The 230,686-nt window shown below is 49.5% G+C and carries 215 protein-coding genes, 7 tRNA genes, 3 riboswitches and 1 other annotated feature (2 of these 226 only partly in view); of the genes, 55 read left to right on the plus strand and 167 right to left on the minus strand.

The annotated features are described in order from the left end of the window. The 3 genes from AC0YNS_RS16190 to trmL form a co-directional block, all read right to left on the minus strand. Positions 1-142, minus strand: partial view of an aminotransferase-like domain-containing protein gene (locus tag AC0YNS_RS16190; protein ID WP_475782027.1) — the 5' end (the start) only. It extends 1,055 nt beyond the left edge of the window; only the first 142 of its 1,197 coding nucleotides appear in the window; the start codon lies at positions 140-142; its stop codon lies beyond the left edge, outside the window. Positions 143-602: 460 nt separating this feature from the next. Continuing rightward, positions 603-854, minus strand: a complete 252-nt coding sequence (locus AC0YNS_RS16195; RefSeq protein ID WP_475782028.1) for an AbrB/MazE/SpoVT family DNA-binding domain-containing protein — start codon at positions 852-854, stop codon at positions 603-605. A 148-nt stretch (positions 855-1,002) separates the two neighbouring features. Then, the gene (gene trmL, locus AC0YNS_RS16200; RefSeq protein WP_475782029.1) at positions 1,003-1,467 is read right to left on the minus strand and encodes a tRNA (uridine(34)/cytosine(34)/5-carboxymethylaminomethyluridine(34)-2'-O)-methyltransferase TrmL; all 465 of its coding nucleotides are present in this window, start codon (positions 1,465-1,467) and stop codon (positions 1,003-1,005) included. Positions 1,468-1,581: 114 nt separating this feature from the next. Here trmL and AC0YNS_RS16205 point away from each other — a divergent pair, with 114 nt between their 5' ends. Then, complete coding sequence (locus AC0YNS_RS16205; RefSeq protein WP_090981930.1) at positions 1,582-2,310, plus strand: response regulator transcription factor; 729 nt, start codon at positions 1,582-1,584, stop codon at positions 2,308-2,310. A gap of 99 nt (positions 2,311-2,409) precedes the next feature. Here AC0YNS_RS16205 and serC read toward each other — a convergent pair whose 3' ends face one another. From serC to liaF, 12 genes are all read right to left on the minus strand, one after another. After that, positions 2,410-3,498: a 3-phosphoserine/phosphohydroxythreonine transaminase gene (gene serC, locus AC0YNS_RS16210; RefSeq protein WP_475782030.1), complete on the minus strand. Its 1,089-nt coding sequence runs from the start codon at positions 3,496-3,498 to the stop codon at positions 2,410-2,412. Positions 3,499-3,690: 192 nt separating this feature from the next. Continuing rightward, positions 3,691-5,115 carry a type I glutamate--ammonia ligase gene (gene glnA / locus AC0YNS_RS16215; RefSeq protein WP_475782031.1) on the minus strand — a complete coding sequence of 475 codons (1,425 nt, stop codon included), beginning with the start codon at positions 5,113-5,115 and terminating at the stop codon, positions 3,691-3,693. 272 nt (positions 5,116-5,387) lie between these two features. Next, a complete protein-coding gene (gene aroF / locus AC0YNS_RS16220; protein WP_091220966.1) occupies positions 5,388-6,449 on the minus strand; it encodes a 3-deoxy-7-phosphoheptulonate synthase in 1,062 nt (353 codons plus the stop codon). A 143-nt stretch (positions 6,450-6,592) separates the two neighbouring features. Then, positions 6,593-7,102, minus strand: coding sequence for a DUF2062 domain-containing protein (locus AC0YNS_RS16225; RefSeq protein ID WP_475782032.1), 510 nt, complete (start codon positions 7,100-7,102; stop codon positions 6,593-6,595). Positions 7,103-7,122: 20 nt separating this feature from the next. Next, complete coding sequence (locus tag AC0YNS_RS16230; protein ID WP_475782033.1) at positions 7,123-8,073, minus strand: 4-hydroxy-3-methylbut-2-enyl diphosphate reductase; 951 nt, start codon at positions 8,071-8,073, stop codon at positions 7,123-7,125. A gap of 70 nt (positions 8,074-8,143) precedes the next feature. Next, positions 8,144-9,628 (minus strand): sensor histidine kinase, encoded by a 1,485-nt coding sequence (locus tag AC0YNS_RS16235; protein WP_475782034.1) that lies wholly within the window; start codon positions 9,626-9,628, stop codon positions 8,144-8,146. 4 nt (positions 9,629-9,632) lie between these two features. Continuing rightward, positions 9,633-10,325, minus strand: a complete 693-nt coding sequence (locus AC0YNS_RS16240) for a response regulator transcription factor (RefSeq protein WP_475782035.1) — start codon at positions 10,323-10,325, stop codon at positions 9,633-9,635. A 180-nt stretch (positions 10,326-10,505) separates the two neighbouring features. Beyond that, the gene (locus AC0YNS_RS16245; protein WP_475782036.1) at positions 10,506-12,146 is read right to left on the minus strand and encodes a S1C family serine protease; all 1,641 of its coding nucleotides are present in this window, start codon (positions 12,144-12,146) and stop codon (positions 10,506-10,508) included. A gap of 219 nt (positions 12,147-12,365) precedes the next feature. Continuing rightward, complete coding sequence (locus AC0YNS_RS16250; RefSeq protein ID WP_090981947.1) at positions 12,366-12,779, minus strand: YugN family protein; 414 nt, start codon at positions 12,777-12,779, stop codon at positions 12,366-12,368. Between the two features lie 60 nt (positions 12,780-12,839). Continuing rightward, the gene (locus AC0YNS_RS16255) at positions 12,840-13,505 is read right to left on the minus strand and encodes a response regulator (RefSeq protein WP_475782037.1); all 666 of its coding nucleotides are present in this window, start codon (positions 13,503-13,505) and stop codon (positions 12,840-12,842) included. Continuing rightward, positions 13,492-14,532: a sensor histidine kinase gene (locus tag AC0YNS_RS16260; RefSeq protein WP_475782038.1), complete on the minus strand. Its 1,041-nt coding sequence runs from the start codon at positions 14,530-14,532 to the stop codon at positions 13,492-13,494. The genes AC0YNS_RS16255 and AC0YNS_RS16260 overlap by 14 nt, the downstream gene beginning before the upstream one ends. A 7-nt stretch (positions 14,533-14,539) precedes the next feature. Continuing rightward, positions 14,540-15,640: a cell wall-active antibiotics response protein LiaF gene (gene liaF / locus AC0YNS_RS16265; RefSeq protein WP_475782039.1), complete on the minus strand. Its 1,101-nt coding sequence runs from the start codon at positions 15,638-15,640 to the stop codon at positions 14,540-14,542. A gap of 262 nt (positions 15,641-15,902) precedes the next feature. On the opposite strand from liaF, the gene AC0YNS_RS16270 reads away from it, so the two are divergent. Beyond that, positions 15,903-17,198, plus strand: coding sequence for an ammonium transporter (locus AC0YNS_RS16270; RefSeq protein WP_475782040.1), 1,296 nt, complete (start codon positions 15,903-15,905; stop codon positions 17,196-17,198). A 106-nt stretch (positions 17,199-17,304) separates the two neighbouring features. On the opposite strand, the gene AC0YNS_RS16275 is transcribed toward AC0YNS_RS16270, so the two are convergent. The 11 genes from AC0YNS_RS16275 to metA all read right to left on the minus strand — a co-directional run bounded on the left by AC0YNS_RS16275 (position 17,305) and on the right by metA (position 29,126). Further along, positions 17,305-17,685: a hypothetical protein gene (locus AC0YNS_RS16275; protein ID WP_475782041.1), complete on the minus strand. Its 381-nt coding sequence runs from the start codon at positions 17,683-17,685 to the stop codon at positions 17,305-17,307. 100 nt (positions 17,686-17,785) lie between these two features. Beyond that, a complete protein-coding gene (locus AC0YNS_RS16280) occupies positions 17,786-19,174 on the minus strand; it encodes a methyl-accepting chemotaxis protein (RefSeq protein WP_475782042.1) in 1,389 nt (462 codons plus the stop codon). 128 nt (positions 19,175-19,302) lie between these two features. Then, entirely contained in the window at positions 19,303-19,431 is a 129-nt protein-coding gene (locus tag AC0YNS_RS16285) for a hypothetical protein (protein WP_256208700.1), read from the minus strand. A 76-nt stretch (positions 19,432-19,507) separates the two neighbouring features. Further along, positions 19,508-20,026 carry an RNA polymerase sigma factor gene (locus AC0YNS_RS16290; protein ID WP_475782043.1) on the minus strand — a complete coding sequence of 173 codons (519 nt, stop codon included), beginning with the start codon at positions 20,024-20,026 and terminating at the stop codon, positions 19,508-19,510. Between the two features lie 113 nt (positions 20,027-20,139). Next, positions 20,140-20,718, minus strand: coding sequence for a 3D domain-containing protein (locus tag AC0YNS_RS16295; protein ID WP_475782044.1), 579 nt, complete (start codon positions 20,716-20,718; stop codon positions 20,140-20,142). An 89-nt stretch (positions 20,719-20,807) separates the two neighbouring features. Then, positions 20,808-22,745: a threonine--tRNA ligase gene (thrS, locus tag AC0YNS_RS16300; protein ID WP_475782045.1), complete on the minus strand. Its 1,938-nt coding sequence runs from the start codon at positions 22,743-22,745 to the stop codon at positions 20,808-20,810. A 440-nt stretch (positions 22,746-23,185) separates the two neighbouring features. Continuing rightward, a complete protein-coding gene (locus AC0YNS_RS16305; RefSeq protein WP_475782046.1) occupies positions 23,186-24,184 on the minus strand; it encodes a putative sporulation protein YtxC in 999 nt (332 codons plus the stop codon). A gap of 340 nt (positions 24,185-24,524) precedes the next feature. Continuing rightward, on the minus strand, positions 24,525-25,661 hold the full coding sequence (gene mqnC / locus AC0YNS_RS16310) for a cyclic dehypoxanthinyl futalosine synthase (RefSeq protein ID WP_475782047.1): 1,137 nt from the start codon (positions 25,659-25,661) through the stop codon (positions 24,525-24,527). A 162-nt stretch (positions 25,662-25,823) separates the two neighbouring features. Then, positions 25,824-27,002: an aminotransferase class I/II-fold pyridoxal phosphate-dependent enzyme gene (locus AC0YNS_RS16315; protein ID WP_475782048.1), complete on the minus strand. Its 1,179-nt coding sequence runs from the start codon at positions 27,000-27,002 to the stop codon at positions 25,824-25,826. 6 nt (positions 27,003-27,008) lie between these two features. Then, positions 27,009-28,169: a PLP-dependent transferase gene (locus tag AC0YNS_RS16320; RefSeq protein WP_475782049.1), complete on the minus strand. Its 1,161-nt coding sequence runs from the start codon at positions 28,167-28,169 to the stop codon at positions 27,009-27,011. Between the two features lie 39 nt (positions 28,170-28,208). Further along, a complete protein-coding gene (gene metA, locus AC0YNS_RS16325; RefSeq protein ID WP_475782050.1) occupies positions 28,209-29,126 on the minus strand; it encodes a homoserine O-acetyltransferase MetA in 918 nt (305 codons plus the stop codon). A 95-nt stretch (positions 29,127-29,221) separates the two neighbouring features. Then, positions 29,222-29,328: riboswitch (SAM riboswitch) on the minus strand. A 480-nt stretch (positions 29,329-29,808) separates the two neighbouring features. On the opposite strand from metA, the gene corA reads away from it, so the two are divergent. Continuing rightward, positions 29,809-30,744, plus strand: coding sequence for a magnesium/cobalt transporter CorA (corA, locus tag AC0YNS_RS16330; RefSeq protein WP_475782051.1), 936 nt, complete (start codon positions 29,809-29,811; stop codon positions 30,742-30,744). A gap of 60 nt (positions 30,745-30,804) precedes the next feature. Here corA and AC0YNS_RS16335 read toward each other — a convergent pair whose 3' ends face one another. Both AC0YNS_RS16335 and AC0YNS_RS16340 read right to left on the minus strand, forming a co-directional pair. Continuing rightward, positions 30,805-31,452 carry a metal-dependent hydrolase gene (locus tag AC0YNS_RS16335; RefSeq protein ID WP_475782052.1) on the minus strand — a complete coding sequence of 216 codons (648 nt, stop codon included), beginning with the start codon at positions 31,450-31,452 and terminating at the stop codon, positions 30,805-30,807. Between the two features lie 191 nt (positions 31,453-31,643). Next, the gene (locus AC0YNS_RS16340) at positions 31,644-32,918 is read right to left on the minus strand and encodes an MFS transporter (protein ID WP_475782053.1); all 1,275 of its coding nucleotides are present in this window, start codon (positions 32,916-32,918) and stop codon (positions 31,644-31,646) included. Positions 32,919-33,104: 186 nt separating this feature from the next. Between AC0YNS_RS16340 and AC0YNS_RS16345 the strand changes: the two genes are divergently transcribed. The 3 genes from AC0YNS_RS16345 (at position 33,105) to AC0YNS_RS16355 (ending at position 35,897) form a co-directional block, all read left to right on the plus strand. Beyond that, entirely contained in the window at positions 33,105-34,007 is a 903-nt protein-coding gene (locus AC0YNS_RS16345; protein ID WP_090981979.1) for a LysR family transcriptional regulator, read from the plus strand. A 13-nt stretch (positions 34,008-34,020) separates the two neighbouring features. Next, on the plus strand, positions 34,021-34,830 hold the full coding sequence (locus AC0YNS_RS16350; protein WP_475782054.1) for a histidinol-phosphatase: 810 nt from the start codon (positions 34,021-34,023) through the stop codon (positions 34,828-34,830). Between the two features lie 152 nt (positions 34,831-34,982). Then, the gene (locus AC0YNS_RS16355) at positions 34,983-35,897 is read left to right on the plus strand and encodes an EamA family transporter (RefSeq protein WP_475782055.1); all 915 of its coding nucleotides are present in this window, start codon (positions 34,983-34,985) and stop codon (positions 35,895-35,897) included. A 10-nt stretch (positions 35,898-35,907) separates the two neighbouring features. On the opposite strand, the gene AC0YNS_RS16360 is transcribed toward AC0YNS_RS16355, so the two are convergent. Then, a complete protein-coding gene (locus AC0YNS_RS16360; protein ID WP_475782056.1) occupies positions 35,908-36,747 on the minus strand; it encodes a DUF695 domain-containing protein in 840 nt (279 codons plus the stop codon). Between the two features lie 227 nt (positions 36,748-36,974). On the opposite strand from AC0YNS_RS16360, the gene AC0YNS_RS16365 reads away from it, so the two are divergent. Then, the gene (locus AC0YNS_RS16365) at positions 36,975-37,283 is read left to right on the plus strand and encodes a winged helix-turn-helix transcriptional regulator (protein ID WP_090981986.1); all 309 of its coding nucleotides are present in this window, start codon (positions 36,975-36,977) and stop codon (positions 37,281-37,283) included. An 843-nt stretch (positions 37,284-38,126) separates the two neighbouring features. Here AC0YNS_RS16365 and sdhB read toward each other — a convergent pair. Genes sdhB through AC0YNS_RS16380 form a run of 3 tightly spaced genes read right to left on the minus strand, consistent with a single transcriptional unit; the run spans position 38,127 to position 41,348 of the window. Then, entirely contained in the window at positions 38,127-38,891 is a 765-nt protein-coding gene (sdhB, locus tag AC0YNS_RS16370; RefSeq protein WP_090981989.1) for a succinate dehydrogenase iron-sulfur subunit, read from the minus strand. Positions 38,892-38,905: 14 nt separating this feature from the next. Then, complete coding sequence (sdhA, locus tag AC0YNS_RS16375) at positions 38,906-40,651, minus strand: succinate dehydrogenase flavoprotein subunit (RefSeq protein WP_475782057.1); 1,746 nt, start codon at positions 40,649-40,651, stop codon at positions 38,906-38,908. A 25-nt stretch (positions 40,652-40,676) separates the two neighbouring features. After that, on the minus strand, positions 40,677-41,348 hold the full coding sequence (locus AC0YNS_RS16380) for a succinate dehydrogenase cytochrome b558 subunit (RefSeq protein WP_475782058.1): 672 nt from the start codon (positions 41,346-41,348) through the stop codon (positions 40,677-40,679). Between the two features lie 229 nt (positions 41,349-41,577). Here AC0YNS_RS16380 and AC0YNS_RS16385 point away from each other — a divergent pair, with 229 nt between their 5' ends. Beyond that, complete coding sequence (locus tag AC0YNS_RS16385) at positions 41,578-42,471, plus strand: LysR family transcriptional regulator (protein WP_475782059.1); 894 nt, start codon at positions 41,578-41,580, stop codon at positions 42,469-42,471. Positions 42,472-43,197: 726 nt separating this feature from the next. On the opposite strand, the gene AC0YNS_RS16390 is transcribed toward AC0YNS_RS16385, so the two are convergent. Then, positions 43,198-43,860 carry a potassium channel family protein gene (locus AC0YNS_RS16390; protein WP_090981997.1) on the minus strand — a complete coding sequence of 221 codons (663 nt, stop codon included), beginning with the start codon at positions 43,858-43,860 and terminating at the stop codon, positions 43,198-43,200. A gap of 270 nt (positions 43,861-44,130) precedes the next feature. On the opposite strand from AC0YNS_RS16390, the gene AC0YNS_RS16395 reads away from it, so the two are divergent. Further along, positions 44,131-45,744, plus strand: coding sequence for a CPBP family intramembrane glutamic endopeptidase (locus AC0YNS_RS16395; RefSeq protein ID WP_475782060.1), 1,614 nt, complete (start codon positions 44,131-44,133; stop codon positions 45,742-45,744). Positions 45,745-45,798: 54 nt separating this feature from the next. Here AC0YNS_RS16395 and AC0YNS_RS16400 read toward each other — a convergent pair whose 3' ends face one another. The 4 genes from AC0YNS_RS16400 to uvrC all read right to left on the minus strand — a co-directional run bounded on the left by AC0YNS_RS16400 (position 45,799) and on the right by uvrC (position 50,567). Continuing rightward, positions 45,799-46,776, minus strand: coding sequence for an ABC transporter permease (locus tag AC0YNS_RS16400; RefSeq protein ID WP_475782061.1), 978 nt, complete (start codon positions 46,774-46,776; stop codon positions 45,799-45,801). Further along, positions 46,769-47,719 carry an ABC transporter ATP-binding protein gene (locus tag AC0YNS_RS16405; RefSeq protein WP_475782062.1) on the minus strand — a complete coding sequence of 317 codons (951 nt, stop codon included), beginning with the start codon at positions 47,717-47,719 and terminating at the stop codon, positions 46,769-46,771. The genes AC0YNS_RS16400 and AC0YNS_RS16405 overlap by 8 nt, the downstream gene beginning before the upstream one ends. Beyond that, positions 47,716-48,522: a GDSL-type esterase/lipase family protein gene (locus AC0YNS_RS16410; RefSeq protein WP_475782063.1), complete on the minus strand. Its 807-nt coding sequence runs from the start codon at positions 48,520-48,522 to the stop codon at positions 47,716-47,718. The genes AC0YNS_RS16405 and AC0YNS_RS16410 overlap by 4 nt, the downstream gene beginning before the upstream one ends. 83 nt (positions 48,523-48,605) lie before the next feature. Further along, a complete protein-coding gene (uvrC, locus tag AC0YNS_RS16415; RefSeq protein ID WP_475782064.1) occupies positions 48,606-50,567 on the minus strand; it encodes an excinuclease ABC subunit UvrC in 1,962 nt (653 codons plus the stop codon). Positions 50,568-50,767: 200 nt separating this feature from the next. Here uvrC and AC0YNS_RS16420 point away from each other — a divergent pair, with 200 nt between their 5' ends. The 4 genes from AC0YNS_RS16420 (at position 50,768) to AC0YNS_RS16435 (ending at position 55,538) form a co-directional block, all read left to right on the plus strand. After that, complete coding sequence (locus AC0YNS_RS16420) at positions 50,768-50,914, plus strand: YqzM family protein (protein WP_475782065.1); 147 nt, start codon at positions 50,768-50,770, stop codon at positions 50,912-50,914. 397 nt (positions 50,915-51,311) lie between these two features. After that, complete coding sequence (gene rsgA / locus AC0YNS_RS16425) at positions 51,312-52,448, plus strand: ribosome small subunit-dependent GTPase A (RefSeq protein ID WP_475782458.1); 1,137 nt, start codon at positions 51,312-51,314, stop codon at positions 52,446-52,448. Positions 52,449-52,537: 89 nt separating this feature from the next. Then, on the plus strand, positions 52,538-53,179 hold the full coding sequence (locus AC0YNS_RS16430) for a TetR/AcrR family transcriptional regulator (RefSeq protein WP_475782066.1): 642 nt from the start codon (positions 52,538-52,540) through the stop codon (positions 53,177-53,179). Positions 53,180-53,258: 79 nt separating this feature from the next. Beyond that, entirely contained in the window at positions 53,259-55,538 is a 2,280-nt protein-coding gene (locus AC0YNS_RS16435) for an MMPL family transporter (RefSeq protein ID WP_475782067.1), read from the plus strand. Between the two features lie 74 nt (positions 55,539-55,612). Here AC0YNS_RS16435 and AC0YNS_RS16440 read toward each other — a convergent pair whose 3' ends face one another. From AC0YNS_RS16440 to AC0YNS_RS16460, 5 genes are read right to left on the minus strand one after another with little or no spacing between them, the layout of a single operon-like run. Continuing rightward, positions 55,613-55,843 (minus strand): YezD family protein, encoded by a 231-nt coding sequence (locus AC0YNS_RS16440; RefSeq protein WP_090982013.1) that lies wholly within the window; start codon positions 55,841-55,843, stop codon positions 55,613-55,615. Positions 55,844-55,864: 21 nt separating this feature from the next. Next, positions 55,865-56,929 carry an ABC transporter ATP-binding protein gene (locus tag AC0YNS_RS16445; RefSeq protein ID WP_475782068.1) on the minus strand — a complete coding sequence of 355 codons (1,065 nt, stop codon included), beginning with the start codon at positions 56,927-56,929 and terminating at the stop codon, positions 55,865-55,867. Between the two features lie 3 nt (positions 56,930-56,932). Beyond that, positions 56,933-57,814, minus strand: coding sequence for a sulfate ABC transporter permease subunit CysW (cysW, locus tag AC0YNS_RS16450; RefSeq protein WP_475782069.1), 882 nt, complete (start codon positions 57,812-57,814; stop codon positions 56,933-56,935). A 13-nt stretch (positions 57,815-57,827) separates the two neighbouring features. Next, entirely contained in the window at positions 57,828-58,676 is an 849-nt protein-coding gene (gene cysT, locus AC0YNS_RS16455) for a sulfate ABC transporter permease subunit CysT (RefSeq protein WP_475782070.1), read from the minus strand. A gap of 27 nt (positions 58,677-58,703) precedes the next feature. Continuing rightward, on the minus strand, positions 58,704-59,843 hold the full coding sequence (locus AC0YNS_RS16460; protein WP_475782459.1) for a sulfate ABC transporter substrate-binding protein: 1,140 nt from the start codon (positions 59,841-59,843) through the stop codon (positions 58,704-58,706). A 395-nt stretch (positions 59,844-60,238) separates the two neighbouring features. On the opposite strand from AC0YNS_RS16460, the gene AC0YNS_RS16465 reads away from it, so the two are divergent. The 3 genes from AC0YNS_RS16465 to AC0YNS_RS16475 all read left to right on the plus strand — a co-directional run bounded on the left by AC0YNS_RS16465 (position 60,239) and on the right by AC0YNS_RS16475 (position 66,898). Beyond that, positions 60,239-61,258 (plus strand): sulfate ABC transporter substrate-binding protein, encoded by a 1,020-nt coding sequence (locus AC0YNS_RS16465; protein ID WP_475782071.1) that lies wholly within the window; start codon positions 60,239-60,241, stop codon positions 61,256-61,258. Between the two features lie 155 nt (positions 61,259-61,413). Beyond that, positions 61,414-65,274: a bifunctional 2',3'-cyclic-nucleotide 2'-phosphodiesterase/3'-nucleotidase gene (locus AC0YNS_RS16470; RefSeq protein ID WP_475782072.1), complete on the plus strand. Its 3,861-nt coding sequence runs from the start codon at positions 61,414-61,416 to the stop codon at positions 65,272-65,274. A gap of 85 nt (positions 65,275-65,359) precedes the next feature. After that, positions 65,360-66,898: an S-layer homology domain-containing protein gene (locus tag AC0YNS_RS16475; RefSeq protein WP_475782073.1), complete on the plus strand. Its 1,539-nt coding sequence runs from the start codon at positions 65,360-65,362 to the stop codon at positions 66,896-66,898. Between the two features lie 56 nt (positions 66,899-66,954). Here the strand turns inward: AC0YNS_RS16475 and dnaI are convergent, their stop codons facing one another. The 4 genes from dnaI to AC0YNS_RS16495 form a co-directional block, all read right to left on the minus strand. After that, the gene (dnaI, locus tag AC0YNS_RS16480) at positions 66,955-67,911 is read right to left on the minus strand and encodes a primosomal protein DnaI (RefSeq protein ID WP_475782460.1); all 957 of its coding nucleotides are present in this window, start codon (positions 67,909-67,911) and stop codon (positions 66,955-66,957) included. Positions 67,912-67,932: 21 nt separating this feature from the next. Continuing rightward, entirely contained in the window at positions 67,933-69,453 is a 1,521-nt protein-coding gene (locus AC0YNS_RS16485) for a replication initiation and membrane attachment family protein (RefSeq protein ID WP_475782461.1), read from the minus strand. 112 nt (positions 69,454-69,565) lie between these two features. Continuing rightward, positions 69,566-70,441 (minus strand): alpha/beta fold hydrolase, encoded by an 876-nt coding sequence (locus AC0YNS_RS16490; RefSeq protein WP_475782074.1) that lies wholly within the window; start codon positions 70,439-70,441, stop codon positions 69,566-69,568. A gap of 88 nt (positions 70,442-70,529) precedes the next feature. Next, positions 70,530-70,835, minus strand: a complete 306-nt coding sequence (locus AC0YNS_RS16495) for a YuiB family protein (protein WP_475782075.1) — start codon at positions 70,833-70,835, stop codon at positions 70,530-70,532. 156 nt (positions 70,836-70,991) lie between these two features. Between AC0YNS_RS16495 and hemQ the strand changes: the two genes are divergently transcribed. After that, positions 70,992-71,738, plus strand: a complete 747-nt coding sequence (gene hemQ / locus AC0YNS_RS16500; protein ID WP_475782076.1) for a hydrogen peroxide-dependent heme synthase — start codon at positions 70,992-70,994, stop codon at positions 71,736-71,738. 52 nt (positions 71,739-71,790) lie between these two features. Here hemQ and AC0YNS_RS16505 read toward each other — a convergent pair whose 3' ends face one another. Further along, positions 71,791-72,045 carry a hypothetical protein gene (locus AC0YNS_RS16505; RefSeq protein WP_090982037.1) on the minus strand — a complete coding sequence of 85 codons (255 nt, stop codon included), beginning with the start codon at positions 72,043-72,045 and terminating at the stop codon, positions 71,791-71,793. Then, positions 72,045-73,238, minus strand: a complete 1,194-nt coding sequence (locus AC0YNS_RS16510; RefSeq protein ID WP_090982039.1) for an NAD(P)/FAD-dependent oxidoreductase — start codon at positions 73,236-73,238, stop codon at positions 72,045-72,047. Before AC0YNS_RS16510 ends, AC0YNS_RS16505 begins: the two co-directional genes overlap by 1 nt. Positions 73,239-73,638: 400 nt before the next feature. Here AC0YNS_RS16510 and AC0YNS_RS16515 point away from each other — a divergent pair, with 400 nt between their 5' ends. Then, complete coding sequence (locus AC0YNS_RS16515) at positions 73,639-74,577, plus strand: NAD(P)/FAD-dependent oxidoreductase (RefSeq protein WP_475782462.1); 939 nt, start codon at positions 73,639-73,641, stop codon at positions 74,575-74,577. Between the two features lie 362 nt (positions 74,578-74,939). On the opposite strand, the gene sda is transcribed toward AC0YNS_RS16515, so the two are convergent. Further along, positions 74,940-75,083 carry a sporulation histidine kinase inhibitor Sda gene (sda, locus tag AC0YNS_RS16520; protein ID WP_090982044.1) on the minus strand — a complete coding sequence of 48 codons (144 nt, stop codon included), beginning with the start codon at positions 75,081-75,083 and terminating at the stop codon, positions 74,940-74,942. Positions 75,084-75,338: 255 nt separating this feature from the next. Then, positions 75,339-76,013: a YheC/YheD family protein gene (locus AC0YNS_RS16525; RefSeq protein WP_475782463.1), complete on the minus strand. Its 675-nt coding sequence runs from the start codon at positions 76,011-76,013 to the stop codon at positions 75,339-75,341. A gap of 510 nt (positions 76,014-76,523) precedes the next feature. Here AC0YNS_RS16525 and AC0YNS_RS16530 point away from each other — a divergent pair. Next, positions 76,524-77,468 (plus strand): aldo/keto reductase, encoded by a 945-nt coding sequence (locus tag AC0YNS_RS16530; protein WP_475782077.1) that lies wholly within the window; start codon positions 76,524-76,526, stop codon positions 77,466-77,468. Between the two features lie 73 nt (positions 77,469-77,541). Here AC0YNS_RS16530 and erpA read toward each other — a convergent pair whose 3' ends face one another. Next, complete coding sequence (gene erpA / locus AC0YNS_RS16535) at positions 77,542-77,904, minus strand: iron-sulfur cluster insertion protein ErpA (RefSeq protein ID WP_475782078.1); 363 nt, start codon at positions 77,902-77,904, stop codon at positions 77,542-77,544. 99 nt (positions 77,905-78,003) lie between these two features. Next, positions 78,004-78,648, minus strand: coding sequence for a PAQR family membrane homeostasis protein TrhA (trhA, locus tag AC0YNS_RS16540; RefSeq protein WP_475782079.1), 645 nt, complete (start codon positions 78,646-78,648; stop codon positions 78,004-78,006). A gap of 284 nt (positions 78,649-78,932) precedes the next feature. Here trhA and mqnE point away from each other — a divergent pair, with 284 nt between their 5' ends. Both mqnE and AC0YNS_RS16550 read left to right on the plus strand, forming a co-directional pair. Then, positions 78,933-80,036: an aminofutalosine synthase MqnE gene (gene mqnE / locus AC0YNS_RS16545; RefSeq protein WP_475782080.1), complete on the plus strand. Its 1,104-nt coding sequence runs from the start codon at positions 78,933-78,935 to the stop codon at positions 80,034-80,036. Positions 80,037-80,196: 160 nt separating this feature from the next. Next, positions 80,197-81,264, plus strand: coding sequence for an NAD(P)/FAD-dependent oxidoreductase (locus AC0YNS_RS16550; protein WP_475782081.1), 1,068 nt, complete (start codon positions 80,197-80,199; stop codon positions 81,262-81,264). Positions 81,265-81,299: 35 nt separating this feature from the next. On the opposite strand, the gene AC0YNS_RS16555 is transcribed toward AC0YNS_RS16550, so the two are convergent. Beyond that, positions 81,300-81,572, minus strand: coding sequence for a YuzB family protein (locus AC0YNS_RS16555; protein WP_090984765.1), 273 nt, complete (start codon positions 81,570-81,572; stop codon positions 81,300-81,302). A gap of 90 nt (positions 81,573-81,662) precedes the next feature. On the opposite strand from AC0YNS_RS16555, the gene AC0YNS_RS16560 reads away from it, so the two are divergent. Further along, on the plus strand, positions 81,663-81,908 hold the full coding sequence (locus tag AC0YNS_RS16560) for a NifU family protein (RefSeq protein ID WP_090578360.1): 246 nt from the start codon (positions 81,663-81,665) through the stop codon (positions 81,906-81,908). An 85-nt stretch (positions 81,909-81,993) separates the two neighbouring features. Here the strand turns inward: AC0YNS_RS16560 and AC0YNS_RS16565 are convergent, their stop codons facing one another. The 12 genes from AC0YNS_RS16565 to AC0YNS_RS16620 all read right to left on the minus strand — a co-directional run bounded on the left by AC0YNS_RS16565 (position 81,994) and on the right by AC0YNS_RS16620 (position 94,657). Next, positions 81,994-82,782, minus strand: coding sequence for an SDR family oxidoreductase (locus AC0YNS_RS16565; RefSeq protein WP_475782464.1), 789 nt, complete (start codon positions 82,780-82,782; stop codon positions 81,994-81,996). A 27-nt stretch (positions 82,783-82,809) separates the two neighbouring features. Beyond that, complete coding sequence (locus tag AC0YNS_RS16570; RefSeq protein WP_475782465.1) at positions 82,810-83,505, minus strand: Cthe_2314 family HEPN domain-containing protein; 696 nt, start codon at positions 83,503-83,505, stop codon at positions 82,810-82,812. Positions 83,506-83,558: 53 nt separating this feature from the next. Further along, positions 83,559-84,485, minus strand: coding sequence for a COX15/CtaA family protein (locus tag AC0YNS_RS16575; protein WP_475782082.1), 927 nt, complete (start codon positions 84,483-84,485; stop codon positions 83,559-83,561). 159 nt (positions 84,486-84,644) lie between these two features. Beyond that, the gene (locus AC0YNS_RS16580) at positions 84,645-84,995 is read right to left on the minus strand and encodes a thioredoxin family protein (RefSeq protein ID WP_475782083.1); all 351 of its coding nucleotides are present in this window, start codon (positions 84,993-84,995) and stop codon (positions 84,645-84,647) included. A gap of 35 nt (positions 84,996-85,030) precedes the next feature. After that, positions 85,031-86,692: a copper amine oxidase N-terminal domain-containing protein gene (locus AC0YNS_RS16585; RefSeq protein WP_475782084.1), complete on the minus strand. Its 1,662-nt coding sequence runs from the start codon at positions 86,690-86,692 to the stop codon at positions 85,031-85,033. Between the two features lie 82 nt (positions 86,693-86,774). Continuing rightward, a complete protein-coding gene (locus tag AC0YNS_RS16590) occupies positions 86,775-88,418 on the minus strand; it encodes a putative polysaccharide biosynthesis protein (protein ID WP_475782085.1) in 1,644 nt (547 codons plus the stop codon). A gap of 21 nt (positions 88,419-88,439) precedes the next feature. Continuing rightward, the gene (locus tag AC0YNS_RS16595) at positions 88,440-89,162 is read right to left on the minus strand and encodes a ThuA domain-containing protein (protein ID WP_475782086.1); all 723 of its coding nucleotides are present in this window, start codon (positions 89,160-89,162) and stop codon (positions 88,440-88,442) included. Positions 89,163-89,181: 19 nt separating this feature from the next. Continuing rightward, positions 89,182-89,658: a DUF456 domain-containing protein gene (locus AC0YNS_RS16600; RefSeq protein WP_475782087.1), complete on the minus strand. Its 477-nt coding sequence runs from the start codon at positions 89,656-89,658 to the stop codon at positions 89,182-89,184. A gap of 7 nt (positions 89,659-89,665) precedes the next feature. Further along, the gene (locus AC0YNS_RS16605; RefSeq protein WP_475782088.1) at positions 89,666-90,418 is read right to left on the minus strand and encodes a Cof-type HAD-IIB family hydrolase; all 753 of its coding nucleotides are present in this window, start codon (positions 90,416-90,418) and stop codon (positions 89,666-89,668) included. 431 nt (positions 90,419-90,849) lie between these two features. Further along, a complete protein-coding gene (locus AC0YNS_RS16610) occupies positions 90,850-92,937 on the minus strand; it encodes a peptidoglycan D,D-transpeptidase FtsI family protein (RefSeq protein WP_475782089.1) in 2,088 nt (695 codons plus the stop codon). Positions 92,938-92,959: 22 nt separating this feature from the next. Then, on the minus strand, positions 92,960-94,141 hold the full coding sequence (locus tag AC0YNS_RS16615; RefSeq protein ID WP_475782090.1) for a transglutaminase domain-containing protein: 1,182 nt from the start codon (positions 94,139-94,141) through the stop codon (positions 92,960-92,962). A gap of 60 nt (positions 94,142-94,201) precedes the next feature. Continuing rightward, entirely contained in the window at positions 94,202-94,657 is a 456-nt protein-coding gene (locus AC0YNS_RS16620) for a hypothetical protein (RefSeq protein WP_475782091.1), read from the minus strand. 185 nt (positions 94,658-94,842) lie between these two features. Here AC0YNS_RS16620 and AC0YNS_RS16625 point away from each other — a divergent pair, with 185 nt between their 5' ends. The 3 genes from AC0YNS_RS16625 to AC0YNS_RS16635 all read left to right on the plus strand — a co-directional run bounded on the left by AC0YNS_RS16625 (position 94,843) and on the right by AC0YNS_RS16635 (position 96,788). Next, complete coding sequence (locus tag AC0YNS_RS16625) at positions 94,843-96,048, plus strand: MFS transporter (protein WP_475782092.1); 1,206 nt, start codon at positions 94,843-94,845, stop codon at positions 96,046-96,048. 127 nt (positions 96,049-96,175) lie between these two features. Next, positions 96,176-96,304, plus strand: coding sequence for a hypothetical protein (locus AC0YNS_RS16630; RefSeq protein WP_475782093.1), 129 nt, complete (start codon positions 96,176-96,178; stop codon positions 96,302-96,304). A gap of 109 nt (positions 96,305-96,413) precedes the next feature. Further along, entirely contained in the window at positions 96,414-96,788 is a 375-nt protein-coding gene (locus tag AC0YNS_RS16635; RefSeq protein WP_475782466.1) for a toprim domain-containing protein, read from the plus strand. Between the two features lie 26 nt (positions 96,789-96,814). Here the strand turns inward: AC0YNS_RS16635 and AC0YNS_RS16640 are convergent, their stop codons facing one another. Genes AC0YNS_RS16640 through cyoE form a run of 3 tightly spaced genes read right to left on the minus strand, consistent with a single transcriptional unit; the run spans position 96,815 to position 99,235 of the window. After that, complete coding sequence (locus AC0YNS_RS16640) at positions 96,815-97,741, minus strand: AEC family transporter (RefSeq protein ID WP_475782094.1); 927 nt, start codon at positions 97,739-97,741, stop codon at positions 96,815-96,817. Between the two features lies 1 nt (position 97,742). After that, on the minus strand, positions 97,743-98,363 hold the full coding sequence (locus AC0YNS_RS16645) for an SCO family protein (protein WP_475782095.1): 621 nt from the start codon (positions 98,361-98,363) through the stop codon (positions 97,743-97,745). 11 nt (positions 98,364-98,374) lie between these two features. After that, positions 98,375-99,235: a heme o synthase gene (cyoE, locus tag AC0YNS_RS16650; protein WP_475782096.1), complete on the minus strand. Its 861-nt coding sequence runs from the start codon at positions 99,233-99,235 to the stop codon at positions 98,375-98,377. Between the two features lie 218 nt (positions 99,236-99,453). On the opposite strand from cyoE, the gene AC0YNS_RS16655 reads away from it, so the two are divergent. Together AC0YNS_RS16655 and gerQ are read left to right on the plus strand one after the other, a co-directional pair. After that, the gene (locus AC0YNS_RS16655) at positions 99,454-99,876 is read left to right on the plus strand and encodes a cell wall hydrolase (protein WP_475782097.1); all 423 of its coding nucleotides are present in this window, start codon (positions 99,454-99,456) and stop codon (positions 99,874-99,876) included. Between the two features lie 45 nt (positions 99,877-99,921). Further along, positions 99,922-100,446, plus strand: coding sequence for a spore coat protein GerQ (gene gerQ / locus AC0YNS_RS16660; RefSeq protein WP_475782098.1), 525 nt, complete (start codon positions 99,922-99,924; stop codon positions 100,444-100,446). On the opposite strand, the gene AC0YNS_RS16665 is transcribed toward gerQ, so the two are convergent. Next, on the minus strand, positions 100,421-100,720 hold the full coding sequence (locus AC0YNS_RS16665) for a hypothetical protein (RefSeq protein ID WP_475782099.1): 300 nt from the start codon (positions 100,718-100,720) through the stop codon (positions 100,421-100,423). The two genes, gerQ and AC0YNS_RS16665, sit on opposite strands and share 26 nt — an antisense overlap. 193 nt (positions 100,721-100,913) lie before the next feature. Between AC0YNS_RS16665 and AC0YNS_RS16670 the strand changes: the two genes are divergently transcribed. Beyond that, positions 100,914-101,900 carry a metal-dependent hydrolase gene (locus AC0YNS_RS16670; protein WP_475782100.1) on the plus strand — a complete coding sequence of 329 codons (987 nt, stop codon included), beginning with the start codon at positions 100,914-100,916 and terminating at the stop codon, positions 101,898-101,900. Positions 101,901-102,079: 179 nt separating this feature from the next. Here the strand turns inward: AC0YNS_RS16670 and AC0YNS_RS16675 are convergent, their stop codons facing one another. Further along, entirely contained in the window at positions 102,080-102,310 is a 231-nt protein-coding gene (locus tag AC0YNS_RS16675) for a small, acid-soluble spore protein, alpha/beta type (RefSeq protein WP_475782101.1), read from the minus strand. 117 nt (positions 102,311-102,427) lie between these two features. Between AC0YNS_RS16675 and AC0YNS_RS16680 the strand changes: the two genes are divergently transcribed. Next, positions 102,428-102,604: a DUF5325 family protein gene (locus AC0YNS_RS16680; RefSeq protein ID WP_475782102.1), complete on the plus strand. Its 177-nt coding sequence runs from the start codon at positions 102,428-102,430 to the stop codon at positions 102,602-102,604. Between the two features lie 46 nt (positions 102,605-102,650). Here the strand turns inward: AC0YNS_RS16680 and trpS are convergent, their stop codons facing one another. Further along, positions 102,651-103,640 (minus strand): tryptophan--tRNA ligase, encoded by a 990-nt coding sequence (gene trpS, locus AC0YNS_RS16685; RefSeq protein WP_475782103.1) that lies wholly within the window; start codon positions 103,638-103,640, stop codon positions 102,651-102,653. An 81-nt stretch (positions 103,641-103,721) separates the two neighbouring features. After that, positions 103,722-103,974 (minus strand) — a binding site (T-box leader). 173 nt (positions 103,975-104,147) lie between these two features. Between trpS and AC0YNS_RS16690 the strand changes: the two genes are divergently transcribed. The 3 genes from AC0YNS_RS16690 (at position 104,148) to AC0YNS_RS16700 (ending at position 105,721) form a co-directional block, all read left to right on the plus strand. Continuing rightward, positions 104,148-105,071, plus strand: coding sequence for a permease (locus tag AC0YNS_RS16690; protein ID WP_475782104.1), 924 nt, complete (start codon positions 104,148-104,150; stop codon positions 105,069-105,071). A 12-nt stretch (positions 105,072-105,083) separates the two neighbouring features. Continuing rightward, positions 105,084-105,410, plus strand: coding sequence for a DUF1980 domain-containing protein (locus tag AC0YNS_RS16695; RefSeq protein WP_475782105.1), 327 nt, complete (start codon positions 105,084-105,086; stop codon positions 105,408-105,410). A gap of 104 nt (positions 105,411-105,514) precedes the next feature. Then, positions 105,515-105,721 (plus strand): alpha/beta-type small acid-soluble spore protein, encoded by a 207-nt coding sequence (locus tag AC0YNS_RS16700; protein ID WP_090984719.1) that lies wholly within the window; start codon positions 105,515-105,517, stop codon positions 105,719-105,721. A 65-nt stretch (positions 105,722-105,786) separates the two neighbouring features. On the opposite strand, the gene AC0YNS_RS16705 is transcribed toward AC0YNS_RS16700, so the two are convergent. After that, a complete protein-coding gene (locus AC0YNS_RS16705; protein ID WP_475782106.1) occupies positions 105,787-106,197 on the minus strand; it encodes an O-methyltransferase in 411 nt (136 codons plus the stop codon). A 248-nt stretch (positions 106,198-106,445) separates the two neighbouring features. Here AC0YNS_RS16705 and AC0YNS_RS16710 point away from each other — a divergent pair, with 248 nt between their 5' ends. Next, a complete protein-coding gene (locus AC0YNS_RS16710; RefSeq protein WP_475782107.1) occupies positions 106,446-107,705 on the plus strand; it encodes a methyl-accepting chemotaxis protein in 1,260 nt (419 codons plus the stop codon). Between the two features lie 87 nt (positions 107,706-107,792). On the opposite strand, the gene AC0YNS_RS16715 is transcribed toward AC0YNS_RS16710, so the two are convergent. Next, complete coding sequence (locus AC0YNS_RS16715) at positions 107,793-108,452, minus strand: SGNH/GDSL hydrolase family protein (RefSeq protein WP_475782108.1); 660 nt, start codon at positions 108,450-108,452, stop codon at positions 107,793-107,795. Positions 108,453-108,465: 13 nt separating this feature from the next. Beyond that, positions 108,466-109,425 (minus strand): alpha/beta fold hydrolase, encoded by a 960-nt coding sequence (locus tag AC0YNS_RS16720; protein ID WP_475782109.1) that lies wholly within the window; start codon positions 109,423-109,425, stop codon positions 108,466-108,468. 74 nt (positions 109,426-109,499) lie between these two features. Between AC0YNS_RS16720 and AC0YNS_RS16725 the strand changes: the two genes are divergently transcribed. Continuing rightward, on the plus strand, positions 109,500-110,495 hold the full coding sequence (locus AC0YNS_RS16725; protein ID WP_475782110.1) for a polysaccharide deacetylase family protein: 996 nt from the start codon (positions 109,500-109,502) through the stop codon (positions 110,493-110,495). A 57-nt stretch (positions 110,496-110,552) separates the two neighbouring features. On the opposite strand, the gene AC0YNS_RS16730 is transcribed toward AC0YNS_RS16725, so the two are convergent. The 6 genes from AC0YNS_RS16730 to AC0YNS_RS16755 form a co-directional block, all read right to left on the minus strand. Continuing rightward, positions 110,553-111,344 carry a 3D domain-containing protein gene (locus tag AC0YNS_RS16730; RefSeq protein WP_475782111.1) on the minus strand — a complete coding sequence of 264 codons (792 nt, stop codon included), beginning with the start codon at positions 111,342-111,344 and terminating at the stop codon, positions 110,553-110,555. 107 nt (positions 111,345-111,451) lie between these two features. Next, positions 111,452-111,654: riboswitch (cyclic di-AMP (ydaO/yuaA leader) on the minus strand. Positions 111,655-111,719: 65 nt separating this feature from the next. Further along, positions 111,720-112,859, minus strand: a complete 1,140-nt coding sequence (locus tag AC0YNS_RS16735) for an ATP-binding protein (protein WP_475782112.1) — start codon at positions 112,857-112,859, stop codon at positions 111,720-111,722. A 79-nt stretch (positions 112,860-112,938) separates the two neighbouring features. Beyond that, positions 112,939-113,565 carry a TetR/AcrR family transcriptional regulator gene (locus tag AC0YNS_RS16740; RefSeq protein WP_475782113.1) on the minus strand — a complete coding sequence of 209 codons (627 nt, stop codon included), beginning with the start codon at positions 113,563-113,565 and terminating at the stop codon, positions 112,939-112,941. 140 nt (positions 113,566-113,705) lie between these two features. Next, positions 113,706-114,407, minus strand: coding sequence for a CAP domain-containing protein (locus AC0YNS_RS16745; RefSeq protein ID WP_475782114.1), 702 nt, complete (start codon positions 114,405-114,407; stop codon positions 113,706-113,708). Between the two features lie 116 nt (positions 114,408-114,523). Then, entirely contained in the window at positions 114,524-115,489 is a 966-nt protein-coding gene (locus AC0YNS_RS16750) for an HNH endonuclease (RefSeq protein WP_475782115.1), read from the minus strand. Positions 115,490-115,516: 27 nt separating this feature from the next. Beyond that, entirely contained in the window at positions 115,517-116,398 is an 882-nt protein-coding gene (locus AC0YNS_RS16755; RefSeq protein ID WP_475782116.1) for an AraC family transcriptional regulator, read from the minus strand. Between the two features lie 99 nt (positions 116,399-116,497). Between AC0YNS_RS16755 and AC0YNS_RS16760 the strand changes: the two genes are divergently transcribed. Beyond that, positions 116,498-118,528, plus strand: coding sequence for a beta-galactosidase (locus AC0YNS_RS16760; RefSeq protein WP_475782117.1), 2,031 nt, complete (start codon positions 116,498-116,500; stop codon positions 118,526-118,528). Between the two features lie 78 nt (positions 118,529-118,606). Next, positions 118,607-119,479: a CAP domain-containing protein gene (locus AC0YNS_RS16765; protein ID WP_475782118.1), complete on the plus strand. Its 873-nt coding sequence runs from the start codon at positions 118,607-118,609 to the stop codon at positions 119,477-119,479. Positions 119,480-119,679: 200 nt separating this feature from the next. Here AC0YNS_RS16765 and AC0YNS_RS16770 read toward each other — a convergent pair whose 3' ends face one another. Continuing rightward, entirely contained in the window at positions 119,680-120,558 is an 879-nt protein-coding gene (locus tag AC0YNS_RS16770; RefSeq protein WP_475782119.1) for a helix-turn-helix domain-containing protein, read from the minus strand. 161 nt (positions 120,559-120,719) lie between these two features. On the opposite strand from AC0YNS_RS16770, the gene AC0YNS_RS16775 reads away from it, so the two are divergent. Next, positions 120,720-121,562, plus strand: coding sequence for a phytanoyl-CoA dioxygenase family protein (locus AC0YNS_RS16775; protein WP_475782120.1), 843 nt, complete (start codon positions 120,720-120,722; stop codon positions 121,560-121,562). Positions 121,563-121,936: 374 nt separating this feature from the next. Here AC0YNS_RS16775 and AC0YNS_RS16780 read toward each other — a convergent pair whose 3' ends face one another. The 3 genes from AC0YNS_RS16780 to AC0YNS_RS16790 all read right to left on the minus strand — a co-directional run bounded on the left by AC0YNS_RS16780 (position 121,937) and on the right by AC0YNS_RS16790 (position 126,820). Then, on the minus strand, positions 121,937-124,774 hold the full coding sequence (locus AC0YNS_RS16780) for an alpha-mannosidase (RefSeq protein ID WP_475782121.1): 2,838 nt from the start codon (positions 124,772-124,774) through the stop codon (positions 121,937-121,939). 212 nt (positions 124,775-124,986) lie between these two features. Continuing rightward, positions 124,987-126,006, minus strand: a complete 1,020-nt coding sequence (locus AC0YNS_RS16785) for a Gfo/Idh/MocA family protein (RefSeq protein ID WP_475782122.1) — start codon at positions 126,004-126,006, stop codon at positions 124,987-124,989. Positions 126,007-126,034: 28 nt separating this feature from the next. After that, positions 126,035-126,820 carry a sugar phosphate isomerase/epimerase family protein gene (locus tag AC0YNS_RS16790; RefSeq protein ID WP_475782123.1) on the minus strand — a complete coding sequence of 262 codons (786 nt, stop codon included), beginning with the start codon at positions 126,818-126,820 and terminating at the stop codon, positions 126,035-126,037. Between the two features lie 140 nt (positions 126,821-126,960). Here AC0YNS_RS16790 and AC0YNS_RS16795 point away from each other — a divergent pair, with 140 nt between their 5' ends. The 3 genes from AC0YNS_RS16795 to sdaAA all read left to right on the plus strand — a co-directional run bounded on the left by AC0YNS_RS16795 (position 126,961) and on the right by sdaAA (position 129,460). Next, complete coding sequence (locus tag AC0YNS_RS16795; RefSeq protein ID WP_475782124.1) at positions 126,961-127,761, plus strand: AraC family transcriptional regulator; 801 nt, start codon at positions 126,961-126,963, stop codon at positions 127,759-127,761. A gap of 107 nt (positions 127,762-127,868) precedes the next feature. Further along, a complete protein-coding gene (sdaAB, locus tag AC0YNS_RS16800) occupies positions 127,869-128,564 on the plus strand; it encodes an L-serine ammonia-lyase, iron-sulfur-dependent subunit beta (RefSeq protein ID WP_475782125.1) in 696 nt (231 codons plus the stop codon). Continuing rightward, on the plus strand, positions 128,564-129,460 hold the full coding sequence (sdaAA, locus tag AC0YNS_RS16805) for an L-serine ammonia-lyase, iron-sulfur-dependent, subunit alpha (RefSeq protein WP_475782126.1): 897 nt from the start codon (positions 128,564-128,566) through the stop codon (positions 129,458-129,460). Before sdaAB ends, sdaAA begins: the two co-directional genes overlap by 1 nt. Positions 129,461-129,765: 305 nt before the next feature. On the opposite strand, the gene AC0YNS_RS16810 is transcribed toward sdaAA, so the two are convergent. The 6 genes from AC0YNS_RS16810 to AC0YNS_RS16835 form a co-directional block, all read right to left on the minus strand. Further along, entirely contained in the window at positions 129,766-130,473 is a 708-nt protein-coding gene (locus tag AC0YNS_RS16810) for a DUF554 domain-containing protein (protein WP_475782127.1), read from the minus strand. A gap of 313 nt (positions 130,474-130,786) precedes the next feature. Then, entirely contained in the window at positions 130,787-132,883 is a 2,097-nt protein-coding gene (locus AC0YNS_RS16815) for a right-handed parallel beta-helix repeat-containing protein (RefSeq protein WP_475782128.1), read from the minus strand. A gap of 98 nt (positions 132,884-132,981) precedes the next feature. Next, positions 132,982-134,556, minus strand: a complete 1,575-nt coding sequence (locus AC0YNS_RS16820) for an ABC transporter substrate-binding protein (RefSeq protein WP_475782467.1) — start codon at positions 134,554-134,556, stop codon at positions 132,982-132,984. A 105-nt stretch (positions 134,557-134,661) separates the two neighbouring features. Beyond that, positions 134,662-135,558 carry a carbohydrate ABC transporter permease gene (locus tag AC0YNS_RS16825; RefSeq protein ID WP_475782129.1) on the minus strand — a complete coding sequence of 299 codons (897 nt, stop codon included), beginning with the start codon at positions 135,556-135,558 and terminating at the stop codon, positions 134,662-134,664. Between the two features lie 14 nt (positions 135,559-135,572). Beyond that, entirely contained in the window at positions 135,573-136,520 is a 948-nt protein-coding gene (locus AC0YNS_RS16830; protein ID WP_475782130.1) for an ABC transporter permease subunit, read from the minus strand. Positions 136,521-136,718: 198 nt separating this feature from the next. Then, the gene (locus AC0YNS_RS16835; RefSeq protein ID WP_475782131.1) at positions 136,719-139,100 is read right to left on the minus strand and encodes a helix-turn-helix domain-containing protein; all 2,382 of its coding nucleotides are present in this window, start codon (positions 139,098-139,100) and stop codon (positions 136,719-136,721) included. Between the two features lie 153 nt (positions 139,101-139,253). Here AC0YNS_RS16835 and map point away from each other — a divergent pair, with 153 nt between their 5' ends. Next, positions 139,254-140,000 carry a type I methionyl aminopeptidase gene (map, locus tag AC0YNS_RS16840; protein WP_475782132.1) on the plus strand — a complete coding sequence of 249 codons (747 nt, stop codon included), beginning with the start codon at positions 139,254-139,256 and terminating at the stop codon, positions 139,998-140,000. Between the two features lie 70 nt (positions 140,001-140,070). On the opposite strand, the gene pyrB is transcribed toward map, so the two are convergent. From pyrB to AC0YNS_RS16885, 9 genes are all read right to left on the minus strand, one after another. After that, complete coding sequence (pyrB, locus tag AC0YNS_RS16845) at positions 140,071-140,991, minus strand: aspartate carbamoyltransferase (protein WP_475782133.1); 921 nt, start codon at positions 140,989-140,991, stop codon at positions 140,071-140,073. Between the two features lie 82 nt (positions 140,992-141,073). Further along, positions 141,074-142,426 carry a TrkH family potassium uptake protein gene (locus tag AC0YNS_RS16850; protein WP_475782134.1) on the minus strand — a complete coding sequence of 451 codons (1,353 nt, stop codon included), beginning with the start codon at positions 142,424-142,426 and terminating at the stop codon, positions 141,074-141,076. 159 nt (positions 142,427-142,585) lie between these two features. Continuing rightward, positions 142,586-144,556 carry a glycoside hydrolase family 127 protein gene (locus AC0YNS_RS16855; protein ID WP_475782135.1) on the minus strand — a complete coding sequence of 657 codons (1,971 nt, stop codon included), beginning with the start codon at positions 144,554-144,556 and terminating at the stop codon, positions 142,586-142,588. A 152-nt stretch (positions 144,557-144,708) separates the two neighbouring features. Then, complete coding sequence (locus AC0YNS_RS16860; protein WP_475782136.1) at positions 144,709-145,074, minus strand: hypothetical protein; 366 nt, start codon at positions 145,072-145,074, stop codon at positions 144,709-144,711. A 173-nt stretch (positions 145,075-145,247) separates the two neighbouring features. Continuing rightward, the gene (locus AC0YNS_RS16865) at positions 145,248-148,619 is read right to left on the minus strand and encodes a GH36-type glycosyl hydrolase domain-containing protein (protein WP_475782137.1); all 3,372 of its coding nucleotides are present in this window, start codon (positions 148,617-148,619) and stop codon (positions 145,248-145,250) included. Between the two features lie 160 nt (positions 148,620-148,779). Further along, on the minus strand, positions 148,780-149,433 hold the full coding sequence (locus tag AC0YNS_RS16870; protein WP_475782138.1) for an HAD family hydrolase: 654 nt from the start codon (positions 149,431-149,433) through the stop codon (positions 148,780-148,782). A gap of 124 nt (positions 149,434-149,557) precedes the next feature. Continuing rightward, positions 149,558-149,639, minus strand: a tRNA-Leu gene (locus AC0YNS_RS16875). A 39-nt stretch (positions 149,640-149,678) separates the two neighbouring features. Further along, positions 149,679-149,751, minus strand: a tRNA-Lys gene (locus AC0YNS_RS16880). A 5-nt stretch (positions 149,752-149,756) separates the two neighbouring features. Next, positions 149,757-149,831 (minus strand) — tRNA-Glu (locus tag AC0YNS_RS16885). A gap of 268 nt (positions 149,832-150,099) precedes the next feature. Between AC0YNS_RS16885 and AC0YNS_RS16890 the strand changes: the two genes are divergently transcribed. Continuing rightward, the gene (locus AC0YNS_RS16890; protein WP_475782468.1) at positions 150,100-151,146 is read left to right on the plus strand and encodes an LLM class flavin-dependent oxidoreductase; all 1,047 of its coding nucleotides are present in this window, start codon (positions 150,100-150,102) and stop codon (positions 151,144-151,146) included. Positions 151,147-151,199: 53 nt separating this feature from the next. On the opposite strand, the gene AC0YNS_RS16895 is transcribed toward AC0YNS_RS16890, so the two are convergent. From AC0YNS_RS16895 to AC0YNS_RS16920, 6 genes are all read right to left on the minus strand, one after another. Next, a complete protein-coding gene (locus tag AC0YNS_RS16895; RefSeq protein WP_475782139.1) occupies positions 151,200-151,547 on the minus strand; it encodes a DUF952 domain-containing protein in 348 nt (115 codons plus the stop codon). Between the two features lie 72 nt (positions 151,548-151,619). Continuing rightward, positions 151,620-151,701: transfer RNA gene (locus tag AC0YNS_RS16900), tRNA-Leu, on the minus strand. Between the two features lie 36 nt (positions 151,702-151,737). Beyond that, positions 151,738-151,812, minus strand: a tRNA-Glu gene (locus AC0YNS_RS16905). Positions 151,813-151,893: 81 nt separating this feature from the next. Continuing rightward, positions 151,894-151,984: transfer RNA gene (locus AC0YNS_RS16910), tRNA-Ser, on the minus strand. A gap of 8 nt (positions 151,985-151,992) precedes the next feature. Continuing rightward, positions 151,993-152,068 (minus strand) — tRNA-Asn (locus AC0YNS_RS16915). A gap of 28 nt (positions 152,069-152,096) precedes the next feature. Further along, positions 152,097-152,576 (minus strand): SprT family protein, encoded by a 480-nt coding sequence (locus tag AC0YNS_RS16920; RefSeq protein WP_475782140.1) that lies wholly within the window; start codon positions 152,574-152,576, stop codon positions 152,097-152,099. A gap of 126 nt (positions 152,577-152,702) precedes the next feature. On the opposite strand from AC0YNS_RS16920, the gene AC0YNS_RS16925 reads away from it, so the two are divergent. Continuing rightward, entirely contained in the window at positions 152,703-153,056 is a 354-nt protein-coding gene (locus AC0YNS_RS16925) for a hydrolase/acyltransferase (protein WP_090984641.1), read from the plus strand. A 123-nt stretch (positions 153,057-153,179) separates the two neighbouring features. After that, complete coding sequence (gene cmpA / locus AC0YNS_RS16930) at positions 153,180-153,314, plus strand: cortex morphogenetic protein CmpA (RefSeq protein ID WP_090984639.1); 135 nt, start codon at positions 153,180-153,182, stop codon at positions 153,312-153,314. A 101-nt stretch (positions 153,315-153,415) separates the two neighbouring features. Here cmpA and AC0YNS_RS16935 read toward each other — a convergent pair whose 3' ends face one another. From AC0YNS_RS16935 to uptA, 4 genes are all read right to left on the minus strand, one after another. Next, positions 153,416-155,659 carry a Tex family protein gene (locus tag AC0YNS_RS16935; RefSeq protein ID WP_475782469.1) on the minus strand — a complete coding sequence of 748 codons (2,244 nt, stop codon included), beginning with the start codon at positions 155,657-155,659 and terminating at the stop codon, positions 153,416-153,418. A 70-nt stretch (positions 155,660-155,729) separates the two neighbouring features. Then, complete coding sequence (locus AC0YNS_RS16940) at positions 155,730-156,365, minus strand: MBL fold metallo-hydrolase (RefSeq protein ID WP_475782141.1); 636 nt, start codon at positions 156,363-156,365, stop codon at positions 155,730-155,732. A 1-nt stretch (position 156,366) separates the two neighbouring features. After that, positions 156,367-156,933, minus strand: coding sequence for a thioredoxin family protein (locus AC0YNS_RS16945; protein ID WP_475782142.1), 567 nt, complete (start codon positions 156,931-156,933; stop codon positions 156,367-156,369). An 87-nt stretch (positions 156,934-157,020) separates the two neighbouring features. Then, the gene (gene uptA / locus AC0YNS_RS16950) at positions 157,021-157,629 is read right to left on the minus strand and encodes an undecaprenyl phosphate transporter UptA (protein WP_475782143.1); all 609 of its coding nucleotides are present in this window, start codon (positions 157,627-157,629) and stop codon (positions 157,021-157,023) included. Between the two features lie 173 nt (positions 157,630-157,802). On the opposite strand from uptA, the gene AC0YNS_RS16955 reads away from it, so the two are divergent. Then, entirely contained in the window at positions 157,803-158,249 is a 447-nt protein-coding gene (locus tag AC0YNS_RS16955) for a cupredoxin domain-containing protein (protein ID WP_475782144.1), read from the plus strand. A gap of 103 nt (positions 158,250-158,352) precedes the next feature. Continuing rightward, positions 158,353-158,664, plus strand: coding sequence for a dehydrogenase (locus AC0YNS_RS16960; protein WP_090984627.1), 312 nt, complete (start codon positions 158,353-158,355; stop codon positions 158,662-158,664). A gap of 109 nt (positions 158,665-158,773) precedes the next feature. Here AC0YNS_RS16960 and AC0YNS_RS16965 read toward each other — a convergent pair whose 3' ends face one another. The 15 genes from AC0YNS_RS16965 to AC0YNS_RS17035 form a co-directional block, all read right to left on the minus strand. After that, positions 158,774-159,136, minus strand: a complete 363-nt coding sequence (locus AC0YNS_RS16965) for a hypothetical protein (protein ID WP_475782145.1) — start codon at positions 159,134-159,136, stop codon at positions 158,774-158,776. A gap of 94 nt (positions 159,137-159,230) precedes the next feature. Beyond that, positions 159,231-159,521: a MazG nucleotide pyrophosphohydrolase domain-containing protein gene (locus AC0YNS_RS16970; protein ID WP_475782146.1), complete on the minus strand. Its 291-nt coding sequence runs from the start codon at positions 159,519-159,521 to the stop codon at positions 159,231-159,233. A gap of 116 nt (positions 159,522-159,637) precedes the next feature. Continuing rightward, complete coding sequence (locus tag AC0YNS_RS16975) at positions 159,638-161,734, minus strand: O-antigen ligase family protein (RefSeq protein WP_475782147.1); 2,097 nt, start codon at positions 161,732-161,734, stop codon at positions 159,638-159,640. Between the two features lie 151 nt (positions 161,735-161,885). Beyond that, positions 161,886-162,599, minus strand: a complete 714-nt coding sequence (locus AC0YNS_RS16980) for a PilZ domain-containing protein (RefSeq protein ID WP_475782148.1) — start codon at positions 162,597-162,599, stop codon at positions 161,886-161,888. A gap of 129 nt (positions 162,600-162,728) precedes the next feature. Next, positions 162,729-162,832: riboswitch (cyclic di-GMP riboswitch) on the minus strand. 31 nt (positions 162,833-162,863) lie between these two features. After that, a complete protein-coding gene (locus AC0YNS_RS16985) occupies positions 162,864-163,946 on the minus strand; it encodes an HD-GYP domain-containing protein (RefSeq protein WP_475782149.1) in 1,083 nt (360 codons plus the stop codon). 36 nt (positions 163,947-163,982) lie between these two features. Further along, positions 163,983-164,669, minus strand: coding sequence for a GGDEF domain-containing protein (locus AC0YNS_RS16990; protein WP_475782150.1), 687 nt, complete (start codon positions 164,667-164,669; stop codon positions 163,983-163,985). 12 nt (positions 164,670-164,681) lie between these two features. Further along, positions 164,682-166,352 carry a histidine kinase N-terminal 7TM domain-containing diguanylate cyclase gene (locus tag AC0YNS_RS16995; protein ID WP_475782151.1) on the minus strand — a complete coding sequence of 557 codons (1,671 nt, stop codon included), beginning with the start codon at positions 166,350-166,352 and terminating at the stop codon, positions 164,682-164,684. 139 nt (positions 166,353-166,491) lie between these two features. Next, on the minus strand, positions 166,492-167,685 hold the full coding sequence (locus AC0YNS_RS17000) for a class I SAM-dependent methyltransferase (RefSeq protein ID WP_475782152.1): 1,194 nt from the start codon (positions 167,683-167,685) through the stop codon (positions 166,492-166,494). Positions 167,686-167,702: 17 nt separating this feature from the next. Continuing rightward, a complete protein-coding gene (locus AC0YNS_RS17005) occupies positions 167,703-168,359 on the minus strand; it encodes a DUF6483 family protein (RefSeq protein ID WP_475782153.1) in 657 nt (218 codons plus the stop codon). 34 nt (positions 168,360-168,393) lie between these two features. Next, a complete protein-coding gene (locus AC0YNS_RS17010; protein ID WP_475782154.1) occupies positions 168,394-169,233 on the minus strand; it encodes an alpha/beta fold hydrolase in 840 nt (279 codons plus the stop codon). 27 nt (positions 169,234-169,260) lie between these two features. Continuing rightward, positions 169,261-169,806, minus strand: coding sequence for a spore protease YyaC (gene yyaC / locus AC0YNS_RS17015; protein WP_475782155.1), 546 nt, complete (start codon positions 169,804-169,806; stop codon positions 169,261-169,263). A gap of 97 nt (positions 169,807-169,903) precedes the next feature. After that, positions 169,904-170,488, minus strand: a complete 585-nt coding sequence (locus AC0YNS_RS17020) for a GNAT family N-acetyltransferase (RefSeq protein ID WP_475782156.1) — start codon at positions 170,486-170,488, stop codon at positions 169,904-169,906. Positions 170,489-170,506: 18 nt separating this feature from the next. Beyond that, positions 170,507-171,655 (minus strand): Gfo/Idh/MocA family protein, encoded by a 1,149-nt coding sequence (locus AC0YNS_RS17025; protein WP_475782157.1) that lies wholly within the window; start codon positions 171,653-171,655, stop codon positions 170,507-170,509. 81 nt (positions 171,656-171,736) lie between these two features. Beyond that, the gene (locus AC0YNS_RS17030; protein ID WP_475782158.1) at positions 171,737-172,495 is read right to left on the minus strand and encodes a sugar phosphate isomerase/epimerase family protein; all 759 of its coding nucleotides are present in this window, start codon (positions 172,493-172,495) and stop codon (positions 171,737-171,739) included. Positions 172,496-172,586: 91 nt separating this feature from the next. Next, a complete protein-coding gene (locus AC0YNS_RS17035) occupies positions 172,587-173,216 on the minus strand; it encodes a hypothetical protein (protein ID WP_475782159.1) in 630 nt (209 codons plus the stop codon). A gap of 104 nt (positions 173,217-173,320) precedes the next feature. Here AC0YNS_RS17035 and AC0YNS_RS17040 point away from each other — a divergent pair, with 104 nt between their 5' ends. Then, positions 173,321-173,548, plus strand: coding sequence for a DUF1128 domain-containing protein (locus AC0YNS_RS17040; RefSeq protein WP_475782160.1), 228 nt, complete (start codon positions 173,321-173,323; stop codon positions 173,546-173,548). A 65-nt stretch (positions 173,549-173,613) separates the two neighbouring features. On the opposite strand, the gene AC0YNS_RS17045 is transcribed toward AC0YNS_RS17040, so the two are convergent. The 4 genes from AC0YNS_RS17045 to AC0YNS_RS17060 all read right to left on the minus strand — a co-directional run bounded on the left by AC0YNS_RS17045 (position 173,614) and on the right by AC0YNS_RS17060 (position 178,101). Further along, a complete protein-coding gene (locus AC0YNS_RS17045) occupies positions 173,614-174,072 on the minus strand; it encodes a hypothetical protein (RefSeq protein WP_475782161.1) in 459 nt (152 codons plus the stop codon). 183 nt (positions 174,073-174,255) lie between these two features. Further along, positions 174,256-175,854 carry a UDP-glucose--hexose-1-phosphate uridylyltransferase gene (locus AC0YNS_RS17050; protein ID WP_475782162.1) on the minus strand — a complete coding sequence of 533 codons (1,599 nt, stop codon included), beginning with the start codon at positions 175,852-175,854 and terminating at the stop codon, positions 174,256-174,258. Positions 175,855-175,892: 38 nt separating this feature from the next. Further along, positions 175,893-176,882: a UDP-glucose 4-epimerase GalE gene (galE, locus tag AC0YNS_RS17055; protein WP_475782163.1), complete on the minus strand. Its 990-nt coding sequence runs from the start codon at positions 176,880-176,882 to the stop codon at positions 175,893-175,895. A gap of 43 nt (positions 176,883-176,925) precedes the next feature. After that, on the minus strand, positions 176,926-178,101 hold the full coding sequence (locus AC0YNS_RS17060; RefSeq protein ID WP_475782164.1) for a galactokinase: 1,176 nt from the start codon (positions 178,099-178,101) through the stop codon (positions 176,926-176,928). 202 nt (positions 178,102-178,303) lie between these two features. On the opposite strand from AC0YNS_RS17060, the gene AC0YNS_RS17065 reads away from it, so the two are divergent. Continuing rightward, positions 178,304-179,161: an AraC family transcriptional regulator gene (locus tag AC0YNS_RS17065; protein WP_475782165.1), complete on the plus strand. Its 858-nt coding sequence runs from the start codon at positions 178,304-178,306 to the stop codon at positions 179,159-179,161. A gap of 113 nt (positions 179,162-179,274) precedes the next feature. Here AC0YNS_RS17065 and AC0YNS_RS17070 read toward each other — a convergent pair whose 3' ends face one another. Both AC0YNS_RS17070 and AC0YNS_RS17075 read right to left on the minus strand, forming a co-directional pair. Beyond that, positions 179,275-179,439 carry a DUF1328 domain-containing protein gene (locus AC0YNS_RS17070; protein ID WP_475782166.1) on the minus strand — a complete coding sequence of 55 codons (165 nt, stop codon included), beginning with the start codon at positions 179,437-179,439 and terminating at the stop codon, positions 179,275-179,277. A 465-nt stretch (positions 179,440-179,904) separates the two neighbouring features. Further along, complete coding sequence (locus AC0YNS_RS17075; protein ID WP_475782167.1) at positions 179,905-181,116, minus strand: asparaginase; 1,212 nt, start codon at positions 181,114-181,116, stop codon at positions 179,905-179,907. Between the two features lie 282 nt (positions 181,117-181,398). On the opposite strand from AC0YNS_RS17075, the gene AC0YNS_RS17080 reads away from it, so the two are divergent. Next, positions 181,399-181,578 (plus strand): hypothetical protein, encoded by a 180-nt coding sequence (locus tag AC0YNS_RS17080; protein WP_475782168.1) that lies wholly within the window; start codon positions 181,399-181,401, stop codon positions 181,576-181,578. Between the two features lie 96 nt (positions 181,579-181,674). Further along, positions 181,675-182,907: an NAD(P)/FAD-dependent oxidoreductase gene (locus AC0YNS_RS17085; protein WP_475782169.1), complete on the plus strand. Its 1,233-nt coding sequence runs from the start codon at positions 181,675-181,677 to the stop codon at positions 182,905-182,907. Between the two features lie 5 nt (positions 182,908-182,912). Here AC0YNS_RS17085 and cls read toward each other — a convergent pair whose 3' ends face one another. Next, entirely contained in the window at positions 182,913-184,340 is a 1,428-nt protein-coding gene (cls, locus tag AC0YNS_RS17090) for a cardiolipin synthase (RefSeq protein ID WP_475782170.1), read from the minus strand. 156 nt (positions 184,341-184,496) lie between these two features. On the opposite strand from cls, the gene AC0YNS_RS17095 reads away from it, so the two are divergent. Further along, on the plus strand, positions 184,497-184,958 hold the full coding sequence (locus AC0YNS_RS17095) for a bactofilin family protein (protein WP_475782171.1): 462 nt from the start codon (positions 184,497-184,499) through the stop codon (positions 184,956-184,958). Positions 184,959-185,164: 206 nt separating this feature from the next. On the opposite strand, the gene AC0YNS_RS17100 is transcribed toward AC0YNS_RS17095, so the two are convergent. From AC0YNS_RS17100 to AC0YNS_RS17230, 27 genes are all read right to left on the minus strand, one after another. Then, positions 185,165-185,965, minus strand: coding sequence for an ABC transporter permease (locus tag AC0YNS_RS17100; RefSeq protein ID WP_475782172.1), 801 nt, complete (start codon positions 185,963-185,965; stop codon positions 185,165-185,167). Continuing rightward, the gene (locus AC0YNS_RS17105) at positions 185,958-186,896 is read right to left on the minus strand and encodes an ABC transporter ATP-binding protein (protein WP_475782173.1); all 939 of its coding nucleotides are present in this window, start codon (positions 186,894-186,896) and stop codon (positions 185,958-185,960) included. Before AC0YNS_RS17105 ends, AC0YNS_RS17100 begins: the two co-directional genes overlap by 8 nt. Positions 186,897-187,007: 111 nt before the next feature. Further along, on the minus strand, positions 187,008-187,232 hold the full coding sequence (locus AC0YNS_RS17110) for a hypothetical protein (protein WP_475782174.1): 225 nt from the start codon (positions 187,230-187,232) through the stop codon (positions 187,008-187,010). A gap of 234 nt (positions 187,233-187,466) precedes the next feature. Further along, positions 187,467-187,919, minus strand: a complete 453-nt coding sequence (locus tag AC0YNS_RS17115; RefSeq protein ID WP_475782175.1) for a hypothetical protein — start codon at positions 187,917-187,919, stop codon at positions 187,467-187,469. Between the two features lie 48 nt (positions 187,920-187,967). Then, on the minus strand, positions 187,968-188,480 hold the full coding sequence (locus AC0YNS_RS17120) for a DUF1854 domain-containing protein (protein WP_475782176.1): 513 nt from the start codon (positions 188,478-188,480) through the stop codon (positions 187,968-187,970). Between the two features lie 146 nt (positions 188,481-188,626). After that, a complete protein-coding gene (locus tag AC0YNS_RS17125; protein ID WP_475782177.1) occupies positions 188,627-190,492 on the minus strand; it encodes a stalk domain-containing protein in 1,866 nt (621 codons plus the stop codon). 34 nt (positions 190,493-190,526) lie between these two features. Then, positions 190,527-190,787, minus strand: a complete 261-nt coding sequence (locus AC0YNS_RS17130) for a hypothetical protein (protein WP_475782178.1) — start codon at positions 190,785-190,787, stop codon at positions 190,527-190,529. Then, complete coding sequence (locus AC0YNS_RS17135) at positions 190,788-191,297, minus strand: VanZ family protein (RefSeq protein WP_475782179.1); 510 nt, start codon at positions 191,295-191,297, stop codon at positions 190,788-190,790. Continuing rightward, positions 191,287-192,243, minus strand: coding sequence for an LCP family glycopolymer transferase (locus AC0YNS_RS17140; RefSeq protein WP_475782180.1), 957 nt, complete (start codon positions 192,241-192,243; stop codon positions 191,287-191,289). Before AC0YNS_RS17140 ends, AC0YNS_RS17135 begins: the two co-directional genes overlap by 11 nt. Before the next feature lie 121 nt (positions 192,244-192,364). Further along, complete coding sequence (locus AC0YNS_RS17145) at positions 192,365-193,738, minus strand: sugar phosphate nucleotidyltransferase (protein WP_475782470.1); 1,374 nt, start codon at positions 193,736-193,738, stop codon at positions 192,365-192,367. 87 nt (positions 193,739-193,825) lie between these two features. Next, complete coding sequence (locus AC0YNS_RS17150) at positions 193,826-194,857, minus strand: GDP-mannose 4,6-dehydratase (protein ID WP_475782181.1); 1,032 nt, start codon at positions 194,855-194,857, stop codon at positions 193,826-193,828. Next, positions 194,838-196,208: a UDP-glucose dehydrogenase family protein gene (locus AC0YNS_RS17155; protein WP_475782182.1), complete on the minus strand. Its 1,371-nt coding sequence runs from the start codon at positions 196,206-196,208 to the stop codon at positions 194,838-194,840. The genes AC0YNS_RS17150 and AC0YNS_RS17155 overlap by 20 nt, the downstream gene beginning before the upstream one ends. Positions 196,209-196,238: 30 nt before the next feature. Next, a complete protein-coding gene (locus AC0YNS_RS17160; protein ID WP_475782183.1) occupies positions 196,239-197,357 on the minus strand; it encodes a CapA family protein in 1,119 nt (372 codons plus the stop codon). Between the two features lie 41 nt (positions 197,358-197,398). After that, positions 197,399-198,892 (minus strand): lipopolysaccharide biosynthesis protein, encoded by a 1,494-nt coding sequence (locus tag AC0YNS_RS17165; RefSeq protein ID WP_475782184.1) that lies wholly within the window; start codon positions 198,890-198,892, stop codon positions 197,399-197,401. Between the two features lie 69 nt (positions 198,893-198,961). Beyond that, positions 198,962-199,915: an ATP-grasp fold amidoligase family protein gene (locus AC0YNS_RS17170; RefSeq protein ID WP_475782185.1), complete on the minus strand. Its 954-nt coding sequence runs from the start codon at positions 199,913-199,915 to the stop codon at positions 198,962-198,964. 82 nt (positions 199,916-199,997) lie between these two features. Beyond that, entirely contained in the window at positions 199,998-201,161 is a 1,164-nt protein-coding gene (locus AC0YNS_RS17175; RefSeq protein ID WP_475782186.1) for a glycosyltransferase, read from the minus strand. A 50-nt stretch (positions 201,162-201,211) separates the two neighbouring features. Further along, positions 201,212-202,516: a hypothetical protein gene (locus AC0YNS_RS17180; RefSeq protein WP_475782187.1), complete on the minus strand. Its 1,305-nt coding sequence runs from the start codon at positions 202,514-202,516 to the stop codon at positions 201,212-201,214. A 2-nt stretch (positions 202,517-202,518) separates the two neighbouring features. Next, positions 202,519-203,613 carry a glycosyltransferase gene (locus tag AC0YNS_RS17185; RefSeq protein ID WP_475782188.1) on the minus strand — a complete coding sequence of 365 codons (1,095 nt, stop codon included), beginning with the start codon at positions 203,611-203,613 and terminating at the stop codon, positions 202,519-202,521. Positions 203,614-203,654: 41 nt separating this feature from the next. Continuing rightward, on the minus strand, positions 203,655-204,860 hold the full coding sequence (locus AC0YNS_RS17190) for a glycosyltransferase (protein WP_475782189.1): 1,206 nt from the start codon (positions 204,858-204,860) through the stop codon (positions 203,655-203,657). Continuing rightward, entirely contained in the window at positions 204,857-205,966 is a 1,110-nt protein-coding gene (locus tag AC0YNS_RS17195; RefSeq protein ID WP_475782190.1) for a glycosyltransferase family 4 protein, read from the minus strand. The genes AC0YNS_RS17190 and AC0YNS_RS17195 overlap by 4 nt, the downstream gene beginning before the upstream one ends. Before the next feature lie 4 nt (positions 205,967-205,970). Beyond that, positions 205,971-206,729, minus strand: coding sequence for a WecB/TagA/CpsF family glycosyltransferase (locus AC0YNS_RS17200; RefSeq protein WP_475782191.1), 759 nt, complete (start codon positions 206,727-206,729; stop codon positions 205,971-205,973). Between the two features lie 83 nt (positions 206,730-206,812). Further along, on the minus strand, positions 206,813-207,808 hold the full coding sequence (gene gmd / locus AC0YNS_RS17205; RefSeq protein ID WP_475782192.1) for a GDP-mannose 4,6-dehydratase: 996 nt from the start codon (positions 207,806-207,808) through the stop codon (positions 206,813-206,815). A 24-nt stretch (positions 207,809-207,832) separates the two neighbouring features. Then, positions 207,833-208,771: a GDP-L-fucose synthase family protein gene (locus AC0YNS_RS17210; protein ID WP_475782193.1), complete on the minus strand. Its 939-nt coding sequence runs from the start codon at positions 208,769-208,771 to the stop codon at positions 207,833-207,835. Between the two features lie 19 nt (positions 208,772-208,790). After that, positions 208,791-209,489, minus strand: coding sequence for a sugar transferase (locus tag AC0YNS_RS17215; protein WP_475782194.1), 699 nt, complete (start codon positions 209,487-209,489; stop codon positions 208,791-208,793). 14 nt (positions 209,490-209,503) lie between these two features. Next, positions 209,504-210,394: a UTP--glucose-1-phosphate uridylyltransferase GalU gene (gene galU, locus AC0YNS_RS17220; RefSeq protein ID WP_475782195.1), complete on the minus strand. Its 891-nt coding sequence runs from the start codon at positions 210,392-210,394 to the stop codon at positions 209,504-209,506. Between the two features lie 265 nt (positions 210,395-210,659). Continuing rightward, positions 210,660-211,349, minus strand: coding sequence for a CpsD/CapB family tyrosine-protein kinase (locus tag AC0YNS_RS17225; protein ID WP_475782196.1), 690 nt, complete (start codon positions 211,347-211,349; stop codon positions 210,660-210,662). Beyond that, complete coding sequence (locus tag AC0YNS_RS17230; RefSeq protein ID WP_475782197.1) at positions 211,330-212,079, minus strand: YveK family protein; 750 nt, start codon at positions 212,077-212,079, stop codon at positions 211,330-211,332. The genes AC0YNS_RS17225 and AC0YNS_RS17230 overlap by 20 nt, the downstream gene beginning before the upstream one ends. 283 nt (positions 212,080-212,362) lie before the next feature. On the opposite strand from AC0YNS_RS17230, the gene AC0YNS_RS17235 reads away from it, so the two are divergent. Continuing rightward, complete coding sequence (locus tag AC0YNS_RS17235; RefSeq protein ID WP_475782198.1) at positions 212,363-212,731, plus strand: helix-turn-helix domain-containing protein; 369 nt, start codon at positions 212,363-212,365, stop codon at positions 212,729-212,731. Between the two features lie 541 nt (positions 212,732-213,272). Here the strand turns inward: AC0YNS_RS17235 and AC0YNS_RS17240 are convergent. Together AC0YNS_RS17240 and gltB are read right to left on the minus strand one after the other, a co-directional pair. Then, positions 213,273-216,104, minus strand: a complete 2,832-nt coding sequence (locus tag AC0YNS_RS17240; protein WP_475782199.1) for a right-handed parallel beta-helix repeat-containing protein — start codon at positions 216,102-216,104, stop codon at positions 213,273-213,275. A gap of 198 nt (positions 216,105-216,302) precedes the next feature. Further along, positions 216,303-220,907 (minus strand): glutamate synthase large subunit, encoded by a 4,605-nt coding sequence (gltB, locus tag AC0YNS_RS17245; protein ID WP_475782200.1) that lies wholly within the window; start codon positions 220,905-220,907, stop codon positions 216,303-216,305. Positions 220,908-221,228: 321 nt separating this feature from the next. Between gltB and AC0YNS_RS17250 the strand changes: the two genes are divergently transcribed. Together AC0YNS_RS17250 and AC0YNS_RS17255 are read left to right on the plus strand one after the other, a co-directional pair. Beyond that, a complete protein-coding gene (locus AC0YNS_RS17250; RefSeq protein ID WP_475782201.1) occupies positions 221,229-222,569 on the plus strand; it encodes an SGNH/GDSL hydrolase family protein in 1,341 nt (446 codons plus the stop codon). A 243-nt stretch (positions 222,570-222,812) separates the two neighbouring features. Next, a complete protein-coding gene (locus tag AC0YNS_RS17255; RefSeq protein ID WP_475782202.1) occupies positions 222,813-223,016 on the plus strand; it encodes a hypothetical protein in 204 nt (67 codons plus the stop codon). Between the two features lie 551 nt (positions 223,017-223,567). On the opposite strand, the gene AC0YNS_RS17260 is transcribed toward AC0YNS_RS17255, so the two are convergent. The 4 genes from AC0YNS_RS17260 to kapB all read right to left on the minus strand — a co-directional run bounded on the left by AC0YNS_RS17260 (position 223,568) and on the right by kapB (position 227,538). Continuing rightward, positions 223,568-225,589 (minus strand): YhgE/Pip family protein, encoded by a 2,022-nt coding sequence (locus AC0YNS_RS17260; RefSeq protein WP_475782203.1) that lies wholly within the window; start codon positions 225,587-225,589, stop codon positions 223,568-223,570. A gap of 257 nt (positions 225,590-225,846) precedes the next feature. After that, positions 225,847-226,431, minus strand: coding sequence for a TetR/AcrR family transcriptional regulator (locus tag AC0YNS_RS17265; RefSeq protein ID WP_475782204.1), 585 nt, complete (start codon positions 226,429-226,431; stop codon positions 225,847-225,849). A 104-nt stretch (positions 226,432-226,535) separates the two neighbouring features. Further along, positions 226,536-227,102 (minus strand): orotate phosphoribosyltransferase, encoded by a 567-nt coding sequence (gene pyrE / locus AC0YNS_RS17270; protein WP_475782205.1) that lies wholly within the window; start codon positions 227,100-227,102, stop codon positions 226,536-226,538. Between the two features lie 43 nt (positions 227,103-227,145). Further along, positions 227,146-227,538: a sporulation phosphorelay system protein KapB gene (gene kapB, locus AC0YNS_RS17275; protein ID WP_475782206.1), complete on the minus strand. Its 393-nt coding sequence runs from the start codon at positions 227,536-227,538 to the stop codon at positions 227,146-227,148. A 185-nt stretch (positions 227,539-227,723) separates the two neighbouring features. On the opposite strand from kapB, the gene AC0YNS_RS17280 reads away from it, so the two are divergent. Next, positions 227,724-228,839 (plus strand): MGDG synthase family glycosyltransferase, encoded by a 1,116-nt coding sequence (locus AC0YNS_RS17280; RefSeq protein WP_475782207.1) that lies wholly within the window; start codon positions 227,724-227,726, stop codon positions 228,837-228,839. A gap of 75 nt (positions 228,840-228,914) precedes the next feature. Here AC0YNS_RS17280 and AC0YNS_RS17285 read toward each other — a convergent pair whose 3' ends face one another. From AC0YNS_RS17285 to AC0YNS_RS17295, 3 genes are all read right to left on the minus strand, one after another. Continuing rightward, entirely contained in the window at positions 228,915-229,904 is a 990-nt protein-coding gene (locus AC0YNS_RS17285) for a C40 family peptidase (RefSeq protein WP_475782208.1), read from the minus strand. Between the two features lie 314 nt (positions 229,905-230,218). Continuing rightward, the gene (locus AC0YNS_RS17290; protein ID WP_475782209.1) at positions 230,219-230,455 is read right to left on the minus strand and encodes a KTSC domain-containing protein; all 237 of its coding nucleotides are present in this window, start codon (positions 230,453-230,455) and stop codon (positions 230,219-230,221) included. A gap of 105 nt (positions 230,456-230,560) precedes the next feature. Continuing rightward, positions 230,561-230,686: the end of a class I SAM-dependent methyltransferase gene (locus tag AC0YNS_RS17295; RefSeq protein WP_475782210.1), read on the minus strand. The gene runs 453 nt beyond the window's last position; only the last 126 of its 579 coding nucleotides appear in the window; its start codon lies off the right edge, out of view; it ends in the stop codon at positions 230,561-230,563.

The raw sequence follows: 230,686 nt of genomic DNA on the forward strand, positions 1-230,686 counted from the left end.
TTACCGCGTCAATCGGAAACAATTCTTCGGCAGGCAAACCGCCTGCGAACGAAATAATCTCTTTGCCTTGCGTTAGCTTCAATATGTCGCGAACAGCAGATGATTGCAGCCGTTCGACATGATTCGAAAACCGGTATTCCACGTTCATTCCCTCCCCATTTCCTTTATCACACATTTTACGCGCAATTGGTGATGGGAGCAACTAGAAGAACGCTTTACAACATACGGATTTATTCGGTTTTCTTCAATTTGTTACAGCGTTCACCAATGTGTTGTATTTTATGTCTGAGGCAGAATTACTGCAACATCTTGTTCACAACTTTGTTCGTTTTCTTTTTGCATGTCGTTGGGTATAATAAAGTGGAGTATGTATGATATGTACTGGCAGCTTAGGAGGGAATACGAATGACCATTAATTTTCTTATCGTCCTCACTGTCTCGGCCTTGTTTCTGATCGCCATGTGTACGGCGTCTTACAATGACGACAAGACTAAAGGTTTGTAATGCAATAGGACCAAGAGGTTCAACAAAAAGAAGCTTTCAACGATTGTTGACAATCGTCGGAAGCTTCTTTTTTGATGCAAATGGAGTTCCACACTGAGTTAACCCCGGCGCAGTCCTGCCATCTCTGTCATACATCCTCCGCACAGGTAACGCTCTTTAAACTCGCGTACACCCTCAAGTGTGCCACAGAACACACAACGGGGACGATAACGTTCCAAAATGATATGATCACCCTGAACAAGAATCTCAACGGGGTCCCCTTCATTCATTTGGTATCTTTTACGTAGCGATTTTGGCAATACGATACGCCCTAATTGATCCACTTTACGCACAACACCAGCCGGTTTCACAAATTCACATCTCCTGTAGTCGCATTTTGCAAGTAAACGTCATATGACAGTTGCTCCCTACTAGGTTCGATAATGACCGGTGATTTCCTGCAATTATTTCGATTTTCTTAGTATTCTGCAATAATAAACGCCTAAATATAAATTAATCTTAACTTAACCCCACAAAACCGTTTTGTCGAAATGCCTCGAACACCACAATTGCCGCAGAATTCGATAAATTTAGCGATCTTACTTTGTCGGTCATCGGCACTCGAATACAGGTATCAGGATGCGCATCAAGCACATCTTGCGGAAGCCCCTTGGTCTCTTTCCCAAACACGAAGAAATCTCCGTCTTTATATTGATGCTCCGAATACACCTTCGAACTTCTCGTGCTTGCGCAGAAGAAGCGCCCCTCCGGATACAATTCCTTTAGCTCCTGGAACGAATCATGATAGTGAACCTCTACTGCATGCCAATAATCCAACCCCGCCCGTTTCAATGTCTTATCGTCTGTGTTAAAACCCAGAGGCCGAACCAGATGAAGAATTGTACCTGTTGCAGCACAAGTACGTGCAATATTGCCGGTATTTGCCGGTATTTCCGGTTCAACGAGAACGATATGAAATGCCATTTGTTATCAAATCTCCTTCACATTTTACACAGCTTTTACGCTTGCTTAATCTATTGAGAAAACTTGTATGTCATAATACCACTATAATGTTGCACGAAAGGGGAACATAAGCGCTTGAAAAAGAAAATATTAATCGTCGATGACGAGCCATCAATCTCCACATTGCTTGAGTTTAACTTAAAACTTGCCGGATATGAAGTGCGTTGCGCTTCAGACGGAGAAGCTGTGTTCGACTTCCTTAAACCGTTTCGTCCTGATCTCATCGTGTTGGATCTTATGCTCCCCAAGATGGACGGACTGCAAGTATGCCGCGAGCTTCGCAAACAAAATAACGTCGTTCCCATTATCATGTTAACTGCGCTCCACGATGTAAGCGACAAGATTGCAGGACTTGATCATGGCGCTGACGACTATATGACCAAACCATTCTCGCCGCAAGAGCTGCTCTCCCGCATTCAAGCCATATTGCGCAGAACACAGGCGCTGCCGGGATCAGGCGAATCAACAACGCATACGATTGGTCCACTAACCGTTCTGTCCGAGCAACGTGAAGTTCAGCTCGAAGGCAAGTCTGTGGAATTGACCCCTAAAGAATTTGAACTTTTACTTTACTTATGCCGTCACCGCGGGAAAGTACTTAGCCGTCAGCAGCTGTTGCACGGTGTGTGGGACTATCATTTTCTCGGCGACACACGCATCGTTGATGTGCATATCAGCCATCTACGTGATAAAATCGAAAAAAATGCGCGAACGCCTGAATATATCATGACGGTCCGAAACGTTGGCTATAAACTCTCCGGACCGGGAAGCAGCACATCTACTGCTGATTCGTCATTAGCGTAACGCATGCACACCTATATGCACTCAACAAGACCGCCGACCTTCCACGAATGGAAGAATCGGCGGTCTTGTTGCTTTGCCTATTTATCATGATTTCGACTACTAGCCATTGCGCTTCTGGAAATCGCCCATGAAATCTGCAAGTGCCTTGCAGCTCTCAAGCGGTACAGCATTGTATGTCGATGCCCGCAAACCGCCAACACTGCGATGACCTTTCAAGCCAACAAAACCTTGCTGTTCGGATTCCTTCACGAACTGCTTCTCCAGCTCTTCCGAACCGAGACGGAACGTGAGGTTCATGAGCGAACGGCTATTCACGTCTGCAAAGCCGCGGTAGAAGCCGCCGCTGTTATCGATGGTATCGTAGATCAGCTTTGTTTTGTCGCGATTGAATTGCTCCATCGCCGCAACGCCGCCTCTCTCCTTCACCCATTTCAACATGAGGCCAACCAGATATACCGAGAAAGACGGCGGTGTATTGTAGAGGGAATTGTTCTTCACATGTGTATCGTAGCGAAGCATCGTCGGGATCGTTTTCGGGCTCTCCGAAACCAAATCCTCGCGTACGATAACAATCGTTACCCCGGATGGTCCCAGGTTCTTCTGTGCACCGGCATAAATCATACCGAATTTGCTGACATCGACCGGACGGCTGAGAATATCACTCGACATATCGCCGATCAGCGTCACATTGCCGGTTTCCGGATAAGCCGCAAATTGCGTGCCTTCAATCGTTTCATTCGACGTAATATGCAGATATGCGGAATTTGTCGGGAGTTGCAGGCTGCTTAGGTCTGGAATGCGATTGAACTTATCCGATTCCGATGAAGCTACGATCGCGGTTTCGCCAAACAGCTTCGCTTCCTTGATCGCTTTGTCTGCCCAGCTGCCTGTGTTAACGAATGCCGCAGTTTGGCCTGCATGCAACAAATTCATCGGGATCATAGCAAATTGCGTACTTGCTCCACCTTGCAGGAATAGTACCTTATAATTGCTTGGAATTCCGAACAATTCGCGAAGGAGCGACTGCGCGCCGTCATTAACCTCTTCAAAAATGCTGCTGCGATGGGACATTTCCATAATGGACATGCCTGCACCTGCATAATCAATAAATTCCTGTTGTGCCTGCTGCAATACTTCCAGCGGCAATGCCGCTGGTCCGGCATTAAAATTATACGCACGATTCGTCACTGTAGCTCACTCCACTCTTCAATTTGCTTATCCGTATGATAGCAAGTTTCACGCTTCGCATCAAGTGTAAAAAGTCGAACAAAAACCAACAGTTTTATTACGAATATTCGGATTTAGCGTTTTTTATGAATAATGAAAAGCGAGCTCTCCGTGAGAGAGCTCGCTGAAAGTAATTTGTAGAATAAGTTCGGATTAGCAGTCGAAGTATAGGCTGTACTCGTGCGGGTGAACACGGATTGCAACAGCTTTCGCTTCAGCACGCTTCAGTTGTACGAAGTTGTCGATGAAGTCTTTGGAGAATACGCCGCCTTCAGTCAAGAACTCGCTGTCAGCTTCCAAAGCGTCAAGCGCTTCATCAAGCGTTCCTGGAACCGAGCGAATTTCTTTCTTCTCTTCTTCAGGAAGATCATAAATGTTTTTATCGAATGGACCATAACCAAGAGCAACTGGGTCCAGCTTGCGCTTGATACCGTCAAGACCTGCAAGCAGCATCGCTGCGAATGCGAGGTATGGGTTAGCTGTGGAGTCCGGTGTACGGAACTCGATACGGCAGCCTTTCGGCGTAACTGCAGCAACCGGGATACGGATTGCAGCGGAACGGTTACCCTTCGAGAATACAAGGTTTACTGGCGCTTCGTAGCCTGGAACAAGACGCTTGAAGGAGTTCGTCGACGGGTTTGTAATTGCGATCAACGCCGGAGCGTGGTGCAAAATACCGCCGATGTAGTGCATAGCCAGTGGGCTCAGGTTTGCATAAGCACCTTTGTCATAGAACAGTGGGGAATCACCGTCAAAGATGGAGGAGTGAACATGCATTCCGCTGCCGTTGTCGCCGAAAAGCGGCTTAGGCATAAATGTTGCAACTTTGCCCCATTGGCGAGCAACGTTGTTGATGATGTATTTGTATTTCATAAGGTTGTCAGCTGTTTTAGTCAGCGTATCGAAACGGAAGTTGATTTCAGCTTGACCAGCTGTTGCAACTTCGTGGTGATGACGCTCAACGCGAAGGCCGGATTCTTGCATGATGCGAACCATTTCGCTGCGGATATCTTGTTGGGAGTCAACAGGAGCAACCGGAACGTAGCCGCCTTTTACAGGAATTTTGTAACCAAGGTTACCGCCTTCTTCTTTACGAGCCGTATTCCAGCCAGCTTCAGCGGAATCCACTTCGTAGTAGGAAGTGTTCATTTTGCTTTCGTAACGAACTTCGTCGAAAATGAAGAACTCGGACTCAGGTGCGAAGTATGCTGCTGTTCCCACGCCGGACTTCTGTAGGAATTCTTCTGCTTTCTGAGCGATGCCGCGCGGATCGCGCTCATAGCGCTCGCCATCTGGCGTATGAATGTTACACATAATATTCAATGTTGGGTGATCTGTGAACGGATCGATGAAGCTGGACTCTGTGTCCGGAATCATAACCATATCAGACTCTTCAATACCGCGGAAACCCGGGATCGAGGAACCGTCAAAAGCTACGCCGTTAACAAAAGTGTCGGCATCTACTTCCGTGGAAGGAAGTGTGATGTGGTGCGCGTGGCCGGAAAGATCCACGAAACGGAAATCTACAAACATGATGCTGTTCTCTTTAATAGTGCTCAATACGTTTTGAACTGACATTAGGTATTTCCTCCATTTCCGAACATTTGCGATGTGTAGGACATTAATTGTTCAACTTCTGATCTGAAACTATGATTGTTATTATAGGGTTTCAAGTTTAATACCGTCAATAGTCATGTAAGGTATTTTTTAAAGCACTTGTTAGATAACTTCACATAATTGTCAGATTGTTGAAATCCCCTGTATTGACGCCAAAAACAAGAAGCTGCAGCCCCCATAAATGAAAGGTCGCAGCTTCTTATATTCCGATAATTATACAATGGCATGAATTATTATTTGATCCAAGTATTGAAATATTCAGCTGGCTCTTTAGGTGTGTCGAAGCGTCTGCCTACTAATTTTCCCAGCTGTTCCAATTCTTTTAGAAGGTTCGCGAATTGGTCAGGGAACAACGATTGAACGCCATCGCCCGTCATGGAATTATCAGGATCTGTATGCATTTCAATGATAAGACCGTTTGCACCCGCAGCAACAGAAGCTTTCGACATCGGCTCAACCAGCTCGCGACGACCTGTTCCATGGCTCGGATCCGAAATAACCGGCAGATGGCTGAGTGATTGCAGCACCGGAATCGCGGCCAAGTCGAGCGTATTTCTAGTATAGGTCTCGAAAGTACGAATACCGCGCTCACAAAGCATAACGTTCGGATTTCCGCCGGCAAGAATATATTCGGCAGCGTTCAAGAATTCATCATAGGTTGCACTGAAGCCCCGTTTAAGCAGAACCGGCGTCTTCACCGTACCCAGCTTCCTCAGCAAATCAAAGTTCTGCATGTTACGTGTGCCAACTTGCAGAATATCAGCATACTCACAGCAGATATCTACGTATTCCGGCGTCATTACTTCCGTAATCGTGAGCAGCCCATGCTTGCGGCCTGCTTCCGCCATCATTGCGAGCCCTTCAACTCCAATACCTTGGAAGCTGTAAGGTCCTGTGCGCGGTTTAAACGCACCACCGCGGAGTATTTGGCCGCCGGCAGCTTTCACCAGTCTGGCAATCTCATCGATCTGCTCCGGTGTCTCTACTGCGCAAGGGCCGCCCATAATGGCTAGATGCTCCCCGCCGATCTTCACGCCTTTAATTTCAATGACCGTATCGTCCGGATGGAAGTCGCGGCTGGCGAGCTTATAGGACTTCGAGATCTTGATGACGTTCTCGACGCCTTTCATTTGACGAAGATGCTCAGCCAAGGTTGGCTCTGCTTTCCCGATAATACCGATAACCGTCCGGTCTGTCCCGCGGGAAACATGCGCCTGCACCCCCGCTCTCTCGATATGCTGCACGATCTCACCAATTCGCTCTTCCGTTACATTATTTTGCGTAATTACGATCATAAGTTCGACTCCCTCTCTATCACGCTTAGACGCGTGTTCGCTTCGACGCTTTTATGCTGTTAGGCTTTTATGCTTTTAATCGCTAAAGCAAATATACATGAAAAAACCGGCCTCGTCAAGAGACCGGCTTGCTGTCCTATGTTTTATTCCGTGACTGGCTTCACTTCGACAGATACCCGGCGAAGCTTTCTTTTCTCCTTGCGTTTATTGGCCACGTACTGCAGCGTCATCTTCACAGGGAAATAGAATAGCGCGCCAAGCACCATACCATCAATAATTCCGCCCACTATCAGCTTTAAATTAACAAGCAGCATGTGGTCGAGCCATTCCGGCGCTAAAGGCACCGAAATTTTGATATGGTTCGGAAGAACCCAGCCGCCAACCATACTATTGATAAATGCGACTGGAATAAAGATAATTTTGCCAAAAACAAAACCGATCAATGCGCCCGCCAAACTGGCATTCATCATATAGATCAGTGGGAAAATCAGGAAAAAGGCTAGCCCGTAAGTTGGTAAAGTAAACATTTCGACAAAAATACCGATAGCGAAACCGAGTGCTACAAACGATGGGCCGCCTGGTGCCCGCATAAGCTGCGTATATTTCAATTTGAGCCAACGTTTCATCGAGCGCGGTTTGCTTGAAGTCGTCATTTGAGTAGCGCCCCTTTCACTCACAGCGACGATTTCACTCGCACAGTAGGCAACAATTTGTTCATGTTGACTGTACGCCGTGCTTCCCAGGTAGAGGAATCCTCGTCGTTAAACTGCTCCAGGTAAGCGATGACTTCCTTTGTTAACGGTGTCGGTGTCGATGCCCCTGAAGTTACAGCTACCCGCTTCTTGCCTTTCAACCACTCCACATCAATCTCCGATACATCCGAAACGCGGTAAGCCGGCACGCCGGCAATCTCTTCCGATACCTGCGCAAGCCGGTTGGAATTGTTGCTTCTGGGATCGCCTACCACGATACATAGCTCGGCTTCCTTGGCTTGTTCCGCAACCGCTTCTTGCCGAACCTGCGTCGCCAAGCAAATTTCATTATGGATTTCTGCTGTAGGGAATGTCTTCAGCAGCTTGCTGATCAAATGCCTGATGTCCCATTGCGACATCGTCGTCTGATTCGTAATAATGATTCGATCGCTGCTTAACGCAAGCGCATCAATTTCATTCTCACGCTCTATGAGATGAACATGATCAGGTGCAATACCGATGGCGCCTTCCGGCTCCGGATGCCCCTTCTTGCCGATGTAGATGACCTCGTAGCCCTCAGAAACCTTCTCCCGGATCAGATCATGGGTTTTGGTTACATCCGGGCAAGTGGCATCCACGACCGTCAAGCCTCTGTCCCTCGCGCGTCTGCGTACTTCCGGAGAAACACCATGCGCTGTGAAAATAACGGTACCGCTCGAGATTTGTTCTAATATTTCCAAACGGTTCTCGCCGTCAAGCGTAATGATGCCTTCTTGTTTAAACGCTTCTGTCACATGACTATTATGAACGATCATGCCCAAAATATAGATCGGCCGCGGCAAGTCTAAATTTTTGGCGGTTTGCAACGCCAGAACCATGGCATCAACGACGCCGTAGCAATAACCACGCGGTGAAATTTTCACAATTTCCATACTGCTTGCACCTGCTTTCCTGCTAAACCAGTGTTCACGGACAGGCCTCTTTAAGACCCAGTTCTATTTATTATACTTCATTCGACTTCTCGTGGAAAGCAATCGGAAGCCATACGACAAATGTCGTTCCCGCACCTTCTCGCGTCGAAACCTCGACCGAACCGCCATGCTCATCAATAATCCACTTGGCAATCGACAATCCCAGGCCGGTTCCGCTCGTTTCACCGCGCGATTCATCTGCACGATAGAATCGTTCGAAGATGTAAGGAACCTGCTCGTGGTCCATGCCAATTCCGGTATCTTTGATGACAATGCCGGCTTGATCGCCGGATACAATGGCACGCAGCTCTACATATCCGCTAGGTGTGTACTTGAACGCATTCTCGACGAAGATAAAAAAGAGCTGACGAAGAAAATCGGCATGCGCATTTACTTCTACGTTTGAAATGGCATCAAGGTTCCCGATTTTCCATTCTGCTTTTCTTGGAAGCAGCTGTGCCTTACGTGCCACGTCCTCCACCAGCGGCAGGAGCGGCTGCACGGACTTCTCCATTTGGTAGCCGGCATCTGCGCGCGCAAGGGACAATAGATCATTCACAAGGCTGGACATTCGTTTCGCTTCGCCTGCGATATCCAGCATGGATTCGCGCGTCAGCATCATCCTACTGCGTTCTTGTTCACTTAATTGCGGCATGCCTTCACCGTCTGCATCGGTTCCCTGAGTTAACGTCGGCAGCCACATCCGCTCCAGCAGCTCGATATTTCCGCGAATCGTCGTAAGCGGTGTGCGAAGCTCATGCGATGCATCGGAGACAAATCGCCTTTGCGCTTTGTAGGCTTCGTTCAACCCATTGTAGGTCGTTTCGATACGGCCTAACATGCCGTTTAACGTATCGACCAAGCGTCCAAGCTCATCGTTAGGTGGTCCTTCTCTCGGAATACGCACGCTGAGATCAGAACCATTCTGGATTCGGTCACTCGCACGAATGACATTCTCAATCGGCCGCAGCGCCTGACGCGCAAGAAATAACCCAATCGTAAAGGCGATGAGTACGACGATAATCAGGGAAGAAATCAAGGTCGTCCGCAGCTCGGTCAGAAACTTATCTTCCCTGCCTGAATAAGCCGCAACCTGCAGCAATCCGAATATTTCATTATTTTGCTTCAAAATATGCCGATATACGAGAAACGGATAAGGTCCTGCCTTTACATGCTCAAACCCTTCGTAGCTATCGTTGATTTCCTTTACGTCCGGCTTAGGGAGAAGCTGGTCGATCCTGCGCAGGTTCGACGTCGTCTTGACGACACCATTCTTATAATTATCAACTTGAATAAACATCTCGTCATCGCCGATAACGAAATTCGGCGTTTGATAATTACCGAACATATCCAGCGTGGACGTAATATTGATCGCATTGACTTGCTGCTCGATCTTGGCTCTCATTTCCTTGTACGTGTTGTAGTTGACGAAGAAATAGATGGCGACCCCAAACGCAATAAGCGTGACTGCCAATATCACCGAGTACCATATTGTGAGCCTTAAGCGAATCGACATGGAATCAGCCTCCTTCGCCTCTAAGCACGTACCCGGTGCCCCGAACCGTCTGAATCAAGCGCGGGCTCTTGCCGTCTTCCGTCTTCTGGCGCAGCATGGCAATATAAACCTCCAGCACATTGGATTCGCCGCTGTAATCAAAGCCCCATATTTTGTCCATAATCGCATCGCGGGTCAGCACTCGCCGCGGATTCTGCATCAGCAGCTGAAGCAGGTCGAACTCCTTCGCAGTGAGATCAATTCGGCGTCCGGAACGAATCGCTTCGCGCGAATCCAAATCCAGCGTCAAGTCTTCAAACTGCAAGCTGCTCGAGTTCTCTTCCAGCTTGTCGGTTTTGCGTCGAAGCAGCGCACGCACACGAGCCAGAAGTTCCTCCAGCGCAAACGGCTTTACCAAATAATCATCTGCGCCCAGATCCAGTCCGCGCACACGGTCAGTGATATCGTCCTTTGCCGTCAGCATCAGAATCGGCACGGTACTTCCGCCTTCACGAACCCGGCGGCAAACTTCCCAGCCATCCAGCTGCGGCATCATGACGTCCAGAATGAGCAAATCCGGATCGCTTACGAGCATTTGCTTCAAGCCCTCATGCCCATTGTTCGCCGTCGCGACCTCATAACCCTCAAATGCCAGGCTTCGTCGAAGCAGAGAAGTTATTTTATCATCGTCATCCACTACTAATATATGCGCTCTCATCCTAATCCCCCATCGTCAAACAACTAGTTTTTCCTTCCAAAACCTGCCTACATATTATAGCGCAACACCGGTTTCCCACGAAACAGCTTGTCCGTATTCTTCCATAAAAGAAGCGCAGACAGTCTATGCGACTGTTTGCGCCCGGGTAACACTGTTCGATTGCTAATGCTGCTGATATTGTTATTGCTGGCTTGCAAACTCATTCTTATTGCCTACGGTTACTTTCAGATCCATCTTCTCACCGTTACGAATAATGTTGAGCGTTGCGGTGTCTCCTACCGCTTTCTTCTGGATTTGAGCAATCAAATCTTCACGGTTGCTGTATTTAGTGCCGTCCAGACCGGTGATAACGTCATATTGTCTCAGATCTGCCATATAAGCAGGCGATTTGTACAGTACGCTCGATACGATCGAGCCTTCTTTGCTGGATAAACCAAGCTCTTTGGCGATTTCATCTGTAATCTCAGCCAAGTTCGCCCCGATGAATGGAACCGGCTTCTTCGGAATTTCTTTATTCGCTTTCAGGTTCTCCAGCACTTCTTGAATCGTGCTTGTTGGGATTGCGAATCCAATGCCTTGTGCCTGCGAGCTTACGGCCGTATTAATACCGATTACTTCACCTTGCAGGTTGAGCAGCGGTCCGCCCGAGTTACCCGGGTTAATGGAAGCGTCCGTTTGCAGCAAATGCTCGTATTGACGCGTGCCTTGGGAATCCGGAATGCTGATCGGGCGTTCCTTGGAGCTCAATACGCCGACTGTTACCGTATGGTCAAAGCCATATGGATTACCGATCGCGACAACCCAATCTCCAATATTGATCTTGTCGGAGCTGCCGATTGGGAGTGTCGGGAAGCCTGTTCCTTCTACTTTCAATACCGCTAGATCCAAGTTGTAATCAGAGCCAAGCTTCTTGGCAACAAGCGGTTTATTGTGACCTTGCACGGTTACTTGAATTTCATCGGCATCGCCGATAACGTGCTGGTTCGTTAAGATGTAGCCAGTGGAATCGAAGAAGAACCCTGTGCCGATTCCTTCCGGCGTTAATTCGCCGTTGCCTTGATCGGCGCCGCCTTGTCCGGAACCATCGCCCTGCCCTTGGTCGCCTTGACCGCCTTGGTCTCCGAAGAATTGGCTGAAGAAATCATCCATCGAATTGCCTTGCGTGCCTCCGCCGCTGCGTTGCTTCGTGAAGGTCTCGATCTTAACAACAGCCGGACTTGCTTTCTCAAACAGCTGTGCAATATTGTTTGGTCTAACCACATCGGCCGCTGCCGATACTTTGCCGTCATCGCCTGCTTTACCCACCGCGGAGCTTGCTTGCTCCGAGGATTGCGAGAGCGCTTGATCAGCAGTGAACCAATTCTGCTTATCCGATACGAACATAAGTGAACCAACAACGATTACGCCGGCGAGGAAGGATGCAAACATCGCCTTGAATGGACTGCGTTTGGTTTCTTTCATTTGCCAGCCGCCGCGCGCTGCGGATTGTGATGGTGCGAATGCACGAAGCTGTGCAGGCGGCGTAACTTCAACCGAGTTATGCAACCCATCCGGGCTGCCGCCAAATCCGCCTTGGGCAGCAGCGTTAGCAGTTGAGTCGCCGCTGACCGGTCGTTGCGGCGGTTCAGAATCGGCAGCTCCGGATTTGAATGGTCCGTATGAATAGTAGTAAGAGCTCTTATCGGTTTCCTCATGCGGCTTACCTTCGTTTGCGTTGTACGGCTGGTGATCTTTATCGCGATTATCTTCGTTATGGTTACTGTTATTTTCATTGTTGAAGAAATCCTCGTAACCATTATTTTTTTTGTTTTGATCGTCCATTGTTTATTCCTCCTCAAATGTTTTCCCATGTTTGTTAAGTTTGTAATAAGTGCTTTATGTTCTTGCTTGTGATTGGCTTAGCGAATCATTCAGCTTTCATAGTTCTATCATGCACAATCTACCTTAAATCAAACTTAAAATTGTTATAATGTAACATAAAAAAACCGGGCTTGGCTGAATAATCAGCCTTACCCGGTTATCGCTCAATCTGCGACTCTCTCATTGCAGCAATCGTTGCTCTACTTCGCCCAGCACTTCCTTCGCTTTCGTCACCCATTTGGACTCGACTTCGGCATCCGGATCGATCGGCTCCTGAAACTGATCGATTAAACTGCCGAGCGCCCTCGGTTGAGCGTGCTTATCCAAACCTTCATTGTATAGATGCTTCAGTACGAATGGCTGCCCCATTCTGATTTTGGCGTCAAGGTCCTGTGTATCACTGTCGATATTGCCGTTTATCACATCGAAAGGCATTCGCAGCCACACTTTATGCGCTTCATCCAGGTAGCGGTCAAAGTAGCCATGCTCATAATCCCAATTCCCGCCAAGCGAGAACTCGTGCTCCTCCAGCATGCTTCGGACTTCCGTAAATTCCTTCTCACTCGATTCCAGCTTGAATTCAAGGGGGATCATCGCTCTATATTCTCCTCCTGGCCTAATGTTTACCGTTAGCTTGCCCGGAGTGAATGCCTGCTATCCCGTCTTTACCCAACCTTTACGATGCGCGTATACGGCAAGCTGCGTTCTGTCTTCCAGCTCGCATTTCATCAGAAGGTTGCTGACATGCGTTTTGACCGTCTTAATGCTAATATGAAGCTCTTCCGCAATTTCCTTGTTAGCCATCCCTTCGGCAATAAGAAGAAGCACTTCTTTCTCCCGGTCCGTCAGCCCTTCATCTGCCCCTTGCGTACTCCGCTGACGCAGCCCTCTCGTAAGTGCCTGCGAGACATCATGCGTCATGACCGGCATTCCTTTGGCCGCTCCATTGAGCGCGTAGATAAGCTCCTCTGCCGAAACGGTCTTCAATACATAACTAACCGCACCCGCTTCAACTGCCGCTACAACCTTCTCATCTTCAAGGAAGCTTGTGAGCATGACGATCTTGAGCTCAGGAAATTCCTTCATTATATGGCGAGTTGCTTCAACGCCGTCCATCACCGGCATCATTAGATCCATAAGGACCAGCTGCGGCGGCCCGTCTTGTATGCCGGCCTTCAGCATATCCAGCGCTTCTTTACCGTTAGCCGCTTCGGCGATGACTTCGAATTTCGGATCCAACATCAAGTACGTGCGCAATCCCGCTCGAACCATATCATGATCGTCGACAATCATTATTTTCCAACTGTTATTTGAACTCATCGCTAAGGTTCTCTCCCTTATTCAAATAATTAGGTAATGTCACTCTGACTCTCGTTCCGCTTCCCGGCTTACTAATGATGGAGGCATCACCGCCGAGCTTGTTAGCCCGCTCCCGCATCGTCGATAACCCATATGAGCCTCGCTTCACTTGATCCGCCCGGAAACCGGCACCGTCATCCTGCAAAGTCATCACGATTTGCCGTTCCGTCTCCGCTACCGTCAACAGTGCTGTTTGCGCGCCTGCATGCTTCACGATATTTGCCATCGCCTCCTGCACAATCAGGAACAACTGGTGCTCTTTCGCTTCAGACAGCTTCTCCCGCACACGCCATTCGAGTACACCTTGCAGCCCGTTCTGACGGCAGTAGTCCGGGAACCATTTGTCTAGCGCTTCTTGAAGCGACCTGCCCTCAAGCTCCATCGGTCTAAGCTGAGCAATAAACCCGCGCATCTGCTTCTGCGCCATCGACGACATGGAGATCAACTGCTCCATCACGTCACTTGCCCGGCTCGGGTTGAGCTCCAGCAGCTTCGGAAGAGAAGATGCCGACATATGTATAGCGAACAGCTGCTGCGAAACCGTATCGTGGAGATCGCGCGCAAGCCTTCTGCGCTCTTCCAGCACCGCCGCTTCATTCGAAGCGGTTTCCCTCATAACCTGTTCTTCACCGGAGCGCTGAATCCAGTGCATCCGCTCATCGAGCGACTCCATCATATCGTTGAATTCGCGGAACGCCGGCGTAAACGAACCTTCTTCCGGCAATCGTGAGCTGTAGTTTCCGTGTGCTGCCTGCTTCAAGCCAAGCACGAGCAAATCCATTTGACGCTGAATCCGCTGTGCTGCCCAATACCCGAATACGGCGCTGATCAATAAGAAAAGCACAGCAACGCCGATCCACAGCGACCTGCTGTACCCTTTTGCCGTCAATTCGGTCCCAAACTGCCAGAGAAATACCGAAATCGTCGATGAAGCCAGAAATAGCAAAATCATATCCCACTTGTTATTGCGAAACAATCGAACCATCATGTGCGCATCACCCTACCTTCGTAACGCGCACATCACCGATAAACGTACTGACGTGGAGCCTGATTTTCTTGTCATTCTCTTGAAAATAAGGCGTTTCGATATCCATATTCTTAAAAATTCCGCCTTCTTTATGTTCAAGCACCGCTACATCGCCGATAAAGGCGCTGGAAACGACGTGCACGCCGATTTCATAATCGTCAGGCAAATACACTTTAACGTCGCCTATAAAGGAAGAGATATTAATTGTGGTCTCGCCCGGCAGTATTTGCGCCTTCGTCAGATCAAGCACAGTGTCACCGATAAAATGGGAGATATTCATCGGCTTGAGTTCCCAATAATCTTGGCCCAAATAAATGTCGCCGATAAAACCCGATCGCGTCTGCACGTTTGGATCATGATTCCACCACTCTACGCGACCATTCCGGTGATGGTGCCTGGCATTTCGCAAATGCCTTTCTTGGCGCTCCTTGACATTATTCGCGTGCCTCTCGAAGTGCTCCCTGGTTCTGGCAGCTTGTTCTTCCCACTTCTGCCTCTTATGCTGCAGCTTCGTATACGCTTCGTTAGGACGAACAGGCGGTATGACTGCTTCGCCCTCTGCCTTCATCTCCGAATGTGCCTCACTCACGTCGTTAGGTGCGGGAACCTCAGAAGACGGCTTCGTCGGATCCGGATGAAGCGGCGGTGCCGGAGGAATGTCTACATGAACTTGACCGTAATTGTAGGCTTTCCAATCCTCGCCCGGATTCTGCTCTTTCTTCTTCGGCTTCGGTTTAAGAATCATCCGTAAACCGAATATTATAAGCACCAACGGCCCTACGAATTGCATCACATCGCCGACCGACCAGGCAAACCATTCTAAGTTACGCCCCAGAAATACGAAGCCGACGATGAGCATGATCGCTGAACCGAAGAACGATCCACTTCCGTGAACAGCTCGCTGCAGCATCCCTTGGATGCCAAGGAACAACAGCAGCAACGGCCAATAGGTGGAAACCACCATTGCGATATCGAAATCGACTACGCCGCTTTGTCTTAACATTAAGCCTACGCCCATTACTATAATGAAGAGGCCCCACATAAACCGACTTATAAAATTCCCGTTCATTGCCGCCACCAGCTCCCAATCGCATCTGCAAAGGTTTGTACTCCAAGTATAACAGGTGCCGCAAGCGACATAAAAGGGTCTCACGGTTGACCCCTTCCTACGTCTGGAGACGGAGCGGATACGTGTTCTTTTTCAATTGGACGAGTTGATGTTAGGTCTTATCACTTCACTCGTTGACATCATTAACACGGCACTTATATAATGGGTTTCGGATTGGAATGAGAGATAAAACCTAACATGACATACTAGAGGAGATGAGAGCATGGATTTAGCCACTCTGTCCGCCGGGCTGGATACAATTTGGGTCGTGCTGACAGCGGCAATGATTCTACTCATGGAAGGCGGCTTCGCGCTTCTGGAAGCAGGCTTCGTGAGGCAGAAAAATGCAGTCAGCATCATTATGAAGGTATTCGTGGACATCGCCTTCGGCGCACTAATCTTTTACTTCATCGGATTCGGCCTGATGTACGGGAAAGATGCAGGCGGTTTAATTGGAACAACCGGCTTCTTGCTAGATGGAGATATGTCTCATATTTCGCTCAACATCTCCCACGAGACTTATTGGCTGTTTCAATGCGCTTTTGTAATCGCCGTTATTTCCATTGTGTCCGGGGCGGTTGCGGAACGCATTCACTTTAGAGCTTATATCTTGTACGCGATCGCGATGACCGGTTTAATCTATCCGGTTGCCGGACACTGGGTTTGGGCGGTTGGCGGCTGGCTTGGCAAACTTGGCATGATCGACTTCGCCGGATCCGCAGTTATCCATGCGTTAGGCGGTTTCGCAGCACTCGCTGCAGCGATCTTCATCGGACCGCGTATCGGTAAATTTACACCTGAAGGCAAAAGCAATATCGTTCCTCCTTCCAATCTGCCACTCGCATCAGTTGGTGCATTCATCCTTTGGTTTGGCTGGTTCGGCTTCAACTCCGGCAGTACACTCAGCGCCACGAACGGCTCCATCGGCCATATCGCAGTTACAACTATGCTGTCTGCCGCAGCAGGCGGAGCAATATGCATCCTCTTCACTATGATGCGTTATAAGAAAGCCGATCCGCCGATGGTTATCAACGGATCGCTTGCAGGTCTGGTCGGGATTACAGCTGGCTGTGCTTTCGTTTCCGATGGCGTGGCCATCTTGATCGGCTCGGTATGCGGCATTGCAATGGTCCTCGCAACCGAGTTTCTCGAGAGCAGAGGCGTCGACGATCCCGTTGGCGCGTTCGCCGTACACGGCGTCAGCGGCAGCCTTGGCACACTGGCAGTTGGACTCTTCGCCCTGCCCGAGATGACCAAAGGAATCGGACAAGAGTACTATGGCTTGTTCTACGGCGGCGGTTGGAATTTACTGGGTGTACAGGCACTCGGCCTGGTCATCGTCAGCTTCTGGGGCTTTGCACTAACATGGGGCGTACTTCTGCTTATCAGAAAATTCATGCCTGTTCGCGTCTCCAGGGACGAAGAGCTTATCGGACTTGATGTCGGCATCCATGGAGTACCGGCCTATAATCAAGACCATGATTTCCTCGATCTGGATCAGCTGAAGTCACGCAAGTAACAGAAACTACAAAGACGCCGCCTTCTCTCCGGAGTTCAATCTTGGGAGAAGGCGGCGTCTTCCTTTATAGAAACAAAAAAACCGTCCACACGCGGACGGTTACATGTTAATTCATCTCATCATCCATCTCACTCGAGACTTCGATGGTATCAGCAGCATTATTGTTATTATGTAGAATCGTACGAGCTTGCTCCACTTCAAGGCGGAGTTTACGTACTTTCTCCATAGGGCGTTTCACGTAGTGAATGTATTCCACGGCAAGATGATGATCCGGCTTCTTGCCCGTAAGCATCCGGCGAAGTGTCGACATCGATTGATAGGAGCGCTCTTCATGTAGACGACGCTTCTCGTAACGTTCGACCATCTGCACAATTTCCGCAATCTCTTGCTCTCTCTTAGCAATATATGTGTTGAGGAAAGGAATGACTTCAGCTGCTTTACGGTGTCTCAAACGAGAAGGTGGTGTGTAAGTAATTGGTTCTGTCATGACAACTCCCCTGCCTTCGCATGTTATCATTTATCACACTACTTATCTTACACGATCATTTCCCGTTTGGAAACACCTTTTTCATCAAAATACTTGGCAATTATTTGACGCGGATGTCAGCTCCTACGACACCGATCAATCGACCTTCCTCCGAACGAATCGGTACCGAGAGGGTCAAGCAAGGTTTCTTCGTAATCGCCGAGATGTACACCGGTGATGTGAAGGATTTCCCTTCCATCGCCCGCTTCCACCACTCACGACCTTTGGCATTCAACAAACCAGCCTCAGGCTGGGAGAAAATAAACGACCCGTCATCGCGGTTCGACCAAATGGCCTCAATTTCCGGCAATTGCCCAAGCAATCGAGAGAGCTGCTCTTGATGCGCGGATTCGTCAAGCGAGAATAGTCTCGAATCTGCTGCCAGCTTGCTTAGCTTCTCGAGCGTCCCGCTTACGTTTATTTCGCTTTCTTTCACTTCGTGCTTAATGCCGACCTGCCCGATTGCTTTTGTCAGCTCTGAGGATGACTTATGTAAATTAGTGCTGATTCGGTCCAGCTTCTTAATTTGTCTGCGCTGTTTATGTGTAAGCTCAAGTGTCTCGTCTACGCTTCCAAGTGTCTGGTTCACCGCATCGACAACATCCTTTAGCATGCCTGTCGTAGCGTTCATGCTTAGCGTCTGCTGCTTGCTTGCCGTACTGCTCTTGCTGACCAAGCGGTCTACTTCATGAATACGCGAGAAAATCAAATCCATGCGGTTCTTTGTTTGCGCCATCTCTTGTATACCTTGCTCTACTGCGGATCTCTCCAAATCAACGGAGTTAACCACTTGCTTGACCCCGTTCTCAATCTCTTCAACCAAACCGCTGGAGCGTCTTACTGCCTCATGACTTTGCTCCGCAAGCTTCTTGATTTGCTGGGCTACAATTGAGAAGCCTCGGCCAAATTCACCTGCATGCGCAGCCTCAATCGAAGCATTCAGCGCAAGCAGCGATGTTTGGGACACAATCTCTTGGATAAAGCTGTTGATCTCGTTGATCCTCGAAGTTTGTTCAATCAGCTCGCGGATATGACGGTCCATCGTTCCGTTATGCTGCTGCAAATCATTCATCACTTTATCTGTGTTCGTAAGCGAACGACAAACCTCAAGCACAACTTCCTTCGTTTCTTTACTTTCCGTATCGAGCAGCTGCGCCGTGTCGCTGATTTGTTCAGCAGATGCGGCCACCTCCTGCAGCGTCGAGAACGTCTCGCCTATGCGGTCCATGGCACGCTCACTGCATAACCGAAGCTCTCCCTCGGTAACAGCAGATTGATCGGCAATGTCCGTCAGTTGGCCTATGGACTGATTGACTTCCTCTACCGCAGCGGTCAATTGATCCGAAATAACTAATGACTCATTGATTAATTGCGTGAGCACAACATTCTGTTCTGCTTCTTCTTGCTTACTTGGCGTGCCTGGAGTTCGGAAACGCTGCAATAGCGGCATGATATTATCCCCCTTTTTTCGACAATTGGTCAGAATTAACTAATAGTATAGTTCACAGTTTCACAAATGAAAAGAGGGACCCCGCCGGGTCCCTCTCACTTACTGCTTCATTAATGCGGAAGTTATGTTTATTTATCGGCTTTCTGTGAAGCGGCTTTCGTTGTTGCATTTGCTGAGTTTGCTGCGTTTTCTGACGCAAATTCTGCGTTGTATTTACTTTGGGCTGCATTAAATTTATTGTTTTTATTTTTCGCCATTCCTGCTCACCTCCCCGTACAACCAATAGTATGGCAAGGCCGGGAACAGTTTATGTAAGTCGAAAATGAATTATTGTTAAATCATTTTATCGCGCAAAAACTGCTTCGTTCGATGGATTCGAGCTTTAATTGTTCCGACCGGAACCTGCATCACCGCTGCGATTTCAGCATCCTTGAAGCCGTAATAAAATTTGTAAAGCAGCATTACCCGAGACGCCGGATCCAGCAAGTCGAGAAGCTCATTGATCTCGAGCATGACCGCCGCTTCATCTCGATAACCGGCTTCTTGCGACCGATACAGGTGCTCCATTTCACTTGAGGGACGCATCCGGGCTGCTTTCTTATTCAAGTTCAGTGCGATATTGCTTGTGATCACTTTCGCCCAAGAGAAGAGCTTGCTGCGCTCCCTCAGTGTGCCTTGCTTCGTGAGCATACGCACCCATGCTTCCTGAACGGCATCCTGGGCATCCGACTTGTTATGCACCTTCGCATAGGCTACATGAATCATCTCTTTATAGAGCTCAAGCAGCTTGTCCTCATAAGCCTCTAATTGCACTAATACATTTGGCTCTGTGTGAGATGATTCAATGTTCATGGATATCCGCCCTCGACTATAGATGGTAGCGCTTTCAACGTGTATTTTAACATACCTTTTCCGCAAAAAAAAGAGAATATTCAACAAATCGTCGAACATTCTCTCTATGTCGATTAGGACTCAAGCAGCTCTCTTGGGATCGTCTTCTCTGCCGTGACTGCTTCATTCAGCTCATTCAGCCAAGCTTCCGTCAGCTTGCCGTTGCCGCGCCTCAGCACCTTAACGGTCACCTTGCGTTTCCCCCACTGCTTGAATACCTGCTTCCTTGTTTCAAAATACAAATCGATCTTCTTTCCTTTGATCGCAGAGCCGGTATCGGCTACGATACCATATCCATATCCGGGTACGTACAGAAGGGTTCCAATCGGAAACACTTTGGGATCTGCAGCGATTGTCGAAACAAAAGCTCTTCGCACGCGAACGCCCGAATACGTTATCCCGTATTGCGGATGCCCCGGCCGTTTACCTGTCGATTCCACACCTGCCGTGTAGCCTGTTGCTATAACTTGAATGGGCTTGAATGCCTTGGCTTTCGGCTGCTTGCTAATAGGGTGCTGCGTAATTTGCCGCTCAAGCTCCGCCCCCACACTACTCGCTGCGGTACAGTCGGCAAATAACAAGCCGATTATCATCATCATTCCTGCTGTACTGATGGTTAGAACACGTTGAAACGACAAAAAGCTTGTCATCATCTGGGTTGTTATCCTCCTTAGTTCGAAGGATACCCAAGTGCGACAAGCTTTATGCGGCAGCCGGCATCATGTACCAGCGCGGGAAATGATTAGATTTGTTTCTCGGCAATTTGCGTTTTCAGCAATGCAATCAGCTCTGATACCGGCATGGAGCCGAGGTCACCTTCACCGCGTTTACGAACGGAGACGGATTCGGAGCTCGCTTCATTCTCCCCGATAACGAGCATGTATGGTGCTTTCTCCAGCTGTGCTTCACGGATCTTGTACCCGAGTTTCTCATTGCGAAGATCGGATTCAACCCGGATGCCTGCAAGCTGCAGCTTCGCTTCAAGCTCACGTGCATAGGCTTCGTATGCAACCGAAACCGGGATGATTTTGGCTTGAACCGGGGACAGCCACAGTGGCAGTGCACCAGCGAAGTTCTCCAGCAAGAATGCTGTCATACGCTCCATTGTGCTGATGATACCGCGGTGGATAACGACCGGACGATGTTTCTTGCCGTCGTCACCAACGTATTCCAATTCGAAACGCTCAGGCAGCAGGAAGTCCAGCTGTGCAGTCGAGAGTGTCTCTTCTTTGCCAAGCGCTGTCTTGATTTGAACGTCGAGCTTCGGACCGTAGAAAGCCGCTTCACCTTCCGCTTCGAAGAATGGCAGGCCAAGCTCTTCAACAACCTCACGAAGCATCTTCTGCGACATTTCCCACATTTCGTCGTTCTGGAAGTACTTCTCAGTATCCTGCGGATCACGGTAGGATAGACGGAAACGGTAGTCCTTGATGCCGAAATCCTCATAAACTTGACGAATCAGCGTGACAACGCGCGCGAATTCTTCTTTGATTTGATCAGGACGACAGAAGATGTGAGCATCATTAAGCGTCATCGCGCGCACGCGGTGCAAACCTGTCAGCGCACCGGACATTTCGTAGCGGTGCATAGTGCCAAGCTCCGCGATTCGAACCGGAAGGTCGCGATACGAGCGCATATCGCTCTTGAACACCATCATATGATGCGGGCAGTTCATCGGACGAAGAACGAGCTCCTCGTTGTCCATGATCATTTTCGGGAACATATCCTCGCTGTAGTGCTCCCAGTGTCCGCTTGTTTTGTATAATTCAACGTTAGCCAGCACAGGTGTGTAGACATGCTGATAGCCCAAGCTTTCTTCCAAATCTACGATATAACGCTCCATTGTTCTGCGCAGACGTGCACCGTTTGGCAGCCACAGCGGAAGCCCTTGACCCACTTCACGGGAGAACGTAAACATCTTCAATTCACGGCCCAGTTTACGGTGATCGCGTTTCTTCGCTTCCTCTAGAAAATGAAGATGCTCATCGAGCTGCGCTTTCTTAGGGAACGCTGTGCCGTAGATACGCTGCAGCATTTTGTTCTTGGAATCGCCGCGCCAGTATGCTCCGGCAACGCTAAGCAGCTTGAATGCTTTAATCTTGCCAGTGGAAGGCAAGTGCGGCCCGCGGCATAGATCGAAGAATTCGCCTTGATCATACATCGTAATTTGCGAATCTGCAGGAAGGTCGCGAATAAGCTCTAATTTGAGCGGATCGGCGATTTCCGTAAAGATAGCAATCGCTTCCTCGCGGCTTACTACGCGGCGACGGATTGCCAGATCCTCCTGCACGATACGTTCCATTTCTTTCTCGATTCTGACCAAATCCTCAGGTGTAAGGGACTGCTCCATATCGATGTCGTAGTAGAAGCCGTCTTCGATGACAGGACCGATACCAAGCTTCACATCGTTATTGCCGAACAGACGTTTAATCGCTTGTGCCATAAGATGCGCAGTACTGTGACGATAGACTTCAAGACCGTCAGCGGATTCAACCGTAACGATTTCCAGAGCAACATCGCCTTCAAGCGGTGTATACACATCTACCACTTTACCGTTTACTTTACCGGCAATCGCGTTCTTGCGCAGACCATTGCTGATGGAACCTGCAACCTCTTCAATTGTAGTGCCCTGCTCGTATTCCCGGACAGCGCCGTCCGGCAGCTTTACTTGAATCGCCATACCCTTCGTTCCTCCTGGATGTGGTTCTTGCGGCCGCATCATGATGCCATCGCAAGACCGAAATTTAACAATCTATGCGGCATGCAGCCAACAAAAAAAGCACGCATCCCGCAAAGGGACGAGTGCTCTAACAGACCCGTGGTTCCACCCTAGTTCAATCAGCGCCTACCAACCTTGCCGGCCACTGATCCTTGTAGACGTCCTATAACGGGAACGGCCCGGTACAGCTTACTTCCAAACTTCACAATGAAGTGAGGGCTCAACTGGACAGCTACAAAGGGGTATATCGCCACTGCATCGCGAGGAAATTTCAGCCTAGGTTCCTCTCTCTGAATCGAGCATCGCTGGGGATACATGTCTTTGTCATTGCTTTTACATGTCAATTATTATAATCTGACACCTGCTGACAGGTCAAGCCTATATTGCGGTACAAATTCTTCTCAAGGAATGACATTGCGCACACGTTTCTCCGAAACGACGTCCGTCGCCTGCACAATAGGCAGTCCTTGCTCATCGAAGAAGTAGCTGCAATGCCCGCACGTGCAGCAGAGCCGCACGCGATGCTCGAATATCGTTTCTAACGTGCGCATCACGGGCAGCTCCGGCTGCCTCGTGTGTATGACAATTTGCTGCGGCGATACCGTGATCAGCGTACTGACGATCATGTCCTCCATGTTCATTTCAGACTCCAGCATTTCCGCTACGATGCGGTCAGCCTGCACGGTTTCCAGCATTTGAAACTCTTGATCGTAAAGCACGAAATCGCTGCCTCCCTTGTGCAATACATGCACGATCGGGAGCTTCACTTCCTGCATCCGGACAAAATATTTGAGCAGCGATATAAATTCCTGGTATTGCTTATCCATCACATATTCGTCTACCGCATAGGCGACGACTTCCTTCAGTTCTTGCCAGTAAGCGGCAAGTCTAAACGTAACGAACCCATCGAGATGCAATCGGGTGTTGCTGCTCAGAAACTGCTCGATCTCATCCGCCACTTTACCCATCCGGCGTTCTCTGTCCGATCGCAGCATAGCCGTATCGGTAGCGTCTTCCTGCACAGCCGGAACAGCGGCGCCGTAAAGAATATTTTGGCAATAGCGCTCGAGCACTTCGATCTCTTTGACCACTTCATAATGAAACTGTTTGCGTATGATCGCCTTTAGCAGCATAGGCTCCAGTTCAGACATAATGTACCGTGCAAAAGCGGTTGCAGATCTTCGGTACATCTGCGGGCCATCCGCAGCGAGCTTGAAGTCTGCAAGGTCAACGAGGCATGATATTTCCATTGTTTCATACTCTGGCCTTGTGAAGCTTACGAACGGAACAGCGGTATCCTTATCGCTATGTAAATCGACAAATTCCTCGCTCAAACAATGGTGCAGTCGATCAATCGCTTCATGGGAAGCCGAAAGCAAAGAAACAGTGAACAGTTCCATAGGCTCACTCCTAAAAGTTTTTGCGAATAGCAGCCAGCTGGTAAGCGGGCTGGATATGGTGGCCGGAAATTCGGCAAATTGGGCGTTAAACGAACGGACGAGGGTGGACTCATTAGGGTCAATTGCACATGAAATCCAGAGGTCGAATCGGGCTTCCTTAACAGTATATGGTTCTGCAAAAGCATATATACGATGTAGGCATTGGCACAGCTAGTGAGGGATTGGAATGGAAGGGCAATCGTGGTATATTAGGCGGATTTTCATGCTCCCCTAAACGAACAAAAGCTTCCCGTCAGGAAATGCATTTCCTGACGGGAAGCTTTATAGGTGCGAAGATCGATTAGTTTTGCATGATAAAGTCGTTCTGCGCCATTTCGGATTCGTTATACATCTTCAGAATCTCGTAGCGTGTATTACGCTGTGCCGGGATCTTGCCTGTCTCACGAATTAAGCGAAGAATGGAATCAATGTTGACCTTATGCGTCGTACCGGCAGCGGAAACCACGTTCTCTTCGATCATCGTGCTGCCGAAGTCATTACAGCCGTAGGAAAGGGAAAGCTTGCCCACTTCCGGCCCCATCGTCACCCACGAAGATTGGAAGTTATCGATATTGTCGAGCGTAATCCGGCTGATCGCTAATGTTTTCAAATACTCTTCAGGCGTCGCTTTCTCCCGCTTCATATTCGTGTTCTCCGGTTGGAATGTCCACGGAATAAACGCCAGGAAACCTTTGGAATCATAGCCGTTCGCCAAACACTCATCCTGTGCATCACGGACACGAAGTAAATGAAGCGCACGCTCTTCCATCTCTTCGCCGAACCCGATAACCATCGTAGCTGTCGTGTTCATGCCGATGCGATGAGCGGTCTTCATAACGTCCATCCAGTCCGTCCAGGAGCCCTTCAACCGGCTGATCTTACGTCTTGTCCGGTCATCGAGAATCTCTCCGCCGCCGCCCGGAAGGGAGTCCAGTCCTGCACGATTCAGCTCGCGCAGCACCTCTTCAAGCGATTGTCCGCCTGAGAGCAATACCATCTTATGAATCTCCGCCGGGGAGAAGGAATGCATCGTAATGCCTGGGTAATGCTGTTTAATCTTACGCAATAAGTCCAAGTAATACGAGAACGGAAGCTCTGGATTCACGCCGCCTTGCATCAGAATCTCGGTTCCACCGACATCCATCGTTTCTTTGATCTTCTGCAGGATGACTTCATCCGAAAGCACGTAACCTTCCTTCGAGCCGGGTGCCCGATAAAACGCGCAGAATCGGCAGTACACATCGCATACATTCGTATAGTTAATATTCCGTCCGACAACAAAGGTCGTTACCGGATCAGGGTGGTGCCGCAGCATAATCTGATTGGCCACATGGCCCATTTTCTCAATTTCATCGGATTCAAAAAGTGTCACGCACTCCTCAAGTCCAATCCGTTCTCCTTGCAGTGCTTTATCTAAAATGCGATCTACCTGTTGCACGTCGGAGACCTCCTTCTCTATCAACATATCCGTCACTTGCTACGTTTCAACTAATACTACCACAAACGCCAACCAGCGTCATGCACCGACATCGGCCGAAAAAGCCAGCCAAAACGGCGAAAAACGCGGCTAGTCCGCCGGGACTGCCGCGTATCGCATTATTTAGCCTTTAAGCGCTTGATCCAGATCCGCAATCAGGTCATCAATATCCTCTAGACCGACCGAATAACGAAGCAAACCATCCGTAATTCCGCGTTCATGACGTACCTCGCGCGGCATCGCCGCATGCGACATCATAGCCGGATAAGACAAAATACTTTCAACAGCGCCAAGACTTACCGCTACGAGCGGAAGCTTCACGCGGCTAAGAACGGCTTTCGCGCGCTCGCCGTCACCTACGTCGAAGGATACGACTGCGCCGTAACCCTTCGATTGTTTCTCATGAACTTCGCGGCGCGGATGGTTCGCAAGACCCGGATAGTACACGCGTGTAACTTCCGGATTGCCCTCGAGCCATTCTGCCAGCTTGCGAGCACCGCGTTCGCTATGCTCCATACGCGCTTGCAGCGTCTTCATGCCGCGGATCAGCAGCCATGATTCTTGTGCCCCCAGAACGGTGCCAAGACCGTTCTGCAGCTGCTTCAGCCTGCGGCCGAGGCTCTCGGTTGCCACAACGGCAAGACCTGCAAGCACGTCACTGTGGCCGCCCAGAAACTTCGTAGCGCTGTGCAGCACGATATCAACCCCAAGCTCGATCGGGCGCTGATGGTACGGTGTCATAAATGTATTGTCCAGCAGCGTAATCAGCTCATGCTCCTTCGCCCATGTCGCGATCTCACCGATATCGGTAATTTTCAGCGTTGGGTTAGAAGGCGTCTCCATGAAGACCGCCTTCGTATTCGGCTGAAGCGCTGCTTTCACAGCCTCGAAGTCAGTCATGTCCACGAAGGTGGACTCAATGCCAAGACGGTTCAGCACCGTTGTCAACAGGCGGTAGGTACCGCCATAAACGTCCTCGGTTACGATGATGTGATCACCCGTCGAGAACAGCAGGAACGCGGTCGAGATCGCTGCCATGCCGGATGCAAAAGCAAACCCGCGAACGCCGCCTTCAAGCAGCGTAATGTAATCCTCCAAAGCCTGACGTGTCGGATTGCCGGAACGGCTGTAATCGTACGTCGGCGGATTGAAGATATCGTGATGATGGAAGGTAGATGCTTGATAGATCGGTACGCTTGAAGCGCCGGTATGTTCGTCGATCTCAGCCCCGAAATGAATCAATTTCGTTGCAAATTGCTTCTCGTTGTTGTTCTTGCCCTTGTCCGGATTCTGCTCTGCCATGATGGTTTATGCCTCCCCAAGCTCGCGTTTTGCTGCTTCAAAGGCTTGCGCCAAATCCGCGATCAAATCATTCACATGCTCAATGCCGACTGAGAAACGAAGCAGACGGTCATCGACACCGATCCGCTGACGAATTTCCAGCGGAATATCCGCGTGCGTTTGAACGGCCGGATACGTCATCAGCGATTCCACGCCGCCGAGGCTCTCTGCGAAAGCAATCAGCTTAATATGACGAAGGATCGGCTCTATATAAGCGGCTTTCTTCAAGCGGAACGAGAAAATACCTGTGTTGCCGGAGGACTGACGGTTCTGCACCTCATGTCCCGGATGATGAGGAAGTGCCGGATAGTATACATCCTCAATCACTTCATGCGTCAGCAGCCAGTTTGCGATCGCCGTCGCATTTGCTTGATGGCGTTCCATCCGCAGCGCCAGCGTCTTCATGCCGCGCATCAGCAGCCACGAATCCTGTGGTCCAAGAACAGCGCCGAGTGAGTTGTGCAGGAAGCCTATTTCAGCGGACAATTCCTTGCCCTTCGTGACGATAAGACCTGCCAGCACGTCATTGTGGCCGCCAAGGTACTTCGTTGCACTGTGCACGATAATGTCAGCACCAAGCTCGATCGGGCGTTGGAAGAACGGAGTGAGCAGCGTATTATCGACAATGGACAACAGTCCTTTGGACTTTGCCCATGAACAAACCCGTTCCACATCCGTAATCATCATCAGCGGATTCGTCGGTGTCTCGATCAAGATCGCCTTCGTAGCTGGTGTAATCAGCTGGTTCATCGCATCAATGTCATTCGTGTCCACGTAAGAAGCCGATACGCCGAAGCGAGTCATAATCCGCTCCAGCAAGCGGTATGTACCGCCGTATAGATCCAAGGAAACGAGCAAATGATCGCCTTGGCCAAACAGCGAGAAGACAGTGGTCAGCGCAGCCATGCCGCTGCTGCAAGCAAATCCGGCATCACCGGACTCCAGCTCAGCAGCCGCTTCTTCCAGCACGCTGCGAGTCGGACTCTTCGTGCGGGCATAGTCAAAGCCGGTGCTTTCGCCAAGCTTCGGGTGGCGGAAAGCTGTTGCCTGGTAGACCGGGAAGCTGACAGCTCCGGTAACAGGCTCTTTAATGGATCCAATTTGCGCTAAGCGGCTTTCTATTTTCATCTGAAGTGACTCCCTCTCGTCGAATAATGAACTTCATATCTAAATGCCTGCACCTAAGTCATAAGGGGTTTGCTGATAAACGTAGTAATTCAACCAGTTCGAGAACAGCAGATTGGCATGCGCTCTCCAGCTCGACAACGGAAGCTTCGACGGATCATTGTTTGGATAGTAATTCTTCGGCAAAGCAATATCCATTCCTTTGGCCACATCACGATCGTATTCCGCTTTGAGTGACAACGGATCATACTCCGAATGGCCGGTTACGAATACTTGTCTGCCATCTTTGGAAGCGACCAGATATACGCCGGCATCCGGCGATTCAGACAGGATATCCAGATCCGGAACATTGTCGATATCATCGCGGCGTACTTCCGTATGACGCGATTGCGGAACCAGGAACAGTTCGTCAAAGCCGCGTACAAGAGGAACATTGCGCTTCTCCACCGTATGCGGGAAAACGCCGAACACTTTGTCCGTCAACTCGTATTTGGGAATCCCGTAGTGGTGATACAATCCCGCCTGTGCGCCCCAACAAATATGGAAGGTTGACGTTACTCGTCGAGCCGACCAATCCATAATATCCTTCAGCTCTTCCCAATAGTTGACCTCTTCGAATGGAAGCGTCTCTACAGGTGCGCCGGTAATAACCAAGCCATCATAGTATTCATGCTTGATATCTTCGAACGTTTTATAAAACGACTCCAAATGCTCGGACGACGTATTCTTCGACGTGTGGGTCCTCGGATGAAGCAGCACGACTTCCACCTGCAGCGGCGTGTTCCCAATTAAGCGAAGCAGCTGTGTTTCGGTCGTTTCTTTAGTTGGCATTAGGTTGAGAATCGCGATCCGCAGCGGACGGATATCTTGATGATAGGCTACGCTCTCATCCATTAGAAAGATATTCTCATCAGTCAGAACATCTTTCGCAGGCAATTGGTCTGGTACTTTAATCGGCATGATAATCTCTCCTTGTCTGCTTGGATTGTGACTGAGGAGCGCAATGAAAATAGCCCCTCTCATTAGAGAGGGGCACAAATGTATCGTTCATGCGCCTCTCATCTCTCAGAAACATACGTTTCCGCAAGAATTAGCACCGTACGTTTACACGCCGGTTGCCGGGCTTCATCGGGCTAGTCCCTCCGCCTGCTCTTGATAAGAAAGCTTGCTTATTTAATTAACGGAAATACCTTAGCTCCTACTTTAAATCATTCCTTTATTCCCGTCAAGGAGCCCACCTCTACCATCGTCAAAAAACGCGTAACCATGGGCTTTTCCCTGCATATGCTGTTACAGAACCATAGACGCTACTTTCTTCTTGAATGGAAAGACATTGTCGGAGTATACTAGACAAGAATTACGCTTTAACTAGTGAATAATTGACCACAAAAGGGGTGTTTACGACTATGGAAGGCGACCCGAGGCCTGCGGGCAACCGCACTGATAACCGGTTTATACGGAAGATAGCAGGAAGGCTCGCGTCATCGAGCCGTATTCGCAAACGCGCCGCTTCTAGATAGATGGACTAGAGCAAGCAGGGCGGCACCGCGCGCAATATGGCTTGCTTGATGTTGCGCGATTCTGTTCTCCTCCTCTTAGCCGGCATCCGGGAATTACTGCAACAACGAGAGGAGGAACGCGGATGAAAATCCGTCACGTGAATCAAGGTGTTTTCACACCGGTTGATGACATTCAAGCAGCCGTCGTGCCGCCTGCCGAAGGCTTCTACTGGATTGATGCCGACGTAGATGACCTCGCCGTGCTCCAGCCGATATTCGCGCTGCATGAGCTGGCAGTGGAAGACTGTCTGAGCGAAGAAGAGCAAAGGCCTAAGATTGAAATTCATGAAGGCCATTATTTTATTGTAATTAACAGCATCCGATTTGATGATGAAGAAATTTTCCTACGTGCCTTGAACATTTTTCTGGGCCGCCATTATATTATTACCGTTACGAAACAGAAAATTAACGAGCTTCGCGCGTTGAAACCGATCCTGCTCGAAGAGCAAGTCAGCAGACCCGACCGTTTCCTCTATCATTTGGTCGATATCGTCGTTGATAATTACTTCCTCGTCGGCGATCGGATTGAAGCGCGGATCGAGAGCTTGGAAGAAGATATTCTGGTCCACACCAAGAAATCGCATCTGAATGAAATCATCGGACTTCGAAGCGAGATTCTCTGGCTCAAGAAAGTACTTGGACCGCAGAAGGAGCTTATCGCAACGCTTAATAAGAAAGACCTGAAGCTGATCGACGATCAATTGCAGAAGTACTTCAGCGATATCTATGAGAATGCCGTTAAGATCGCCGAGACCTTCGAGACCTACCGCGATCTGATGGGCAACTTACGAGAGGCTTACCAGTCTTCGCTTGCGAACCGCGCGAATGAAATCATGCGTGTCTTTACCGCACTGACCACGATCTTCATGCCACTCACCTTCATCACCGGAATTTACGGAATGAATTTCGACTTTATACCCGGGCTTCATCTGCACGGCGGCTCCTACTTGCTGCTCACTTTCATGCTCATGCTCGGTTTCGGAATGTTCTTCATTTTCCGCAAGAAAGAATGGCTATGATCGGCGAATTAATAAAGCTCTCCCGGGACGTTCGCGGCCTCAGGAGAGCTTTTGTTATGTTTAACCGAATGGCAGCTTAAAGGTCTTCTTAGTCAGCGGGTACAACCATTTGACGCCGCTTGGCGTCAGTGTATCCGCAATAAGATGGGATAGATAACCGCTTATTGCAGTGTAGGCAATCCCTTCGATCTCCAGCTGTTGCTCAAGCCCCCATCCGATTGCTCCCCATGCAGCAACTGCCCAAACGGTATGCGTTAACCCTCGGTGATTCAACCAAGGTACCCATGCAACATACAGGCCAAGCCCCATCAGCCAATGATGACCGATCGCATAACCAGCATACAGAAGCCCTAAGCCGATTATACTCACAAGCGCATCCCGAATCATACCGTTGCGAGAGATGAGACCCAGAAGAAACACGGCTGCTGCGGCAATCGTGAGATACGGATACAATAAATCTTCAAACCAATATAAATACCCCGCTGCTGCTCCTGCTGCGACTCCGCCCCACAGCATGAGTGCGCGGATTATCCTTGCCGGCTTGCTAAGCTTGCTGCTCAGCATGTTCGTACCGTCCAGATCCGCGCTCAAGGCGGAAAATGCCGCAACGATGATAAATGCCGCTGCATTGGTTAGCGTAATGGGATGCGTGGCAGCAGCAACCACCCCGATCGCGACGCCAATCGCCAAGTGTGTCGTCCCTTTCATACCTGCCTCCTCCTTCTGACTGACCATGTAGAAGCGCTGATCGAACGTCAGTTCGCTTTTCGAATGATTATACCTTCTTTTCCATTCTCGTTCAATAGGAATTCCGACATATAAAAAGGCATCGCTTGAAGTGCATTCAAGTGATGCCCCGTATGATAGCTGTGATGAATTGGCAACCAGGCAGCTACGAGTTACACAAGCCCCTCTCCTGCCAACGCTTCTTTGCGGCCTTTGGCAAAATCCACAAAATACAGCAGGATGATACCAATGATGAAGAACGCCAGGAGCGCAAGTATGCCCAGCCGGCTGGACCCTGTTATCGTGCCGACAACGGAGAATACAGCTGGTCCGGCTACAGCGGCGAATTTGCTCGATAAGCTTAAGAAGCCGAAGAATTCGGCCGTTCGCGTTGGCGGCACCAAAGTGGCGTACAGCGACCTTGCCGTAGCTTGGCTCCCTCCTTGCACGAAACCGACCATAACAGCCAGCGCATAGAAATGAAGCGCGCTCGTCATGAAGTATCCAAGCATAACAATCAGCACATATACAAGCAGCGAGCAATAAAGCGAGTACTTCATCCCGATACGCGAGGCGAATCGGATGAAGAGCAGCGTACACGGATAGCCGACAAACTGCGTAATCAGAAGTGCAGCTATCAAATCCGATGTTTCAATTCCGATGCCGCTGCCATAAATCGTCGCCATGACGATCACCGTACTAATCCCATCATTGAAGAACCAGAAGGATGCCATATACTTAAGCAGCTCCGGGTAATGCTTCAGCGTCTTCATCGTATTGGTGATCCGTTTCATCCCGCGCTGAATCCGATCACCGAAACCTGCAGAGGTCCCTCTGGCGGTCTCCTTCACATTGCGCATAATCGGAAGCGAGAACAAGATCCACCAGATCCCGACCGTAACAAAGACGGTTTGCGTTGCCACTGTTTTATTAGGAAAGCCCACTAACGACCATTTCTCAATCATGATTAAATTGACTAGCAGCAGCAAGCCGCCGCCTAAGTAGCCCATCGCATACCCTTTATTACTCACGGCATTGAGTGTCTCCGGTGTCGAAACCTCCGTAATTAATCCATCATAGAACGTATTGGATGCGGCAAAGCCGATCGTACCGATGACAACCAATATAGATGCAAGCAGCCAATCATTGGTCCCAACAAACGCCATGCAGATGGTCGCGATTGATCCGATGAACATGAACACCGATAAGAAACGTACCTTCGAACCTGAATAGTCAGCAATCGCTCCCAAAATCGGACATAGAATGGCTACGAAAATCATTGCAATGGTTTGCGTATACCCCCAGTAATTCTCAGCTGTATTGCCGCTCAAATCTGCGCCAGCCACCGTTTTGTAGTAAATCGGCATGACCGCGGCCATAATGGTTGTGGCAAAAGCAGAATTGGCCCAATCGTACATCATCCAGCTGCGTACTGCCTTCGGATTCATCCTTTTCGCTCCTTTATGGCGCATGAATTGTCACCTTAAACCAACATTCGACAGCATCCTAATTGAATCCTGCTCCAACTCCGGGCGGCCCACAGGCTGTTTCGTACCTTTTGCCGTCGAGCTGATTTTACATTATAATGATATATAGCTGTGATAAAAATCTTTAATCGCTAAAGGAGGGATTCCGTGAATATTAACCAACTCGAAACGTTGCTAACCATCTCACGCACCATGAGCTTTCGTAAAGCAGGAGAGCTGCTTAATCTAACGCAGCCGGCCGTTTCTGCCCAAGTCAAGAGCTTAGAGGATGAGTTTAAAACGGTTCTAATTGATCGGAATCAACCCGTCACATTAACGGACCGCGGACAAGTGTTTCTTGATCACGCCGAGCGTATATTAGCCATCGTAGAAGAATTGAAGCAGAAGCTCTCTGACCTAAGCCAAACGCCGCAGGGTCATATCGTGCTGGGAACGACCTCTTCGATCGCGATTCAAATTTTGCCTCGGGTGCTGTCTTATTTTCAAAACCAATTTCCGCTTATCAAAACAACGATTCACTCCATGCCTTCTTCCGGCGTTATGGCCAGCGTAGAGAATGGTACCGTAGATATCGGCATCACCTATTTGTCGGAACGCAATCCAAATGTGGAAACATCCATCCTGTATTACGACACCTACGAACTCGTCGTTGCTCCCGAGCATCCCATGAGCCATTTGAAGCATACTACCGTAGAATCACTCAAGGACATTCCCATGATTATGCTGTCACCGGACACATTAGGACGACGTTTTCTGGATCAAATCTTCCGCAAATATAACTTGCACCCGAACATCGTCATGGAGCTTTCGAGCAGCGAGGAAGTGAAGCGAATGGTCGAAATCAATTTAGGCGCCGCAGTGGTCTCTAAGCTCTCCATTGCCAAAGAGGTTCAACTCGGTACGCTCAAGCGGATTAAAGTCAATGAGCTCGATATGAGCCATCCTGTCGGGTTGGTTTATAAGTCAGGACGGTACATCAACTCAGCGATGCAGCAGTTTTTGAGCGATTTGAAGGGTATGCCCGAAGATCATTTCATTAGCAGCGAGTAGGAGGAGATTCAGCTTGAAATTTGATTTACATACGCACCACTTCCGGTGCGGGCATGCAGACGCTAATATCGAGGATTATATTAAAGCCGGAATCAAGGCGGGACTGTCCGTCATCGGAATTTCAGATCATTCCCCTTATTTTGCAAGCGAACAGGATCAACCGAATCCCGGCATTGCAATGGGAAAAAGCGAATTTGTTCATTATGTAGAGGAAGTGCTGCGGCTTAAAGCCAAGTACGAAGGCACTATCGACGTCCTGCTCGGTGTGGAGTCCGATTTCTTCCCTCAGCACGCTCAGGTTTATCGCGATGTCTATGCCGGTTATCCTTTTGATTATATTATCGGTTCCGTCCATCAGTCGCGCGGCGTCAGCATCTTCAATCGAAACCGCTGGAAGAACCTCTCCGAAGCACAGCACATCGATGAGAAACGCCATTATTACGAGCTTATCGGCCAATCCGCCCGCAGTGGCATGTTCCAAATTCTCGGTCATATCGATGCGATGAAAGGGTATTACCCTGCTTTCTCCGCCATTGCCGCCGATGCAGCGATTGATGATTGCCTCAAAGTCATTGGGGAGAGCAGCGTCTCCATCGAAATCAACACCTCCGGCAGTACCAAAGATGCCGGCGGCTGGTATCCGTCTGATGCGATATTGGAGCGTGCATTGCACTTTGGTGTGACGGTATCTTTCGGGTCTGATGCTCATAAACCGAGCCGAGTCGGCGAAGATTGGGAGCTTGTTGCGAAGCGTCTGAAGGAAATCGGGTTTACGGAATGGTTCTATTACAAGAATAAGAAGCCCGTAAGTGTAGCCCTGTAGATAAAAAAGTGGACCTGCACGCGGCAGGTCCTAAGTCATATATAATCAAAAGGGGGTCTTGGTTATTATAATACCCCTCCAATATGAAGGAACGATAACAGAACCATTTCATTTGTGTAACATTTAAAAATACGAGATTGGTGGAAAGTTACATGTGGTTTGCAGCAGCCGTAGGCAGTGCGGTACTGTTCGGGTTGGCTGGCTGGTGGATGAAGGTGTCCCAGATGCAGAGCGGTTCCTCCGCTTACCTGCTTCTGGGTCTTTATATTTCCGGGACCTGCGGATTTGGCATTCACGCCGTTTTGGAGCATACGTTGCTGCCATCGCTCGCTGATCCACGCGTTTGGCTCGCCGGCTTGCTTATCGGTGCAGGCTCCGCCCTCGGGAATGCGCTCTTCATGAAAGCATTGGAGTGGGGACCTGCCAGCCTGACATCACCGCTAACGAATATGAATATCATTCTGGTCATTGCGCTTGGCACCTTCGGCTATAACGAACAACTTTCGAAGACTGAGCTTGGCGGCGTTCTGCTGCTCCTGCTCGCCGTCGTGCTTGTCTCCATGCAAGGCAAAGAAAAAGCCTTCCGCATAGCACCGCGATGGTACTTCTACGTAGGCATCAGCATTCTGCTCTTCGCGATTCGTAATGGCGGGCTTAAGGTCACAGGAGACCTTGGGCTAAGCAGCGCTCCGATCTTATTCGTCGCTTACAGTTTATCGATTGTTTGGTTCGCCTTTGTTGCGCGCCAAGAGCGATCCCGCAGGAGCTCGCTCGGCAGCTTTCGTGCAGGTGCGCAAGAAGGTTCAAGACTCATGCAGAAGTCGCTTCGCTCAGCATCGATTGGAATGAAGTGGGGGCTAGTCGCCGGGCTGTTCTCCTACGGCGGACTGCAGCTCTATGCAATCGCACTCGAAACGGGGCGAGCCAACATAGCCGGCCCCGTATTTGCCGCCAACAGCTTGGTAGTGGCCGCAGGCTCGATCATCCTATATCGCGAGCGATTGAATACTTATCAATGGACAGCTTTCATACTGACCATTGCCGGGATTGTCCTCATACGACTATAAACGAATAACTTCATTCGGAGTTTCGTCTCAAGAATACTTTGCGCAGCGTTGTTTCGACGTTACTCAGGTTCCGGCGGATGTATCGGCGGAACCGCCCCGCTGCGGAAAGTTTCATCACCGAGCCCCATCCATCGTAACGCCCTCCACTGCCTGCCAGCAGTGAATGAAGCTCGCGTACGCGCTCATTTACCGTATCAAGCCGAACGTCCTCGAAACGGCTAATCACCAGCGGATACGGATAGCCCTGCTCGGGGTTCCCCTCCTTCTCCTTCTCGATGACATATCCTAATCCCTTGAGCATCGACTCAATTTCGCGTCTGTCGTCGTCCTCCCGAAACAGCAGCCAGTGATAGACATTCCTGGGCTCGCCGATATTATCCCCTTTGTGAATCAGCGCATAGATCATCTGTGCATTATGCACAAACAGCTCCTCAAGTGCATCCGGCAGCATAAACCTATAAAATTCCCACTGTGGATCTGGTTTGCGATAGACCTGTGCTCGGAAAGTCCAATTCTGATCCAGCCAAGCATGAATTTCGGGAAGATCAGGGCTCTGCCCTTTCGTATAATAATAAAACTCAAGCCGAGTTGCTGCGTTGATGCGCCCAATATAGATGGCACCTACAGTACTTTTCAGCCAATGTTCAAGCTTGGATTCCAACTGCTCCAATTGTTTGACAAAATCCCGATTCGAACGATTATGCGCACGAACCGGATATAAGTTAATCGTAATCGAGAGCAAATCCGTATACGGTGTCAGCGGAGCGGAGGTACGATATCCGACATTAATCAACACTCGCAGCTGCTCCGATTCCGTCCGGCGTTCATAAAATCCCCAGTTGTCCGACATCCGGCACCTCAATATCGTGGTATGATAACAATTCTATAGCGTCTTAGAATTATTTCGGTTATGCTTGCAAAGTTAATAAGGATTTTGGGAAAATTACCCATGTGTATCCAACTAACTTAAATATAGTATATAATGAATGAAAAGCATTTGTCTTCTCTTGGCGAATAGCCCTCCCTTTTGAAAACGTCATGTGCTACAATAGAATCATTGAAAAGTGGGGTGATAACGTGGATTATTCCAAAATGTGCCCAAAGTATGAGTGCGCAACAGAGCTACTCGGCAAAAAATGGACTGGCATGATCGTTCGCGTTCTGCTCGGCGGGCCGAAGCGGTTTAAAGAAATGAAAGAGCAAATCCCGGAGATGAGCGATAAGATGCTGACCGACCGGATGAAGGAGCTCGAACAATTCGAAATCATTAAACGTAACGTCTATCCGGAAATGCCGGTTCGAATTGAATATGAATTAACTGCTAAAGGACGGGGATTAGAACCCGTTATCCAATCGATTCAAGATTGGGGCGAGAATTGGTGTTAGAAGCTGCCGTGAATGACGGCAGCTTTTTTACTTACGGGAAAACGTGCTATAATGTTGCACCTTCCACCAAAATCTTGTCGTAAATTGCTACAAACAGGTGAATTCAATAGGTAATTCGGTCCAAAGGGGCTGCTTGCTGCTTGCTGCTGACCAGAGCATCACAACGTCCAGCCCGCTTTTGTTTCGAGGAGTGTGGATGGTTCTAACGAACCGTGGAGGTCCTATTTGGCGGTTCGCATCTGGTTTGGAGCCAATTTCTCCATAATAAGACCTTTACGGTTCGTTAGCTTTTCATAAGACCCAAATCCAGTCAAATAACGCCTCTACGGTTCGTTAGATTTTCGAGGTGAAGTGGATTAACCTGGAATGGAGAGCATAAACGGAGAATTCTTCGCCAATCTGTATTTGTAGGTTTTACAAACAAAGGATAAACCAACGTTTTGAAAAAAACGTTAGGCTTCTCAACATACTAAAGGCGTATCCAATAGGTAATTGGATACGCCTTTTCCGTGCGACTCTGGAGCGGCAGTCTTCGGTTTCACGCGACTCTGGAGCGGCGGCGGGAACGAGCGCCGCAGGCGGTACGATTTGGAGCTCCCGTGGTGCGAAGCACCACGGGGGCGCTAAAGCGTACTGCCTGCATGCAGTGTCCCTCGCTAAGCAGAGGAGCAATCACGTCTAGCTTCTTCCCCCTGCTACCAGCAGGGTTAAACGGAGCGACTTTGGTGCGGAAACGCAGCAACAGCTATTCCGAATTTGAGCGACTTTGGTACGGAGTACCACGGGAGCGCAAATCGGAATAGCTGTGCGAAGTGGCCCCACCACGGGAGCCCTATCTTTACCCTACATCCCCAACCACTTTTTAAACAAATGCTTGGTCGTATCCTTGTTAATCGCCGCAATCGAAGTCGTCAGCGGAATGCCTTTCGGACACGAGCGTACGCAGTTCTGCGAGTTACCGCAGCCTTCGATACCGCCGTCTTCCATCAGCGTTTCCAGACGCTCTTCTTGGTTCATCTCGCCCGTAGGGTGAGCGTTGAACAAACGAACTTGCGAGATTGCCGCAGGTCCGATGAAGCTGTTGCGGTCGTTGACGTTCGGACAGGATTCCAAGCAGACCCCACAGGTCATGCATTTGGACAATTCATAAGCCCATTGACGTTTCGTTTCCGCCATACGCGGTCCTGGACCAAGATCGTACGTTCCGTCGATCGGAATCCATGCTTTTACCCGTTTGAGCGCATTGAACATCCGCTCACGGTTGATAACCAAGTCACGCACAACAGGGAACGTGCTCATCGGCTGCAGTCGAATCGGCTGTTCCAGTTTATCGATCAGCGCGCTGCAAGCTTGACGAGGCTTGCCGTTGATGACCATGGAGCATGCGCCGCATACTTCCTCCAGGCAGTTGGATTCCCAACATACCGGAGCCGTTCCTTGACCGTCTTGTTTCTTAGGATTACGCTGGATTTCCATCAAGGCACCGATTACGTTCATATTCGGGCGATATGGAATTTCAAACTCTTCCGTATACGAGCCAGAGTTCGGAGCGTCTTGACGCGTAATGACCAGCTTTACTGTTTTTGTTTTCACTGCCGTTTCCGCCATCGTTATTCTCCTTTCTATTTTTCCTTGGAGTAGTCGCGTTTACGCGGTTTAATGAGAGAGACATCGACTTCATCGTACGAAATTTGCGGGCCTTCCGGCGTCCACGTCGCTTTCGTCGTTTTCAAGAAATCTTCATCGTTACGATCCGGGAATTCCGGTTTGTAATGCGCGCCGCGGCTTTCGTTACGCATAAGTGCGCCAAGCGTCATCGCTTCGGAAAGCTCCATCATGTTCCACAGCTGACGAGTGAACGCTACGCTTGCGTTATTCCACCGTGCAGAATCGTTGATATTGATATTCTGATAACGCTGCTTCAGCTCTTTAATCTTCGCGATTGTCTCTTCGAGCTTCTTGTTGAAACGTACAACGGTCATGTTGTTTGTCATCCACTCGCCGAGTTCTTTGTGCAGGACATACGCGTTCTCTGTGCCGTTCATGTTCAAGATGCTTTCATACTTGTCGGTTTGCTCTTTCTTCGCACGATCATAAACGGAGGAGGAGATATCCTCTGCCGATTTCTTAAGGCCCTTGATGTACTCGACTGCTTTAGGTCCGGTAATCATGCCGCCATAGATTGCGGAGAGCAGCGAGTTCGCACCGAGACGGTTCGCACCATGATATTGATATTCACATTCGCCGCAAGCGAACAAGCCGGGAATGTTCGTCATTTGATTGTAGTCAACCCACATGCCGCCCATGGAATAATGAACTGCAGGGAAGATTTTCATCGGTATTTTACGAGGGTCATCCCCCATGAACTTCTCATAAATCTCAATGATACCGCCGAGCTTCACATCAAGCACCTTCGGATCTTTATGGGACAGGTCAAGGTAAACCATGTTCTCGCCGTTAATGCCGAGCTTCTGCTCAACGCATACGTCGAAGATTTCGCGAGTCGCGATATCACGCGGAACCAGGTTTCCGTAAGCCGGGTATTTCTCCTCTAGGAAGTACCAAGGCTTGCCGTCTTTGTACGTCCAGATCCGTCCTCCTTCACCGCGCGCCGATTCCGACATCAGACGAAGCTTGTCGTCGCCCGGAATGGCCGTCGGGTGAATTTGAATGAATTCGCCGTTCGCATAATGAACGCCTTGTTGGTATACCGCACTTGCGGCAGTACCTGTGTTGATAACGGAGTTCGTTGTTTTCCCGAAAATAATACCAGGGCCGCCTGTCGCCAAAATAACGGCATCCGCAGCGAAGGTATGTACTTCCATCGAACGAAGATCCTGAGCGGATACACCACGGCAAGCACCTTCGTCGTCCAGAATGGAACCGAGGAACTCCCAGTGCTCGTACTTCGTTACAAGGCCGGCTGTTTCCCAGCGGCGAACCTGCTCATCCAATGCATACAGCAATTGTTGGCCTGTAGTAGCGCCTGCAAAAGCAGTACGGTGATATTGCGTACCGCCGAAACGACGGAAATCAAGCAAACCTTCCGGAGTACGGTTGAACATAACGCCCATCCGGTCCATCAAGTGAATGATGCCTGGTGCTGCATCGCACATTGCTTTTACAGGTGGTTGGTTCGCTAGGAAGTCCCCGCCATAAACGGTGTCATCAAAATGCTCCCAGGTGGAGTCGCCTTCACCCTTCGTGTTAACCGCGCCGTTAATTCCGCCTTGCGCACATACGGAGTGCGAACGTTTAACGGGCACAACGGAGAACAGATCGACATGAACGCCTGCTTCTGCAGCTTTTATAGTAGCCATTAGGCCGGCCAGACCGCCGCCAACGACAATAATTTTGTTTTTAGCCATTACATTATCGCTCCTTGTCTCAAACTTAAACGAGATTCGTCAATTGCAGAGCAGCAGAGGCCGCCTCTTTAAATTCATCGCCGCGGAATGCGCCAAGCGACAATAGGAACATCACCGCTACAATGACGAATACACCCATCCAAAGGAACGAGGAGATGCGTTGTGCACGCGGTCCGACTGTAATTCCCCAGCTAACGAGAAATGCCCACATGCCGTTGCTGAAGTGGAACGTTGCAGCAAGAACACCGATCACATAGAGCACGAAATAGAAACCATTGCTTGTGATGTCATGCATCAGTCCGCCGAGTTCCTCATGCTTCACTTCACCGAGCATAACTTGCAAACGGGTTTGGTAAAGATGCCAGAAGATAAAAATAAACGTGATTACACCGGTTATACGCTGAACAGCAAAAGCCCAGTTACGGCCATACTTGAACTGACCGGTATTCAGGTTCGACTGATAAGCAACATATAATCCATACACGCCGTGGAACAAAAGCGGCAGCCAAATGCCGAACAATTCCAGGAAGAAAACGAGCGGAAGATCATTCAAGAACTTGATGCTATCCGAAAACCCCTGTGCTCCACCCTCATAGGCCGAATAGTTTGTAATCATGTGCTCGATGATGAACAAACCGAGTGGAATTACTCCGAGTAAGGAGTGGATCTTACGCGATAAATACGAATTTCCTTTCATAACTTGTACGTTCTCCTTTCCAAACTGTGGGGTAGCATTCGCCATAATTCGCCAAAACCATTCTCCATTGTAACGCTAGCCCCAGAGGGCGTCAATAAATAATAGATTTATACATTATGGTGGCACAGTACACATGATACTCCTTTTATGCTTATAATGGAATTGCTTATTATTCATTAATTGTTATACCTTTTTTGCATATAGACTTTGAGCTGCGAGGTGATTGCTTGTGTTAGACGAATTACATGTTTTTGCCGTTGTCGTGGAGCAATCCAGCATGAATAAGGCATCTGCCGCATTGAATCTATCCCAGCCCGCGCTCTCTCGCAAAATTGCCAAGCTGGAGCAGGATCTTGGCGCATTGCTCTTCCACCGAGTCGGCAAGCGGCTTGAGCTGACTCGAATCGGACAGCTTACGTACGAGTATGCCATCGAGGCCAGGCAGCAGCACTTACGCTATCTCAGCCTTGTCGCCGATTATAAGAGCGCAGGCCGTTCTACTCTAACCATTGGCGCGAGTCTTACGACACTGCAAACGACATTGCCTGATCTTATTCAAGCACTGACCCTCCGCAGTCCCGAGCTCGATATCAAGGCCATCACCGGCAAAACACATGAGATCGTCACACTCGTCCGCGAGCGCAAAGCCGACCTAGGCATTGTCGCTTCGCGCATCGATGATCCTCAGCTCAAATGCGTGCCACTCTTCGACGATCACCTAGTGCTCGTGCTGCCGCGCAATCATTTCGTCATGGATAAAGGCTTGCCTGTTATTAACGATTTAAACGCGCTGCCGATGATATTGTTCTCCAAAGGCACATGGTACCGAATTATGACCGATGAACTGTTCGAAAAATACCGCCTGCTCCCCGATGTACGTATGGAAATCGACTCCTTCGAAGCAATTCTCCGGCTGTTGCATACGTGCCGCGCCGCCACGCTGCTGCCCAAATCATATTTGCGGCCGGAGATGCTTCGCGATAACGATCTCCTGGTTATCCCGATCCGCGAATTAGTCGAGTCCAAGCGGACGACTTCGCTCATTCATGCGCAATCAGAGAGCTTAAGCCCGGTGGTACGGCTCTGGATCGACGAGATCGCTACGCATTATAAGCGGGGGTAGCGAGTTGGGAGTGCTGCATGCGGGAGAAAGGGATGAAGAAGTGGCGGGGCTTAGGTCCAAGGGAACTGCTTCCGTCGCTGTTGAACCCGGGAATATTGAACTTGCACCTCGCGGTGTATTCCCGTTTTCAAAGGCGATCGCTAACGCTCTACAGCCAGTTCCCTTTCCCCACGCCCCTCCATCTTCATCCCCCCTTCCCGCTGCACTTCCAAGAGCGACCAGCTCCGCAAATTCTGCTCCGCTGGTGGCCGGATAGAGCCGCAATCGCTGCCCCCGCAGCTCTGCGGCTCATTCATCTTAGGTGCATGATCACGCCGCACATGAGATTGCGGCTAACAGCATTGAACCGCGCAGAGCCAGCGGTTCAATCCACCTCATCCGAACCACGCCGGGTATGCGGCGTGGTGGGAGTCGCTCCCTCCCGCAACAATAAAGGACGGGAGCACCGATTCGGGTGCCGTCCTTTATTGTTGCTTCTGGGAAGAGGCGACCGGAGGGGAGCGTGACAGCCTGGAGAGTTTACGTCCTGCCTTTAAATCCGTGATCAAACCTCAGCATAATAAGTTCAATAATGATCACGGGTTTAACAGCAGGCGGAAGGCTGTCACAGCTCAACGCAGGAAGCTCTCCTCTTCCCGAAAAACAACAAAGGACAGAAGCCGAATCCGGCCCTGTCCTTTATTGTTTGCCATTTTTCGTATCCAATACCATACCGCTTGCATTCTCCTAATGAATAACGGTATCTTCAAATTCCTCGATCTGCTGATTTGTGCCGATGATCACCATAACATCCTTCTCCGTGAGCACATCGTTTCCGGTCGGCGCGATGATGATGCCCTTCGGCTTATTGATCGCAACGATGCTGCAGCCAAACCGCGCACGCGCATTCAAATCCTGCAGCGAGACGCCGCTCAAGCATTTCGGCACTGCCAGCTCGGCAATCGTGTAATCCTTCGACAGCTCGATATAGTCGAGTAAATTCGGCGAAACCAGCTGATGCGCAACACGAATGCCCATATCCCGCTCCGGATAAACGACGCGGTCCACGCCGATTTTCTCAAGCACACGCCCATGAAGCTCGGTCATCGCTTTGGCAACGACTTTCTTCACGCCCAGATCCTTCAGCAGAATAGCAGTCAGAATGCTCGCTTGAATGTCATCTCCGATAGCCACGACTCCGCAGTCAAAGTTACGTACGCCTAATGAACGAAGTACTTCCTCATCAGTCGATTCCGCCGTTACCGTATGCGTGAGAACCTGGCTCAGATCCTGTACAACTTCCGGATCTTTATCGATTCCAAGAACGTCGTAGCCAAGTTCAATCAGCTCGCGAGCCAAGCTCGAGCCAAACCGGCCAAGTCCTATAATGACAAATTGATTGATTTTCATAATGGTATTAATCCCCTATCCAAAACATGATTTCTTCTGCTTCGACTCGACTATATACAAAATGAAACTCATATAATTGATGAACGTAACCGTTAGGACAAAGACATCCATGTTTCTGATGCCATTGCCAGCCAATGTTTCACATTATAAACCGTTCCTGCCTTCATTTCCAAGTAGGACGGTCCCGGTTCCATGGATAATATTGTTTCATTTATGTTAAGGTAATGAATATCACGCAATCGTTCTACTATTCGAGACAGAGGTGTTCAAATGAATACGACGCAGCTCCAGCCCCATTGGAAATTATTTTCCTGGCTTGCCGGCATAGGTATCATCATTTATTTACTCATCCAAATCGTTCCTTCCACAGCTGAGACTTTCTTCGATTCGGGCAGCGAGTCGGTCATTTCCAAGAGCAAAGCAGAAGCGGCTGCCTCTTCCTTCATACAGAAGCAGTTCCACGCTCCCCCGGCACATGTGCATGCCGTTCATCAATCCGACAGCCTCCTCTACGGTTACCTGGAGAAGAATAAGCTGACGAAAACCTACAATAAGAACTATGATACGGATTACCCTACGGACACGTTTCAAGTAACGGCGGAAATGCCGGATAAGAGTGAGATTTTCGTCTATGTGCATATGCAAAAAGGGACGGTAGTCGCGTGGAATCGGTTGAATGAATCGGATACCGTACCTGCGCAAGGCAAAGAGCTCACAGATGCCGCGTTAGCTTTTGCAGCCTCCAAGGGCTTTGCTAAATCAGCGCTGTCCCTGCATAAGACGGATGATGCCAAAGGCCAAATTTGGTACAAAGCAGCAGATTCCTCTATTGGAGAAGCACCGCTCCTGCTAAGCATTCGTGGTGAGAAGCTTGCGAATGGCAGCTTCCTTATTGCCTCCTATAAGCCGAAATTCCAAGTCCCTTCCGATTACGTCAGCTATGTGAACAATCAGAAACAGATCGCGAATTATTTGTCGACGATCGGCAGCTTGTTCCTGTCCTTCGTGTTGTTTATTCTCGCCATCATTTATGCGTCACTTTATCGGAAACACACGTCGTTCTTGCGTGGAATCGTATTAACCGTGATTTTCTTGGCTATGTATTTGGCTAATGATTTCAACATGACAGACGGAATTGTGGCAGGCTACGGCGAAATCTTGCATGCGGACACCGTCGCGTATGTTGCGGTGATCGTCACTTGTTTGATCACCGTTATTATGGCGCTCGCCGTCTACTTCTCCCTCGTTGGCGGAGATGGTTTATGGAAGGGAATGGGCCGAAATTTATGGCCTCGATTCGGGCAAGCGGGCTATGGAGAGCATGTATGGCGGAGTATGTGGCTTGGCTATCTATGCGCGTTTATGCTGCTTGGCTTACAAACCGTTATCTTTATCGTCCTGATGCAAGTAAACGGCTCGTGGTCCACGACCGATGTCACCCAATCACCTTATAACCTGGCAGCACCATTAATCTTCCCGGTACTCGCTTGGTGTGCCGCGATCTCGGAAGAAGCGGTGTTCCGATTGTTCGGTATCGGTCTGATGAAGCGTTGGTTCAAGAACTCGTTCGTCGCTTCCCTCATTCCAACTGTCATCTGGGCGCTGGGTCATGTTACCTATCCGATATTCCCCTCTACAACGCGGCTGCTGGAGCTAACGATTATCGGACTGATCTTCAGCTTCTTGTTCCTGCGATACGGGTTTATTACAGTGTTGTTCGCACATGCGATCTTCGATAGTGTTATGATGGCGATCTCCTTGATGTTTATGGGCTCGGCCAGCAATATCCTGGTCGGTATCGTCTACATCGTGCTTCCGATTCCAATTGCATGGCTCATGCGATTCGCGGACAACAGAAAACGTCCGAAACCTCATACAATATAATCACTATAAAAGGCTCTCCCGGCACATGATCCGGGAGAGCCTTTACTGTGACTGCTAATAAACGTCTCGCCGCGTGAAGGAAACGAACGATACGATCAAAGCACCGACTCCCCAGAGAAGCAGCACCAGGAGCGAGAAACCAAGCGACATCCCCGCAATCGGCGGTTCGGCATCCTGTAAGTAGTCGATCAACTCCAAGTTGACCATGAACAAGTACTTCGCCGTTTCCCAAGAACCGACCATCGACCGCAAGATGGTGCCCGCAATAAGACAAGCCAGCATGATCCCCATGACCGCAGCGGTTGTGCGAACCAGAACGGATAACATGAAGGTGATGGTCGCCACCACAACAGACACAAACCAGGCGAGTCCCATCTCCATGAGAATGAACTGCCATTGGGGTATGATTCGCACAGCGGAAGTATCAAGCTCACCGCCTGTCACCGAGAAGCCGGTCAGAACCGGCGCAGCCCCGCCTTGAAAGCCAAACACGATACCCGAAATAATCGCCGACAACAATCCGAACAACGTAATGATAATAGAGACCGATAACAGGAGAGCTAAATATTTGCTAAGCAGTATTCGCCAACGCTTTACAGAGCGGGTCAGTAACACTTTAATCGTGCCTGAGCTGTGTTCGGAGGAAACTAAGTCAGCGGCGACAATCATCATCATGAGCGGCAGCAGAAGCGAAATGCCATTCTCGACGAAGCCGCGAACAAAGGTTGGCGCGCCCGGCTCTGACGGGTTGACATTCTGATCCAGGTAGTACTGCTGCTGGGCGATGCGCAGCTCCAGCTCACCTTCGTCGCCGCGTCCTCCGCCATTAGCAAGCCGGGCTTCCCAACCGGAGATTCGCTGTTCAAGTGCGGTGCGCCAATCGACGTCGCCGAAGCGCTTCTGGTTCTCCGCCGCCTGCTGATACTGGGCATAAGTGAACAATGAGATCAGAATCGCGATGATTAGCGCGACAACGAACAACCTGCGTTTGCCTGTGATCTTGATCATTTCGTTATAAACGAGGTTAACCAATGCTTTCCCCTCCCGTCAGCTCAAGGAACAGGTCCTCAAGCGAAGGCAGTTTGCGGCTCATCTCGGTTACGGTCACACCGGACTCGACTAGCGCCATGTTCCACCGTCCGATCTCGTCCTCGTTATATGGCGTCAGCACCATCTCTCCCTGTACCTCGGCTGAGCCAGCCAACTCCCGGAGCAATGCCTCTCCCTTACTCATCGGCTTAAGCCGCCAGCTGACTCTCTCTTGCTGAGCTAATAGGTTGTCTACCGTATCGACACGGATGACGCGGCCCTTCGATAGGATGGCAACACGATCGCACATCAGTTGGATTTCGCTCAGCAGATGGCTCGATACCAGCACGGAGAGTCCTTCACGTTCAGCCAAATAGCGGATAAACTCTCTCATTTCCCGAATCCCCGATGGATCCAGCCCGTTCGTCGGCTCATCGAGAATGAGCAGCTTCGGCTTCCCGAGCAGCGCTTGAGCAATCCCCAGTCGCTGCCTCATGCCCAGCGAATATGTTTTCACTTTATCGTGTATCCGTGCTGTCAGCCCGACAAGCTCTACAACCTCGTTGATCCGCGCCTCATCGATGCCAGGCATCATTCGGGCGAAGTATTGTAAATTTCCCCAGCCGCTCAAGAAACTGTACAACTCAGGATTCTCCACGATGCAGCCCATGTTCCTCGTCGCCTCCGGGAACTGGCAGTGCAGATCATAACCGCAAATCCTTATCGTTCCGGCTGTCGGCTTGATTAAACCGACGAGCATGCGGATGGTCGTCGTCTTGCCCGCTCCGTTGGGCCCAAGAAATCCGAACACCTCGCCTCGTTTCAGCTCGAAGTCGAGCCCTTGGATAATTTCCCGCTTACCGATTACTTTCCGGAGTCCCTGTACAGCTAAAGTAATCTCTTCGCTTTCGCTTGCAGCAGTCATCCCCATTGCCTTGCTGATCATTTGCGCTCCCCCTCCCAAGTGATGAGCGACGCGACCCGTTCACCGATGAGCTTGTAGCCCTCCGCATTCGGATGAAACTGATCTCTGGCCAGATAATCCTGAACCTTCAACTGAAAGAGATCCAACGTCGGCACGAGCACGGTGTCCGTATATTTGGCCGCGGTTTCTGCGGTTTGGTAATTCCAATCCCGTACGATCTTGGTCGTAGTCTGCGTTTCCTTCAAGGCGATAAACGGATTGTATAACCCGATCAGGAACAGTTTCGCGGCAGGATTAACGGATCGTATATCCTTCAGTACGTTATTCAATTGCTCCGCATAGGCTTCTTGAATCGCAGCGATGTTGGACGGATCCAAGTTAACAAGCGTCTCGCCGCCCAGGAACAGATCGTTGCCGCCGGTACTGATTACGATGACATCCGCTGCCTTAAGTTCTCCTCGAACGTCAGGCTTGTCGAGCGATGCTGTCAATTCAGGGGTATGCATCCCATTAACACCGTAGTTCTTCACGAGAATTTCTTGGCCAACCGCCTTCGCCTTCAGCTCGTCCACCATGTACCCGACGTACCCTTTGCCTTCCGGGTCGCCGGCTCCGCGAGTAAGGGAGTCGCCCAGTGCCACGACGCGGAACTTCCCGTCATTGAAATTCGGCAGTGGCTTCACTTCAAGAGACGTTACCGGGGCAGCCCCCTTGCCGGACCCCCCGGTATAATAATCCTGCATCGTCCATGCCAGCCCGCCCAGCCAGATCATTCCGGATACAGCGGAAACGACCATGAGACCTTGAATCCATTTCCCTTTCATCCTGTATTCCCTCCGCCCATAAAGGTAACTGTTTCACAAAAACGCCAGCTCATCTTAGAGCTGGCGTTCTCTTCCGAAAGGTCTTATTCCTGCTGTTCTTCCTTCAGCGCTTCAATAATTTGAGTGGCAAGCTTCTCGCCAATCGACAGCGGCCGGAAATCTTCAATGGCTGCTTCTCTTATTTTCTTAATGGAGCCAAAATGCTTCAGCAGCGCCTTACGCCGTTTCTCTCCGATGCCCGGAATCGAGTCCAGCTTGGAAGCCACCATCGATTTGCCCCGCTGTTCGCGGTGGAACGTAATCGCAAAACGGTGAACCTCGTCTTGAATCCGCTGCAGCAAGTAGAATTCCTGGCTGTCGCGCGGCAGCGGCACCACTTCAGGCGGATCCCCCGTCATGAGCTGCGCTGTTTTATGTTTGGTGTCCTTCACAAGTCCGCACACCGGTACCATCAAGCCAAGCTCATTCTCCAGAATATCGAGTGCTGCGGAGATTTGACCGCGACCGCCGTCGACAATGATCAGATCCGGCAGCGGAAGCTCTTCCTTCAGCACACGCTCATAGCGGCGGCGAATGACTTCACGCATCGTCCCATAATCATCAGGTCCGACGACCGTCTTGACCTTGTATTTGCGGTATTCCTTCTTATCCGGCTTGCCATCCATAAAGACCACCATCGCCGAGACGGGATCCGTCCCTTGAATGTTTGAATTATCGAATGCCTCTATACGCCGAACCTGCGACAGGCCTAATGCCTCCGCCAGCCCTTCCGATGCTTTGAAGGTGCGCTCCTCATCCCGCTCGATCAGCTTAAATTTCTCATCCAGCGTCACCTTTGCATTATTCACTGCCATCGTAACAACATCGCGTTTGCGTCCGCGCAGCGGCATGAACACCTTCACCTTCAGCCATTTCTGCAAGGAATTTCGCAGTTCGGCCTCCATTGAACCTGCTTCCGGCTCACCTTGCTCATCGCCTTCGGCATGATGCTCGGCAGGAACGGCCTCTACCATGTATTCTACGCCTGACTCCTGCACGCTCGCAGCCGTTTCCAGCTCTGCTTCCTGCGGCGGGGAAGGCAAGAAAATTTCCTTAGGCAGCGCCGGATTTTCCGAATAATACTGAGTCACGAACGTCATGAAATCATCGTATGCCGCGCCGTAATACGGGAACGTCGTCGCTCTTCGCTCGATCAGCTTCCCTTGCCGCATGTACATAATTTGTACGCACATCCAGCCTTTCTCAATCGCATAACCGAAGACATCGCGATCCATCGCATCGTTGAGCGTAATTTTCTGCTTCTCCATGACAGCATCAATGGCAATGAGCTGGTCCCGATATTCCTTCGCACGCTCGAATTCCATCAGTTCTGCAGCCGATTCCATCTTAGCCTGAAGCGTCTTCTTCACTTCATCATGACCGCCATTTAAGAATCGAGTGATCTCCTGCACCATGTTCTCGTACGTACCCGGCGCAATATCGAACTCGCAAGGCGCTACACATTGCCCGATATGGTAGTACAAACATACCTTGTCCGGCAGCGTGCCGCATTTGCGCAGCGGATATAACCGGTCCAGCAGCTTCTTCGTTTGAGTAGCCGCGAATGCATTCGGATACGGTCCGAAATATTTGCCTTTATCTTTGACGATCCGGCGCGTTACCTCAAGCTTCGGATGCGTTTCATTCGTTATTTTGATATACGGGAACGTCTTGTCATCTTTGAGCAGGACGTTATAACGGGGATGATATTGTTTAATCAGGTTGCATTCCAGTATCAACGCTTCCATATTGCTCGAAGTTACAATGTATTCGAAATCGCGGATCAAGGAAACGAGCCGCAATGTCTTTCCGTTATGACTGCCGTTAAAATACGAACGTACCCGGTTCTTCAGTACCTTAGCTTTGCCGACATAAATAATGGTGCCCTCGGCATCTTTCATCAAATAACAGCCCGACTGATCCGGCAGCAAAGCCAGCTTACTGCGGATTCGTTCCTCGGCAAGGCGCTTGTCTGCGGCCGATTCCGTTCTCGGTTGATCCTCCATTGTCGTCCTCCTCCCGGCACATGGCTATCCTTTATTGTACCACAATGAGCCTTATTTTGCGGTAGAACTCGGCTCGCTTGGAAGTGGCTTTCGGCACAAATTTGCCTCACAATTGTCACGACCTCCGACTTTACAATTATTCTGGAAGTTGGGTATACTAGGGGGAGCAATCGTTGTTGTCTAAGGAGGAAGTTAAAACGATGGAAAATGTAAGAGACCCACGTGAGCATTTGAACGAGGAACCACGCGACGATCTATTCGACGTTGCACTTGGCTTTGGCGGATTCTTTGGACTGATGTTCGTTATTTTCGCCGCTGCGGTGATTATCAAATTCATCATTTCGTAATAATGTGGCCTTGCCTCGGAATCCGGGAGCAAGGCCATTTTAATGGAATGAGTTGACAAGGCGCTTCGAAGCGCATAGAATGACAACTAACGATAACTAAGGAGGCTGATGTCAAATGGTAGCTAATGTCATGAACGTACAAGAAGTAGTTGCAGTTGCATCGGTCTCAGACGGATCAAGTTCGGGAATGAATAAGTAAGCTAAGGATACAGCCCTAGCTTATTTATGATCGCCCAAGCCGCCGCAAGAGACCGTAATCCGGTTTCTTGCGGTTTTTTTGTGTCCGTTTCGGTACGTAGAACGTATCAGAGCGAAGACCGCAGGAGTTTATTTCCTGCGGTCTTTTTTGTTATCCATCCACCAATCCAACTAATAAAGGGGTACACCAACTTTGAACATGAACCATCCCATGCAAGAGAGCTCGAACAATTACGGGCTGAAAGACTACGGCTGGAATGAATACTGGGAGAACGCTTTTACCCATGTTTCCGGCAACAGTAACGGCGGCAAAAGCAGCAGCGGCGTAAGCCTTGAGCCTGCACGAGTCGTTGCTCAATTTACGAATCGATATCGCATTATGACCGACGCCGGTGAATACGCCGCTGAAGTCAGCGGCAAATTTCAATTCCAAGCTGCATCACGCAGCGAATTCCCTGCCGTCGGCGACTGGGTCGCCGTACAATTATTGCCCGGTGAGCAGCGTGCCATTATTCACAGTATCCTGCCAAGGCGCTCGGCGATGATCCGCCGTGCAGCAGGCAGCGTGCCGGAAGAACAGGTCATTGGCACCAACATCGACACGCTCTTCATCGTCAATGCGCTCAACGGGGATTACAACGTTCGCAAGATCGAACGTTACCTCATCGCAGCCTGGGAAAGCGGCGCAACACCTGTCGTTCTGCTGACGAAAGCCGATCTCTGCACCGATACGGAGAGCAGAGTCGCCGAAGTTGAGGCCGCGGCACCGGGGGTTCCTGTCCATGCGGTCAGCGCTCTGGAGAACGAAGGCCGCGAATCGCTCTCGCCTTATATGCTCCAAGGCCGCACCATTGCCGTAACCGGCTCATCCGGCGTCGGCAAATCAACGCTGCTGAACTGGTTGGCGGGCGGCGACCTGCAGCGCGTGCAAGGCATCCGCGAGGATGATGCGCGCGGCCGCCATACCACTACGCATCGCGAGCTCTTCCCGCTTCCGGGCGGCGTCATCATGATGGATACGCCGGGGATGCGCGAGCTGCAGCTGTGGGAAGCCGATGACGGCTGGCAGGAAGCGTTCTCCGATATCGAAGCGATTGCAGAGACCTGCCGGTTCCGCGATTGCCGCCATCAAGCGGAGCAAGGCTGCGCCGTGAAGGAAGCGCTGCGCAGCGGGGCGCTCGATGAGCGCCGCTATGAGAGCTACAAGAAAACCGGGCGAGAGCTGGCGCATCAAGCGCGCAAAGAGCAATCCGTCAGCAAGCGGCAGAAGAAAAGCGCTGATAAACGGATCGAAGCACGCACAAGCTTCGTCAAGCACAAGCTGGACATCGATTAATTGACTGGCGATTCGCGGAGTAGTATGATCTTAGCAAGCGGCTTATCAAGCGATAAGCAGATTTAGCGGGAAAGGAACTTTCCTCTTCAATGGCAGCCACCAAATCGAATCAATCGCAAGAGACACGCGCCATGATTATTAGAACGGCGAAGGAACTGTTTATGGAGCTCGGCTACCGCGCCGTATCCACGCGACAAATCGCCGATGCCTGCGGCTTAACTCAGCCTGCGTTATATCATCACTTCAAGGATAAGCAAGCGCTGTACGTAGATGTCATGCGATCGGTGTGCGAAGGTACGCGAAGTGCGCTGGGCGGCATCATTCGAAGAGAAACAGATGTAAGGCATCGCCTCTACCATGTCACTGCCTATATGCTTGCTAATCACCCCGAGGATCTCAGCCGGATGTTTCACGACATTCGGCATGAGCTTGCTCCGGAGTCTCAGCGAATTATCTATGAGCTATGGCGCAGCGCCTATCTTTCGCCGCTGCTTACCATATTCGAAGCAGGTCAGCAGAATGGACAGCTGCGCGACTCGGCACAGTTCGGAATGGATGCCGAGAAATCAGCGCGGCTATTGATGGGGCTCATCAACCAGACATTGGCCGCAGCCTCTACCCTCTCTCCGGCAGGCGCAGCAGACACAAAGAAAAATTGGGATGATCAAGCCCAAATGCTCATCAACGTATTGTTATTCGGACTATCGGCCACCTCACCTCCTTCGGAGTAGGCGGCCTGAATAGCCCTTTTTTTCTAATCATCACTTATCGCTTGATAAGTGAAAATCAAAAGGAGATGAGTACATCCACATGATAGTCAGATGGCTCGAAGCATTCACGCAAGCAGTCGGAGGCAAACGCGGCCGCTGGCTAACGCTTGCCGCCTGGATCGTTATTGTCGCTCTGCTCAACATGACCCTGCCTAGTTCCTCAGAGCAGAAGGACGATACGCTGGCGAACTTCAATGCAAGCAAACCATCCGTTCAAGCCGAGAAGCTGATCGCCGAGCAGTTCCCATCCGAAACCGGTATCCCCGCACTCTTAACCTGGTACCGCGGGAATGGACTCACCGATGCGGACTTGGCCGGCATTCAGCAGCTGGCGAAGCAGCTCGCAGCACATCCTGTCCCTCATCAAGAAAGTGTCGTCCCGCTTGATAAGCTGCCGCTTCCGGCGCTGAAACAGCAAGTTTCTGAGGACGGCACTACGTTAGTTCAGCCTGTGCTGTTTGATAAATCCGCAGGCAGCGACGGACTCAAAGAAGGCCTGACCCAGATAGAGATTGAAACAGCGCTTATCTTCAAGGATTCCGCAAATCCGTTTCAAACCAAGCTTGCAGACGAGTCCGGCAGCGGCCTTGCCGTTCGTGCATCAGGACCTGTGGGCATCTCAGTTGACGCAACAGGTTTGTTCAAGAGCGCTGACGTTTCCTTGCTTCTTGCTACCGTATTTCTGGTTCTGCTCTTCTTACTGCTCATCTACCGTTCGCCGGTACTTGCTCTCATTCCGCTGATCGCGGTCGGATTCGCATACGGTGCTATTACACCGCTGTTAGGCTGGATGGCGGATCAGGGCTGGATTGCTTATGACTCCCAGAGCTTATCCATCATGACCGTCCTGCTGTTCGGTGCCGGAACCGATTACTGCCTCTTCCTAATTGCCAGATTCCGCAGCGAATTGAAGGAAGAACGCCAACCTTTCACAGCATTAAAACAAGCGTTCAGCGGCTCTTCCGGCGCGATTGCCATGAGCGGACTAACCGTTGTCTTCTCCCTGCTCGTGCTGCTGCTGGCAGAGTTCGGCAGCATTCAGCGCTTCGCGGTTCCGTTCAGTTTAGCCATTCTGATCATGATGATCGCAAGCTTGACGCTCGTGCCTGCGTTCCTCAGCCTACTGGGCCGAGCATCCTTCTACCCGTTCATTCCGAGAACGCAAGAGATGGCTGCCGCGCGAGCGAAGAAGAAAGGTAAAGCCGCGCCTGCCCTACAAGCACGCCAGACCCTTGGCGATCGACTGGGAGAATTCGTTGTCCGTAAGCCGAAGCGGATAGCGGTTATAACGACGATCATCCTGGTCATCTGTGTTATTTTCGCCTCCCAAATCAAATACACATTCGACACGCTATCGTCGTTCCCGGCGGATTCTCCTTCACGAGAAGGCTTTACCCTCATTGCAGGTCATTTCAATGCAGGTGAGCTCGCACCTGTGCAAGTGATCACAGAGACGCAATCCGCAGAACAAGGCGAAGCGGTCCAATCCGCCTTGGCTGCTCTTCCTTTCGTGAAGAAAGTAACCGATCCGGTACGTGGCGCGACGAATTCGGATCTGCTCCGCTTTGAGGTCGAGCTGGCAGTGAATCCGTATTCGATCGAAGCGATTGCTCATATCCCGCAGCTGCGGCATGCAGCAGAAGAAGCACTGACTGCGACGACGGGCGTCAGCACAGCCGATACCGCGAAGCAGGTATGGATCGGCGGCCAAACCGCAGAGCAGTACGACACCAAGCAAACTACCGGCGATGACGCGAAACTCATCATTCCGGTCATCTTGATTCTCATCGCGATTCTATTGCTCGCTTACTTGCGTTCCTTGGTAGCGATGCTCTACTTGATAGCAACCGTACTGTTATCCTACTACAGCGCACTTGGGCTCGGCTGGGTCGTGCTTCATTACTTGTTCGGCACAGAAGCGATTCAGGGGCTCATTCCGCTGTATTCCTTTGTCTTTATCGTTGCGCTAGGCGAAGATTATAACATCTTCATGATTTCGAGCATTTGGAAGAAAGCACGTCACATGCCCTTGCGCCAAGCGGTGAAAGAAGGCGTGTCCCAGACCGGCTCCGTCATCACCTCGGCAGGACTGATTCTAGCAGGCACATTCGCAGTGTTGGCTACCTTGCCAATTCAAGTGCTTGTGCAGTTCGGCACAATAACGGCAATCGGTGTGCTGCTGGATACCTTTATCGTAAGGCCTTTCCTAGTTCCTGCGATAACCGTACTTTGCGGTCGAGCTGCCTTCTGGCCCGCTTCCGCAGCTTTGAAATCGGAACGATCAACACGCACAGGCAACGAATCTTGGCGAAACGATTAGCCCTCCCTCAGAAAAGCAAAAAGCGCCGGGTCACTCGTCACAACGAGTGGTCCGGCGCTTCTTCAATCTCGATCCTATCCGTTAACAGCCTTTAATTTATCGGTGCTGTTTGTTGGTTCTTGTCGTTGTTGCCCCGTTTGCCCGGTTTTGGCAGTCGCCGCATCGAACCGCTTGCGCTCTGTACGGTCGATCTGGACGACTCTGCCGTCATGAACCGTAATGAGCACCGAACCATATTCAAGCCCATTTACCTGTGTTGCTATGCGCTCTAACCATTCTTGATCCAGTACGATTGGCTTTGCCATTATAAATCCCTCCCGGACGAATTAAATATGAACTGGCAGCGGATCGATCTTCAGTGGATTCTCCACAATCGTCGCCGACTTGTCAGTAATAACGTATAAACGGTGAATAAGGACGGAAACTTCATCACCCGGCTGCAACGGCTCTTGATCCAGAGAACGGTGTGCCGACAACCGATTGTTGCCCACTTCCACATCAAGCTCCAAATGAGCGCCACGGAAGAAAATATGACGAACCTTACCTTTCTCGGCAGCGGATGGGAACGGAATCTCCCGCTCGCGCCCTACCTCGACAAACTCCGGACGGATGAGCGCTTTAGCACCCTCTGCCAAGGAGGAACCGCCGAAGCCGCGAAGGTCGCTAGGCTGCTCCACCACACTGGAATGACCGATAAACCCCGCCACGAATGCGGTTTGCGGATCTGTATAAATATGAACGGGCGACCCTTGCTGCTCCAGCTTTCCTTGCTGGACGATCAGCATTTCGTCCGCCACCTCGACCGCCTCGTCTTGGTCATGCGTGACGAAGATGGAGGTGATGCCGAGCGTGCTGATCAGCTGCTTCAGCCAAGTGCGAAGCTCTTTGCGCACTTTTGCGTCGATGGCCGCGAACGGCTCATCGAGCAGCAGCAGATCCGGCTTAGGAGCAAGCGCTCTTGCGAATGCCACCCGCTGCCTTTGTCCGCCCGAGAGCTGATGCGGATAGCGATGCTCGAAGCCCCGAAGCCCCGTCAAGTCGAGCAGCTCCCCGACTCGTTCCTTGATCTCAGCTTTACTGGCCTTACGAATCGTCAGTCCAAACGCGATATTATCGAACACGGTCATATGTTTAAACAAGGCGTAATTTTGAAATACAAAGCCGATTCCTCTAAGCTGCGGCTGAACATCGTTAACCCGCTTCCCGTTAATGAAGATATCGCCGGAATCCGGTGTCTCGAGTCCCGCTAATATGCGCAGCAGCGTTGATTTGCCGCCGCCGCTCGGTCCAAGCAGACCAATCAGCTTGCCGCGTTCAATCGAGAAGCTGACATCATTGACGGCTTGGTGGCCTTGAAAGGATTTATTGATGTTGCGAACCTCGATATGCATCCTTTAGCCCTCCTCTTTCGGCGTTTTCTGCGCGGTTTTCCATTCGATGAAGCTCTTCACGACCAGCGTCAGCAATGCCAGCATCACCAGCAAGGAAGCCACCGCAAACGAAGCAGAGAATTGATACTCGTTATACAGAATTTCAATGTGCAGCGGAAGCGTATTGGTCTCGCCGCGGATATGGCCGGATACGACCGATACCGCACCGAACTCCCCCATCGCTCTCGCATTACAGAGGATGATGCCGTAGAGCAATCCCCATTTGATGTTAGGGAGAGTAACGCGCCAGAAGATTTGCCAGCCCTTCGCGCCAAGGCTTGCGGCGGCTTCCTCTTCTTGTACGCCCTGCGCCTGCATCAGCGGGATCAGTTCGCGTGCAACGAACGGGAACGTAACGAATGTTGTCGCAAGCACGATACCGGGCAATGCGAAGATAATTTGGATATTATGATCCGACAACCACGGTCCTAGGAAGCCTTGTGCGCCGAACAATAACACGAAGACCAGACCCGAGATGACCGGTGATACGGCAAAAGGTAAATCAATCAGCGTAATAAGTATGTTTTTGCCCCGAAACCGGAACTTACTGATGGCCCAAGCAGCGGCAACGCCGAATACCGTGTTAAGCGGTACCGCAATGACTGCCGTCAATAAAGTCAGCCTCAGTGCCGACCAAGCATCGGGATCTTTCAGCGCGGCTACATACACCTCTGTTCCGCGTTTGAATGCTTCAATAAAGACCGACAGCAGCGGCAGCAGCACCACAAGCACCAGGAACAGCAGCGCGACGGAGATGAGTACTATTCGAATGCCGGCAGACTCGTTAATATGTTTCGGACGCTGCGCGGACTTCTCGGTTAAATGAACCGTAACTGCACCAGCCATAGTTTACACGCTCCTATTCCGCAATAACGCGGCGATTGCTCCGCCATTGCAAGTAATTGATTAATAGAAGAAGCAGGAAGGATGCAACCAGCATGACAAGCGCGATGGCGGTCGCTCCCTTGTAATCGTACTGCTCAAGCTTCGTCATGATCAGGAGCGGCGCGATTTCGGTTTTCATCGGCATGTTGCCGGAGATGAAGACGACCGAACCGTATTCACCAATTCCTCTTGCAAAAGCAAGCGCAAATCCGGTGAGCAGCGGCGGGATCAGCTCCGGCAGAATGACCCGGCGGAACGTCCGCCAGCGGAATGCGCCGAGCATAACGGCTGCTTCCTCCACCTCGTTATCCAGATCCTGAAGAACAGGCTGAACGGTCCTTACGACGAAAGGCAATCCGATAAAGATAAGCGCTAACGTGATGCCAAGCGGCGTGAAGGCCACTTTGATACCGAGCGGTTCAAGCAAAGAACCAATCCAGCCGTTTGGTGCGTAGATTGCGGTCAATGCAATGCCGGCAACAGCGGTTGGCAGTGCAAAGGGCAAATCAATCAGGCTGTCGACCAGCTTTTTCCCCGGAAATTTGTAGCGTACCAGCACCCAGGCAACGACGAGTCCGAATACGAGATTGATTAGTGCAGCATAGAAGGATGTTAAGAAACTGATTTTGTAGGATGCGATTACCCGTGCATTAGACACCGTATGCCAGAACTGAGCCGGCGTTAAACCGGATGTTTTAATGAAGATACCGGCTAACGGGATAATGACCAGTACGCTCAAGTAGAAAATGGTGAATCCAAGGGAAAGTCCGAAACCCGGCAATATGCTGCGCGGCTTCGCTTTGCTTGAAGTGGAACTTTTCATTAGAAGAGTCAGCTCCTGTCGATTCGCTTATGAGCCGGGTGCGTAGATTTGATCAAATACGCCGCCGTCTGCAAAATGCTTCTTCTGTGCAACAGCCCAGCCGCCGAAATCATCGTTGATATTCAGCAAAGTCATTTCCGGGAATTGCTCCGCGTACTGCTCCGCTACCGATGCCAGCTGCGGGCGGTAGAAATTCTGTGCGACTAGCTTCTGTGCTTCTTCGGTGTAAAGGTAATCCAGATAAGCTTCCGCAACTGTGCGCGAACCTTTCTTATCGACGTTCTTATCGACAATGGCAACCGGCGGTTCTGCAAGAATACTGATGGAAGGATAGACAATATCGAATTTATCCGGGCCAAGCTCCTTCACGGAAAGAAGTGCTTCATTCTCCCAAGCGAGCAGCACGTCGCCGATGCCCTTCTCTACGAAGGTTGTTGTCGATCCGCGTGCCCCGGAATCGAGTACAGGTACGTTTTTGAAAAGCTTAGAGACGAATTCTTGTGCTTTCGACTCTTCGTCATTGTTCTGTTTAAGCGCATAGCCCCATGCCGCGAGATAGTTCCAGCGTGCGCCGCCGCTTGTCTTCGGATTTGGCGTGATGACTTCTACACCCGGTTTCACCAGGTCGTTCCAATCCTTGATCTGTTTCGGATTGCCTTTGCGAACCAGGAACACGATCGTCGATGTATATGGCGCACTGTTATTCTCAAATTGCTGCTGCCAATCGGGATCGATCAGGCCTTTCTCTGCAATTGCATCGATATCGTAACCGAGTGCAAGTGTGACGACATCGGCTTTGAGTCCATCAATGACAGCCCGCGATTGAGCGCCGGAGCCGGCATGTGATTGTTTGATCGTTACTTTCTGGCCATGCTCTTTCTCCCAATAATCGGCGAACAGTTTATTGTAAGCTTCATATAATTCACGCGTCGGGTCGTAAGAAACATTCAGCAGCTCGATCGGCTCAGTAGATTCTGTGTTTGCCGCGTTATCGGTTGCTGGTTCTGTACCGTCTGCATTGGTATTATTGGCTGCACCTGTATTCGTATTGGTTTGATTCGTGTTCGATGGGGAATTGGAGTCCCAGCCGCAGCCTGTCAGCGCGAGGGAAAATACGATAAAGATCAACAGCGTGTGGAGCGTTAACTTGGAATTCTTCTTTTTCATGTTTGTCATGTAAAAGCACCTCTCATCATCTTATTTCAGATAAATAACGCTTTTCCACTCCGCGTTGACCGGTAGTTGAAATAGAATTAATCCTACCTGTTTAGTTGGTTATGGGATGATGATAGCAATGGATAAGCTGTCCTGTCAATCCTTTTTTTTAACATATTTATGAAATAGATTAGTTTTGCTTATTTTTAGTTTTCTTTTAAATTCATAGTTGACAGGTAGGAATTGTCAGCTTATGATGAATCCATCGAGCCCACCGGTCCACCGGAGGCCCCGGCAAGTAACAGCAGCCTGAAGTTTCTCTTCATGGACGCACTCTGCCTGGGCCTCCTTTTTTGTCCAATCAGTCAGATCGGGATGGAGCACTATAATAAAGGGAGAGTTGAACGATGAAGAAAAAACTGCTACTCACGATCACCGTACTGGCATTAATCCTATCCTTATCCTCCACCAGCTTTGCAGCCGTAACCAAACCGGCAAAACCGGATATCGAGCTGCTGAACGTCTCGTACGATCCGACCCGTGAGCTGTACGTGCAGTACAATAAAGCCTTCGCTTCTTATTGGAAAGCCAGAACCGGACAGAAAGTTACGATTAAGCAATCGCATGGCGGATCCGGCGCACAAGCTCGTTCTGTTATCGATGGGCTGCAAGCAGATGTTGTTACACTTGCTCTTGCCTACGACATTGATGCCATTCAGAAAACCGGCTTGATTAATGACGGCTGGGAATCGCGGTTTGCTAAGAATAGTTCGCCATACACTTCCACAATCGTCTTCCTAGTACGCAAAGGGAACCCGAAGAAGATAAAAGATTGGAACGATCTGGTTAAGAATAAAGTGTCCGTCATTACACCGAACCCCAAAACAAGCGGCGGCGCACGCTGGAACTTCCTTGCTGCATGGGGTTATGCTTTAAAACACAATAACAACAGTGAAGCGAAAGCAACGGAATTCGTAACCAAGCTGTTCAAGAACGTGCCTGTACTGGATTCCGGTGCTCGCGGCTCGACAACGACTTTTGTTGAACGAGGAATCGGCGATGTGCTGCTGGCATGGGAGAACGAAGCCTACCTGGCGCTGAAAGAGCATGGCAAGGATTTTGAAATCGTAACCCCTTCCTATAGCATCCTTGCAGAGCCACCGGTTGCTGTCGTCACGAAGAACGCTGAGAAACACGGTACACGGGAAGTGGCTAAAGCCTATCTCGACTATCTCTACACGAACGCCGGTCAGCGTATCGTTGCTCAGAACTTCTACCGTCCGACGAACACGAAAATCGCTGCGGAATTCACGAAAAACTTCAAAAACGTCGAGCTTACGAACATCCGCGATTTCGGCGGCTGGAACAAAGCACAAACGAAGTTCTTTAGCGATGGCGGCGTGTTCGACGATATTTACAAACCATAATCGCATCTCATCCCAAAAACCGTACATCCTAACCGATGTACGGTTTTTTCTATACATTCCCTGCTTTACAAGAATAGAACATAATCTTTAACCCAATTTAATACCTTAGTTGTTACACTTTTCTTATACCAATTGAAAGGTGGAGTTACTAGAAAATGGTTTCTATTCGCAAGAGAATGTCGCGGACTGCAATTGCCGCCTCCCTTCTCGCAGGCTTTCTGACATCATCTTATCTTCCGAGCCCTGTACACGCACAAGCCGCCGATGAGCGAGCCTTTACGATTACAAACGCAATGATGGATACATCCGGCGGTGTTCTGGCCAGTGCTGTCGTAGCCCCGTCAACTGTAGGACATGCCGGGGAAGAAACGGTTATTTTCGAACTGTTCGATGGCGCTGTTCCGATCGGAATTGCAGCTTTGACCAAAGATATTGCAGGCAGCGAGAAAGTGACAGCGCATTTCAATAAGACGGGAAGCAGCCTGTCCGTCAAAGTATTTGTTGTTGACTCCTATAGCGGAACGCTCGCTGATGTGGGCAATAGTCTGGCCGATCCGATCACGATCGGTTCGACATTGAAGCTGCGCATCATGGAAACGACGGATGTACACACCAATTTCATGAACTACGATTATTACAAGGATGCTCCCGCCGAGAATGTTGGACTAGTTAAAACAGCCACTTTGGTGAAGCAAGCACGCTCAGAGGTGAAGAATACGCTGCTTGTCGATAACGGCGATTTGCTTCAAGGCACGCCGCTCGGCACGTATATGGCCAAAGTAGCGCCGCTCCAAGACGGCGACGTTCATCCTGCCTATAAAGCAATGAACTTAATGGGCTACGATATTGCAACATTCGGCAATCATGAATTCAATTACGGACTTGATTATTTGAATGAAGCCATCGATGACGCTAAATTCCCGTATGTCAACGCGAATGTCTATGTAGACGATCACGACACCGATCCAAGCAACGACGTTAATAAGTACAAGCCGTATGTCATTATGGACAAAACGTTCAAGGACGAGAACGGTCAATCGCAGACGGTAAAAGTAGGCTTCATCGGATTGGTTACTCCTCAAATCATGGATTGGGATAAAGGCAATCTCGACGGTAAAGTCACTACGAAGGACATCGTAGCGACAGCCGAGAAATTCGTTCCTCTTATGCGCGCTGAAGGCGCAGAAGTCGTTGTTGCCCTCACACACTCCGGCTTCAATGTTAATGCTGAGGCAGATAAAGGTGCTGAGGATGCGGTTTATCCGCTCAGTAAAGTTGCTGGCATCGACGCCATTACGTTCTCGCATACTCATAAGGTTTTCCCTGCTGCCAGTGTCAGCGCGCTTGATCCGCTCTTCAAGGACGCGGGCGGCAACCCGCTTCCCGGTGTCGATAATGCGAAAGGCACAATCAATGGCGTTGCGGCTGTACAGGCTGGTTTTGGCGGCGCCAATCTTGGCATCATCGACCTTACGCTGAACAAAACCAATGGCAAATGGAAGGTTACTGCTTCGCAATCCTCCAACAAGTATATCTATGACAGTGTGAAGAAGCTTCCGCTTGTTGACGCTGATTCTGCGGTCGTCAATGCAATTAAAGCCGAACATGCAGCGACAATCGCCTATGCAAACCAAGCGATTGGTCAAACTTCGGTTCCTATTTACAGCTACTTTGCACTCGTACAGGACGACCCTTCCGTGCAAATCGTTACGCAAGCGCAGAAGTGGTTCGTACAGCAAGAATTGAATACTAAGAACTCGCCGGACAAGGATCTCCCGATTCTATCCGTAGGCGCCCCGTTCAAAGCCGGCCGCAATGGTCCGAGTGAATATTCGGATATTAAGGCAGGCGATCTTGCCATTAAGAGCGCCAGCGATTTGTATCTCTACGACAATACGCTGAAGGCCATTAAAGTAAAAGGCTCCGTCGTTAAGGATTGGCTCGAAATGTCTGCCGGAATTTTCAATCAGATCGATCCGAGCAAAACAGCCGAACAGCCGCTGCTGAACTCATCCTTTCCGGTTTTCAACTTCGATGTCATCGATGGCGTCACGTATCAGGTAGATGTCACTAAACCGGCGAAGTACACCAAAGACGGTACAATCAACGATGCAGCATCCAGCCGGATTGTTAACCTGCTCTACAACGGGCAACCGGTTGATCCAGCTCAAGATTTCATCGTGGTCAGCAACAATTACCGTGTTTTCGGTGGAGGCAACTTCCCTGGCGTGAAAGGTTCTCCGCTCGTATTGGATTCCGCTAGCGAGAATCGCCAAGTTCTGATGGACTACATCTCGGAGCAAGGTACGATTAATCCGGCCGCTGACAACAACTGGTCGATCGCACCCGTTCAAGGCGATCTTAACGTCACGTTTACAACTTCTCCGGCTGCCAAAACATACTTGAGTGCTAATCCGCGAATCACATCGCTTGAGCGTACCGACGAGAAAGGATTCGGCGTCTTCAAGCTTGATCTTCACGGTGATGCAACACAGCCAACAGAGAATGTGAAGGTTCAGCTGTTAGGTATTAATGATTTTCACGGTCAGTTGGACTACTCCACCATAGCCGGAGGGAATGTTCTGGGTGGTGCAGCTTACTTGGCAACCTACCTCAAGCAGCACAAAGCAGATAACCCGGCAAATACCCTGCTCGTCCATAATGGCGATGCAGTAGGTGCAAGCTCGCCGGTTTCATCGCTTGAGCGCGACAAGCCTACTCTCGATTTCATGGAACTGCTCGGATTTAAAGTCGGAACACTTGGCAATCACGAATTTGATCAAGGGGTTCCAGCGCTCATGGCTCAATTAAATGGGGGCCAAGATCCAATCAATACGAGTATCACGTATGCCAAAACCACTATCGATTATATCAATGCCAATGTGCTCGACAAAGTGACAGGTGAACCTATCATTGCACCGTATGTCATTGAGGAGGTCGGCGGGGAAAAAATCGGCTTCATCGGTGTTGTCACAATGCTGACGCCAAGCAAAGTCTCTCCTTCCGCGCTTGCACCGGTAAATATCGTGGATCAAGCTCCTGTGGTAAACGCGGCCGTTGATGAATTAACCGCACAAGGCGTCAAAGCGATCGTTGTGCTTGCTCACGACCCCGCTTCACAAAGCGGTACGACAATTACCGGCGAGGCAGCTGACCTTGCAAATGCCGTAAGTGACGAGGTTGACGTTATCTTCGCCGGTGACAACCATGCGAAAGTAAACGGAATCGTCGACAACAAACTCGTTTTCCAAGCCTACTCTTATGGTACGGCATTTGCCGACGTTGATCTTGAAATCGATCCGCAAACACATGATATCGTGAAGAAGGAAGCGACGATTGTCGACGTCAATCAAGCCGGTATCACGCCGGATGCTGCAGTTAGTGCAATGGTACAAGCAGCCCTTGGCAGACATCCAGAGCTTTCCCTGCCGGTGGGCTCCACTGAAGTTGCCTATAAGAAAGAAAATGCCTATACGCAAGAAATTGCGCTTGGCAGCTTGATCGCCGATGCCATGAAGGATTCTATGCAATCCGATTTTGCATTCATGAACCCGGGCGGCATCCGTGCTGATCTACCGCTCGGTAATGTGCTCTACTCCGATCTGTTCCGTATTCAACCGTTTGGGAACCAGCTCATTAAGATGACGCTGACCGGCGCGCAAATTAAGACATTGCTGCAGCAGCAATGGGGAGAAACGGCAGCCAGCACGAAAACATTGCAAATCTCCGGACTTCGTTATACGGCCGATTTCAGTAAACCGATCGCGGAGCGAATCGTCTCCTTAACGAAAGAAGATGGCACCGCAATTACCGATACGGCTGAATACACAGCGGTAGTCAATAACTTCATGGCAGCCGGCGGCGACAACTACACGATCCTTACACAAGGCAAGCAGCCGATAGCAGGACCGACCGATATTGATGCTTTCTACAGTTATGTGTTGAAAACGTTCAATTACGGAACCATTACCGCGGCTGTAAAAGGCCGGATCACGAATATGACGACAACTCCATAAAATCAGCTTTTACAGCGGTGAACCCGGACTACTGTCACTCACCTGCCCCTGCCACGTCCCGTCCACACTAGAAAGGAGCATCAAGTTGAAGAGAAAAGCATTCCTCTTAACGGCATTGTCTTTGTCATTCGCGTTAGCTGTCCCTGTCGCAGCTCCATTAGCTGCCTATGCCGAGAGTTCATCGCAAGCTGCTGCTGGCACGACAATTGACGCTGTAGCCGGTGTCACTGCCGGCGGTTCGGTTTCGATCAGCGGCACAACTAATGCTGCTGAAGTCATCGTAAAGGTCATCAGTCCAGATAGTACAATCCTGTTCTTCGATATCGTGAAGTCGGCCGATGGCCGTTATAGCACATCATTTACACTACCTAGCACCGCAGCAATCGGCAGCAGCTTTCAAGTTATAGCAGGACAAGGTACTGACGTCTCGACCAGGACATTTACTGTAGTCTCAAGCGGCAGCGGCATTCCTACATCTCCCATAGATAACGGCAACCCAACAGCTCCAGAAGGTGTGACGATCGTTCCATTCGAGCTGTCGGACGTTTCTTCCGCTGCTAATGGTGTAGCCACATTGGATGCCCGTGAGATTACTTCCGCTAGCTCGGACCTGCACATCCCAGCATCCGTCATTTCAACCATCGGCGATAACAGCTTCCGAATTCTGCTTCCGAATGGAACCGTCACACTGCCGAAGGAAGTGCTAAGCGCTCTCTCCGCGCTAGCCGGCTCCGATAAGGATGCCAGCCTCTCGCTTCAATTCAACAAGCTGACAAGCAGTGAAGCTGCTTCTGCTCTTGCTAAGCTCGGTGAAGCCGCTACCGGCCTTAAGCCGCAAGGCCAAGTCATTGAGCTGACCCTTGCGATCGCATTCAAGGATGGCTCCAAGAACAAGTTAAGCAGCTTTACGAAGCCGGTAACGCTGCAGCTTCAACTCTCGGAAGGCGCGGATGCCCGTCTCGCCGGGATTTATTATCTCTCGGATGGCGGTGTAATCGAGTACATCGGCGGTAGCCTTAAAGGTAACATTTTAACTGCCGAAGTGGGCCACTTCAGTCAATATGGCGTGTTCTCGTACACAACGAAGTTTGTCGACGTACCAGCGACTCATTGGGCAGCTGATGTGATTGAGGAGTTGACTGCGAAGCATGTCGTGCAAGGGATTTCCACAAACAGCTTCGGCCCTCTAGCGAAAGTAACGCGTGCCGAGTTTGTTACGATGCTCGTTCGCGCCCTCGGCCTGAAAGCGACAGAAGCTGCACCTTTTAGCGATATCCAAGCCGGCAGCTGGTATGCCGATGCTGCTGCTGCAGCCTACGAGAACGGCATTACATCCGGCACAAACGCAGGAAAGTTTGAACCGAACAAGCCGATTACACGCGAAGAATTAGCCCTTATGATTACTCGCGTCTATGAGAAGCAGCACGGCCAAGCCAGTGGCAGCGCGACTGACATTGATTCCTACCACGACAAGAATGCCATCAGCAGCTGGGCGAAGGAAGCGGTTCAAGCCGCCGTTCATGCCGGCCTTATGGTTGGCAGTGACCATCTCTTCTCTCCTCGCAGCCATACAACGCGCGCAGAATCCGCACAAGTGCTCTATAACTTGCTGTACCGCGCGTAAAGCAAAGAGCCTGCCGTCTATATGGACGGCAGGCTCTTCTGTATATGTGGAGACAATTAACGAAGGCCGCGTTTATTATGTCCTGTCACATGAACAGGCTGGACGTACGGCCGAATTCGATCCATCAGCCGCTGCCCCTTGTGCAGCTCGTCACCGTCTTTGTTCGTAAAGCTGAAATGCTGTTCGATTGCATCTAACCCATAATTGGACGTGTAGAACGTCGGCTTACGGTTCATCCGATAATTCAGAATAGCACCAAGAACATGATCTCGCACCCATGGATTCAAATTCTCCGCTCCGATATCATCGAAGATCAGAAGATCCGTCTCCTTCATAAGATCGACTGTTTCCTTCAGCTTGCCTTGCTCCAGCATCAGTGATTTCAAGTCTTCCACAAACTCCGGCATATACACAATAGCGCCGGTGAAACCTGCCTTCGCAAGCTCATGGAGCATATAGCACATGAGGAACGTCTTGCCCGTACCGAACGACCCTGTTAGATAGAGCCCTTCCTTCTGGAGTCCGCTTTCTTTGGTTACGTTAATGTACTTGATAATCTGACCGACAGCTTTCATCCGTTCGATATCCTTCGACACGATCTCATCCGCGGAGTAGCCTTCTAATAAAGCTCGATCATCTACATAGAAGCTGCGAATGCGACTGCGGATCTTGTTCTCGCTTTGTCTGGCAATGAGCTTCTTGCAAGTCACTTTGCGATCGTTCAACTGCACCTGGCCGCCAACTGTTTCACAGCTGAGCTCTGTATAGTGTCCTTCGAAATCATTCGGACATTGGTCAAGTCCCGGACAGTTGCTGCAAATCCGAAATTCTTTGGTACATTGATAAATTTTATTTAAATTAAGCCGTATTGTTTCATTATCCAGCTCCGGATATTTGGAACGAAGCTTGCCTACGAGTGGGTCAGCAAGCAGTTCTTCCATTAATTTATCCGCTTGCCTTAATGCGCTTCCGCCTCCCGGCATCTGCTTGAGCAAATCACCCAGCGATTCCATCCCCATAAACCTTCACCTCAATTACGTCGTTTTCCCATCCAGCTTGCGAGCCATTCGCCGGATTTCCTCCATCTCTTCGGCCGAAAGCGGCGTTCCGCTTGGCGCTTCGGGCATGATCGGAATCGCCGGTTTACGGCGTCCGCGCGGTGCACCGGAGCTGCCTCCCGTATTCCCTCTCGGAGCCTGCTGCACGCCGTCGCGGCGGCGTTCTTTGTCGCTCTCGAGCTTCACCTGGTCACGCACATAACCGACTGCTTTCTCGAACGAGTCAATCCCTTTGACGAGCATATTGGATGCTACTCGGTCGATATACGCTTCAGTAACGCGCTGAGAATCATTTAGAACGATTACATAATGAATAAGTACGTTAATAACAGAACCTTGTATGCGATAATTAAGATCAATCTTCTCGAATACCCGAATCATCCAATCCGGAACAGCTCCCGGGAAAAAGCGTGAAATAAAGCGCGTGTGCGGCTCATTCCGCATCAGCATATTATATTGATGAATGTCGCAGCGTCCTGCCAGCTGCGTCGGAACCTCCATGTAGTGCTCCGCCTGAACAGCCACTTCATCCGGCGGCTCTTCACTGTCGTCCGATCCATGATCTGCTTTGGCCGCAGCCACTCGTCCATATAAACGCTGCCGCTCATCCGTGCGCTTCCGATCTTGACGGTACATTTGATTGGCCTTCAGCTGAAGCTCATCGATGAGCAGATCGCCTTTGCCGGAGAATACATGGTCCTCATCAAGCAGCCGGACTAAATCAACTACGGTTAAATTGTATTTATAAGCGACGTAATTCAATTGAGCAACTGCTTCATGATCACCGCGCAGCCGTTCAACATGATGTCTGTTCGCTGCATTACGCGGGAATCGCATTATAATATCGCCATATCCAATACCAGCTGTTTCCAGCTGCGGCTTCGGTGCAGGCTGTCGTGCCGGCGCAACCTCTGTAAGCGCCTGTTCGAGCTCCAAGTCAATGCCTTGCGTATTCAATCGGAACAGCTCGTAGAAAGGTACAGTTATATTATCGCGCTGCAGCTCCACGCTGGCAAGCTCGTCCGACTCCTTGGCATAGAACGATTCCCTCAGGGCAATAACGGAGTGCTTGCCGACCTTATCGCGAAGCAGCAATGTCAAATGTGGGCTTCCAAAAAATTCATCCGGCGATAATGGCTTGACCAACTCGTATTCATACACGACATCGTCATTGTCCGGCACTCCAAGCCTGGACACTTGCAGAAGGCCGACCGCTTCCAGCTTAGAAGCTTGGTTGATTAAATCTTGCCTGCCGCGTTCGTTCATTTCGAGGCCAAGCCCCAGCAGCAGTTTGCGCTGCGCTTCAAGCGGTGAATAACCGACTCGGTCGTCAGGCACCTGCTGATATAGAAACTGATAGAACCCTGCCGCGAACGCTCCAATCATAGATTGATAGATCAATCCGACCATTTTGCGATCAACCGCACTCAGCGAAAAATCGCGAAAGATGTAGCATCGATGATGCTCTGTAAAGTGGTGCAAATTGCCGATCCGCATCTCATTTGACTCCATCCGCCTTTTATTCTTCCTACTAGTTTACCATAAAAGCGGCCTGCATTTGAGGCACAGAAAAAAGAAAATTCCCCCGCCAGAGGGAACTTTCGCAAACCTAATGGTGAGTGGCCGTGTCAACTGCTCCTTCTTGAACGCCTTTGCTGATCAGTTCATCCAGCAAGGCTTCTCGCTCTTCGAACGTATCCGCGATTTCAGGATGCTCCTGTTTCGCCAGCCACTGCGTCATGACGAAAGCTGTCGTCACCGGCTCCTTCGTAAGAAGCTGCCTCCCCGCTCCAATGATGCCATACAGCTCACTGTTTGGCAGTCGGCGTTTAAGTTCGGCCGCATAATTCTGACCGGTCTTATCAGCAGTTCCATATAAAACGAGAACAGGCTGCTTCAATTGAGGAAGCCGCTTCTGGACGGAACTATCCAGGCAAGCAGCCGTATATTCCCGCCATTTCGTGGAGTCGCCAAGCTTTGCTTCCGTATGCAGCTCTTCGAAGGAGGATTTGCTCCCTGCCTCCGACCAAGCCGCTTTGAAGGCAATGGGTCCTTTGGGGCCGAGAATGCTTGAAACGAATGCAGCCTGCAGCTTCGAGCGCGTGACGATATCCGTATAAGCAGAAGCGCCGGATACAATAACGCCTCCGAGGAATCGCTCCGGATAAGCGAGCATGGCCGCCAAAGCCGGAAACGAGCCTGCCCCATAGGAGCATACATACGCTTGCTTCACCCCAAGACCATCGAGCAGCCTTCTTATATCTTCCGCTATTAACGCAAGTGTCAGCTTTCCGCTGCCCGCCTCGCTGTATCCATGACCGCGAATATCGAAGCGGATTAGGTTGGTACTCGCCGTTAATTTCTCCTGAACAGTTGCGAACAATCGGCTGGTCAAGCAAGGCGGATGAACACATAGGATAGGCGTTTGCCCGGAACCATCTTGATGATAATGCAGTGTGGTATCGCCAATATTCAAAAACGGCATAACGCAACACCTCGGCTTTCGTTGTCAGCCCGAGTAGAGCTGATTGCGAATTTCCCTTAGTATGGCCATGCCGTTTGATGTTTCATGTTTAGAACATTTTGTATCCGCCTTTGCGCAGCGCACGAATGGTCGCTCCACTTACATAAGCGCCGATCAGCGCACCGATTGCCGGCAAAATATCTACAAAGGTAAAGGATGTGAAATTGCCTGAAAAGCTCTTCGAATGATCCCATGTTTGCCAAACAAAAAGCGGTACAAGTACAAGTATAAATGCGTAAATCGGCATAAATGTTGTTTTCAGCAGCATATTCAGAATAAATCCGATTCCAAACATCATTACAAAGAACAATACTGTTGCAATAACCAGCTGTAAAATATTAACGTCACCGTTCATCCGAGTCGTCTACCCCTTTCGCTACGAATAGTGTAGTAGATGGCACATCCGAAGTCAATTCATTCAGGCGTGTTGTCACAAGTCCGTCATTTGCTCTCTTTTGCTGCGTTACGTTACAATGTAGACGACAAAGACAAATGACAAGGAGTGAGCAATATGAGTGAAGCAGCACAAACGCTCGAAGGCTGGTATGCCTTGCACGATTTTCGCTCAATAGATTGGACAGCTTGGAAGCTTGCGGATGAAGGCGAACGCGCCATTGCGCTGGACGAGCTTCAATCCTTCCTCAGCGAATGGCAGACAATTGAAGATAATAAACAAGGCAGCACGGCATTCTATTCCATCGTTGGCCAGAAAGCGGATTTCGTCATGATGCATCTGCGCGAAACGCTGGAAGAGCTCAATGCCATCGAGATTGCATTCAATAAAACAACCTTCGCCCAATTCACAGTTCCGGCTCATTCTTATGTAAGTGTGGTGGAATTGAGCAACTATATGGCAGCACCGGGAACCGACCCGATGCAAAACCCGGAAATTCTCGCTCGACTGAAGCCGATTCTGCCAAAATGGAACCATATCTGCTTCTATCCAATGAACAAACGCCGCGAAGGCAACGATAACTGGTACATGCTCAGCATGGACGAACGCCGCACAATGATGCGCAGCCACGGTATGATTGGACGCACTTATGCAGGCAAAGTAAAACAAATCATTACCGGTTCTGTCGGTTTCGACAACTGGGAGTGGGGTGTCACGCTGTTCGCGGAAGATGCGCTTCAGTTCAAGAAACTCGTCTATGAAATGCGCTTCGATGAAGTAAGTGCGCGCTTCGGCGACTTCGGCGACTTCTATCTCGGTAACCGGATGACCGACGAGAAGCTGCAAGAGCTATTCGCCATTTAACATAATAAAAAGCGGATGAAACGTCTTAGGACGCCTCATCCGCTTTATTTGTTTAGTCTTCGTCGTCCTCTTCGAGGATACGCTTCGCTTCGAGATACGCTTCCGTCTGACGGTCCCGCTCCCTGCCCTTTTCCTTAAGCCGCTCAATGCCCGGCAAAATGAGAATATCGACTTCCTTCTGCACCGTATAAGCCAAGTCGTAACGGTTCTGCGACTCCAAGAAGGAGCCTACTTCCATCAGCGCGTTGTACCGATCCAGTTCATCGCGCGTCAGCAAACCACGAACCTGCACGCTGCAGTGTCGCATTACAGGAATTTACCTTTGCGAAGTACGAGTGGAATACCACCGATGATGTACAGGTAACGAACGTCGATTGCTTTCTTAAGCAATGCTGCTACGCCACCTTTGTATTTCTTGCCGAATGCAAGACCCACTGCTTCGCCTTTACCAAGGGATGCAACTGTACCTTTGTTCTTGAACTCGAATTTCTTCAGCGGTTGGTTGCGAATCGAAGCTACCAGGTTGTGCGCGCAAGTTACGCCTTGCTGCATAGCGATCTGTGCAGTTGGCGGGAACGGACGGCCTTCTGGGTTGAACATCAAGGAGTTGTCACCAACAACATAGATGTTCTCGTGGCCCGGAACGCGAAGCGACTCATCCACTTTAACGCGTCCGCGCATCGTTTCGATGCCTGCTTCTTCGATTAAGCGATTACCGCGTACGCCGGCTGCCCAAATGACGGTTGCTGCTTTAATTTCTTCGTTGTCGCCAACGACTACGCCGTCAGGAGTACATTCTTTGATCGCTGTTCCGATGCGGAATGTAACGCCTTTCTTCGTCAATACTTGCATAGCGTACTCAACGAGCTCCGGATCGAAACCTGGAAGCGCAGTTGGAGCAGCTTCAATGTTATATAGTTTAACAAGCGATGGATCCACGTCGTTCTGCTTGCAAAGCTCTGGAAGACGATCAGCAAGCTCGCCCACGAACTCGATACCTGTAAAGCCGGCGCCGCCGACAACAAAAGTAAGGTAATCTGTGCGGTGTGGTTCGCGTTTGTAACGGGCAAATTGGTACTCAATGTGTTCGCGGATTAGACGAACGGAGTTAATGCTGCGAATATTCATTGCATGCTCAAGCATACCTGGAATTCCGAACGTTTCCGGCTCGCCGCCAAGGCCGATTACAAGATAATCGTAGGAGAGAGTACCGTCTTCAAGAATGACCTTCTTGTCTTGCGTGCGGATTTGAACAACTGTCGATTTAACGAAATCGATTTTGAATTCGTCAATCAGCTTGGAGATGCTCACGCGCGCGTTTTCGGTTTTGTCTGTACCCGCAGCCGGCATGTGCAAATGCGTTGTAAAGTAGTGGTAGTCATGCTTGTTTACAAGCGTTACATCAGCTTCATTGTAGTTCAGTTCTTTTTGAAGACGCAGTGCTGTCAAGATACCGCCGTAACCGGCACCAAGAATAACAATTTTCGGTATGTTGCTCATCGCAGGATCCCATCCATTCGTAATTTCTTTTTCTTTACAGACTTTGTGAAAAATTACACAAACACAGACAATGAATAATGTTAGTGTGTGACCCATATCCCACTTTTATGATAGCCCGTGTCTACTTTCGACAAATCGAATACTAATACCTCACATATTACAAACTTTTTCAGTAAAGTTCAAGGGTAATTTATACGAAAATATTTAGAATAACATCCAATTTTCTTATTTCCTCTTAGCTTGTCGAACAGATATAATGTACAAGAAGATGTAGATTCATCCAAATGTAAGGCAGCATGTGCTCGTTCATTTTGTTACCTTTTTGGAGGTGTCAACTGTGTCCAACTCAACTAATCCCCAGCATGTCGATATTGCGATAATCGGCGGCGGCCCTGCAGGTATGTTTGCTTCATTCTATGGCGGTATGCGCCAAGCCTCAGTCAAGATCATTGAAAGTATGCCTCAATTGGGGGGCCAATTAGCCGCACTATACCCGGAGAAGTATATATATGATGTGGCTGGATTTCCGAAAGTAACCGCAGGTGAGCTTGTGGAGCAATTGAAGAAGCAAATGGAATTATTCCAACCGGACATTCACCTGGAGGAGAAAGTCGTCAACGTCATAAAGCACGATGAGCGCTCTTTCGAGATTGTGACGGACAAAACCTCGCATTTTGCCAAAGCCGTTATCATTACCGCCGGAGTCGGTGCTTTCGAGCCGCGACGATTGGAGCTCGCGCAAGCGACCCAATATGAGAAGAAAAATCTCCATTACTTCATTAGCGATTTGAATCAATTCAAAGGCAAACATGTCGTAGTCACCGGTGGCGGCGATTCGGCCGTTGATTGGTCGCTCATGCTTGAACCAATCGCTGCAAGCGTAACGTTGGTGCATCGCAGAGATAAATTCCGAGCTCATGAGCACAGCGTCGAGAATTTACTGAAGTCCACTGTCCGCGTACTAACACCATATGAAATTACTTCCCTGCATGGTACACACCATATTGAACGCATCACTTTACAGCATGGCAAAACATCCGATTTCACGGAGCTTCCGGTCGTCGATGCCCTCATCGTAAATTATGGTTTCGTTTCATCCCTTGGTCCGATTGCCGAATGGGGACTCCGGATCGATAACGGCTCCATTGTTGTAGACTCTCGGATGGAAACGAGCGTTCCCGGTATATTCGCTGCAGGCGATGTTACCACTTATCCCGGGAAGCTGAAGCTAATCGCAGTTGGATTCGGTGAAGCGCCCACAGCCATCAACAATGCCAAGGTTTATGTAGATCCTACCGCTAAGCTCTCACCCGGACATAGCAGCAATATGAAGCTGTAGCCTTCGACTTTCTGCACGTATTACAAATCAAAAAAGGGTATCCTAGTCTTTAGCCTGACATGCTGATTTACGTCGCAATGGCAAAGGAGGGTACCCTTATCTATGTTATGTCCCATCTGCAATGGCTTGGAGCAGCTTACGGCTATCTGTCCGGTTTGCTCCCTACAAACTGATGATTACGGACGGCTTGAAGACTTTGCCGGTCCTTATGCTCCTTATCAGCCTGACACGTATACAAATAACGAGACGCTTCCTTCATGGTCACAATCAGAACAGAGCTGTGGACATATCGTATATTGCTCAAACTGTGTAAAGACGTTTGAAGTGTTTGTTTCTAAGTGGCACTGATACGGGGACGAGTTCTAGGCAGTATTGCGGTAATTTTCCGGATTAAGTTGTCTGCGTTTCAGCTCCGCTCGCAGTAATAGAATAAACTCCGGATCCAATTCGAACTTATGTGCTGCGTCATAGGCATCGAGCAAAAGGTCGTCTGACAGCTGATCCATATCCTCCACTCCTTCCCTCTTTTATCCAAATTCATCTTAGCATGTCCAAATAGGAAGGAACAAGCGTTCCTCTTATCCACATACACTTGTGGACAGCATGTTGGTAAGATGTGGGTAATCGTCGAAAAATGAGGAAATACCAATGAGGATATTGTGGATACGGTTATACACAGCCTGACAAAAACCACTTTTGATAAAAAAGTTTAATGACACTCTATCAACCTATTAATCTATTATATTAAATCCGGTTAACTACTATTGAGGCCTCGTATTCACTTCGAAAATCCATATTTTCCCGTTCATGTCGATGCCATAATCAAAGCCTAACTGCCCAATCCCCGGGAACCGCCCCTCAAGCACTTCAGTGGAAAGCTGAGTAAGCAGCCGCATTTCACGCTTCTTGGAACCAACCGCACCGCTCGAGAACGATCTTCTGATGCCCTCGGAACCGCTGAGAAGTGTACCGCCTCGGCAAATATTGGTGACGAATAAGCCCGGTTTAGCCAAGCGACCTACGATCGCCGTAATCGCCCATTGCCCGCTCGCCTGCTTCACGTATTTCACACGGTAATCGATAGGTCTGCCGCTAATTGTAGCCAAACGAATTCCTTTCTGAATCAAATAGCGACGAGAGCTCTTCTTCGAAAGCAGAGACTGATACATGCCGTCAAACGTGCTGAATCGGCTTGTTTTGGAGTAATAGGTATACTTGTAGGTACCCGATTCTTTGGACACTTTAATGACGCCGTTGCCGCCTGCTCCGCATACCGGCTTTATTACGACCATTCCATGCGACTGCAGCATGCTGTTTAAATTCATCCTCGAGAACATGCGTGTTGGAGGAATATGAGGGGCTATACGACTGTGCGACAATAATGCCTCCGTTTTCGCCCATTTGCTCGCCAACTGTCTGCCTTGTTCCGATATCATCATTCCGTAATCCCATCCTTTCTTTGATATCTGTTCTATAGTTGACAGCATATGCCTCGCAGACATCTATCTCTTGGATGATTGTTAGGGTAAACTCGCCTTATTTAATAGGCTGATAGAGCAGAAATCATGCCCAGTATTGCCCGGGCAATGAAACGGGAGACATTTGCCGCACGCAAAACACCCGGTATGGGCGCTTTATGCACGTCTTACCGGGTGTTTGACAGGTTAGAATCGGGACTTAATATGATATTAGTTTAGGACTCTTCTTCTAGCTGCTTACTCATAAAAGATAGGAAGCCAGAATGTAAATGCGGTGCCAAGACGTCCGAGTTGAACCTTAATTCGACGTCACAATCAGACAAAAGGTCACCTTCATAAGCGGACTTAGGTGTTTTCCCGCTTCTTCAAAATCACTTAACTGATGCTCAATCTCGTGCAGATTTCTTTCTTCTTGCTTTCCGGTTTATTATAATGGGAAAGTAACCCAAACGAAGGAGTGAATCCACGATGAAGTATCGTAAGTTAGGCAAGAATGGTCCTGAGATCTCTATAATCGGCTTTGGCTCATGGGCAATCGGAGGCGCCGGCTGGGCGAGTGCTTGGGGCAATCAAGATGATGCTCAATCCGTGGACAGCATCCGTACAGCACTTGACGCAGGCATTAATTTCTATGATACAGCAGCCGTTTATGGGCTTGGACACTCGGAGGTCGTAATCGGAGAAGCGCTTCGCGGCGATCGGGATAAGGTCATAATCGCGACAAAATGCGGCTTAGTCTGGGATAATGCCGGAACGATCACCAAGAGCGGTGCTTACGATTCCGTCATCCGTGAAGCGGAAGCTTCTCTGAAGCGGCTCGGTACAGACTATATTGATCTGTATCAGATGCACTGGCCGGATAGCGAAGTATCAGCGGAAGAGACGATGCGTGCGATGGACAAGCTTGTTCAAGACGGCAAAGTCAGATACGTTGGCGTCAGCAACTACAATGTCGAACAGTTAGAACGTTCACTCGCAGTGAGACACGTAGATTCGCTTCAGCCTCCCTATTCAATCTTGCGTCCGGCAGCCGAGCAAGAGCTGCTTCCATTCTGTTTGGCTAACGGCATCGGCGTTGTCGCTTACAGCCCCCTGACTTCCGGTTTGCTGTCGGGCAACTATACGTATGACACCAAATTCGGCGAAGATGATTGGCGTTCACGCAACAAAGCGCATACAGGCGAAGGCCTCCGCAGCAATGTCGACAGAGCCGAGAAGCTTAAACTAATCGCTGCTCGCTATGAGATTACACTGCCGCAGCTTGCAGTCGCATATGATCTTGCGCACCCTGCTCTGACAAGCGCTCTGGTCGGCGTACGCAAGCCGAGCCATATTCTCGGTGTTCTGCCGGCGATCGATGTGGTGCTTGATGACGCAGTCATGGCGGAAATTCGGGCTATTGCGGTTGGGTAATGTTTAATATTGCGAATGCAGACACAAAGAAACCTCCCATTCAATCCCCGGGAGGTTTCTTACTTTCAAACGATTAGCATTCGCCGGCTTCTGCAGGTTTGCCCGCATCCGATGCCGTTCTGAATGACGAACCGCAGCCGCATGTTGCAGATGCGTTCGGGTTGTTGATCGTAAAGCCTCCGCCCATTGCGGATTCTTTATAGTCAATTTCAAGGCCGTTCAGGTATTTCATGCTGTCGCCGTCAACGACAACCTTCAACCCGCTGAACTCCATCGTTTTGTCTGTATCGTTAAGCTCGTCATCGAAGCCCATGCCGTATGAGAATCCGCTGCAGCCGCCTTCCTTCACGCCAATGCGCAGGAACAACTCAGGCGACTCTTCAGCCTCCAGCATTTCCTTGATTTTCTCGTTTGCAGTCTCGCTTATATTAATCATGGTATCCCTCCTGTATTATCGCAATAAACTCACTATATATTTTATAGTATACTCCACATTGCAGTAGGACTCAATACACGGACAACCCAATTGTAGTGGTTACGCAGGCAGCACATACAGCAGAATCGCGAAGAAATGCAGCACTGAGCCGCCTAGTACAAATAGATGCCATACGGCATGATGATACTTAAAGCTACGCCAAACATAGAACAAAGTACCAACCGTATACAGCACACCGCCGATAATCAGAAGCTGCAATCCGCCAGGAGCCAGATGTGCTTTAAGCGGTCCCCAAGCAAATACGATGATCCAGCCCATTCCGATATAAAGCAGCGTGGACGTGAAGAGAAACTTGGAGGCGTAGAATGCTTTAAACACCACACCGCACAATGCGAGTCCCCATACGATGCCAAACAGTGTCCATCCTGCTGCCCCTTGCACAATATGAAGCACAATCGGCGTATAGGTTCCGGCTATGAACAAATAAATGCAGGAATGATCCATAATTTCAAAAACGTTCTTCGCTTTCCCTTCCGGAAAGCTGTGGACGAGTGTAGACGAAATATACAACAGCAGCATCATGGAGCCGTAAATCGTAAAGCTCACCACATGCGAAGCATTTCCTTTAATTGCAGCAAACACGATTAGCAGTGCCAGCGCAGCAACACTTAATACAGCACCTAAGCCATGAGTGATCGCGTTGGCTACTTCTTCCCTGCGAGAATACGTATATGTATTCGCCATGAAGTCCACCTCTTTCTTATTGATTTGTTCCTCTGTTACCTATTGTAACCTAAATTTCACGGCATCGAAAGGAAGCTGCCCCCTGCTTCTTCCATCCATTAGGTCCTCTGGCATGACTTAATAGTTGCCGCTCTTGATGATGAGGTTTATAATAAGGGAAGTTATTTGCGTGGGGTTTTTGGAGTATGGGTAAGTAATTTTTTTCACAATGTTGTTTTTTTTAAATTTATACATTATACACCGGACCTGGAAATGAGTGCCCGGCGGACTGGGAGGATACTCTTATGAATGTCGTAATACCTACAGATGCTACACGAATGCAAGCTATTGTCGAGAAGGTTCGTGCTGGTGAACGTCTCACTCGGGAAGATGGAGAATTTCTATATCGTTCCGACGATTTGCTCACCATCGGTCAAATGGCGAACGAAGTCAATCTCAAGAAGAACGGACGCAAAGTATATTTTATCGAAAATATGAGCTTATACTTCACAAATGTTTGTGAAGCTCATTGTGCGTTCTGCAACTTCCGCAAAGATGAAGGTCAAGAAGGAGCTTACACGCTTACCGGCGCTCAAATGATTGAGTATGTGGAGAAGCATATTCATCCTGATGTACGCGAATTCCATATCGTCGGCGGCCATAATCCACATGTGCCTTTCCAATACTACGTAGATTCGCTTCAAGCGTTGCATGATCGCTTCCCTAATGTTGCGCTCAAAGCGTACACAGCTGCTGAAATCGACTTTTTCTCGCGGATTAGCGGCCTAAGCTACAGAGAAGTTATTCAAGAGCTCATGAAAGCCGGCCTGCAAAGCTTAACCGGCGGCGGCGCTGAAATTCTGTCTGACGAATACCGCAAGAAGATGCGCGTAGACAAAGCCGACGTTTCCCAATATCTTGAGGTACATCGCACGGCACATAATCTTGGTCTTCGCACACACACAACCATGCTCTACGGATCTGTCGAGAAAACCGAAGATCGCGTCAACCATATGCTTCAAATTCGTGAGCTGCAGGATGAAACGAACGGCTTCCAAGTGTTCATTCCACTTTCCATGCAGCCAATCAGCCCCAAAGCGAGCATTCGCCGCCGCAACTCCGCCTTTGACGATCTGAAGGCCATTGCGATCAGCCGCTTGCTGCTTGATAATTTCCAGCATATTAAAGCGTATTTCATCAATATCGGTACACAGCTCACGCAAGTTGCGCTTACAATGGGCGCTTCCGATGTACACGGCACGATGGTGAAAGAACGGATCAGCCATGCAGCAGGCGCACTTACGCCAGAGGGCATTACACGCGAAGATTTGATCTGGCTCATTAAAGGGGCCGGTCGTATTCCGGTTGAACGCGATACGTTCTACAACGAAGTGAAGGTTTTCGAATAAGCAGGTTTTGGCATCGTTTTGGATAGGACAAGCACTGATGGCTTAGGTCGCAGAGGCATATACTACGAGTAAGAGCAAACAGCGGACGCCGGCTTCCGGCGCCGCATAACTAACGAAATGCAGAAGATTTTTATTGCACACAAAGAAAGTTGGGATTACAATGAAGCGTTTTGTCATTCTTGGCGGCGGTTATGGAGGACTTACAGTCGCCCATTCCTTGCTGGAGGGCGAACTGCCAGACGACACAATCGTCGTCCTTATTGACCGTATGCCGTTTCAAGGGTTGAAAACGGAGTATTATTCTTTAGTAGCGGGAACGGCTGCAGATATTGATCTGCGTGTTGCATTCCCTTCCGATCCACGTTTAATCGTAACTTATGGCGAAGTAACGGATATCGATTTGGATGCGAAGCATATCCAGCTTGCCGGCCAAGATCCGCTTGAATACGAGTGGCTCGTAGTCGCACTTGGCTGTACGGACAAATATCATGGTATTGATGGTGCGGAGCTGTACTCCAACAGCATTCAGACGTTCTCCGGATCGCGTAAAACGTATTTGGCACTAAACGATGTGAAGCCATACGGACAAATCACAATTGTTGGCGGTGGTTTGAGCGGTGTAGAAGTAGCATCGGAGCTGCGCGAAGGTCGACCTGACCTCAATATCCGGATTGTCGATCGCGGACCGAGCATTCTGTCTGCATTTCCGGGTAAGCTGCAGGAATATGTTTCATCGTGGTTTATCGAGCATGAAGTGGAAATGCGCGGTCATGTTTCGCTGCATAAGCTTGAAGAAGGCTGCTTGTATGACCTGAACAATCCAAGCCCTATTCTGTCTGACGTAACGGTTTGGACTGCAGGTATTCAACCTGTTGCGCTGGTTCAGCGTATGAACTTGCCGAAGGACGCACAAGGCCGTCTCATCATTAATGAGAACCACCAGCTGCCGGATTACAATGATGTATTCATCGTCGGCGACTGCGCCTCCCTGCCGTTCTCTCCAAGCGCCCAGGCTGCAGAAGGGCAAGGCAAACAAGTTGCGGAAGTCATGCAAGCGACATGGAGCGGCAAAACACCTAAACTTGGCAAAATCAAGCTCAAAGGCGTTCTCGGTTCACTTGGTAAAAAAGCCGGCTTCGGACTCATGGGCCGTACCCCTCTAATGGGCCGCGTGCCACGTGTTCTCAAGAGCGGTGTCTTATGGATGTCGAAGCATCATTTCGGCTAAACTAGTAAGATATGGAACCTAACTGGTAGTATGGGTTACATATCATCGATCAGCCGATCTAATGCTTCACGGTCAGCCTGCTGCTTCACAATGGCCTTCATCATTAGTTCTTCCAACTCTTCAATGGTTTCGCCGGCGATGATCTCGCCATTCACGAGACCAAATGGAGCCAAATAGCATTCACCGCAATTGCCCAGGCAGCCGTACTCGATCACATCATAATCCGGATTTTCCTCTAGCTTCTTCATGAGACGGTCGGTGCCGTGGTGCATATTGCTAGCACAAAATTCTATCATAGTTTTTAACATTTTTATTTATTCACCTACACTTGAGTGGTTGATATCCATTTTCAATTGCTCTGCTTTGTACTATAATAGGGGAGAAAGGAGTGGATTGCAATGAGTGAAAATGCACAAAGCACAATGTACGATGAAGTTTTGGATGTTCTTGACAAGCTGCGCCCGTTCTTGCAGCGCGACGGCGGCGACGTTGAACTCGTCGACGTAGAGGACGGCATTGTGAAACTTCGTTTGGTGGGTGCTTGCGGCAGCTGCCCAAGCTCGACAATTACGCTTAAAGCAGGGATCGAACGCGCTCTGCTTGAAGAAGTCGAAGGCGTACAAGAGGTTATGCAAGTATTCTAATCTCTTAACCTCTTCACCCATTATTTACAATAAAGAGTCTTGCCGTTATCCAGCCTCTAAGGCGGATACGGCAAGACTCTTTTGTTTAGTTGGATGACGTTTTAATGGAGGTCTTAATCGGATCGAAACCTCCGGTTACATCGACGATGTTTCCTGTCAAATAATCCGATTGCGGTAAGCATAGGAACGTAATGACACGGGCGACATCCTCCCCGCTTCCGGGACGCCCTCTCGGCGATTCGTCATCTTGCTCACCGGAAACCTCCGCGATAGTCCGCTCCTTGTTCACGCCGCGAATATCGCCAGGGCAAACCATGTGAACCGTAATGCCGTTGCCTGCCTCTTCGACAGCCAGCGTCTTCGTGAAGGATACGAGTCCCGTCTTGGCAGAAGCATAGACGGCTCTGTGAGGCCATGCACGGCCTTCTCCGGCATGACCGAAGCCGAAGTGGATAATACGTCCCCACTGCCGATTGCGCATCCCTGCGAGCAAATGGTGGTCGAGCAGCATAACGCCAAGCAAATTGCCGTTTACCAAGCCGATCACTTCTTCTGCGGAATAATCCGCGAATAACCGCCGTTCGCGAATGAATGGGCCGGCGTTATTGATCAGAATATCAATGCTGCCCGTTTGCGACCATGCCTGCGCCTCTGCGGCCAGACGAGCTACATCGCCTTGAACGGCGATGTCAGCGCCTATTGCTGTTGCGCGAACGCCGAATTGCCGGATAATTTCCTCAGCGAGCAAGAGCGCCTCCTGCTCGCTTGATTTATAGTTCAGTACGATGTCGCAGCCCATTTGAGCCAGTGACATCGCTGTCATTTTGCCTAAACCCTTCGCACTGCCTGTAATTAAAGCCGTTCGTCCTTCCAGCTCCATGGGCACCCTCCCAAGTTCAGATCATTTTCTCATCTGGCGATAAGCATGGTGAAAGGTTAGCTTCAATGTGTCCAGCACCATATCCATCATTTCATCCAGATCGCTCATTTGCTGCGAAATATTCTCCAGTTGATGCTGCTCTGAATATGAATCATGGCTTTGTCTGAGATCGTCCTGCATTTCCGAATTCATAAAATGGATCTCCGTATTCCGCCGTTTGCGGATTCGGTTCATCGTCGGTTTACCAAGCTCCTTGAGCTCGAATAGAGGCAGCGCCAGCTCTGAATATGCCTTCCGCTGCACCATCGTACGCAGCACGGTGAAATACGAGAAATGCGGCTTAACCCGCTCTGTTTGTAAACCAAGATAGTCGTTCATCAGCGTACCCAGTTTATCAAGCAGCGAGAACAGCCGGATGAAGGCATTCTTGTCAAAGTACACGTAGCGGTGATAATTCAACTGTTCTTCAGGAGACATAACCGAATAGGAAGCCGACGTAATCATGCCGCTGAATTTGCGCGCCGCATATTGACTTTGCTCAAGCTCATCCAGCGAGGAAATAAGACCAAGTGTGTAAATTTCGTATTTGCGAAGCTTGTGATTCTCATCATGACTCTGCTCGATTAACTTATGAAGCGCAGCAGCGTACTGCTCCATCGCTTGCAAAGTTTCAAGCAGTTTGCCATCCGAGACACGCGGCGGTTCACCAAACAGCATTCTAAGCACTAGGCAGTCCTCCTGAAGTTACAAGTTGTCTTCTTAGAAATGCATTAACCTCGTCCTTCGCGCCACTTCCATGCTCGAATCATAAAGTCGCACAGAATCCCGAACAGGATGGAGATGATGATATTGTGCAATATACTTGTGAAAACAAACCAATCCTCATTGCCGATCGTCTTCGTAAGCAGTGCTCCGCTCAGAACTTGGCTGACGACAAGCACGAAAACGAGAAATATCGTACTGCGAAGCGCTTGATTTCCGCTCGCTACGCGCTTCACATGCATCATTAACCAGGTAATCAGAATGAACAGTACGGCGGCAGCAACTCGGTGAATGAAGACGTAACTTGTGGCGCCTTCCATATCGGGAATAAGGTCGCCGTTGCACAGCGGCCAGCCGATGCATCCGCCCGCTGAATCGGTGTGCCGGATAAAGGCACCCAAGTAAATAACGAAATAGCTATAGATCAGAATAGCTAATGACATGTAAAACACGGATTGAGGTACACGAGCAGCAGGCTTGTCCGTTAGCTCGCCTCTCTTCATCCTACCGGTCCATAAGAGAAGCAGCAGCGTAAACATGAAGGCCATAATAGAGAACCCAAAGTGAAGGGCGAGAACGGCAGGTGTTGTCGGCCATACAACCGCAGCAGCGCCGAGCAAAGCCTGCAATAAGGTGAAGAAGCCTGAGCCTGACGCGTAAATAATCGGCTCTTTGAAAGAGCGGTACCACTTCAGCGTTGCAATAAATGTCGCAAGCACAAGCAGGCCGATGCCTCCGCTAATCAAACGGTGCGAATACTCGATTAACGATTCCAGCGTATACGCCGGTATAAATTTGCCGTTACATAGCGGCCAATCGGTTCCACAACCGCGACCGGAGTCTGTATTCGTCACAAGCGCACCGGCAATCAACACCAAAAACATCCCTATGCACGTTACAATCGCAAGCGCACGATATCGGTTAGAATTCAACATGTCCACCTAACTTCCAGAAAGAATCACCTCAATTATAACGAACTATGTTGGCAAATACCATGTTCAAACTGTGAACACAGCCTGCCCTCACTCCGAGATAGAAAAGCCCGCTCTGCGCCAATTCGGACACATTGCGGGCTTCCCTTACCCGGGTTTACGTTATGAACTCGGAAGTGCTTCCGCCACTTGTACGGCCCGATCCAGAAACTGCTCAATTTCCTCCCGTGACTTGCGCAGCTTGCTGACGAAACGAACGAGCTCCTGCCCTTTCTTGAACGCGATAAAGCTTGGAATGCCAAGAATGTTCAGCTCACTGCATAGATCCGGCAAATCGTCGCGATCAATCTGCAGAAACTGAATGCGGTCTCCATAGCTGCTTTCGATATCAGGCATGAATGGCTCGATATAATGGCAATCCTTGCACCAGGTAGTCTTGAAAACCGCTACCGTTACGAGATCCTCGCGGTTGACCGCATCTCGGAATGCTTGTTCAGTTGTAATCATCTGCATGATAATGTTGTACTCCTTTCAATGTTGAAGCCTTGTTAGGGTTCGCGTGAAATGACCAGATAGTCATCCTCGAAATCGTCTGTATTCCATTGCAGCGTTCCGCCGAACGCCTTCACGAAATCGCGTGCTGGTACATAAGTGACACCGTTGATGACCGTAGGCGGGAAGCTCCATGTCACGGTCTTTCCGTTTAGTTTAACACTATTGCTGCCTGTTCTCATCCCCAGCGTAGAACCGGTCGCATCATCGTATACGACTAGTGTGCCTGCTTCCTTCCGAATAGTTGCATGGAAGCCGTTAACGGTTCGGCGAAGCGGAATCAGCGTTATGCCGTCAGGCGTTATAATCGGCGGAGTTGCACTGTATGCGGCATACATCGTAATCGCTTGTTTGCTAATGTGCGCTTGTTCTCGTAGCAAGCTGTATAAGACGGAATCCGGCTCGAGTGTGCGAAGAACTTCATAGCCCTCCATCTCCATCAATTGCTCGCCATCGATCGCAAGACGTGGCGCTACCGGCTGATCCGGCGTCACGCTGCCGTTCACATTCCAGCGATCGGTCGTCACTTTGAGCCAGATGCCTTCAATCGGAGAGGCGTCTTCCAGCTCACCTATTCCTATATGAACCTCATCGAATTCTTCCTCACCAACCGTTGCTTCTGCAGCCTCGTCTGCTTCAGCAGCCAAAGCATCTAACGCGGCCAGATTCGGTTTAATCGATGCCTCGATTACCGACTTGCGTATATCAAGCTTGCTGTCGATAAACAGCTCGCCTTTCACATACGTATCTTTGGTTAAAATCTGATTAAGCTGCTCTTGATCTTCCAGCTCGGTTTGAGCCATTCCATCCTTCAGCTCCGTTAGCATTTCCACAACGCTGTCGGTCGCTTCCTCTACGCTCTCCCCATCGATCTCTTCTTCAGGCAGCGAACCGAATATGCTCTCTGCACCGGTAGATTTCAAGGCATCACTCTGACTTTGAACCAGCTCAAGCAATTGGGTGAGCATGTCTTTCAGCCCAGCCTTATCGCTAAGAAGCGCTTCTACGTAAGATTTCGCCCAATCCCACAGCTCGATGCCTGTCAGCTCCGCATGAACTTTCATCCCGTTTACGGTTTCGTCGGCTACTTGCTCTTGCCCGACATTAACGGACAAGTGCTTCGGATTCGGCAGATTATGAATCGTATAGTCGCCTGCGACATCCATCATCTGCTTGACGGTTTCCGTCAGCTTAGCTTCTGTGGCATCGTCAAGCCCTGATCCGCCTTCTTCCTCCGAACCTGTCAGACTAGCCATATGTATGACGATCGGGCGTTTCGCCCCTTCAAGGTCAATCACAGTCAGCTTGTCATCCATCTGAGCGTTAAACGCAATGGATTTCTCGCCAAGCGACAGCTTGCCCGTAACGGACATGGCACCGGCTTGCGCGACCATCACATGGTCAAGCTGAAGCTTGACCGATGATATCAAATCGAGCACTGCTTTCTCTTCATCTGTAGCATCAACAAGCGCATTTTCCTTCAACAGCAGCTTGAATTCCACCGACTGGCTGCCTTCATACGAGGTAACCTTCAGCGACTGCTTCAGCATCGCATTGAAATCTACGCCGCCGAGTGCCTGACATCCGGCCATAATCAATATTAGAATCGATAATAACAGTAAGCATGAATTTCTCCACAACCTGGGCCACTTTTTCAATAAAAAAACTCCTCTCCAGCGGTAAAAAGACTAAGGTCCATTTTACCATGAAGAGGAATTTGTGGGAATAACAATCCAGTATTTATGAGCGCGCCGCAACTCGCATCAGCGGGTTCAGCAGCTTGCGCAGCGGCCCCGGGAACTGCCGAACATCTTCGGCCTTCACGACACGAAGAAGCACAAGCAGCGCGACATAGAGTCCGAACGAGATGCCTCCTGCAGCGATACAGGATATCAGGAAGGTCAGCTTAGCCGGGATCCCGCTGATATAGTGTCTGCATACATAATCGATGAGCCAGCCTGCGCCGGATGCCGCCACGATCGTAATGGCATAACCGACCCAACGCCGTCCGAGGATAGACAGCGAAATTTCCTTGCGAATGGCGCGGAAATTGAGCGATGCAATCGTCATAAAGCAAATCGTCGATGAGAGGATCAGACCGTAAACGCCCATGAACGGCGCCAGAGCCAGGCTCGTCACAACCTTTACGACAATACCGATCAAAGCATGGCGCATCGGCATATGCGGCTTGTTCATGCTGGTTAGAACGGTATTGCTAGTCATCATCGTTATTTGGAAAATCGTTCCGGCCGTCAATGCAGCAATCGCCAAACTACCGCCTGTATTCGCGAAGAGCAAACCATTAATCGACGTAGCGGCAATCGTCATAATGAGCGCAACCGGTACGCCTGTAAAGACAACTATGCGCATGACGAGCGAGGCTTGACGCTCTACCTCTGTCATATTACGCACGGAATACGCAGCGGATATGACCGGGATCATCGATTGACTGAGCGCGATCGCCAGAATCGGTGGAATGCCCGCCAACGCCTGCGCCTTTAACCCAAGCCAGTCCAGCGTTTGACGCGCATCATCGGCGTTGTAATACCCGTGCGTCAGCTTCATGAAGAGCGACGTGTCAAAGAAATAAATAAATTGCACGGTCATCGAGGTAATGACGATCGGCACTGATATTCGGAACATTTCCTTATAAATCGTCTTAAATGACAGAGGTGCACGACCCGTCTTAGCAGCCGATTTCGTCTCCGCCACCGGAGCTCCGGCTTTCTCCAGCGCATCATGTCTGCGCAGCTTCCTGGCGTAGAATAGCATCACGCAGAAAGCGCCGACACTCCCGAACACACTCCCGAAGGTCGCAGCAGCGGCAATCCAGCTCTGTCCCCAGCCCCAAGCAAGTACGATATAAGCTAAGCCTACCGCTGTAATAACACGGAGAATTTGCTCAATGATTTGAGAGATGCCCCCGGCTGCCATAAGCTGACGACCTTGGAAGTATCCTCTCATCATCGCAATGATCGGGAAGAACAGCAGCGCAGGCGCAATGGCCCGCACGGCCAAATCAGCGCCGGGGTTCTCGGCGATATGCGTCGCATAGAATGGAGCAAATACAAGCAGCAGAATCGTGATGACCACGCCGGTAATTGAACCGAATATGAGCGCCGCTTTGTAAATCCGCTTCGCTTCATCCGGACGGCCCTGTGCATACCGCTCAGAGACCATTTTGCTGATTGCGCTTGGGATGCCTCCGGTTGCTACGATAAGAAGCATTAAATAAATATTATTAGCGACGGTAAAATAACCGCCGCCGTTGCTGTCTGTCATATAGTCCAGCGGAATGCGCTGGAAGATCCCGAGAAACCGGGCGACCAGCGCTGCCGCTGCGAGTATGATAGTGCCTTTGATTAAAGAATCCTTTTTAACCATTGGTTCTCCTGACCACTAACTTTATTTCGCTTTGATAACTTCAAGCGGTTGATGGTGACCCCGAACCGGTGCTGCCGCATTGGATGGAGCCGCCCAGCGGATACCGTTCTTAATTACTTGAAGGATCGTTTCGTTGTAATAAGTCGGGTAAGTCTCGTGACCGGGGCGGAAGTAGAACACTTTGCCTTGACCGCGGTGCCAAGTGCAGCCGCTGCGGAATACTTCGCCGCCTTCGAACCAGCTGACAAATACGAGATCATCCGGCTGTGGAATGTCGAAGTGCTCGCCGTACATTTCTTCGCGTTCCATCTCGAAATGCTCCGGAATGCCTGCGGCGATCGGGTGAGCCGGATTAACGGTCCAGATCCGCTCCTTCTCATCGGCTTCGCGCCATTTCAGGTCGCAGCCTGTGCCCATGAGCTTCTTGAAGATCTTAGAGAAGTGACCGGAATGAAGCACGATCAGACCCATGCCATTCATAACGCGTTTATGTACACGCTCAACGATCTCATCTTCCACTTTATCGTGAGCCATGTGGCCCCACCAGATCAGAACGTCCGTATTCGCAAGCACTTCCTCCGTCAAGCCGTGCTCAGGCTGTTCCAATGTAGCTGTCGCTACTTCGAAGCCGTCCGTGCCGATACCTGCTTTAATAGCGGTATGAATCCCATCCGGATAAACCTTAATGACGGCCTCATTGGATTTCTCATGCATAAACTCGTTCCATACTGTAACTTTAATCAACTTCGTCTGCCTCCTCAAATTAGATCCAAATGATAAAAATAATAATCATAGCCGCTTGCATAATAAATTTGGCGACCATGCTGGAGAACAACCCAACTACCGCACCAAGCCCTGCTTTGAGGGCCTTGTCCACTTTCGCGCCGGCAAACAGCTCACCGATTACTGCGCCAAGCAGCGGTCCAAGAATGATACCGAAGGCAGGAATGACGAATGGTCCGATAATCAATCCGATCGTACTGCCTATCACCGAGGCCCTGGAGCCTCCATACTTCTTGACGCCCCACGCACTGACGGCATAATCCGCGATAAACAGCGCAATGACGATGAGTGACTGGATCGTCCAGAACCAGAAGCCAAACGGAGAGAACGAGATAAAGAAGCCATAAACGAAGAATGCCGCGTAGATCGCAAGCGCACCCGGCAGAATCGGATAAATGGCTCCGGCCATACCAATCACAAACAAGATGATGACTAAGATCCAACCGGCTATCTCCATGCTGTACTCATCCCCTCAGCACATAGTCCTGAATCACTCGCGCAACCGCATCCTCATTGTGATGCACCGTGACGACATCCGCCGCAGCCTTCACTTCGTCCTGCGCATTGCCCATCGCAACGCCTAGACCCACGGCTCGGATCATCGCGATATCGTTCAAGCTGTCGCCCATTGCGGCAACCTCCGACATGTCGATGCCAAGCAGCGTGCACAGCTCGCGAATGGCCGAAGCCTTGGATACACCTTCCGGATTCATCTCCAGATTCCACGGCGAGGAATTCGTAATCTCCAGCCCGCCCCAGCTTGAGGTCTCTCTCAGAATAGCTTCGCGCGTTGCCGCGTCCTCGGTGTGATAACCGAATTTCAGCCAATGATGATTCTCGTAATCGCCGGCAGGCTCGATCCACTGTTCCTTGTTGTAGATCCCCATCGTGGAATAAGCCCAGTACCAGCATTCCGGATACTTTAATGCTTCCTCGTGGAGACGCTTCAACGTTGATGCCGACATCAGTGTGCGCTTGTGAAGCACATGCGGACGCTTCCAAATTTCCCCGCCGTTCACCGTAATCATCGGTGTATCCAGCTTCAGCTGCTCTGCATAAGGCAGTGCGCTCGGAAAGCCTCGTCCGGTCGCGAAACAAACGGTTACGCCGGCATCCAGCGCTCGGTGAATCCACTTCGCATTCTCACTGCTAATCTCTTGCCGATCGTTAAGCAATGTTCCATCCATATCGAGTGCGACTAGCTTGATTGTTCCCATGAAGCCCTCCCTATAAAGCGAACTGCAAATACTGCAACCGATCAATGTACCAATTTTAGCACACTCTGAACAGAATCCAAACCTGCTCCATGAACGTCCGCGGCAATCGCGCCTCGTTACTTTTCTAATTATAGTGAGTCCTGCACGTAAACGCGTTATTCAATCTTGTGCTTTTTGTGTTCCATCTTGCTCTTATACCCCTAGAAGTGTACCGGTAAGAAATAAAATAGCGTACAGCAAGCGACGAAGGGCGGCGTGCTTCTTGGAACGGCGCATATGGATCCCTCCTTGCGGTATTGGATGGCATCCTTTCATGTTTTATCTTATGCAAAAATGTTTCTCATGTGCAACTTATTCCCCATTAAAAAGGCTGCCCCGAAAGCCAACTTGACTTCGGGACAACCCTCATGTATCGCTGTGAAATGCTCATCTCATTGTGTCGTATCCGTCTTGCCGTTCTCCGTTGTCGTACCTGCCGGAGTTCCGGCGGTACCGTTCGTCGTTGGTGGCACAGGTGCCTTCGCCGGAACCTTCGGCTTCTTCGGCACGCCGTTCATCCCGATTGCATCGTCATACGCGTCGAGAATCTTACGCGCAACAGGAGCCGCGCCATAAGCGCCAAAGCCGCCTTCCGGAATAACAACCGCTACCGCAATAACAGGGTCTTCCGCAGGGGCAGACGCGATAAACACGGAGTTCTCAACGGTTGCTCCACTAACTTGCTGCTGCGAAGTACCGGTTTTCCGGAGCACCTTGTAAGGTGCGTTGTTGAACTCAGTTACGCTAACATTCGACATGCCATCCTCGATCTCATCCCAATATTTCTCCGGGAAATTAACGGTATTGAGCACCTCAGGCTGAAAGCCCTGCACAACCTTGCCATCCGCATCGCGGATTTCCTTCACGAACTGCGGCTTCATTCGTTTGCCATGGCTGGCAAGCGTTGCTGCATATTGGGCAAGCTGCAGCGTCGTATATCGTCCCATCTGGCCGAAAGAAGCCAGAATTAATGCAGACTGCACACTGGCAGCTTCTTTCTCGTGGAAGTACCCGATAACGCCTTTGCTCTCGTTATGAAGTCCGCTTTCGGTATTTACGCCAAGGCCGAATTGTTTCACGTAGGAATCCCAGATCTCTACGCCGTTCTTCGGCTCTTTTCTGTAAAGCGCATCCCCGACCATCTTGGCCATGAAGGGGTTGGAGGATTTCGCGATGGCTTTGGCGGGATCAAGCACACCGTACACATGCCCTTTGGCATTCCCGATTCTGCGGCGGGTTGAGCCTTCCCGACCGTAAAAGAACGAGCCGGTATCTGTATAAGTTGTCGTCGTTGTGAAAAGCTTCTCGTTCAGCCCGATCAGGATAGACAACGGCTTCTGCGTGGAACCAAGGAAAACGACGGAAGATGGATGCTTACGCTGCTCCTTCGGATCGCTATAAGGACCGATTACCGAGCTGATCGTACCATTCTGCAGCACATACTGAATGCTGTCATAATCATCCTTGCTGATCGTGCCGCCTTCCCAGATGTTCGGATTGTAATCCGGCATGCTGGCCATCGCAATGATTTTACCGGTCTTGACCTCCATCGCTACCGCGTAGCCGGTCTTCGCATTTTTCTCATGGCGATCAGGATCCGACGTCGTTTGCAGAAAATGAAGCTGATCCATGATTGCTTGTTCCGCTGTTTCTTGAACATTACGATTGATAGTCAGATAAACGTTATCGCCTTTATCCGGCTTCGTAATGACCGGCGGTCCAATAACTCGGCTTGCGGCGTTCACCGGATACGTCTTCAATCCGTTCTTGCCCCGCAGCACGTCCTGGAACATATACTCCAGCCCGTCGTAGCCGACATCCTCCTGCTGCAAATATTTCAGGCGAGGATCATCGGTTTTGGCGCGATCCTTATACAGATTGTTCTCTGCACCGCCGCCGAATTTCTTCAGGTAGCCGACTAATTGGACAGCAAACTGGCTCGTATCGTAATGCCGAATGCTTTCCTCTACAATATCGATCCCTTGATACAAGTCGCGGTTCTCCATGAAGTAGGCAATCTCCTGCTGAGTCAAACCACTCTTGATGCGCCTAGGGACAGTGACCGTATTTTTCTTGTAGTCCAGATCCATATTTTTAATAATTTGCTCTAAAGACACGGCAGCCTTTGGGTTTCCGTATTTCTGAAACACGTCAAACAGCTTCTGAGCCATGGCGATCGAATCTGCCTTCTTCGTTCCCGGCTCTATGCTGTAATGGAGCGACTGGGTCGAAGTCGAATAGGCAATCGGCGCACCGCCCGAGTCATAAATATTGCCGCGAATCGGCGGGATCAGGACATCCTTCGAGCCCCGCTTCTCTTCTTCCTCACGCAGAGAGGGCCCTTCAACAAACTGCAAAATAGCTAATCGAACAATAAGTACACTGAATACGAAAAACGTAGCAAAAAAGAATAAGTTCAACCGGAACGAGAAATGTCGCCGGTTCACAATCTCCCGCTTCTGCGGATCATCCTGCACCACTGTAAATCTCCTTTCTACACGGTCAAGTTTCCCTTATATGCGTGCTCGAGAACCCAGCCGGGTTAAACCAATCGCCTGAGGAGGCCCATGTTGCGTCAAGCGGAATCCAAGCACCGCTGCTTGCCAAACGCACCTCATTCCAAGCATGGGGTCCATAACTGCCGTTGCCTGTTGCGCCGAGTCCCGTAACGACACGCACATCAAGCCCGACTGAACGCGCCATCACCGCATACAATCTAGCCACATCTATACAGACGCCTTTTCGGGTATCAAAAGTTTCAGTTGGCGTTTGTTCTTTCCAAACACCTTGCTCTACATAATTATTGGCTTTATCCCAGTCATATGCAATACGTGATCCGATCCAATCATAGAGTGCCCGCGCCTTCGCCTCGTCATCATCCGATTGTTTCGTCACTTCTGCCGCAGCGGCCTCAATGTTGGCAGGGACCGCTGCATCGATAACCTCATATTTGCGCTGCAGCACACGGCGAAACTCCGCCTGAACCGCGTCGGTAATGACCGGTCCGCGCTTCAGCACATCGCCTGCAACCGGGTCCAGCAGCTCCGCTGCCGTCTTCGCGTAAATCGCAGACGCCCGAATGGCATCCGCTCCAAGCGCATGAGGAGCAAGTGTGACATACACAAACAGCACGGCAATAACAAGAAAGGCTCGTCCTCCGCCCAGCAGTGCGCCGATTAATGCCCCGGTCGTCCTGCTCGCAGTTCCGGAGAGCTTGCCATAAGCGGAAGCCCGGCCCTGCCGAATGACCTGATCCGCCTGGTTCGCCGGCCGCACCAGCGCATCATAGAGCATGTAGCATAGCGGCTCCAGCAGCCGAAGCAAGTATCGGACGAACGAGTACAAGATCAGAAACAGCACGCCGAAGCGAAGCAGCTCAAAGTCACGCAGGCTGGTCACTACCGTGTACCATAGCTCTTTCCCAGCACTGAGCTCTTCCTGCGGCACGACGATGTGTCTGGCTTCCAGCCAATCACGGATTACCGGCGATAGCCGCGAAGCCCCTTTACCGGCAAGCACAAGCGCAATCACGACCGAAATCGCTTGCCAAATAAAAAAGAAAAGGTGCTTCGCGGATCCCGACGCACCTCTTCTCATGCCTTGAATGAATGAGCCAAGCAGGATAATCAGCACCATGAGCGCAACCGGTTCCGGTTTCAATAAGGGAGCGACCCAAGCATTCATGATGAAGCCTCCTTCCATCGCCTAAACGTAGACTTGTCCATAAACTTGCCTTCGGCTAGACTAGACGTTCTTCTTTGCTTGATCAATTAAGGATTGGATTGTCGCATCAATCTTCCAAGTGCCAAGCGGCGTACCGCGGAAGGTCACTTTCACTTCTTTCTCACCAGGTGTTCCGTCCAGCTCTAAGTTCTTGGTTTTCACCGTAAACGTACCGTCGCTGTTCGTCGTAAATGTAGCATCCTGCGCTTCGCCGGCCATCGCTGAGATTGCCTCTTGCTTCACGCTGTCCGCAACCTTCGTACCGAGCTCGGATCCGAGATTCTTCAATTCTTCAAGCGAATGTCCGCTATAGAATACGACGCCTGCAAGAATAGCCACCACGATCAGCCATTTCACGACCGTCTTTACGATACGAACGACGATGAACAGCACAACCAGCGCTATAACCAGAAATAGCCATTTGTCCTTGAAGAATTGTACGTACGTGTCCAAATCATAGTTAAAATCCAAGCCCATCGATTGGTCTCCTCCATTATACCTGCCAAAAAGTCTACATACAAAACATTATAACCCATGACCCTACCACCGTAAACCAACTGAACGCCGTGAGACATATCACGGCCCGGCCAAGCGTACAAGTAGTAACATACTGTCCACACCGATATCGCTGCGCGCTTATGCAAATCCGAAGGAGGATTCCCGTGAAAACTGCGATTTGGCTGTATTTGTTTCTGTTTGTGGCATTCTTTGATCTACATGCCCAGTATCCCATCTTGACCCCATTTGCCGTCTCGCTCGGCGCGGCACCGTCCTTTATCGGGCTGATGATGGGACTTTACTCCATCACCCATCTGCCGGGCAATCTCATAGCCGGTTATGGGGTCGACCGTTTCGGCAGCCGGCTATTCATCGTCTTCAGCCTGGCTGCTGCCGGCGGCATCCTGCTGCTGCAAGCCATGGTGACGAATCCATGGCAGCTGCTTGTGCTCCGATCGATTAGCGGATTCGTACTCGCCTTTCTGTCACCGGCCTGTATGTCGCTGCTCGCACGCATTGCTACAAGCCAAATCCGGCAGCGCAAGCTCATGGCCGGCAATGGCCTTGTGCATACCGTCGCATCGGTAATCTCGCCTGCAGTCGGCGCTTATCTCGTTGCCCAGATTGGCTTCACGACGGCTTTCACCGTGCTCGGCTGGATTCTGATCGCGACAGCTGCTTGCGCGATGTTCTTTATCCGCGAATTAGCGCCTCTGAAAGCTACTACGCCGGAGTCCACAGCGCTGGCAACGCAAGCGAATGCTGAGGCGCTTGGCATGCGGGGAGCCGCGAAGGAGCCGGCACCTCCCATACCATGGCTGATCTTCACGTTGCCCATTGCCATGAGCTGTGCCCAAGGCATCCTTTCCTTCGAGCTGCCGCTAATGTCGACCACGAAGGAAGGAATGATGACAACAGGGCTCTTGTTCTCCGTCGTCAGCCTTGGCGCACTGTTCACGCTCAGCATGCTGTTCCTCAACAAGCTCTCGCCGTTTCTTCGCTCATTATGGGGAGCCTTCATGCTGGCACTTACTTATTTCGCCATTGCAGCCGGTGTCCCGCTTCCCTTCATGGTCATGCTGTTATTCGTCGGCATGGCCAAAGGCGTCATCTTCCCGGCACTGTCCTCGCTCCTCATCGAACGAAGCGGCGGGACCCGATATGGCCGGATGTTCTCGATCTTATCCATCGCCTTCTCCATCGGCGCCTTCATGGGCCCGATGCTTGCGGGGCAGTTACGCGAATTTATCTCCCCTTACTACATTGCTTTCCTCAGCCTCATGATCGCCGTTTGCGTGCTCCCCTTCTATGCTTCGCCTACCAAAGCAGGTGGATCAAGCTCCAGCGCCCATTTTTCCGGAACTGGGTAACTGCACAGGGCTGTTATCACTCAGGGGCATACATTACAGTGTGGCAAGAGGCTAGAATGCTTTACACAGTGAAGCAGAGCCCCAAACGCCCTGTTAGACATCATGCGAAAGAGGGGTGACATTCACAATGTCTCAATTCGTAGATGCTGATCGCGGAGGACATGGCCATCATGGCGCATTTACTTCTGCTGGTTCCATCCTGGTGCTTTTCATCCTGCTCGTCATTGTAATTTGCGGCTGTGGCGGCTGGTACTAATCCACATCCCCAAATCACGGACATAAACGGCTTGCCTAACGGCAGGCCGTTTTTCGTTTTCCATGTCCCGTGGAATATAATAAGATGGTGGAAAGAGGTGAGAATTGCGATGGATGATATCGCCATCATTGTAGAGGGCAAGAACGACAAAAGCCGGCTGCGCCGTGTGCTTGCGGAGGAGACACCGATTTTCTGCACGATGGGCACGCCGGGTGTCAACCAGATCGAGAAGCTGCGCCGACAGGTCGGCGACCGTCAAGCATACATTTTCACCGATAATGATGCATCCGGCAGACGAATCAGAGGCATGCTGCGGGATGCATTCCCGGATGCCGATCATATCCATACGCGGCGCGGGTTTCCCGGTGTAGAGAAGACCCCTGAGGAATACTTGATCGAGCAATTAGAAAAAGCGGGCCTCGAGGAATACATCGTGTATCCTGCTCAAGGCACCGCCCTATGGAGTAAAGAAGATGGATTCTAAGGATTCAATCCTATAATAGCGAGAAGCTAAACGTTCAATACGAAGATCACGAGCGTAACCGTTACAATACTTAAGACAGTTGAAGCCAACACAGCCTGCGAAGCAAATTCCTGCTCGTTGTCGAACTCTACTGCGAGCAGCACACTGGAAAGCGAGGTTGGTACGCTGGAGGATACGATGAGCGCCTTTGCCATCAGCCCATCCAGTCCAAGCATCCACACCACGAGAAACGCCAGCACCGGCCCCAGTAAGAGACGCATGCTGCACGAAATCAGCACTTCCTTCACCATGAAGCTGTGAATGGAAAACTTCATACTCCCCAGCTGAACGCCAAGCGTAACAAGCGCCGTACCGATAAAGGCGTTAGCCGAATAATCAAGCGGTACGGATAAGGCATGAGGGATCGGTACATGAAAACCTCGCATCAGAAACCCAAGTGGAATCGCATAGATGACCGGCTGCTTAAGAATCGTCCGTATAATCTCCTTGCCGCTAATTCGGTGTGCGTTGACGCTGTAGATCCCGTAGGTGTTCGGCAGCAAGGCCTGCAGCATCATAATCAGCACTTGAATCGACAACGTGAACGGATTAGAGGCAAATACAAGCTCATTGAGCGGAATGCCGTAATTCGCACTGTTATAGAACAGCACGCTGTTTCGCATCGCCCCGCGCCTTCCCCCGGCAATTCCCCGCAGCCGAATGACTGCTTCCACACAGATATACATAAGCCCCATAAAGATTACGAAGAACAACAGTACGGTCATCGCCGATTGCAGCGTTACCTCCGTCGTATACAGTAATTTAAAAATAATAGCCGGTGAAAACAAGTAAAAGTTCAGCTTGGATAAGGTTTTGATGTCCAAAGAAAAAACCCGATGCAGCGTGATGCCTATAGCAATCATGACTGACAACGGGATGATGTTGTTCCATAATATCGATAAGAATATGGCCATGCTACTCTTCTACCAATGCGTCTATGACGTTAACAATCTTCTCCGGACTTTGCGTTTCGTCGATCGAGCCCGTTAAATATTTGCGAACAACGCCTTTCCGGTCAACGAACGTGATCGTGTCCGTATGCGTGAATAGGTTTGTTGCCTCATCTTTGAGAAGTCCGAGGCCAAAGTCCTTCATCAGCTGCTTCGTTTGTTCCTCGCTGTCATCCCGGAGGAACTTCCAGCCGCTCGCATCGATGTCAAACTTGCCGGCGAATTTCCGCATCGCCTCGGCCGTATCGCGCTTCGGATCGAAGGTGATCGACATGAATTCCACGTCTTTGCCGAAGGTTCCGTTCTCCTTCAGCTTGTCCTGCACCTGTGTCATCAGATAAGTCGTAGGCGGGCAGATGTCCGGGCAATTGGCATAGAAGAAGTAAATAACACGCACTTTACCTTCGGAATCGTCAAGCGTTACTTCCTTCCCATCCAAATCCGTCAGTTGAAAGCTCGGTGCCTTCAAATTCTGATCCAAATTCGGCTTCGCATCTTTCGATGAGGAGAGGTACAAGTAAATCGCCATGACCAAACATAACGCCAGCACTGCAATTGCAAATCCGTATTTGCGTATAATAGGCATGAATCGCCCTCCTAACCGATGCCGTTCGTATCGACGATCATGACTAGAAATACGATCATCAAATAGTTAATGGAAATAATAAAATTCGTTTTCGCCCATTTGTTGTTATCCTGCGCCTTAAGACCGATCAACGTGTGAACCAGCCAGAGCACACCGCCGAGAAGCGAAATGATAAGAAACGCATAACCAACGTAACCATAAGTGAAGAACAGAATTCCTGTCGGAATCAACAGCAGAATGTACGGGTTCATTTGCAGCTTCGTGCGATGAACGCCTTTGACGACCGGCAGCAGCGGGAAACCTGCCGCGCGATACTCTTCCACCCGTCTGATTGCGAGCGACCAGAAATGAGCAGGCTGCCACAGAAACAGGAGTGCAAACAACAACCATGCGCCTTCATCCACAACGCCGGTTACAGCGCAGTAGCCGATTACCGGAGGCATCGCGCCTGAAACGCCGCCAATGGACGTGCTCCAAGTCGAAGTGCGCTTCAGCCACATGGTGTATATGACGACATACACGAAAAACCCAAGCAGTCCGAGCCAGCCGCTCAGCGCATTCACCATGGTGAACAGCACGGTAACGCCTGCAATACCAAGCACGATCCCGTACACCAATACATTAGTCGGACTCAGACGATTCGTCGGAAGCGCGCGATTCTTCGTGCGTTCCATCTTCTTGTCCAGCTCACGATCCCAGTAATTATTAATGACACATGCCGAAGCCATCGTGAGGACCGATCCAATCAGCATGTAGAGCAGCAGCAACCAATCAATATCCCATTTGGAAGCGACCCAAAACCCGCCAAACCCCGCGAAAGCATTCAATCTTACTAGGTTCGGTTTTGTCAGGGCCACATATTCTTTAAACACAGCCAGTCTCCCCGCTTCCAATGCCTATGAGTGAAAATTAACCCATCTTTTTTGTTTTAAAATCGTTCTTTATCATACCGAAAAAACAAGCTGTTGACAATGTTCGCGGTTCTTGTTCATGAATTTGACACCTTATGGAACCATTTTGCCCATATCTCAATACACTATCAATGTGGTTATTGGCCCACTTGATGGAAAGGAAGTGGAACTCAAGCGATATGGCAGCTATTAAATCCAACTCCGAAGAAGTCAAACTGCTTGCAAGGCTCCTCCGCGCTGAAGCTGAAGGCGAAGGCAACCAGGGCATGTTGATGGTAGGTAATGTTGGTGTCAACCGTGTGCTGGGCAATTGCATCGACTTCAAAAACATTCGCACCATTCAACAGATGGTATACCAAAGCCCCGGGGGATTCGAAGCAACGCAGAAAGGCTACTTCTATCAAGCTGCCAGAGACAATGAGCTCGCACTGGCCAAACGCGTCATAAACGGTGAACGCCTGTGGCCTTCAACGAACGCATTGTGGTACTTCCGTCCGGCAGGCAGTTGCCCTCCAACATGGTGGGATCAGAGGCTCGTCGGTAAATTCAAGGCACATTGCTTCTATTCTCCGAAACAGAGCGAGTGCCCGGCAGTTTATTAATGATCCTTTTAAAGTTGATAATGCGAAAGCGAGGAATTAATTCTTATGTCAAACGGTTATGGGTACAATACAGCGGTTAGTCCAGCAAATACGGGGGGGTTCCCGGGCGGGGGGTATGGCGGCTACGGCTACTACCAGCATCCGACAGCGACACCAATGCCGACAGCGGTGCCAACACCTTTCGTTGCAGGTGCTTCTATGGCTCCGCCCATGGTACCAAGTGGTTCATTCATTACACCGTCCGGCGGTAATGTCGTAACGGTTCCGGTTAGTGAAGAGTCTTATGTAGAGAATATTCTGCGGATGAACCGCGGTAAAATGGCAACCTTTTATATGACGTACGAGAACAACCGGGAATGGAACGCCAAAGTATTCCGCGGAATCATCGAAGCCGCTGGACGCGATCATATCATTATCAGCGATCCGTCGACAGGAATGCGTTACTTACTGCTTACGCTTAATCTCGATTACGTTACATTCGATGGCCCGATCAACTACGAATATACGTTTAACGGCCAAACGATTACGAATACGACGCCGGTAGCTACTCCGGTACCGACAGGCCGCTAATCGGCTTAAAGGTCCAAGCATGGACTTTAGGGACGCCGCCCGGCACCCACTGTGACATCTCCCGCCAAGAAGAACGCTCCCCGCAGCGTTCTTTTTTGATGTCCGTCGCTTCCTGCTCGCTCGCCGCTTCCCACATCTCAACGAAGAGAAGCGGCTGGTCGGTGCCCTCGTACAGCTTGAACGCTTCGCCATTGCCGGGCTTGTCCGCAATCCAGCTACGATATAAGGCTTCACTTTCAGGTGCAATATGATACTCAACAAAGCAGATATACATGTGCCATTCTTCCTTTCGACAGCAAAGTTATTGAGCCTCTCGGGGCCCAAATCCGAGTTAACAAATATTTATTTATAATCGCCCACGATTCGGAAAATACTTAAGCGTACAAATAGAAGTATCAACTTTCTTATTTTTACACAGATTGAGCATTTCCACACCAAGGCATATTTAACACGAGGAGGTTCCCTGTATGGATAGCGGAACGCATTTGGTCATGGGACTCGGACTCGCAGGGCTCGCCTCTGTTGATCCCGCCGTCGCCTCTGACCAAACGCTCTATGCCGCCGTGCTGATCGGCACAGTGCTTGGTTCACAAGCTCCCGATCTCGATGGATTGCTGCGCTTCAAGAGCAATGCGGCTTACATCCGAAACCACCGCGGCGCATCACATTCCCTGCCGGCCATTGGCATCTGGACCGCGCTAATCACCCTGCTGCTCCAATCGATATTTCGCTTTCAGCTTCCATGGCTCCATCTAGGGGGCTGGGTACTGCTCGCTGTCGTCGTCCATGTATTCGTAGACTTGTTCAATACGTACGGCACGCAGGCGATGCGGCCGTTCAATCAGAAATGGATTTCGTGGAACATTATCCATATTTTCGACCCGGTCATCTTCTTGGCTCATCTCATTGCGATCGTAATGTGGGGGCTTAAGATCGGAAATCCGCAAATCGTATTCCCGCTGCTCTACGCCTTCTTAATTGTCTACTATTGCTGGCGAACGGCAGCGCATTACGCGCTTCAGAAGCAGCTCGTGCGTATCGATACCGTGCATGAGGCCGGTGACCGTTATATCTTGATTCCAACCATATCGCTATATGATTGGAATGTCGTGAAACGCCGCGCTGACGACTCCTTCTTTATCGGTGATTATCGGCAAGGCAAGCTGCGCTGGATGGATCGAGCCAAATGCTCTGATCATCCCGCCGTTGAGAAGTCTAAGAACGATCATTCCATTCGTGCCTTCCTCTACTTCACCTCCTTCGCCTGCGCCGAGGTGCAGGAGCATCCTTGGGGCTATGAAGTTCGCTGGTCGGATGTGCGTTATCGTCATCGCAAGCAATATCCATTTGTCGGGGTGCTGCTGATGGATACAGAGTTTAAAACACTAGGCTCCTATGTCGGATGGCTAAGCGAGGATCGGCTGCAGAAGCGGCTGAGAATGAATACGTATTGACTTAGAGAAGCCTCTTCTTGCACAATAGAAGAGGCTTTTCGCTTGTTATCGTTTAGGAAGCTTATTCGAAAGAAACAATAAGTACATTTGATTCTGTAAACATACAAAGCAGAAGCTCAAGGTTGCCCTTGAGCTTCTGACTGTTACTCTTCGGTAATTATTTATTGCTTAGCAGCGTTCTAACGGTAGTTGGATTGACCCGATAGTTGCTGTTCCGCAATTTGGACGAGTTTACGAGTGATGTAGCCGCCCAATGAACCTGCGTCTCGAGTCGAGACGTTGCCATAGTAGCCGTCTGAAGGAATTTGAATACCCAACTCTTGCGCTGCCTCAAACTTCATTTGTTGAAGCGCTGCGGTTGCTTGCGGTACGACCAGCGTATTGCTGCTACGAGATTGTTGTCCTGCCATGTGGAATTTCTCCTTTCATCTCTTACGATGGTGTGTTGCAAACTTATTATGATTCGTTTGCGAGAAGAATATGCTAAAGTTTAAAAACAATTTTATAAGGTTAAGGAGAGTGCGCAAATGTCGAAGCCAATGGCTTTGTTTTTCGCGGTTTTATCGGTATTGCTCATGAGTGCCACAGCTATTTCCATTAGCTATAATGGGTGGGTTGCCGTGCTGATGTTCATATTGACCATCTGCAGTATCGGTGCCGGGTTTGTCGTTAATGCCAAAATGAAACGCCGCAATCAAGGATGAAGCCTCCCTTGGCTGCGGCGTTAAGCTTTCTTACAATATAGGAAACTTAAGAACGCGGCAGAAGGAAGCCCATTCTCTCTTTCGCATCACGAAGCGTCTTATCGGCAATGACGGATACACGTTCCGCACCTTGCTTGAGAATCTCATGAATTTCGCCCGAGCTGCGGATTTCCGCATAACGCTGCTGCAGCGGCTCAAGCTTTGCAACGACATGCTCTGCCAGATCCTTCTTGAACGCGCCGTAACCTTGCCCCTCATATCGCGCTTCGATTTCATCAAGCGTAAGCCCCGCACAGTGCGAGTAGATGCTCATCAGGTTGCTGACTTCCGGCTTCTCAGCCGGATTGAACTTCACCTCGCGGCCGGAATCGGTCGTTGCACGGCTGATTTTCTTGCGAATCACATCAGGAGGATCAAGCAGCGCAATGTAGCTGGCCGGGTTTGGATTGCTCTTGCTCATCTTCTTCGTGCCATCATCGAGCGACATAATGCGTGCGCCGACTTTCGGAATATACGGCTCCGGAATGGTGAACATATCGCCGTAGCGCTGATTGAAGCGCTGCGCCAAGTCGCGCGTAAGCTCCAGATGCTGCTTCTGGTCGTCGCCAACCGGAACAAGGTCTGCATTGTACATGAGAATGTCGGCAGCCATCAGCGTCGGATAAATGAACAATCCGGCACCGACGGAGTCTTTCCCTGTCGATTTGTCTTTGAATTGTGTCATCCGCTCAAGCTCGCCCATATAGGCAAGCGTCGTAAACAACCAGCCGAGCTCCGCATGCGCAGATACATGAGATTGCGCGAATACGCTCGCCTTAGCAGGATCAATACCTGCCGCGATGAACAGCGCCGCTACCGATTCCGTTTGCTCTCTTAGTGCCGCGGGCTCCTGAGGGACCGTAATTGCATGCAAGTCTACGACCATGAAGAAACATTCATGGGTTTCCTGAAGTTTAACAAAGTTTTGAATCGCACCGATGTAGTTGCCGAGTGTCAATTGACCGCTTGGCTGGATGCCGGATAATACGCGTGGCATAGTCGGTTCCTCCCTTATGGTTGATTGGTTGTGATCTTGTTGTTGTACTGCCAAATTTGAACGCAAAAAAAGCCCTCCGCCGCAAGGGACGAGGACCGTGGTGCCACCCTAATTTGTTTACGAACAGCGTATGAGAACGCGCTTCTGCTCCGTAAACCTCAAGCTTCCTAACGCGAAGCGAAACGAAGACGCATACGGCAGGTCACTTCGGACCGCTTTCCTCATCTCTGCTCAAGGATCCATTCGGCAGTCGGACGCATGCACCGGTTCGCACCACCCACCGGCTCTCTGAAGCATTCATTCCCCGCTTACTTATTCCCATCATTGCATTTACGTGAATTATACTCTCTCCGGATGAAATGTCAAGAGCGCCTTGCGCCTATTCTGTCAACGTAAAATTGTCTCCGGACGGCTGTCCTGCTTGGCTCACTTCGAGCATACCTTGTATCGTAGGGAAGAGCCTGGACGATCCTCCCTCGCCTCGCCGAAAGGAGACCTCGACTAGCCATGCATGATTTCCAGCATATATTCATCAGCATTATCATAGAAGCCTTCCCGTTCATCCTGCTCGGCGTCTTCTTCTCAGCACTCCTGCAGGTATTTGTTTCCGATTCGATGATCGCCCGAATAACGCCAAACCATCCAATCGTCGGCGTTTTATTCGGCTGTTTGCTCGGACTGCTCTTGCCGCTGTGCGAATGCGGCATGATTCCCGTCGTGAGGCGGCTGATTCGCAAAGGAATGCCGCCTTACATCGGAATGGTGTTTATATTCGCCGGCCCAATCATTAATCCCATCGTATTTGCTTCTACACTGAGCGCTTTCCGCTCCGAGCCCTCCATGGCTTACTCTCGAATCGGACTTGCATTCCTCGTTTGTATGCTGCTTGGACTGCTCATGGTTCGTTTCATGAAACGAAGTCCGCTCAAGCTCGGCATGCATTCGTTTATTGGCGGACGCTCCGGCGAATCGGCTTACGGCCACAACTACAATTATGGCAGCTTGAACAGCGGCTTCCGCGAACGCATTCATGCTACCTTCAACCATGCCTCCGATGAGTTTTTTGATATCGGCAAATATTTGATCATCGGCGCTTTCCTAACGGCCGTTGTCCAATCCGCAGTCAATCCGAGCGTACTGCTGTCGTTCAGCGAGCATCCGGCTGGAGCGAATATCTTCATGATGGGTGCCGCATTCGCATTGTCGCTTTGCTCCACCTCGGACGCTTTTGTCGCCTCGTCGTTTCACGGAATCTTGGGTCCCGGCGCGCTTCTTGGGTTTCTGGTGTTCGGCCCGATGGTAGATGTGAAGAGCTTGCTCATGCTCTTCTCCGCGTTCCGCAGCAAAGTTATTATTGCCATCAGCTTGTACCTGGTAGCTGCTGTGTGGCTCTTGTCCATCGTGACAGAGAAACTCATCTTCAGACAATAAGGAGGCGTGGATATGCTGGCTACCGCGCAGCGACGAGCCGTCATTCATCATCTGATCAGAAGCTGCATTCTCACTTGCTTCGGTGTGTTCATTATTTATTTGGTCCGGACAGGAAGCCTGCTTCAATATGTGGAGCCTGCTCTTGGCCTCTATGTGAAGCTCTCCGCAATGGGTCTCTTCGCTACGGCCATCTACCAGCTTCATTCTGCCTGGGACAGCTGGCGTGGTGTTGATGCAGCCGCATGTGACTGCAACCACGACCCTTCCCACTCCACGATTGCAAATGTCTTCTATTATGGTTTGTTCTTGCTCCCTCTTGCACTTGGCTTCCTATTGTAAAAGGAGAAATAATTGGAAAAAATTACATGCTAAATCATGCCAATTTAATCGTATAAAAGCTTCCAGTGAATCCATACTAAGGGTACACAAAGGAGGTGATTAGGATGGCTTCCAGCTTGGTCGTACCTGGTGCTAGTGCAGCACTTGATCAAATGAAATATGAAGTAGCAAGAAGTCTTGGCATTTCTTTCGCACAAGACGGATACTACGGCGACATGTTAACTCGTGATGCCGGCTATATCGGCGGAAACATTACTCGCAAACTTGTTGAAATTGCAGAAATGCAGCTTGCAGGTAGATCTTCTCGTTAAATCGCCGTATTTAGGCAAATAAAAAGCTGCCCCAGAGTGCCGAGGCAGCTTTTTGCTGTGACTAATTAAGGAGCATCCCGAAAAGAATGCTGTGCAAATTTAGGCGTATAGCGGAACATGCTGCTGGCCATGTTGTAGTTACTCTCGAACAGAATGCTTGCTGACCATGCGCCGGTGCCGGTGCGAACCGAGAAATCATACATGATTTCTCCATGTGTCCAGTTCCGCTTCAGCTTGATGGAATCGATTGCCATCTGCCTGAAGGCTTGTACCTGTTCATGTGTCATCCCCTGCTCAGACTCCCCGATTTGACCGTTTCTGCTTTCAATCGGATGATGACGAATGCCATATTTGCCGACAGCATTATTGCGAATTTGAATGATTACCGTTCCGGCTTGAGCGTGAAGAAGCTCCTCTGCCAATTGCTTAAAGACGTAGTCCACTTGTCGAGTTAAAGGCATTGCGTCCACATTCATAGGTTTCCGCCTCCACGATCCTTATTTAGATGATTTTTCCAAGTCATCCAATAGGCCCATTATAAGACATGAATTTCGTTCGCACAATAATAATTATACAAAAACATTACAAATTTTTGGTTCTTTCGACATCTGCCTTACAAATACATCTCCTCCTTTCGACACATTCACCCCGATATAGACGAATATAGACAAAAAGTACTGTGGTGCTATAATATAACTATTCCATATAAAGGAGAGCTTCCATAATGCAATGGTTCCATTCCTTATCTATTCGAAATAAGCTCCTTGTCGGCTGTTACACGATTGTTGCTGCATTTTCCATCGCTCTATTGCTTGGCCTTGCACTTACCGGCGGAAGTCTCATACTTGGATTAGTCATCATTGTACTTGCCGCAGCTGTTACCTTCCCTCTTGTCAAAGTAATCGAGACAGCGCTTACATCATCGATTGATGAAATGACCTCAATCGCGTTTGGTATCGCGAAAGGCGACTTTACGCAGAAGGTGGATGTATCCTCCTCCGCATCGCTCGGCGAACTTGGCCATTCCTTCAACAGCATGGTGGACAAGCTCCGTGATATTCTGAAAGAAACCTCGACGATCTCAAGAATCGTCAACGACACAAGCCGCAGCATCTTTGATAAAAATATTGATTTAAAAAAAGTGATGGAGCAAGTAGCCTCTTCTGCAGGTGAACTTGCAACCGGGGCGAATCAAATTTCCGAGGATGTCGGCGACATGGCTGACTCCATCCGCGAAATTGAAGACAAAGTATCCTCTTACGCTCACTCCACGAAAGTGATGAACGAACGCTCCGAACAGACGCTGAGTTTGGTTGAACGCGGACGGCAAGCGGTTGAGAGTCAGTCGACAGGGATGTCGCGCAACGTTGAGGCAACCTCCCAAGTATCCGAAGCCATTGAAGAGCTGGCACGCAAAGCAGCGGGTATCTCCGCTATTACGCGCACGATTTCGGATTTGGCTGAGCAAACCAACCTGTTGTCGCTGAACGCTTCCATTGAAGCAGCACGCGCCGGTGAGCATGGACGCGGATTCGCAGTCGTTGCCCAAGAGGTCCGCAAGCTTGCTGAGGAGTCCACTTCCTCCACGAAGGAAGTTTTCAATCTAGTCCGCAGCATCGATACGGGCGTTAAACAAGCCATCCAGAACATCAAAGTCAATGAAGAGGTCGTTCAGCTCCAAATGAAGATGCTTCGGGACTCTGAAGTGATTTTCACAGAGCTTGTGACAAGCGTTGAGTTTATTACCGAGCAGATTGCACAATTCTCCGGCGAGAGTGACCAAATGATGGAGAGCGCCCGCAAAATTTCAAGCGCCATCCAAAGCATCTCTGCAATCACGCAGCAATCCGCAGCGGGAACCGAGCAAGTATCTGCATCGATGAACGATCAAATCGGCTCTGTCCAAGCCGTTGTTAACGAAACCGAGAAAATGCAGCAGACGGTTATGCAGCTGCAGCGTACAATGGCGATCTTCAAAATCTAAATACATAGCAGCATAAAGAAGACCTCCCGCTTCAGCCTTCGCTGGTTGATCGGGAGGTCTTCTGTTGTATCGGCAGAAGCAGCTATCTTATAGCCCTTGTGAATAATCGAATCCGACCGCTTGCAGGAAGGCTCTTGCGAGTACCGCATGACCGGCTTGACTCGGATGAACACGATCCCATGCGATCGTCGCCGGGTAGATATGCTCCATAACCCGGTTGAAGGCAGCCTGCGTATCCACAAACAGCGCATCATGCTTAGCTGCCAGATCACGAACGATTGCGCCGTAGCGATCCATCTGAGCTCTCATCGCATCGTTTGGATTCGGTTCAAGGTAGAACGGCGTCATGAGTACAAGCCCTTTCAGCTTCGGCCTTGTCTGAACGATGAGTTCCTCCAGTGTTGCTGCGTACTCTTCCGGGTAAACATGCGACTCTGTAATAAGCGGTGTATCAAATTGGCGCCATACATCGTTAGTGCCGATCATAATGGAGAGCCAATCCGGCTTTAAATCGAGTACATCCGTTTGCCAGCGCGCCTTCAAATCAAGAACTGTATTGCCACTCGTTCCTACGTTCACGACGCGAATATCGCGCTCCGGATATGCTGCTGTTAACAATGCATCAACAGTGCCTACATAACCTTTGCCAATGGCATCGAACAGCCCTTCTCCTACAGGCCGTGCCCGGCCGCAATCCGTGATCGAATCGCCAATCATAACCAGCTTATCCTTCGCTTCTAATAACATGAACGTACCCTCCCTATTCTGCTAAGAAAAATTGCATAATTTTATCATTCAAGCCCGGCAGCCCTTCATGACCAAAGTCCGGGAAAATTTCAAGGCGTTTCGTCGAGGTAATCTTATTATAGGCCGCAAACTGTGTGGACGGTGGACAGATCGTATCCATTAACCCTACGCCCATTAGCACCTCGCCTTGAATCCGGTCGGCTAAATGCTGAATGTCTATGTAACCCAGCTTCGTGAAAATTTCATCTTCGCGCTCATGCTGCGGATCGAAATGACGGAAGTAAGTACGCAGCTCATGGTAGGCGTCCTTCGCCAGATCCATTTCCCATACGCGTCTATAGTCGCTGAGGAATGGGAATACAGGCGCTAGCTTAGCTACTCTCGGCTCAAGCGCCGCGCAGGCAATCGTCAAAGCGCCGCCTTGCGAGCCGCCCATTGCATAGACTCGGCTTGGATCGACTTCAGGCATATTCAGCGCGATGCCTGCCAACTGAGCTGTGTCGAGGAAGATGTGACGGAACAGCAGCTGATCCGGCTCATCGTCAAGACCGCGGATGATGTGGCCTTGATGGGTATTGCCTTTCACACTGCCGGTGTCTTCGGACTTGCCGCCTTGGCCGCGGCAATCCATAGCGAATACGGAATAGCCAAGGGATACATAAGCAAGACGCTCCGTCCAATCGCCGGAGTGGCCGGTATAACCGTGAAATTGAACAACTGCAGGATGTGGCGCTGCCGCGTTCCGAGGACGCGCATATTGCGCATGAACACGCGCACCTTTGACGCCGGTAAAGTAGAGATCGAAGCATTCCGCCTGCGGCGTTTGGAAGGAACTAGGAATAAGTTCGACGGCAGCATCTGTATGGCGCATTTCCGTTAATGCGCGTTCCCAGTATGCATCGAAGTCAGCAGGTTTCGGATTGATTCCTGAATACGTTTTCAATTCTTGAAGCGGCATATCAATGGCTGGCATGTTCTATCCCCTTTTCAACTTATTCCCTTACATGTTACGTGTTTGAGACTAACCGTGTAAAGAGGGATCTTTTCATGCATGATCATAGAACGGCAGGGCAAAATGAGATCGACCGGTTACTGCACGGCTATTCTTGCACGGAGCGGAGGACGAAGAACATGTTCGGGATGCCTGTAACAAAGCGGGTGTTAGTGCTGCTGCTTCTGCTTGCTTGGTCCGCATTATTAAGTTCCTCGACATATGCTGACGATGCCAGGTCCTCATCTGAGGGCTTTCCGCAGGTCAGCAGTGCTAATACGCCTGAGCAAGCCGCGGACGGACACGGGATCAATGCCGGTGCCAAGCATGCCCAGCCTTCTTTCAACAGCGAGCAGAAACGCAGGAAGAAACGCAGCGCCATATCATGGGTAAAGCTGCAGCAACAATTTCCCGGTTCATTCGTTGTATGGGGACCGCGAGGATCAAGAAGAGTGGCGCTGACCTTCGATGATGTGCCCGATCCGCGATACACGCCTCAGGTACTGGAAATACTGGCTCGCTATAAAGTAAGAGCGACTTTCTTTGTCGTCGGCAACCGCGCTGCGAAACACCCTGCTCTTGTAAGGCGCATGCGTAAGGAAGGCCATATTATCGGCAATCATTCGTATGATCATGCGGTCTTCTCACGCATCTCCCGCTATGCCTTCGAGCAGCAAATTTGGCAAACCGATTGGATTCTGCGTCCTCTTGCCGGATACAGTCCCAAATTTATACGGCCGCCCTACGGCGAGATTACGCCGCAGCAAGTAGACTGGCTGCGGCGGCGTGGTTACATTGTAGTCAATTGGGATGTGGATTCCGTCGATTGGAAAGGCCTGGACAGCAACACCATTCTCATCAACATCAAGAGAACGCTGCAGCCCGGTTCGATTATATTGCAGCATGCCGGCGGCGGCGAAGGACAAGATTTATCAGGCACGGTCGCTGCGCTGCCAAAGCTCATCCGGCTGCTCCGCAGCAAAGGGTATCAGATCGTCACGCTGCCCGAGCTGCTGAATAAATCCGAGGCTCGCGGTGCACGGACAAGGTAATGGAAACGAACAAAACGGCAGCCCCACCGACCGGGCTGCCGTTTGCATCTCTATATGCTATTCCAGAACGAATACTTTCACGTATTGGAAGCCAAACGTCTTGGCTTGCTCTTGTGATTGCGGTATGAAAATATCAATACGCTGGCCTTTGATGGCACTGCCTGCATCAGCTGCAATGGCCATCATGCCGCCACTCGGAAGTCCGGCATGGTCATAGCCAGTAACATAGACCTTGCTGCCAAGCGGGATGATCTTCGGATCAACTGCAATTGTTCCAAGCTTAAGCGGGTTACCGAAGTAGTCAACAGCGCCCCATGAGCCGTTCTCAGAAGCAGCGGCTGTATACGCACTTGCTTTAGCTTGAACAACTTCCGAATAGTTATAATTGCTGCTGCCGATGGTGATGATTTCTTCTTCTCTGTCCACGGAGGTCATTTTCATCGACTTACCGACTGCTGCTTTAGACGCAGCTTTCACAGCTTTCGGCGCAGCCTTCGCTTTGGCTTTCGGAGCTGCCTTTGCTGCTGTCTTAGGTACTGCTTTTGCTTTAGGTGAAGCCTTAGCAGTAGCCTTCGCTTCCGCCTTCGGCGCTGTCTTCGCAGTCGTCGACGTCTTCACAACACTCGAAGCCGGGATAACAATGCTAAGCCCCGCGTAGATGTTGGTAGGCTCAATCATCGGATTAGCTTTCAGCATCTGCTCCAATGAAATGCCGAATTGCTTGGAAAGCTCCCAGAAGGTGTCGCCGTCTTTCGCGCTGTACGTCGATGCCGCGCTTGCCGTGTGTGTAAGAACAGCAAAGCTAAGCGCTGCAATTACCGCGCTTTTCTTCCAAAGATGTTTCATCAAGTTGTATTGCCTCCTTTTGATTTACGGCTATCATCCACGTTGTGCTTGTGCGGATTTATTCCGTCATCGCGATGAAGGACACACAGCTATACAAGCTATGTCATAAACTTCCTTATCGCATGCGGCCTGCGAGGTTAGTTGTCGGATTCGGATTGAGGAGTTCAACCCTACGCTTCGTGAATAAGCGATTCACCCCAGCGCCATATGCGCGTTCAGCGCTGCATTCCCTTATGCGGAAATACAGGCCGGAGGGCAGTTATGCCACTCCCTAAAAGATCCCCCGTACGTTACGTTTCGGCTCGCGTAATAGAATACCATATCCGGCAAAGCAAATCCTACCGGTAAATACAGGAACAGCTCTTGAAATTACCACTTCTATACATTTCGCGGGAGAAAAATGCTCACCGTTGTCCCTTTCTCAGGGATGCTCGTAATGTCCATTCGACCTCGATGACCTTCGATAATGCGATAACAAATCATAAGTCCAAGACCCGTTCCGCTGTCTTTCGTAGTGAAGAACGGGCCGCCCAGTTTAGGCAGCTGATCCTGTGGAATACCTACACCTTGGTCGATGATTTCAACGATTAATTCGCTCTGCTGGTGCAGCTTCACGTCAATCGTGATTACGCCTCCGCTCGGCATGGCCTCTATCGCATTCTTGAGCACGTTGACGAATACCTGCTTCAGCTGATTCTCGTCGCAAAGCAGCTCCGCTGAAGTGGCATCCGCACGCGAGACGATCTGCACATCGCGCAGAATCGCCTGCGTCTCAAGCAGCGTCAATACACTTTGAATGATTTTGACCAAGTCATGCTTACGGAACTGATTGGCCTGCGGCTTGGCAAGCGCCATAAATTCCTGCACGATCGAATTGATTCGGTCCAATTCAACAAGCATAATATCGAAATACTCATGATATTGATCAATCTTCGTCTTCAGAAACTTAGAGAAGCCGATCAGCGAAGTAAGGGGGTTGCGTATTTCGTGAGCGATACCTGCAGCCATTTGGCCGGCCACAGACAGCTTCTCCGATTGAATCAGCGCTTCCTCTTCTTTCTTCCTCTCGCGTATATCGCGAAACACGCTCTGCACAACAGTGCCTTTATTCAAGTAATTGCGAATTCGTGTGCTGGATACCTCGACATCAATGATCTCCCCGCCTTCTGCAATCACCTTGCAATCGAGAAATTCATTGGGCTCGTCCGTCTCCATAATCGCTTGAACTCGTTCTGCGGATCGCTCCCAATAATCCGGATGTATGTAACGAAAGCTCTTCTCGCCTGTAATGACGCCGCTGTCCGTAATATTCAACAGTTTAAGACCTGCTTGATTGGCGAACAGGATTTCGTTCCCGTCATGTACAAAAATCGGCTCCGGCAAATATTTAATCAATCGTTGGTAATTGTGCATATCAGATCTGGCATCGATATCGTCCACGCCATGATTCCCTTTACCCAGCTTCCTCTTCACATTCACAGCAAGCGGCTTGTTACAATATACGGCTTTACGCCTCATGTCTCATACCCTCCGGGTGATGAAGTCTTCCTAAGGATTTCGCCTCTAATTCTTGCAAACCCTGCTCAGTGAGAAAGTTTTAATGTGAACGCATACCGCGAATCAGCGTTTGTATGCCTTGCTTGAAAATCGGCATCGTCCGCGCGAGCAGCTCATCCGTCGGTTCGGAGTGGTTGCTGTAGGTGCTGATGAAGCCTTGCAGGTAGTAAAATAAGATCCGGCCATTATTCAATGCTGCCTCTTGCATCACTTCCTCTGACCCTTCAGAGACCGCACTATGCAATACCTTCATTATGTGAGCGAACAGTCGGTTGCGAATGACGTTGACCTCGAGTTCCGGCTGCAGTTCATCCACTCGTACCGAGGCGGACATGAACAGGACGGTTTGCAGACTGCCGCTCGTCAGGCTGAAGAGGATATATTCGCTGCATACGGCAAGCAGCTTATCCAGGGCCGCCGTATCCGGCTTGTTGATTTCGCCTTGCAGCTTCTGTTCGAGCTTGAGCAGCGAGGGAATCGCAATCTGCTGAAGCAGTTCTTCTTTATTTCTGAAATATAAATATATGGCGGTATGCGAGCAGCCTGCTGCTTTGGCAATTTCACGCATCGTAACAGCCGAATACCCTTTCTCCGCGAATAAAGCTGCCGCTGCGGCACGAATCGCTGCTTTCATCTCTTCCGTTAATTGTTGCCTTCTTGTAGTCATAGCACCGGCACCTCATATTTAGTCTCGATTAGTTTGATAACCATTGGTCACAGAATAACCGACGGTTATTACAACGTCAACTTATAACACGCAAAAAGAGCGGCCGATGTACGGCCGCTCTTAGCTATTTAATCTTATTATTAGGACGTGAATTCTTGCACCCACTCGCCGTTGTAATATGCAACGCCGAGTTTGTTAAAGTTTTTGCTGAGGATGTTCGCTTTATGGCCCGGGCTGTTCATCCATGCCTGCATGACTTCTGCCGGCGTACGCTGACCCTTCGCGATATTCTCACCTGCATAGGAGTAAGAAACGCCATAAGCACGCATCATATCAAACGGCGAACCGTATGTGGGCGAGTTATGATCAAAGTAGTTGTTCGCATACATATCCTTCGCCTTGTCCAAAGCGACTTTCGTCAAGAGCGTATCGGATTTCAATATGCCCAGACCTGCATTGGCACGTTCTTTGTTAACCAATGTAACGACTTGAGCGGCAAACGTGCTCTTATCTGTTGTGCTGGTTCCTGTGTTGGTGTTAGATGATCCGCTGTTCGACGATCCGCTGTTCGAGGAACCTGTCGTTACCGGAACCTTAATCGTCATGCCCGCCCAAATGACATTCGGGTTCGCAATGTTCGGATTCGCTGCAATCAGCTTGCTGAGGCTGACCCCGTATTTCGTTGCGATCTTGTACATCGTGTCGCTGCTCGTAACCTTATACGAGACGGAACTGTTCACTGTGGCTGCTTCTGCCTTCTGCAGGGCTGCTCCTCCTCCAGCTACGATCAAACCGGCTGCGAGTACGCTAGCTACACCTATACGAAATGGTTGCATCTTCATGAATATTTCCTCCTTGTTATGGTTATCGTGTGTGCCGACCTTTCGACGCCACCCATGTTAACACGGGGAAATAGCAAAATACACCTCATAAAATATGGAAACCATCTCATTGGATGCTAAAAATCATCAAATACAAAGTCCAATTTATCCGCCTTTTTCAGGTTGCAGGCGGCACATGCGCAGACGCAATTTGCGGGAGACGAAAGTCCTCCCTTTGACTTCGGCAGCACATGGTCGATCGTGTCCCCATAACGGCCGCAATACTTGCAAATATAGTCGTCGCGCTGCAGCACCAGCAGCCGGAAATCCGTCTTCGTATAGAGCTTGTGGATCAAGCCGGGATTAATAATGCCGGCTGCACCTTCCTCCACCATCCGCACAGCCATCTCCGTCGGAATATCGGTCGACCAGCGTTTCCCGGTTTCGCGGTGACCGCGCAGCCGAATATGTCCGCGGCCACGATCATTAAGGAGCGAGGTTTTGTATGTAAAAGCACCTTTAATCGGATTTATGTTCCGATCCGGCGGGCGAACTGCAACCTGTTCTATAGCGCTGATTTCCGCTTTTAAGCTTTTGATCTTCGCGGCTTTCGATCGTTTGTGGCGACGTTTGCGCTTCCGCTTCGCTGCAGGTATTGGCGCTGCTTCGACCGCGGCAGTCGATGCAGATGGTTGTATTTGTACAGCAGCTGCATCCTTCTGCTCACGGTCAGCCTCTGAAGCTGCCGCTGCAGAGGCTGACTGTCCATCATGGACAGAGGCGGTCGGCTTGGAGGCCGCACTGCGCTTCTTGCGGCGACGCTTCCGCTTCCTTGTCGGCTTGGCGGGAGCATCATTATCGGCAGCTGCAAAAGGCACAGATTCATGCGCCTCGCCGTCCTCTTCCTCATCCTCAAGTTCAAATTCCAGAAACCGGACAGCCTCCTCCACACTGTCAAACGCCGAATCTCCCGGCGCTGTCTGCCGCTTCCTCTTACGCAGACAAGTTCGGCAAATCCCGCGCCTGCCGCTGCTTCCCGCACGTTTCGTGAACGCTGTAAGCGGCTTCTCTATTCTGCATGCCGTGCATGGCTTCATCTCCATCGCAATCACTTCCGCTCCGTTTCCTTATCAGGTCGTCGTTAAGCCGTGCAGCTTACGAAACTGCTCCGGGGTAATCCCTTCCGCTTTGCCGAATGCGGCAATGAAATGGCTGGGATCGCGATAGCCGGATAATTGCGCTATCTCTTTAATCGACCTTTTGTCGCCAAGGCTCATCATTTCCTTGGATTTAATCATCCGCAGTCGAATTAAGTAAGCATAGGCCGTAATGCCGAACGCCTGCCGGAATAATGAATTTAAATAACGGGAGCTGATGCCAAGCTGCTCCGCCATATCGGTCAGGCTGATATCCGGGTCACCGTAATGGAAATCCAGCCAATGCAGAAGCGGGTCCAGCTTCTCCAAATGCTGGAATACTGAGGAACGTCCGCCCTTCTGGCCGTATATTTTGATCATCGTGAGAAATCGGTACAGCTGCGCGGAAGCATTCAGACCTGTCCTGTCCTCATCATGCTGCGCTTGTTCAATCATGCTCTCCAATTGCGAGGTAATTGGCGCGTCTTCGTTCCAATTCAGCCATTCCGTTTGCCGGATGCCCAGGGAAGCCAGCATCGATGCTGCCAGGACACCGCCGAACGTCACATACATGGTCGCCCACTTCTTGCCCGGCTTTGCTGTATAGAAATGAGGGACGTCCGGAAATAGCAGGGAACCGTTGCCTGGCGGAAGCGAATACTTAATTCCGTTCAGCTCGAACTCGCCTTCGCCCTCTATCGTTTGCAGCCAATGGAAGCACGGATAGCCCTTTGTCCGGTCCACGGCTTCTTGGTCCGGATTGATTCCGATACTATCTACATAAAGCGGCAGCTCGTACTCACCCAGCGTGAACATGTAGCGGCTGCGCTGCTGACCGTCATTGAACCCTTTATTCCGCTCGATGATTTGTTCCATATTATCATATCCTGCCTATTCTTTTTTATATATCTCTAATCCGCATCTTACCATAAAATAAAGCTGTTATCATTCACTTCACTGGAGGAATTTGCGACTATGGATACTTCGAAACTGCCCAAAATGTTATATGGCGGCGATTATAATCCCGAACAGTGGGATTCCGCCATCTGGCCGGAAGATATGCGTATGCTGGAACTTGCAGGAATGAACATCGCTACCGTAAATGTATTCTCATGGGCGTTGCTTCAGCCAAGCGAGGATACTTATGATTTTGAAACCCTTGATCGGATTATGGACATGCTCCATGCAAACGGCATTTATGCCTGCTTGGCAACAAGCACGGGTGCTCATCCCGCTTGGATGGCTAAGCGTTATCCCGAAATTCTGCGTACCGATTTCGAAGGACGGAAGCATAAATTCGGTGGACGCCACAACTCCTGTCCAAACAGCGAGGTTTACCGGACCTACTCCACTCGCCTTGCCGCGAAGCTTGCAGAGCGTTATCAGAACCATCCTGCCGTTCTGCTGTGGCATGTCTCCAATGAATATGGCGGCGAATGTTACTGCGATCAATGCGAAATCGCATTTCGCGGTTGGCTGCAGAAGAAATACGGCACTTTGGACAAACTAAATGAACAATGGAATACCCGTTTCTGGGGACATACCTTCTACGAGTGGGACGAAATTGTGCTGCCAAGCGCGCTAACAGAGCAATGGTCGTACGACAAAACTTGTTTCCAAGGCATCTCGCTCGACTTTAGCCGCTTCAATTCGGACAGCATGCTTGAATGTTACAAGCTGGAATATGATGCCATTAAGGCTTACACGCCTGATATTCCCGTTACGACTAACTTAATGGGAACCTATAAACAAATTGATTATTTCAAATGGGCCAAGCATATGGACATCATTGCCTGGGATAACTATCCTTCCATGAATACCCCCTCCAGCTACGTTGCGATGACGCATGATCTGATGCGCGGGCTGAAAGGCGGAGCACCGTTTCTGTTGATGGAGCAAACGCCGAGCCAGCAGAACTGGCAAGCGTATAACACGCTCAAACGTCCCGGAATTATGCGCCTATGGAGCTATCAAGCCGTCGCGCATGGTTCGGACAGCGTGATGTTCTTCCAGTTGCGCCGCTCTGTCGGTGCTTGCGAGAAATACCATGGCGCGCTTATTGAGCATGTCGGTCATGAGCATACTCGTGTATTCCGCGAATGCGCACAGCTTGGAGCTGAGCTGAACGCTATGGGGACGAAGCTTCTTGGTTCGAGACTGCCGAGCCGAGTTGCCATTATGTTCGACTGGGAGAATCGCTGGGCAATCGAATATTCGAGCGGACCGACCGTTGATTTGAAATATGTCGACGAAATTCATAAGTATTACCGGGCTTTCTATGATGGCGGCTACCAAGTGGACATCGTATCCTTCGAGGATGATCTCTCCGCATATGACATCGTTATCGCTCCGGTTATGTACATGGTCAAGCCGGGTATGGCTTCGCGAATCGAAGATTTTGTCCGGGACGGCGGAACCTTCGTAACGACCTTCTTCAGCGGGATCGTGAACGAGAACGATATTGTAACGTTAGGCGGATATCCGGGAGAGCTGCGCCCGCTCCTTGGCATCTGGGCCGAGGAAATCGACGCCCTGCTCCCTAACGGCACCAACTCAGTCGTAATGAAAGATACTTTAGGTACGCTTGAAGGCACTTATCGCTGCAATTTGCTTTGTGATCTTATCCACAGCGAAGGCGCAGAAGTCATCGCCGAATATGGCGAGGATTTCTATGCCGGCATGCCTGTCCTAACTCGCAATAAGTATGGCAGCGGCGAAGCTTGGTATGTCGCTTCCAGCCCGGATGAACAATTCCTGCAGGGTTTCGCTGATGTATTGTGCAAACAGCATGGTATTGCTCCATTGCCGGGCAAGCAGCCGGGCGTTGAAGTTACGCGCAGAGTGATCGATAATCGCGCTTATTTATTCGTCCTGAACCACAATGCAAAATCCGTCACGATCGAGCTCGGAACAGAGTCAGGCACCGACCTTATTACCGGAAACACATTCGCTGGGCAAGCTGTCATTAATGGCCGCGATGTCCTCATCCTTGAGCAATTTGCTTGATATTGCCTAGCTCTGAGATCGAATAGCTCCTTTCCCCGCTGAACATATTAGTTGGTGTGAAAGGAGCTGGTTACTCAAATGAGAAGGTTTTTCGGTACATTATTCGGAATTGTATTAGCTTTTGGTCTTGGCGCTCTTATCTACAATGGGGTGTCGGATCGCAACGTCACTCCAAACAACACCTACCACTCGGCAAGCAGACACGACCTCAACCAGCAGCGTTTGAGCATCAAATCCAATGATGATCTTCTGCCGCTGAACACAGGTCATCGCATGCTGCGGACAACCCAGCCAGGCACGCTGAGAGCCCAGAATACGCAGTTAGGCAATATACCGTGGTATCAGCTTTATTATGGCGGTACTTGGAATCCGGGTGGCGGCGGCGCCGCGAATCCGGGCACTGGCTATCCGAATGTTACCTACCCCGGCGGCAATAAGTGGACCGGGAATACCGGAAACACTGGCAATACAGGTAATACCGGAAATACAGGTAATACTGGCAATACAGGAAACACCGGTAATGCTGGCAACACCGGCAATGCCGGCGGATCCAACGCAGCGGACAGCTCCTCCATCTCGCAGCAAATCCTGCAGCTGGTTAATGCAGAACGGTCGAAAGCCGGCCTTCAGCCGCTGTCGCTGAATGCATCGCTGTCCAAGGTTGCACAAGCCAAATCGAATGATATGCGTGACAAAGGTTACTTTGATCACAATTCTCCAACCTACGGCAGTCCGTTCGATATGATGAAACAGTTCGGCATCAACTACTCCTATGCCGGCGAGAACATTGCAGCTGGTCAGCAAGGCGTACAAGCGGTTATGACTGCTTGGATGAACAGCCCGGGTCACCGTGCCAACATCCTCAGTGCTAACTTCACCCAACTGGGCGTCGGCTATGCTCCGGGCGGAAGCATGAGTCCGTATTGGACGCAGCAATTTATCAAACCTTAAGCAATTGCCAAATCAAAAGCTGTCCCAACTTGTGTCATGCGACACTTTGGAGACAGCTTTTGTTTATATAAAACGATAATAAGTGATGCGGCGGCGCACTGTGGTTGCGAGGCATGAAGTTAGTTTGCTCGGGTCAGGTTAAGAAACTGATTGCAATGATGGTGGGTTCGATGTGGGCTCGAGGTGGGTTCTGGGTCAGATTATGTGCAACGTTTGCTGCGGTAATGGCCCGGCGCTTCTCCAACCTCTTTCTTGAACGCTTTCGTAAAATGATGCACATCGGCAAAGCCGCAGTACGCGGCAATCTCTTCAATGGTATTGTCCGATCCGGTCAACAGCTCCTGCGCATGGTGAATGCGCAATTGGAGCAAGTACCGATGCGGCGAAACGCCGAGCTGCTCCTTGAATTTCGCGCTGAAACGCGAAGGGGAAAGGTTCGCTCTCGCTGCCATTTCACTAACCGTGAGCGGCTCGGCCAAATTCAGGGATAAGAAGGATGTAATCCAATTCATCCGCTGCGGCGCTGCCTTCTCCGTTTGCTTCAGATCGGTGTGATCCTCCAGAATGGTTAGGATCACTTCTGTTCCCATGGACTGTGCCCGAAGCTGCATAAGCGGATCGCGATGCTGCCAGCACTCCACCATCGCGAGAAACTTGTCCCGCAGCGCGATCGGATGCTTCGGCTGCAGCCTGACCGGGATTGTAACGCCATGAAAGTCGTTCAGCCGCGGCTGAATGAGATGGCTGTACGGCTCCAGATCAATCTGGCCGCTGCGGGTCGGAAATCGGTCCTCCCTGAGCGAATCGTAGAAGAAGTCCATATGGGCAAACGGCGTAATCGTATTCGTTTTCCCCTCCAGCACATTCAAGACATTCGGTTGAATCAGACAAAAGTCGCCTCTTCGAAACTCATAGGGGACACCATCTACTTGAAACACGCACTCTCCTTCTTGAAAATAAACGAGCAAATAATCAAGCAATCTCCGTTCCGCGGATAACCACGGCTTCCTGACGGCATAATCGCTCTCTCGAATATAGGGAACAATCGGCTGTTTCTCCATCAATTCAGATAAGTACATTTGGATAAGCTCCTTGGACGCAATCGGGTATGAGTTGCTTTTATTATATACGAGTCGCAGTTGTTTTTGACAAAAGAATTGAGAGACCGGAACAAAGTCAGCAGCAGGAGCTGTGCTTTATAATAAAAGCATCTTAGCAGTACTAAGGAGATTAGATCATAATGACGACCACAAATCCATCCAACCTCGCCGAGCTTCCGCAGCTTGACAGCGATTATACGTTGACAGCAGAACAAACCGATTCCTATCAGAAGAACGGGCATATCCTCCTGAAGGGCATTGTAACTCCTGATGAAATGAGCTTCTATGAGCCGCTTATCGAGCAAACCGTGCGTCAGCACAATAACCATACGAAACCGGTTGAAGAGCGGGATACGTACGGTAAAGCTTTTATCCAAATCGGAAACCTATGGGAAATGAATGAAGGTATCAAACGTTTCGTCATGGCGCGTCGTTTCGCCAAAATCGCAGCCGAGCTTATGGGTGTGGATGGCGTTCGGATCTATCACGATCAAGCATTGTTCAAAGAACCGGGCGGCGGCCATACGCCGTGGCATCAAGACCAAGTGTACTGGCCGCTTGAAACGCCAAACACGATTACGCTATGGATGCCGCTTGTTCCGATTTCCGAGGAAGTCGGCTCGATGACTTTCGTGGATGGATCACATACGTCCGGCTACATGAGCCGTCAATTCATCTCCGACGAATCACATAAGACGCTTGGCTCCTATATTGAAGGCAAAGGCCTTGCGAAGACGAACTACGGCGCTATGTCCGCAGGTGATGCAACATTCCATGCAGGATGGACGCTGCATTCTGCGCCCGGCAATCCAACGGATTCCATGCGCGAAGTCATGACGATCATCTATGTCGCTGACGGCGTCAACACGATGGCACAACCGGACAGCAGTGCACGCGAAAACGATTTAAAGTCATGGTTCCCAGGTGTTAAAGCAGGGGAACCCGCTGTTTCCCCGCTCAACCCGCTTGTTTATAAGAAATAAATGAAAAGGCTAGCCCTGCATCGACGTGATGCTCGGGCTAGCCTTTAACTGCAGCGGAACCAGCCGCTTAACCCGTCTCCTAACCACAACATTCAAACTTGTAACGGTTGTGACAGTAGCTATTTTGCATAAAAAGCGCTGTTTTTTTCGCTAACGGTTGCCACAGAGCTTAAATGACCATTTTCTAGTCGAAATTAACCATTCTGATCTATATAACCTCTGTCACAACCGTAAGCGTTTAAAACATCGATTTTTCCTAGAAATAGGCTCGCTGACAACCGTTACAATTTGATCCAAAAAAAATGGCTGCCTGACTTTCTCAGGCAGCCTGAGGCTGGCCCCCGACGGGAGCTAGCCTTTTCATATGAGTTCGTTTAGAAATCAATGCGTACAGCAGCAAGCGAATACGGCGCTACTTCAACGTTTAATGTATCGCCCGCAAGCGTCACAGTACGATCGCCCGGAATCAGGTTCTCGTTCACATCGACCGCGTACGCTCTTACTGCGCCTTGGAACAGCTTGAATGAGGCGTTCGCGCGCTTCCCATCCGCTTCGTACATCCGAATAATCCAGCTGGCCCCGCTGTTTCCTTCCGGAACTTTGATTGCCGATACGGCAACCGCGTCATCCAACTGCTCGATATACCCCGCATCCGCCGGCTTCGAGCCCGACCGCTTCGAGCCTGACAGCACATTTACCTTGTGGTTAACCCGGTACGCCTGCTCGATGATATCGCGGCTTGACGCCGATGCTTCCGCCAGACAAACGGAAAGCTTAATCCGATGATGGTTGCCAAGCTCCGGATAGGGATCCGGTTCATACGAACCGCGTATGAGCGAAACGGACATCGAATTATCCGTTCCCCGGAAACCGTATTTGTTGTTCGTCACGATGAACAACGTGGGCTTATGCGGATCATCAGCACGCAATGCCTGCACAAAGCTGTTGCCCGGCAATTCCATATCTCTGGCTTCCCGTACAATTGTCCCGAACGGAACATCATATTTGTAGGCTTCACTCGTATAGCCAATTGGGAGATGGAACTGCAGCTGCGGAATGCCAACCTCTCTGCTACCCGCTTCCTGCCAATTGCATTCCACATGGAAATCAAGGCTTGTGCTGCCTGCATCCAGTGAAACCGTCACGTGAAGCGATGACGAAGTCTTGAACTGCATTTCATAGCTGATTGTTTGCCGCAATTCCCCCGAAACCGTCTTCTTCATGATTACCCGCTCATGGAGGCTGTCGATTTGCATAAAACGGCCCACCCACCATGCCGCCATCCCTTTGCTCGGATCCTCCTGAATTAGTCGGAATATCGCGGCCGGTCTGGCTGAATCTATCAGCTCCTCGCCGGATCTCTTGTCAATGAGGGAAATTACAGAAGCGTCTGTTGGATTAAAAACAGCCCGCACAAATTCATTTTCGAGCAAATAATCTTCATCCCGGTCAACCCGCGGATCACCAATGACGATTTGGGAGGAGTAACCTTCCCCTTCAGCTACGATCAAGGTGCAATAGCCGCACGCCGGCACCTTCACGCGCGCAAGCAATCGCAAGTAATCATGCGACCAATAGGCATTCAGGCCGCTATCCAGAACCTGGCTTGGCACGGTCTCGCCCGCAGCGGTCTTCACGACAATCGCCTTAATCGGGCTCTTCCAATCCCAGAGCAGGATTTCGACGGTTTCCTCCCTCGCTTGCAGCGAAGAATTAAAGAGATGCACGATACGATTGCTTCCGGCTCCGCGCTCTACCTGCGTAATCTTGAAATCACGGGTCCCGAAGCCGTCACCAGCTCCTTGCGCCGTGTTCGTGGCCGAATGGCCAATCTCAATCTCCGATGTATCAATATCGGCTGCGATTCGCTCAAGCGCAAGCTTCCGGTTCGTTCCGGCAATCGCCATCGTGTTCTGAAACAACCCCAGCGCATGCTCGCGAGTTTCGATAACGCCGGAGCCTGGCAGGATATCATGAAACTGATTAAACAATACACCACGCCATGCTTCCTCGAAAGTGTCACCCGGGTAAACTGCTCCATGTGCTGCTGCAGCTACCGAGCTGAACAATTCCGCCTCGTTAAGAGCAGCCTCTGAAACACGATTCGCATTCTTGATCCGGGTCTGAGACGTGTAGCAGCCTGTAAAGACGACATTCAACTCGCCTTTCACAACAGGCAATTGATCCCCGACACGCTCCGCTTCTTTGAAATAATCGGCATAACCGCCGAACCGTATCGTGGGGCAAATCGGCCATTCCTGCATCGCTCGCAAACGATTCAAGTCACGTCTGGTCGGCCCGCCGCCATGATCGCCTACTCCATATACATACAGATAAGAATTCAAGCCTGTCCTGCGACAAATGTCCGGTACATAAGACGTGAATACAGGACGGACAAAATCGTTATACCAGGTCAGTTCACGGTAGACGATGACCGATTTACCGGAAGGCCCTTCCCAGCGGGTAAGCGGGTCTCCCTCAGCACCGCGGCAATGGTAGTAATAGTTCACACCGCCATTGGCCAGTATTTCCGGTACCTGTAGGCTATGCCCGAACGTGTCCGGCTCAAAATCCAAATTCAAGCTATCCGGCGCAATATCAAATAAGCGGCTAAGGTAGCGTTTCGTATAGAGGATATGCCGTGCTAAGCTCTCGCCGCTTGGCATGTTCTTATCCGCTTCCACCCAGTGCGACGCCGTAATTTCCCAGCGGCCTTCCTTCACTCGGCGTTTGATCTCCTCCAGCATCGATGGAGCATATTGCTCTACGATTCGATAAATCGAGGCTTGGGATTGAGAAAACGTAAACTCCGGATACTCCTCCATCAGATTAAGCATCGTGCGGAACGTATCGATGGTGACGGAAACCGTCTCGTCCCAGCCCCACATCCAGTTCATATCGATATGCGCATGGGACACCGCAATGACATCGTAACTTTTCGCATCAGCAGCTAAGCTTTGCAGCATTCGTTCCGCCTCAAGCGCAGCTTGTTTTACGATGGCGCCATCCTCCGCGATGCGCTGTTCTATGTAATCAAGCGTGCTTGCGATTACCGCATCATACTTTAGTCCCTTCACCTTCGACAGCTCCTGAGCGAATACCAGCTGCGAGAGAATGCGATCATTCCATTCATTACGGCCGCTGAATTCCAGGTCATCCCAATAGGATTGCGGCTCCGGTCCGATAAGTCGTCTAATTCTCGTTTCGTTCATATTCAATTCCTTTCCTCTCTGAATCGGATTTGAAGAAAATCAGCACAAACGGCACAAGGTTAGCATAGCGTTACAAGTTCGAACCTGCAATTAGGCATTATTAAACTATGATGAGGTAATCTTAGCGTGTTGAGGACGAAAAAATGACCCGTAAGCAGTCACATTGAATGTTCAAGTGTGCTGCCTGCGAGTCATCGTGTTGGTAGTGTGTATTAAAGAGAGATTACGCGGCCTGTCGCTTGGGATTCGAATGCAGCCAAGATCACTGCAAGCGATTTGCGGCCTTCTTCGCCTGAGATGCTTGGTTTGGTGTTAGTCAGAAGCGATTCGATGAACGCATCTACAACGCCGCTCGTTTCTTGCTTATCGTTTGTGCTGATTGCACCGACGTTGTAGCGTTCCACTGTGCCGTTACGAAGCTCAACGATAATTTGATCCTTCGGATCTGTACCGATCTTCATAACGCCGTTCTCGCACCAGAGTACAGTGGAGTTGTCTTCGCCTTTGTAGTACGTCCAACTTGCTACAAGCGTGCCGATTGCGCCGCTCTTCATACGAAGCAAGCACGTCGCGTTATCGTCAACATCTGTACCTTCTTTATCAAGCGTACCGATGTAGCCTGTTACCTGCGCAACTTCATCGTCAAGCAGGTAACGGATCAAATCGGATTTGTGCACGCCAAGGTCGCCCATTGCGCCCATGATTGCTTCTTCTTTACGGAAGAACCAGCTGCCTTTGCCGTCTACGCTCCAGCCTTCAGGACCGGGATGGCCGAAGGAAGTGCGGAATGTCAATACGCGGCCAAGCGCGCCGCTTTGAAGAAGCTGCTTCGCTTTCACGTGTGGAGGCATTAGGCGTTGGTTGTGACCAACCATCAGATATACGCCGTTCTTGCTGGCTGCTTCGATCATGGCAGCCGCTTCTTCGTCCGTGGATGCCATTGGCTTCTCAACAAGCACGTGAGCGCCTGCGTTTGCAGCAGCAATTGTAACCGGAGCATGCAGATAGTTCGGCGTGCAAACGCTGACAGCCTCTGGTTTCATTTCGCTAAGCATAGCTTCGTAGCTTATGAATGCTTTCGCATTGTATTTCTCTGCAAGTTCTTCTGCACGTTCGATAACTGGATCTACGAATGCTACGAACTCTACGTTCGGGTTAGCAGCGTATTCCGGAATATGACGGCGCTGAGCGATCGCACCGCAGCCTACAACGGCTACTTTAATTTTCTTCATGTGAAGTAACTCTCCCTTTGATCAATAATTATGCTTTATGGCCGTTTGCTTTCAGCCATTCCATGCTTGTTTGTACGGATTCAAGCGGCGGGTTTGCGCAGCTGTCCTGCTCAACAACAAGCCATTCAACGCCTGCTTTGTTAGCCGCGTCGATAATATCGTTCAGCGCAAGATCACCTTTACCCAGCTCGACTGTGTCGATATGGTTGACCGATGTTTCTTTGCGGAAGTCTTTCAAGTGAAGCAGCGGCAGACGGCCGGCATATTTGGCGATATAAGCCAGCGGATCTTGATTGGAATATTGCACCCAACCGATGTCCATTTCCACTTTAAGCAGATCAGCATCTACTTTCGTGTACATCGCATCGAAAATGTATTCGCCGTCGATTTGAGCGGCAAATTCAAAGTCATGGTTGTGGTAGCAGAATTGCAGACCTTCTTCGCGCAGACGAGCGCCGAAAGTTGCGAATTTCGCGATCAGCTCGCGCCAGAACGCTTCTCCGCCAGCCAATTGCTCAGGGGATAACCATGGGCAGATCACATAACGTGCGCCAACTGTTTTGAGGTATTGGATTTGTTCGTCCAAGCTCTCTTCAAGCTGCTGCAAGCCAACATGGCTGCCGAATGCTTCAAGGCCAAGCTCTTGCAGAAGGTCGCGCATTTCTTCAGCCGGGATATCTCCGTAGCCTGCAAATTCAACGCCTTCATAGCCCATTGCCGCTACTTGGCGAAGCGTGCCTCTGAAATCTTTAGCTGTATCGTCACGCAGTGTAAACAATTGTAATCCGATTTTCACTTGTGATCTTCCTTTCATAATGACGGATGAACGCCTGATCGGCGTCAAGCCCGGTTAGTTGACCAATCTGACAACCATTATAGTGGATATCAAGGCGTTCGTAGATGTATTATATAACAGTGACATGTACAATTTTGCTGTAAAATGGAGAGAGACCTTTGAATACCGAAATTATGAGCTGCAATTACTCCTATCATTCACAGCCATTTCAGATTACCAATCGGGACGGATTGCGCGCCTATGTGTTTCGTTTGCAAGTGGACGGCAGCTGTGAGGCGCTCGTCGACGGTCGGATGCAGCGAATTGAAGCCGGTGATCTGCTGCTCTTTAAGCCTGGTGACTACTATCAGCTGAACATCGCGCCAAGTCACTCTCAGGAAGAAGAGGATGCGCAAACCGAGATCTCAAGCGGCGATTATTACGTCATCTGTCGCGGGAGCTGGCTCGACGAGTGGTGGAGCCGCAAGGATCGCCCTCAGCGCGTAAAGGTTGTTCCGGATGAACGCTGGCTGTCGGTCTGGCAGGCACTTATCTTAGAGAAACGGCGCTTTGAAGCAGAGGATCGCGAGCTGGCCGATTATTTACTGCGCTCGTTATGCCTCTGCATTGACCGTGCGATCACAACACAGTCGGTGTTTCAAGGGAAATCATTTGTCGCCACGCGCATGAAAAACTTCATCGACGAGAATGCCGCACGGTCGTTCACGATTGCCGAGGTGGCCGAATGTGCACGGCTCAGCGTATCGCGTACCGTCCATCTGTTCAAGGAATGCTATGGCATGACCATCATTCAGTATACCCAAAATGTCCGATTATCCATGGCCATTGACCGCATCAAATACAGCACCATGACCTTGGAGCAGATTGCGATAACTTGCGGTTTCGGCAGTTATTCTTACTTCTATCGCGTCTTCCGTCAGAAGTACGGCGTGTCCCCCGCAGCCTATCGGCTGAGCTAGCCATTACGAACAACTTGGAAATGAGTTCTCTTTGCTGCTCTTGGAAACAATAGCATATGTTTACGGCCTAATTTGTCGCCACATTCTAATCGGAGGTCTGCTGCCGCATGCGATTCAAAGACGTATTCTCCATTATCGGCCCCTCCATGGTGGGACCTTCCAGCTCTCATACCGCCGGCGCAGTCCGAATCGGGCTTGTTGCCAGTCAGCTTCTGGGCGGCGTGCCGGATCAAGCGGAAATTATTTTCTACGGCTCCTTCGCCGCTACCTATCAAGGACATGGTACGGATATTGCGATTGTCAGCGGATTGCTTGGCTTCGCCACAGATGATTATCGCATCCCGCAAGCGCTCGATATCGCGAGTGATCGAGGCCTTGCTATTTCTTTCGAACAAGGCAAAGGACTCTTCTCCCATCCCAATACAGTAAAACTCGTCTTATCCGTGGATCAGCCTGTCCCGCAGCAGCTATCCTTGATCGGAACCTCCATCGGAGGCGGTAATATCGAAATCGTCGAATTAAATGAATTTGCCGTTAAGCTTACCGGCAACTACCCCACGCTTGTCATCCGGCATGCTGACCGTCCCGGCGTGATTGCCGACCTGACTTCCTTGCTGAAATCGGAAAGCGTCAACATCGGTCATATGTCCGTCGATCGTAAAGGTCGAAGCGGTGATGCACTGACTGTGCTTGAGCTGGATGCTGCCCTGCCCGCTCCGCTGCTTGAGGCAATCAAAGAAATCAACCATGTGCAAGCCATTTATACCGTTGATCTTAGTCAATCAGAGGGGACTGGTGCGTAATGAATTTTCGGACGTTATCAGAGCTTGGCGAGCTGTGCGCGCAGCGTGGGCTTTCGATTGGGCGGTTGATGCTGGAGGAACAAAGCGCGGAGTCAGGAAAGTCGCCAGCGGACGAATTCGCCAAGATGACCGCCTATTACGGCGTCATGAAAGAAGCGGTCCGCCGCGGTCTGCACGAGAATACCACATCGCGCAGCGGGTTAACCGGTCTTGATGCGCAGCGCGTGCTGGCGAAGAGACAAGAGCTCGAGCCAAGCCTCGGCGGATCGGCCAGCGATGCGATGGCGTATGCGCTTGCGGTGTCTGAGGTTAACGCCTCCATGGGCCGCATCATCGCAACGCCAACGGCGGGCTCCTGCGGCATCATCCCCGGCGTCTTCGTCAGCACCCAGGAGCGGTTTGGCTTGGCAGACGAAGAACTGGTCTATGCTTTATTCGCCGCCGGCGCCATTGGCTATGTCATCGCCAACAATTCCTTCGTCTCCGGCGCCGAAGGCGGATGCCAGGCGGAGGTCGGCTCCGCCATCGGCATGGCGGCCGGCGCACTCGTGGAGCTGCGAGGCGGTACGCCAGCACAAGCGATTCATGCCGTAGGCCTCGCGCTGAAGAATACGCTTGGGTTAATCTGCGACCCTGTCGGCGGACTCGTAGAAATTCCATGCATCGTTCGCAACGGCTTCGGCGCCGTTACGGCGCTGGCTGCCGCGGATATGGCGCTTGCCGGTGTTCGCAGCGTCATTCCATCCGACGAAGTCATACAAGTAATGCTAGAAGTCGGCTCAGCCATGCCGGAGATCCACCGCGAAACAGCCGGCGGCGGCCTGGCCCAAACGCCAACAGGGCGCAAAATTATGAGCGACCTTAAGAATAAGAAAAACCCGCCGCAGCAGCAGTAACAACCGCGATTGCACTATCATGAGCCCGGATGTACGCGAAAGAAATGTTGCCAATTTTACAACATTTCTATATAAAAAGAGCTCTCTGGGAGAGAATGTTGCGCTTTATGCAACAAAATCTCCCAAAGAGCTCTTTTTGCTACCCATTCCCCTTGAATTGTTGCATTTGCTGCAGCATTTGGTGGAATTCGGCCATCCCGAGAGTGAAATGTTGCATTTGAGGCAGCATTTCAGCGCGGTTCCGCCGTGAGAGTCGGATTTCTCGACTCTCGGCAACCGGAGCGGAGCCCGACCCGATTTTTGGTTCAAATGCCCAGCCACTTTAGAATCGGCACAAGACAAGCGCCAATTAGAATAGAAGGCAGCAAATTCGCGACCTTGATCCGCATCACGTTCAAGATATTAATGCCGATGCCCATAATCAAAACCCCGCCGATGGACGTTATCTCCACGATAATATCGTCCAGCATCGTCTGACCGATCCAAGTAGTAATAATGGAAGCAAACAGCGCAAGTGCTCCTTCATACAACAGGATCGGCACCGAAGAGAAAAGTACCCCAACGCCTAAAGTCGAAGCAAAGAGCAGCGCTAGAAATCCGTCCAAAATAGATTTGGTAAATAAGATGTCATGGTTGTTATGCAAGCCGCTCTCCAGCGACCCAAGCACCGCCATAGCCCCGATGCAAAATATGAGTGTCGTCGTGACAAACCCTTCCGCAACGCTGCTTGGCTTGGCTTGCGATACTAGTTTCTGCAAACGCTCACCTAGTAATTGCAGCTTATGCTCAATGGCAAGCAGCTCGCCAAAGATCCCGCCAATCGCTAAGCTGAAGGCAACGAGTACAAAGTTATTGGACTTGAGCGCCATGCCGATACCGAGGACAAGTACAAGCATCCCCATTCCGGCCATAACCGTTTTTCTCATCTCTTCTTTGACATGAGGAAGCACGATGCCAAGTGTGCCTCCCCCAATTATTGCAGCTGCGTTTACGACTGCCCCCGTCAATACCACCTTGTTCTACCTCTTTATTGTCACTTCCCGTCTATCGTAACATAGACTCTACTCGTGATAGAACTCATCACACACCTCATCCAGCGAATATTTGCTTCTGGCCCCTGCGCCTCGGACGACCCATTCTCCATTCGTGAAATCCGGAACAGGTCCGTATCTCACAAAGTATCGGCATCCACTATGGAAGTCCTATGAGAAGCAGGGCATTCAAGAGGGTCATGGCGTCGTCGATTACCTGGTACTCTGTGCTTTTGTGGACAGTGTGAGTTCAAACACACCGCCGCCGCCGTGCTGAAGTAAACTGCTATTTTTTTCAACCCCGCGGAAACGGAAAGTTCTGTTTTAAGCCCATGCTGCTCATATCGATCTCTTCCCAGCCAAGACCAAATGCAGGTGATGCCGGATCCAGCGTAAATTGTACATTGCCGCCTTCCCCTTCTGTGATTAGCATCGCATCCGAGTTCAAGGTGTGCGCATCAAATTTGCCATCCACCATATTGCGCCAAGCTTCCCATGGAATAGGTACGAGGCCTCGTTTGTCATCCCCGTAGATTCCGCTCACTGTCGGCTCCTTCGTCTCATTGTCATAGAGATTGAAGTCCGCCTCCAGCAGTCGATCATCCTTCCAATTGACGAAATGATACAGCTGATCCCCCGATCTCACTGCAAGGTTACGCAAGATCGTTATCTCTCGATTCGCCTCACCGGCCATCTCTTGCGTGCCGAAAGCAGCCCGAGCATCGTTGTCCACAAGCAGATTGTTCTCAATCCGGTTGCCGATACCTTTGGAGAAAACAACAAACCACAGCACACCGCTGCCCGCGCTGTACAAATCATGGATCACATTATGTGAAACATGATAGTAATCCGATGCATCGTCCAAATAAATACAGAAGCCGAAGGAGAAATAAATGCCGCTGTGATGAAACCGATTGGCAATAATCCGGTTGCCGGTCCCCGCTCCCCAAGACTCCAGCATCCCGCCATCTTGGCTGTCCTTCATCACATCCCAAATGTTATTGCGAGTAATCAGGTTGTTCCGCGTATGCGTGAAATCCCAATGATTCTCCCACGTAACCTCCGTCCCGTAATAGGATGACTCCATGGCGCCTTGTCTTAAGCCTTTCAGCGAAATGCCATATCTCGGCATGCCGTGAATTTCGTTATGTGACACTTCATTGCTTCCGCTTTGATAGAGCTGAATACCGGAGCTGTGACCAACGAGCTCGCCGCCGTGCCGGATCAAATTATTCGAAATGAGATTCCCTTTGCTCACATCAGCCTGCTCGGCGCTGGCATAGTCGCCTTCTCCCGGAGCGATACCGATCACATAAATTCCGTTGTAGCCGGTATGCTCGATCAGATTGTCCGAGATTTCATTCCCCAGACAGGCTCCATTCAGTACGATGCCGCTGAATCCACTGTTCCAGAGCCGGCAGCCTCGAACGGAAATACCGCAGGCATTCTCGAGATAAACGAGTCCATGTCTGCTCTCTTCGTGCTCGCAGTTGCTTTCCGGCATTCGATATTCCTGCGCATAATCGGAGCACTCCACCGTCAAGCCTTCAAGCACAATACCCATCACCGGGTTGTCAGGCGAACTGCCCGCCAGCTCAATCACCCGCTTCATAGCAGGAGCAACAATCACTTGATCCTCGATTGGCAGCTGCCTTGGATAGTAGTATAGTTCGCCGCCAGACGCATCGAAATAAAATTCCCCCGGCTCCGTCAAGAGAGACAACGCCCCTTGAACTCTATACCGCGAGCCTAGGTCGATCCCCCATGGCGCAGGTTCTTTGAACGAAACTACCCCTTCCTCCCAACTAATACGGTCGATCGTTTTCGTTTCCGTGAACCAATTCCACTCGCCTTCCCCAGGCCATATATGGACCTGGACACCTTGCGCACCTTCTGCACCCGGCCCATGCTCGAATCTCGGAACATCATCCTTATGAAATCGAAACCCGGTTCTCGAATCACCGACTCCTTTACCGGCAACGACATGGTAACCTTGTTTCGGGCTCCTCGCGGTCCATGCGCGCTCACCGTTCTCATAGAGCGTATGAATTGCACTTCCTGCATCCAGCCGGACGCGAAAGATATTGTCATCATAAGGCTCCCAACCTGTAATCGCGCTTCCGCCACTAATCGTGACACCCTCTTCATCCTGTGCAGCACTGCGATATGTCACCGAGTAACCTTCAGGAGCGGAATCTCGCTCATCCAAACGCAGCGGTTCCGTCAATTCGTACCGCCCTCCGCTAAGCCAAACGGTAATGTCCTGTTTATCCCCTTCTGCCAGCTTCATCCGTACCAGTTCCCTAGCGCGTTCAAGTGTTCGAACAGCCGCCTCAGCAGATGTCCCCGTGTTAGCATCATCGCCATCCTTAACCGAAACAAACAATTCCATCTGAATAGACCTCCCGTTCCATGTAAAAAGAGGCAGAGGTACCGTACTGCTCCCCCTGCCTCTTTGGCTTCGTTACCTCTTACCAATAACGCTTATTATTATTTCAGGCCTTGCTTCACAAGGAACTCATCCCACTGCTTCTGGATCTCTTGGTCAATCTTCTCTTGACCTGCCGCTTTCAGTTTCTCGATGTATTTCGGCATGATATCAGCAGGATCAACGGCACCGGTTTCCAGTGCTTGCGCGAATTCATTGTTAACCGCATTGGTGTTCGCAAGCTCCGACTTGATCGGATCTTGGTTAACGGAGAAGCCATACGATGCTGCAACCATTGCGCTGTTGTTCAGATCGATTGTTTTTTGCCATACATCTGCGGTTTGTGGTGCTTTCAGGTATGCATTGAACTGGTTACCGAACACCCAGTCTACATTCGGTGCATAACCGGAATCTTTGATTGGCTCGATATAGTCGCCATCTTTCTTCGTATAATGCTTGCCTTCGATACCGTAGCAGATCAAGTTGTACAAGAATTTGTCTGTGTTTAACAGGTTAATGAACATTAAAGCGCGTTCCGGATTTTTGGACGTTTTGCTAACGACCTGCATGGCGCTTGCGATACCCGTGAAGTAGCTGTCGGAAATCGGAGCATAGATAACTTCATTGCCGCCGTTGTTATTCATTTCATCGATCTCGCCGCCGGGCTTCGTAGTAAATTCAATACCGACTGCGACATTGCCTTTCTTCTCCAGGTCTCCGAAGTTTTTGAGAATTGGGGCATCCTCGTTGATGTAGCCTGCTTTATACCATCTGTGCATCGTTTCATAATATTCTTTTTTCGCATTGATTTGCTCTTCACCCGTCAGAATGGAATAGTTCGGGTCGTCTTTCTTATACGAAACGGCCAATCCATCGGTACCAACCCAGTCCGGACTAGTGTAGAAGCCCCATGAATTCATGCCCATACCGAACGGAATAATATCAGGCTCGCCTTCTTTGACCGCTTTCAAGAACGGTTCAATATCTTTATACGTATGAATCGTGCTGACATCAAGGTTGTATTTGTCGGCAAAACGCTTCTGAATGACCAAGCTCTTCGTCTTAGCTGCAACTTGGTAAACCGGGAAGCCGTATACTTTGCCGTCATTGGCTTTCATATCCGGCCAGAATTTATCCGGAATGTTGGCGCGTGCTTCAGGTGCGTATTTGCTGATCATGTCGTCAGTAAGCTCAAGCAGTGCGCCTTTATCAATGTTTGCTTGATAGCTGAGCAGCCAGTATTTAGAGCCCCATGCGACATCGAATTCTTCGCCTGCAGCCATGATCGTATTGAGCTTCGGATCGTATTCGTCGAAAGAAAGCGGCTTCAAATCAACCGTTGCGTTAATTTTCTCTTTCAAATATTTATTGATTTCGTCATTAACGGCTTGTTGATCCGGTCCTGGCGGGTTACTTGGATAGTAGAACGTTAATTTTACTTCAGGAAGCTCCTCTTTGACAGGCTCTTCTGCCGTATTATTCGCAGCCGGTTCCGTCGTTGTATTGGTAGTATCCGTTGCGGCCGTGTTCTCGCTCGCATTCTTGTTGTTCCCATTGTTATTGCTGGAACAAGCTGCGATGATGCTGAAGCATAGAAGGAGTAAACACCATTTAAGAACAGTAGACGATGATTTCATTTTCACTTGAAAGACACCTCCGTTTTTAGTTAACCCCATACCTTGTATTTAAGCAATAACAACTTTGTAATTCCTTTCCTCCTCACCACCTCTCATGGAATTCCGTTACCCTTTCAAGGAACCAACCGTGATGCCCTTAACAAAGAACTTCTGGAAGAAAGGGAAGACTATGAGCATTGGCCCACCTGCCATAATCGCCATCGCCATTCGAACCGATAATGTCGGGAAATTAGCGAATTGCAGCTTGCTGGCCGCTTCTGCCAGCGGTGAATTGGCAAGAAACTCGATCTGCGACAAAATCCGAACAAGCAGCAGTTGGAGAGGGACAAACTTATCGTTATCAATAAAAAGCAAGGATGTGAACCAATCATTCCAATAGGCGAAAGAAATGAACAGTCCAAGCGTTGCAAGTGCAGGTGTCGATAAGGGAAGTATGATTTGGATAAATATCCGTGTCTCACTGGAGCCGTCTACTTTCGCGGATTCAATGATTTCAAGCGAGATCTTGTCCAGGAAGCCCTTCATAATGAGAATATTGTAGGGACTGAGCAGCAGCGGAATAATGAGCGCACCAAGCGAGTTCTTGAGATGCAAGTACTGTGTCATCAGCATATAGAACGGAATCAATCCACCATTGAACAACAAGGTAAAGAACACATAGAACGTGAGCGGGCGGTTATATCGAAAATCTCGACGAGAGATCGGGTACGCGGTCAGCGCGGTAAGCAGCAGCGCAATCACCGTACCGATCACCGTAATCGTAATCGTGACGCCATAGCCCCGGAGCATAATGGTCGGTTCCTTCAGCACAATGCGGAATGCCTCAAAACTAAATTCACTCGGAATGAAGCGATAACCATTCTGAACGAGACTACTCTCAGAGGTAATCGATACTGCGACAACAAGCAGAAACGGAAGTACAATAAGCGCGCTGACGATAATGAAAAATACATTGATGAACCAATTAGGTTGCTGCAAGGACTTCGCATTCGCATTCGACATGTTCACAATTCCTCCTAGAATAAAGCGCTGTCCTTATCGACTCTACGCACCAGATAGTTCGCTGATACAATGGTCACCAAGCCGACCACAGACTGCAGGAATCCGACAGCTGCGCCTGAGTTAATGTCACCAAGCTTCGTAAGTGCACGATAAACGTAAGTATCAATAATATCCGTCGTAGCAAAGTTGAGCCCCACGTTATTAGGTACAAAGTAGTGCAATCCGAAATCTCCGCGGAAAATATTGCCGAGACCCAAGATAAACAAAATAATAATAAGCGGCTTCAGCAGCGGCAGTGTGATTCGCGTCATCATTTGTACTCTGGAAGCACCGTCCAGCCTGGCCGCCTCGTAATATTCGCTGTTAATGCCCATAATGCCGGCGTAATAGACGAGTGTAGAGAAGCCGACACCCTTCCATACCGATACTAATGGCAGGATGAAGATCCATGGCATCGTCTCAAAATACCAATTATGCGGCTCCAATCCGATATTCTGCAGAATACCGTTCAAATAACCGCTCTTGTGCTCCAGGAAGGCATAAGCAATGTAACCGACGAGCACCAGCGATATAAAGTAAGGCAGAAACATCGCGGTTTGGTAAATCTTCACCATTCGCCCTGACACTTCATTAAGCAGCAAGGCGAAGAGCAGCGCGGTTGCCGTGCCAAGCACGATGTACGTACAGTTGTACAGCAAGGTGTTGCGAATAATACGAAGTGCATCCTGCGACTTGAAGAGAAATTCAAAGTTGTCGAATCCTACCCATCTGCTGCCGAAGATGCCTTGATCATACCGAAAGAACTTAAACGCTAGAATCAAACCGACCATCGGGAAATAATTAATGACTAATTTGTAAAGAATGCCTGGCACTGAAAGCAACAGCAGCTCTCTGTTCTTGCGCAGATGCCGCCATTCTCGGCTCAGCCAGTTTCCTTTGCTACTTTGACCCGAATCCATCATGACTTGTGACCTCCTCCTTCTGACCTTCATGTTGCCATGCCAGGGCAGCGAAATATAGAATACGATTTTCGAAAAGCTGTATCTTACACGTGTAAAATGTTCGAATTTATGCAGTTTACAGGCTTATAGACCTAATAAAACCGCCGTTCCCACTGCCTCGAGAGGCTTTGTGGAAACGGCGGTCATAAGATAAGTCCGTTATGAGATGGATTTCTTCATCCGATATTCCTTTGGCGTACTTCCAAACTTCCCTTTGAACAACCGGAAGAAATAGCTCGGATTGGAATATCCGCATTTCTCCATAATTTCGATGACCGTATAATCATCCGTTTCCAGCAGCAGCTGTGCATGCTTCAAGCGGACTTCGTTCATGTATTCCGTTATGGACATCGAGGTGCTGTCTTTAAACATCTTGCCGATGTAGGCCGACGATAACTTCACGGTAGCCGCGATGGACTGCTGACTTAAATTGATATCTGCATATTTCTGTTCCACCAATTCCTTGATCGTCTCCAGAATCATATCATTGCGTTCCATCGTAGCCGGACGTTGACCTTCGCAGATCCTAGCGCAAAGCGCCAGCAGCGCAATGTACATTTCCTCCAGCGTTTCTTTCTCCTGCGTAATTTGAGTCGCATATTCCAAATCGACATCAAATTTGATAACGCGGTTATTGGCAATGTCCGCCGCCGTATTCTTCACCACCCATGCCAAGTTGGAGACAGCCCTCAGCATATCGTCATAGCCGAATGTTGCAAGCAGCGTAAATGCCTTCTCCAGCTCGCTTCCCGCCTCGGACATTTGACCTTTCTTCAACGCTTCTGACAGTTTACGTTCAATGACATCCGGGATGGCGGATTGCTTGCTCAGCAAATTTTCTCTAATCTGTTCGGGGATTATCGTAGCCATATGACCATGGATAATCTTATAGCTGCAGAGCTGCATAGCCTGATTATAAGCCGACGAAATATACGGAAATTGCGGAATCGGGTCGCTTACACCACATGAGAGCGAGATGCCATAGAAGTGGAGAATCGTTTGCTGAATTTCTCGGACAATCGGTACGACCTGCTCGGAGAACGTTGTTGCTGAATCCGGGATAGGATTTGTTTGACCCGCTCGGTAGGTGCTCGACGAAGAATTCGATACGATCAGCACCATATGGTCGCCTCGCACCTCAACCACTTCGCAGAGATACAGCTTCGCCATGATTTCATGCGCGATGTTAACCATTGCAAAGCTATACAGCTTCTTCGCAGCCCCCGTCGTATTGCGATCAAACGCCTGAAATTCATCGATTCGCAGGACACAGATCAGCAGCTCATCCTTTACCGAGATGCCAAGCCCATGCTTCTCGATCACTTCGAGCATATCATGGTGCGTAAAGAGACTGCTGTCCGTCAGCAGCTTGCGCAAATAATATTTGCTCACAATTTGCTCCGAGCTGATTTCCTGCAGCTTATCTGACAGCCGCATGTAATTGTCGCTCATCAGATGGAACTCATCACCATCAAAGGCGGAAGGATTCTGTTCGTCTCGCGGTGCTTGCAGGCGAATGCGGCGCAGCATCCGTTCAATCGGCGTATAAAGCTTATAAGACAGCCATATCGATAAGCCAATCGACAGCACCAGGAAGATGCCTGTGATGGCAAACGATTTCGTTCGCGTTGACCGAACATCCTTCATCAGCAAATCGTAGGATTGCACGTAGATGATCGTCCAATTTCGAACTCCGTCATCCATATACGATACGAGCTGCTTATTCCCATCGATATCCCCGACGACAAAACCGGAGAGCTGCTTGTTCATCTCCTTATCACGCTGCACCAGCTGTTTGATTTGGTCGCGTTTAGCCTTGTCCTGTTCGGTTACAGCGTCATCGGAGGAATAGAGGTGGCCGTCTTGATCGGCAATGTAAATCTCATTCCCTTCTTTGTCGCTGCTGACGGCATCCATCCGCTTCAAGCTCTCGAAAACCCAGTTGGATTTAATGTAAAGAATAATAGCCGATTCCGCCCTGGAGAAAGGTTTCAGCGAGTTCGTAACGAGAAAAGCGAAGGCATCGATTCCGCCGTCTGCCTTCTCCAAGCTGACAGGAATTAGCCGCGAGGTTGGATGCGGCTTCGAAGCATCGAAGAGCCATTCGCGAATTTTGGCTTTTGTTTGGCCGCCGTCCAGCAGGAAGGCGCTTGTAGTGCCGTAGATTTCATTTTGCGTGTGATTATAGATGGCTATGGAATGCAAGAAGGAAGCGCTGTCCATAATGCTCGACAGCCGTTGATAACCGCGAATGAAGTCCATCTTAGGCAGCTTCATGTCGAACAGGAGCGTGGCAAGCTGATTGTCTTTATTTACGTAGTTGGATAGATGCGTAATGATTTCGTTCATATAAGTGAGATTATATTGAATTTGCGATAATACCTTGAGGTTAGACTGCTCTTGGTTGCGTCTGACGGAGTCCTCCAGCACATACGTATTCGCTACGGACAGTGCCATGAGCACTACGACCATGGAAAGCATGATGGAGATTAAAACACGCTGCAAATATTTCTTCGACTTATAGATACCGAAGCCTTTCACTGTTGCTCCCCCTTTACGCCGGAAACTTCGCTTACCTCCTATTATGGCAAATGTTGAATAAGTCTGCTATATGAATTTAGCGCGGTGTCGTATTGTCGGTTTCTTTACGAAGGCCGATTTTTTCATTATAATTAGCCATTAAAGAGGTGTAACATGATCATAATTAAAACCAAAGATGAAATCGAGCATATGCGCAAAGCAGGCGAAATTCTCGCAGCCTGCCACCGCGAAATCGCGAACATCATTAAACCCGGCATTACAACCAATGAAATTGACCAATTTGCCGAGAAATTTATGGAGCAGCACGGCGCGAAGCCGGAGCAGAAAGGTTACAAAGGCTATGCGTACGCAACCTGCGCTTCCGTCAACGACGTCATCTGTCACGGCTTCCCTTCGGCCACGCCGCTGAAGGAAGGAGATATCGTCACAATCGACATGGTCGTCAACTTGAATGGCTGGCTGGCTGACTCCGCTTGGTCGTATGCGGTAGGCAAAGTTTCCGCGCAAGCGAAGAAGCTGCTCAAAGTAACCGAGGAAGCGATGTACAAAGGCATCGAGCAAGCCGTTGTAGGCAACCGCATGGGCGATGTATCGAACGCGATCCAGAAGCATGCCGAAGCAGAGGGCTTCTCCGTTGTTCGTGAGTTTATCGGCCACGGCATCGGGCAGGATATGCATGAAGAACCGCAAGTGCCTCACTATGGACCTGCGGGTCGCGGAATCAGGCTGAAAGCCGGCATGGTCATGACCATCGAGCCGATGCTGAATACCGGCGTATGGCAAAGCAAGATCGATTCCGATGGATGGACGGCACGCACGATGGACGGCGGGCTCTCTGCTCAGTATGAGCATACCATCGCCATTACGGACGAAGGTCCAATCGTTCTTACTAAACAATAATGACGTATAAAAGGCTGTATTCGGAAAGTGCGCTCTGCGCCTCTTTGCCGGATACAGCCTTTTTTAATAGTTAACTAAAACATTTCTCCACAAGCGCCATCCGAATATACAATCCGTTCTGAGCTTGTCTGAAATAAGCCGCCCGCGGATCACTGTCCACTTCCGGATGAATTTCTCCGGCACGCGGCAGCGGATGAAGAATCATTGCATTCGCCTTCATCTCATCTAGCAGCTTGCGGTCGATAATATATTTGCCTTCCGCCTTGCTGTACTCCTCCGGCGAAGGGAACCGCTCCTTCTGAATCCGCGTCTGGTAGAACACATCCGCCGTACTGGCAATACCGGACAGATCCGTTGTTTCCTCGTAGGATATGCCTTTCTCGTCCAAGTACTGTTTGACATAGGAAGGAATTCGTACATTATCCGGCGAGATAAAGGACAGATGCACATCCTTGTAATTCGCCAGCAGGTAGCTCAAGGAATGCACGGTTCGACCATAAGTGAGGTCGCCGATCATCGCGATATGCAGCCCGTCGATCCCGCCGAATTCCTTCTGAATCGTATACAAATCAAGAAGTGCCTGCGTGGGATGTTCGCCGGATCCATCGCCCGCATTGATGACCGGTACATTGGAAACCGCGGCAGCGCGCTTCGCAGCTCCGATATCCGTATGGCGCATCACGATGAGATCGCTGTAACCCGAAATGATGCGGATCGTATCCTCAAGTGTTTCACCTTTAATCGTGGACGAGAATTGGCTCGCATTCTCCGTACCGATTACGCGGCCGCCCAGTCGGTGCATGGCCGATTCGAAGGAGAAGCGGGTCCGTGTGCTCGCCTCGAAGAAGAGCGTGCTCATTATTTTGTTCGGGAAACGCTGATTGCCGCCTTCCTTCGCTACCAGCTCCATCCCTTTCGCGGATTCGAACAGCTCATCCAGCTCTCCTCGATCGAATTGCTTCGCTCCGAGTACATGATACAATCCACTCATACTTCGCCATCCCCTTTTCGCGCGTTGTCCATTCGATTATAAGCTAGTCCTACCCGTACATTCAAACCATCCCGATGATAAGTTATCCGATAATCAGCTTCTCTTCAGGGTACTTAATATCCGGTTTCTTCTTCCCGGAAGTGAACAACGAGAAGAACAGGAACATCCCGATTCGACCGATGAACATGAGTAGAATGAGGGTGATTTTGCCTGAAACATGAAGTGACCCCGTAATGCCCGTCGACAGCCCGCATGTCCCGAATGCGGAAGTGACCTCGAACAGCACGGCAGAGAGATCATAACGATGCGCTTCCGCCATGAGGACGGCGAATATGCCTATAATGACGAGCAGCACGGACATTGATAAGAAGACAAAGCTCTTATAGACGTCATCCTTGCTAATCGAGCGGTTGAACAGCCGAATTTCCTTCTCGCCTTTGGCAAAGTTGATCATCACGATAACAATAACGGCAATCGTCGTCGTTCGGATACCTCCGCCAACGCTTGACGGGCTTGCCCCGATGAACATCAATACCGAGATGAGCAGCTGTGACGCCTGATGCAGCGAAGACATATCGATGATTGTAAGACCTGCGCTGCGCGACGTAATGGAAGTGAACAACGCATTCATCAGCTGCTGATGGATGGGCATATTCGCGAACGAATGGCCCGCTTCCGTGAGCCAAATCACAACGAAGCCGAGCAGAATAAGCACGACGTGGGTGACCATCGTAACCTTCGTGAATAAGGAAAACCGAAACCGTTTCTGTTTCTTCCTAGCCCATTCGGTCAGTTCGGCAAGAACGGGAAATCCAACTGCGCCAAGCACTATTAATATCATCGTTACGCTTTGTACAAAGTAATCGTCCGAGTAACGAATGAGCGAATCCCCAAACAAGTCAAAGCCCGCATTCGTAAAAGCGGAAACGGCGTGGAACAACCCATTGAATATAGCGCCCCATATTGTATCCGAATAGCCGGTCGTATAGAAATACACGCTGAACAGGAGAGTTCCAAGCAGCTCGATCGCAAGCGTGAGCAGCAAGACAAGCCTCATCAACGATACGAGTCCGGACAACTGATTCCGGTTCTGATCAATCATAATGAGCTTTCGCTCCAGCAGACCGATATTCTCCCCGAGTAAGAACCAGTAGAAGCTGCCGAGCGTCATGATGCCGATCCCTCCAAATTGGAAGGCAAAGATAAGAACGGCCGCGCCGAAGACGCTGAAGGAATCGCCAGTGCTGACCGTTGTAAGTCCAGTAACGCTCACTGCGCTGGCAGCGGTGAATAAAGCGTCAATGAATGACAAGCGCACGCCAGGCTTCCAGCTGACCGGCAGCATGAGCAGCAGCGTAATGAACAGGATTCCTAACACATAAACAGAAACGATCAGCCTCGCCGGCGACATTTTGCGGATTAATTTTCTGAGCATAAGTAAGAACATGACTCCTTAAGTAAACCTGATATAATAGCGACTCTTCTAGTTTAATCGACATTGTTTTTGGATACAACTTCCTGCCTGGCACTCGGATCATTCATACCCAAAAAAGCTGCCCCACGAAAGGGCAGCTTGGCACGCAGTATGGATCGTTTACCCGGATAAGTTGGATTCCTTCTGAAGCCACACGGCCATTTCGCCCGGCTCGCGGTTAGCCCATGCAAAATATGGAACCGCCGTAAACGTCACGTTCGTGTAACGGGAGCCGCTTGGACGATACAGCAATTGATTCCAATCGTCTGTGGACCGTACCGCAGCCTTGCCATGAAGCATGACCATCGGAACTCCATTGATGTCACTGGTAGAATTGCTGTACTCTGGCTGACGAAGAATCGTCATATCGAAGATGGCAAACGGATTGTCAATAGCTTCTAAGCAGTACACGACAGGTCCGCGCATGAGTGCGACTTTCCCGCTGCTCTCGGACACAAGCGGGTTGGATTCAATTTCAACGACCGGCATTGGGAAGCGGAGCGAAACCGTCCCCTTTGTAATCAAGCTCATCGGGATATGCAGATAACCATTTTTCAATACGAGACCGTCAGTGATTGTGTTGCCGTCAAACACCTCAGTACCGTCAATCTCAACCGTTGGATTCGTGCACCAGCCCGGCATACGGAATGCAAGAGCTGCACCTTCGACAAGCTCTCCGCCTACTTGAACGGTTACCGTTTCGGTCCACGGATAATTCGTTACCTGCTCTACTTGCATCGACCCCGAAGCCAGCTTAATATTCGCTTTGCTCTGCACATATTGGCTGATATACAACGTATCTTGCTCCGTAGCATAGACGTACTCGCCAATTGCCGCAATGAACCTCAGAATGTTCGGCGGGCAGCAGGAGCATTCAAATACACGCTCACGTCGATAGTTAGGGAACAGATTCCGAGTATCATGGACGCCTTTCAAGAAATCATTATGAGCAGGCACAGACTGCAATGCATTATCGTAGAAGAACCCGGTCCCATCAAGCGACAGACCAGCCAGAGCACCGTTATACATCTGACGCTCAATAATATCTGCATAACGCGTATCCGGCTCAATGGAGAACATCCGTTGCGCGAAGAATGCCATGGCGATCGAAGCGCAAGTCTCCGCATACGAGCTCTGGTTAGGCAGCATGTAAGCCGCTCCGATTGCTTCGCCGAACCGTTCTGCGCTTACCCCGCCTGTTACGTACATCTTCCGCAGCGTTGCATCGTCCCATAGACGTAAGCAAGCCTCATACAATTCCTTGTCATCGTACTCTCGGGAGATATCAGCCATCGAGGAGTAGAAATACATCGCTCTCACGGCATGACCTGCAGCAGCTGGCAGCTGGCGCGCCGGCGCATCATCCTGCGCATACGTATCGTTGTACAATAACTGGCTGTTAAGCGGCGGACTAGCCGGCCAAGTTCCGTTTCTCACGGAGAAAATGCGATCACGCGCTTCCGTACCGCGGATATCGATAAAATGTTTGGAGAGCTCCAAATAACGATCTTCTCCGGTAGCCTGCCACAATCGAACAAGCGCCAGCTCAATCTCCTGGTGACCCGGAGCTGAATAGTTTGCAGTGCCTTCCAGCTTGAACGCGGTTTCAATACAATCGGCAAAACGTGTCATGATATTCAGAAAGCGCTTACTACCCGTGGAATAAAAGTGAGCCACTGCGGCTTCCATCATATGACCTGCCGTATAGAGCTCATGCGCAGTGCGGTCTTTGAAACGATTCACCGGTTCACATGTCAAAAAATACGAATTGAAATAACCATCCACATCTTGGCCCTGTTCAATATAATCAATAACCGTTTCCAGTTTCTTGCTAATTTCTTCATCCGGATGGTAATACAAAATATAAGCTGCGCCTTCCATCCATTTCGCAACATCGGAGTCCCAGAAAATATGCGGCTTATTGTCCATGCCTTCTTTCCAGGACAGACGCATCGCATCAATTCGGCCTGTTTCGTTGAACCGGTCATAAATTGCATTTACGGTAGCGCGGGCATTGGTATGCTGCCATTTGCCCCAGAAGCCTTCACCCAGTGATATTTCTTTCCAATTCACTTGTGTTAATTTGCTCATTGTAGACTCTAATCTCCTCTGACTCCATGTCGTATGTGGTGGTCGAACCTCCCCTGATTCTTCGACATGGAATAGATTAACACCTTCTACAAAATCAAATTTAATTGAACCAAAAGAAGACAGCCTTCGAAACGATTCGATGGCTGTCTTCACTAGACTGTACTATAGTAGTACAAGTTTCCCTCACAATTCAGGTACTCCGTTACAAGCTGCTCTCGCATCTGCTCAATGAAATAAATCGGATCTGCAATATAAACCGTGCCGGAAGCTGCTGTTTCGTTAATCCTGAACTGGATCTGCTCCATCACCTGTTCAGGGATATAATACGCTCCGCCGTCACAAACCTTCGCTCTAACCCAACAAATGCTGCAAGCCTGGGACTTACGCTGCTGCAGCTCCGCTATTGCTTTAAAGTTGCGTGTATCCAGATAATAATCAATTAGTGCCTCATTCATAACTATTGATGCAGCATCCTGCTGAATAAAGATTTTGCTGCCGATGGGCAGATCTTCCTTCATTACGTATCCCTCGTATCGTATCTATTATGGTAGGTCTTCCACACTATTCCATATGAACTACCTCAATACCATATATATCACAAAATTTAGGATGTTGGTACTATTTTAATACAACTTGTCTCCAACCAGTATACAAAAAAGCGCATCGATACACTATCGATGCGCGTTGTGTGTTACATATAAATTTCGATTACATTCTGATCTGTTCGTAATCCGGCAAGAAGCGTCTCACGGTTAATCCGTACGCCGCCCTGACGGTAACGGTTCGCTGTCGGCTGCAATGAAGCCTCCACTCCGTTAAGGGTTACTCGGCGCTCAGCACTGCCGCCATCCAGATGATAGACGAAACGGATCGGCTGATCCAGCAAACGGAACTCAAACTGCAAACCGTTCAGATGTTTCGGCAGCACAGGGTCAATGACAAGATCGCCGCCTTCTTGGCGAATGCCCAGACAGTTTGAGATGAGCTGATTCATGTAGATTCCAGGGCCGCTGGAGTACACTCTCCATCCGCCCTTCACTTGAACCTTGCCTTGTCTTAACTCATCGAATCGCTCCTGTGCCTCATAACGGTCGCCAAATTTTCCGTCGGAGCTGCTGAAGTAGGCATTGCTTTGACGAATGTCAGCATTTGGCACGACATCGCGCAACCCAACCGGATTAATCATCTGCAGCCCTTTCCATGCTTCATCTCTGAATCCAAGCTTGGCCATCGCTTCGACAAACCGGATATGCGCATGCACATATTGCAAGCCGATTTCCCGTCCGAAGTTGGACGCTTGCTCTGCACGCTTGAAGCGCGTGCTAACGCCTCCGTTATAGGCAGCCGGTTTGTTCATAAGGCGAACGCCATCCGGGAAATACAACTTTTCCTTAATGATGTCGTAATGAGCATCGGCTTGCTCTTTGGTGAGCAGCTCGCCGATCATACTTCTGGTCATCGGCAGCAGACGATACTGGATGCCTGTCTCGTTCTCATCCGGGTGAATCATCAGCTTCACCTGTTCCGGATTCTCCATGTATAAGAAGCCCGGAATTGTGCCGGTTGGCAGCATATATCGGTTGAAGTCGGCTTGAATGCCCGCAGCCAGTACACTAAGCTCATCTGACAAGTCCTTGTTGTAATCAGCAAGTGCAGCAGCTAACTGCTTCATTACTTGATAGGTCAAGGATACGGTCCAGCTGCTGACCAGATACTTCTTGAGCTGCGCGTTAGCCGGCTGCAGCGTATCGTCCCAATCACCGTCACCGTAGGAGGACAAATTCGTGCCATGCAGGAAATGCGCTTTAATATAATCGATTTCTTTGAGCACATGCCCGAGCAGCGAATCCGTCTGCTCCGTAAACGCAAACGTATGCCGATCCGTATACGGAATCTGTTCTTCCAGAATGCTGTAGTCTTTGGTGACATTCAAATAATCGCCGATGACCTTCAGCGGCCATACAATAATGTCTCCGTGGCTTTCCTCTGATTGCACCTTGATGTACTTGTCATACATAAACCACTGCGGCCAGTTGCCTGTATCCTCATATTGATGCGCGAATACAGTCTGCAGGATCGTACGAACAACATCATACTTCTGTGTGGCCATGAAATATTCAACCGGCCCCTGACAGACGTCACGCGAGCCCCAAGCAGCCCCGCCATATTGTTCAAGACCATGCGGTGTAGAGAAATGAACGAGCATGTTGTGGGTATACCACCAAGCGAGCGTGTTCACCTTCTCCAGCTCATCCGATACGGCTCCATCTAAGGAAAGTTCAAAGCCATTCATCACTCTATAGTAGAAATCACGGTAACGAGCTGCTTCCTCTTCTGAATTGCGTGTAACAAAAGGCAGCTCTTCCCCGTTCAAAAGTCCCTGAATCGTTAAGCTCCAATTAGCGGCTGCTGCAACGCTTAACACAACTAATGAAGCATCGCCGGGCTGGACATGCTCCGCCAGCAGTCTTTCATCGCCGATGCTCATCGAAGCGCCTGCGAGCTTCATGCGGTAGCATAGATCCGGATAAACGGAGCGGCTGTATGAACGATCATCCGCGCGGAATGTAACAACATCGCCTTCTTGCTCCATGCGGAACGGCACTTCGTATTCGTTATTATCCATCGTTACCTGGTTCGTTACCAAATAACGATACGATTTGCCGTTTTCGGAAACGACCTGCAGCTGCACCTCTGGCGTATCCAGAGTCGTAAAGCTCGACACGACGAGCTGATCCTCCGGCAATTTATAAACCCACTTGGCATAGTTGAATCCAATCTCGTAGGCGGATGGCAGTGCCAGCAAACGATAGCTTCCTTCGAGCTCGACATAGATGCGTTGACCGGATGTCTTCATCATATTGAGCGCGTTGCGCGCATTGGACATCATTTTGTTAAACGACGTGTTGCCTACTACAATATGCGAATTGAAGATACCGTACATGAATGAGGTCGTTGCCAGAACCTGCTCGTTCATCCGATCGTTATTGCCTGTCATCATAATATGGCCATGCGGACGTTCTACGCGAAGCTCTTTGTCCTTAAGGACAACATGCTCGTGCGTAGGCGTAAAGAAGGACAACAATGTCTCTCCATCCCACTCTTCCTGTTGACGCGATGGGTAACGCTGCTCAATCTCGGCTTCGGTCAGTGATGCTGACTGAAGCGGATGTCCGACAGTCGAATGAAGCGAAACCTTCTCTACCTCTTGAACAGCGTCCAGCGGCGACTGTGAATCTGCCCATGCCCAAGCTTCCACAATCTCATCACCAAATTCAAGCGCAGCAACTGCATCGGCATGATTGTCCTTATATAGGCCATAGAATACGACGCGTGCTGAGCCATCCAGTTGTATCCGTTCCGATTGCAGTGCCGCATAAGCAAACTCATATTGGTAGACCTGGTTCGCTAATGATGCCTGCTTAAGGCCTGCTGCCTCATTGGTTTCTTTGTACGACAATCCGAACAGCTGGAATCCATCTGTGGAGTAGCCGATTGCGCCTGTCAGCGCCCCCTGCTGCAAATACGGGAATTTCCCTTGCTGGGGTTGGTTCTGTCTGGAGCAAATGACGAAGCCTTTGCTCGTGTCTTCAAATACCGAATGACCGATATACTGCGATACATAAGCTTCATTAGATCGAACAGCGCCTCGATTGGCAATGCCGATATCTTGTCCATATACAACATCCGCTTGAATGCCGTCACCGGTTAAGGCAATATCCCAGAACCAGATGCCGCGATCCGATAACCGGAAAATGACCTTGTAGGAAACGCCCTTCGCAGAGCCCTCCCACACGGCAGCATGCTCGGAATACGCAAAGCGGCTTTGAGATTGGACGCCTAACAGCGGAAGAACTTCCGCAATCGTCCCATCTTCGGCGAATAGTCTTAGATACACTTTGTTAAACGATCCGTCGATGGCATTGGAGAGTACTTGATTGATCAGTACATCCCCGTGAGAGGCCTGATACAAGTCTCCGCTGTTCAAAAAAGTAAACTGCAGGCCTCCCCCGCTTAATGAGATTCTGGAAAGGGATTTGCTCGTTTCGACTGAGTTGTTCACGTTAGTCCACTCTCATTTCCATTTTATTCGTTTGTTTTGGTGAAACGTATCACCAATTCTATAATACCATGTTCGGCACCATTCTCGCATGATGGAATTTACAAAAAAAGGGGAAGTGACGACGAAAAGTCACTTCCCCTTTGCCTGTTCTATTCGTTCTTCATTTATCCTCGTTCTCAAGCAGCTCATAAAATTGTGCCACACGATTAAACACGCCATCCGGTAATATATCATAAACCGAGCTTTGGTACGCAGATAACCAACGTACGCCATACGTACGAAGCCCGGCTGCCTTACCGGCGAGAATGTCTGCATTACTATCCCCGAAAAATATGGCACTCGATTTATCTACAGCCAATATGTGCAGCGCTTTATGTATACCCTCAGGGTCCGGTTTCGGTTTGTTGACGTCATCGCCTGTAATCGTGACATCAAAAAATCGTTGTAATTGTAACGCCTCGGATGAAATCGCAAATGCACGTCTGCTTTTCCCGGTGATGACGCCAATTTTCACACCTTGCTCCTTCAGAAAATGAAGTAAATCTACCAGTTCCTGTTCATTAGGAAAGTTATGATCATGACCCTTCTCATATAACGTGTAATAATCCTCAATAGCCTGTAAGACTGAAGCTTTATTTGTGAAGTTCTCACCTATAATGCCTTCCTCTGTCGGACCGAACATGGTAACAAGCTCATCGTTTGTAACCTCTCGATGATCATGCTGTTTAAACACGGTTCTAAAGGCACTAAACGATAATGGCAATGTGTCGGCGAGCGTTCCATCAAAATCAAATAAGACCGCTTGAATGGACATAACGAGAACTCCTCCTTGTTAGATAAAGGGAATCCTATCCATCATATCAGATTCAGATGATGCCTAAACGGCAAAAAACCTGAAGTCCCTTATGAATCAAGGAATTTCAGGTTTTTCTGAGGTATGCGGTCGGAGGGATTTGAACCCTCACGCCTTGTGAGCGCCACCCCCTCAAGATGGTGTGTCTGCCGTTCCACCACGACCGCGAAGTGATATGTGATTATCCATATCGAATGAGGTAAAAGTGAGCCATGTAGGACTCGAACCTACGACACCCTGATTAAAAGTCAGGTGCTCTACCAACTGAGCTAATGGCTCATAAATGGTGACCCGTAGGGGACTCGAACCCCTGTTACCTCCGTGAAAGGGAGGTGTCTTAACCACTTGACCAACGGGCCTAATCTTCATCGTTTTTCGACAAGCTTTTCAAACGACAAGTGTTATTATATCTAAACCATAAAGCAATAGCAAGCATTTTTTTCAATTCATTTCACAACTTATATTTTACATTTATACCCATAATAATACAGCGCTTCGCACATCGATACGTTCCCCTAAAAACCTACTAACTATTCCATATTAGCTTGTTTTTCTTCCGCAGATCTGAGTACACTAGTAGTAATAAGGAGGAGAAACAAATTGACCACCACTAGCACTACTGCGAATATGGAAATCGGAATTAGCACTTTCTTAGAAGCAACCAATGATCTTACAACCGGTAAAGCCGTTAACCATGCGGAGAGATTGCGGCATGCGGTTGAAGAAATCGTTCTCGCCGATCAGGTAGGACTTGATGTCTATGGAGTCGGGGAGCATCATCGCTCGGATTATGCCGGCTCCGCGCCAGCTATTGTACTTGCTGCTGCAGCTGCTATGACGAAACGCATTCGACTCACAAGCGCGGTGACCGTTCTGTCCTCGGATGATCCGGTCCGTGTCTATCAATCCTTCTCAACCCTAGACGGCATTTCGAACGGGCGTGCGGAAATTATGGCCGGCCGTGGTTCGTTTATAGAGTCCTTCCCGCTCTTCGGTTATGATCTGCACGATTATGATGAATTGTTTGAAGAGAAGCTGGAGCTGCTGCTCGCAATTCGCGACTCAGAGAAAGTCAGCTGGCGCGGCGGCCATCGCCCGGCCTTTCAAAATCTCGGCGTCTATCCACGCTCGGTCCAGCAACCGCTTCCGGTATGGATTGCGAGCGGCGGAAATCCGGAATCCGCGGTCAGAGCCGGTATGCTCGGACTGCCAATTGCGTTTGCGATTATCGGCGGCATGCCTGAGAGCTTCGCTCCATTAGTCAAACTCTACAAAGAAGCAGCAGCTCGCGCGGGTCATGATCCGGCAACCTTGCAAATCGCGACACATTCGCATGGCTTCGTCAGCGATACAACGGAACAAGCTGCTGATGCCTTCTTCCTCCCAACCCAAGCCCAAATGAACGTCATTGGGCGCGAGCGTGGTTGGACCCAGCCTTACAGCCGCGCCACTTTCGATGCAGCTCGCAGCCTGCGCGGCGCTCTCTATGTAGGCGATCCCGAATATGTCGCAGAGAAAATCATTCTACTGCGCAAGAACTTAGGCGTGACGCGTTTCTTCCTTCATGTGAACGTCGGCACAATGCCTCATCATGAAACACTTCGCGCCATTGAGCTGCTTGGCACCAAGGTAGCGCCAATCGTGCGCAAGGAACTTGCTCGACTGGAAGGATAAAAGAAGAGCGTGCCTCTTCTCGCAAGTGACTTCTGCGAGAATGAGCACGCTCTTTATTCTTCCATGATGCGATAAGGTTCTAATACGACCTCGCCATCTGCAATAGAATGCACATGGGATATAGTCGTGACGGCATCCAGATTCAAAGCTCCATACAGATGCGGGAATAGTTGGTTCATTTCATACAAGTCTTCATATATAAGCTCGGCTTCAGCTGCCGTTTCATCAATCTCAAGCAGAAGCAAATCATCAACATCTTGAAACAGCATATTGGCGAGCAGATTAATTTGTTCCCGCGTGCAGCAGTGTATGAAACCATCGGCAGCGATACTTTGCGGTTCATATTTAGGTTGTTCGCTTGCTGCAATCCACTCATGCTTATGTATAAAATGATAAATCATCCCGAACTCTCCTTCATTTCATTATCTAAACAGAAGAAGAACCCTTGAATAATCAAGGGTTCTTCTAGGGAATGCGGTCGGAGGGATTTGAACCCTCACGCCTTGTGAGCGCCACCCCCTCAAGATGGTGTGTCTGCCGTTCCACCACGACCGCGAAGTGATATGTAATTGTCCATATCGAGAATGAAGATGGTGACCCGTAGGGGACTCGAACCCCTGTTACCTCCGTGAAAGGGAGGTGTCTTAACCACTTGACCAACGGGCCTTTTGTTGCAAGCTCCCTCTCGCTGCTAACGAGATCGGAGAATTGAATGTCCACTAAATAAGTGCGTTCATTCATAGGAAATGGCGGAGAGAGAGGGATTCGAACCCTCGCACCGCTTGCGCAGTCTAACCCCTTAGCAGAGGGTCCCCTTGAGCCACTTGGGTATCTCCCCAAAAGAAATGGCTCCCCGAACAGGACTCGAACCTGTGACAACTCGATTAACAGTCGAGTGCTCTACCAACTGAGCTATCAGGGAATAGTAATGAGTGACAAGAAATAATGTATCATGTCTGAGAATCGAAGTCAAGCCTATAAAGCAACAAAATCCCCCGGCATTTTCCGCATGCATAGCGGCGCGGATCGGTCTTTCTTTTGCGCAAATACTCGGTCCCGCAGCTGCGACAAACAAGCTTAAATCGATAGGGTTCCTGCTTGCGTTTTACCCCTTCAGGCAGAGATTTGCAGAATCGCGTCCCGCCTACTTTGGCGAGCAGCTGCTTGAAATCCGCATCCCGGTGCTGGTATCCCCGCTTCAATATATGCAAATGATAATGGCATAGCTCATGCTTGATGATTTTCTCGGTTTCCTCTTCCCCATAATTGGCCAGTTGATGAGGGCTGATCTCGATATTGTGCGACTTCGTAAAATAGCGCCCTCCCGTAGACTTCAATCTTCCGTTGAAGGTTGCCTGGTGCCTGAAAGGAATTCCGAAATCGTGCAGAGAAACCCGTTCGACCCATTCTTGTAGCTGATTATCCTGCATTTGATGTACTCCCTTGAATTTGTAACCTCAATATACTTGAATTTTAAAGGATGAATACGCTACACTGTCAAGTAGTAAAGATCAATATCAGCTATGATGATTGGTTTATAGAGGGGAGAAGCTATCATGCCAGAAATGCGTTATATCATAATGAAAAACGGACAAGATGTTTCGTTCGTAGAAATGCCTGCCTCACATGCGTATCAATTAAGCGCGCTTAATTTGCGCCTGCATAAAGAAATCGACAAGCTGACCGCTTCCGAAGTGCCGGTACTGCCGTACGCGATTGCAGAATGCGCTGATGCAGAGCTTCATGACAAATCCATCGTCATCCATTCCGGGCTTGATTACATGAATCAGCTGGAGAAAGACTTCTCGTCCGTTGAAGAGAAATCCTATCCGCTGATCTCGCTGCTCACTGAAATTCGCGCTTTGCAGGCACAATTAGAGCAGTGGTACGAGGAAGAACTCGACATTTAAGCTTCCGCTTCGCCTGTTTTTGCAAAATCTTGAACATTCGCGCTAGTTGGACCTGCACGGACATTCGCCCACTTCCATACACTTATTAGTACAACAAGTGATGTCTGGAAGGAGGGCGAAGCTATGCCGCAATGGCTGTGCAATCAACTGATGCGCGCTTTTCTGAAGAAAGACCACAGGCAAATTCGTCTATTGAACGATTGCTGGTATTTCTACCGTACGAGTCAACGGCCTGATGAAGATTCTGCAAGCTTGTAAGCGATTTGTAGAAAAAGGGTGCTATCTCTTTGCAGTGACGCTTGTGTCGTGACTGCTCGAAGATAACACCCTTTTTGCCGTGCCTTGAAGTGGAGTACTGCTTAATCCGGTTTGCGCATCGTCAGGCTGACTCTGCCCTTCTTAAGATCGACGCTAAGCACCCAGACCGTAACGGTATCCCCGACGGAGACAACATCCATGGGATGTTTCACGAATTTGTTGCTCAGCTGCGAAATATGGACGAGCCCGTCATTCTTAATGCCGATATCAACGAACGCACCGAAATCGATAACATTGCGGACCGTACCGTGAAGCTCCATACCCGGCGCCAGATCCTCAATGCTAAGCACATCCGTATGGAAAATCGGAGCAGGAAGCTCTTCACGCGGATCTCTGCCCGGGCGCAGCAAGCTGTCCACGATATCTCTCAGCGTCGGAACGCCAACGCCAAGTGTTAGAGCGACTTCTTCCGTGTTAATCGCGGAGATGGCCGCTTTAAACGTCTCTGTTCCTAACTGATTCAGCTTCAAGCCTATCGTTGTACAAAGCTTATCGACGACGGCATACGATTCCGGATGAATCGGCGTACGATCAAGCGGGTTGGGGCTCTCCGGAATTCGAATAAAGCCGATACACTGCTCGTAGGTTTTGGCCCCGAGTCTTGGCACGCTCTGCAGTGTCTTGCGATCGCTGAACTTACCTTTCTCTTCGCGGTACTTCACGATGTTCTTCGCCGTTGTCGCATTGATCCCAGCTACGTAGGATAGCAGCGATGGAGATGCCGTATTCACATCAACGCCGACGTGGTTAACCGCAGACTCCACGACGCCGCCAAGCGTCTCTTCCAACCGCTTCTGGCTGACATCATGCTGGTACTGGCCAACACCGATCGCTTTGGGCTCGATCTTCACAAGCTCAGCCAGCGGATCCTGCAAACGACGCGCAATCGAAACCGCGCTACGCTCGGCAACATCCAGCTTCGGGAATTCCTCTGCAGCTAGCTTGGACGCCGAGTAGACACTCGCTCCTGCTTCATTGACGATAATATATTTAAGTGCATCTGCTCCGGGGAGCTTCGCTTTCTTGCGTTTGCCTATGAGCTCCGCAATGAATTGCTCCGTTTCCCGTGAAGCCGTACCATTGCCGATTACAATCAGCTCGACATTATATTGGTCGATTAGCCCGCCAATAAGCTTCTCAGCCTCGACTACTTTATTGTGAGGCGCCGTCGGATAGGATACCGCGACTTCAAGCAGCTTGCCCGTTTCATCAATGACAGCGAGCTTACAGCCTGTCCGGAAGGCCGGGTCAACGCCAAGCACGACATTGCCGCGAACCGGCGGTTGAAGCAGCAGATTGCGTAGGTTTGTCGAGAAGATGCTGATGGCATGCTCTTCCGCTTTCTCCGTCAATTCGCCGCGCACTTCACGCTCGATGGAAGGAGCGATTAATCGCTTATAGGCATCCTCTATCGTTTGCAGCAGGATCGTACGGATAGATGGCGCTGTCTGCGGACGAATCGTTTGGCGATCGATATAGTCATGAATTTTATCCGACTGTAGATCTAAGGTAACCCGAAGCACTTCTTCACGTTCTGCGCGGTTGATGGCAAGCGTACGATGCGGCGGCAGCTTCTTCAGCGGCTCTTGATACGCATAATACATCTCGTACACCGTCTCCTGCTTGGCATCCTTTGCTTCGGTGCGCATGATACCTTGATCGAACGTATAACGGCGCACCCATGTGCGAATCTTCGCATCATCAGCAAACTGCTCGGCAATGATGTCCATTGCGCCTTGAAGCGCGTCTTCGGCTGTTGGAACGCCTTTTCCTTCGTCTATGTAACGTGCAGCCTCGCGTGCAGGATCCGCTTGACGCGGCTGTGACAGCAGCCACTGCGCCAGCGGCTCCAAGCCGCGCTCCTTCGCTACGCTCGCACGGGTTTTTCTCTTCTGGCGGTAGGGGCGGTACAGATCTTCGATCTCCTGCAGCTTCACTGAAGCAATAATGGAGCCCCGAAGCTCTTCCGTCAGCTTGCCCTGCTCCTCGATCAGTCGAATGACTTCACGCTTGCGGCTCTCCAGGTTACGCATGTATTGAAGCTTCTCTTCGATGCCACGCAGCTCATTCTCATCCAGCTCGCCTGTCATTTCCTTGCGATATCTCGCAATAAATGGAATCGTATTGCCCTCATCAAGCAGCGATACCGCTGATTTCACCTTACCAAGCGGCAAGTTCAGCTCCGCGGAGACACGTTTGACGATACGCTCCTGTTCGGCTGCTTTCTCTTCAGGGGACAAATCAATCTTACCAGTGGTGCCTCCCTCAAGTTCTTCATCCTTCAACTTCTGTTTCGTTTCAGCCACGCTTCAATTCCTCCATCAAGTAACGGAATAGAACCCTTAAGGCCAGCTGTTAAGCCGGCACAAAAGGGTTGTTTGCCATTTCATAACCAATTGTCGTCTGCGGACCATGTCCCGGATATACCCGAACTGCAGGGTCCAGCTTGTATAATTTCAAACGAATAGAATCGTACAAATCGCGTTCCTTACCGCCCGGCAAGTCGCTGCGACCGACGGACTGCTTGAAGAGAACATCGCCGCTAATCAGATGCTCGCCGCACAGCAGGCTGACACTGCCCGGAGAATGTCCCGGCGTGTGCAGGATGCTGAAGGCATGTCCGATCAGCACCAGCTTCTGCCCTTCGGACAGCCCAAATTCAGCAGGCTCCGTGGTGAGGGGCTCCGTCACATCCGCCCAGCGGGCAGAGCCATTCTTCTTGGCATCCGTCAGCCAATCGGCTTCGGCATCATGGAGATAAACCGGGCAGCTGAATGCACGGCGCAGCTCGTCAACACCTGCCATATGGTCAAAATGCGCATGCGTCAGGACAATTGCTTCAATAATAAGCCCGCGCTCGCGGATTCGCTCTATGAGTCGCTTTGGTCCCATGCCGGGATCAATGACGAAAGCGCGCTTACCGGTTTCCTCGGTGAGAAGGTAACAGTTCGTTTGCAGAGGACCCAGTGTAAATGTCTCAATCTTGAACATATTAGACCGAAGCTAGCAGCGTGCGCAGCTCTTTAATGATGTCTTGCTGATACGCCGTACCTTCACCATATCGGCGGCCCACTTCTTGACGCGCGAGGGCGATGTTCGCTTGGTAATCGGCAGCTTCACGGTCCGGGTTCGCCAGTTTGAAAGCTGTCATCGGCTCCTGCACATAGGCAGAACGAGGGCCCCATTGGCCAAGCACATGGCCGCCGGTGTCTGCAAGAATGACGATCGGAATTCCGCGTCCGCCCATGGTCAGAAACTCATCCATTGTTTCCAAATGCTCTTCCATAACGAGGACGTCTATCGGCATGCCTGTCAGTTCCATCGCTTTGAAAATAACCGGTACATTGCGAACAACATCGCCGCACCACTCAGCCATTAGGATCAAGCAGCGCAGATCGTCGCGGTTGTTGATCGATTCGAAGAACTCGCGATCATCCTCGCTCGCCCATTCAAAGCGGGTTCCCCAATCCTGAAACGCTTCTTTATTCTTGGTCATGGAGTCTAGAAATTGCTGAGGACTAATGCCTTTATTTAACTTGCTTGCTACATTCTTGGCCATGAGAAAATGCCTCCTCTTGGAATCTAATTCCTAAACTATATTGTATCAAATGTTTCTGCCTGCGCACAAACCACGATCCGACTCGTCCTAAATAGACTTGCCTTTACGTTTCATCACTTTAAACAGTACATACACGATCAGCAGAGCAAGCGCAATGAGGATCGCTGGCTGTACGTACGGTGCCGCTTTCTCATCGATATTGTGCCAATTCGCCCCTAGCGAGCGGCCCAAGTACACGAAGAGAATGGCCCATGGAATGGAAGCCAATGCAGTGAGCACCGTAAACCTCATGAAGGACATCCGCGCCATCCCCGCAGGAATGGAAATTACCTGACGCATAACCGGAACAAAACGTGCCGTAAATACGATGCCTGACCCATAACGAAGAAACCACTGTTCGGCGATGTCGATATGCTTCGGTTTGATTTTGATAAATTTGCCGTACTTCTCGAAGAATGGTCGGCCCGCATAGCGTCCGATTGCATAGAGGATCCATTGCTGTGCTACCGCGCCTATAGTACCGAATATGACCGCACCGAGAAAAGAAATCTTTCCTTCGTGCACCAAGTAACCTGCATAGCCCAGAACAATTTCACTCGGGATAACTTCGATCATGAGGCCGATGAGAATTCCAAAATACCCCAAACTCTCAATCCATTGCAGCAATGAATCAACTATTTCATGAAACCAGGCCACTCTGTCAACTCCTATCATTCCCTATATTGAGGCTTATCGAATTCCAGCCGGAATCGAAGCTTCTCTTCCAGTATTCTAGCATACTTCCCTACCTCGCCTCCACCGCAGGCATTCATGGCCGAGCTTTCGCATAGACTAGCTGTACCTTTTGTAGGAAAGCCGGGTGAGCGAACATGTCGAATATTTTTGTAGTCAGCAGAAAACAGCTCTGGTTATTCACCCTATTGGTTCTCATCATCGTCATTGCAGCCGCGAGTCTAAGATGGAACCATTCCAGAACGGCAAGCGCCTTGCAGCAGAAGTCGCGCGTCTATCAGCTTGTAACCGGAGAGTTCAAAACCAAAACAGATGACGGTAAGGAGCTGGAGGTGTACCGATTCGATCCCGGCACCCTCGTCGTGAATAAAGGCGAGCATGTCGAGCTGCGCATTACGGGCATTAACGGGAAATCGCATCCTTTTGTCATCCAGGAGCTTGGAGTTAAAGGAGAAGTGAATAAGGGGCAAACGACGGTGGTTCATTTCACGGCCGATCAGCGCGGGACCTATCCGATTATATGTCTGACACATACATCGCTAACGAACGGCGGGCCAATGGTGGGGTATATTGTGGTGCAGTAGGACTGGGGAAAATGCCGCTGGCTACGGGCAGAAACGGACTTTCTGGACTGTGACCAGGATGTGCATTTGTGCATATATAGGGGGTAGAGAGGAGTCGGTTACGATGAAACCTTCCACCCAAAAGCACACCTCGGAGTACCCTTCTGCACGCAAAATCAGACGCGCTTGCGAGAACGAGCTTTACCGCACCGTGAAACGGCTTGGCGTGTACATCCCCAAGGACAAGATGGAGCTCGCCGAGAAGCTCTATGTCCAAAAGGTTTTTCTCCATTCGCAGTGGATTCATGAGCATGCCAGCAACCGAAAGCTGCTGTCCGATTGGTTTGACGAGAATGTCAGCGCCGATATCGCCGCGTTATGGGAAGTGGAACAGCCTAAGCTATGTAAGGCATTCCGCGATGCCTTCGGAGGATGATGGGGGCAAGCCCTGAAACATAAAACAGCAGCACAGCTCTCTCTGAAGAGCCGTGCTGCTGTTGTCGTTAATGAGAGTTTTGCAGGCAGGTTGGATGGATAAATCCGGCTTAGCCAATGATGGCATAGGTTTGAACACCGGAAGGAATGGTACGTGTACGAAACAGAACACCGTTCGAATTAAAGGTGCGGATCGTGTAAGTCACGTTCGTTAATGTGGTGATGTTGTTAAAGCGAACAACGCCGAACGAGTCGAAGAAAGCAGTGGCGACGACTTGGTTGTTCCGGAACAAACGAGCGAAGAAGCCGGTTGTAAGGAAAGGAACGCCGTTCTGAGCGACCCAAACAACAGAGAGTCGACTGAACGTAGGTCCTGTCAACGTGGTTTCATTTAACGTTTTGGGCACAGATGTGCGGATGACTTTGCCGGAGCTTGGCATATTATATTTCGGTCTTACGCGTGATATTGCCATAAGCATCACTCCTTTCGGGGGTTGCTTACAGCTTATGCCGAGCCTGACGAGGAAGAGTGGACAATCCTCACGGGTGATGAGCCTGTTTTGTAGATTAAGCCCACGTGCGCGTGTTATTAATCTGCATCTTCTCTTTGAAGGCTTGCTCCAGATCGATACCCAGCATATTCGCCAAATCGAAGATATTCCAAACCACATCATACATCTCGTGGCCCAGGTTCGCTTTACGTTCCGCATCCGGATGGAAGGAGACGGACAGCACTTCTTTAGCCAGCTCGCCGACTTCGGTCATTAAATACAACATCCTCTGCTCGATGGAGCTCTGGTCGAACCCTTGGAGCGCGCTCCATTCTTTTACATACTGTTGAAATTCGGCTGTATTCATATTCTATGTTCCTTTCTACATATGGGATTGTGCACGATGAAGATTGGTAAGGAGCAAGATGGAAAATAGAAATAAGCAAGACGCAAAATAGTAATAAGCAAGACGATAGAGCTTGCTTAGCTCGCCGCCGGGCCGAGCTGCTTGAGCAGCAGGCGGCTCTGATCCGCCGCTGCCTGGGACGCTGCCGTGACGGCAAACTTGCGGCCGTTCACGCCGGGGTTGTTCTTCTGCGCCTCATACGCTTCGAAGAAGGTAACGGCCGTCTGCGCGGCCAGCCTTGCATCCGCGAGGCGCGAAGCAGCTCGCATGCCATCCGCGAGCTGCGCCATCGTGACGACCGCGTCCGTCTGCTTCTCGCGGTCGTAACGATCATAGTGCAAGGCGAGGCGCCAATACGCCGCCGCGCCGTGCACATCGCTCTGCTCGGCTGCAGCTGCGCCGAGCGCCCACAAGAGCGGCACGGACTGCGGCTCATAACGCAGTCCGGCCGCCAGCAGCACCGCCCGTTCCGGCGGCGGTGCCAATGCTGCAAGTTCGAGTCGAATCCGCGTCCAATACGGATTCCACTCGAGCGCCGCGCGAAGCGCGGCTGTTTGCGCAGCAGCACTGCGAGCGGCTGACACAGCCGCCTCGCGATACTGCACGGCACGGTCGAACCGAACGCTGAGCACAGCAGCGGCGGTTAGACCTACCGCGGCCGCGACAAGCAGCGCGGTCCGCAGCGATCGCAGCGGCGGCGCCGCAAGAATGGCGCGCCTTCCTTCCGCCGTGCTCTCACCGGAGTAGTAGACTACCAGGCTGAGCAGCAAGAGCCAATAATACCCGAAGGACATATCGAAATCCACTGCCGCATGCAGTAGCAGCACACTAATAGGCAGCAGGCCGATCCGATTCGATTGCCACACTTGCCGCAGCAGGAAGAACAGGACCATGGCACAAACCAACAGCCCGACAATGCCAAGATCGAGCGCAATTTCGATGTAACCGCTATGTACTTCATTTCCTACATAAGGGGCTGTCTGTACTTGTGTAAACAGCATGCGCCACGTATCGCCGCCTCGTCCGAAGAACAGTGCTTCTTTCATGAGCAGCCACGCATCCTGATAGAATAACCCCCGTGCGCCGGCCGTCTGGTACCCGCCGCTCAACCGTCCTTGAATGACCGCCGGAAGCAGCATGATCATGCCAAGTAAACCTACAAGCCAGCATCCCCATGCGATCCGGCTAAGCAGCTGCTCTCTTCCTCTTGCCAGCGTCCACTGCAAACCTATAAATCCGGCAAGCGCAGCCACGCAGATAATCAGCAATAGCACGGTTTCTTGTGAAGTCGCACCATGCAGCGCAAACTGGGCATCCACGCCCGCAGCTGTACTTGCATTACCGCTTCGCAAACCTGCTTGAACGACAGCCCGATACGCAGCCCCTCCGCCAATCAAAGCCCAGCCGCTATAGATAAGCCATGCTATGCGCTCTTTACCTCGAAGCATCAGAAGTCCGCCGAACCATACAAACGCGGTTACAAGCCACGCTCCCCTTGATTCGGTCAGGAGCAGTGCCAGGACACCCGGCACTACCGCTGCTGCAGCCCCTATGAACGTTAATGCAGCAGCCCTTGATCGAATTAGCAAGACCAAATAATACAGGAGATAGGCTCCTGCAACAGCACCTAGGAAATTCGGATATTGCATGAACCCGGACAAGCGCGCTCCAACAGCCGACAGCCTTACATCACCGGTAGTCATGATGATCTCAGGGAACGTGATCCATCCCATCCAACCCGCAATTGCGCCAGCGATTACGAAAGCGCCTGAGCCTTGAATCGCTGCAGAAAGCCATCTCAAACGCTGCTGCCGCACAGCCGTGTCGGAGCTGGTACAGAACCAGCTGTACAATGTAATGGCAAAAGCCGCATTGGCCATCCATCGCAATGCCTCCTCGAGGCTGCCAAGCGTGGATGCCGGTCGATGAAACAGGGCAATCCCGTATAACATCGCCATCGCAAGCAGGCCGTAGATTGATAAAGGCACGTGCTGGCTGAACCGTCTGTCCTCTTTCCGAGAATGAACAATCGAACCCGCACCAATGACGAGTATACATACGACCATGATGATCCATTCCCACCGATAAAAGATCGTATCAAAGAACATCCCGTTGCGATAAGCCGAACAAGCCAGTATAATTGCCACGGCTAGCGCAGCCAGTCCACTTCGCATAACCACTTCCCCTTTTGCTCAAACCCCATCTGATTTACGTTATTTTTCCAATTGTACCATAATTGACGGTCCGACTATAAAAAAGAAGACGCTGCCGGATCACCATCATCCGTTCAAACGCCTTCTTATATATGCAACGCTGAAATCGCGTTTATCTGCCCTTCTTAGCCGTTAATTTCTCCTGCTTAAGCTTGAAATAGGCTTCAATTTGCATACGCAGCAAATAAGCTCGAAGCGCCCGCTGCTGCTGCTCATCTAACTCTTGAAAGCGAGCTCCGTAAAACTTCCATTCATTTCCATTATCCTTGCGGATAATTTCAACCTTACAATCCAGTTTAAAGCCCAGTGATAAGCTCACTTCGAGAGTATCACCTTGCGCAAGCGTCGGTGGGCTCATCAAGGAAAACCCTATCCCGGTGTCGCTTATATTTCTAAGCTCTATATCGAAGCTGTCTGTAGCTTCAATCGTCATTTTATTCCCTTTGGAGCCTTCAACCTCTTGCGAATACGTACGCGATATCGTGCCTCTTGCCTCAATATCAATTCGCGGCGATTCCCGTTTCTCATCAAGTCCCGTTAGCGAGCGAGCTGGGAAAATAACCGCAATAGAACCTTCCGCCTTCGCAATAATCGTCGATTGCAGCCGGTGAATGCCGACCGGTGAATAGACGGTTAAACTAACCGGTTCACCGAGCTCGAAGTTCTTGAATTCCGTCAGTTCGATTTCCATCATTTCGCCTTCTGCATGGGCAAGCACCCCTGTGGCAACATAACCTTCTTTCTCGACCATCGTACGGCTGTGGAGCAGTGCTTTCATGGTAAAGGTAGGTTTACTTGATCCGATTCGTTCATTTAAGCCTGACATTTACTTTTCCCCCTTCACATATGAAGAAACGCTCCCGCAACGACAGTACGGCGCTATAAAACAGAAAAAGCGCTTCCTCATGTAATACTGGAGCCGCTTCCGGAACCGCGAGATATCTCGGGTGTTCATTTCGGCAGTCAGGCTGTCATTTGTTCGCTTACATAATGAAGAGCGGACATTTAGACCCTTTAACTTTGCGTCCTTACCTTTCGATAAGTTTGCCAGTATCGATGATATGCAGTTGTCAGCAGAATGCTAACCTACCTACAGTTCTTTCACGATCATTAGTTTATGTTGGTCTTTGAGGTCGATCTGATATGCTGTAGCAGGCGCTGTTCCGTCAGGCTCTCGGATGATCCGAACCGTTGGACGATGAACCGCGAGCGGGTCGTTCAAAGCAACGACGGCAATTTGCCCCGAACTGAGCAGTACCGTTGTTGCAACCGGATAAATGGATATATGCTTACAGAAAATTTTGATCAATTCTAAATCAAAATAGGTGTTTCCAGCAGCGAACAGAAACTCGATCGCTTCCGATGGCGTATAGCGTTTGCGATGCGGCCTTGGAGAAGTAAGCGCATCGTATACATCTGCGATCGCCACGATTTGAGCGTATTCATGAATAGCCTCCCGCTTAAGCTTGCGCGGATAACCTGTCCCATCATATCGCTCGTGATGCTGCAGCGCGCAATGTGCCGAGAGTAAACTAATATCATGCTGCGCTCTGATGATGTTGAAGCCATCCTCGGTATGCTTCTCCATGAGCGCCCGCTCGCTTGGCGTCAATACAGTCGTCTTCGTCAAAATCTCTTTCGGCAGCCGTGTCATGCCGATATCGAACAACATCGCACCCATGCCAAGCTCTTCGAGCTGCGTTCGGTTATACCCTCTGGCTAACCCCATAATGCCTGCAAGTATCGTGACATTCAAGGAATGGTGGAACAAGTAGCTGTCCGCCACGTGAATGTTCGTCAAGCTGACCATAACATCTTCACGTCTAATGAGATCCTGCATAATGTCGCCGAATACCTTACGGAAGGTGCGGCCAAGCTCAGGGGCAATCGTTCGCCCTTTCGTAACTTGTTGATCCATAAGCGTATTCATCGTCTTGTAAATCGTATCCGATGCCGCTTTGTGCGTGCTGTCTTGAATAGCCGTAGTTGGCTCCAAACCCTCTGTCAGGGGATCATCAATGAAAAGCATGTCGATGCCTAAACCAACCAATCTGTCGATAAATCGTTGATTTAACTCCACACCGGCGCCAAGCAATATGTTCCCATTCTCCTGCAAAATAGGGCGAGCTAACTTTTCTCCCGGCTGAACGGAGTTGATGTGAACTTTTCTCATCGGTGTTTATTCCCGCCTTTACCGCTTGCTCCCGGATTAAGCTTGTAAAGCTGTCGGTTCGGTCAACTGCGCTTTACGGACATATTTCTCTGCGTACATTCGTTTGTCCGCAGTTTGCAGCAGCTGGCCAATCTCCATACCGTGTTCCGGAAACGAAGCATGTCCAACCGAAACTGACAATCGTAATCCGGTTCGCAATGAAATGCTAAAGAGCTGTTCGTGAATGAGCTTTACGATTCGATCTATTCCTTTGTCATCTGCATAGGGACAAATAAGGATGAATTCATCGCCGCCCCAGCGGCCGATAATTTCACCGTAGGTTGCGCATTCCGTAAGTGTTCTTGCAATCAACGCAAGCGCGGTATCCCCTTGGTTATGGCCCATACGGTCGTTGACTTCTTTGAAATCATTGACATCGAGCAACATGACCGTCATTTTCTTCCGATTGCGCTTTGCTTTAGTCGCCAGCTTCTTGAAATTGGCCTCGATGAACCTGCGATTATACAATCCTGTTAAACTGTCTAGAATGGAAGCTTCCTTCAATCGATCGTATTTGAGTCCTAAGAAATAACCAATAGGCAGGGCTGCCGCTGCAAATGCAGCGGTACCGATTAGAACAGCGAGAGGCGTAGGTGTCTTACTTGCAAGTAGGCATAAACTCGCTGCAGCTAGTGTTGTTCCACATGATGCCACACACGCTGTAAGACGTCCGTTACGCGACATTCGCAGTCCTCCTTATAAATTCACTACCCGATTACGACCATTGTCTTTGGCTCTATACAATGCGGAATCCACCTTCGAGAACAAGTCTCTAATATAACCTTTGACGTCCTCAATCTGAAGCTCGGACTGTTCTTCCACCACAAGCATTCCCATGCTGATTGTTACAGATACCGGCGAGCGCCCGCGACCTATGGCAATCTCGTTGTTCTGAACAACCTCACGAATACGCTGAGCGAGCATGTCTGCTTGTTCTTTATTCGTATGAGGCAAATAGACCGTAAACTCTTCCCCGCCATAGCGTGCCAATATATCTGTTCTTCTTAATGCGCCACGAACGGCATCGGCCGTTCTCCGAATGACTTCGTCACCGATCACATGACCGTAAGTATCGTTTACGAGCTTGAACAAATCGATATCAAACAATAGGAGCGCAAACGGAATCTTGTAACGAACATTCGTCAGTACCTCATGCTCTAACTGCTGCATCAGAAATCTACGGTTAAAGCAGCCTGTCAGACTGTCTGTAATCGCCATCTGTTCCAGCTTGCGATTCGCTTGAAACAGCTCGTCCTGCATAAAGATGAGTGCACGGTTGCGCTCTTGCATCGAAGCATACTGCTCCTGCGACTTGAAGATAAGCGACTTAAGCTCGGAAATTTCTTGAAACGTGATGACCTTGCCGATCCTGCCTTTATTAACAATGATCGGCCCGACATGCAGGGAGAAGTACTGCTTGTGCGAGTCATCCTGTTCAATCATGATTTCGGTCTGGATTCGCTGAGAAGGGTCCGTCCTATACGCGTGCAGAAACTCTTCTTCATTCACTTTGTCAATATTGCACCAAGTGAGCAGTTCCTCCATATGGAGCGTTTCGCCGATAACAATTTGAAGACGCGGGCTGACAATCCGGTTCATCTCAATGACATTGTCATGCTCATCCAGCACGATAATGCCTACAGACAACGTATCCATCACATCCTGCTGCGCGATCTTAACCAAGTCGAGCGAACGATGCTTCTTCAAGGAGAATACGAAATACAAATCAGACAACACGATGCCAAGCGACGTAAGGCCGGGAATAACCGGCAGCCAAGGATCAAGAATGACGTTAACTACTAAATCCATTAATGGAAACGCCATCATAATAAATATGCCCGTGAGTGCGTTGGCGATTCGTACTCGATCCTGTGACAGCTTGCGTGAACGGTACGCCTTCAGCAAGATCCGTACCGTATACACGTAATACGAAATTAACACACCTACCATGATCCAGAAGATAGGCCCATAGACCCTCTCATCATACGTATTATCCACCGTGGTAGCGAAGGCATCCCACGGATTCCATAACACGCCGATCGAGATAAGAACGGATGGCAGCAGCATGTATACGAGCGTTGTGCGACTCGGCCGGTAGTTGACGTTTACCAGAAATTTCGTAAATAGAAGCCACCCGAAGCCAAGCATCGATAAACCAACAAAGGAAATATTAATGTATATAATCTGGAGGTGTGGTTGATCCGTTGTGTGGATGCCGACTTGACCGAGTGGCCAAATCATCATGAAGAAGTGAAATAATAGATAGACCTTATGCTGCGTTGTGATCACATTAAATGCAAATACATAGATGAAAATGGTGAACAAAAAAAGAAATAGGCTCAAGTCCAGCCCTGTCATTAGTCCCATTCGCTTCACCCAAATCACAATCAAATTGTTAAACGTATCAAAGAATTGGGACAATCTACTTAGAAGTAACTATATTCTACCATACTGTTTATTTATTCGACAATAAAGTTGTTACCTTTATTGACATGAACAACAAATATTAGTTGTGCACCTGCTTTAATCGGTCGCCAAGCGCCTGTTCCAAGTAAGGTTTCACTTGCAGCATGTCGCGGAAGACGACATACTCCTGCCATTTGCGCGCCGAATCAGCCGCAGCACCTGCTGTACGGACTGCTCGGATCAGCATGTTTTTGGGCGTATGCTCCGGGTCGATAAATTCCAGCAGCTGCGTGCGATAGCCCAGCACTTCCAGGAGCTGCGTGCGGATGGCATCTGTCGCAAGCGCAGAGAACCTTTCCTTAAGAAGGCCATGCGTCAGAAGAGGCGCCATGGCGTCGTTCCGGATTTGCCGAAACAGCTCGTGCTGGCAGCAAGGGACGGACAGAATGACGGAAGCTCCCCATTCTACCGCTTTGACCAGAGCCGCGTCAGTCGCCGTATCGCAAGCATGCAGCGTAACGACCATATCCACCTTGGATTGATCCTTATACTGCGCAATATCTCCGACTTGGAATTTCAATTTATCATAACCGAGCTTCTGTGCAAGCTCAGAGCAGAATGCTATGACATCGGCCTTCAAATCAAGACCGACTACCGAGATGCTTCGCTGCTGCTTCACGGCAAGCAAATGATAGAGGGCAAACGTCAAATAGGACTTGCCGCAGCCGAAGTCCACAATCGTAATTTCGCGATCAGCCGGCAGATGAGGAAGCACGTCCGTAACCATCTCCAAGAAACGGTTGATCTGACGAAACTTATCCTGTTTCTTCGCGATCACTTGACCATCCTTGGTCATAATGCCCAGCTCAACCATGAACGGAGCTGCTTCGCCCTCTTGAACGACACGCTGCTTCTGCCTATTATGGGATAGCGATTCTGAATCTGCTTTAGCCGTAGCTGGTTTCGAGACAATCGCTGCTTTACCTTTCTTCGAGAACAGAACCTGTACATCTGCGTCATTCGTCTTGAACAACGCCTGCCGATAATGCTGCTCCAGCCAAGCTGTAATTCGATCGGCCGCATCCGCTTGCGGCACATTCTCATGCGTTACTTTATTGTCGATATAATATTGAAATTGATAATGCAGCGTTCCCTTGAGTTCAATCGGACGAATAACCGTCTTAGCCGGCACTTGGCCGTCCTTGCGGCGCAATTGGCTAAAGGTCGCCTGCCGCAGCTGCCCGCTGTCCACCCACTGCTCAATATCCGATTGCCATTGTTCCTTGCTTCCCATCCGTTACTATTCAGCTCCTAAGCTTGCATCAATTGTTGCCTTATTCGTTCTAATCCTTCATTCACCTCATCGCGAGGCAAGCCGCCTTGCAGGAGTGACTCATCCGGCAGCAGCAGCAATCGGCGATAGAACCCCAGCACTTCCTCTGCCTCTATTGCACCATCCTCCGCAAGCTCATGCAGCACATTCTCAGCCTCATCATAGCGTCCGTCGCTTTCATGCCATTCCCACATCAGCAGTTTCGTCTCTCTCGGAAGCTCGTAGATACCAAGCTTCGCCTCAAGCTCCGCCGCTTCTTCCGAAGGCGTGCGCAGCAGCGCCGGCGCATCCAGAATGGCCAGCCGCATGAAGAGATGAAAGGATTTCAGCTGCAGCGGGTACCCCTGCTCCTGCCTGCCAAGCTCGGTAAGAATTTCAGCTTCTTCCTTGATCAGCAGCGCCACCGCATGCAGATTGGCGGTTTCTACGATCCCGTTCGTCGTCATCATGCGAACCAGATCTGCATCCGACAGCTGACGAATCAGCTTCCCGTTCATCCGAAACTGCCGATCGAGCAGCTCGTCAATGACAAGCAGCGCCTCCTCTTGCTTACGCTGCTGCCTCAGCCCCATTACTTGGCCGACTACTTCACTCATCTGCTCAATCATCCGCATAAAATAATCCCTTTGAAACAACGGTCGCATCCCCTCTCCACTTCATGCTTGCCGCTTAAAGCGACTTAACAAAAGCGACCATCTCTTCAACCAGCCGCTCCGGATCCTCGATCATACTCATATGACCGGAGCCTTCAAGAAGCACTTGCGTAACATGCGGACCATCCACCGTAAATGTATTCGCAGGGGCGATGACTCCATCCTCAGATCCTGCAATGAGCAAACGCGGCACGTTTAATTGTTCCAGCACGCCGGTCCGATCAGGACGCGCCTTCATTCCGAGCGCTGTCGCTGCTGCTCCGGCTGCTGAAGTCCCTCGCCCGATCTCGATCATATCCGCAATAGCCGCTGCCATCGTTTCTTTATGAGCAGGCGCAAACAGCTTCGGAACCAGTCCTTCTACAAATGGACCAATGCCATCAGCAAGCAGTGCTTTCGCCGCTTTATCCCGGTTTCCTTTGGCTTCCTCGCTATCTGGCTTCGCAGTAGAATGTACGAGGGCAAATGACCTCAGCAGTTCAGGATACCGTTCCGCAAACGCAAGCGACACATAACCGCCGAGCGAATGCCCGAATAAACAGATGCGCTCGATGCCGAGCTCGCGCACCAGAAACAAGAGATCCTCTGCGAATTGCTCCATTTCGTAGGGAGAATGTTCCGGTGCTGAGCTTCCGCCATGCCCGCGAAGATCCGGCGCAATAACACGCCCATGCGCAGAAAGTTCGGACACTACCTCTACCCAATAGGCAGAGCTTCCGCAGAAGCCATGCAAGAGCACAATAGCCGTATCGGCCGCCGATTCACCGGCTTGCGGTTTGGAATCATAATAAGCAATCGTTTGACCATTCGGTAATTGAAAGGCGTTATTAGCCAGAGAAAGCTGCTTCTTAGTCATTCGGCTTCTTCCCTTCTCAATCCATTCTTATAGCGTCCATACCTCATTTATTGTATCCGAGAGAGTGCGGGCCATTCCCATCACTTCGAATAAAGAAGCGTGCTGCAGCACCCAGTAAGGTTTCACACTGTGCGGCGCGACGATTCCGGCAATGCTGTAATCGCCGATCGGCGGCAGTCGCTTGCCGACCGCCTGTGCCGGGAACAGCGGTCCTCTCCCAATCATATAACATGGCTCCTCATTCTTCTTACCCAAACAAGCATCTATAGCAACCACCGTCATGAATGACGGAATGTCGGCAACGAGCCTTTCATAGTGATCCGCATCGCAGGGATGCTCCAAAGTTCCGATCACATTCGGCCAGCCGGCCTCCTTCAGCATCGTGCCCACCCAAGGACCGAACGAATCGCCTGTGGAGCAATCCGTTCCGATACATACGAAGAGAACCTTCGATTGGTCAGGCTGGATTACTGCCGCTTCCCGCAGCATGGCTTTGGTCCCGTCGATGCCTGCGCGCTCCCGGGCAACCGGGTCTTCAATTCGATGTCTGCGCGCTTTCGCCCGGCTTCCCATGATGAACGACTCCTTCGCACATAGCTGACTTCATTGTAACGAAATGCGGCTCCCTCTTCAAATCTACCCTCTCAATACGATGAGGCATTCTCGCCAATTAAGAGTGAGGTTCTAGAATCAGCGAGGTACCATCCGTCTGAATAACGTCTATGGAGCAGTTCAGCTTGTTCGCCAGAGCTTGCCAGCGAGCATGATGTCCGCTGTCTGTACAGACAGGCACGAACCCGAGATTCAGGTACGTTTTGACGGCAGGGATCCGAAAATCATCCGTGTTCAGCACCGCTCGCGTGCAGCCTTCTTGCACCATATGCAGCAGCGCTGCCAGGCTGACATAAAGCCCCAGCTTCTTCCCTCCTTGCGATTGGAGGAGTCCTACCATATGCAAGTAACCGGTCGTTTCACTATATTGGGGGCGGAACCATGCGGAAGCAGTTGCAATCGGTACATCCTGATCATCCGTAATGAACCATACCCGCTCCGGCTTATACGGCTCGTCGGAAGCCATTTCTCTATCGAATGGATGCTCCCCTCCGAAGGAGTCGTTTATGATATGCTCCCAAGCTTGCTCATCACCCGGCTGCAAGCTGCGTACGCCATATCCGGCAGGAAGCGTAAGTGCGGGCAATGCGGAAATATCCTCTCGAACCATAAACAATTGAGATGAATGCTGTTGTTCGCTCATGGGTTGATTGCTCCTTTTTTAAAGTTTAATGATCTGATCCTTGAAGGATGCGCTTGTCTTGAAATTCGGCATGTCGATCGTCCGTCCGCCGTTCATGATGGATAACTCCGATAAGAGCGCAACTGCCGTCCATTCGCAAGCATCATAGACATCGATAGCAGGCTTGCGATTCCCTTTCACCGCTTCAACAAAGTCTTCTACGATGAAATAATCGCCGCCCCAATGGCCTGCTGCCTTCTGCTCTTCTGTCACATTCTTATAACGCTCGGGCAAATAGTCGTTGTAATCGCTGAGCGGTCGCCAAGCTGCATGATCCTCCGGATCGCCCATGCTCTCGAGCCAAATTTTGTGCGTATCGCCTAATCCGCGAGGTGCCTCGAAGCTGCCTTGCGTCCCTTGCAGCGTGTAATAGCTCATATTGTGCGGACGCTTCGAAATGCAGTCAATCCGCAGCTTAATCAGCTTTCCGCTTTCCATCTGGCACATGGTAACGGACGTATCCTCTTGGCGGAAACGTTTATCCGTATGCCAGCCTGTTCCGAAGCAGGATACCGAACGAATACGATCGCCCTGAAACCACTGCATAACCGGCCCTAGACTGTGAGTCGGATAATAGGCGCCTCGTTTACCAAGCTGCCAGTAGTTGCGCCAAGTCGGCTTAGAACCTGCAGTCGTGCCTTCACGGTTGAACCGCGTGGCCAAACTCCGAATGTCATGCAAATATTCGCCTTCTCCGAAATAAACATCACCGAACAACCCTTGCTTCACCATATTCAAAATCTGTTGATTTTGCGGGATGTAGCAGTAGTTCTCTGCCATCATATACACCTTGTTCGTTGACTCCACGGTTTCCTTCAGCCACCACAATTCGTCCATCGTTACGCCTGCCGTCACTTCGCTTAACACATGCTTGCCTGCTTGCAATGCAGCAATCGTTTGCGGGACATGAAGCTGCATAGGTGTTGAAACGACAACGACATCAATATCCGACTCCAGCATATCCTCGAATACGCGGTAGGTCCGAGGAATCCCATTCTTCGCTGCAGCTTCTTTCACATATTCCCCATCCAAATCACAAAGCGCTACTACCTCTGTATCCTCGATGCACCGAAATCCTTGCAGTGTACTAAGTCCTCTAGCGCCAACGATACCTACTTTAATCGTCATCTCCCAGCCGCCTCCACATGTTGGATTCTCATAAGAAAACGATTGCCCCAGTTCCCCGAAGCAATCGTTCTATTCGCTATTCTAGATTAAGCCTGCTTCTTTCAAATTCAAGTAGCTTGCTGTAATGGTTTCCATCGGAGTCAGATTGCGCAGATTATCCTGCTCCACAACCATCCAATCTACGCCGATTTCTTTGGCCGTACGAATGGAATCGCTGATGTTGACAACGCCCGTCCCGACTGCCGTCCAGTGGCCTTTCTCATTTGTACGGAACACATCCTTGATGTGAATGGAGGGAACGCGTCCGGCCATCCGGCGCAGTACTTGTACAGGATCCGCTTTGCCCATCGTAATCCAGGCAATGTCCATTTCGAAAAATACCGATTTCGGATCGGTGTACTCCACGAGAATATCCATAGCAGACACCCCGTTAAAGGATGTCAGAAATTCATGCTCATGATTGTGGTAGCACAGCTTTATCCCTTCTTCAGCCAGCCTCGCACCAGCTGCATTGTACAGCTCGGCGTCTTGAAGCAGCTCTTCTTTGGAATTGCACGGCCCCCACCACACCGATACATGGGAGGTTTGTACGGCCTTTGCATTCGCAATAATCGTATCCAGCTCGCCGCGCAGCGTTTCACGGCTGGCACTCAGTGTGATCGCATGCAGCCCCAGATCTTGGAACCGACGTACATTCTCCGCTGTATCGCCCGGAAGCAGCAGCTCCGCTCCCTCAATCCCTTTATAGCCAATATCCGCGATTCGGCGAAGTGTTCCCCACAGATCCCCTTTCATTTCTTCATGCATAATGCCGATTAAACCTAGTTTAGGTGAAGTCATAGTCAAATTCAGCCTCCGTTTGGTCATGATTCATGGTTTGATCTTGTACTCATTATAAACCGGCTTCGTTGCTGTTTATTGACTTCTTCTCTCAAAATTCAGCAGGATATGAACGAACGAGCGGCTGCCATTCAATGGATCGAATCCGGACATTTCGAATTTGGATGAAGCTTGCGTAAGCTTCGAAGCCAACCTTCGCGTGGAGCTGCGAATCGATCGGATCGTAATCGGTCAGCTCAAGCAGCAGCTTGCCGTCCACACAGACAAAACAATGTCCGTCGATACTGCCGGCTTGAATGCGATAAATACGGCCTGGTTCAAAATCAAACAAAGGCGTAGCCGCATTCAGTTTATATTCGGGAGACTTCTCGAGGCCGATTTTACCTTCCCACCAGCCTTGGAGTCCGGCGACGTAAGCGGCGCCACGCATGTTCTTCTCCTCATCCCAGCTTGTATTCCACATTAGGTTAATATCATGTGTGCTCGGCAGAACCGTGCGGCCTTCGAATTCCACCAGCACATTGCCGGGATAATCCTGCTTGCTCAGCAGCACGCCAGGTGCATTCAGCGGATTCCTGCCCTGCAGCCAGCCGTCCTCGACCCACCACTCTCCGCTGCAAATCCGCCAATTATCCAGCTCTTGTTCCTGTTCGAAGCTCGTTTCATATAATAGCGGGCATTGCTCAGAATCAACTTGTTTATGCAATAAACGTATCTTCATCCATATCCTCCACTCTTTAACAACGGCTTATTAGGCGTAGCATGTACGATGTGAGGCATGTTACAATACGAGCACAGACCTGTATGGAGAGGAGCTATCAACCAATGAACAACTTATCGGAAGCAACCCAAGACAACGTCGCGTTTATGATTGATACAATTAAGAATAAGCTGCGCATGGCCTCAGGCGCTGCCATGCAAGCGAATAATTTCAGCTTAGCGCGATATGAGGATTTGAAGGATATCTACGATATTGTCGCGAGCAAAGATAAATTCAGCATCAGTGAAGTGGAAGCCATCGTTTCCGAGCTTGGCCAGCTTCGCGAGAAATAGAAATCAAATCGAAAAACCGAGACGGGACGCGCTCGGTTTTTCTTATTCTCCCATTATGGTTGAAACTAGATGTCTGCGCTTTCATCATTGGCAGCTTGTACCGCCTTGGAAGCAGAGATGGAGAGCTTGATGGAAACCGCTTTATGCTCGCCTTTGAGAAAATGGGCCAGACGCTCCAGCTTATCTGCGAGCTCCGGGCCGCTCAGTGTGACATTCAGCTCATAACCGAATTGATCGGCTGGAACGGATCGTTCACTGTACGTATAAACACCTGCTGTATAGGCCTCTGGGCCGGTTCTGGATGTTAGAATTTGCTCTGGCGAGAATTTGTCTGACTTGTTCACGACGCGCTCGTAGATGCGCAGCTTCTTCAGCAGCATGTAATACTGAGCCGAATGCTTGAACCCCCACGCTTCACGAATATCCTTGAGCGTATAGTCCATTTTCCACTGCTTCAGCTTCTCGACTTGATCATCTGTCGACAACGCCAGAAATTCATCAATAGGAATAATTGGAAGCGGCATTAAACATCCCCCCGACTTGAAATACGATTTCTATATGTTTTTCGCCATAACTACCGATATCCCTCTTCAATTTCTATAATATTTACAAATTATATGATTATTTGTTCGAAAATAATTAATTTCTCACCACTTGGGAATTGAAATAGCCCACCTCTCTTGTCACAAGAGATGGGCATTTGTCGTTTAGACCCGGTTTAAGCCAAGTGAAAGAAGGAATCGCGCAAAAGCTTCCGCGCCTTGAGCCGTACGCTTGTAGACGCCTGCATCCATAAGCACTTCAAGGAACTTGCGCCCGACTTCATCGCGAAGAAGCGACTCTGCTTGCTCCGATGTATGCGACGATCCGTGCGTCTCCACGATGGATGCAATCCACTCTGCGTGTTTCTCAAGCGGTCCGCCGGCAAGGGAGGCTTGATCAAACGCTTGCTCTCCGGTTAGGATGTGCGAGATTTCTTCCAGTTCGGCATTGAGCCGTCCCGGAAGTACCGCAAGTCCCATGACCTCGATGAGGCCGATATTCTCTTTCTTAATATGATGCAAATGCTGATGAGGGTGGAAAATGCCGTCCGGATGCTCCTCGCTTGTGCGGTTGTTACGCAGCACCAGATCGAGCTCGTATTCGCCGTTATCACGCAGTCTGGCGATTGGCGTAATCGTATTGTGAGGAACCTGCTCGCCATTCTTCTCGGAAAATGCGAGGATATCCGCTTCCGCGTCGCTGTATGCACGCCAAGCATCCAACATGCTGCCTGCAGCTCGCAGCACAGCTTCTTTGTCCGTTCCGTTCAGACGAACGACCGACATCGGCCAAGCTACGATGCTGTAAGTTAAGCCATCCCCTTGCGGATGAGCAAATACTTGCTCGGCAGCAGCTGTCTCCATGGGGAAGACGTGGCGTCCGGCTTGGAAGTGATCATGGTTCAAGATGGAGCCGCCTACAATCGGCAGATCTGCATTGGAGCCGATGAAGTAATGCGGTACGGCTTCAACGAAATCCAGCAGCCTTGCAAAGGTGAGCGACGAAATGCGCATCGGGACATGCTTGCTGTGGAATACGATACTGTGCTCATTGTAATACACATACGGCGAGTATTGGAAGTACCACGTCTCGCCTTGCAGTTCAAGCGGCACAATACGCAGATTCTGACGAGCCGGATGGTCTGCTCGGCCGGCATAGCCTACGTTGTCCGCGCATAGCAGACACTTGGGATAGTTGCTTTTGACAGGCGCAAGCGACTTCAGCAAAGCAATCTCCCGCGGATCCTTCTCCGGCTTGGAGAGATTGATGGTGATCTCCAAGCTGCCATATGCCGTCGGCTGCTCCCAATATTGATTCTTCGCGATTCGATCCATCCGAATATAGTTGGAATCGATGCTCAGTCGGTAGAACTCTTCGGTTGCTTTGCTTACCCCTTCGTTCTCTGATGTACGACGAAACTTCGCAGCCGCTTCCGAGGGACGCGGCATTAGCAGACCCATAATTCGAGCATCCAGCAGATCGCGGAAGGTGGTTGTATTGTCTGCAATTAAACCGATCGAAGCACCGTAGTCCAGTAGAGGTTCAAGCAGCGGTACGGCGCTCTCCAGCCGTTCTTCCGGTACGACGCCTTCATACGCTTCGTTAAACCCGAATAGTTCAAGCAGTGCATTACGGGATGCATAGACATCCAGCGGAGGCTCGATCATTCCGCGCTGCACCGCAAATTGCACAAGCCGTTCTATATGAAGGAGCACGGTTTCCGTGCTCGGGTGGGATTGATGTTGATGGTGGTGGTCAGTCATTGGACTTACTCCTCTCGCTCTCGCGACACGCGTACTTACTAGTTTTTGTTATAGCCGCTTGGATTGGCTTGATGCCAAGCCCATGCGCTGCCGATGATGTCTTCCAGCTTGTTGCGGGAAGGGTTCCAGCCGAGCTCTTGGCGTGCCCGGTCCGAAGAAGCAACAAGCACTGCCGGGTCGCCGGCGCGGCGCGTTTCCATGACAGCCGGAATTTCACGGCCTGTCACTTGACGAGCGATATCAATGACCTGCTTCACGGAGAAGCCTGTTCCGTTGCCCAGGTTGTAGATCGCGCTGTCGCCGCCTTTACGTAATCTTTCTACGGCAAGTACATGCGCGTCTGCCAGATCGCTTACGTGAATGTAGTCGCGTACGCAAGTGCCGTCTTCGGTTGCATAGTCATCGCCGAAGATCGAGATATGACTGCGTTGGCCGAGCGCGGTTTGTAGCACGAGCGGCACTAAGTGTGTCTCCGGGCTATGGTCTTCACCGATCCGACCGCTTGCATGCGCGCCTGCTGCGTTGAAATAACGCAGCGACACATATTTCATGTCATAAGCGGTATCGTACCACTTCATCATTTTCTCCATCGAAAGCTTCGTTTCGCCGTACGTATTGGTCGGCAGTGTACGATCTTCCTCGTGAATCGGAATGTTTTCCGGTTCGCCGTAGGTCGCTGCGGTTGACGAGAACACGATTCTCTTAACGCCGTATTGGTTCATTTTCTCAAGCAAGCATAGTGTGCCGTAGACATTGTTATGATAGTACTTGCCGGGATCCTTCATGCTCTCGCCAACAAGCGAGTTTGCTGCAAAATGGATGACAGCATCGATCGCATTCTCGCCGAATACCGTGTCTAGGAAATCGCCGTCACGCAGATCCCCTACATACAACTTACCGCCAAGTACCGCTTCCTTATGACCTTGCTGCAAATTATCGATGATTACAATTTCCTCGCCGCGCTCATGCAATGCCGCCACTGCGTGCGACCCGATGTAGCCTGCGCCTCCTGTTACTAGAACTGCCATAGTTCTCTCCTCCTCTATATCTGTGTAGTGATGGTGGTGAAGATTATTGTTGTTGTTCGACCCCGTTGCCGATGGTGCACACGTAGAAGTCAGGTACTAGCCCGGTTGCTTCCGTATAAATGCGTCCAACCTCAGCTTTGAACGACTCTACGCTGTCTTTATGAACAAGGGATACGGTGCAGCCGCCGAAGCCTGCGCCTGTCATGCGTGAGCCGAGTACGCCGTCAACGGTGCGGGCCGCAGCAACCATTGTATCCAATTCGTCTCCTGTTACTTCGTACAGGTCGCGAAGCGAATCGTGAGAAGCGTTCATTAATTGGCCGAATGCTTGGAGATCATTTTCTTTGAGCACTTTCATCGATTGAAGCACGCGGTCGATTTCTTCCACGACATGCTTCGCACGCTTAAGCACGATTTCATCTTGAATGAGGTGCTGGTTGGCTTGGAATTGCTCCAAGGAAAGCTGGCCGAGCAGCGTGAGCTCAGGGAATGCTGCTTTCAGATCCTCGACCGCTTGATTGCACTGGCTGCGGCGCTCATTATACTTGGAGTCCACCAGTCCGCGTCGTTTGTTTGTGTTGCCGATAACGATCTGATAATCGCCGGATTTAAACGGAATCAGCTCGTATTCAAGCGTGTCGCACATCAGCAGAATCGCATGATCCTTCTTGCCGTTCGCGACTGCGAATTGATCCATGATGCCGCATTGAACGCCATTGAATTCATTCTCGGACTTCTGTGCGAGGCGTGCAATTTGGACGGTGTCCGTTGCATGACCTGCCATAGTGAGAAGCGCATAAGCCGTTACCACTTCGATGGATGCTGAGGACGACAAGCCCGCTCCGTTCGGAATTTCACCATGGAACAAGAGGTCGAAGCCTTGGCTGAATGTGATGCCGCGCTGCTCCAGCTCGTTCACGATGCCTTTCGGGTAGTTCATCCAGTCATCCGCTTCGTCATGGACGATCGGTGAAATCGGAATATGTTTATGAAGATCAAAGTTGGTGGAAGCGAGTCCAAGCTGTTGATCCTCGCGTTTGCGAATAAGCAGTGTAGTTCCGAAGGTCAGTGCAGCCGGGAAAACGTAGCCGCCATTGTAGTCCGTATGCTCGCCGATCAAATTGACGCGGCCCGGTGCATGGAATACTGCTATTTGCTCTGTCGACTCCTTGCCGTATGTGTTCAGAAACCGTTCAGTCAATTCATGGATGTTCGCCATTGTGTGCTACACCGCTTTCTTGGATTTTAGTTGTTTGTTTTATAGGTTTAGTATAGCGGAATAGATGGCGGAACAAAATGGCTTGATGTGAACTTCACATGGAATTTTGTGACCTATTAACGATATTAATGAGCAAGCTGTGTTACAATACCTGTAAGCTATTTACAAGCTATTTACATGAAAATGGAGGTGTTTCAGCGCGATGTCGCTGCAGCCTACCTATACGGTTCTGTCAAATCCGGTTCCTAACGAACATGGTGATTTATATGTATTATTCTCTGGGGAAAGCCAGACAAAGCCCGATCATATGATCGGGCCTAAAGTCTATGATTTTTATTTGATGCATCATATCCTGTCCGGCGCCGGCACCTTCGCTTATGCCGGCGGACAGTATGAGCTGCGAGCCGGGCAGACCTTTCTTATCCCGCCCGGGCAGCTGATCAGTTACGCATCAAGCGAAGCCGATCCTTGGCGGTATCGCTGGATCGCGTTTGAAGGCCGGCTCGCGGAACAGCTGGTGGTCGGCGCCGGTCTCGATTCGGCGATGCCGATCGTCGATACGGGAGACAACCCGCGCGTTGGCGTGTTGTTCCGCAGCATCCAGCGAACCTTCCGCATTGGCGGTGGGGCGGCGCATCTGCGCGCAGTCGGTTACCTGCACTTGTTGTTCGCGGAGTTCGGCGAGGCTCTGCCCGAAACGAATTCCGGCGCGGCGCAGCGCGGGCAAGACAGCGAGGCGCTAACCGGCGACGTCATCCGCTATCTGTCGACGCAGTATGCCGAGCCGATCTCGATCGAGCATATGGCCGATGCGCTCGGCTACAATCGCGCTTATTTGTCGCGCATCTTCAAGCAGCAGACGGGCATTACCCCCGTCACGTTTCTGCTGAAGCTGCGCATCGACAAAGCGCATTTGCTGCTGCGCGAGCGTCTCGAGCTGACGATCGAGCAGATCGCGGCGTCCGTCGGCTTCCAGGACGCGCTGTATTTCTCGAAGCAGTTCCGCCGCTTCTACGGGCAGTCGCCGACGGCCTATCGCGAAGCGATGCGGCGGTTATAGCGCGGCTCGTGCTTGCCGTGAATTGGCGCTTGATGCAAGGGCGCGATTGCCACCGCGGACGAAACGCTTAGCGCGATTACGGCTGCGGGTGCGCTTCGCGCTGGACCACAGTGCTAAACGCGTCTGCGGCCGAAAATAAACGAAATCACAAACAGCACCAGGAACACAACGAACAAGATTTTCGCAATGCCGGCTGCTGCCGACGCGAGAGTGAAAAAACCAAGAAAACCTGCGATTAAAGCAACGATAAAAAACATAAGTGCATATCCCAACATCATTCCTCACCCTTTCGGTTCGATTCGTTTGTATGGTGTAGCACCTTGCCTTACTCTGCTTTAAACAGCCTGTTCCTACTTGAAACGCAAAATAGGGTTACCTCATCATCCAAACTCTCGGATGAACTGAGGTAACCCATTGATTTTGCTTACTTTATAGTTAGTTATAACCATGTGAGGTATCCAGTGCCGCTCATTCGAGTAATTCAGGCGATTTCACCGAATGTACGGTACAGCGTAGCGCTCATCGAGCACATTTATTCGATTATGCAGCATGTGCGGTACCTGGTACCACTGAGGCCAACTAATGTTACTCGATTCGACGCTCTCCAACTAACTTAGCACTCCCCGTCACATTGGCGGTTTCCCACCAATATGTTACTCCTAGCGCCACTCTTCCGCCGAATCCGACGGGTTTCCACCATTGTGTTGCTCCTTGAGCTAGTCTTGCCGAAGAAAGTAATCCGGTCATCCGTTCAGCTTCAGCGTAAGGCAGGATTCGCGGTGACCGACGAGCTGACCGGCGTCGTTTCGGATCTCAGGTGAGATTTGGCTGCGGATACGCGCGATGAGTGCTTCGCCAAGCTTCAGCTGTTCGAGGATGGCGCAAACTGCTTCCGGCCACGGGGACTCTCCGCCGTCGGCCAGCTTAATGACAACGGCGAGCCGCTCCTTGCGGAGGCCGAATACGAAGACGCCTTGCGCGCCGCTCTTGGCGACGACATTCCCGTCACCCAGCATAATGCTCGCCAGCCGGTCCGGTCCCTCCACTAGGGTCGGATGGCTGATCATCGCTGCGGCGATGCGCTTCGCAGCAGCTGCAATGGCAGCCACCTCAGGCGCATCAGCCCCTTCCTCCGGCGTCCCAGCTGCTACTCCCGCTTCTGCCATTTGCACAGTGGCCCTGCCAACTTCGCCGCCACCTGCCACAATCGGAGCTCCGAATCCTCCGCCGGCCTGCAACTCGCTCGCAACCGCGGCGCCGAGCTCTCCCGCTACAGGCGAAGCCGGTTCGCTGCCCCAAGCGGCAAAACGCGCATAAACAAGCGCAAGCCGCCACATAGGCATCGCGAACACCGGCAGGCCGCAGCCGTCGATGGCGCTGCCAATCTCCGCCGGAGCAAGCTCCGCAATCATCGCTACTGTGCGCAGCAGTTCCTGCTGGAGCGGATGCTCCGGCTGCGTATACGTCTCAAGCGGCCAGCCGCGCAGTTTGCATAACGCAAGCATGCCGATGTGCTTGCCCGCACATACGTGAAACAGCTTACGTGGCGCCCCGCCCTGACGGAGCAGCTCATCGCGAGCTTCCTGATTGGCCGGAAGCATCGGCCCAAAGACCAGCTGTTCCTCGCGAACGCCGGTTTGTTCCAGCATTTGTTCCAGCACGGCAATATGTGCCGGCGTACCTTGATGGGATGCGCACATCAGCGCAATAGCCTCATCCTTCAATCCATACGTGTCAACGACGCCGCCAAGCACGGAGGGCAAGGCTTGAATGGGTTTAGCGGTAGAGCGCATATACGTCCATATAGACGCATCCCCAACCTGCGCGATGAGTTCACCGTCCCATGTCACGACTGCCGCGTGACCGCTGTGAACATTTTCTACCCACTCGCCTCGTGTCGTCTGAACGAGCGGAACTCCCAGCACACTCGCTGCTGTTGTTGCTGTCTGTATCATCGTGCTCACCTCTGGCATTTTTCCAATCCTACTCCCCAAATATGTTTTCCTCTACACCTATACTTCCGCCAATACGATAGGTTACCGAACATTCCCTTACTTTTCCCTACATTCCCTCAATCCCTACCAGCTTATTCGAGAGCCCATTCTTCGGTTTCACGTTTCAACTTCTTCTGTCTGTGGTTATATAGAAGTCAAGTATACACCTTATCGAAAAATAAGGTTAAAGCCAGCGCACCCGGTGCCAATGCTTAATCCAGTATACCAAAGGAGCCATCGATCATGGAAAATCCAATCTGCGGGCAAGCCGGAAGCAAGTCAAAGCCAGTCTCGAACGCCAAGAACGGTTCAATGGTTCAAGACTACCAAGACATGAAACGACTCGGCCATGACATGAAAAATATGAAGACGAACAGCCAGCTGCAGGATGAAGGTCTCATACCTGATCCGATTCAAGAATAGCGTGTTTGTTTAGCTTAATGAAGTGGAGGGATCATGAAAGATCCCTCTTTTTCTTGTCCAAAAATGGGCATAGTAGCTACTGGAGGTATGATACTGATGAAAGTACTACATAAAGGTCATCTCTATTGGCCGGAGACACTAACGAACCATGCAGCCTACCCTACTCTAAACGGCGATACGGATGCTGAAGTTGCAATCATTGGAGGCGGGATGTCGGGCTCAATATGCGCGTACAAGCTCGCCCAGAAGGGAATTAAGACCATTCTGCTCGAACGAGGGGATGTCGCAGGCGGCAGCACGACGGCCAACACGGGCTTGCTGCAATTTTGCAATGACATTATGCTGTGCGATTTGATTGACCAAATTGGCGAGCGTGATGCGGTTCTCTTCTATAAAGGTTGCGCCGAAGCAATCGTTCAGCTGGGAGCAATCGCCGCTGAGCTGCAAGCGGATGTCGGATTTAGCCCAAAAAGCAGCTTATATGTAGCCAGCACCGAGCAGGATCTGCCCAAGCTGAAGCGCGAATACGAGACACTAAAGCACCATCACTTCGATGTGAGCTACTGGGAACCGGAACGAATTGCAGCGGCATTCCCATTCAGCAAGCCTGGCGCAATCGTGACTCGAGGGGATGCGCAGTTGAATCCTTTTCGATTCGTTCATGCCCTTATCGAAGCAGCGACGAGCCGCTACAAGCTTGCTGTTAACGAACATACCGATGTGGTCGGCCATGAAACGGATGCAGACGGAACGCATGTGCTTCGCACTGCGTCGCAGGCTGTCATTCGAGCCAAACATGTCATCTATGCGATTGGTTACGAACCGGAGGAACTGCAGGGACAACTTATCAAAGCAAATTTGGACCGTACTTATGTCATCGTAACCGAGCCGCAAACTCATCTTCAGCCTCCGTATAAGGACTATTTTGTATGGGAAACCGCCCGTCCTTATTTCTATATGCGCATCACCGACGACGGCCGGGTAATTGCCGGTGGCTATGATGAAGAATCCCCTGCACCGTTGAAAGAGAAAAACGCGAGAAGCAAACATGCGGAGCTGCTGCTCGCTCGCGTACAAGCCTTCTACCCTTCCTTCGATGCACCGATTGCGCATGAATGGAATGCAACCTTCGGACTCTCGCGTGACAACCTGCCTTTCATCGGAGAAGATCCGAATTGGAGCGGTGTCTATTATTGTCTCGGTTACGGCGGCAACGGAACCGTGTACAGCATGATGGGGGCAAGCATTCTCCATGCTCATATTATGCAAACCGAGCACCCGCTCGCCTCAATCGTGGCTCTGAACCGACCATCCTTGCAAAACGTATAATGATGCTACAACAGCGGCGAGAGCATACGCGCAACAGCTTCTCCGGCCTTCTGCCGAAGCGGTCGCTTCATAAACGCCTCGAGCGTGACCTCGCCGCTATCCTCCATATCCTTCATGAAATCCGCCTCCAGTCGGTCGATCGCCTTCTCATCGAACAGAAGCGCATTGATTTCGAAATTGCTGAAGAAGCTTCGCATATCCATGTTCGCCGTCCCAACCGATGCCAGCAAGTGATCGACAATGAGCACTTTGGCATGCATGAAGCCTTTTCGATACCGATAAATCCGCACACCTGCCGCGAGCATTTCCTCCGCATAAGATAGCGTCGCATTCAGCACCAGCTTCGTGTCCGGTACATACGGAATGATAATTCGCACATCGACGCCGCTTAGCGCTGCCGTACGAAGCCCCATTAACAGACTGGGATCCGGAATGAAATAAGGGGTTTCGATATAAATACGCGATTTCGCAACCGATACTGCCGCAAACACACATTCCAGTATGGCTTCATCTCTGCTGTTCGGTCCGCTGGCTACGATCTGAACCTGCTCACTGCCGGAGCATGAGTGCGCAGGCATATAGAGTTGATCCGCCAGCCGCTGCTTCGAGGTGTACCACCAATCCTGCATAAACACTTCCTGCAGAAAATAAACCGCATCCCCTCTAAGCTGCAAATGCGTATCCCGCCAGAAGCCGAGCTTCGGATTGCCGCCGAGATACTCATCTCCGATGTTAATGCCGCCGAGATATCCGACCAGTCCATCTACGACGACGATTTTGCGATGATTCCGGAAATTCATCCGTTTATCAAAGAATGCCATTCGCGGCGGCAAGAAGCAGCTCATCTGTACACCGGCCTGCTCAAGTTCCTTCACGTAATTGCGGCTTAAACTCAAGCTGCCAATGCCATCATAGATGACCCGCACCTCAATGCCTGCCCTCGATTGTCGAATAAGTGCCTCCTTAAGCCGCTGTCCGACGTGATCATCTCGGATCGTATAAAACTCAATATGAATATGATGCCTAGCTTCCTCAATGGCTTGAAAAATAGCACCGTAAGCAGCATCTGCATCTGTCAGCACAGTAGATTCATTGCGGCTCGTAATCGGCGACAACGTCAGCCGCTGCAGCATGTAATAGAGTCTCTCCTGCTCGGCAAATTCTTCGCTATGCATATCGCTCGGTCGCTGCACCTGCTCGCACTGTGACAGCGCTTTGCGTCTCATCCCCTCGGTGGAGCTGCTGATTATACGAAATTCTTGCTGACGCTTGTACGCTTGCGCGAGAAAATAATACATCACAAAGCCGATGATCGGCAGCACAAACAAGATCAGCAGCCAGGCGACGGTTTTGGCCGGACGACGGTATTCGAGTGCAAGAATTGTAGCGATTTGGAAGATAAATATGAGCAGTGCCGCAAGTATCCACCCCAAGTCCAGCCCCCCTTTTCATGCGATAACAGCCATTCCTTCTTAGACTAGCTTTCACCCCCCTCCTAGCGGGTATACATCTGTAATTGGCATGTTTTAAAGCTTCTAAGAATAAATAGCTATATGACCTACCGTACGAGAGGGAGGATGATCGCAGCGATGTTCAAAGAGTCCAAACGGTCTGGTTCGGCCGAAACTCTGATCGGACTAGGCACGTCTGTAGAAGGGAAGTTAGTTAGTGAAAGCAGCATTCGGATCGAAGGTGAATACCGAGGGGATATCGATTGTAAAGGCGATGTCATTATCGGGGAATGCGGCGTGGCGAGATCGGGCATTATCGCGCGCGACCTAACGATTGCAGGCAAGGTATTCGGAGATATTGTGGCAAAAGGAAGATTGACCATCACCGCTTCCGGTCAATTGTTTGGCAATGTGCTGGCCCATACGATGCTGATTCAAGACGGAGGCATCTATAACGGCAACTGCCGCATGGAGCGCGCTGTCGAGCAACGGACTCGGCATCTGCCGGAAAATGCCGACCCTGCGCCACAGCAGCAGCCACAACAAGCGCAGCAGGTGAAGGAAGCACAAGCGAAGGAGAAAGCCCGGCAGGCCGGTTGAAGCCAGCGAGCTAACCTTCTGCCTTTGGCAACATATAGAGAGCCGCTTACCATCACTTACGTGAAGGTAGCGGCTCTTTTTCTTTTATATAAAAAAACACTGTGATATTTTACATTTCTATATACTCGCACCATTATAAGATCGCTCCGGTCACGAGTGAATAACAAAAAGAGAGAAGGGCGATTATCCGCCTTCTCTCTTTCCTTTTATGTCGCAACATCACGTTTATTAAAGATCAGCCACGTGATACCCACGAATACAATATAGTAGACCGCCAGTACCGCCAGCGAGAAGCCCATGGTCAGCTCATGTATATTGTGTGTGATGACCGAGCTTTGCAGGTATTGCTTCAAATCCAAGTGAAGGAACAGCAGATATTCTACCCAGGCATACTTGAGATTGAAGAGCAAGCCGCTTGCAATCAGCCCGAAGAAGTAGATGAACATCGATAATCCGATGGCCAGACCACCGCTGCGGAAGATCGTCGAGAGCATGAAAGCGAATGTAACAATCATGATAAGCCCGATGTAATCCAGCAGATACACTTGAATCATGTATGACAGCGGATGAGAGTTGTTTAGCACGCCCAGCGCCGCATTCGCTGTTGCGCTGTCGTTATAGCCGAACAAGATCAAGTTAAGCACATAGGACGACACCAGCATCAAGACGGAGAGCGTCAGTGCGAACAACAGCAGCGCTATGTATTTGGAAAGCAAGATCTTCGAGCGACTCCACGGGCGAATCAGCAGCAGCTTTATCGTGCCTGCCGAGAACTCGCCGGCTACACACTCCGCCGAGACTACGACGGTGAAGATTGTAATGAGGTAATAGGTAAACTGTTCGATCCCGTTCATAATCGTCCACATCGTATCATGCTCAGAGAACACTTTCGACAGCGAGCTGACTACGACAACGATCAGCAGAATAATGCCGAGCATGATCCAGGTGCCAATACGGCGGTAGATCTTCATATTCTCATTACGTACGAGCTGCAGGAAATCAAACAACCTGCTCACCTCCTGTCATCTCTAGGAACTGATCTTCCAGCGACTTGTTCAGGACGCGAATGCCGTACACTTTAATGCCCGCTTCGACGAGTTCGGCATTGAGCCGCGCTATCGTTTCCCGATCAGCCCTTACAAGCGCCGCATCCGCCTCACGCGAAGCACCATGCTCAGCCATCAGCTGCACAGCGGCATCCGGCTGATCCACCTCGAAGAGCACTTGATTCGTCTCATCCGCGAGCGGTGTACCGGGACGAATACTGCGAACATCGATGAGCTTGCCGGCTTGTATAATCGCAACCCGATCGCACATGAGCTCCATCTCACTGAGCAAATGACTCGAGACGAATACGGTGATGCCTTCATCCTTGGCCAGCTTTCTTAAGTAATCGCGCAGCTCGCGAATACCGGCGGGGTCCAGCCCATTCGTAGGCTCGTCCAATATGAGAAGCGACGGTTTATGCATAATGGCTTGCGCGACGCCAAGCCGTTGACGCATACCGAGCGAGTAGGTTTTCACTTTATCGTGAATCCGACTCTTCAGCCCGACAAGCTCAACGACCTCGTCTATGCGCTGCTTCGTAATTCCCGGCACCATCCGCGAGTAATGCAGCAGATTTTGAAAGCCGGTCAAATATTTGTACATTTCAGGATTCTCTACGATAGCTCCGACATGACGAATGGCATTCTCATAATCCGTCCGGATGCTGTGTCCTTCAATAAGGACGTCACCTTTGGTCAGCTTCATCAAGCCTACCATCATCCGAATCGTTGTCGTTTTCCCGGCTCCGTTAGGCCCAAGAAATCCGAATACCTCCGACCGAGGTAAATCCAATGTAAGATCCTCGATGATGGTACGTCTTCCGATGACTTTCGTTACCTGCTGAAGACGAACGAGCGGCTGCTGCTCGTCTTGCTCGGACCGATAATCCACATCTATCCCCTCCTGCTTTAGGGAAGCCGAATGGTACTCATTCAAACTTCACATCTCCTTCAGTATAACGAAGTAAGGAAGGGATTGGAAGTTTTACGTTAACTCGGCCGATTAGGAATGCGCAACAAGCAGATGTTCCGCATGATAGGAACGGGTAAATTCTGCTACAAGTGCATCTCTTTGCTGCGCATTTTCTTGCGAGTGGATGAAGCAAGCTTTGCACAAACCCAGCGGATGGATAACACGATAAAAGCCGGTTAAAAACACCAATTCCGCATCGATACTTGTCAGCGTCCCTCCGCAGCCTACACAATGAAACTGTTCCTTCTTCGTCATGTCAATCGCCCCTTATTGATCGGATTCAAACTACTATATGTAGCAATTCTGATAGTTATGTTACAAATTGTATCGAAGTTAGAATACGACAATTATCGCTACATGTCAATAGGGAAGAACATGAATAAAGCAAGAATTTTGTCGTGTATGCGCTTTCAAACACAAACAAAAATAAACGGGCGATGCGGGATCTTAATCAGCGTTAATGCCGACCTCTCCCCATCGCCCATTTGCTTAACCCCTGACATCCAATCGCGCGTAACTTGCTTCTTTCCTATAGTTCATTCGCTTGTACAATTCATGAATCCGTTGCTGCTTCGGACGCATAGCCTGCAGCTTGGCAAGCAACGCACAAAGTAATCCTTTACGGATTCCCTCATCCGGAAGTAAAGCGCAGCCGTAAATGTAATGATTGCCTTCGAGTCTCCTCCACACCGTATGTGCGAGCAGACTGAACTGCCACTCTCCGAGTGTAACGACAACTTGGAGCATATAGCTGCGGTTGACAGGCAATCGGAGATGGCTCAGAACCTGCAAGCCCGATGGGCTCATATTTTGCAGAAGGATCGGCGTTGGCTTACTGGCATCCCCTTCTTGTCCTTCAATGTGACAAATTGACATTTCAGCCCGTACGCCGCCTATCAGCTTCATTCTGACATGCTCCCGCGGCTTCATCTCCGTCTCCATTGTCGCTACGCCTCGTTTCATCATATGTTACAAAATGTATCTGCGACATCAAAAAAAAGGGTCCCTGCTATTGATCCACCAATACTGGCTCTGCGCATCCATGCTCTCCACATTCGAAAGCATATAACGACGGCCGTCCATGTCCGTAATAATCCAGCGGCCGGAATTGATTGCATGGACATGATCGAGCAGGTTGTCCATCGTAATGGTGAGTCTGCCGTAGTCGGTGTCCACCTGCCAATTCCAATCCGTATCATGCTTATGAATCGACGTAATCCTTTTAATAGAAGGAACTACGTTCTGCCTGTTCAGCTCTTCCCTTGCTGTTCTTTGGCTGCGTTCATCCAATTGTTCAATTTCGTGCAGCAGGATGATCTCCTCGTTCAGCTCGCTTCGAATGGAGATGAAACGATCCGGAAACGAATGTGGAAGCTCACGCACCAGCTTCACACACTGGTACTGCCGTCCTTCCTTATCCTCTGCCATTAAAGTGCCGTCCTCTGCGCGATAGAGTAGAATCGGACCCGCTTTCTTCGGTTTCATGTAGACAATATTGCTCATGAATCAGATCACCTCCGGCGCATCTATTCAATGGTTAGCAAAATGGGATCAGGAAATAGAGCAGGCCTAGGCCTGCCCTCTTCCATAAATTAATATAATCGCGATCGTCTCTTTAAATTTATGATACATTTTGTATCGTGTCAAGCTTAATCTGTAGTTTTAATGGTAGCTACTTTATTATCGTTATCCCAGCTCACTTTGGCACCGGCAGCTTCACTGACGAATCGCAGATTCACATAAAACATGCTTTCCGGTGAAACAAATGGGGCAGGCGATATCTGGAACTCCTTGTTATTCAGACTTGCTTTATAACTGCCGCCAGCCATCTTAATGGTTAAATTCTCTTTGGACGCAATGACAGATTTGGTCGTGTTGTTCCATTCCACCATCATACCCAACGCCTCAAAAATTTGCCGGAAAGGAACCATCGTGACGCCTTTAATTATCGTTGGTTTTACCTCAAAACTAAGCGCTCTGTCGTTTACGATGATCGTACTGAATCTGCTGCCGACCGATCCGTTATACGCAACACTTTCGAGACTATAACCAAGTGACGTATCCGATTTCAAGCTTGCGAACGGTCCGAGATTTTGATCAATAGGGTTCCTGCCGATGCCAACCTTACCGATCGGGGTCCTGCCTCCGATGTAATAGTTGGTATTCGCGAATCGGACGCTTGGATTCCAGCCGGCCGGATCCAGAATGGACAGTGCCAGGGTATAGTTTCCGTTCGGCACGGACTTCGGAATCGTAAACATGCCGTTAACTGTGTTCACAGCAGGCGCTTCATTGTATGCTCGAGTCGCACTGTTCCAATCTGTACCCGGCAGCCAATTTCGAATATCCGCTTGGAACAGCCCTTTCCAGGCAACCGTTCCGTCACTCTTCAGCAGACTCGCTTCAACCGGCCAGTTATAGTAGAACGGAGAGGAGCCATTATTGGTCACTTGGAACAACACGTTCATCGTCCCGCCTGGCGTCACATTACCCGTAAACGTAGCCTGATTCAGCACGTAACGATAACCAAGCACCTTCTGCATCGCCTTTGCCCCCGCTTCGACAGCGGAATTGTTGGCTGAGAAATCCGAAATCCACCCCAAGCTAGAGGTGTGGGTACGCATAATCCAGTCAATGACATAATTCGTATGTGTCATGTTGCTCAGCGTTCCATCCGGGTTGCCGCCGAGTTTGGACTGATCGCCCCAATTGTAGGCTACCTCACCGCTATTGATCTGCGTCCGCCAAGTATCGCGCCTAATTTCTCCATTCCCGCCGGATGCGTCTTCCGGCAGCGCGAAGGAATCCCATTGAATGCCGAATTCGTAATCCTTGAACGTCTCCGGATAACGCACGAGTACTTTCTTGTTATGGAAAGCGGCCTCGTACGCATCGCCAAGCGCAATTTGGAAACTAAGTGGGATTTGATTGGAGCGGTCAGCAAATTTTCTGGGATGAATATGCTGCTCTCCCCAGTTTCCATATAGTCCAAGCTCTACAAAAGCTACTCGCGGGTCATTATCCCAAGCTTGCCCGATCTTTGCGATAAACGCTACAAGTCGCGATTTCAAGTCTTCTGACAGCCATTGATTGACGGGATCGCCATGTTCGACCCCATTCGGCCAAAATTCCCCGGCGCCCGGATAAACGATGACGACTCGCGGAACAACCTTAATATTTTTCTTCTCAATGCCAGCCCAGGCTCTATTGCTCCAATCGATGATCTTCTGAACAGAGTCCGTTGCATCGTATTCCAGATCAGTGTACTTGATATAATGTTTATAAATATCTGCATACTCCCGCTTCGGAAATGATCTATCGTTTATGTTGCGCGATGGTCTGAAGCCCATGATCGGATTATTGAAAGCTTCCGAAGTTTCGGTCAATTTGACCGTAATTGGCCCTACTGCCCCATCTGCATGCTCGTAAAAGCTCGTTCCCCTTCCACTCCAGATCCAGATCAACGTGAGCAACGTTGCCATACAAAGGAGCAGTCTTAAACTTCGTTTCTTCACCTTGTCCCTCCTATATTAAACTCAGATTCTTCGGTTACTGATCCGCTTTAATAATTCGAACCACTCTATGTTCCTCATTTTGAAGAAGAATAGCATATACTTTATCACCTATGTATAACGGTGTATCTTGCATAAAATTAGTTTCGCTAAACAAACAATGAGATTCTAATCCATTCGTTGCCTCATAACAATGCTCATGAGGGCATTCCACAATGGTAAAAACGGAAACTTCAGTAGGCGTGTTGTTCATCATACCGATTAGCAACGCTAAGATTTTAATAGAAGATGGTATCATTTATTGACGCGCTCCTCTCTTTACAAACCTTCCATAATAAGTACCCGCCATATAAACAAACAAGCCTATGCAGCCTCCAGTAATATCAACAAGGACGTCCTGTGAATTCGAGGTTCGACCCGGAGATACACGCTGGTTTAATTCATCTAGCGAAGCGATCATAAGGACAATAAGTAGAGGGAACGGCCATCTTCCGGAGAGATTATCCTTCGTTTTCGTAGCGACAGCTGCTGCAATGGCAAGAACACCATACATGAACAAATGAGCGCCTTTACGGATTATAAATTCAATGAATAGATAAGGATCCCCATGGGAGGAATAGCGTCTGTGGTGATAATTGAAGGTTACATCCGGCAGCACCTCTCTGATTGTATCCTCCGTCACGATTCGATGCAGGGCAGGTTGTATGTTCTGTTCCTGATAGGATTGAGAAGACAGGATGAAGATGATGACAATCCAGCAGCCTCCGACGAACAATTGAATCATGTACCTCCTGCCTTTATTGCTCATTCGAAAGTACCTGCTGAAGTTGATCTTTGATTATATTATGAATGCGATCTCGTTCGCTGTCGTCTACCAAGTAATACCAAACCTTATTAATAGTCTTCCCATATCCTTTTATTTCCACTGTATCGATTTTATTAATCTTAGGCCGGTAATCGGTAACGAATTGTTTCATCTCATCAAAGGTAACATTCGTCTTCACGCTGTTTCCCAGTTCGCCAAGAAGCGAATGCAGGTGAGTCACATTGGAGATGTTCATCGCGTTGTTCATCACTTGCTGCAGAATCTCGCGTTGCCTGGAGTTACGGCCGAAATCTCCTCGCGGATCATCATAACGCATGCGAGAGTATTTCAAGGCATCCGAACCATTTAACATCAAGTGGCCTTCCTCGAACAAATGACCCTCATAGTCAAAAGCAAACGGATTATCCACCTCAACGCCGCCTATTAAATCGATCAATCGCGCGAAACCTTCCATATTCACTTTGGCATAATAATCAATCGGATAATCCAGAAAATGCTCTACCGTTTGGATCGACATCTCCAAGCCGCCAAACGCATAGGCGTGATTGATTTTGTCCACCGTGCCGTGACCGATGATATCGGTTCGTGTATCTCGAGGAATGTTGAACATCAGAATGGAATGTTTCGCCGGATTAACAGCCAGCACAATCATCGTATCGGAACGCCCTCGATCATGCTCTCGCTCATCCACACCTAGGACAAGAACGGAGAAGGGGGCTAGATTTTTCATTTGGACCGGTTCAGGTGGAACCTTTTTCAATTCAACATCTTTACTAACATAGACCGTTTTCGTGGGCTTAACATCTTCATACATCTTCGCAGCAGCCTGCTCGACAGAGTTGTATAGATACCAAGCTACTCCACCTGCAATCACAAGGATTACAGCGGCTCCAGCACTCGCCCAAACCAGAAATCGCTTCAGCTTCATGTTCAAGACTCCTTATAGATCACATAGTTTGCACCGTAGTGCTGAGGAATGCCGGTCGTTAACAGGCGTACAGCACAAAGGCCTGCCTACCGGTTAGTAAGCAAGGCCTTTGTTCCGAACATTACACTTTGATACAGCTGTCCGTAATTTCTTTCCATGTGGTATATAACTCGACGATTCGATTGACTTCCTGACTTTGGCCGCTTTGAACCACGATCATCTCAATCTCTTTCACCGCTCGTAATGTATGGAGCGTTTTCATTGGAATATGAAGGATATTGCCTGCCTTTACATGCATATAATTACCGTTCTGCAGGAACTCCCCTTCGCCGTTCACGATGGTCCATACTTCTTCTCGGTACGTATGCATGCGGTAGCTAAGGTTTTCTCCTGTTCGGATTCCAACACGCTTGGTAGCTACACACCGGCCATCCTCATAGATCTGGTCGTCAAGAACTCTGACCCAGCCCCATTTGCGTTCTTCATATTTCGGCTTCTGATTGTAGTTGATATAATCTTTTATTCTAGTGCTTGCGCTCTTACTGGAAACCAGAATTCCGTCAGGACTGGCTGCGACAACAATGTTCGATAAGCCCACAATGGAAACGGGGATATCGATTTCATTGATTAAGTGCGTATTGTTACAATCCTCGCTTATGGTCCCTCTGCCAATTTGATTATTCTTCATTTCCTCGGTCAACGTATTCCAAGTACCAAGGTCCTTCCAGCCCCCTTCATAGGGAACCACCACAATACTGCTGGCTTTCTCTACAACCTGATAGTCAAAGCTAATCTTAGGAAGGACCTGATATTGCTTACGCAGCTCATCATATTGAATCGGCATATTCAGCTGCTCCAGAAGTGAAATCAGGTAACCGAGCTTAAACGAGAATACGCCGCAGTTCCACAGAGCCTGCTGTGCCAGAAGCTCCACGGCCTGCGCTTCTGTCGGCTTTTCGCGGAAATTACGAACTTGCTTATATCCTTTATCCGAGGTTTCATCGGCTGCGGCAGGAATAATGTATCCGTATTTGGAAGATGGATAAGTTGGCTTAACACCTATCAAGGCCAAATCGGCTTTCGATTCGTTTAGCACTTCTTCCATTTCCTTAATGGTTTCAAAGAAATTATTTTCTACCAATGGATCCACAGGCACGATCGTAATCGTCTCACTCAAGCTAACATCTTTAACCGAGTAGAGATAAACGGCAGCCAGAGCGATTGCAGGAAAGGTATCTCTGCGCTCAGGTTCAATAATTAACGGAACGTCTGTGCCGATTTGACTTTGCATCATTTCAACCTGGCTTTGACTGGTTGCAATGAAACTATGCTCACTTAGATGGCTGGATTCCAGCTGTCCCCATAACTGCTGTACCATCGAAATCAATTGCTGCTCATCATTCTCAAGCACTTTCAGAAACTGCTTCGATCTAGCATCATTGGAAAGCGGCCAAAGCCTGGTTCCGGAACCACCGGATAGCAGAATAAGTTTCATCATTCACTCCTCCATTCTCTCTATGAAACGAATTTCCATGAAACAAAAAATGGGAGCAGCTTTTGAAAGCCACTCCCAATTTATGGATTAATTCAATCGATAATATTCACAGTACCAATCCGTGAAATGCTGCAGTCCTGCTTCAATTGACGTCTTCGGCTTAAACGCAATGACTTTGTCTAATAATTCCGTTGATGCATAAGTAGCAGGCACATCACCGGGTTTAATCGGTTCAAATACTTTCTCGAAGAATACTTCCTTGCCTAATGAAATGCTGAGGCATTTCTCCAGCGTTCCAATGAAAGTCATTAATTTCTCCGGGCTATTATTGCCGATATTATACACTTGATGGGGAGCATTCTCCTCCGCTGACGGAGGGTTACTGAACAAACGCTCGATCCCTTCCACAATGTCATCTACATAGGTGAAATCTCGGTATAAGTCATTCTCGTAATCGCCGTTGTTGAATATCTGAATCGGCTTACCTGCAAAATAGTGATGCGTAAATCCAAAATAAGCCATGTCAGGCCGACCTAATGGGCCATACACCGTAAAGAACCGTAATCCCGAAATAGGTATCTGATACAAATGACTGTAAGTATGAGCCATTAATTCGTTTGACTTCTTGGTAGCCGCATAGAGGGATACAGGTTGATCAACGCGATCGGACTCCTCGAAGGGGACCTTCTGATTGGCGCCGTAGACGGAGCTTGAAGAGGCGTAGAGGAGATGCTCTACCGGATAATGTCTGCATGCTTCAAGAATCGTATGGAAGCCGACAATATTACTTTGAATATAAACATCAGGGTTCTCTATGGAGTACCTAACACCGGCTTGAGCGGCTAAATTCACCACTACATGAGGTTTATATTCCTCAAAAGTAGACATGATCAGAGCCTTATCCGAGATATCACCTTTAATAAAGGTAAACCTCTTATAAGGCTGTAACAGATCTAATCGCGTATATTTAAGGCTGATGTCGTAGTAATCATTGATATTGTCAATCCCAATTACGCGACAGCCTTGTTCCAAGAGTTTTCTGGCCAGATAATAACCAATGAACCCAGCCGCCCCGGTAATTAGGTAAGTCTTACTCTTATCAGGAGTATTGGTATTCAATGTGCTTCGACTCCTTCATCCTATCTTTTCTTGCAGACTTTCTTCCAATGGAGTGATACTCTACCCCTGCCTCTTGCATCCGTGCAACGCTGTACATATTTCTTCCATCATAGACTAGAGGAGTTCTCATCAGGTTCTTGTACGTATCCGGAGATACTGCCTTTACCTCTCCCCATTCCGTAAATAGAAAACACACATTGGCTCCGTCCAGAGCCTGCTCGATTGTAGCGGCATACGTCATACTGCCGCTTCCATTCTTGCCTGCCGGATGCTGTTTAGCAAAGTTCTCCGCTCCGACAGGATCATACGCCCATATATCCGCACCTTGCTCCAGTAATAAAGGAATATTCTCAAGAGATGCAGCTTCCCTCAAATCATCCGTTCCGGGCTTAAAGGTTAAGCCTAAGACGGCTACTTTAAGACCATTGAAGGTAATGAGCCTCTTACTGGCTTTCCTATATAAGAGCGTCTTCTGTTCTTTGTTAACATCAATCGCAGCCTTGACCGTCTTTAACTCATAGCCCTGCTGCCTTGCAATGTATGCTAATGCTTTCGTATCCTTAGGAAAACATGAACCGCCGTAACCAATTCCGGCATTTAAGAACTTGCTTCCAATCCGTTCATCGTAGCTCATTCCTCTCGCAACATCCTCGATGTCCGCACCGACAAGCTCACATAGATTGGCAATATCATTCATATAGGATATCTTAAGCGCTAAGAAATCATTGGAAGCGTACTTGATCATTTCTGCCGATCTTCTGTTTACAGCTACGATAGGCAAATGAAAAGGCTGATAGATCTGCTTAAGCAGCTCCTCAGCCCATTTACTTTCCGTTCCTATAATAATTCGCTCGGCGTGCAAGGTGTCATGTACGGCCGAACCTTGTGCCAGAAATTCCGGATTTGATGCTACTTCCACATTCACATCATGGACTAAGAAATCCCGAATGAATTGCTCCACCTTATCATTGGTGCCAACGGGAACGGTTGATTTGACTACAATTAAGCAGTCCTTCTCCACCGATTCCGCAATCTGCCTGGCGACTGTTGCGATGTAGGTAAGATTCGCAGATCCATCCGGCTGCTCCGGCGTTCCTACACCGATAAAGATGGCATCAGCATCTCTGTAGGATGCTTTGTAATCCGTCGTATAACTGATTCTCCCCGCTTCATAATTTCGCTGCATCAAGGCTTCTAATCCCGCCTCATAAATCGGGGAAACTCCGGATTGCATGACCTTTACTTTATTCTCATCTATATCCACACAAGTGACTTGATGTCCGACTTCCGCAAAACATACGCCTGCAACTAATCCGACATATCCGGTTCCGGCAACTGCGATTTTAAACATGTAAAGCCCCCTCTACTGTGGCATATCATTTCATTTCGTTTTTAACCCAGCTAATAATAACTCCCGATGAGCTTCACACTCTATAAAATTTTGCATCGCCAACAAGTTAGGTTTAGAGTACCTTTTTCTCAATAACCGGCCATTCAGCAGCTTTCGATCTATTCTTGACATCCATTTGCCCAATCCGGAGAAAGCCTTTAAATAGGCTTCTGTATGGGTATGGGCAAATTCCCGATATCGCCGCTCTACAAAACCTTCTTGGCCTATTTCCTTGGATCGGCTATAAAAGCCATTCAGAATGTTGTCCGCTTCGCTACCGTGCGCAGCTCTGACAACATGTTTCTGTTTAACAATGGGTACGTAATCCACTTCCAATCGTTGGCCAATATGTATCTTTATCAATAGACTGGATTGCCAATACTCACTATCCATATAATCAAAAATGAAATTGCCATGTCCATAGATGATTGTAGAATCCAGATAGCTTTCACAAGCTCCGACACAATGACTATGCTGGCAGATGACGAGATCTGCGCCCTTCTGCACCATTTTCCTGCATACTCGCTGAACATTGGGGGATGGATAGCGATAGTGCTCTTTCCCGCCGTGGTATAGAACAATCACGTAATCACACTTTTGTTTAAGCTCTTGTATATGATCAAGACTCTCTAGTGGATCAAAAGGATTAGCCCCTGCAGAGGTAGAGGTGGCAATCGTAAATTCATTCTCCGCACAAGCATAGATGCCAACCGAGATACCATCTTTATAGAGGATATGAGGCTTAGCAGCTTCAACGACATTATCAGCTGCTCCCACGAAGGGAATATCGTATTGCTCCAGTAAGCGCTTTGTACTATGGAATCCTTGCACGCCCTGGTCTAAGATGTGATTATTAGCTAGCGTCACTAGTGTAGGCTGTAATTGCTTTATGCCGTGTATTGTACTAGTTTTGGCTATAAGATTAGGGCCGGACTTCGCAATCGGCGTTTCTTGATCCGTAAGAGGAACCTCTAGATTAAACACTCTCATATCCGAAGAGTTCCAAATCTCTAACAGCTCTTCCCCAAGCAATGCACGAATATCTCCTTTAGCGAAAAAATCTTCATTTGATCCAGTCGGAACCAGATCACTAGCAATCAGTATTTCCATGTAAATTCACCCTCTTACTATGAAATGAAACGACATATCGTTTACCACTTTTTAATTACGATTCCTTGGGTCGAGGTTAACACATTGCTTCTTCTTCGTAGCTTAGTCGATAACATATTCGTTAAGTAGACGTAACTATCTATGTTGAATAAGTGGGACGCAACGACATAGATGATTGCACCGCCAACAATTTGTAACAACAGTATCAAGATGGTCGGTAGTGCCAGCCATGAGATCGTATAGATGCTCCCACCCATTACAAGCGATAATAATAAGGAAGGTGCTAAATCGCGGAATTGTTCCCGCATGGAGTAATTCATCAATTTTTTATTAGGCATCATATTGATGAACATGGAGATACATGCAAAAACAGCATTGGATAGTGCAATTGCATATACGCTTATATTCATACTGATCAGCAGGAGAGATACACCGATTATTTTCTTAATAATCTCCAGCTTCACAAGCATGTCGCTTCTTCCAAGCGCCTTAATGGCTTGCCAGTTAGCCGTTTGCATCGGTTGAAACAACCAATAAATACAGCATATCTGCAAGAAGGGAACGGCAGCCGCCCATTTCTGAGTCAATAAAACCACGATTAATGAGGGTGCAATGCTCATGAGGCCAATCATAAGCGGAAAGATCAAATAAGCGGTAATTTTCATGGACCGCCTGGTTACATTTTTCAAGCGAGTGACATCGTTATTTACTTCTGACATCGCCGGAAATAACACTTTACCGATCGCTGTATCGATGCTGTTAATCAGAAGTGTAGGAAACTGATTGCCTCGATTGTAATAAGCCAATGCTGTCACTGTATACAGCTTGCCTATCATCAAACTTCTTAGCTCGAAATAGAAGATATTAATAAAATTAGCGGCTACAAGCTTCCATCCAAATCCTACAAGCTTCTTGATAGCGTCCATCGAAAATAACAATCTCGGTCTCCATGGCGCTATAAAGAAAAGCACGATTGTATTTACGATCGCATTCACTAAATATTGGGCTACAAGCGACCATACACCGTACCCGAGATAGGCCATTCCAATACCGATCAAACCGGAAGCTATCGTCCCGCCAATAGTCGATATAAACATCTTTTTAAACATCATTTTCTTCGATACATAAGCCTGTTGAATGGTAATAATCGACGACAGAGGCAATATAAGTGCTATGACTCGCAATACCGATACTAATTCGGAATTGTCATAAAACGCGCCTATAGATGGGGCAGAGAAAAATAATATCGTATAGAGCGCGATGGAGAATACTACGCTGAAATAAAAGAGAGAAGAAAAGTCCGTTTCATCTGCATCTTTTTTTTGAATCAATGTTTCGCCCATACCGTTTGTGACAAAAACATTAGCCAAATTGGTAAATACAAGTACCAAAGCAATTAATCCGTACTCGCTGGGCATGAGCAGCCGTGCTAACAGGATCGACAAAATGAATGAAACGCCCTGCGAAACAATGCGTTCGCTGAATGCCCAAAATACGCCGGATACTACTTTATTCTTCAATCCGCTATCTCTCATGATATCTCCACTCCGAAAAATCCACCTTCAACAACATCGGAATGATTGGTTGTTGAAGGCGGATTAGGGTTACCTTCCTTTGATAGATCCTTTAACAAGCGAATTAGGCTGCTTCTCGTGCAAGTAAGGTAACACCAGTTTATCGCCTATCATTTTGTTGTTCTCTACAGGGTAAAACGTGCCAATGCCGTTATTCGGATAAAACGTCATTTCGCCGAAATAAATTTTGCCGGCAAAGTTATAGAAATCGATTCTTACAAATGGAAATCCATTGGCCAGCGATGTAGCGTAACATAACATTTCATCCAAATTATGCGGCTTTGGAATTTCTACTGAGGAATTAGCTACAATAAACCGTAAATCCATTTGGGTCCAGTCCACATTGTAATAATTTCTTCGGTGCTCGCCAAAGCGATCTATGTCCAATTGAATGATTTCCGGTTTACCATGAAAGCATAAAATCTTAAAGTCGGCCGGCGAACGGCCATTATCATCCAGATACTCTTCAATGATGATTAATGGCTTGATATCCTTGTATGCCCACTCCCTGCCGTAGAAGTAATGATTTGATTTTAAGTAGCTTTTAATTTTTGCGAAGGCTTGATTGAAATCCATTGTATTCTTATCTTTGCATAGGATGTTTTGACCGCTGCCGTGATTTACCTTGATGACAAAGGAGCTCGGCAGTGCCGCTAGATCTATGTCCTCTACCTTTTCGTAGACGCCATATAGTTTATTCAATACCTCGCTGCCTATCTTCTCCTCCACATAACTCCGCACCGCATATTTATCCGCACACTTCGTCATCATCGGATTATGCCAGTGAAGCTTAAACCATTGTATCTTTTCATTAATCGTCTCCGGATTGCTCAGATCGATTTTCTTACCCATTTGTTTTCTGTATTGCATTTTGATATAGAGTTCGTCTGGGACAAAGCTGGAAATTTTTTTCCTGGCTTCCCTTGCCTTAATTACCGCTGTATATAAGATTGGGCTGCGCTTAATTATGTCTTTAACCCTCATTCATTTGACCTCCCAAGAGATAGAGAATCCAACAACAAAAACCCGTCATACGATGATGACGAGTTCGTTTTGAAGCTGCTATTTATATATTTACAAGCGCATGTTGAATCTTCCCAACCCAATTGCGGTAATCGAATTTATTTTCGGCGCATTCCCTTGCATTCGTTGATAACTCCGCTATTTCATCCGGTGTCATTAGTAGTGCTTGACTTATTTTCTCGTAACACACTTCGATTTCGCAGCCATCAAAGATTAAACTATTCACATTATCCTCCAGATAATATTTCGTATAATCTCCAACACGCGACACAATCGGTACTACACCATAACACATGACTTCCGGCACTTTACTTGGGAAGTTAGCCAGCGTCATTTGATTCTCTTCCCTAGCCAGCACCAGGAAATGCATCGCCTGATACAATGCGATCAGCTCTTTGTACTTCATCCATTTGTGGATGACGATGATATCTTTTAGGTTCTCATATTCATCCGGAGTCAATAATCCTGCAATTTGCTCCTCCTTGACTCCGCACAAATGCAATTCAGTTCGTTTCTTTTGTTGCGAGGTCAATCGGCTAAAACTCTTTAGGATAACTTCAATTGCATCCTTCATGAGTCCATTACCAGGGAAAATAAATTTGATTTTATCAAACGACTTCGTTCCCAGCGGATGTTCATGCACATCTGCCATAATCGGCAAGCGCATCGTATTACAGTTCTGCTGAATCAAATGGTTCTCGATATAGCTTGAGATGGGAAACAGCAGGTCATGCCTGGGAAGAAACCGGTCAAAATAAGTGCTATATGCCTTCCCTTCACGCCTTGACTTAAATACGTCAGCAGGAAACCACTCTGTAGCCACACATGCAGTCTTAAATCCAATTTTCTCCTTGTACTTTAAAACTTCTCGATGCACGTACAAGTCCGGGGAATATAGCAGTACAATATCTTCACTCGTTAAATGATGCCTCTTCAATATATTGACTAAGATACGCCCCTTCCCATAGTCAAATTCTAAGCGGCGTAAAATTCTTTTCTTAGATATTTGAAATGGAATGATCTTAATTGTTTTATAGGACATGTAACCTTCTTGCTCTTGAAGCGTAAACTCTTCATTAATATTGCTTATCACGTAAACATCGTAATTCGCCTCCTTCAATGCATAGCTTAAATACTGGGTGTAATTGGCTGCTGCCGATCCGCGAGGGTAGTTTAGAAAACCAAAAAGAAAGATTCGTTTATTCATTGCAGTCCTCCACTAGTTATCCTATTGTTCTCTCTATTTAGGAATTATTTTCAACCATTTTTAATCGCAATCCCGTCATATACCGTGCCTTTAATCACCGGAGTCCTTGTACGCAGCTCGCTATTGCGCTTACGTTCCTTAGCTTCGCTCATCAATGCAACTCCGCGACCAATAAAAATAAGCACGAATAATGTACTAAGATTCCATCCAAATTTAAAATAGACGGACAAGCCGCCCAATGCTGCCAAATAGAAAAAACTCATAAACCGACATCCGACAATATACGCTTGTTCCTCCAACGTTAACCGATCCTTATTTATTTTTCTAAATAAGCCACCGATCACACCAAATAAGCAAAGCACCGGAGCAATGCCATAATGAAACATGATATAGATAAATTGATTATCAAAGTATCGATAGTTTGTATTCCCAAGAAAGGTATAACTTCCATGTTGTCCATTTCCCCATAACAAACTGGCTGCATCTACTTGCGAGAAGAACGTCTCGTACTGACCGGATCGCGTATCTTCACCCATCCGGTTAAATAAACCCTCCGTAACACTAGGCAACAGAATGATAATTAAGAGGAAGACGAGCACGACACTAAAGGCGGCAACGATTTTCCGGAGTAAAGCATTCTTACCAGCGCTGTAGGCTAACATCGTATACAGCAGCAGGATGCATTGAACCATCCAGCCTCTGGATTGAATAAGAAAAGCACAAATTAATAAACAAATACCTAGCGCAAACTTAAATGTCCGGTGCTTTTTACCTTCGGACATGCCCAGTGCGTAGCACCAATAGGCGCTAATCACGATTGAAAACATTTCTTTACTAGGTGATGTTCTTGTTTCCGCTGAGAACCCATACTGGAATACAAAAGATAAGCTGCTCCAGAAAATCAAAGCAACCATCAGGACAACAATGTAGGGAATCATTCTTTTTACACTATTGAATATGGCCTTCTCATAACCAAGCAAATACAATAAAGGAATAAGAATAATATTGATCGAAACATCATCCAGAAGAACATCTTGGACCTTCGTTTCGTACATTGCAAAAAAACCCCAAACAATAAATACGAGCGTGCTGATAAATATAAATAATAGAGCCTTTCCCTTCTTCTGATTACTCCAAATGCAAATAAACAATAACAGATAAAGTAAATAGCTTCCCAAAGTGCAGCATAAGGATGTAAGGTTTGAATAGTGATGTAAATACGTAAACGCCCTTGAATTGGCCTCTCTCACCCAAGTCCCCGTAATGCCCGGAACAATTAATTGAATGAGCATCAGCACAATAATGCCGGTAAAGAGAATGCCGATTACATCCACTTTCATCTCGTTTGGCTTCATTTTTATGAGCACCCTTTTATCCCGTTTATTTCTCTAATAAATTTATCGATAATGATATCTACTTGATATTCTTTTTTCATTTTTTGCTTGGCTGCTTTTCCTGCTTCATTGCAAAAAGCGGGATTCGTCACACAATAGTTAATCGCCGCTGCCAGCTCGCTGACGTTATTACGCTTCACCAGAATACCATCCGACATGTTGTTAATTAAGTCTTTAGGGCCTGTCGGGCAATCCGTTGAGATACAAGGCAATCCGACAGCCATCGCTTCCATTAAAGCATTCGGCATCCCTTCATAGTTCGACGATAAAACGAACAGATCGGTAGATACCAACGCTTCAGCGACGTTCGATACTCTTCCTCTAAACGTTACAACATCCTGGATGCTTCGACTCTTCACCAGATCCATCAATTTGTTAGCTTCTTCTCCTGCCCCATACAAGCTCAATCTTAAGCTCGGATTGGCTTCATAAGCCACTGCGAAAGCCTCGATTAACAGCTCCTGGTTCTTCTGGGTATTTAATCTCCCAAATGTAGCTATTTCCTGAATGGAGTCCCGCTTCGGATAATGACATTCGATTAAGTCATTACTAACCGGATTCGGAACTACGAGCGTTTTACGCTTTGCAAATTTCGGGAAAAAGCCGGCTTGTTCTTCCGTTTGAAGCATTATCCCGGTTGAAAACAAAGCGACGATCTTACCAACGGCTCTCTTTCGTTTCGAATCCGGATATTGAAACGGATTATTTCTAACCGTAGCAACGAAAGGAATCTTCATAAATCGGGATGCAATAAAGAAGTGGTTCACTTGATCCGGTAAGAAAGGAATGATGATATTGGGGTTGACTTCACGTATCGTCCGTCTCATGGCTGCGAGCTTATTCGCAAAATACTTGATTCGGCTTTCTCCCTTATTTTTAGGCAGAAGATGAATATGTACTTTGTCAGAGATCGGATATTCATGCTGTACCCTTTCATAAAGGACTAAATGAACCTCATACCCTCTCTCAGCAATACCGCTTGCTAATATGGAGACCACACGCTCCGCGCCTCCGGAAGAAAGCGAATTCGTTACAAATAAATACTTGTTAACAGCCATATCACTAATCCCCTTCGAGCAAAATTCAACTTCCAGCGTGCTTAGCCGATATGCCTATAATACATTTCGATTAGCTCTTCATTGCCATACTCGTGCCTAATTAAATACTCACTAAGCTGCTTACTCTTGCGAGGATCATTTATTAAGTCTATAACGGCTGCGGCGATTTGCTCCGGCTCCAGCGGTACAATGATTCCTTCTGCATCCTCGATAATTTGATCCTTCACGGTATCATAATTAGAAACAATAATCGGCTTCGCAAGAATTTTCGCTTCATCTAGCGCTACTGACTTCCCTTCATATCGAGAGGGCTGAACGAAAATATTACAATGGTAATAGTAGGGATATGGATTCTCCCTAATCCCCAATAAAATGAATCGCTGCTCAACATTCGCTTCAATAATCTGCTTCTGCAGCTTCTCTCTTAGCTCACCTTGGCCGATAATATACCAGATAAAATTGATGTTCTGATCCTGCAAGTGTTTTGCCGCTTGAATGGCCACATCAAATCCTTTTTGAGTGACAAGCCTGCCAATGGAAAGCAGGATCACCTTATCAGGTTCACTTCCCCTAGCCTGCACATATTCATCCGGTTGAAACTCGAGCGCCATTTGCTTAACTAAAGCGGATGATGTGAGATTGGGGATGTAAACGGTACGTGCCGCAGCATCAGGAAAGCTATCACAGAATATATTTACACACTCATCAGAGATGGAGACGATTTTATCGAATTTCGCAAAATACGGCCGATCCAACTCTTTATCGAAGCCCTCAGCGTTGTAGTCATTGTGCACCCAAATCATTTTCTTCTTGGCATGCACTTTATCAGCGACGTAGTACATCGCTTCACCATGTATATAGGAAATGGCTACGTCATACTCCCCGGGCAGCTCCTTAATCGCACGTTTAAATAACAGGTTCCAGCGAATCTGGGATCCCAAATTCCGGTTGCTTTTATATTTGACTCTTGTCAAAAACACACCTAAATACCTTCTAATATTAGAATTCAAAGATGAGATTTGTTTCATGCCATCCGCATCGAGCGCCTTAAACGCATATTTCAACGTGTTCGGGATAGGAAGAATGTTAACCTCTTTGGGCACCTGTTTAATGAATACGCCCTCTTGTTTAAATAACAGTAGGTCTACGCGGTACGTTGAATAATCAAACAGATTTAAGAGATTGACTAAGCTCTTTTCTGCTCCGCCGGTTGTTAATGTTGGGATTACAAAGAGAACCTTTTTCATTCGCTTAAAACCCCTACTTGATTATTTTTGTTTCCGGTTAATACGTTTTGATATAAACGAGTTAATCGGTTTGCATGCCCTTCAAAGGAGTAGCCTTGCTTCACGATGTTCACGCTGGAATCGCCGTATTGTTTGCAGAGCTCTTCATTCTGGAGCATCTTAATTAAAGCATCGCTAAGCTTCTCTACATCCCCGGGCTTACAAACATATCCGTTTACCCCATCATGAACGATTTTGGGAACGCCGCCTACGCAGGTGCTTACAATTGGCATCCCATAGCCCATTGCATCTAAGATAGCCATTGGCATCCCTTCGTTGTAGGAAGGAAGCAAGAAGATATCACTCTCACGAAGCAGCCGATCCTTTTCTTCGCCTCTTACCCAGCCAGGGAAGACAACATGCTGTTCCACGCCTCTTTCTAATAACGCATGACGTAACGATTCAATATCGCCGCTGCCGCCAAGTACAAATTTCACTTTCGGAAACTTGCGTGCGACCCGCTCCACAATAGCCGGGATGTCATAGCAGCCCTTTCGATGACCAATTTCTCCTAAGAAGAGAATCTGATGATTGCTGCTTCGGTTTGCTCTCTCTTGTATGGCATCTTCATGAATACTGCTATAATTCTCAATGACTTCAATTTTCTCATGCTGCACAATCGTGCTAAGCCGTTCTTTCCATTCCGTAGAAAGGGCAAGCACGGTCGTACATTTGTTATATGTTTTTTGAACCAGCTTCTTCTTCCCGGGACTCGCGTTTATATAGAAGGAATCGAAGTCCGCACCATGACAATGATTGATAACAGGAACCCTAAACCAACCGGCCATGTAGATAAACGGCAGCTTCCGATAGAAACTCGGTCCGAAAGAAGAATGGATATGGACAAGCTCTGGTTTCTCCATCAGAAGCACAGTAAGAAAATCAACATACCCCGCAATGGCTTTGAAGAGCTTTCTATATTTGTTCCCGTCCATATAAGATTCAACATATCTGACTTGATAGTCATTCTCCAATATAGATCCTCGATAACCGCCTACGACTGCAGCGATTCCACCTTTGACCATGGGATGTTGAACAATCATACAGATTTTAGGATGCTTAGCCATAGATTCATTTCCCTCTCGCAACAAGCCATATAAACCTCGTGTTCGTATGAAAATACCTCTTAAACAACCGTTTGGGATCCTGTATCAGCCTATACAGCCATTCCAAATTATTGTTCTGCATCCATTCGGGAGCCCGTGCTATATTAGCTGCATAATAATCAAATCCGGCTCCAATGCCGATCATCAAACCGTTTACCTTGCCCTGATGAGCTGCCATCCACTTCTCCTGCTTCGGTGCCCCAAGCCCAACCCATATAAAATCAGGTTTACTGGCATTGATCATCTCTACAATGGCTTTATCCTCTTCATCGGTCATCGGTCGGAACGGCGGACTGTATATCCCGGCGATTTCAATGCCTGCATGACTTTCGTTCAGCTTGGTATGTAGCTTGTTTAACGTTTCTTCTGTAGAACCATAGAAGAAGTGGCGGTAACCTCTCTCCACAGAAACCTGAAAAACTTCCTCCATAAGACTAGGACCGGTCGTCCTGGCCATGTTCTCATATCCGCGTTTTCTGCCAATGGTAGACAGTGGACCCCCGTCTGGAATGGCCAAGATACCGCCATTCTGAACAGCCCGATACTCCGGCTCTTCATAGCTGATCACGGTAGTATGAACGTTGGAAACACAAATATAGTCACCGGCTAATTTCTCGATATTCTCATTCAAATAATCAAGCAGCCACTTCATATTAATTGCAGCTACATTCACCCCTAGAATGTTACATGTAGGGATCTTCGACTTATCAACGGTTCGGATCATCACGAGATACCTCCTTGCACCGTAAAAAGGGCATCTTGGGGATGCCCTTCTCTGCTCATGAATTTGATATTATATGTAGAAACTCAGTGCGCCAGCATGAGCTGATTGTAACGATCCTCAGCTCTGACTCGCTTCAAATCTTCATCTACCATCATCTGAATCAGCTGATGGAAACCAACCTTCAATTCCCAGCCTAGTTTTTCCTTCGCCTTTGTGCAATCTCCGAGCAACAAATCCACTTCGGCAGGACGCACAAATTCTTGATCTATGACAACATAATCCTCATAATTCAATCCTACATAGGAAAATGCCACTTCAAGAAGCTCTTTAACAGTGTGCATTTCACCTGTTGAAATCACGTAATCCTCTGGCTCATCCTGTTGGAGCATCAGCCACATCGCTTTCACATAATCCCCTGCAAAACCCCAATCGCGCAAAGAATCGAGATTGCCCATTCTAAGCTCTTTCTGCAGACCCAGCTTTATTCTCGCAACCGCATCTGTTACTTTGCGTGTAACAAACTCTTGTCCGCGACGAGGCGATTCATGATTAAATAAAATGCCGGAGCAAGCAAACATATTGAAGCTTTCCCGATAGTTGACTGTAATCCAATGCCCATACACCTTAGCTACACCATATGGGCTGCGTGGATAGAATGGCGTTGTTTCCTTCTGAGGCGTTTCCAACACTTTGCCATACATTTCACTGCTCGATGCCTGATAGAATCTCGCAGTAGGCTTCATAATCCTTACGGCCTCCAACATATTCGTGACAGACAATGCCGTGATTTGGCCCGTCAATAAAGGCTGCGGCCAAGAAGCCGCTACAAAGGATTGGGCCGCCAGATTATAAACTTCATCCGGATCAGATGCTTTGACTGCCTCAATAAGGGAGGCGAGATCTGTCAAGTCTCCTGAAATCCATTTGATCTGATCTTTAATATGGCTCACATTCTCGTAATTGGGGGTACTGGTTCTTCTTCTCAGCCCGTAGACCTCGTAGCCTTTATCAAGCAAGAGTTCTGCCAAATAGGATCCGTCTTGACCGGTAATACCCGTAATCAGAGCACGCTTTTGCATGTGTTTTCCTCCACTTGATCTTTTTTATTGGTTAACTAAATAGTCATTTTGGAATGCCATGTATGCGGAGCTAATGCCATCCTCCAAGGAAATTCTAGCCTTCCAGCCTAGACGGTTGATCTTCGTAACATCAACCAGCTTCCTTGGTGTTCCATCCGGCAACGAGGTATTGAAACGAATCTCTCCTTGATATCCCACTATGCGCTTGATTAATTCCGCCAACTCGCGAATGGAAATATCATCGCCTACGCCGACATTCACGATCTCACTATCCGCGTAATGTTCCATTAGGAAAACACAGGCTTCTGCCAGGTCATCCGAATGTAGAAACTCTCGTCTTGGCTGTCCCGTTCCCCATACCTCCACTTGCTCGGCATTAGCTGCTTTAGCTTCATGAAACTTCCGGATAAGTGCAGGTAACACATGTGAAGTCTTCAAATCGAAGTTATCATTTGGCCCATACATATTGGTAGGCATTACGGAGATGAATTGCGTTCCATATTGACGATTATAGGACTGACACATACTGATCCCGGCAATTTTGGCAACGGCGTACGGTTGATTCGTTGGCTCTAGCTCACCGGTAAGCAGATATTCTTCCTTCAGCGGCTGCGGTGCAAATTTAGGATAAATGCATGTGGAACCCAGAAACATGAGTTTCTTCACGTTGGCACGATAAGCGGAATCAATCACATTCGTTTGAATCAGTAAGTTATCACGAATGAAATCCGCAGGGAAATCATTGTTTGCCACGATACCGCCTACTTTAGCTGCGGCGAGAAACACATAGTCAATGTGATGATCCTCGAAGAAGTCCTGGACCTGATCAAACTTTCTTAAATCCAGCTCTTTACTGGATCGGTAAATGAGATTCTTGTACCCTCTTCTCTCTAATTCCCTTAGAATTGCCGAACCTACCAGACCTCTATGGCCGGCAACGTATATCGTCGAGCTTTTATCCATATTTGCACCTCGAATCAAGTTAAAAGGCATCTTTCCTGCCAACGATTACTTTTACGGTCTTACACATAATTTTGATATCAAAGTAAATGCTTCTTTGTTCGATGTAGGCCAGATCTAACTCCACCATCTCACCGAAGCTTAACCCGTTTCTTCCGCTGATCTGCCACAAACCGGTGCAGCCGGGCATTGCTTTGAGTCGTAATTTGTCATAACTCGTATATTCTGCTACTTCTCTGGGTAATGGTGGCCTGGGACCGACAATGGACATCTCGCCCTTAATGACATTCCATAGCTGTGGCAGCTCATCGATACTGGTTTTTCTGATGAACCTCCCGACTCTTGTAACACGGGGGTCTTCTTTCATCTTGAACATGGCTCCGTTAATTTCGTTCTGACTTAACAGCCCGTCAAGCAAGACTTCTGCATTCGATACCATCGAGCGGAACTTATACATGCGAAACGGCTTTTCATTCTTGCCAATTCGAACCTGGTGAAAAAAAATAGGACCTCGCGGGTCCTCCACTTTGATCATAATCGCGATGATAATGAACAAAGGAATTAAGCAGATCAGTCCGATAGCTGCACAAACAATATCTATAGCTCGTTTTAGCATCAGGTACTGAACAAGACCTCTTGCTCTCTCTCTCGATTGAATTGAAGTAGAAAGCTTGGCTTTGAGCACGACATCCCCATCATTGCGCTGTGTGGATAAACTCATTCTTTCCCACCTGTCTACAAGTTATATTTCTTCAAACGTTCATTTTCAAGGATCTCCTCAAGCGCCGTTAACAATGGAAGGCGCAGCTCGTTATTGTGCAGCGCAAAATCCAGTATGGTCGTAATAAAGCCTAACTTCTCGCCAACGTCATAACGTTTGCCGTCGAAGTCGTAGGCATAGACGCCTTGAAACTCGTTTAACTTCTGAATCGCATCCGTCAGTTGAATTTCTCCACCTGCACCGGCTTCTTGATTCTCTAGGAAGTCAAAGATCTCAGGGGTCAGAATGTATCTTCCCATAATGGCTAAATTGGATGGGGCTGTACCTAATTTAGGTTTCTCTACAAAACGATTGACGGAATAGAGCTTGCCAATAGCCTCTAAAGGGTCAACTACTCCGTAGCGCTCCATCAATTCAATAGATATGGCTTGGACCCCGATAACAGATCGTTGTACAAGGTCATATTGATTGATCAGTTGTTTGGTACAAGGTACATCAGCAACTACGATATCGTCCCCCAAGAGGACCGCAAATGGCTCATTCCCGATAAACTTACGAGCACACCATACCGCATGTCCCAAACCTTTGGGTTCTTTCTGGCGGATATAATGAATATCGACACTTGATGATTTGCGTACTTCCCCGAGCAGCTCCATCTTGCCTTTCTCGATCAAGCTGGATTCCAGCTCGAAAGCAATGTCGAAGTGGTCCTCGATTGCACGTTTTCCTTTGCCCGTTACGATAATAATATCTTCGATCCCGGAGGCTATAGCTTCTTCCACGATGTATTGTATGGTAGGTTTGTCTACAATCGGAAGCATCTCTTTGGGCATAGCCTTCGTTGCCGGTAAGAATCGCGTCCCTAAACCTGCAGCTGGAATGATCGCTTTTCGAACCTGTTTCATCATCATTCACCCCTATTATTCTAAATTCTTAAGGATTATGCTGCTGTTAAAAAAACCAGCTATACCTTTATTTGCATTAAAAACATAGCTCGTTTTTTTAGCCGTTTATGGCCGCAGTATTAGAGGGCATTAAACCCTGCCTCACATCACACCCTTGACGATGAACGTCTAAGGCTGGCAAGCCAGCCCACAGCATGATCGAGTGCCTACGTGTGATACAGGTCCAGTAGACATCACCCAAGGAATGTTCACTTGCTGCCATCTATTATTTTCTGCCGTAATAGTAGTAATATTGTCCGTCATGCTTAGAGCGTTCATTATTATTGAGAACGACACCTAATATGCGGGATTTTGCATGCTCCAAGCTGGCTTTCGCTTTCTTTAGAAGCTCCTTCTTCACCTTGCCTGCATGAACGACAAGGATGATTCCGTCGCAATAGGATGTAACAATAAGGCTGTCAGCCACCGGAAGAACAGGAGGCGTATCAAAGAGAATGACATCGAACATGCCCTTCAGCTCATCAATCAGTGTTTGCATACGCTGTGATCCCAATATTTCAGAAGGATTAGGCGGAATAGGTCCGGAAGTGAGGACAAAGAGATTTTCTACACTCGTTTCCCTAATCACATCCGCAAGTACCTGCTGATTCAGAATGGCACTGGTTAGCCCCGATCGATTCGTTAGTTGAAATACATGATGTAACGTAGGTCTTCGCAGATCCGTATCAATGAGAAGCACTTTCTTCCCTTCTTGTGCGTAAGTCACGGCTAGATTCGTGACCGTAGTTGTCTTGCCCTCTCCTTCACTTGCAGAAGCAACCATTAGCACTTTCATAGGCTGATCAATGGCGGAGAATTGAATATTCGTACGCAAAGTGCGATACGCTTCAGAGATTGGAGACATGGGATTAATTGCCGAAATAAGATGACGCTGTTTATTGTCTTGCTGTGACATATGTGCCTTCACCTACTTTTTTTTCGGATACACGCGTCTTTCGGGGATTCAAATCCGATTTATTGATTTTCGTAATATGTGACAGTACCGGAAGCTCGAGCGATTGGAGAACATCATCTTCACTCTTGATCGTGTCATCCAAGTAATCGAGTAAGAAGACAAAGCCGATAGCCAGCATTAGAGATACGATAAAGCTCAAGGCGATATAGAATATAGGGCTTTTATTAATCGAAGAGCCATCCGAGCTCGGATTCGCTTCTGACAAGATGGTAACGTTATCCACCTTCATAATGGACGGGATTTCATTCTTGAAGACGGTAGCAACGGCATTCACGATATGGGCTGCTCGTTCATATGAAATATCTGTTGCGTTTATATTCATTACCTGCGAATCACTCGCGGCGCTAACTTCTAACAAGGAGCTCAGCTCGCCGGGCGAAGCTTTTAAATCCGGATAGTTACTCACTACTTTGTTCAAGATCGCTGACGAATTGATAATTTCTTTATAGGAGCTTATAAGCCTGATATTAGATTGAATGACATCCCAGTCTATTGTTCTTGTGCCGCCAACTTCAAAGGATTGACTCACAATCAGTTTCGCAGTAGCTTGATATACCAGATCTGTGTATAGGTATGTCTTAACCCCGATTAACACGCAAGTCACCATTACGATTGCCGAGATAAGAAGGAGCCTCTTGCGAATGATTTTCAAATAATCCTTCAGTTCCACTTAAATACCTCCAGTTAATTGAATTAGAAATACCACTTTATAAAGAAAAAATTGGAGTATTGTGAAAGTCAGCAGGTATAATCGGTGCTTCTCTGGGTAATGAATAATACCAGTTGTGAGTGATACATATTGTATCTCTTTTCATGATTTACTTTACGATACGGAACGTAGCATGTCAATAGTTTTTTCATGCTTTTAGCTACATTGTGACATTTCGTAGCAATGAATGCATTTGTAAGCGTTTCGTATTAATATGGAGTTATAGCCTGTTAGGAGGAGAAATATGAATATTGGTGACCGTATTGCCAAACTGAGGGACGATCGGGGTTGGACACAAGAACAGACAGCGGGATTACTTGGAATCTCACGCGCAGCCTTATCCCATTATGAGAAAAACCGCCGCGAACCGGATACGGAAACACTATCTAAGTTTGCCGATTTATTCAAAGTTTCTGTCGACTATCTTGTCGGAAGAACGAATGTCCCTCATATCACGTTGGACGAGCCTATTCGAGAATTTGTTGACCAACTGGAGCTCTCCGAAGAAGATTTGCTAAGCAGACTTGCACTGGCTATTGATGGGAAGAAATTATCACCGGAAGAAACACGACGTTTCGTCGCTTTCGTTCGAGCAGAGAGAAATATGAAATAGTGCTTCCATTACATAGTAAAACCATAGTCCGTATCGACTATGGTTTTTATTGTCCGCTTATTTATTTCTATGTAGTGGAGGTAAGTCTGAGGGCCATCTAGAAAGATCTATTCCAAGCTGCTCCATAATAGTGAGTACATCCAACTCAATCGTTTCCTTCGATGATTGCCCTTCTTTGCTTTGATCTTCAATTTTTCTCATACCTCGGCTCCGACTCCCTCTATTTATAATGAATCTAACGCCTTCCACTCGAACTTAGCTGCAACTCTTGTTAATCCAATTACATGAACCTCGCCCGTATTATATATCTCTCTACATCTCGTTCTACTTGTCTTCACTAATTATATCCAACCTCATCCAAAAAGGATGTCGAAGGTTGTGGGACCTTTCTCACATTTAAAATCTTTTTTTGTCGATTATCGGTATATTTTACTATCAAATGATAGAATTGTTAACATTCGTTTACAAACAAAAAATAGACCACTCTTTGAGAAAAGTGGTCTGCAATGAAGTGTTCGTTTTTCCTTTTTATTCCAACTATCTAATAAAATCCAACCTGAATGTTGCGAACGGATGCTACGATATCAGCAGCCGCTAACGTTGTAGTCTGATTGCAACTAATATTGATTTCCAGATTGACGACGAAGCCCGCCTCTCTTGAATAGCTTAGAGGTTTATACGCGGCAATCGGCATCCATTGTGAGTTCTTGTTCAAATTGATGATACGCACTTGGCCCGTTGTAACAGGCGTTGGATGTGCTGTGCTGGATTCGGAAATGTTGATAAACACACTGAGTCCACCCGGAACCGTTTCGAGCACTTTTGACTCATAGGCAATGAACACCCTGCTTTTCCCCGAAGGACTGTTAGCCCCTGTAAACCCTGCCATCGAGAGCGCGACTCTATTGAAATAATACTCACCACTGGCTGCTATTGTCTTGTTTGCCGTTTGCGTAAGGTTTATCTGCGTACCGCCATTCACGGATGAGGAAGAGATGACAAAATTTGCACTGCTGCCCTGATTCGCACCGGTTCCAATTATGGCATTCGTTCCAACAGCGACAGGAGTAGAAGGGAAGTTAAAATAGTCCATATTATTTACCTTGAATATAGAAGAAATGTCGTTAACTGTCGCCGTGAAGGGCGTTGTGACATGTTTTGCTTTATTGGAGTAAACAAGCTCGTATGGGTAGTAATTAATGTCGAATTTGTTGTAGCAGCATTTATCATCCTGCACAATACCGTTGAGCCCCGGGGTATTATATGGAGGATCAAAACTTGTAAATCGTCCATCGATCATTGTCGCATCAATTTTATTAAAGGATGAATTGATTAGTCTTAATTGTGCATATGAGCCGGTTAGACCGACTTTATTGTTACTGTCGAGTACAGTCGCCATAATAGAAGAGCCGACAACGTTAGTAAACAAGATGCCGTCATAAACATTCTGCTGAATTTCACAGCCCGATAAGTTTACGCCCAGCGTATTGCTTGCCTCTAAGCCTGCATATCCCGGCGCGTTTCGGCCATTCATATAAATTTTTGTTCCAACAAAGCGGAAATTGCCTCCGTCAATTGAAACACCTGCTTTTCCCGAGCTGCCGATATTACAATTGGTCATCAGACTATCCGATAAATTGCGACCATATAGCCCATACCCGCCTGAATTATCAATAAAACACGTATCAAAGATATAATCGAGTCCGCGCCCTGTTAAATGAAACGTATTACCACCTATATTATAAGTAACAAGATCGTTAAAATGGTACCTTTCATACCAATCGGTACGAGCTCCGTCAAAGTCCGCGAAACCGTGAATATTCACTCCTAAACCATGAATGTAAAATTTCTCGAAGGTGACATAGTCGCCTTTGATGGAAAACAAAGATCCTGTAGCGCCTGTATAAGGCTGGATAACGGTATTGAAGCCTTCGCCGCGAACGGTAGCGCCTCTGTTCACGTAGACTGTCTTTATCTTATACACGCCTGTCGGAATATAAGCGAAATTGTTTGCGTCCAAACACGCTTGAAAAGCAGCGGTATCATCAGTTGTGCCATCGCCCTTGGCACCGTAGTTGAGTACATTCCCGCGCATGCCTCCATCTGATGAAGAATTGGACCAAGCCGTTTTCTCAGCATCAGTAACAAATCGGTGCGTGGTATCTTCTGTTATCATCGTCGCCGGATGCGTGACCGGATGGGTATAGTTATTTGCTCCGACCGCAACGCCGTCTAATTTTGATTTATCCGATGCGGGCATGAGCCCTTTCGTATTTGGTGTAACGGTAGGTATAGCCGCGTTGATCGTGACATTAGTGGAACCGTCAAAGGTAGTCGTACCTGTTACATCTCCGTTTATAGCGATCGTCCTTGCCGTTTGCAGTTTCTCTGCTTGATCGACGATACCGTCATTATCCGTATCATAAACGGAGCGCATCATATCGCCATTCACGGTATTCCATGCTGCTTTCTCCGTATCCGAAACGAAGCGATGTCCCGTATCTTCGGTAATCATCGTTGCAGGATGAGTGGCAGGATGGGTATAGTTGTTCGCCCCGCTTGCAACTCCATCCAGCTTTGTTTTATCTGCGGCACTGAATAATCCCTTAACGTTTGGTGTTGCAGTAGGTATAGCCGCGTTGATCGTAACATTAGTGGAACCGTCGAAGTTCGTCGTACCTGTTACATCACCGTTAATTGCGATCGTTCTTGCCGTTTGCAGCTTCTCTGCTTGATCAACGACACCGTCATTATCCGTATCATAAACAGAGCGCATCATATCCCCTTTAACGGTATTCCAGGCAACTTTTTCCGTGTCCGTAACGAAGCGATGTCCCGTATCTTCGGTAATCATTGTTGCAGGATGCGTTGCAGGATGCGTGTAATTGGTTGCTCCGGCAGCTACCCCATCGAGCTTTGTTTTATCTGCGGCACTGAATAGTCCCTTCGCATTTGGTGTCGCAATTGGGATGGTCGATTGGATGGATGTGTTCGCAGATCCGTCAAAAGCTGCACTCCCTGTCACATCACCCGTTAATGAAATTGTTCTGGCCACCTGCAGCTTAGCCGCTTGGTCAACAATACCGTCCTTATTCACATCATAGACCGATTTCAGCATGTCCCCGTCCTCACTTGGCGGAGCAACATTGTTTGAAAGTCGTAAATAAGCGGCATTCTCAGGTGTTCCCGGCGTTCCAGCTGCTACATAGACATCTGAGAATTGTTCCATTGCAACCATCAACAAATCTACGTCCTTATTCGCTGCAATAAGCGATTGCAGATAGGTTGGCATGACACCGTCCATAAAAACATCAAATTGCTGCAATCCTTCATCCGGAAGTGTAGGGCCCGCATAGATTTGAGTTACTCCCATTTTATCTACCTCCTCTATTAGATTTGAATAAAACTATCAACGTATCATATGCGAGAATGAGAGCATCTGTTCTGAGCGATTGACGGACTTGTGTCCAACTTGTACAACGGCATTACACCCGTTAATCGAGGGTCGCTGCCTAAACGCACAAAAAGACCGATAACGGGATATCCCGTCATCGGTCTTAGTTTAGAAGTGTTAGTTACCGCCTACACGAGCAAGCTCTTTCATGTTGGCTTCAAATGCGGCAAGAAGGGCTTCGTCGCCGGCAAGGCCGGTTTGTTCCATCTTCTCGATTTGCTCCAGCATCCGCTTGTAATCTTTCGGGATGATTTTGATAAATTTCGTCTTGGACGTCTCCCAATCGGAGAGTAGACGATCGCCGATCGCACTGCCCGTGTACTCCACATGGCGCTTGATCATGTCTTCCAGCTCCTCGGAATCACGTGGATCCTCTACGCGCTCCAGAAGAACCATTTCGATGTTGCAGTGTTTATAGAAATCGCCTGCTTCATCGAGGACATAAGCGACACCGCCGGACATACCGGCTGCGAAGTTACGGCCTGTGCCTCCGAGAATAACGACGCGGCCGCCTGTCATATACTCACAGCCGTGGTCGCCAACACCTTCAACGACTACCTTCACGCCGGAGTTACGAACTGCGAAACGCTCGCCCGCGATACCGCGGATATAAGCTTCACCGTTAGTCGCGCCGTAGAAAGCCGTGTTGCCGATAATGACATTCTCTTCTGCCTTAAATGTTGCTTTCTTGGATGGAGCTACAATCACTTTACCGCCGGAAAGTCCTTTACCGACATAGTCATTGGAGTCGCCTTCCAAGGAAAGCGTGATCCCTTTCGGTACGAATGCGCCGAAGCTTTGACCGGCAGAGCCGACAAAGTGGAACGAAATCGTATCTTCAGGCAATCCTTTCGCGCCGTACTTGCGAGTCACTTCACTACCTACGATCGTACCAACTACGCGGTTGATGTTCGTGATCGGCAATGTTGCGCGAACTTGCTCACCGGTTTCGATCGCAGGCAATGCGAGCGGCAGCAATTGCTGCATATCCAGTGATTCGTGCAGTTTATGATCCTGCTCCTGCGTGCAGTAGCGTGCCGCATCCTGCGGAACTTCCATCTGGTGCAGAAGCGGTCTAAGGTCGATGCCTTTGAGCTTATAGTGCTCGATAAGATCCTTCGTTTGCAAACGATCTACGCGGCCGACCATTTCTTGAATCGTACGGAAGCCAAGCTCTGCCATAATCTCGCGCAGCTCTTGTGCAACGAACAACATGTAGTTCGCTACATGGCTTGGGTCGCCCATGAACTTCGCACGAAGCTCAGGGTTTTGCGTAGCAACACCAACCGGACAAGTATCCAATTGGCAGACACGCATCATGATGCAGCCTAGAACAACAAGCGGTGCAGTCGAGAAGCCGTATTCTTCGGCGCCAAGAAGTGCTGCAATGGCAAGGTCGCGGCCGTTCATGATTTTGCCGTCTGTCTCAACGACTACGCGGTCACGCAGGTTGTTGATCATCAGCGTTTGGTGCGTCTCAGCAAGTCCAAGCTCCCACGGCATACCGGCATGACGGATCGATGCCAGCGGCGAAGCGCCTGTTCCGCCATCGTAGCCGCTGACAAGGATAACATCTGCGCGGCCTTTGGCAACGCCGGCAGCGATTGTTCCTACGCCTGCTTCGGATACAAGCTTCACGTTGATACGTGCACGAGGGTTGGCGTTCTTCAAATCATGGATAAGCTCAGCCAAGTCCTCAATGGAATAGATATCGTGATGCGGAGGCGGGGAGATTAGTCCTACGCCAGGTGTGGAACCACGAACTTCAGCAACCCATGGATAAACCTTACGTCCAGGAAGCTGGCCGCCTTCACCCGGCTTCGCGCCTTGCGCCATCTTAATTTGTATTTCGTCGGCATTAATTAAGTAGTTGCTCGTTACGCCGAAACGTCCGGAAGCCACTTGCTTGATCGCACTGCGGCGGGAATCGCCGTTAGCATCCGGAATATAACGTGCCGGATCTTCGCCGCCTTCACCTGTATTGGATCGGCCACCGATGCGGTTCATCGCAATAGCAAGTGCTTCATGCGCTTCTTTACTGATCGAACCATAGGACATCGCACCGGTTTTGAAGCGTTTCACGATGGATTCAACGGATTCAACTTCATCAATCGAAACCGGTGCTGCATCGTAGTTGAAATCAAGCAACGAACGCAGTGTCAGATGTTTCTTGTCTTCGCCTTGAACAAGCGCGGAGAATTTCTTGTAAAGCTTATAGTCATTCGAACGGGAAGCCATTTGCAGCGTATGAATCGTCTGCGGACTGAACAAGTGGTCTTCGCCGTCTTTACGCCATTGATATTCGCCGCCGGAGTCAAGCTCCTTCACACGGCCTTCTTGCTCTGCGAAAGCACGGTTATGATGCTTCAGCGTCTCTTCTGCGATAACGTCGAGACCGATACCGCCAATACGTGTAGTCGTCCAAGTGAAGTACTCATCAACGAGCTCTTCCTTCAAGCCGACAGCTTCAAAAATTTGTGCGCCGCGGTACGATTGGATCGTGGAGATACCCATTTTGGATAGAATCTTAACGACGCCTTTCGTAGCTGCTTTAATGAAGTTTTTCACAGCTTTCTCGTGCGTTACGCCTCTGAGCAGCCCTTGACGAATCATATCGTCGAGCGTTTCGAATGCAAGGTATGGATTCACGGCGCTAACGCCATAACCGAGCAGCAATGCAAAATGGTGTACTTCGCGCGGCTCGCCGGATTCCAGCAAAATGCTGACTCTCGTACGCGTACCTTCGCGAATCAAATGGTGATGCAGTGACGATACAGCGAGCAGCGACGGGATCGCCGCATTCTCACGGTCTACACCGCGGTCAGACAGAATAAGAATATTATGGCCTTTGCCAATTACGCGATCAGCCGCTTCGCACATTTGCTTAATCGCAAAACGCAAGCCTGCTTCGCCTTCTGCTGCATTAAACAGCGTAGGCAGCGTAATGGATTTGAACCCCGGACGGCGCACATGGCGCAGCTTCGCGAACTCCTCGTTCGATAATACAGGAGAAGCTAATTTAATATGACGGCAGCTTTCAGGCTCGGCAAGGAGCAGATTGCGCTCTGGACCCAGCGTTGTGCCTGTAGCTGTAATAATTTCTTCGCGAATCGCGTCGATTGGCGGATTCGTAACTTGTGCGAACATTTGTTTAAAATAGTTGAACAAACGCTGCGGACGCTCGGACAGAATCGCAAGCGGCGCATCATAACCCATGGAAGCGATTGGCTCTACGCCGCTGCCTGCCATAGGCTCAAGCACTTTACGCAAATCTTCGAACGTATAGCCAAATGCTTGTTGACGATTCTCAACGGTTTCATGATCCGGTTCCGGAAGTTCAGGAGCATCAGGAAGCTCATCAAGACCGATAAGATGCTCATCAAGCCACTCGCGGTACGGGTTCTCCTCTGCGATTTGAGCTTTAACCTCTTCATCGGATACGATGCGGCCTTCTTTGGTATCGACAAGCAGCATACGACCTGGACGAAGACGGTCTTTATAAAGGATATTCTCAGGATCGATTGGAACTGTACCGGCTTCGGAGCCGAGAATGATAACGTCATCCTTCGTTACATAATAACGGGCAGGACGAAGACCGTTACGGTCAAGAATGGCTCCGATTTGCGTGCCATCCGTGAATGCCATTGCTGCAGGTCCGTCCCACGGCTCCATCAAACAGCTGTGGTATTCGTAGAAGGCTTTCTTCTCATCACTCATGCCTTCGTGGTTGGACCAAGGCTCCGGAACCATCATCATCGCCGCATGCGGCAAAGAGCGACCGGATAGGTAAAGGAATTCAAGCGTGTTGTCGAACATCGCCGTATCAGATCCGTCCGGATTGATAATCGGTTTGATTTTGTCCAAATCGTCGCCGAACAGCTCCGAAGCGACCATCGTTTGACGAGCATGCATCCAGTTCACATTACCGCGAAGCGTGTTGATCTCGCCGTTATGAATAAGATAACGGTATGGATGCGCGCGCTCCCAGCTCGGGAATGTGTTCGTGGAGAAACGGGAGTGAACAAGCGCGATAGCTGTTTCCATCGCTTCGTCGTTAAGCTCAACATAGAACGAGCGAACCTGCTCTGTCGTGAGCATCCCTTTGTACACGATTTTCTTGCTGGACATGCTGGAGAAATAGAAGCTGTCTGCGCCTTCTGCGCCGGAATAGCGAATAGCGATTTCCGCGCGCTTGCGAATGACATAAATCTTGCGTTCGAAAGCAAGCTCATCTTGAAGCTCGGCGCTACGGCCAATGAACACTTGACGAACATACGGTTTAACCGATTTCGCCGAGTGGCCCAGCTTCTCATCATTCGTAGGAACGGTACGCCAGCCAAGCAGCGTCTGGCCTTCCTCACGGATGATCGCTTCGAGCTCACGCTCATGCTTCACGCGAATGTTCTCGTCTTGCGACAGGAACAGCATACCTACGGCATATTCGCCGCTTGCAGGCAGTTCGACACCGAGCTCTCTGAGTTCACGAGAGAAGAAGCCATGCGGGATTTGTAGTAGAATCCCTGCTCCGTCTCCTGTGTTAGGCTCGCTGCCCTGACCGCCGCGATGCTCCATGTTCTCGAGCACCGTCAGCGCCTGCTGAATAATTGTGTGTGATTTAATTCCCTTGATGTTAGCCACAAAGCCCATTCCGCAGGCGTCTTTCTCAAATTGCGGATCGTATAGACCTTGCTTCGGCGGCAATCCTAAACGGTTCTCTTTCACTTGGATGCAACCTTTCTATGAGAAATTTTTAAATAAACGGATGGAATGGATTCTTATTCATGGAATCCGGCTTCATTTCGAAAGCGATATCGCTTAAAATGAAGGTGTACACGCAGGTTAATGAAAAGGTTGCGTTCCAATAATACATCCCTTGAAAAAAGTTATTATATTATTTTAACACCAGTGCATTACGATATCAATTTAATATTTTTATGATTGTGATAAGTGTTCTTTACCACGACACAGCAGCAATTCAAAAAAATAACTGAAAATTGATACCATCAAATAAAACGCATAATTATGCAAAAGGATGTGGTGAATATGTATAGCAAATTCAGGAAATTGCCCAAGTGGACAATCACGTTCACGGCGGCTGCTTTGTTAGTTGGTGCAGTTGGAAGCAGCGGAGCTTGGGCTTCTGCTGCAGCTTCATTATCAACGCCTATTATGGCTGTTTCAGCAATCACCGCTCCGAAGGCTGATGATAACCAACCGCTTCGAATTGTTGGAGTTGGCGATTCTTTGACACTTGGTTACGAGCTGGGCATGTCGGAAAGCTCCGTTCCTTACGGCTATGTCGATCGACTGTACGAGCAGGCGCTGTATCACGGCCGTGCTGAGCTGCAGAATTACGGTATTCTTGGTTTGAAATCGCCCGGTTTGCAAAAACTACTGGAAGCGGCGGCGGCGGGAACACGTATAACGGCAGATCAGTTGCAAGCGAATTTATCGACTTATCCACTGGCTGAAGCAACCGTCGCGAAGAGCGCACAGCTTGGCGAGGATCTGAAGAAAGCGAATTTAATCGTGCTCACGATCGGCGGGAATGATTTTACACCGATTTTCAATGACATTTTAAATGATGAAGAAATCAGTGCTTCCGCGCTGCAAACTCGGTTAGATGCCTTATTGGCTAGTTATTATCCTTCATTAGAAGCATCGCTGCGCACGATTCTCAAATTGAACCCGAAAGCTACGGTTGTGTTTGCCGACCAGTACCTCCCTGCGCCGAAGCCTTCCACGATTAATCAAACCATTACACAAGAACAATATGCGGTATTAACCGATGGCGTGGCTAAGCTGAAAACACAAACCGAGGCGATTGCCGCTAAGCTGACGCAAGAAGGCTTCGATGTGCGAACCGTCGATGTGTCGACGCCGTTCCGCGGTAAAGAGCTCAGCTACACCTCCATCCTCAGAGGTGATATTCATCCGAAGCAATCGGGTTACGACGTGATGGGAAGAGTGTTTGCCAAATGTATCTGGGGCGACTATCGCGACCCTGAAGTGCTGGATGCGGGAACGCCGCTAAGTGTTGTCGTAAACGGGAAAGCATTGAATAGCGTCAATAAGCCTGTTTTGAAAAATAACACGACGTTCCTCCCCATGCGAGATGTCACAAAAGCATTAAACGCAACACTTGCTTGGGATGGCCCAACGCGTACGGCTACCATTAAGTCCGGGGACAAGGTCGTTGCCTTCACCATTGGCGCCGATACGATGAAAGTAAACGGTCAAACCGTTCCTCTTGAGACACCTGCATACCTGCAGCAGTCCGGCGGCAGCTCGGTGACCTACCTGCCGCTCGCGGCATTGTCCAAGGGTCTTGGCTATCAGGTCGTTTATCGCAAACCGATTGCGACTGTGTTTATCCAGTCTTAGAGATGTTATGAAGAGGGCATGAATTCACCGGGTTGGTGAGTTCATGCTTTTTTTGTTGTTTGTGGCCGGGGGAGGCGGTTTGAGGAGCGTGGCGCGAGTGGCGTGTCGGGGATTGGTTCGAAGTAGCTCAGTTGGTGGGCTTGATTATAGTAGATACATGAGGATTGGCTCGATGTGGATCTGCTGGTGAGCTTCTTTGGGCTATAATCGATTTGAGGCTAAAACCGATGGAGTTGCTCTAATGTGGACTTGCTGGTGGGCTTCTTGGGGCTGAAACCGATGGATTTGCTCTATGTAGACCTCCTGGTGGGCTTCTTGAGGCTAAAACCGATGGATTTGCTCCATGTAGACCTGCTGGTGGGCTTCTTGTGGCTAAAACCGATGGAGTTGCTTCATGTGGACCTGCTGGTGGGCTTCTTGAGGATAAAGCGAGTGGGCTTCTTTTGAGTAAAATAAGGGGGACACGCTCGATGTGGGTCTACTGGTGAACTTTTTGCAAACCTTGTAGAGTATCCCGTACCGCTCATATGTCAAATTTGCCGTTTTTTCCTTCATGTAGGGTAGCCGATACCTCTCTTTGAGTTAATAAACATTATTTTAGTGAATGTGCGGTAACGGGTACCTCTCATTGCGATTGATCACTTCCAAATACTAGAAACACATTGACTTCTAATGACTAAAATTGAATGAAATCAAATTTAGTTGCTTGAGCTTAATTCAACCGATATATGACGAAAGAGTAGCTCTGGGAGCTACTCTTTCGTTAATTCCGCGGGGGTTCCGCCAATGTGTGGCTCTAGGAGCTACTCTTTGGCAAAATTCCGCTGTTATATATTGATGTGTTGCTCTGAGAACTACTCTTGAACTAAAACCATTGTTAGCTGATCGAAGAGTAGCTCTGGGAGCTACTCTTTCGTTATTTTCGCGGGGATTCGTCAAAGAGTAGCTCTGGATGCTATTCTCTGACTAAATTCCGCGGGTAAGTGTTGCGCTGGGAGCTACACTGTTGTTGCGAGTTCTGTTGTTGTATCGCGTTTTGTTCTACGATGAAGCATGAGGAAGACGAGTAGGGATAGTACTGCGAACACGACTGCAAAGCTTGCTGTGTGCAGCGCTTTGCTGCCGACAGTTATGAGCTCGTTTCCTGTCACGATTTCGCGGAAGGCGCTAATTGTGTATGTCATCGGCAGCCATGCACTGATTTGCTGCAGCCACGATGGGACAAGCTCAGATGGATACGTGCCGGCACTGCCGGTCAGTTGCAGAATAAGCAGCATGACGGCGACAAAACGTCCCGGCTGATCGAGCAATGTAACAAGGAACTGTACGATCATCATGAAAGTGACACTTGCCAGCATCGACATGCCTATGAAAGCGCCTAAATGGTTCACTTTGAGGCCGATTCCGTAGAGCAGAATTGCATCTGCAATTAATGCTTGCACGATACCAACAACGATGAAGAGCAATACTTTGCTGACGAACCAGCTCCAGCCGGAGCGCGGCTTCAGTCCAGTCTCGCGCATCGGGATTACCATTGTGGAGAGCAAGGCGCCTACAAACAGACCGAGTGACAGGAAGTACGGAGTGAAGCCCGTACCGTAGTTCGGCACGTCGGTCAGCTTGTGCTCATCGACATGGACAGGGTTCGCGAACATGTCGTACAGGGCATCGGTTCCGATGATGCCCCCGGTTTGCTTCGCGGCATCGCCGAGCTTGCCCGACAGCTCGGCCGTGCCGCCTGCGAGCTGCTCCGCGCCGCTCGCAAGTGCGGCGGAGCCGCTGGCCAGCTTGCCGGAGCCCCCGGCAAGCTCGGCCGCACCGCGGCCTGCGGCGGCGGCGCCGTCCGCCAGCTTCGCGGCGCCGACCGCAGCGCTCTCGGCGCCGGCGGCTAGCTTGGCGCCGCCTTGCTGCGCGGCTGCGAGCTGCGCGTGCAGCGCCGCAAGCCCTTGCTGCAGCTGCAGCTGGCCCTGCTGCAGCTGCGCGCCGCCGGCGGCAAGCTTCGCGCTGCCGCCAGAGAGCTCGGCTGCGCCCGCGGATACCGCGCGGGCTGCGCCGAGGAGCTCCTGCAGCGCGGGATCCTGCGCTGCATCCGGCGAAGCTGCGGCGGCGTACGCTTCAAGCGCCGCCGACAGCTTCGCGGCTGCGCCGGCGAGCTGCGCACCGCCTTGCTCCGCCGAGGCAAGCCCATCGGCCAGCTTCGCACCGGCCTCGGCTGCTTGCTTAGCTCCGCCGCCGAGCTTCGCGCCGGCAGCCTCGAGCTTGCCGAGCCCGGCTGCGAGCGCCGCCGAGCCGTCACGAACTGCGGCCGTGCCGGCCGCCAATTGACCGGCGCCGCTCCCAAGCGCCTTAACGCCTCCGGCGAGCTGCTCCGTGCCGGAAGCCAGCTTCGCCACATTATCGCGCAGCAGCTTGGCACCGTTCTCCGCATTTAAGGCGCCGTCGCTCAGCTTGCCTGCACCTTCGCTCGCTTGTACGATGCCGTCGGATGCATCGCCAATGCTGGCAAAAACCGCCTCCGCATAAGCTTTTGTCACCTGCTGCGAAATTTCGGTTTGCAGCTTCTCGATGGCAGCTTGCCCGATTTTGGCTGCTAAGTAATTGCCGCTATCGTTGGACACATATCGGATAGCCGCAGGCTGCGGCTTCTCATCCAGCAGCGTGGTCGCTTGCTTGGAGAAGGACGCCGGAATTTCAATGACATAATAGTAATCCCCGTCCTGAACGCCTTTCTCCGCTTCAGCGCGGCTCACAAAAGCCCAATCAAATTCCGGATTCGCCTTCAATTCCTCCACCAAATCCTGTCCGACAGCCAGCGGTTTTCCTTCAAATTGTGCGCCGGCATCCTCATTCACGACCGCCACCGGCAGCTCACTCAGCTTCCCATACGGGTCCCAAAACGACCCAATCAACATCCCGCTGTACATAATCGGAATGAACAACACCCCAACAATCGGAATCAGGAGCTTGGGATTTCGGACAATCCGGCTTAACTCCTTGCCAAACAATGATAAACCTCGCATAGCGCTTTCCCCTCCATGAAAAATAATGAATAAATGACCAATATGGTTTTTCGGTCAATTCACTTCAAAAAAAAGGACTAGTCCACCTTCTCCAACTAGCCAACGCCCTTGTACCTCTGCCTGCACGTTTTCTTAACAAACCGCCGTCTCCGTACCTCTGCCTGCACGTTGCTCAACCAACCGCCGAATCCGTACCTCTGCCTGCACGTTTCAGCCAACCTACTCCGCCACTCAGCTGGTTACAGACTTGCCTTACCTTACTTCACGCCTACACCTTCACGCAGCAAACTCGTAAAATAAGCCGCAAGCTCTTCACGCGACAGCTGGTGACTTCGGTTCCACTCGACGCCGATTGCAACATACAGCTTCAAGATCACAAAAGCAGTCAGCGCCGGATCAATATCGCGCAGCTCGTTCTTCTCAATTGCAAGCTCAATCTCATGCTGGATAAAAGCGTAAATGGCCTGTTCAAGCCTCGCCACGCCATCTTTCGCCATAGGCGTACCCAAATCGCGAATCTCCTGCGACAATTTCACGATGAGCTCATGCTTCTCGCGAAACAGCAGCAGCTCGTGCAGCACAGCTGCTAAGTTATCGAAGAAATTCCGCTTTCGGTCAATCGTGCGCTCCGCCAAGCTCCGAAGCTCGGCAGCCAGCTGCCCGATGATTTCATTAAACAAGTCTTCCTTCGTTGCAAAAAACGTATAAATCGTTCCCTTGCCGACTGCAGCGATTTTGGAAACCAGCTCCATCGTTGTCGCCTTATAACCAAACATGGCAAACGATTTCCCCGCCGCCTCCACAATTTGCATTCTGCGATCGACCGGTTTCTTCTGTTCCATTGCGCTGCAGCCTCCTTCTTCAACATGATATAGGTCATAATAGCACTGACTGACCAGAAACGCAATACGGTCATTCGGTCATAATCGTGATACGACTCTTCTATTCAATCGCTCCAATCTTCACCCGAAAGCGCAGCATCCACATTACTGCCCGCTGCCTCAAGCTCTTCTATCGTAAACAAAGCATGCAGCTTCAGTCCGGCTTCCTCGAGCTTCTTGCGCCCATCCGGATTCCGTTCGATGACACATATGACGTCTTCCACAATAGCGCCGGCTGCGCGCAATTCTGCAACACTAAGCAGGATCTGTCCGCCGGTTGTGACGACATCTTCCACAACGCATACGTTCTGGCCGCGCACTTCCGCGCCTTCCGCAAGCTTGCATGTCCCATAATTCTTCGCCTGCTTTCGTACGAAAGCCGCGGGGATATTCGTTTCCAGCGATAGAGCCGTCGCAACCGGGATACCGCCCATCTCAAGTCCGGCAAGCACATCTATGCCAACAGGAATACATAAGGCCAGTTCACAGGCAATCGCACCAAGCAAGCGAGGGTTCGCTTCAAATAAATATTTGTCAAAATACGTCTCCGAAACTTGACCGGAACGCAGCGTAAAACTCCCCGACAAATGCGAGCTGTTATAAATCCCTTGTGCCAAATCATTTCTATTCATACCGTATCCCCCTCCGGCTGCCTAAGCTGCTCTCGTCATACCCTTACTTATACTCTTTCTCCAACTGCCTCAGCTGCTCAAGACCGCGCTCCGCCCAGCGCTTCAGACGGTCGATCGCCTCGATTTCAGCAGCAACTGCTCGTGTAAGCGACTCTTTGTACGATGGCACTTCTCCTGGGTAAAGTCCGCTGATATCACCGTAAGGTACATTCGTTTTCTCGGTGTAGCTAAGCGCTCTGCGTTCATGGAACATCGGTACATCGGGATTATAGGGATTGTGCAAATCCCCCTGCTCCGGGTGCTTCAATACCGCCAGTACTTTAATCAATGCGCGCGGTCCGCCTGTTTCCATAACTTCCCCTGCATAGTCGCCTGATTTATAGGTAAACGTTACGATAGAACCTTGTTCCGGAATAAACTTTTGATTTTGCTGCATTTTGTAACCACTCCATTCTTGTCCGTATTCGCCGCTTCGGCGAACCGCCTAATTTTTAGCATAGAATAAGGATGCAATCATACGCAAGTCTTAATTCCAATCTTGTGCTTCAAAGGGAAAACAGCGTAATATGAGATAGAGAGTTCTTAGGGATTCCTGAACCGGTAGAAGAAGCAGGTGATAATGTGCGAAAAAAAAGAGTATTGCTCCTTTCCGAAGGGTTCGGTTCCGGGCATACCCAGGCGGCTTACGCGCTTGCGGTAGGTCTTCGTTCACTTGATTCTACAATTCAGACTCGCGTCATTGAGCTGGGCAATTTTCTTAATCCGGTCATCGGCCCGCTGATTGTATCCGCATATCGCAAAACAGTGACTAAACAGCCGAAACTGCTCGGAAAGCTTTACCGCAGACAATATAAAAAATCACTAAACCGATTCGCTCAGCTGGCGCTGCATCGTATTTTCTACACACATACATCGCAGGTGATCGCCCAATTGAAGCCGGATCTGATCGTATGCACGCACCCGGTACCTAATGCAGTCGTTTCGCGGCTGAAGAGGCTTGGGCTGCAAGTTCCACTCTATACGCTCATTACCGATTATGATGCTCATGGCACGTGGACAAGCTCCGAGGTGACCAAATATCTGGTGTCCACCAATGAGGTGAAGACCAAGCTGACCGACCGCGGCATCTCACCCGGGCGAATTGAGGTTACCGGCATTCCGGTACATCCGAACTTCTGGCAAACGCATGACAAGTCGGAGCTGCAGGCGCAGTTTGATTTGAAACCATTGCCAACCGTCCTTATTATGGGCGGTGGTTGGGGGATTATGTACAGCGATGATTTGCTCAGCTACATGACCCGTTGGCGTGATCAGATTCAGCTGATCTATTGTGTCGGCAACAACGAGAAAGTACGCGAGCGGATGCTGGCCGATCCGAGCTTCCAGCATTCAAACATCAAGGTGCTTGGATTCACCAAAGAAATCAACAAGCTGATGGACGTCTCTGACCTGCTGATTACGAAGCCCGGCGGCATGACATGTACGGAAGGCTTGAGCAAAAGCATCCCGATGCTGTTCTACGAACCGATTCCGGGACAAGAAGAAGTGAACTGCGAATACTTCGTCGCGAGCGGTTTTGGCGAGATGCTAATCTCTTCTGAAACGATTGATAAATGGTTCGCCCTTATTCAAGAGCCTTATACCTCCGGACAGCACCGGCTTGATCTAATAAACAAACGCAACCAACAATACAATCCGATGGAATGCTCCCGCGCCGTCCTGCAGTTTCTGCAGTGACGGTTTTTTCTGTTCGGTTTACTGGAACAAAAAAACCGGATAGGCCATAGGCCAATCCGGTTTCGATAGTTTACTTTAAAGCACGCTTCCGCCAAACAAGAAGCGGTTCTCCCATTGTCCGCCTGCGATGTCGTTAATACGAACGCCGCCGGATTCTGTAGAATACGTATGTAGGATTTGGCCATTTCCAAGGTAGATGCCTACGTGTGTGATGGTTTCAGTCGCTTTGTTGACGCCTGCATAGTTGGAAGCTTTCGAGCCTTTGTACTCCATGAAGAACATCAGGTCGCCGCGTTTCAGTGAACGCCAGTCGGATTTCGTTGCGCCTTTGGCTTTCACGTAATCGCCTTGCTTGCGCGAATCAGCAGGAAGCGTCAGGTTTGCTCCTTCGCGGAATGCCGTGCGTACGAAGTCGGAGCAATCGAATGTTGTAGTCGTATCACGATCAGAGCCGAACTCATATGGCGTTCCCCAATATTTCATGCCGGCTGCAATTGTGTTCTCGATCAATTGCGGTGCGCTCGGAGTTGTGCCTCCGCCGCCTGTGCCTGAACCAGGCTTCGTGCCGCTAGGCAAAGAGAAGCTTGCACCAAGCGATATGTACTGCTCACTTGAGCTGACATAACCTTTAACACCATTGGAATCCGTTACAGCAAACCATGCGCTGTTTGGCTGACCTGTGATCAGGACCGATTCACCTTTGCTCAGATAGCGTAGACGCGTGCCGTCTGTGGAAGCGGATTTACGGAACGAAACGGATGAAACGATCGATGCGTTATAGATGATTTCAATATATTTATCGGAAGAAGAGACATAAGCGATCGTGCCGAGAACGTCTTGCACTTTGTACCAGCTCGCGTTCGTTCGCTCCAAGATGACAACGTTATCGCCAGCCTTCAAGTATTTGTAAACGGTTGAAGATGTAGACGGTGCGCTGCGGAAACTTACGCTGGACTGAATTTCTCCGACGACAGGTGCTGGAGCCGGTGAGGCGCCCATCACTGCTGGCATGACAAGCAAAGTAGTCAGAATCAGAACAAGCAGTGATGCTGTAAACTTTTTCATTTTGGTCCTCCTTGTGTTGGTCATGCTGTAGGCTTTTTGCCCTAATGCCAATTGTACGGTTCTACGCAAGATGCATATATCGTCCACATGTCTCATTTGTCATCCTGCTCACTAGTCGAATAGCCCTACCACACGAACCTACAGACGCAAAAAAGACACCTCCTTATCAGAGATGTCTTCAAGCGGACCCAAGCATTTCCTATGTTTCACTCCGAAGTGCTTCAGTCCTATACGAAAGCCTAAAGCACTAGTTTCTTCCACGCCTTCTTCAATCATGTAAATAATTCCAATATCGTTCCCCTACGAATGTACTGCTAATTCCTTTCCAATTCCGGAAAAAATGCTTGAAGTTCTGATTCACTTTGGCTTTTCTTGGTCACCAGCATGAGGGTATCGTAACGGTTAGGAGAATCGATGACGGACTGATAATCAAGTTTCCCGATTGACGAGAAAATAGCCACATCCCCTGTATGGTAGTACAGATACAAAGATGCCTCGTCCTCATTATACGAACAGAATGCGATTTGTTTGGATTCCACGGGTACGAGCATAGCCAACGCCTCCCAAGTGTAAGATATCGCAAGGACATTACTATATATATCCAAATTGTAACCATAACAGCACTATAGTGAATCGATATCCTTACAAAATATTATTTATCCCAAATACTTAATGGCCAGCAGTGCATCAATAGGCGTATGCTCCAAGCCAAATGCGTGAACAAAAGCCGGATTTCGCTGATCATGCATGCCTTTCATAATGGTGACCTCATAACCCAGATC

The sequence above is a fragment of the Paenibacillus sp. J22FR21 genome (assembly GCF_056269135.1).

What these genes read in the sequence shown, in the direction of transcription:
- AC0YNS_RS16505 (WP_090982037.1), bottom strand. Translation starts at nt 72,045, where the DNA reads ATGCGACACTGCAGCGTGCAGGTTCGTGGTTTGCTGACGCGCGATGAA.
- cysW (WP_475782069.1), bottom strand. Translation starts at nt 57,814, where the DNA reads ATGGCTGGTGCAGTTACGGTTCATTTAACCGAGAAGTCCGCGCAGCGT.
- liaF (WP_475782039.1), bottom strand. Translation starts at nt 15,640, where the DNA reads ATGAACGGGAATTTTATAAGTCGGTTTATGTGGGGCCTCTTCATTATA.
- thrS (WP_475782045.1), bottom strand. Translation starts at nt 22,745, where the DNA reads ATGGCGATTCAAGTAAAGCTGCCGGACGGCGCTGTCCGGGAATACGAG.
- AC0YNS_RS16250 (WP_090981947.1), bottom strand. Translation starts at nt 12,779, where the DNA reads ATGATCCCCCTTGAATTCAAGCTGGAATCGAGTGAGAAGGAATTTACG.
- AC0YNS_RS17025 (WP_475782157.1), bottom strand. Translation starts at nt 171,655, where the DNA reads ATGACGATTAAAGTAGGTATCGTTGGCGCTAGAGGACTTAGTACACTG.
- AC0YNS_RS16600 (WP_475782087.1), bottom strand. Translation starts at nt 89,658, where the DNA reads ATGGAGATAGCCGGTTGGATCTTAGTCATCATCTTGTTTGTGATTGGT.
- AC0YNS_RS16815 (WP_475782128.1), bottom strand. Translation starts at nt 132,883, where the DNA reads ATGGAATTGTTTGTTTCGGTTAAGGATGGCGATGATGCTAACACGGGG.
- AC0YNS_RS17160 (WP_475782183.1), bottom strand. Translation starts at nt 197,357, where the DNA reads ATGGAAATACTGATTGCTAGTGATCTGGTTCCGACTGGATCAAATGAA.
- AC0YNS_RS16925 (WP_090984641.1), top strand. Translation starts at nt 152,703, where the DNA reads ATGCCAGAAATGCGTTATATCATAATGAAAAACGGACAAGATGTTTCG.
- rsgA (WP_475782458.1), top strand. Translation starts at nt 51,312, where the DNA reads ATGAACCATCCCATGCAAGAGAGCTCGAACAATTACGGGCTGAAAGAC.
- AC0YNS_RS16715 (WP_475782108.1), bottom strand. Translation starts at nt 108,452, where the DNA reads ATGTTATTAGAAGCGAAGGATAAGCTGGTTATGATTGGCGATTCGATC.
- AC0YNS_RS16515 (WP_475782462.1), top strand. Translation starts at nt 73,639, where the DNA reads ATGTTTGCTTCATTCTATGGCGGTATGCGCCAAGCCTCAGTCAAGATC.
- AC0YNS_RS16605 (WP_475782088.1), bottom strand. Translation starts at nt 90,418, where the DNA reads ATGGGAACAATCAAGCTAGTCGCACTCGATATGGATGGAACATTGCTT.
- AC0YNS_RS16590 (WP_475782085.1), bottom strand. Translation starts at nt 88,418, where the DNA reads ATGGTTAAAAAGGATTCTTTAATCAAAGGCACTATCATACTCGCAGCG.
- AC0YNS_RS17120 (WP_475782176.1), bottom strand. Translation starts at nt 188,480, where the DNA reads ATGAGCAATATTGTCTACATGAAACCGAAGAAAGCGGGTCCGATTCTA.
- pyrB (WP_475782133.1), bottom strand. Translation starts at nt 140,991, where the DNA reads ATGAGTGGATTGTATCATGTACTCGGAGCGAAGCAATTCGATCGAGGA.
- AC0YNS_RS16820 (WP_475782467.1), bottom strand. Translation starts at nt 134,556, where the DNA reads ATGAAATCATCGTCTACTGTTCTTAAATGGTGTTTACTCCTTCTATGC.
- AC0YNS_RS16320 (WP_475782049.1), bottom strand. Translation starts at nt 28,169, where the DNA reads ATGAAAATAGAAAGCCGCTTAGCGCAAATTGGATCCATTAAAGAGCCT.
- AC0YNS_RS17045 (WP_475782161.1), bottom strand. Translation starts at nt 174,072, where the DNA reads ATGCCGCTTCCAATTATTCCTATTGATGAATTTCTGGCGTTGTCGACA.
- AC0YNS_RS16560 (WP_090578360.1), top strand. Translation starts at nt 81,663, where the DNA reads ATGAGTGAAAATGCACAAAGCACAATGTACGATGAAGTTTTGGATGTT.
- AC0YNS_RS17020 (WP_475782156.1), bottom strand. Translation starts at nt 170,488, where the DNA reads ATGAGCGAACAACAGCATTCATCTCAATTGTTTATGGTTCGAGAGGAT.
- AC0YNS_RS16635 (WP_475782466.1), top strand. Translation starts at nt 96,414, where the DNA reads ATGGATGATATCGCCATCATTGTAGAGGGCAAGAACGACAAAAGCCGG.
- sda (WP_090982044.1), bottom strand. Translation starts at nt 75,083, where the DNA reads ATGGATCAGCTGTCAGACGACCTTTTGCTCGATGCCTATGACGCAGCA.
- AC0YNS_RS16335 (WP_475782052.1), bottom strand. Translation starts at nt 31,452, where the DNA reads ATGAAAGGGACGACACACTTGGCGATTGGCGTCGCGATCGGGGTGGTT.
- AC0YNS_RS16465 (WP_475782071.1), top strand. Translation starts at nt 60,239, where the DNA reads ATGAAGAAAAAACTGCTACTCACGATCACCGTACTGGCATTAATCCTA.
- AC0YNS_RS17115 (WP_475782175.1), bottom strand. Translation starts at nt 187,919, where the DNA reads ATGGAGACGGAGATGAAGCCGCGGGAGCATGTCAGAATGAAGCTGATA.
- AC0YNS_RS16255 (WP_475782037.1), bottom strand. Translation starts at nt 13,505, where the DNA reads ATGAGTTCAAATAACAGTTGGAAAATAATGATTGTCGACGATCATGAT.
- AC0YNS_RS16615 (WP_475782090.1), bottom strand. Translation starts at nt 94,141, where the DNA reads ATGAATGCTTGGGTCGCTCCCTTATTGAAACCGGAACCGGTTGCGCTC.
- AC0YNS_RS16745 (WP_475782114.1), bottom strand. Translation starts at nt 114,407, where the DNA reads ATGAAGATGCAACCATTTCGTATAGGTGTAGCTAGCGTACTCGCAGCC.
- AC0YNS_RS16985 (WP_475782149.1), bottom strand. Translation starts at nt 163,946, where the DNA reads ATGAGAAAAGTTCACATCAACTCCGTTCAGCCGGGAGAAAAGTTAGCT.
- AC0YNS_RS17085 (WP_475782169.1), top strand. Translation starts at nt 181,675, where the DNA reads ATGAAAGTACTACATAAAGGTCATCTCTATTGGCCGGAGACACTAACG.
- AC0YNS_RS16665 (WP_475782099.1), bottom strand. Translation starts at nt 100,720, where the DNA reads ATGTATATCTGCTTTGTTGAGTATCATATTGCACCTGAAAGTGAAGCC.
- AC0YNS_RS16280 (WP_475782042.1), bottom strand. Translation starts at nt 19,174, where the DNA reads ATGCCGCTATTGCAGCGTTTCCGAACTCCAGGCACGCCAAGTAAGCAA.
- AC0YNS_RS16690 (WP_475782104.1), top strand. Translation starts at nt 104,148, where the DNA reads ATGCATGATTTCCAGCATATATTCATCAGCATTATCATAGAAGCCTTC.
- AC0YNS_RS16460 (WP_475782459.1), bottom strand. Translation starts at nt 59,843, where the DNA reads ATGAAAAAGAAGAATTCCAAGTTAACGCTCCACACGCTGTTGATCTTT.
- AC0YNS_RS17265 (WP_475782204.1), bottom strand. Translation starts at nt 226,431, where the DNA reads ATGGAACAGAAGAAACCGGTCGATCGCAGAATGCAAATTGTGGAGGCG.
- dnaI (WP_475782460.1), bottom strand. Translation starts at nt 67,911, where the DNA reads ATGGAATCGCTGGGTGATTTGCTCAAGCAGATGCCGGGAGGCGGAAGC.
- AC0YNS_RS16735 (WP_475782112.1), bottom strand. Translation starts at nt 112,859, where the DNA reads ATGAGGCGTAAAGCCGTATATTGTAACAAGCCGCTTGCTGTGAATGTG.
- AC0YNS_RS17185 (WP_475782188.1), bottom strand. Translation starts at nt 203,613, where the DNA reads ATGGCTGTTAACAAGTATTTATTTGTAACGAATTCGCTTTCTTCCGGA.
- AC0YNS_RS16855 (WP_475782135.1), bottom strand. Translation starts at nt 144,556, where the DNA reads ATGAGCAAATTAACACAAGTGAATTGGAAAGAAATATCACTGGGTGAA.
- AC0YNS_RS16630 (WP_475782093.1), top strand. Translation starts at nt 96,176, where the DNA reads ATGTCTCAATTCGTAGATGCTGATCGCGGAGGACATGGCCATCATGGC.
- AC0YNS_RS17260 (WP_475782203.1), bottom strand. Translation starts at nt 225,589, where the DNA reads ATGCGAGGTTTATCATTGTTTGGCAAGGAGTTAAGCCGGATTGTCCGA.
- AC0YNS_RS17035 (WP_475782159.1), bottom strand. Translation starts at nt 173,216, where the DNA reads ATGAAGATACGTTTATTGCATAAACAAGTTGATTCTGAGCAATGCCCG.
- AC0YNS_RS16680 (WP_475782102.1), top strand. Translation starts at nt 102,428, where the DNA reads ATGTCGAAGCCAATGGCTTTGTTTTTCGCGGTTTTATCGGTATTGCTC.
- map (WP_475782132.1), top strand. Translation starts at nt 139,254, where the DNA reads ATGATCATAATTAAAACCAAAGATGAAATCGAGCATATGCGCAAAGCA.
- AC0YNS_RS16525 (WP_475782463.1), bottom strand. Translation starts at nt 76,013, where the DNA reads ATGATATCGGAACAAGGCAGACAGTTGGCGAGCAAATGGGCGAAAACG.
- AC0YNS_RS16895 (WP_475782139.1), bottom strand. Translation starts at nt 151,547, where the DNA reads ATGATTTATCATTTTATACATAAGCATGAGTGGATTGCAGCAAGCGAA.
- AC0YNS_RS17075 (WP_475782167.1), bottom strand. Translation starts at nt 181,116, where the DNA reads ATGATACAGACAGCAACAACAGCAGCGAGTGTGCTGGGAGTTCCGCTC.
- AC0YNS_RS16395 (WP_475782060.1), top strand. Translation starts at nt 44,131, where the DNA reads ATGAATACGACGCAGCTCCAGCCCCATTGGAAATTATTTTCCTGGCTT.
- AC0YNS_RS16670 (WP_475782100.1), top strand. Translation starts at nt 100,914, where the DNA reads ATGGATAGCGGAACGCATTTGGTCATGGGACTCGGACTCGCAGGGCTC.
- AC0YNS_RS16945 (WP_475782142.1), bottom strand. Translation starts at nt 156,933, where the DNA reads ATGGCCAAGAATGTAGCAAGCAAGTTAAATAAAGGCATTAGTCCTCAG.
- AC0YNS_RS16390 (WP_090981997.1), bottom strand. Translation starts at nt 43,860, where the DNA reads ATGAAAATCAATCAATTTGTCATTATAGGACTTGGCCGGTTTGGCTCG.
- sdaAB (WP_475782125.1), top strand. Translation starts at nt 127,869, where the DNA reads ATGCGATTCAAAGACGTATTCTCCATTATCGGCCCCTCCATGGTGGGA.
- AC0YNS_RS16860 (WP_475782136.1), bottom strand. Translation starts at nt 145,074, where the DNA reads ATGAAGGAAGATCTGCCCATCGGCAGCAAAATCTTTATTCAGCAGGAT.
- AC0YNS_RS17065 (WP_475782165.1), top strand. Translation starts at nt 178,304, where the DNA reads ATGTCGCTGCAGCCTACCTATACGGTTCTGTCAAATCCGGTTCCTAAC.
- corA (WP_475782051.1), top strand. Translation starts at nt 29,809, where the DNA reads ATGAAAATCCGTCACGTGAATCAAGGTGTTTTCACACCGGTTGATGAC.
- AC0YNS_RS16360 (WP_475782056.1), bottom strand. Translation starts at nt 36,747, where the DNA reads ATGTCGGACAACTGGGGATTTTATGAACGCCGGACGGAATCGGAGCAG.
- AC0YNS_RS16825 (WP_475782129.1), bottom strand. Translation starts at nt 135,558, where the DNA reads ATGTCGAATGCGAATGCGAAGTCCTTGCAGCAACCTAATTGGTTCATC.
- aroF (WP_091220966.1), bottom strand. Translation starts at nt 6,449, where the DNA reads ATGATCGTAATTACGCAAAATAATGTAACGGAAGAGCGAATTGGTGAG.
- AC0YNS_RS16975 (WP_475782147.1), bottom strand. Translation starts at nt 161,734, where the DNA reads ATGCGAAGTGGACTGGCTGCGCTAGCCGTGGCAATTATACTGGCTTGT.
- glnA (WP_475782031.1), bottom strand. Translation starts at nt 5,115, where the DNA reads ATGTCAGTTCAAAACGTATTGAGCACTATTAAAGAGAACAGCATCATG.
- yyaC (WP_475782155.1), bottom strand. Translation starts at nt 169,806, where the DNA reads ATGGGAAGCCGGGCGAAAGCGCGCAGACATCGAATTGAAGACCCGGTT.
- AC0YNS_RS16725 (WP_475782110.1), top strand. Translation starts at nt 109,500, where the DNA reads ATGCATGATCATAGAACGGCAGGGCAAAATGAGATCGACCGGTTACTG.
- AC0YNS_RS16765 (WP_475782118.1), top strand. Translation starts at nt 118,607, where the DNA reads ATGAGAAGGTTTTTCGGTACATTATTCGGAATTGTATTAGCTTTTGGT.
- sdhA (WP_475782057.1), bottom strand. Translation starts at nt 40,651, where the DNA reads ATGGCTAAAAACAAAATTATTGTCGTTGGCGGCGGTCTGGCCGGCCTA.
- AC0YNS_RS16980 (WP_475782148.1), bottom strand. Translation starts at nt 162,599, where the DNA reads ATGTCAGGCTTAAATGAACGAATCGGATCAAGTAAACCTACCTTTACC.
- AC0YNS_RS17165 (WP_475782184.1), bottom strand. Translation starts at nt 198,892, where the DNA reads ATGAGAGATAGCGGATTGAAGAATAAAGTAGTATCCGGCGTATTTTGG.
- AC0YNS_RS17210 (WP_475782193.1), bottom strand. Translation starts at nt 208,771, where the DNA reads ATGGATAAAAGCTCGACGATATACGTTGCCGGCCATAGAGGTCTGGTA.
- AC0YNS_RS16700 (WP_090984719.1), top strand. Translation starts at nt 105,515, where the DNA reads ATGGCTTCCAGCTTGGTCGTACCTGGTGCTAGTGCAGCACTTGATCAA.
- AC0YNS_RS16490 (WP_475782074.1), bottom strand. Translation starts at nt 70,441, where the DNA reads ATGCCGTTTTTGAATATTGGCGATACCACACTGCATTATCATCAAGAT.
- gerQ (WP_475782098.1), top strand. Translation starts at nt 99,922, where the DNA reads ATGTCAAACGGTTATGGGTACAATACAGCGGTTAGTCCAGCAAATACG.
- AC0YNS_RS17095 (WP_475782171.1), top strand. Translation starts at nt 184,497, where the DNA reads ATGTTCAAAGAGTCCAAACGGTCTGGTTCGGCCGAAACTCTGATCGGA.
- AC0YNS_RS16430 (WP_475782066.1), top strand. Translation starts at nt 52,538, where the DNA reads ATGGCAGCCACCAAATCGAATCAATCGCAAGAGACACGCGCCATGATT.
- AC0YNS_RS16435 (WP_475782067.1), top strand. Translation starts at nt 53,259, where the DNA reads ATGATAGTCAGATGGCTCGAAGCATTCACGCAAGCAGTCGGAGGCAAA.
- AC0YNS_RS16655 (WP_475782097.1), top strand. Translation starts at nt 99,454, where the DNA reads ATGGCAGCTATTAAATCCAACTCCGAAGAAGTCAAACTGCTTGCAAGG.
- AC0YNS_RS16510 (WP_090982039.1), bottom strand. Translation starts at nt 73,238, where the DNA reads ATGAGCAACATACCGAAAATTGTTATTCTTGGTGCCGGTTACGGCGGT.
- uvrC (WP_475782064.1), bottom strand. Translation starts at nt 50,567, where the DNA reads ATGGAGGATCAACCGAGAACGGAATCGGCCGCAGACAAGCGCCTTGCC.
- trpS (WP_475782103.1), bottom strand. Translation starts at nt 103,640, where the DNA reads ATGCCACGCGTATTATCCGGCATCCAGCCAAGCGGTCAATTGACACTC.
- AC0YNS_RS16740 (WP_475782113.1), bottom strand. Translation starts at nt 113,565, where the DNA reads ATGACTACAAGAAGGCAACAATTAACGGAAGAGATGAAAGCAGCGATT.
- AC0YNS_RS16750 (WP_475782115.1), bottom strand. Translation starts at nt 115,489, where the DNA reads ATGGAGATGAAGCCATGCACGGCATGCAGAATAGAGAAGCCGCTTACA.
- AC0YNS_RS17215 (WP_475782194.1), bottom strand. Translation starts at nt 209,489, where the DNA reads ATGAGTTTATCCACACAGCGCAATGATGGGGATGTCGTGCTCAAAGCC.
- AC0YNS_RS17235 (WP_475782198.1), top strand. Translation starts at nt 212,363, where the DNA reads ATGAATATTGGTGACCGTATTGCCAAACTGAGGGACGATCGGGGTTGG.
- gmd (WP_475782192.1), bottom strand. Translation starts at nt 207,808, where the DNA reads ATGCAAAAGCGTGCTCTGATTACGGGTATTACCGGTCAAGACGGATCC.
- AC0YNS_RS16410 (WP_475782063.1), bottom strand. Translation starts at nt 48,522, where the DNA reads ATGAAAGGGAAATGGATTCAAGGTCTCATGGTCGTTTCCGCTGTATCC.
- AC0YNS_RS16445 (WP_475782068.1), bottom strand. Translation starts at nt 56,929, where the DNA reads ATGCATATCGAGGTTCGCAACATCAATAAATCCTTTCAAGGCCACCAA.
- AC0YNS_RS16770 (WP_475782119.1), bottom strand. Translation starts at nt 120,558, where the DNA reads ATGTACTTATCTGAATTGATGGAGAAACAGCCGATTGTTCCCTATATT.
- AC0YNS_RS16755 (WP_475782116.1), bottom strand. Translation starts at nt 116,398, where the DNA reads ATGGAACAAATCATCGAGCGGAATAAAGGGTTCAATGACGGTCAGCAG.
- AC0YNS_RS17060 (WP_475782164.1), bottom strand. Translation starts at nt 178,101, where the DNA reads ATGGCGAACATCCATGAATTGACTGAACGGTTTCTGAACACATACGGC.
- AC0YNS_RS17050 (WP_475782162.1), bottom strand. Translation starts at nt 175,854, where the DNA reads ATGACTGACCACCACCATCAACATCAATCCCACCCGAGCACGGAAACC.
- AC0YNS_RS17200 (WP_475782191.1), bottom strand. Translation starts at nt 206,729, where the DNA reads ATGATCCGAACCGTTGATAAGTCGAAGATCCCTACATGTAACATTCTA.
- AC0YNS_RS16285 (WP_256208700.1), bottom strand. Translation starts at nt 19,431, where the DNA reads ATGGCGAAAAATAAAAACAATAAATTTAATGCAGCCCAAAGTAAATAC.
- AC0YNS_RS16225 (WP_475782032.1), bottom strand. Translation starts at nt 7,102, where the DNA reads ATGACGACTTCAAGCAAACCGCGCTCGATGAAACGTTGGCTCAAATTG.
- hemQ (WP_475782076.1), top strand. Translation starts at nt 70,992, where the DNA reads ATGAGTGAAGCAGCACAAACGCTCGAAGGCTGGTATGCCTTGCACGAT.
- AC0YNS_RS16990 (WP_475782150.1), bottom strand. Translation starts at nt 164,669, where the DNA reads ATGTCGCGTAACGGACGTCTTACAGCGTGTGTGGCATCATGTGGAACA.
- cmpA (WP_090984639.1), top strand. Translation starts at nt 153,180, where the DNA reads ATGCCGCAATGGCTGTGCAATCAACTGATGCGCGCTTTTCTGAAGAAA.
- AC0YNS_RS16780 (WP_475782121.1), bottom strand. Translation starts at nt 124,774, where the DNA reads ATGAACGAAACGAGAATTAGACGACTTATCGGACCGGAGCCGCAATCC.
- AC0YNS_RS17180 (WP_475782187.1), bottom strand. Translation starts at nt 202,516, where the DNA reads ATGAAGCCAAACGAGATGAAAGTGGATGTAATCGGCATTCTCTTTACC.
- AC0YNS_RS16645 (WP_475782095.1), bottom strand. Translation starts at nt 98,363, where the DNA reads ATGCCTATTATACGCAAATACGGATTTGCAATTGCAGTGCTGGCGTTA.
- AC0YNS_RS16720 (WP_475782109.1), bottom strand. Translation starts at nt 109,425, where the DNA reads ATGCCAGCCATTGATATGCCGCTTCAAGAATTGAAAACGTATTCAGGA.
- AC0YNS_RS16890 (WP_475782468.1), top strand. Translation starts at nt 150,100, where the DNA reads ATGGAAATCGGAATTAGCACTTTCTTAGAAGCAACCAATGATCTTACA.
- AC0YNS_RS16290 (WP_475782043.1), bottom strand. Translation starts at nt 20,026, where the DNA reads ATGAACATTGAATCATCTCACACAGAGCCAAATGTATTAGTGCAATTA.
- AC0YNS_RS16315 (WP_475782048.1), bottom strand. Translation starts at nt 27,002, where the DNA reads ATGGCAGAGCAGAATCCGGACAAGGGCAAGAACAACAACGAGAAGCAA.
- AC0YNS_RS16965 (WP_475782145.1), bottom strand. Translation starts at nt 159,136, where the DNA reads ATGGCAATATCACGCGTAAGACCGAAATATAATATGCCAAGCTCCGGC.
- kapB (WP_475782206.1), bottom strand. Translation starts at nt 227,538, where the DNA reads ATGCAGCAAAATCAAAAGTTTATTCCGGAACAAGGTTCTATCGTAACG.
- AC0YNS_RS16710 (WP_475782107.1), top strand. Translation starts at nt 106,446, where the DNA reads ATGCAATGGTTCCATTCCTTATCTATTCGAAATAAGCTCCTTGTCGGC.
- AC0YNS_RS17070 (WP_475782166.1), bottom strand. Translation starts at nt 179,439, where the DNA reads ATGATGTTGGGATATGCACTTATGTTTTTTATCGTTGCTTTAATCGCA.
- AC0YNS_RS16305 (WP_475782046.1), bottom strand. Translation starts at nt 24,184, where the DNA reads ATGGAACTGTTCACTGTTTCTTTGCTTTCGGCTTCCCATGAAGCGATT.
- trmL (WP_475782029.1), bottom strand. Translation starts at nt 1,467, where the DNA reads ATGGCATTTCATATCGTTCTCGTTGAACCGGAAATACCGGCAAATACC.
- AC0YNS_RS16340 (WP_475782053.1), bottom strand. Translation starts at nt 32,918, where the DNA reads ATGAATCCGAAGGCAGTACGCAGCTGGATGATGTACGATTGGGCCAAT.
- AC0YNS_RS16555 (WP_090984765.1), bottom strand. Translation starts at nt 81,572, where the DNA reads ATGTTAAAAACTATGATAGAATTTTGTGCTAGCAATATGCACCACGGC.
- AC0YNS_RS16695 (WP_475782105.1), top strand. Translation starts at nt 105,084, where the DNA reads ATGCTGGCTACCGCGCAGCGACGAGCCGTCATTCATCATCTGATCAGA.
- galU (WP_475782195.1), bottom strand. Translation starts at nt 210,394, where the DNA reads ATGAAACAGGTTCGAAAAGCGATCATTCCAGCTGCAGGTTTAGGGACG.
- AC0YNS_RS16850 (WP_475782134.1), bottom strand. Translation starts at nt 142,426, where the DNA reads ATGCTCAGAAAATTAATCCGCAAAATGTCGCCGGCGAGGCTGATCGTT.
- AC0YNS_RS17250 (WP_475782201.1), top strand. Translation starts at nt 221,229, where the DNA reads ATGTATAGCAAATTCAGGAAATTGCCCAAGTGGACAATCACGTTCACG.
- AC0YNS_RS16970 (WP_475782146.1), bottom strand. Translation starts at nt 159,521, where the DNA reads ATGAATACAGCCGAATTTCAACAGTATGTAAAAGAATGGAGCGCGCTC.
- AC0YNS_RS16570 (WP_475782465.1), bottom strand. Translation starts at nt 83,505, where the DNA reads ATGCTGTTTGGTGAACCGCCGCGTGTCTCGGATGGCAAACTGCTTGAA.
- AC0YNS_RS16870 (WP_475782138.1), bottom strand. Translation starts at nt 149,433, where the DNA reads ATGTCCATTCAAGCGGTCTTATTTGATTTTGATGGAACGCTCGCCGAC.
- AC0YNS_RS16470 (WP_475782072.1), top strand. Translation starts at nt 61,414, where the DNA reads ATGGTTTCTATTCGCAAGAGAATGTCGCGGACTGCAATTGCCGCCTCC.
- AC0YNS_RS16440 (WP_090982013.1), bottom strand. Translation starts at nt 55,843, where the DNA reads ATGGCAAAGCCAATCGTACTGGATCAAGAATGGTTAGAGCGCATAGCA.
- AC0YNS_RS16775 (WP_475782120.1), top strand. Translation starts at nt 120,720, where the DNA reads ATGACGACCACAAATCCATCCAACCTCGCCGAGCTTCCGCAGCTTGAC.
- AC0YNS_RS17080 (WP_475782168.1), top strand. Translation starts at nt 181,399, where the DNA reads ATGGAAAATCCAATCTGCGGGCAAGCCGGAAGCAAGTCAAAGCCAGTC.
- AC0YNS_RS17110 (WP_475782174.1), bottom strand. Translation starts at nt 187,232, where the DNA reads ATGACGAAGAAGGAACAGTTTCATTGTGTAGGCTGCGGAGGGACGCTG.
- pyrE (WP_475782205.1), bottom strand. Translation starts at nt 227,102, where the DNA reads ATGAATAGAAATGATTTGGCACAAGGGATTTATAACAGCTCGCATTTG.
- AC0YNS_RS16705 (WP_475782106.1), bottom strand. Translation starts at nt 106,197, where the DNA reads ATGAATGTGGACGCAATGCCTTTAACTCGACAAGTGGACTACGTCTTT.
- AC0YNS_RS17225 (WP_475782196.1), bottom strand. Translation starts at nt 211,349, where the DNA reads ATGTCACAGCAAGACAATAAACAGCGTCATCTTATTTCGGCAATTAAT.
- AC0YNS_RS17285 (WP_475782208.1), bottom strand. Translation starts at nt 229,904, where the DNA reads ATGAAAAAGTTTACAGCATCACTGCTTGTTCTGATTCTGACTACTTTG.
- metA (WP_475782050.1), bottom strand. Translation starts at nt 29,126, where the DNA reads ATGCCGATTAAAGTACCAGACCAATTGCCTGCGAAAGATGTTCTGACT.
- AC0YNS_RS16940 (WP_475782141.1), bottom strand. Translation starts at nt 156,365, where the DNA reads ATGTTCAAGATTGAGACATTTACACTGGGTCCTCTGCAAACGAACTGT.
- AC0YNS_RS16955 (WP_475782144.1), top strand. Translation starts at nt 157,803, where the DNA reads ATGTCGAATATTTTTGTAGTCAGCAGAAAACAGCTCTGGTTATTCACC.
- AC0YNS_RS17145 (WP_475782470.1), bottom strand. Translation starts at nt 193,738, where the DNA reads ATGAAACTTATTCTGCTATCCGGTGGTTCCGGAACCAGGCTTTGGCCG.
- AC0YNS_RS16275 (WP_475782041.1), bottom strand. Translation starts at nt 17,685, where the DNA reads ATGACAGAACCAATTACTTACACACCACCTTCTCGTTTGAGACACCGT.
- AC0YNS_RS16790 (WP_475782123.1), bottom strand. Translation starts at nt 126,820, where the DNA reads ATGAAAGGAAGATCACAAGTGAAAATCGGATTACAATTGTTTACACTG.
- AC0YNS_RS17135 (WP_475782179.1), bottom strand. Translation starts at nt 191,297, where the DNA reads ATGAGCAATAAAGGCAGGAGGTACATGATTCAATTGTTCGTCGGAGGC.
- AC0YNS_RS16920 (WP_475782140.1), bottom strand. Translation starts at nt 152,576, where the DNA reads ATGCAGGATAATCAGCTACAAGAATGGGTCGAACGGGTTTCTCTGCAC.
- AC0YNS_RS16380 (WP_475782058.1), bottom strand. Translation starts at nt 41,348, where the DNA reads ATGAAAGGAAATTCGTATTTATCGCGTAAGATCCACTCCTTACTCGGA.
- AC0YNS_RS16240 (WP_475782035.1), bottom strand. Translation starts at nt 10,325, where the DNA reads ATGAGAGCGCATATATTAGTAGTGGATGACGATGATAAAATAACTTCT.
- AC0YNS_RS16495 (WP_475782075.1), bottom strand. Translation starts at nt 70,835, where the DNA reads ATGAACGGTGACGTTAATATTTTACAGCTGGTTATTGCAACAGTATTG.
- mqnE (WP_475782080.1), top strand. Translation starts at nt 78,933, where the DNA reads ATGAATGTCGTAATACCTACAGATGCTACACGAATGCAAGCTATTGTC.
- AC0YNS_RS16235 (WP_475782034.1), bottom strand. Translation starts at nt 9,628, where the DNA reads ATGTCGATTCGCTTAAGGCTCACAATATGGTACTCGGTGATATTGGCA.
- AC0YNS_RS16675 (WP_475782101.1), bottom strand. Translation starts at nt 102,310, where the DNA reads ATGGCAGGACAACAATCTCGTAGCAGCAATACGCTGGTCGTACCGCAA.
- AC0YNS_RS16355 (WP_475782055.1), top strand. Translation starts at nt 34,983, where the DNA reads ATGTGGTTTGCAGCAGCCGTAGGCAGTGCGGTACTGTTCGGGTTGGCT.
- AC0YNS_RS16575 (WP_475782082.1), bottom strand. Translation starts at nt 84,485, where the DNA reads ATGTTGAATTCTAACCGATATCGTGCGCTTGCGATTGTAACGTGCATA.
- AC0YNS_RS17030 (WP_475782158.1), bottom strand. Translation starts at nt 172,495, where the DNA reads ATGACTTCACCTAAACTAGGTTTAATCGGCATTATGCATGAAGAAATG.
- AC0YNS_RS16270 (WP_475782040.1), top strand. Translation starts at nt 15,903, where the DNA reads ATGGATTTAGCCACTCTGTCCGCCGGGCTGGATACAATTTGGGTCGTG.
- AC0YNS_RS16295 (WP_475782044.1), bottom strand. Translation starts at nt 20,718, where the DNA reads ATGATGACAAGCTTTTTGTCGTTTCAACGTGTTCTAACCATCAGTACA.
- AC0YNS_RS16995 (WP_475782151.1), bottom strand. Translation starts at nt 166,352, where the DNA reads ATGGGACTAATGACAGGGCTGGACTTGAGCCTATTTCTTTTTTTGTTC.
- AC0YNS_RS17010 (WP_475782154.1), bottom strand. Translation starts at nt 169,233, where the DNA reads ATGACTAAGAAGCAGCTTTCTCTGGCTAATAACGCCTTTCAATTACCG.
- AC0YNS_RS16830 (WP_475782130.1), bottom strand. Translation starts at nt 136,520, where the DNA reads ATGATGGATTCGGGTCAAAGTAGCAAAGGAAACTGGCTGAGCCGAGAA.
- AC0YNS_RS17155 (WP_475782182.1), bottom strand. Translation starts at nt 196,208, where the DNA reads ATGTTTAAAATCGCAGTTGCCGGAACCGGATATGTCGGATTAGTTGCA.
- AC0YNS_RS17290 (WP_475782209.1), bottom strand. Translation starts at nt 230,455, where the DNA reads ATGCTCGTACCCGTGGAATCCAAACAAATCGCATTCTGTTCGTATAAT.
- AC0YNS_RS17240 (WP_475782199.1), bottom strand. Translation starts at nt 216,104, where the DNA reads ATGGGAGTAACTCAAATCTATGCGGGCCCTACACTTCCGGATGAAGGA.
- sdaAA (WP_475782126.1), top strand. Translation starts at nt 128,564, where the DNA reads ATGAATTTTCGGACGTTATCAGAGCTTGGCGAGCTGTGCGCGCAGCGT.
- AC0YNS_RS17130 (WP_475782178.1), bottom strand. Translation starts at nt 190,787, where the DNA reads ATGATACCATCTTCTATTAAAATCTTAGCGTTGCTAATCGGTATGATG.
- AC0YNS_RS16550 (WP_475782081.1), top strand. Translation starts at nt 80,197, where the DNA reads ATGAAGCGTTTTGTCATTCTTGGCGGCGGTTATGGAGGACTTACAGTC.
- cysT (WP_475782070.1), bottom strand. Translation starts at nt 58,676, where the DNA reads ATGAAAAGTTCCACTTCAAGCAAAGCGAAGCCGCGCAGCATATTGCCG.
- AC0YNS_RS17000 (WP_475782152.1), bottom strand. Translation starts at nt 167,685, where the DNA reads ATGGGAAGCAAGGAACAATGGCAATCGGATATTGAGCAGTGGGTGGAC.
- AC0YNS_RS16580 (WP_475782083.1), bottom strand. Translation starts at nt 84,995, where the DNA reads ATGCAGATGATTACAACTGAACAAGCATTCCGAGATGCGGTCAACCGC.
- AC0YNS_RS16530 (WP_475782077.1), top strand. Translation starts at nt 76,524, where the DNA reads ATGAAGTATCGTAAGTTAGGCAAGAATGGTCCTGAGATCTCTATAATC.
- AC0YNS_RS17195 (WP_475782190.1), bottom strand. Translation starts at nt 205,966, where the DNA reads ATGGCTAAGCATCCTAAAATCTGTATGATTGTTCAACATCCCATGGTC.
- erpA (WP_475782078.1), bottom strand. Translation starts at nt 77,904, where the DNA reads ATGATTAATATAAGCGAGACTGCAAACGAGAAAATCAAGGAAATGCTG.
- AC0YNS_RS17140 (WP_475782180.1), bottom strand. Translation starts at nt 192,243, where the DNA reads ATGAAGCTGAAGCGATTTCTGGTTTGGGCGAGTGCTGGAGCCGCTGTA.
- AC0YNS_RS16420 (WP_475782065.1), top strand. Translation starts at nt 50,768, where the DNA reads ATGGAAAATGTAAGAGACCCACGTGAGCATTTGAACGAGGAACCACGC.
- AC0YNS_RS16485 (WP_475782461.1), bottom strand. Translation starts at nt 69,453, where the DNA reads ATGCGGATCGGCAATTTGCACCACTTTACAGAGCATCATCGATGCTAC.
- AC0YNS_RS16785 (WP_475782122.1), bottom strand. Translation starts at nt 126,006, where the DNA reads ATGAAGAAAATTAAAGTAGCCGTTGTAGGCTGCGGTGCGATCGCTCAG.
- galE (WP_475782163.1), bottom strand. Translation starts at nt 176,882, where the DNA reads ATGGCAGTTCTAGTAACAGGAGGCGCAGGCTACATCGGGTCGCACGCA.
- AC0YNS_RS16640 (WP_475782094.1), bottom strand. Translation starts at nt 97,741, where the DNA reads ATGGCCATATTCTTATCGATATTATGGAACAACATCATCCCGTTGTCA.
- trhA (WP_475782079.1), bottom strand. Translation starts at nt 78,648, where the DNA reads ATGGCGAATACATATACGTATTCTCGCAGGGAAGAAGTAGCCAACGCG.
- AC0YNS_RS16960 (WP_090984627.1), top strand. Translation starts at nt 158,353, where the DNA reads ATGAAACCTTCCACCCAAAAGCACACCTCGGAGTACCCTTCTGCACGC.
- AC0YNS_RS16260 (WP_475782038.1), bottom strand. Translation starts at nt 14,532, where the DNA reads ATGATGGTTCGATTGTTTCGCAATAACAAGTGGGATATGATTTTGCTA.
- AC0YNS_RS16620 (WP_475782091.1), bottom strand. Translation starts at nt 94,657, where the DNA reads ATGGGCTTGGATTTTAACTATGATTTGGACACGTACGTACAATTCTTC.
- AC0YNS_RS17170 (WP_475782185.1), bottom strand. Translation starts at nt 199,915, where the DNA reads ATGAGGGTTAAAGACATAATTAAGCGCAGCCCAATCTTATATACAGCG.
- AC0YNS_RS16230 (WP_475782033.1), bottom strand. Translation starts at nt 8,073, where the DNA reads ATGGAAATTGTGAAAATTTCACCGCGTGGTTATTGCTACGGCGTCGTT.
- AC0YNS_RS16760 (WP_475782117.1), top strand. Translation starts at nt 116,498, where the DNA reads ATGGATACTTCGAAACTGCCCAAAATGTTATATGGCGGCGATTATAAT.
- AC0YNS_RS17190 (WP_475782189.1), bottom strand. Translation starts at nt 204,860, where the DNA reads ATGAAAAAGGTTCTCTTTGTAATCCCAACATTAACAACCGGCGGAGCA.
- AC0YNS_RS17040 (WP_475782160.1), top strand. Translation starts at nt 173,321, where the DNA reads ATGAACAACTTATCGGAAGCAACCCAAGACAACGTCGCGTTTATGATT.
- sdhB (WP_090981989.1), bottom strand. Translation starts at nt 38,891, where the DNA reads ATGGCGGAAACGGCAGTGAAAACAAAAACAGTAAAGCTGGTCATTACG.
- AC0YNS_RS16245 (WP_475782036.1), bottom strand. Translation starts at nt 12,146, where the DNA reads ATGGACGATCAAAACAAAAAAAATAATGGTTACGAGGATTTCTTCAAC.
- AC0YNS_RS17175 (WP_475782186.1), bottom strand. Translation starts at nt 201,161, where the DNA reads ATGAATAAACGAATCTTTCTTTTTGGTTTTCTAAACTACCCTCGCGGA.
- AC0YNS_RS16405 (WP_475782062.1), bottom strand. Translation starts at nt 47,719, where the DNA reads ATGATCAGCAAGGCAATGGGGATGACTGCTGCAAGCGAAAGCGAAGAG.